The organism is Buttiauxella sp. WJP83, from assembly GCF_027594725.1.
GTDB classification, from domain to species: domain Bacteria; phylum Pseudomonadota; class Gammaproteobacteria; order Enterobacterales; family Enterobacteriaceae; genus Buttiauxella; species Buttiauxella selenatireducens.
Genome location: NZ_CP110080.1, coordinates 57,672 through 288,357 on the forward strand (window position 1 = coordinate 57,672; position 230,686 = coordinate 288,357).

208 protein-coding genes, 1 tRNA gene and 2 pseudogenes (2 of these 211 only partly in view) are annotated in these 230,686 nt (G+C 50.1%); 123 read left to right on the top strand and 88 right to left on the bottom strand.

All coding sequences use genetic code 11. The features are described from left to right. The 7 genes from OH773_RS00250 to OH773_RS00280 all read left to right on the top strand — a co-directional run. On the top strand, nt 1–93 hold the end of the coding sequence (locus OH773_RS00250) for a cellulose biosynthesis protein BcsC (RefSeq protein WP_270141948.1). Its footprint begins 3,768 nt before the window's first position; only the last 93 of its 3,861 coding nucleotides appear in the window; its start codon lies beyond the left edge, outside the window; it ends in the stop codon at nt 91–93. Nucleotides 94–95: 2 nt separating this feature from the next. Then, nucleotides 96–563 carry a cellulose biosynthesis protein BcsD gene (gene bcsD / locus OH773_RS00255; RefSeq protein WP_270141950.1) on the top strand — a complete coding sequence of 156 codons (468 nt, stop codon included), beginning with the start codon at nt 96–98 and terminating at the stop codon, nt 561–563. A 9-nt stretch (nt 564–572) separates the two neighbouring features. Continuing rightward, the gene (locus OH773_RS00260) at nt 573–1,568 is read left to right on the top strand and encodes a glycosyl hydrolase family 8 (protein ID WP_270141952.1); all 996 of its coding nucleotides are present in this window, start codon (nt 573–575) and stop codon (nt 1,566–1,568) included. A gap of 176 nt (nt 1,569–1,744) precedes the next feature. Beyond that, a complete protein-coding gene (locus tag OH773_RS00265) occupies nt 1,745–2,101 on the top strand; it encodes an endonuclease domain-containing protein (RefSeq protein ID WP_270141955.1) in 357 nt (118 codons plus the stop codon). A gap of 74 nt (nt 2,102–2,175) precedes the next feature. Continuing rightward, the gene (gene hmsP, locus OH773_RS00270; protein ID WP_270141957.1) at nt 2,176–4,170 is read left to right on the top strand and encodes a biofilm formation regulator HmsP; all 1,995 of its coding nucleotides are present in this window, start codon (nt 2,176–2,178) and stop codon (nt 4,168–4,170) included. A 175-nt stretch (nt 4,171–4,345) separates the two neighbouring features. After that, nucleotides 4,346–5,632: a dicarboxylate/amino acid:cation symporter gene (locus OH773_RS00275; protein WP_270141960.1), complete on the top strand. Its 1,287-nt coding sequence runs from the start codon at nt 4,346–4,348 to the stop codon at nt 5,630–5,632. A 216-nt stretch (nt 5,633–5,848) separates the two neighbouring features. Next, on the top strand, nt 5,849–7,333 hold the full coding sequence (locus OH773_RS00280; RefSeq protein ID WP_270141962.1) for a M16 family metallopeptidase: 1,485 nt from the start codon (nt 5,849–5,851) through the stop codon (nt 7,331–7,333). A gap of 120 nt (nt 7,334–7,453) precedes the next feature. Here the strand turns inward: OH773_RS00280 and OH773_RS00285 are convergent, their stop codons facing one another. Beyond that, nucleotides 7,454–8,386, bottom strand: coding sequence for a sugar kinase (locus OH773_RS00285; RefSeq protein ID WP_270141964.1), 933 nt, complete (start codon nt 8,384–8,386; stop codon nt 7,454–7,456). Between the two features lie 232 nt (nt 8,387–8,618). Between OH773_RS00285 and pdeH the strand changes: the two genes are divergently transcribed. Continuing rightward, complete coding sequence (gene pdeH, locus OH773_RS00290; RefSeq protein WP_270146009.1) at nt 8,619–9,392, top strand: cyclic-guanylate-specific phosphodiesterase; 774 nt, start codon at nt 8,619–8,621, stop codon at nt 9,390–9,392. Nucleotides 9,393–9,457: 65 nt separating this feature from the next. Then, nucleotides 9,458–11,524 carry an AsmA family protein gene (locus OH773_RS00295; protein WP_270141966.1) on the top strand — a complete coding sequence of 689 codons (2,067 nt, stop codon included), beginning with the start codon at nt 9,458–9,460 and terminating at the stop codon, nt 11,522–11,524. Nucleotides 11,525–11,631: 107 nt separating this feature from the next. Here OH773_RS00295 and OH773_RS00300 read toward each other — a convergent pair whose 3' ends face one another. The 3 genes from OH773_RS00300 to OH773_RS00310 all read right to left on the bottom strand — a co-directional run bounded on the left by OH773_RS00300 (nt 11,632) and on the right by OH773_RS00310 (nt 15,173). Then, nucleotides 11,632–12,957, bottom strand: coding sequence for an MFS transporter (locus OH773_RS00300; protein WP_270141968.1), 1,326 nt, complete (start codon nt 12,955–12,957; stop codon nt 11,632–11,634). A 251-nt stretch (nt 12,958–13,208) separates the two neighbouring features. Further along, nucleotides 13,209–14,219 (bottom strand): inner membrane protein YhjD, encoded by a 1,011-nt coding sequence (gene yhjD / locus OH773_RS00305; protein WP_270146011.1) that lies wholly within the window; start codon nt 14,217–14,219, stop codon nt 13,209–13,211. A 54-nt stretch (nt 14,220–14,273) separates the two neighbouring features. Further along, nucleotides 14,274–15,173, bottom strand: coding sequence for a LysR family transcriptional regulator (locus OH773_RS00310; protein WP_270141970.1), 900 nt, complete (start codon nt 15,171–15,173; stop codon nt 14,274–14,276). Between the two features lie 119 nt (nt 15,174–15,292). Here OH773_RS00310 and OH773_RS00315 point away from each other — a divergent pair, with 119 nt between their 5' ends. Continuing rightward, nucleotides 15,293–16,051, top strand: coding sequence for an SDR family NAD(P)-dependent oxidoreductase (locus OH773_RS00315; RefSeq protein ID WP_270141972.1), 759 nt, complete (start codon nt 15,293–15,295; stop codon nt 16,049–16,051). A gap of 176 nt (nt 16,052–16,227) precedes the next feature. Beyond that, nucleotides 16,228–16,473 carry a DUF1471 domain-containing protein gene (locus OH773_RS00320; protein ID WP_270141974.1) on the top strand — a complete coding sequence of 82 codons (246 nt, stop codon included), beginning with the start codon at nt 16,228–16,230 and terminating at the stop codon, nt 16,471–16,473. 43 nt (nt 16,474–16,516) lie between these two features. On the opposite strand, the gene OH773_RS00325 is transcribed toward OH773_RS00320, so the two are convergent. Together OH773_RS00325 and OH773_RS00330 are read right to left on the bottom strand one after the other, a co-directional pair. Next, nucleotides 16,517–17,044, bottom strand: a complete 528-nt coding sequence (locus OH773_RS00325; protein ID WP_270141976.1) for a GNAT family N-acetyltransferase — start codon at nt 17,042–17,044, stop codon at nt 16,517–16,519. A gap of 81 nt (nt 17,045–17,125) precedes the next feature. Continuing rightward, the gene (locus OH773_RS00330; RefSeq protein ID WP_270141978.1) at nt 17,126–17,299 is read right to left on the bottom strand and encodes a DUF1127 domain-containing protein; all 174 of its coding nucleotides are present in this window, start codon (nt 17,297–17,299) and stop codon (nt 17,126–17,128) included. Between the two features lie 176 nt (nt 17,300–17,475). Between OH773_RS00330 and OH773_RS00335 the strand changes: the two genes are divergently transcribed. Together OH773_RS00335 and OH773_RS00340 are read left to right on the top strand one after the other, a co-directional pair. Then, nucleotides 17,476–18,894: an aminotransferase-like domain-containing protein gene (locus OH773_RS00335; protein ID WP_270141980.1), complete on the top strand. Its 1,419-nt coding sequence runs from the start codon at nt 17,476–17,478 to the stop codon at nt 18,892–18,894. Nucleotides 18,895–18,996: 102 nt separating this feature from the next. Next, nucleotides 18,997–20,613: an STY4199 family HEPN domain-containing protein gene (locus OH773_RS00340; protein ID WP_270141982.1), complete on the top strand. Its 1,617-nt coding sequence runs from the start codon at nt 18,997–18,999 to the stop codon at nt 20,611–20,613. Between the two features lie 23 nt (nt 20,614–20,636). Here OH773_RS00340 and OH773_RS00345 read toward each other — a convergent pair whose 3' ends face one another. From OH773_RS00345 to OH773_RS00360, 4 genes are all read right to left on the bottom strand, one after another. After that, nucleotides 20,637–20,969, bottom strand: coding sequence for a glycine zipper family protein (locus OH773_RS00345; RefSeq protein WP_183272108.1), 333 nt, complete (start codon nt 20,967–20,969; stop codon nt 20,637–20,639). Nucleotides 20,970–21,049: 80 nt separating this feature from the next. Beyond that, nucleotides 21,050–21,310, bottom strand: a complete 261-nt coding sequence (locus OH773_RS00350; RefSeq protein ID WP_270141990.1) for a hypothetical protein — start codon at nt 21,308–21,310, stop codon at nt 21,050–21,052. Between the two features lie 302 nt (nt 21,311–21,612). Continuing rightward, a complete protein-coding gene (gorA, locus tag OH773_RS00355; protein WP_270141992.1) occupies nt 21,613–22,965 on the bottom strand; it encodes a glutathione-disulfide reductase in 1,353 nt (450 codons plus the stop codon). Between the two features lie 83 nt (nt 22,966–23,048). Next, nucleotides 23,049–23,891 (bottom strand): 23S rRNA (adenine(2030)-N(6))-methyltransferase RlmJ, encoded by an 843-nt coding sequence (locus tag OH773_RS00360; protein WP_270146014.1) that lies wholly within the window; start codon nt 23,889–23,891, stop codon nt 23,049–23,051. A 127-nt stretch (nt 23,892–24,018) separates the two neighbouring features. On the opposite strand from OH773_RS00360, the gene prlC reads away from it, so the two are divergent. Further along, complete coding sequence (gene prlC, locus OH773_RS00365; protein ID WP_270141994.1) at nt 24,019–26,061, top strand: oligopeptidase A; 2,043 nt, start codon at nt 24,019–24,021, stop codon at nt 26,059–26,061. Nucleotides 26,062–26,069: 8 nt separating this feature from the next. Further along, entirely contained in the window at nt 26,070–26,822 is a 753-nt protein-coding gene (gene rsmJ, locus OH773_RS00370) for a 16S rRNA (guanine(1516)-N(2))-methyltransferase RsmJ (RefSeq protein WP_270141996.1), read from the top strand. A gap of 105 nt (nt 26,823–26,927) precedes the next feature. Here rsmJ and uspA read toward each other — a convergent pair whose 3' ends face one another. Then, nucleotides 26,928–27,365: a universal stress protein UspA gene (uspA, locus tag OH773_RS00375; RefSeq protein ID WP_183272113.1), complete on the bottom strand. Its 438-nt coding sequence runs from the start codon at nt 27,363–27,365 to the stop codon at nt 26,928–26,930. Between the two features lie 365 nt (nt 27,366–27,730). On the opposite strand from uspA, the gene uspB reads away from it, so the two are divergent. Then, nucleotides 27,731–28,066, top strand: coding sequence for a universal stress protein UspB (uspB, locus tag OH773_RS00380; protein WP_064542541.1), 336 nt, complete (start codon nt 27,731–27,733; stop codon nt 28,064–28,066). A gap of 74 nt (nt 28,067–28,140) precedes the next feature. Here the strand turns inward: uspB and pitA are convergent, their stop codons facing one another. Beyond that, nucleotides 28,141–29,643: an inorganic phosphate transporter PitA gene (gene pitA / locus OH773_RS00385; protein ID WP_183272114.1), complete on the bottom strand. Its 1,503-nt coding sequence runs from the start codon at nt 29,641–29,643 to the stop codon at nt 28,141–28,143. Nucleotides 29,644–29,872: 229 nt separating this feature from the next. On the opposite strand from pitA, the gene OH773_RS00390 reads away from it, so the two are divergent. Continuing rightward, a complete protein-coding gene (locus OH773_RS00390; RefSeq protein WP_270142000.1) occupies nt 29,873–31,069 on the top strand; it encodes an NAD(P)/FAD-dependent oxidoreductase in 1,197 nt (398 codons plus the stop codon). 60 nt (nt 31,070–31,129) lie between these two features. Here the strand turns inward: OH773_RS00390 and OH773_RS00395 are convergent, their stop codons facing one another. From OH773_RS00395 to OH773_RS00405, 3 genes are all read right to left on the bottom strand, one after another. After that, nucleotides 31,130–32,440 (bottom strand): class-II fumarase/aspartase family protein, encoded by a 1,311-nt coding sequence (locus tag OH773_RS00395; RefSeq protein ID WP_270142002.1) that lies wholly within the window; start codon nt 32,438–32,440, stop codon nt 31,130–31,132. A gap of 12 nt (nt 32,441–32,452) precedes the next feature. Then, nucleotides 32,453–33,796, bottom strand: coding sequence for a C4-dicarboxylate transporter DcuC (gene dcuC, locus OH773_RS00400; protein ID WP_270142004.1), 1,344 nt, complete (start codon nt 33,794–33,796; stop codon nt 32,453–32,455). Nucleotides 33,797–33,902: 106 nt separating this feature from the next. Then, entirely contained in the window at nt 33,903–34,787 is an 885-nt protein-coding gene (locus OH773_RS00405; protein WP_270142006.1) for an AraC family transcriptional regulator, read from the bottom strand. Nucleotides 34,788–35,206: 419 nt separating this feature from the next. Between OH773_RS00405 and OH773_RS00410 the strand changes: the two genes are divergently transcribed. Then, entirely contained in the window at nt 35,207–36,754 is a 1,548-nt protein-coding gene (locus OH773_RS00410) for a hypothetical protein (RefSeq protein WP_270142008.1), read from the top strand. Here the strand turns inward: OH773_RS00410 and nagA are convergent. Genes nagA through OH773_RS00425 form a run of 3 tightly spaced genes read right to left on the bottom strand, consistent with a single transcriptional unit; the run spans nt 36,747 to nt 40,879 of the window. Then, complete coding sequence (nagA, locus tag OH773_RS00415; protein WP_270142010.1) at nt 36,747–37,961, bottom strand: N-acetylglucosamine-6-phosphate deacetylase; 1,215 nt, start codon at nt 37,959–37,961, stop codon at nt 36,747–36,749. The two genes, OH773_RS00410 and nagA, sit on opposite strands and share 8 nt — an antisense overlap. 3 nt (nt 37,962–37,964) lie before the next feature. After that, nucleotides 37,965–39,314 (bottom strand): class-II fumarase/aspartase family protein, encoded by a 1,350-nt coding sequence (locus tag OH773_RS00420; RefSeq protein WP_270142012.1) that lies wholly within the window; start codon nt 39,312–39,314, stop codon nt 37,965–37,967. A gap of 2 nt (nt 39,315–39,316) precedes the next feature. After that, nucleotides 39,317–40,879: a PTS transporter subunit EIIC gene (locus tag OH773_RS00425; protein ID WP_270142014.1), complete on the bottom strand. Its 1,563-nt coding sequence runs from the start codon at nt 40,877–40,879 to the stop codon at nt 39,317–39,319. Between the two features lie 236 nt (nt 40,880–41,115). On the opposite strand from OH773_RS00425, the gene OH773_RS00430 reads away from it, so the two are divergent. After that, complete coding sequence (locus tag OH773_RS00430; RefSeq protein ID WP_442865693.1) at nt 41,116–42,351, top strand: MFS transporter; 1,236 nt, start codon at nt 41,116–41,118, stop codon at nt 42,349–42,351. Here OH773_RS00430 and OH773_RS00435 read toward each other — a convergent pair. Continuing rightward, the gene (locus OH773_RS00435; RefSeq protein ID WP_270142018.1) at nt 42,338–43,735 is read right to left on the bottom strand and encodes a M24 family metallopeptidase; all 1,398 of its coding nucleotides are present in this window, start codon (nt 43,733–43,735) and stop codon (nt 42,338–42,340) included. The two genes, OH773_RS00430 and OH773_RS00435, sit on opposite strands and share 14 nt — an antisense overlap. A 66-nt stretch (nt 43,736–43,801) precedes the next feature. Next, the gene (locus tag OH773_RS00440; protein WP_270142020.1) at nt 43,802–44,851 is read right to left on the bottom strand and encodes an AI-2E family transporter; all 1,050 of its coding nucleotides are present in this window, start codon (nt 44,849–44,851) and stop codon (nt 43,802–43,804) included. Between the two features lie 142 nt (nt 44,852–44,993). Here OH773_RS00440 and OH773_RS00445 point away from each other — a divergent pair, with 142 nt between their 5' ends. Beyond that, nucleotides 44,994–46,217: an MFS transporter gene (locus OH773_RS00445; RefSeq protein ID WP_270142023.1), complete on the top strand. Its 1,224-nt coding sequence runs from the start codon at nt 44,994–44,996 to the stop codon at nt 46,215–46,217. Here OH773_RS00445 and OH773_RS00450 read toward each other — a convergent pair whose 3' ends face one another. Together OH773_RS00450 and OH773_RS00455 are read right to left on the bottom strand one after the other, a co-directional pair. Beyond that, nucleotides 46,218–46,772, bottom strand: coding sequence for a DcrB family lipoprotein (locus OH773_RS00450; protein ID WP_270142027.1), 555 nt, complete (start codon nt 46,770–46,772; stop codon nt 46,218–46,220). It lies immediately after the preceding gene. 72 nt (nt 46,773–46,844) lie between these two features. Next, nucleotides 46,845–47,510: a 7-cyano-7-deazaguanine/7-aminomethyl-7-deazaguanine transporter gene (locus OH773_RS00455; RefSeq protein ID WP_270142029.1), complete on the bottom strand. Its 666-nt coding sequence runs from the start codon at nt 47,508–47,510 to the stop codon at nt 46,845–46,847. A gap of 178 nt (nt 47,511–47,688) precedes the next feature. Here OH773_RS00455 and tusA point away from each other — a divergent pair, with 178 nt between their 5' ends. From tusA to OH773_RS00475, 4 genes are all read left to right on the top strand, one after another. After that, nucleotides 47,689–47,934, top strand: a complete 246-nt coding sequence (gene tusA, locus OH773_RS00460) for a sulfurtransferase TusA (protein WP_183272130.1) — start codon at nt 47,689–47,691, stop codon at nt 47,932–47,934. A 198-nt stretch (nt 47,935–48,132) separates the two neighbouring features. Beyond that, nucleotides 48,133–49,116 carry a TRAP transporter substrate-binding protein gene (locus OH773_RS00465; protein ID WP_270142031.1) on the top strand — a complete coding sequence of 328 codons (984 nt, stop codon included), beginning with the start codon at nt 48,133–48,135 and terminating at the stop codon, nt 49,114–49,116. Between the two features lie 34 nt (nt 49,117–49,150). Continuing rightward, a complete protein-coding gene (locus tag OH773_RS00470) occupies nt 49,151–49,660 on the top strand; it encodes a TRAP transporter small permease (protein WP_270142033.1) in 510 nt (169 codons plus the stop codon). 14 nt (nt 49,661–49,674) lie between these two features. Continuing rightward, complete coding sequence (locus OH773_RS00475) at nt 49,675–50,961, top strand: TRAP transporter large permease (protein WP_270142035.1); 1,287 nt, start codon at nt 49,675–49,677, stop codon at nt 50,959–50,961. A gap of 49 nt (nt 50,962–51,010) precedes the next feature. Here OH773_RS00475 and zntA read toward each other — a convergent pair whose 3' ends face one another. After that, entirely contained in the window at nt 51,011–53,212 is a 2,202-nt protein-coding gene (gene zntA / locus OH773_RS00480; RefSeq protein WP_270142037.1) for a Zn(II)/Cd(II)/Pb(II) translocating P-type ATPase ZntA, read from the bottom strand. A 106-nt stretch (nt 53,213–53,318) separates the two neighbouring features. Further along, complete coding sequence (locus OH773_RS00485; RefSeq protein ID WP_270142039.1) at nt 53,319–53,945, bottom strand: lysoplasmalogenase; 627 nt, start codon at nt 53,943–53,945, stop codon at nt 53,319–53,321. 107 nt (nt 53,946–54,052) lie between these two features. Between OH773_RS00485 and OH773_RS00490 the strand changes: the two genes are divergently transcribed. After that, entirely contained in the window at nt 54,053–54,409 is a 357-nt protein-coding gene (locus tag OH773_RS00490; protein WP_270142041.1) for a DUF2500 domain-containing protein, read from the top strand. Nucleotides 54,410–54,411: 2 nt separating this feature from the next. Here OH773_RS00490 and OH773_RS00495 read toward each other — a convergent pair whose 3' ends face one another. Both OH773_RS00495 and rsmD read right to left on the bottom strand, forming a co-directional pair. Beyond that, nucleotides 54,412–54,681: a DUF1145 family protein gene (locus OH773_RS00495; protein WP_183272137.1), complete on the bottom strand. Its 270-nt coding sequence runs from the start codon at nt 54,679–54,681 to the stop codon at nt 54,412–54,414. An 11-nt stretch (nt 54,682–54,692) separates the two neighbouring features. Beyond that, entirely contained in the window at nt 54,693–55,268 is a 576-nt protein-coding gene (rsmD, locus tag OH773_RS00500) for a 16S rRNA (guanine(966)-N(2))-methyltransferase (RefSeq protein ID WP_270142043.1), read from the bottom strand. 159 nt (nt 55,269–55,427) lie between these two features. Here rsmD and ftsY point away from each other — a divergent pair, with 159 nt between their 5' ends. The 5 genes from ftsY to OH773_RS00525 all read left to right on the top strand — a co-directional run bounded on the left by ftsY (nt 55,428) and on the right by OH773_RS00525 (nt 61,208). Then, nucleotides 55,428–57,047 (top strand): signal recognition particle-docking protein FtsY, encoded by a 1,620-nt coding sequence (gene ftsY / locus OH773_RS00505; RefSeq protein WP_270142045.1) that lies wholly within the window; start codon nt 55,428–55,430, stop codon nt 57,045–57,047. A 2-nt stretch (nt 57,048–57,049) separates the two neighbouring features. After that, on the top strand, nt 57,050–57,718 hold the full coding sequence (gene ftsE, locus OH773_RS00510) for a cell division ATP-binding protein FtsE (RefSeq protein ID WP_016538586.1): 669 nt from the start codon (nt 57,050–57,052) through the stop codon (nt 57,716–57,718). Further along, entirely contained in the window at nt 57,711–58,766 is a 1,056-nt protein-coding gene (gene ftsX, locus OH773_RS00515; protein ID WP_270142050.1) for a permease-like cell division protein FtsX, read from the top strand. Before ftsE ends, ftsX begins: the two co-directional genes overlap by 8 nt. A gap of 258 nt (nt 58,767–59,024) precedes the next feature. After that, a complete protein-coding gene (rpoH, locus tag OH773_RS00520; protein WP_183272141.1) occupies nt 59,025–59,879 on the top strand; it encodes an RNA polymerase sigma factor RpoH in 855 nt (284 codons plus the stop codon). A gap of 225 nt (nt 59,880–60,104) precedes the next feature. Then, nucleotides 60,105–61,208: a branched-chain amino acid ABC transporter substrate-binding protein gene (locus OH773_RS00525; protein WP_270142052.1), complete on the top strand. Its 1,104-nt coding sequence runs from the start codon at nt 60,105–60,107 to the stop codon at nt 61,206–61,208. An 88-nt stretch (nt 61,209–61,296) separates the two neighbouring features. On the opposite strand, the gene panM is transcribed toward OH773_RS00525, so the two are convergent. Beyond that, nucleotides 61,297–61,677 carry an aspartate 1-decarboxylase autocleavage activator PanM gene (gene panM, locus OH773_RS00530; protein ID WP_270142054.1) on the bottom strand — a complete coding sequence of 127 codons (381 nt, stop codon included), beginning with the start codon at nt 61,675–61,677 and terminating at the stop codon, nt 61,297–61,299. A 419-nt stretch (nt 61,678–62,096) separates the two neighbouring features. Here panM and livK point away from each other — a divergent pair, with 419 nt between their 5' ends. The 6 genes from livK (at nt 62,097) to OH773_RS00560 (ending at nt 67,362) form a co-directional block, all read left to right on the top strand. After that, nucleotides 62,097–63,206, top strand: a complete 1,110-nt coding sequence (gene livK, locus OH773_RS00535; RefSeq protein WP_270142056.1) for a high-affinity branched-chain amino acid ABC transporter substrate-binding protein LivK — start codon at nt 62,097–62,099, stop codon at nt 63,204–63,206. A gap of 71 nt (nt 63,207–63,277) precedes the next feature. Next, entirely contained in the window at nt 63,278–64,204 is a 927-nt protein-coding gene (gene livH / locus OH773_RS00540) for a high-affinity branched-chain amino acid ABC transporter permease LivH (RefSeq protein WP_270142058.1), read from the top strand. After that, nucleotides 64,201–65,487: a high-affinity branched-chain amino acid ABC transporter permease LivM gene (locus OH773_RS00545; RefSeq protein WP_270142060.1), complete on the top strand. Its 1,287-nt coding sequence runs from the start codon at nt 64,201–64,203 to the stop codon at nt 65,485–65,487. The genes livH and OH773_RS00545 overlap by 4 nt, the downstream gene beginning before the upstream one ends. Further along, nucleotides 65,484–66,251, top strand: coding sequence for a high-affinity branched-chain amino acid ABC transporter ATP-binding protein LivG (livG, locus tag OH773_RS00550; RefSeq protein WP_183272148.1), 768 nt, complete (start codon nt 65,484–65,486; stop codon nt 66,249–66,251). Before OH773_RS00545 ends, livG begins: the two co-directional genes overlap by 4 nt. 17 nt (nt 66,252–66,268) lie before the next feature. Beyond that, nucleotides 66,269–66,982 (top strand): high-affinity branched-chain amino acid ABC transporter ATP-binding protein LivF, encoded by a 714-nt coding sequence (livF, locus tag OH773_RS00555; RefSeq protein WP_270146015.1) that lies wholly within the window; start codon nt 66,269–66,271, stop codon nt 66,980–66,982. 110 nt (nt 66,983–67,092) lie between these two features. Then, nucleotides 67,093–67,362: a hypothetical protein gene (locus OH773_RS00560; RefSeq protein WP_270142063.1), complete on the top strand. Its 270-nt coding sequence runs from the start codon at nt 67,093–67,095 to the stop codon at nt 67,360–67,362. A 14-nt stretch (nt 67,363–67,376) separates the two neighbouring features. Here OH773_RS00560 and fumA read toward each other — a convergent pair whose 3' ends face one another. Together fumA and OH773_RS00570 are read right to left on the bottom strand one after the other, a co-directional pair. Beyond that, nucleotides 67,377–69,029, bottom strand: coding sequence for a class I fumarate hydratase FumA (gene fumA / locus OH773_RS00565; protein ID WP_270142065.1), 1,653 nt, complete (start codon nt 69,027–69,029; stop codon nt 67,377–67,379). Nucleotides 69,030–69,086: 57 nt separating this feature from the next. Beyond that, entirely contained in the window at nt 69,087–70,598 is a 1,512-nt protein-coding gene (locus tag OH773_RS00570) for an anion permease (RefSeq protein WP_270142067.1), read from the bottom strand. A gap of 637 nt (nt 70,599–71,235) precedes the next feature. On the opposite strand from OH773_RS00570, the gene OH773_RS00575 reads away from it, so the two are divergent. Both OH773_RS00575 and OH773_RS00580 read left to right on the top strand, forming a co-directional pair. After that, entirely contained in the window at nt 71,236–74,013 is a 2,778-nt protein-coding gene (locus OH773_RS00575; protein WP_270142069.1) for a flavocytochrome c, read from the top strand. A gap of 95 nt (nt 74,014–74,108) precedes the next feature. Further along, complete coding sequence (locus OH773_RS00580; RefSeq protein WP_270142071.1) at nt 74,109–75,062, top strand: FAD:protein FMN transferase; 954 nt, start codon at nt 74,109–74,111, stop codon at nt 75,060–75,062. On the opposite strand, the gene dcuR is transcribed toward OH773_RS00580, so the two are convergent. Together dcuR and OH773_RS00590 are read right to left on the bottom strand one after the other, a co-directional pair. Next, nucleotides 75,043–75,762: a two-component system response regulator DcuR gene (gene dcuR, locus OH773_RS00585; protein ID WP_270142073.1), complete on the bottom strand. Its 720-nt coding sequence runs from the start codon at nt 75,760–75,762 to the stop codon at nt 75,043–75,045. The two genes, OH773_RS00580 and dcuR, sit on opposite strands and share 20 nt — an antisense overlap. Further along, nucleotides 75,759–77,360 (bottom strand): sensor histidine kinase, encoded by a 1,602-nt coding sequence (locus tag OH773_RS00590; protein ID WP_270142075.1) that lies wholly within the window; start codon nt 77,358–77,360, stop codon nt 75,759–75,761. Before OH773_RS00590 ends, dcuR begins: the two co-directional genes overlap by 4 nt. A gap of 174 nt (nt 77,361–77,534) precedes the next feature. Here OH773_RS00590 and OH773_RS00595 point away from each other — a divergent pair, with 174 nt between their 5' ends. Then, a complete protein-coding gene (locus OH773_RS00595; RefSeq protein WP_270142077.1) occupies nt 77,535–78,455 on the top strand; it encodes an N-acetylmuramic acid 6-phosphate etherase in 921 nt (306 codons plus the stop codon). 101 nt (nt 78,456–78,556) lie between these two features. Here the strand turns inward: OH773_RS00595 and OH773_RS00600 are convergent, their stop codons facing one another. After that, nucleotides 78,557–79,891: a 2-hydroxycarboxylate transporter family protein gene (locus tag OH773_RS00600; protein WP_270142079.1), complete on the bottom strand. Its 1,335-nt coding sequence runs from the start codon at nt 79,889–79,891 to the stop codon at nt 78,557–78,559. A 417-nt stretch (nt 79,892–80,308) separates the two neighbouring features. Here OH773_RS00600 and OH773_RS00605 point away from each other — a divergent pair, with 417 nt between their 5' ends. The 7 genes from OH773_RS00605 (at nt 80,309) to ugpQ (ending at nt 88,225) form a co-directional block, all read left to right on the top strand. Then, nucleotides 80,309–81,256 carry an AEC family transporter gene (locus tag OH773_RS00605; protein ID WP_270142081.1) on the top strand — a complete coding sequence of 316 codons (948 nt, stop codon included), beginning with the start codon at nt 80,309–80,311 and terminating at the stop codon, nt 81,254–81,256. A 58-nt stretch (nt 81,257–81,314) separates the two neighbouring features. Further along, nucleotides 81,315–83,000: an NAD-dependent malic enzyme gene (locus OH773_RS00610; RefSeq protein WP_270142083.1), complete on the top strand. Its 1,686-nt coding sequence runs from the start codon at nt 81,315–81,317 to the stop codon at nt 82,998–83,000. A gap of 211 nt (nt 83,001–83,211) precedes the next feature. Next, nucleotides 83,212–84,531: a sn-glycerol-3-phosphate ABC transporter substrate-binding protein UgpB gene (gene ugpB / locus OH773_RS00615; protein WP_270142085.1), complete on the top strand. Its 1,320-nt coding sequence runs from the start codon at nt 83,212–83,214 to the stop codon at nt 84,529–84,531. A 153-nt stretch (nt 84,532–84,684) separates the two neighbouring features. Then, complete coding sequence (gene ugpA / locus OH773_RS00620) at nt 84,685–85,572, top strand: sn-glycerol-3-phosphate ABC transporter permease UgpA (RefSeq protein ID WP_270142087.1); 888 nt, start codon at nt 84,685–84,687, stop codon at nt 85,570–85,572. Continuing rightward, nucleotides 85,569–86,414, top strand: a complete 846-nt coding sequence (gene ugpE, locus OH773_RS00625; RefSeq protein WP_270142090.1) for a sn-glycerol-3-phosphate ABC transporter permease UgpE — start codon at nt 85,569–85,571, stop codon at nt 86,412–86,414. The genes ugpA and ugpE overlap by 4 nt, the downstream gene beginning before the upstream one ends. 3 nt (nt 86,415–86,417) lie before the next feature. Beyond that, a complete protein-coding gene (locus OH773_RS00630; protein WP_270142092.1) occupies nt 86,418–87,488 on the top strand; it encodes a sn-glycerol-3-phosphate import ATP-binding protein UgpC in 1,071 nt (356 codons plus the stop codon). Continuing rightward, nucleotides 87,485–88,225, top strand: coding sequence for a glycerophosphodiester phosphodiesterase (gene ugpQ / locus OH773_RS00635; protein ID WP_270142094.1), 741 nt, complete (start codon nt 87,485–87,487; stop codon nt 88,223–88,225). The genes OH773_RS00630 and ugpQ overlap by 4 nt, the downstream gene beginning before the upstream one ends. Nucleotides 88,226–88,321: 96 nt before the next feature. On the opposite strand, the gene OH773_RS00640 is transcribed toward ugpQ, so the two are convergent. Next, nucleotides 88,322–88,777, bottom strand: a complete 456-nt coding sequence (locus OH773_RS00640; protein WP_270142096.1) for a DUF2756 family protein — start codon at nt 88,775–88,777, stop codon at nt 88,322–88,324. A 128-nt stretch (nt 88,778–88,905) separates the two neighbouring features. Between OH773_RS00640 and ggt the strand changes: the two genes are divergently transcribed. From ggt to msrA, 3 genes are all read left to right on the top strand, one after another. After that, the gene (gene ggt, locus OH773_RS00645; RefSeq protein WP_270142098.1) at nt 88,906–90,645 is read left to right on the top strand and encodes a gamma-glutamyltransferase; all 1,740 of its coding nucleotides are present in this window, start codon (nt 88,906–88,908) and stop codon (nt 90,643–90,645) included. Between the two features lie 218 nt (nt 90,646–90,863). Beyond that, nucleotides 90,864–91,373, top strand: a complete 510-nt coding sequence (gene msrB, locus OH773_RS00650) for a peptide-methionine (R)-S-oxide reductase MsrB (protein ID WP_270142100.1) — start codon at nt 90,864–90,866, stop codon at nt 91,371–91,373. Nucleotides 91,374–91,403: 30 nt separating this feature from the next. After that, nucleotides 91,404–92,123 carry a peptide-methionine (S)-S-oxide reductase MsrA gene (gene msrA, locus OH773_RS00655; protein ID WP_270142102.1) on the top strand — a complete coding sequence of 240 codons (720 nt, stop codon included), beginning with the start codon at nt 91,404–91,406 and terminating at the stop codon, nt 92,121–92,123. A gap of 31 nt (nt 92,124–92,154) precedes the next feature. Here msrA and yhhY read toward each other — a convergent pair whose 3' ends face one another. Next, nucleotides 92,155–92,658 carry an N-acetyltransferase gene (gene yhhY / locus OH773_RS00660; protein ID WP_270142104.1) on the bottom strand — a complete coding sequence of 168 codons (504 nt, stop codon included), beginning with the start codon at nt 92,656–92,658 and terminating at the stop codon, nt 92,155–92,157. A 448-nt stretch (nt 92,659–93,106) separates the two neighbouring features. Between yhhY and OH773_RS00665 the strand changes: the two genes are divergently transcribed. The 5 genes from OH773_RS00665 (at nt 93,107) to gntU (ending at nt 98,108) form a co-directional block, all read left to right on the top strand. Continuing rightward, nucleotides 93,107–94,144 carry an oxidoreductase gene (locus OH773_RS00665; protein ID WP_270142107.1) on the top strand — a complete coding sequence of 346 codons (1,038 nt, stop codon included), beginning with the start codon at nt 93,107–93,109 and terminating at the stop codon, nt 94,142–94,144. Between the two features lie 123 nt (nt 94,145–94,267). Then, nucleotides 94,268–94,963, top strand: coding sequence for a pirin family protein (locus OH773_RS00670; RefSeq protein WP_270142109.1), 696 nt, complete (start codon nt 94,268–94,270; stop codon nt 94,961–94,963). A 94-nt stretch (nt 94,964–95,057) separates the two neighbouring features. After that, entirely contained in the window at nt 95,058–96,053 is a 996-nt protein-coding gene (gene gntR / locus OH773_RS00675; protein WP_183272171.1) for a gluconate operon transcriptional repressor GntR, read from the top strand. Between the two features lie 184 nt (nt 96,054–96,237). Continuing rightward, a complete protein-coding gene (gene gntK / locus OH773_RS00680) occupies nt 96,238–96,768 on the top strand; it encodes a gluconokinase (RefSeq protein WP_270142112.1) in 531 nt (176 codons plus the stop codon). Further along, nucleotides 96,768–98,108, top strand: a complete 1,341-nt coding sequence (gene gntU, locus OH773_RS00685) for a gluconate transporter (protein ID WP_270142117.1) — start codon at nt 96,768–96,770, stop codon at nt 98,106–98,108. Before gntK ends, gntU begins: the two co-directional genes overlap by 1 nt. A gap of 55 nt (nt 98,109–98,163) precedes the next feature. On the opposite strand, the gene xylB is transcribed toward gntU, so the two are convergent. Then, nucleotides 98,164–99,618 (bottom strand): xylulokinase, encoded by a 1,455-nt coding sequence (gene xylB, locus OH773_RS00690; protein WP_270142119.1) that lies wholly within the window; start codon nt 99,616–99,618, stop codon nt 98,164–98,166. Nucleotides 99,619–99,688: 70 nt separating this feature from the next. Beyond that, entirely contained in the window at nt 99,689–101,011 is a 1,323-nt protein-coding gene (gene xylA, locus OH773_RS00695; protein ID WP_270142122.1) for a xylose isomerase, read from the bottom strand. A gap of 368 nt (nt 101,012–101,379) precedes the next feature. Here xylA and xylF point away from each other — a divergent pair, with 368 nt between their 5' ends. The 4 genes from xylF (at nt 101,380) to xylR (ending at nt 106,407) form a co-directional block, all read left to right on the top strand. Continuing rightward, nucleotides 101,380–102,372 (top strand): D-xylose ABC transporter substrate-binding protein, encoded by a 993-nt coding sequence (xylF, locus tag OH773_RS00700; RefSeq protein WP_270146017.1) that lies wholly within the window; start codon nt 101,380–101,382, stop codon nt 102,370–102,372. Between the two features lie 61 nt (nt 102,373–102,433). Continuing rightward, nucleotides 102,434–103,975: a xylose ABC transporter ATP-binding protein gene (locus OH773_RS00705; protein ID WP_270142124.1), complete on the top strand. Its 1,542-nt coding sequence runs from the start codon at nt 102,434–102,436 to the stop codon at nt 103,973–103,975. Then, nucleotides 103,953–105,134, top strand: coding sequence for a xylose ABC transporter permease XylH (xylH, locus tag OH773_RS00710; RefSeq protein ID WP_270142126.1), 1,182 nt, complete (start codon nt 103,953–103,955; stop codon nt 105,132–105,134). The genes OH773_RS00705 and xylH overlap by 23 nt, the downstream gene beginning before the upstream one ends. A 94-nt stretch (nt 105,135–105,228) precedes the next feature. Then, nucleotides 105,229–106,407 carry a D-xylose utilization transcriptional activator XylR gene (gene xylR / locus OH773_RS00715; protein ID WP_270142128.1) on the top strand — a complete coding sequence of 393 codons (1,179 nt, stop codon included), beginning with the start codon at nt 105,229–105,231 and terminating at the stop codon, nt 106,405–106,407. 70 nt (nt 106,408–106,477) lie between these two features. Here xylR and OH773_RS00720 read toward each other — a convergent pair whose 3' ends face one another. After that, entirely contained in the window at nt 106,478–107,311 is an 834-nt protein-coding gene (locus tag OH773_RS00720) for a protein bax (RefSeq protein ID WP_270142130.1), read from the bottom strand. A gap of 314 nt (nt 107,312–107,625) precedes the next feature. Between OH773_RS00720 and OH773_RS00725 the strand changes: the two genes are divergently transcribed. After that, a complete protein-coding gene (locus tag OH773_RS00725) occupies nt 107,626–109,644 on the top strand; it encodes an alpha-amylase (RefSeq protein ID WP_270142133.1) in 2,019 nt (672 codons plus the stop codon). A gap of 230 nt (nt 109,645–109,874) precedes the next feature. Then, a complete protein-coding gene (gene avtA / locus OH773_RS00730; protein ID WP_270142135.1) occupies nt 109,875–111,128 on the top strand; it encodes a valine--pyruvate transaminase in 1,254 nt (417 codons plus the stop codon). A 40-nt stretch (nt 111,129–111,168) separates the two neighbouring features. Here the strand turns inward: avtA and OH773_RS00735 are convergent, their stop codons facing one another. From OH773_RS00735 to hycA, 16 genes are all read right to left on the bottom strand, one after another. Beyond that, nucleotides 111,169–112,191 (bottom strand): HoxN/HupN/NixA family nickel/cobalt transporter, encoded by a 1,023-nt coding sequence (locus tag OH773_RS00735; protein ID WP_270146019.1) that lies wholly within the window; start codon nt 112,189–112,191, stop codon nt 111,169–111,171. A gap of 4 nt (nt 112,192–112,195) precedes the next feature. Continuing rightward, nucleotides 112,196–114,412: a carbamoyltransferase HypF gene (gene hypF / locus OH773_RS00740; protein ID WP_270146021.1), complete on the bottom strand. Its 2,217-nt coding sequence runs from the start codon at nt 114,410–114,412 to the stop codon at nt 112,196–112,198. Between the two features lie 133 nt (nt 114,413–114,545). After that, on the bottom strand, nt 114,546–116,696 hold the full coding sequence (fdhF, locus tag OH773_RS00745) for a formate dehydrogenase subunit alpha (protein WP_270142137.1): 2,151 nt from the start codon (nt 116,694–116,696) through the stop codon (nt 114,546–114,548). A gap of 34 nt (nt 116,697–116,730) precedes the next feature. Then, the gene (gene hydN / locus OH773_RS00750) at nt 116,731–117,276 is read right to left on the bottom strand and encodes an electron transport protein HydN (RefSeq protein WP_183272365.1); all 546 of its coding nucleotides are present in this window, start codon (nt 117,274–117,276) and stop codon (nt 116,731–116,733) included. Between the two features lie 285 nt (nt 117,277–117,561). Further along, nucleotides 117,562–118,473 (bottom strand): hypothetical protein, encoded by a 912-nt coding sequence (locus OH773_RS00755; protein ID WP_270142139.1) that lies wholly within the window; start codon nt 118,471–118,473, stop codon nt 117,562–117,564. A gap of 65 nt (nt 118,474–118,538) precedes the next feature. Continuing rightward, entirely contained in the window at nt 118,539–119,309 is a 771-nt protein-coding gene (locus OH773_RS00760; protein ID WP_270142145.1) for a hypothetical protein, read from the bottom strand. Beyond that, nucleotides 119,306–121,720 (bottom strand): type VI secretion system tip protein TssI/VgrG, encoded by a 2,415-nt coding sequence (gene tssI / locus OH773_RS00765; RefSeq protein WP_270142147.1) that lies wholly within the window; start codon nt 121,718–121,720, stop codon nt 119,306–119,308. Before tssI ends, OH773_RS00760 begins: the two co-directional genes overlap by 4 nt. 343 nt (nt 121,721–122,063) lie before the next feature. Beyond that, complete coding sequence (gene hycI, locus OH773_RS00770) at nt 122,064–122,537, bottom strand: hydrogenase maturation peptidase HycI (RefSeq protein ID WP_270142149.1); 474 nt, start codon at nt 122,535–122,537, stop codon at nt 122,064–122,066. Next, nucleotides 122,530–122,940, bottom strand: coding sequence for a formate hydrogenlyase maturation HycH family protein (locus OH773_RS00775; protein ID WP_270142151.1), 411 nt, complete (start codon nt 122,938–122,940; stop codon nt 122,530–122,532). Before OH773_RS00775 ends, hycI begins: the two co-directional genes overlap by 8 nt. Beyond that, the gene (locus OH773_RS00780; protein ID WP_270142153.1) at nt 122,940–123,704 is read right to left on the bottom strand and encodes an NADH-quinone oxidoreductase subunit B family protein; all 765 of its coding nucleotides are present in this window, start codon (nt 123,702–123,704) and stop codon (nt 122,940–122,942) included. The genes OH773_RS00775 and OH773_RS00780 overlap by 1 nt, the downstream gene beginning before the upstream one ends. Then, nucleotides 123,704–124,246 (bottom strand): formate hydrogenlyase complex iron-sulfur subunit, encoded by a 543-nt coding sequence (locus OH773_RS00785; RefSeq protein ID WP_034460466.1) that lies wholly within the window; start codon nt 124,244–124,246, stop codon nt 123,704–123,706. The genes OH773_RS00780 and OH773_RS00785 overlap by 1 nt, the downstream gene beginning before the upstream one ends. Nucleotides 124,247–124,388: 142 nt before the next feature. Then, the gene (locus OH773_RS00790; RefSeq protein WP_183272186.1) at nt 124,389–126,098 is read right to left on the bottom strand and encodes a hydrogenase large subunit; all 1,710 of its coding nucleotides are present in this window, start codon (nt 126,096–126,098) and stop codon (nt 124,389–124,391) included. Nucleotides 126,099–126,115: 17 nt separating this feature from the next. Next, complete coding sequence (locus OH773_RS00795; RefSeq protein ID WP_270142158.1) at nt 126,116–127,042, bottom strand: respiratory chain complex I subunit 1 family protein; 927 nt, start codon at nt 127,040–127,042, stop codon at nt 126,116–126,118. Between the two features lie 10 nt (nt 127,043–127,052). Next, nucleotides 127,053–128,861, bottom strand: a complete 1,809-nt coding sequence (hycC, locus tag OH773_RS00800) for a formate hydrogenlyase subunit 3 (protein ID WP_270142160.1) — start codon at nt 128,859–128,861, stop codon at nt 127,053–127,055. After that, entirely contained in the window at nt 128,858–129,463 is a 606-nt protein-coding gene (locus OH773_RS00805; protein ID WP_270142163.1) for a 4Fe-4S dicluster domain-containing protein, read from the bottom strand. The genes hycC and OH773_RS00805 overlap by 4 nt, the downstream gene beginning before the upstream one ends. Nucleotides 129,464–129,552: 89 nt before the next feature. After that, a complete protein-coding gene (hycA, locus tag OH773_RS00810) occupies nt 129,553–130,008 on the bottom strand; it encodes a formate hydrogenlyase regulator HycA (RefSeq protein WP_270142165.1) in 456 nt (151 codons plus the stop codon). Between the two features lie 294 nt (nt 130,009–130,302). On the opposite strand from hycA, the gene hypA reads away from it, so the two are divergent. From hypA to OH773_RS00920, 22 genes are all read left to right on the top strand, one after another. Continuing rightward, nucleotides 130,303–130,662, top strand: a complete 360-nt coding sequence (gene hypA, locus OH773_RS00815; protein WP_064542445.1) for a hydrogenase maturation nickel metallochaperone HypA — start codon at nt 130,303–130,305, stop codon at nt 130,660–130,662. After that, nucleotides 130,655–131,518 (top strand): hydrogenase nickel incorporation protein HypB, encoded by an 864-nt coding sequence (hypB, locus tag OH773_RS00820; RefSeq protein WP_270142170.1) that lies wholly within the window; start codon nt 130,655–130,657, stop codon nt 131,516–131,518. The genes hypA and hypB overlap by 8 nt, the downstream gene beginning before the upstream one ends. Then, complete coding sequence (locus OH773_RS00825) at nt 131,509–131,769, top strand: HypC/HybG/HupF family hydrogenase formation chaperone (protein WP_270146024.1); 261 nt, start codon at nt 131,509–131,511, stop codon at nt 131,767–131,769. The genes hypB and OH773_RS00825 overlap by 10 nt, the downstream gene beginning before the upstream one ends. Further along, complete coding sequence (gene hypD, locus OH773_RS00830; RefSeq protein WP_270146026.1) at nt 131,769–132,890, top strand: hydrogenase formation protein HypD; 1,122 nt, start codon at nt 131,769–131,771, stop codon at nt 132,888–132,890. Before OH773_RS00825 ends, hypD begins: the two co-directional genes overlap by 1 nt. Beyond that, nucleotides 132,887–133,897 carry a hydrogenase expression/formation protein HypE gene (hypE, locus tag OH773_RS00835; protein ID WP_270142172.1) on the top strand — a complete coding sequence of 337 codons (1,011 nt, stop codon included), beginning with the start codon at nt 132,887–132,889 and terminating at the stop codon, nt 133,895–133,897. The genes hypD and hypE overlap by 4 nt, the downstream gene beginning before the upstream one ends. A gap of 146 nt (nt 133,898–134,043) precedes the next feature. Then, on the top strand, nt 134,044–136,128 hold the full coding sequence (flhA, locus tag OH773_RS00840; protein ID WP_270142174.1) for a formate hydrogenlyase transcriptional activator FlhA: 2,085 nt from the start codon (nt 134,044–134,046) through the stop codon (nt 136,126–136,128). A 47-nt stretch (nt 136,129–136,175) separates the two neighbouring features. Beyond that, on the top strand, nt 136,176–136,523 hold the full coding sequence (gene yajD, locus OH773_RS00845; protein ID WP_034460453.1) for an HNH nuclease YajD: 348 nt from the start codon (nt 136,176–136,178) through the stop codon (nt 136,521–136,523). Between the two features lie 1,823 nt (nt 136,524–138,346). Then, nucleotides 138,347–139,450, top strand: a complete 1,104-nt coding sequence (gene wecA / locus OH773_RS00850; protein WP_270142177.1) for a UDP-N-acetylglucosamine--undecaprenyl-phosphate N-acetylglucosaminephosphotransferase — start codon at nt 138,347–138,349, stop codon at nt 139,448–139,450. A gap of 73 nt (nt 139,451–139,523) precedes the next feature. Further along, the gene (locus OH773_RS00855) at nt 139,524–140,660 is read left to right on the top strand and encodes a polysaccharide export protein (protein ID WP_270142179.1); all 1,137 of its coding nucleotides are present in this window, start codon (nt 139,524–139,526) and stop codon (nt 140,658–140,660) included. A gap of 2 nt (nt 140,661–140,662) precedes the next feature. Further along, nucleotides 140,663–141,097 (top strand): arsenate reductase/protein-tyrosine-phosphatase family protein, encoded by a 435-nt coding sequence (locus tag OH773_RS00860; protein WP_270142181.1) that lies wholly within the window; start codon nt 140,663–140,665, stop codon nt 141,095–141,097. Between the two features lie 23 nt (nt 141,098–141,120). Beyond that, on the top strand, nt 141,121–143,259 hold the full coding sequence (locus OH773_RS00865) for a polysaccharide biosynthesis tyrosine autokinase (protein WP_270142184.1): 2,139 nt from the start codon (nt 141,121–141,123) through the stop codon (nt 143,257–143,259). A gap of 44 nt (nt 143,260–143,303) precedes the next feature. Continuing rightward, a complete protein-coding gene (locus OH773_RS00870) occupies nt 143,304–144,020 on the top strand; it encodes a WecB/TagA/CpsF family glycosyltransferase (protein ID WP_270142186.1) in 717 nt (238 codons plus the stop codon). Then, on the top strand, nt 144,017–144,775 hold the full coding sequence (locus OH773_RS00875; protein ID WP_270142189.1) for a glycosyltransferase family 32 protein: 759 nt from the start codon (nt 144,017–144,019) through the stop codon (nt 144,773–144,775). The genes OH773_RS00870 and OH773_RS00875 overlap by 4 nt, the downstream gene beginning before the upstream one ends. A gap of 24 nt (nt 144,776–144,799) precedes the next feature. Further along, on the top strand, nt 144,800–145,906 hold the full coding sequence (locus OH773_RS00880; protein WP_270142191.1) for a hypothetical protein: 1,107 nt from the start codon (nt 144,800–144,802) through the stop codon (nt 145,904–145,906). Between the two features lie 131 nt (nt 145,907–146,037). Then, nucleotides 146,038–146,937: a glycosyltransferase family 2 protein gene (locus tag OH773_RS00885; protein ID WP_270142193.1), complete on the top strand. Its 900-nt coding sequence runs from the start codon at nt 146,038–146,040 to the stop codon at nt 146,935–146,937. 61 nt (nt 146,938–146,998) lie between these two features. Continuing rightward, nucleotides 146,999–147,958: a phosphoribosyltransferase family protein gene (locus OH773_RS00890; RefSeq protein ID WP_270142195.1), complete on the top strand. Its 960-nt coding sequence runs from the start codon at nt 146,999–147,001 to the stop codon at nt 147,956–147,958. Between the two features lies 1 nt (nt 147,959). After that, a complete protein-coding gene (locus OH773_RS00895) occupies nt 147,960–149,126 on the top strand; it encodes a nucleotide sugar dehydrogenase (RefSeq protein WP_270142198.1) in 1,167 nt (388 codons plus the stop codon). 169 nt (nt 149,127–149,295) lie between these two features. Further along, nucleotides 149,296–150,729: a lipopolysaccharide biosynthesis protein gene (locus OH773_RS00900; protein ID WP_270142201.1), complete on the top strand. Its 1,434-nt coding sequence runs from the start codon at nt 149,296–149,298 to the stop codon at nt 150,727–150,729. A gap of 148 nt (nt 150,730–150,877) precedes the next feature. Next, nucleotides 150,878–151,132 (top strand): exopolysaccharide production protein YjbE, encoded by a 255-nt coding sequence (gene yjbE / locus OH773_RS00905; protein WP_270142203.1) that lies wholly within the window; start codon nt 150,878–150,880, stop codon nt 151,130–151,132. 64 nt (nt 151,133–151,196) lie between these two features. Next, entirely contained in the window at nt 151,197–151,841 is a 645-nt protein-coding gene (locus tag OH773_RS00910; RefSeq protein ID WP_270142206.1) for a YjbF family lipoprotein, read from the top strand. Beyond that, entirely contained in the window at nt 151,841–152,590 is a 750-nt protein-coding gene (locus tag OH773_RS00915; RefSeq protein ID WP_270142208.1) for a capsule biosynthesis GfcC family protein, read from the top strand. The genes OH773_RS00910 and OH773_RS00915 overlap by 1 nt, the downstream gene beginning before the upstream one ends. Then, a complete protein-coding gene (locus OH773_RS00920; RefSeq protein WP_270142210.1) occupies nt 152,587–154,698 on the top strand; it encodes a YjbH domain-containing protein in 2,112 nt (703 codons plus the stop codon). Before OH773_RS00915 ends, OH773_RS00920 begins: the two co-directional genes overlap by 4 nt. An 84-nt stretch (nt 154,699–154,782) precedes the next feature. Here OH773_RS00920 and OH773_RS00925 read toward each other — a convergent pair whose 3' ends face one another. Together OH773_RS00925 and OH773_RS00930 are read right to left on the bottom strand one after the other, a co-directional pair. Next, entirely contained in the window at nt 154,783–156,570 is a 1,788-nt protein-coding gene (locus tag OH773_RS00925) for a methyl-accepting chemotaxis protein (protein ID WP_270142212.1), read from the bottom strand. Between the two features lie 332 nt (nt 156,571–156,902). Beyond that, nucleotides 156,903–157,352 (bottom strand): winged helix-turn-helix domain-containing protein, encoded by a 450-nt coding sequence (locus OH773_RS00930; RefSeq protein ID WP_183272213.1) that lies wholly within the window; start codon nt 157,350–157,352, stop codon nt 156,903–156,905. A 675-nt stretch (nt 157,353–158,027) separates the two neighbouring features. On the opposite strand from OH773_RS00930, the gene OH773_RS00935 reads away from it, so the two are divergent. From OH773_RS00935 to OH773_RS00945, 3 genes are all read left to right on the top strand, one after another. Then, nucleotides 158,028–158,825: a winged helix-turn-helix domain-containing protein gene (locus OH773_RS00935; RefSeq protein WP_270142216.1), complete on the top strand. Its 798-nt coding sequence runs from the start codon at nt 158,028–158,030 to the stop codon at nt 158,823–158,825. Continuing rightward, nucleotides 158,815–159,303, top strand: a complete 489-nt coding sequence (locus tag OH773_RS00940; protein WP_270142218.1) for a hypothetical protein — start codon at nt 158,815–158,817, stop codon at nt 159,301–159,303. The genes OH773_RS00935 and OH773_RS00940 overlap by 11 nt, the downstream gene beginning before the upstream one ends. A 318-nt stretch (nt 159,304–159,621) precedes the next feature. Beyond that, complete coding sequence (locus OH773_RS00945) at nt 159,622–160,701, top strand: type I restriction endonuclease (protein WP_270142221.1); 1,080 nt, start codon at nt 159,622–159,624, stop codon at nt 160,699–160,701. 45 nt (nt 160,702–160,746) lie between these two features. Here the strand turns inward: OH773_RS00945 and OH773_RS00950 are convergent, their stop codons facing one another. Next, nucleotides 160,747–161,616 carry an ROK family protein gene (locus OH773_RS00950; protein WP_270142223.1) on the bottom strand — a complete coding sequence of 290 codons (870 nt, stop codon included), beginning with the start codon at nt 161,614–161,616 and terminating at the stop codon, nt 160,747–160,749. Between the two features lie 322 nt (nt 161,617–161,938). On the opposite strand from OH773_RS00950, the gene exaC reads away from it, so the two are divergent. Next, nucleotides 161,939–163,477: an acetaldehyde dehydrogenase ExaC gene (gene exaC / locus OH773_RS00955; protein ID WP_183272220.1), complete on the top strand. Its 1,539-nt coding sequence runs from the start codon at nt 161,939–161,941 to the stop codon at nt 163,475–163,477. Nucleotides 163,478–163,526: 49 nt separating this feature from the next. On the opposite strand, the gene selB is transcribed toward exaC, so the two are convergent. Then, nucleotides 163,527–165,371, bottom strand: coding sequence for a selenocysteine-specific translation elongation factor (gene selB, locus OH773_RS00960; RefSeq protein WP_270142225.1), 1,845 nt, complete (start codon nt 165,369–165,371; stop codon nt 163,527–163,529). Next, nucleotides 165,371–166,756 (bottom strand): L-seryl-tRNA(Sec) selenium transferase, encoded by a 1,386-nt coding sequence (gene selA / locus OH773_RS00965; protein WP_270142227.1) that lies wholly within the window; start codon nt 166,754–166,756, stop codon nt 165,371–165,373. Before selA ends, selB begins: the two co-directional genes overlap by 1 nt. Before the next feature lie 224 nt (nt 166,757–166,980). Here selA and OH773_RS00970 point away from each other — a divergent pair, with 224 nt between their 5' ends. Next, nucleotides 166,981–167,334: a hypothetical protein gene (locus OH773_RS00970; RefSeq protein ID WP_270142229.1), complete on the top strand. Its 354-nt coding sequence runs from the start codon at nt 166,981–166,983 to the stop codon at nt 167,332–167,334. Nucleotides 167,335–167,666: 332 nt separating this feature from the next. On the opposite strand, the gene OH773_RS00975 is transcribed toward OH773_RS00970, so the two are convergent. The 4 genes from OH773_RS00975 to OH773_RS00990 all read right to left on the bottom strand — a co-directional run bounded on the left by OH773_RS00975 (nt 167,667) and on the right by OH773_RS00990 (nt 170,106). Beyond that, nucleotides 167,667–168,491, bottom strand: coding sequence for a DUF4225 domain-containing protein (locus OH773_RS00975; protein WP_270142231.1), 825 nt, complete (start codon nt 168,489–168,491; stop codon nt 167,667–167,669). 1 nt (nt 168,492) lies between these two features. Continuing rightward, nucleotides 168,493–168,972, bottom strand: a complete 480-nt coding sequence (locus tag OH773_RS00980; RefSeq protein ID WP_270142233.1) for an Hcp family type VI secretion system effector — start codon at nt 168,970–168,972, stop codon at nt 168,493–168,495. Between the two features lie 190 nt (nt 168,973–169,162). Beyond that, nucleotides 169,163–169,771 carry a glutathione S-transferase gene (locus OH773_RS00985; RefSeq protein WP_270142235.1) on the bottom strand — a complete coding sequence of 203 codons (609 nt, stop codon included), beginning with the start codon at nt 169,769–169,771 and terminating at the stop codon, nt 169,163–169,165. 74 nt (nt 169,772–169,845) lie between these two features. After that, nucleotides 169,846–170,106 (bottom strand): hypothetical protein, encoded by a 261-nt coding sequence (locus OH773_RS00990; RefSeq protein ID WP_270142238.1) that lies wholly within the window; start codon nt 170,104–170,106, stop codon nt 169,846–169,848. Between the two features lie 579 nt (nt 170,107–170,685). Here OH773_RS00990 and OH773_RS00995 point away from each other — a divergent pair. The 4 genes and pseudogenes from OH773_RS00995 (at nt 170,686) to OH773_RS01010 (ending at nt 174,996) form a co-directional block, all read left to right on the top strand. Further along, the gene (locus OH773_RS00995) at nt 170,686–172,605 is read left to right on the top strand and encodes a PTS mannitol transporter subunit IICBA (RefSeq protein WP_183272229.1); all 1,920 of its coding nucleotides are present in this window, start codon (nt 170,686–170,688) and stop codon (nt 172,603–172,605) included. Between the two features lie 204 nt (nt 172,606–172,809). Beyond that, a complete protein-coding gene (mtlD, locus tag OH773_RS01000; RefSeq protein ID WP_270142240.1) occupies nt 172,810–173,955 on the top strand; it encodes a mannitol-1-phosphate 5-dehydrogenase in 1,146 nt (381 codons plus the stop codon). A gap of 36 nt (nt 173,956–173,991) precedes the next feature. Continuing rightward, nucleotides 173,992–174,559: pseudogene (locus OH773_RS01005) on the top strand (MltR family transcriptional regulator); the annotation flags it as partial. A gap of 74 nt (nt 174,560–174,633) precedes the next feature. Beyond that, nucleotides 174,634–174,996 carry a YibL family ribosome-associated protein gene (locus OH773_RS01010; RefSeq protein WP_270142242.1) on the top strand — a complete coding sequence of 121 codons (363 nt, stop codon included), beginning with the start codon at nt 174,634–174,636 and terminating at the stop codon, nt 174,994–174,996. A 99-nt stretch (nt 174,997–175,095) separates the two neighbouring features. Here OH773_RS01010 and ghrB read toward each other — a convergent pair whose 3' ends face one another. The 5 genes from ghrB to OH773_RS01035 all read right to left on the bottom strand — a co-directional run bounded on the left by ghrB (nt 175,096) and on the right by OH773_RS01035 (nt 180,423). Continuing rightward, nucleotides 175,096–176,070: a glyoxylate/hydroxypyruvate reductase GhrB gene (gene ghrB / locus OH773_RS01015; protein ID WP_270142244.1), complete on the bottom strand. Its 975-nt coding sequence runs from the start codon at nt 176,068–176,070 to the stop codon at nt 175,096–175,098. Nucleotides 176,071–176,136: 66 nt separating this feature from the next. Beyond that, nucleotides 176,137–177,420 carry an MFS transporter gene (locus OH773_RS01020; protein ID WP_183272235.1) on the bottom strand — a complete coding sequence of 428 codons (1,284 nt, stop codon included), beginning with the start codon at nt 177,418–177,420 and terminating at the stop codon, nt 176,137–176,139. Nucleotides 177,421–177,488: 68 nt separating this feature from the next. Then, complete coding sequence (locus OH773_RS01025) at nt 177,489–178,427, bottom strand: sugar kinase (RefSeq protein ID WP_270142247.1); 939 nt, start codon at nt 178,425–178,427, stop codon at nt 177,489–177,491. Between the two features lie 3 nt (nt 178,428–178,430). Continuing rightward, the gene (locus tag OH773_RS01030) at nt 178,431–179,180 is read right to left on the bottom strand and encodes a sugar phosphate isomerase/epimerase family protein (protein ID WP_270142249.1); all 750 of its coding nucleotides are present in this window, start codon (nt 179,178–179,180) and stop codon (nt 178,431–178,433) included. A gap of 223 nt (nt 179,181–179,403) precedes the next feature. After that, nucleotides 179,404–180,423 (bottom strand): LacI family DNA-binding transcriptional regulator, encoded by a 1,020-nt coding sequence (locus OH773_RS01035; RefSeq protein ID WP_270142251.1) that lies wholly within the window; start codon nt 180,421–180,423, stop codon nt 179,404–179,406. 178 nt (nt 180,424–180,601) lie between these two features. Between OH773_RS01035 and OH773_RS01040 the strand changes: the two genes are divergently transcribed. Together OH773_RS01040 and OH773_RS01045 are read left to right on the top strand one after the other, a co-directional pair. After that, nucleotides 180,602–181,144, top strand: coding sequence for an isochorismatase family protein (locus tag OH773_RS01040; RefSeq protein WP_270142253.1), 543 nt, complete (start codon nt 180,602–180,604; stop codon nt 181,142–181,144). After that, a complete protein-coding gene (locus OH773_RS01045; RefSeq protein ID WP_270142255.1) occupies nt 181,141–182,058 on the top strand; it encodes a GlxA family transcriptional regulator in 918 nt (305 codons plus the stop codon). The genes OH773_RS01040 and OH773_RS01045 overlap by 4 nt, the downstream gene beginning before the upstream one ends. Here the strand turns inward: OH773_RS01045 and OH773_RS01050 are convergent. After that, nucleotides 182,055–183,050 carry an acyltransferase gene (locus OH773_RS01050; RefSeq protein WP_270142257.1) on the bottom strand — a complete coding sequence of 332 codons (996 nt, stop codon included), beginning with the start codon at nt 183,048–183,050 and terminating at the stop codon, nt 182,055–182,057. The two genes, OH773_RS01045 and OH773_RS01050, sit on opposite strands and share 4 nt — an antisense overlap. Before the next feature lie 136 nt (nt 183,051–183,186). Here OH773_RS01050 and OH773_RS01055 point away from each other — a divergent pair, with 136 nt between their 5' ends. The 3 genes from OH773_RS01055 (at nt 183,187) to glyS (ending at nt 186,604) form a co-directional block, all read left to right on the top strand. Next, entirely contained in the window at nt 183,187–183,504 is a 318-nt protein-coding gene (locus OH773_RS01055) for a YsaB family lipoprotein (RefSeq protein ID WP_442865636.1), read from the top strand. A gap of 109 nt (nt 183,505–183,613) precedes the next feature. Beyond that, nucleotides 183,614–184,525, top strand: coding sequence for a glycine--tRNA ligase subunit alpha (glyQ, locus tag OH773_RS01060; RefSeq protein WP_034460421.1), 912 nt, complete (start codon nt 183,614–183,616; stop codon nt 184,523–184,525). A gap of 9 nt (nt 184,526–184,534) precedes the next feature. Beyond that, a complete protein-coding gene (gene glyS, locus OH773_RS01065) occupies nt 184,535–186,604 on the top strand; it encodes a glycine--tRNA ligase subunit beta (protein ID WP_270142259.1) in 2,070 nt (689 codons plus the stop codon). Between the two features lie 71 nt (nt 186,605–186,675). Here glyS and uspF read toward each other — a convergent pair whose 3' ends face one another. From uspF to OH773_RS01080, 3 genes are all read right to left on the bottom strand, one after another. Beyond that, entirely contained in the window at nt 186,676–187,110 is a 435-nt protein-coding gene (gene uspF, locus OH773_RS01070; RefSeq protein WP_270142261.1) for a universal stress protein UspF, read from the bottom strand. A 193-nt stretch (nt 187,111–187,303) separates the two neighbouring features. Then, nucleotides 187,304–187,594, bottom strand: a complete 291-nt coding sequence (locus tag OH773_RS01075) for an HTH-type transcriptional regulator (RefSeq protein WP_270142263.1) — start codon at nt 187,592–187,594, stop codon at nt 187,304–187,306. Between the two features lie 258 nt (nt 187,595–187,852). Continuing rightward, nucleotides 187,853–189,235, bottom strand: coding sequence for an MFS transporter (locus OH773_RS01080; protein ID WP_270142265.1), 1,383 nt, complete (start codon nt 189,233–189,235; stop codon nt 187,853–187,855). Between the two features lie 517 nt (nt 189,236–189,752). Between OH773_RS01080 and OH773_RS01085 the strand changes: the two genes are divergently transcribed. Together OH773_RS01085 and cspE are read left to right on the top strand one after the other, a co-directional pair. Next, a complete protein-coding gene (locus OH773_RS01085; RefSeq protein WP_270142267.1) occupies nt 189,753–190,463 on the top strand; it encodes a DUF3053 domain-containing protein in 711 nt (236 codons plus the stop codon). Nucleotides 190,464–190,738: 275 nt separating this feature from the next. Beyond that, nucleotides 190,739–190,951: a transcription antiterminator/RNA stability regulator CspE gene (gene cspE / locus OH773_RS01090; protein ID WP_034499351.1), complete on the top strand. Its 213-nt coding sequence runs from the start codon at nt 190,739–190,741 to the stop codon at nt 190,949–190,951. A gap of 64 nt (nt 190,952–191,015) precedes the next feature. Here the strand turns inward: cspE and yiiM are convergent, their stop codons facing one another. Both yiiM and sodA read right to left on the bottom strand, forming a co-directional pair. Then, entirely contained in the window at nt 191,016–191,690 is a 675-nt protein-coding gene (yiiM, locus tag OH773_RS01095; protein WP_270142271.1) for a 6-hydroxyaminopurine reductase, read from the bottom strand. A gap of 78 nt (nt 191,691–191,768) precedes the next feature. Next, nucleotides 191,769–192,389: a superoxide dismutase [Mn] gene (sodA, locus tag OH773_RS01100; RefSeq protein WP_034460735.1), complete on the bottom strand. Its 621-nt coding sequence runs from the start codon at nt 192,387–192,389 to the stop codon at nt 191,769–191,771. 274 nt (nt 192,390–192,663) lie between these two features. Between sodA and OH773_RS01105 the strand changes: the two genes are divergently transcribed. From OH773_RS01105 to OH773_RS01120, 4 genes are all read left to right on the top strand, one after another. Continuing rightward, on the top strand, nt 192,664–194,085 hold the full coding sequence (locus OH773_RS01105; protein ID WP_270142274.1) for an L-fucose/L-arabinose isomerase family protein: 1,422 nt from the start codon (nt 192,664–192,666) through the stop codon (nt 194,083–194,085). Between the two features lie 209 nt (nt 194,086–194,294). After that, nucleotides 194,295–195,329 carry an L-rhamnose/proton symporter RhaT gene (rhaT, locus tag OH773_RS01110; protein WP_270142277.1) on the top strand — a complete coding sequence of 345 codons (1,035 nt, stop codon included), beginning with the start codon at nt 194,295–194,297 and terminating at the stop codon, nt 195,327–195,329. 267 nt (nt 195,330–195,596) lie between these two features. Continuing rightward, nucleotides 195,597–196,448 (top strand): hypothetical protein, encoded by an 852-nt coding sequence (locus OH773_RS01115; RefSeq protein WP_270142279.1) that lies wholly within the window; start codon nt 195,597–195,599, stop codon nt 196,446–196,448. Nucleotides 196,449–196,450: 2 nt separating this feature from the next. Next, nucleotides 196,451–196,936, top strand: coding sequence for a DUF1240 domain-containing protein (locus OH773_RS01120; protein WP_270142281.1), 486 nt, complete (start codon nt 196,451–196,453; stop codon nt 196,934–196,936). Nucleotides 196,937–196,977: 41 nt separating this feature from the next. Here OH773_RS01120 and rhaR read toward each other — a convergent pair whose 3' ends face one another. After that, complete coding sequence (gene rhaR / locus OH773_RS01125) at nt 196,978–197,826, bottom strand: HTH-type transcriptional activator RhaR (RefSeq protein ID WP_270142283.1); 849 nt, start codon at nt 197,824–197,826, stop codon at nt 196,978–196,980. A gap of 77 nt (nt 197,827–197,903) precedes the next feature. After that, on the bottom strand, nt 197,904–198,740 hold the full coding sequence (rhaS, locus tag OH773_RS01130; protein WP_183272254.1) for an HTH-type transcriptional activator RhaS: 837 nt from the start codon (nt 198,738–198,740) through the stop codon (nt 197,904–197,906). A 301-nt stretch (nt 198,741–199,041) separates the two neighbouring features. Here rhaS and rhaB point away from each other — a divergent pair, with 301 nt between their 5' ends. The 5 genes from rhaB (at nt 199,042) to rhaM (ending at nt 204,259) form a co-directional block, all read left to right on the top strand. Beyond that, complete coding sequence (gene rhaB, locus OH773_RS01135) at nt 199,042–200,514, top strand: rhamnulokinase (protein WP_270142286.1); 1,473 nt, start codon at nt 199,042–199,044, stop codon at nt 200,512–200,514. Then, nucleotides 200,511–201,770, top strand: coding sequence for an L-rhamnose isomerase (locus OH773_RS01140; RefSeq protein ID WP_183272256.1), 1,260 nt, complete (start codon nt 200,511–200,513; stop codon nt 201,768–201,770). Before rhaB ends, OH773_RS01140 begins: the two co-directional genes overlap by 4 nt. A gap of 136 nt (nt 201,771–201,906) precedes the next feature. Next, nucleotides 201,907–202,731 carry a rhamnulose-1-phosphate aldolase gene (rhaD, locus tag OH773_RS01145; RefSeq protein WP_270142290.1) on the top strand — a complete coding sequence of 275 codons (825 nt, stop codon included), beginning with the start codon at nt 201,907–201,909 and terminating at the stop codon, nt 202,729–202,731. Between the two features lie 68 nt (nt 202,732–202,799). Then, entirely contained in the window at nt 202,800–203,948 is a 1,149-nt protein-coding gene (gene fucO / locus OH773_RS01150; protein ID WP_270142292.1) for a lactaldehyde reductase, read from the top strand. Then, on the top strand, nt 203,945–204,259 hold the full coding sequence (gene rhaM, locus OH773_RS01155; protein WP_270142294.1) for an L-rhamnose mutarotase: 315 nt from the start codon (nt 203,945–203,947) through the stop codon (nt 204,257–204,259). Before fucO ends, rhaM begins: the two co-directional genes overlap by 4 nt. A gap of 79 nt (nt 204,260–204,338) precedes the next feature. On the opposite strand, the gene OH773_RS01160 is transcribed toward rhaM, so the two are convergent. Further along, on the bottom strand, nt 204,339–205,304 hold the full coding sequence (locus tag OH773_RS01160) for a chemotaxis protein (protein WP_270142296.1): 966 nt from the start codon (nt 205,302–205,304) through the stop codon (nt 204,339–204,341). A 170-nt stretch (nt 205,305–205,474) separates the two neighbouring features. Between OH773_RS01160 and OH773_RS01165 the strand changes: the two genes are divergently transcribed. From OH773_RS01165 to OH773_RS01175, 3 genes are all read left to right on the top strand, one after another. Next, nucleotides 205,475–206,521, top strand: a complete 1,047-nt coding sequence (locus OH773_RS01165; RefSeq protein ID WP_270142298.1) for a LacI family DNA-binding transcriptional regulator — start codon at nt 205,475–205,477, stop codon at nt 206,519–206,521. Between the two features lie 161 nt (nt 206,522–206,682). Continuing rightward, nucleotides 206,683–207,753 carry an SIS domain-containing protein gene (locus OH773_RS01170; protein WP_270142300.1) on the top strand — a complete coding sequence of 357 codons (1,071 nt, stop codon included), beginning with the start codon at nt 206,683–206,685 and terminating at the stop codon, nt 207,751–207,753. A gap of 76 nt (nt 207,754–207,829) precedes the next feature. Further along, nucleotides 207,830–209,191, top strand: a complete 1,362-nt coding sequence (locus OH773_RS01175; protein WP_270142302.1) for a PTS transporter subunit EIIC — start codon at nt 207,830–207,832, stop codon at nt 209,189–209,191. Between the two features lie 49 nt (nt 209,192–209,240). Here the strand turns inward: OH773_RS01175 and OH773_RS01180 are convergent, their stop codons facing one another. The 3 genes and pseudogenes from OH773_RS01180 to fdhD all read right to left on the bottom strand — a co-directional run bounded on the left by OH773_RS01180 (nt 209,241) and on the right by fdhD (nt 211,207). After that, a complete protein-coding gene (locus tag OH773_RS01180; RefSeq protein WP_270142304.1) occupies nt 209,241–209,822 on the bottom strand; it encodes a maltose acetyltransferase domain-containing protein in 582 nt (193 codons plus the stop codon). A 204-nt stretch (nt 209,823–210,026) separates the two neighbouring features. Beyond that, nucleotides 210,027–210,263, bottom strand: a pseudogene (gene asr / locus OH773_RS01185) (acid resistance repetitive basic protein Asr); the annotation flags it as partial. A 119-nt stretch (nt 210,264–210,382) separates the two neighbouring features. Then, a complete protein-coding gene (gene fdhD, locus OH773_RS01190) occupies nt 210,383–211,207 on the bottom strand; it encodes a formate dehydrogenase accessory sulfurtransferase FdhD (RefSeq protein WP_270142309.1) in 825 nt (274 codons plus the stop codon). Nucleotides 211,208–211,380: 173 nt separating this feature from the next. Here fdhD and fdnG point away from each other — a divergent pair, with 173 nt between their 5' ends. From fdnG to OH773_RS01215, 5 genes are all read left to right on the top strand, one after another. Then, nucleotides 211,381–214,431 carry a formate dehydrogenase-N subunit alpha gene (gene fdnG, locus OH773_RS01195; RefSeq protein WP_270142311.1) on the top strand — a complete coding sequence of 1,017 codons (3,051 nt, stop codon included), beginning with the start codon at nt 211,381–211,383 and terminating at the stop codon, nt 214,429–214,431. A 12-nt stretch (nt 214,432–214,443) separates the two neighbouring features. Then, nucleotides 214,444–215,349 carry a formate dehydrogenase subunit beta gene (fdxH, locus tag OH773_RS01200; protein WP_183272268.1) on the top strand — a complete coding sequence of 302 codons (906 nt, stop codon included), beginning with the start codon at nt 214,444–214,446 and terminating at the stop codon, nt 215,347–215,349. Further along, a complete protein-coding gene (gene fdoI, locus OH773_RS01205; RefSeq protein ID WP_183272269.1) occupies nt 215,346–215,981 on the top strand; it encodes a formate dehydrogenase cytochrome b556 subunit in 636 nt (211 codons plus the stop codon). The genes fdxH and fdoI overlap by 4 nt, the downstream gene beginning before the upstream one ends. Then, nucleotides 215,978–216,907, top strand: a complete 930-nt coding sequence (gene fdhE / locus OH773_RS01210) for a formate dehydrogenase accessory protein FdhE (RefSeq protein WP_270142315.1) — start codon at nt 215,978–215,980, stop codon at nt 216,905–216,907. Before fdoI ends, fdhE begins: the two co-directional genes overlap by 4 nt. Nucleotides 216,908–217,011: 104 nt before the next feature. Beyond that, entirely contained in the window at nt 217,012–217,920 is a 909-nt protein-coding gene (locus OH773_RS01215; RefSeq protein WP_270142317.1) for an alpha/beta hydrolase, read from the top strand. A gap of 4 nt (nt 217,921–217,924) precedes the next feature. Here OH773_RS01215 and OH773_RS01220 read toward each other — a convergent pair whose 3' ends face one another. From OH773_RS01220 to OH773_RS01230, 3 genes are all read right to left on the bottom strand, one after another. Then, nucleotides 217,925–218,305 (bottom strand): type II toxin-antitoxin system VapC family toxin, encoded by a 381-nt coding sequence (locus OH773_RS01220; protein WP_270142319.1) that lies wholly within the window; start codon nt 218,303–218,305, stop codon nt 217,925–217,927. Next, nucleotides 218,305–218,547: a CopG family transcriptional regulator gene (locus OH773_RS01225; RefSeq protein ID WP_270142321.1), complete on the bottom strand. Its 243-nt coding sequence runs from the start codon at nt 218,545–218,547 to the stop codon at nt 218,305–218,307. Before OH773_RS01225 ends, OH773_RS01220 begins: the two co-directional genes overlap by 1 nt. A 201-nt stretch (nt 218,548–218,748) precedes the next feature. Next, nucleotides 218,749–218,970, bottom strand: a complete 222-nt coding sequence (locus tag OH773_RS01230; RefSeq protein ID WP_442865637.1) for a YgdI/YgdR family lipoprotein — start codon at nt 218,968–218,970, stop codon at nt 218,749–218,751. 167 nt (nt 218,971–219,137) lie between these two features. Between OH773_RS01230 and OH773_RS01235 the strand changes: the two genes are divergently transcribed. Both OH773_RS01235 and OH773_RS01240 read left to right on the top strand, forming a co-directional pair. Further along, complete coding sequence (locus OH773_RS01235; protein WP_270142322.1) at nt 219,138–219,386, top strand: type II toxin-antitoxin system Phd/YefM family antitoxin; 249 nt, start codon at nt 219,138–219,140, stop codon at nt 219,384–219,386. Then, nucleotides 219,383–219,649 (top strand): Txe/YoeB family addiction module toxin, encoded by a 267-nt coding sequence (locus tag OH773_RS01240; protein ID WP_270142323.1) that lies wholly within the window; start codon nt 219,383–219,385, stop codon nt 219,647–219,649. The genes OH773_RS01235 and OH773_RS01240 overlap by 4 nt, the downstream gene beginning before the upstream one ends. 112 nt (nt 219,650–219,761) lie before the next feature. Here OH773_RS01240 and OH773_RS01245 read toward each other — a convergent pair whose 3' ends face one another. The 4 genes from OH773_RS01245 to OH773_RS01255 all read right to left on the bottom strand — a co-directional run bounded on the left by OH773_RS01245 (nt 219,762) and on the right by OH773_RS01255 (nt 221,627). After that, nucleotides 219,762–220,136, bottom strand: coding sequence for a hypothetical protein (locus OH773_RS01245; protein ID WP_183272274.1), 375 nt, complete (start codon nt 220,134–220,136; stop codon nt 219,762–219,764). A 225-nt stretch (nt 220,137–220,361) separates the two neighbouring features. After that, on the bottom strand, nt 220,362–220,706 hold the full coding sequence (locus OH773_RS01250) for a type II toxin-antitoxin system HicB family antitoxin (RefSeq protein WP_270142326.1): 345 nt from the start codon (nt 220,704–220,706) through the stop codon (nt 220,362–220,364). Beyond that, on the bottom strand, nt 220,703–220,960 hold the full coding sequence (locus OH773_RS22385) for a type II toxin-antitoxin system HicA family toxin (protein WP_442865638.1): 258 nt from the start codon (nt 220,958–220,960) through the stop codon (nt 220,703–220,705). Before OH773_RS22385 ends, OH773_RS01250 begins: the two co-directional genes overlap by 4 nt. Before the next feature lie 136 nt (nt 220,961–221,096). Beyond that, nucleotides 221,097–221,627: a hypothetical protein gene (locus OH773_RS01255; RefSeq protein WP_270142328.1), complete on the bottom strand. Its 531-nt coding sequence runs from the start codon at nt 221,625–221,627 to the stop codon at nt 221,097–221,099. A gap of 132 nt (nt 221,628–221,759) precedes the next feature. Between OH773_RS01255 and OH773_RS01260 the strand changes: the two genes are divergently transcribed. Together OH773_RS01260 and OH773_RS01265 are read left to right on the top strand one after the other, a co-directional pair. After that, nucleotides 221,760–221,945, top strand: a complete 186-nt coding sequence (locus tag OH773_RS01260; RefSeq protein ID WP_270142330.1) for a toxin-antitoxin system HicB family antitoxin — start codon at nt 221,760–221,762, stop codon at nt 221,943–221,945. A 119-nt stretch (nt 221,946–222,064) separates the two neighbouring features. Beyond that, entirely contained in the window at nt 222,065–223,324 is a 1,260-nt protein-coding gene (locus OH773_RS01265) for a hypothetical protein (RefSeq protein ID WP_270142332.1), read from the top strand. A gap of 17 nt (nt 223,325–223,341) precedes the next feature. On the opposite strand, the gene OH773_RS01270 is transcribed toward OH773_RS01265, so the two are convergent. Then, a tRNA-Sec gene (locus OH773_RS01270) sits at nt 223,342–223,436 on the bottom strand. Between the two features lie 354 nt (nt 223,437–223,790). Between OH773_RS01270 and yicI the strand changes: the two genes are divergently transcribed. Then, entirely contained in the window at nt 223,791–226,115 is a 2,325-nt protein-coding gene (gene yicI, locus OH773_RS01275) for an alpha-xylosidase (protein WP_270142334.1), read from the top strand. A 103-nt stretch (nt 226,116–226,218) separates the two neighbouring features. Here the strand turns inward: yicI and OH773_RS01280 are convergent, their stop codons facing one another. Further along, a complete protein-coding gene (locus OH773_RS01280) occupies nt 226,219–226,812 on the bottom strand; it encodes a YhgN family NAAT transporter (RefSeq protein ID WP_034499233.1) in 594 nt (197 codons plus the stop codon). A gap of 142 nt (nt 226,813–226,954) precedes the next feature. Between OH773_RS01280 and asd the strand changes: the two genes are divergently transcribed. The 3 genes from asd to glgX form a co-directional block, all read left to right on the top strand. Further along, nucleotides 226,955–228,061, top strand: coding sequence for an aspartate-semialdehyde dehydrogenase (gene asd / locus OH773_RS01285; protein WP_183272279.1), 1,107 nt, complete (start codon nt 226,955–226,957; stop codon nt 228,059–228,061). A gap of 259 nt (nt 228,062–228,320) precedes the next feature. After that, nucleotides 228,321–230,507, top strand: a complete 2,187-nt coding sequence (gene glgB, locus OH773_RS01290) for a 1,4-alpha-glucan branching enzyme (protein WP_270142337.1) — start codon at nt 228,321–228,323, stop codon at nt 230,505–230,507. Continuing rightward, nucleotides 230,504–230,686, top strand: partial view of a glycogen debranching protein GlgX gene (glgX, locus tag OH773_RS01295; RefSeq protein WP_270142339.1) — the 5' portion only. 1,800 nt of this gene lie beyond the right edge of the window; only the first 183 of its 1,983 coding nucleotides appear in the window; its start codon is at nt 230,504–230,506; the stop codon falls past the right edge of the window. Before glgB ends, glgX begins: the two co-directional genes overlap by 4 nt.

Sequence of the window (230,686 nt, forward strand, 5' to 3'; positions counted from 1 at the left end):
CGAATTGGTGGGCAGGTCGGCTATGACACCTTTGGTGATTACAACGAAAGTACCGCGCAACTCTACTTCCGTTATCTGCTAGGGAATAATTAATCATGAATGACGCGCAGTTATTGCAGTACTTTCAAAATCAGCAGACACAACCGGGCTGGTTCTCTTTGCTCCACATCATGATTGATAGCATGGTGGCGAATGCGGGTGAAGCGGAAAGCCGCCCGTTTCTGATACAAATGGGTGAGACGCTGGCCGCGCGTCACCCATTAGCATTAGCGCGAACTGTGGGCGAACTCGAATCGCAGATAAATCTTCAGCTTGCCCGTTTCAACTGGGGCTATATTGATATTGAAGCCAGCGAAACGGCGATGCTCATTCGCCACATGGCTTTGCCTGTTCCCGCAGACGAAGCGCAGCAGGCTTCCTGGAATAACGCCTTCAGCGCCGTTCTGGAAGGAATATACGCCCGTTGGTTACGCGATCAGGGCGGCAAACCGCATGTGTCGCTGTGGCGCGAGTCTTCACCGTCAGCAACAGTGGTACACTTTCGATATCAAAATAGTCGATGAGGTGCTTTGATGTTGCAGCGATGCAAAACGCTGATAGTGGCAATTATTGCCTTGATCTTCAGCCAGCAAGCGCTGGCTGACACGGCATGGGACAGCTATAAATCCCGTTTTTTAATGCCCGATGGCCGCATTGTCGATACCGGCAATAAAAGCGTCAGCCATACCGAAGGCCAGGGTTTTGCCATGATGATGGCCGTGGCCAACGACGATCGTGACAGCTTCGACAAGATGTGGAACTGGACGCGAAAAACGCTGCAAAACCCCGAAAACGGTCTGTTCTATTGGCGTTATAACCCAGTCGAAGCCCAACCGATCACCGATAAAAATAACGCCACCGATGGCGATACGTTTATCGCGTGGGCGCTGTTAAAAGCGGGTAACAAGTGGCAGAACCCGGATTATCTCAAAGAATCAGATGCGATCGCGAAGGCGCTGGTCGCTCATAACGTGGTGCGTTTTGCGGGTTTACAGGTGATGCTGCCTGGCGCAAAAGGTTTTAACCTTAATAGCTACGTGAATCTGAACCCGTCCTATTTTATCTTCCCGGCCTGGCAGGATTTCGCTGACCGCAGCCATTTAACGGTGTGGCGGGATTTGATTAATGATGGGCAGAAGTTGCTGGGCAAAATGCACTTTGGTAACCCACAACTCCCGTCTGACTGGGTTTCGCTCTATTCCGATGGCCGTACCGTTCCGGCAAAACAGTGGCCTGCTCGTTTTAGTTACGACGCAATCCGTGTTCCGTTGTATGTGTACTGGTTTAATCACAACAGCCCTGAGTTGCAGGCCTATAAAACCTGGTGGGGACGTTACCCACGTGACAAAACGCCAGCATGGGTGAATGTCACCACGGGTGATACCGCACCGTACATGATGGATGGCGGGCTACTGGCAGTGCGGGATTTGGTACTCCAGCCTGCGAATGTGGCGGCTCCTCAAATTACGGCTCAGGAAGATTATTATTCTGCGAGTTTGAAAATGCTGGTGGCGCTGGCGGCAAAGTGATTGCGGGTTTGTCAGGATGGCCCTCACCCTAACCCTCTCCCCCAGGAGAGGGAATACTACGGTTTTCTCCTTCTCCCTCCGGGAGAAGGCCGGGATGAGGGTGATTTTTCCCGAGGCACTTTCCAAAATTCCCCCCTAACTCTGACAACCCGCCTAAAAATCACCACTATTCAGCAATGAATAAAAAACTAAAAACCTACGCTAAAACTCTGCGTCAAACGATGACGCCTGAAGAACAGCTTCTGTGGTACCTGTTGAGAAACCGCCGTTTTGCGGATTATAAATTCAGGCGGCAACATCCCGTTGGCCCGTTTATTCTCGACTTCGCCTGTTACCAACCACAGCTCGCCATAGAACTGGACGGCGGGCAGCACGGTGAAAATCATCGCTATGACGAACGCAGAACACAGTGGCTGGAGGGAAGAGGCTGGAAAGTCTTACGCTTCTGGAATAATGAGTTATCAGAAAATACGGAAGGAGTGCTCACCGTTATACTTGAAGCGTTGAATGCGCTTTCGGTTTCTCGGGTCTAAAAGGCTTCACAATGCAGTATACTCAGCGGGCATAAGAATATGTCCAGTAAGCCTAGTCATTGCGGAGTGTAAGTTTGCGAGTCAGTCGTTCATTAACGATTAAACAAATGGCGATGGTGTCAGCCGTCGCCTTGCTGTTTATTTTCATTTTTATAGTGGTACAGCTTTTTCACTTTGTGCAGCAAAGCCGCTACGACACCGCCAGCCAGATGGAGAAAATCGCCCATTCGGTGCGTATTCCGCTGTCTGAAGCTATCCTGAAGGCGGATATTCCTCAGGCAGAGTCCATCCTGAATCAGATTCAACCTTCCGGCATTATCAGCCGGGCGGATGTGGTGCTGCCAAACCAATTCCAGGCATTGCGTAAGAGCTTTGCGCCAGAGCGCCCGATCCCCGTATGGATTACTCGTCTGTTTGAACTTCCGGTTCAGATATCGTTACCGCTGTATTCACTGGAACGCCCGGCAAATCCGCAGCCGCTGGCCTATCTGGTGCTGCAAGCGGACTCCTGGCGGATGTACAAATTCATCATCAGTACAATTTCGACCTTACTGACGACATATTTACTGCTGGCGCTGATTTTGTCTGTTGCGATTAGCTGGTCGATAAACCGTTTAATTGTTCACCCAGTGCGTAAAATAGCCCGTGAACTCGATAGCCTAAGCCCGCACGAAGCGGCGAGCCATCAACTCAGTTTGCCTCCTCTTCATCACGATGATGAGATAGGTATGCTGGTGCGCAGCTATAACCGTAATCAGCAAATGTCGCAGCGCTTATATGAAGAAACGAGCGCGATGAGTACCCGAAATGCCCTGACCGAGTTGCCAAATAAAGCGCTGTTACTGGCGTTGCTCGAACAACTGACGGCCAGCGAAAACAAAAACGCGCTGATCGTGATCGCCAGCGAAACCTTGCAGGATAGCGCCGGTGTGCTGAACGAGGAGCAGCGTGAAATGCTGCTGCTGACACTGGTCGAAAAAATAAAAAGCGTTCTGCCACCTAAGATGGTGTTGGCTCAACTTAGCGGGTACGACTTCGGCATTATTGCGCATGGTGTGCAGGATGCATGGCAGGCGATGGCTCTGGCGAAGCAAATCAATGCGGTTTTCAACGAAAAACTGACCATTCACTCTATTTCTCTCAAGCCGACCGCAAGTATTGGCATTGCGATGTATCACGGCGGTTTGACGGCAGAACAGCTGTATCGCCGTGCGGTTTCCGCGGCGTTTTCTGCCCGTCGTCATGGCAAAAATCAGATTCAGTTCTTTGACCCGGAACAGATGGCCATTGCGCAGCGCCATTTGACCCAGGAACACGATTTAATGGCAGCGTTAGACAACCAGCAGTTCGCGATTTGGTTGCAACCGCAGATCAACATGCGTACCCGGGAAGTGGTGGGTGCGGAAGTGTTACTGCGTATGCAGCAATCCGATGGTAGCTGGGCGTTGCCGGAAGGCTTGATTGAACGTATCGAAGATTGTGGTTTGATGTTCACCATTGGCAACTGGATCCTTGAAGAGTCTTGCCGTGTGCTGGCCGGATGGCAAACCCAGGGCATCACTATGCCGCTCTGTGTGAATATCTCGGCACATCAATTACTGCACGAAGAAATGGGTGCGTCACTGCTGGAGTTGATGGCGCGTTACCGTATCCAGCCAGGAATGTTAATTCTGGAAGTCACGGAAAGTCATAACATTGATGATCCGAAAAAAGCGGTCAGTATTTTGCGTCCGTTACGCAAAGCTGGGGTGCGAATTGCGCTGGATGATTTTGGTATGGGTTACGCCAGCCTGCGCCATTTACATCACCTGAAATCACTGCCTGTGGATGTGTTGAAACTCGATAAGAGCTTTGTCGATGGCCTGCCGGAAGACAACACAATGGCAGGGGTTATTATCGGCATGGCGAATACGTTGGGCCTGAAACTGGTGGCTGAAGGAATTGAAAATCAGGCGCAGTGTGACTGGCTATTAAACGAAGGTGTGACCCTTGCACAAGGTTATCTTTTCTCCAGGGCATTGACTCTTAAAGAGTTTGATTCGAAGTACCTATCTGCCGCAAAGCAGTAAATTAGTTGTTGCAAATGTTATTGGGCTGGCGCGAGTCAGCTCAATTATTTAACAATTTTGTCTACAAATAAGCGCTGTGTCACTTTTGAGTGTTTTCGTGGGTGTTATTTTTGGTGCCGCAGGCCGATAGCCATTCTCGCGGTCCTGTGGAATCTCTACCTCTCAAGGACACGCTATGAAACTCTCTCTTTTTAAAAGCCTCTACTTCCAGGTCCTCACGGCGATAGCCATCGGTATCCTGCTGGGTCATTTTTACCCGGAATTAGGCGCGCAGATGAAACCGCTCGGCGACGCATTCGTTAAACTAATTAAAATGATTATCGCGCCGGTTATCTTCTGCACAGTCGTAACAGGCATTGCGGGCATGGAAAGCATGAAAGCGGTGGGCCGTACAGGCGCTGTGGCACTGCTTTACTTCGAAGTTGTCAGCACCATCGCGCTGATTATTGGTTTGCTCGTGGTAAACCTGTTGCAGCCAGGGGCTGGCATGAACGTTGACCCTGCAACGCTTGATGCCAAAGCGGTGGCAATGTACACCGAACAGGCACAGCAGCAAGGCGTGGTCGCATTCTTACTGGATGTTATTCCGGGTAGCGTGATTGGCGCGTTCGCCAGCGGCAATATCCTGCAGGTTCTGCTGTTTGCGGTGCTGTTTGGCTTTGCGCTGCACCGTCTGGGCCATAAAGGCCAACTGATTTTCAACGTCATTGAAAGCTTCTCGCAGGTTATTTTCGGCATCATCAATATGATCATGCGCCTTGCGCCAATCGGTGCTTTCGGTGCCATGGCGTTTACTATCGGTAAATATGGCGTCGGGTCGCTGGTCCAGCTTGGCCAGTTGATTATCTGCTTCTACATCACCTGTATTCTGTTTGTGGTGGTGGTGTTGGGTTCCATTGCCCGGATGACGGGTTTCAGCATCTTTAAATTTATCCGCTATATCAAAGAAGAGCTGCTGATCGTGCTGGGCACGTCCTCGTCTGAATCTGCGCTACCAAGAATGCTCGATAAAATGGAGAAACTCGGTTGCCGTAAATCGGTTGTCGGGCTGGTTATCCCGACCGGGTATTCGTTTAACCTTGATGGCACCTCGATTTATCTCACCATGGCAGCGGTGTTTATCGCGCAGGCCACCAACAGCCACATGGATATTTTCCACCAAATCACGCTGCTGGTGGTGTTACTCCTCTCCTCTAAAGGCGCGGCGGGTGTGACGGGAAGTGGTTTCATCGTACTGGCGGCAACGATTTCAGCGGTGGGGCATTTACCGGTCGCGGGTCTGGCGTTGATTCTCGGTATTGACCGCTTTATGTCTGAAGCACGTGCGCTGACTAACCTGGTCGGTAATGGTGTGGCGACGGTGGTTGTGGCGAAGTGGGTGAAACAGTTGGATGAGAAACAACTGACAGAAACTCTCAATAATCCAAATTCCGCGAAAAAAGTGAGCGAAGTCTCTTCTTAACACCCTCAATTGCCCACGGCGACTTGCCCTCGCTGTGGGCTACTGCGCATAATTGACCCTTGAGCCAAATTCTTTGGCGTTTTTTTTCATTTTAAAAGTGACGTTTCCGCTTCGACGCGGTCAAACGGAGTGGTGAAATATCACCGCGGTGGCTTTTTTTCGTAATCTTTTGCCACCATTACACTTTTTAATCAGGATTGTTTTCCAGGGGTTAACATGCAGGGCACCAAAATTCGACTCTTAGCTGGCGGATTGCTGTTGGTCGCCGCCGCCAGTAATGTGCAGGCAGAAGCACTACAGCCCGACCCAGCCTGGCAGCAAGGTACGCTGGCCAATGGTTTTCAATGGCAAGTCCTGGCCACACCTCAGCGCCCAAGCGATCGTATTGAGATTCGTCTGTTGGTCAACACTGGCTCATTGACTGAGACCACCCAGCAGAGCGGCTTTAGCCACTTCTTACCACGCCTGGCACTTACACAAAGCGGTAGCTTGCAACCCTTGCAGGTACGCTCACTATGGCAGCAAAGTGTGGACCCGCAGCGTCCTCTGCCTCCAGCGGTAGTTTCGTATGACTTCACGCTGTTTAATCTTAGCCTGCCTAATAACCGCAATGATTTGCTCAAAGAAGCGCTGGTTTATCTTTCAGAAAGTACCGGTAAAACGTCAGTAACCCAGGATACGGTGAACGTTGCGCTGCAAACTCAGGATATGGTGGCAACCTGGCCGATGGACACCAAAGACAACTGGTGGCGCTATCGCTTGCAAGGTTCCACGCTGTTGGGCCATGACCCGGCAGAAGATCTCAAGCAGCCAGTCGATATTGAACAACTGAGCGAGTTCTACAAGAAATGGTATACCCCGGATGCGATGACGTTGATTGTGGTGGGTAACGTAGATAGCCGAAGTGTTGCCGATCAAATCAACAAAACGTTTGGCACTCTTACAGGCAAACGTGAAACGCCCGCACCGGTTGCGACCCTTTCTCCGCTCAAGCGCGTGCCTGTGAGTTTGATGACCGGCAGCGTGAGCCAGGATCGTCTCTCTTTAATGTGGGATAACTCATGGCAGCCCATTCGTGAATCGTCTGCATTGCTGCGTTACTGGCGTGCTGACCTCGCCCGTGAGGCGCTGTTCTGGCATGTGCAGCAGAACCTCAGCAAGCAGAACATTAAGGACCTCAATCTGAGCTTCGATTGCCGTGTGCTGTATCAGCGTGCGCAGTGTGGCATTAACCTTGAGTCACCAAACGATAAGCTGAACGCGAATTTAGCGAACGTGGGTAAAGAGCTGGTTAACGTTCGTGATAAAGGGCTATCGCAGGCAGAGTTTGATGGGTTAGTTGCGCAGAAAAAAGCGGAACTCGCCAAACTGTTTGCCACTTACGCGCGCACCGATACCGATGTGTTGATTAGCCAGCGCATGCGTTCGTTGCAAAACCAGGTGGTTGATATCGCGCCGGAACAGTATCAGAAGTTGCGTGGGGATTTCCTGAACAGCCTGACACTGAGTTCGTTGAATCAGGACTTACGTCAGCAGTTGTCGCAAGAAATGGCGTTGGTGCTGTTGCAGCCAAAAGGCGAACCTGAGTTCAATATGAAGGATCTGCAAGCGACGTGGGATAAGGTGATGGTGCCGAGTAAAACGCTGCCGCTAACGGATGAACCTAAGCAGGACGGGGCGGATACACCTCCGGCGCAGTAACCGGACGCCCTCACCCTAACCCTCTCCCCCAGGAGAGGGGATAGTGCGGTTTTCGCACTCAAAACAGGGGACGTCTTTCCCTCCCTCTCCTTCAAGGAGAGGGTCGGGGTGAGGATTGTTTTAGCCTGGCATCGCTTCTTTCGGGATAATCGCGCCGCGATACTGAATCACAGTACTCGCAGTCAAATGTCCACGTTTTGCCGCTTCTTCTGCACTTCCGCCAGTCAAACGCACCGCCAGATAACCCGCACTGAAAGAGTCACCCGCCGCAGTGGTATCAATCACTTTTTCTTTCGGTAATTTAACCGCAGGCACTTCTAACAGCGATTCACCCTGAATTGCCACCAGACAAGAATCTGCACCACGCTTGATAACCACTTCACGCACGCCCGCAGCTTGAGTACGGTGAATAACTTCTTCAACCGGCTTCTCACCCCATAACAAATCTTCGTCATCCAGCGTCAGGAACGCGATATCAGTACAGGTAAGCATTTGCTGATAAACCTGCTGTGTCTCTTCACGGCTTGCCCACAGGCGCGGACGATAGTTGTTATCAAAGATAACCTTGCAACCGTTAGCGCGGCATTGAGCCAGCAACGCCATCAGTTTTTCACGGCTAGCTGCGTTAAGAATCGCCAGGCTAATTCCGCTCAGATACACGTAGTCGAACTGAGCCAGTTCCGCACAGATTGCTTGCGCTTGATCGCTTTCCAGCCAGAAACGGGCAGCGGCTTCGTTGCGCCAGTAGTAGAAGGTGCGCTCGCCAGTCGCATCAGTTTCGATGTAATACAGACCCGGTAAACGGTGTTCCAGGCGCTGTGTCAGCTCGGTATGTACGTTTTCTTGCTGCCAGGCGTCCAGCATTTGTTGGCTGAAGTTATCTTCACCCAGTGCCGTAACGTAGTGGACTTCAAGCGCATCAGCATTGACCTGACGAGCGATATAAACAGACGTGTTTAGGGTGTCGCCACCAAAGCCGCGGCTAACTTCCGCACCTTTTTGCGACAGTTCAATCATACATTCACCGATGACGGCGATTTTGCGCGTTGGCATAGCAGTAAACCTGAATTAATGAAATTCCCGCTAGTTTGCTGGTCGGTTAAAAACGAGTCAAACAATTTAAAACGATGTTTCGAAAAACTTTGAGCTAAGGCAGATTCTTGTCAATGTGAACGAACTCTCTTTCATTGAGGTTGTACTGAAAGCGAACATAAAGTTCTCATGCGCTACGCCGATAACTTGTCGATGAGCCATGCGAGTTATCAAAGTAAACAGGACCCACATGATGAAGTTTAAGCAGATCACTCACCGGCTTAATACGCTTGAGGCGAGTGTCGAAAGTTTGCAGGAACGGCGATTCTGGATGCAGTGCCAGCGGCAGTACACCTTCCAGCCGATCTATAAAATCGATGGTCGATTGATGGCGATAGAACTCCTGACGGTGGTCACGCACGAGGATGAGCCGGACGTTCGTATTCCGCCCGATCGCTACTTTTCATCTGTCACAAGTCGCACGCGATTGATGATCATCGAAGAGCAACTTAACCTACTGCGCAGTTGGGAATCCATCTTCCTCGGCTATGACATCTTAGCGTCGGTGAATGTCGATGGCCCTACGCTTGTGGCCATGAAACATCATCAGCCGATATTGGCCCTGATAAACAAAATGCCGTGGGTGCGTTTTGAACTGGTTGAACACATTACCCAACCACAAGCGGTGACGCTTGCGGGAATGAACGAATTTGGCCCGCTGTGGCTGGATGATTTCGGTACGGGAGTCGCCAACTTTTCAGCATTAAGTGAAGTGCACTACGACTACATCAAAGTCGCGCGTGACCTGTTTATCATGCTGCGCACCAGTGAAGAGGGCCGCAATTTATTCACTATGTTGCTGCAATTGATGAACCGCTACTGCAAAGGTGTCATCGTTGAAGGCGTGGAAACTGAAGATGAATGGCGCGATGTCCAAAACTCTCCTGCATTCGCGGCGCAAGGCTATTTTCTCTCCCGTCCCTTCCCATTTGAACAGTTAGAGAGTGTGCTAACTCGCCTCTCCTGATGCCGCATTGGTCACGCTCAACTATCTTTAGTGAATGCGTACCACATCAGGAGAAGGTAAAAGGCATGACTAAAACTGGAAAAGTCGCCAGCGGTATCGTCGGGGGTTTATTGTTGTTGGTTGTTGTGGCAATCATTGTGATTGCGACGTTTGACTGGAATCGGCTCAAACCGACCATCAACCAAAAAGTCTCGACGGAGCTGAATCGTCCCTTCGCCATTCGTGGCGATTTAGGCGTGGTATGGGAACGTAACAAAGAAGAGACCGGCTGGCGCAGTTGGGTGCCGTGGCCGCATGTTCATGCCGAAGATATTATTCTCGGCAATCCACCCGATATTCCTGAAGTCACCATGGTGCATCTGCCTCGCGTTGACGCCACGCTTGCTCCACTCGCACTGCTCACCAAAACCGTTTATATCCCCTGGATAAAGCTTGTTCAGCCCGATGTGCGCATCATTCGCCTGACGGAAAAAAACAATAACTGGACGTTTAACTTTGCCAGTGACAAGCCAAAAGATCCCAATCAGCCGCCGTCTTCCTGGTCCTTCAGAATGGACAATATTCTGTTCGATAAAGGCCGAATTGCGATTAACGACAAACTCACCAAAGCAGAGATGGAAATCCTCGTCGACCCACTCGGCAAACCGTTACCGTTTAGCGAAGTTGAAGGAAACAAACCGAAAGGCAAAGATGCCGCAAAAGCCGGAGACTATGTCTTTGGTCTGAAAGTTCGCGGGCGTTACAACGGGGAACCGATTGAAGGCAGCGGCAAAATTGGCGGCATGCTGGCACTGCGTAGCGAAGGTGAAACGGCTTTTCCGGTGCAGGCCGATGTGCATTCAGGGAATTCACGCGTGGCATTTATTGGCACCATCAACGACCCCATGAAGATGGGGGGTGTCGATCTGCAACTGAAATTCTCCGGTGATTCGTTGGGTAATCTCTACGATCTTACCGGCGTGTTATTGCCGGATTCGCCGCCCTTTGAAACTGACGGACATTTGCTGGCGAAAATCGACACGGAAAAAGGGTCGGTCTTCCGTTATCAGAACTTTAACGGGCGAATTGGTGAGAGCGATATTCATGGTTCTCTGACGTATTCTCAAGGTAAACCGCGCCCGAAACTGGAAGGTGACCTTGAGTCTAAACAGCTCCGGCTGGCGGATTTGGGGCCGTTAATCGGCGTGGATTCCGGCAAAGGCGCTCAGCAAAGCAAACAAGCCGAGCAAGCCAAAGGCGAGAAAACTGTTCAGCCGAGCGGCAAAGTTCTGCCATACGATCGTTTCGAAACGGACAAATGGGATGTGATGGATGCCGATGTGCGTTTTAAAGGTGGCCGTATCGAACACAGCGGGACGCTGCCCCTCAGCAACCTTACTACGCATGTGATTCTCAAGAATGCAGACTTGCGCCTCCAGCCGCTGAAATTTGGCATGGCGGGTGGCAGCATCAGCGCTAACATCCACCTTGAAGGCGATAAAAAGCCGATGCAGGGAACCGCAGATATTCAGGCGCGGCGTTTACAACTTAAACAGCTGATGCCGAAGGTGGAATCGATGCAGAAAACACTCGGTGAACTGAACGGTGACGCAGATTTGCGCGGGCGGGGGAACTCTATCGCTGAGTTGCTGGGGAGCAGCGATGGCAATCTGAAACTGCTGATGCACGATGGGCTAATTAGCCGCAACCTGATGGAAATCGTCGGCCTGAATGTGGGGAATTACATTGTCGGGCAAATCTTTGGTGATGACGAGGTGCGGATAAACTGCGCGGCCGCGAATCTGGATTTACGCGACGGGGTAGCCTCACCGCGTATTTTTGCCTTTGATACGGAGAATTCGCTGATTAACGTCACCGGCACCACCAACTTCGCCAGCGAGCGACTCGATTTAACCATCAATCCAGAAAGCAAAGGGGTGCGCGTTCTTACGCTGCGTTCGCCACTTTATGTGCGGGGCACGTTTAAAAACCCAGAGGCTGGCGTGAAACCAGGCCCACTGATTGCTCGTGGCGCGGTAGCTGCAGCGCTTGCGACATTGGTTACGCCAGCAGCAGCGTTGCTGGCGCTGATTTCGCCTTCAGAAGGCGAACAGAACCAGTGCCAGAGGATTTTGGGGCAGATGAAGAAGTGATTTGAGCCTGGACGCCCTCACCCCAGCCCTCTCCCCCAGGAGAGGGAGTAAACCGGACCTAACCCTCTCCTTTGGGAGAGGGTTAGGGTGAGGGGAAAATACGAATACTACAGTGACAAATGACGTGTCTCTTTAGACATCAGCAGTGCAACCAGCGTAATCGCTGACATCGCCGCCAGATACACACCGACATAGAACAGACCGTAATTCGCCTGCAACCAGGTTGCGATATATGGCGCGACCGATGCACCCAGAATCGACGCCACGTTATACGAGAATGATGCCCCGGTATAACGCACTTCCGTTGGGAACAACTCTGGCAGCAGCGCACCCATTGGGCCGAAGGTTAAACCCATCAGGCTCAGGCCAATCAGCAGGAATGCCATCACCAGCGTCGGGTTACCCGAACCCAATAACGGCTGGAATACGGCTAACGCAAACACAATCATCAAACTGGTGATAACAATCATGCATTTACGACGGCCAAACTTATCAGCCAGTAAACCTGCAATTGGCACCATTACGCCAAAACCAATCACCGCCATCATCAGCATCCACAACACATCGTTGCGCGAGAAGCCCAGACCTACCGGCACTTTGGCGGTGCTGAAGGTCATTGAATAGACTGTCATGATGTAAAAGAGCGTGTAAGTTGCCAGCATGATAAACGTGCCAATAACCGTCGCTTTCAGGTGCTTAGTCAGCAGCGTACCCAACGGAATTTTCACCTGTTTACCCGCCTTAGCGATTTTGGCGAACACTGGGGTTTCATGCAGAGAAACACGCACATACAGGCCGATTATCACCAGAACCGCGGACAGAATAAACGGTACGCGCCAGCCCCAGGACATGAATTGCTCGTCAGTCAGCAACCAGGAAAGCAGCAGGAAGGTGCCGTTGGCAAAGAAGAAGCCGATGGGCGCGCCCAATTGCGGGAATGAACCGTACAACGCGCGTTTACGTGGTGGCGCATTCTCGGTCGCCAGCAATGCAGCGCCGCCCCATTCACCACCCAGACCCAAACCCTGCCCGAAGCGTGCCAGTGCCAGCAGCATTGGCGCTAATACACCGATGGTTTCGTAGCTCGGCAACAGGCCAATCAACACCGTTGAAACACCCATCGTCAGAAGTGATGCCACCAGGGTCACTTTGCGGCCGACTCGGTCACCAAAATGGCCGAACAGTGCGGAACCAATTGGACGTGCAACGAAGGCAATGGCAAACGTAGCGAGCGACTGGAGTGTCGCCGCGGTAGGGTCACCCTGCGGGAAGAAGATATGCGGGAAAACAATGACGGCCGCAGTGGCATAAATATAGAAATCGAAGAATTCGATGGCGGTGCCGACAAGCGAGGCAACGACCACTTTTCCGCGTGAGTTAACGGGCGTGGCGTCAGTTTCGGTATTGACTGGTGTAGCGATGGTGGCTTGCATAGTTTTTTCTTATTTTATATCGAACGAAAGGCCATATTACGCACAGCAAAAGGCGCATTTCAACGCAGGTTTGTTCACCGCGCTGTTCGATTAACGAGCAAAAAGAGGATAATTTTCAGTCTAGAAAAGAAGTGTCTATGTAATGCTTCACATAAATAAAAAATCAGAGAATAAAACTGCTTTTAGGTTAAATAAAAGTTACAGACTGGATTTATGTGCTGAGTGGTCCAGCATCTCCAGCCTGTTGTTCATCAATTATGCGTTTTACCCGGCATTCTTGGGTCATCTTTATATTGTGCGGTGGCAATCCAGGCGGCACAAAAAAGCGTCAGGCGGGCGAAGAAATAGAAAAACGCCATCAATCCTAAAACGGAACCAAACGCCGCGCCAGAAGGTGATTTTACGAGGGCTGGCAAGCTGTAGGTCATGATGATTTTGATCACTTCAAAACCAATGGCCGCAATAAATGTGCCGCGAATAAGCGCCTTTTTACGTGGGCGGTGGCGTGGCAGACGCCAGAAAATCCAGAAGAACAGCAAGTAGTTAGCAAAAATAGATATCGTCAGCCCAACCAGGTGCCAGACCGGTTTTAACCATTCGATACCGCCCAGATGCAAAAGGTTAATCAGGAATGTCTGGGCGGAACCGGCAACCGAGGTGATGGATAACGTCACAACCAGCGCAACCAGCAAGCCAATCAGTGACACCAAATCACGCAGATACTTCGTCCAGAATTTTTCCTGATCCTGCGGTGTCCGCTCCCATTTTTCCCGCGACTGAGCCCGCACCGCTTCACGCAAATTTCCCATCCAGTTAATGCCGGAATAAAGCGCAATGAGCAGACCCACCAGACCCACGGTTGTACGCTGTTGCACCGCTGTATTGATGGTGTTTTTCAGCGTCGCGGCAAGCGTTGGCTCACTGACATTGACGAGGATCTTTTCGAAGATACTCTCAAGCAGCGTGGGATGTGACGCGAGGATGTAACCTGCGGCGGCAAATGCCACCATCAAAATCGGGATCAGCGACAGGAACGAAAAATAGGTGATTGCTGCACCAAATTGATTACCCATGCGGTCGTTGAACCGTTCCGCTGCGCGTATCAGGTGAGCAACAACAGGGTTACGTTCGACACGCCCGACAGTGCTGTTCACACTGTCGATTGTTTTATTGACGGTCTGATTATTGGTTTTGATTTTGATGATCGGTTCATCGTCGGGCGTATCGGTAGGGCGACTTTCTTTACTTTCCGGCATGGTCATCAGGTGATTTTTCCTCTGCATCTGCAAGATCTTAAAGAAATTATAGCCTGAATGCTAATCGACATACCCTTTCACTAATCCCGTCAGCCATTCCATAAACAAATGAACGCGGCGGGAGAGATTACGTCGATGCGGATAAAGCAGTGAAACAGGCATCGGTTGGGCGCGGTATTGCGGCAGGATCTCCACCAGTTTTTTACTCTTGAGTAAGTCTCTCACGCCAATGCGCGGGACCTGAATAATCCCAAGCCCAGCGAGGCACGCGGCTTGATAGGTTTCGGTACTGTTCACCGTGATAACGCCACCGGTTTTTATCCAACGCGTACTTTTATCGAGCCAAACTTCAAACCCCTGCGGGCGGCTACCGAGGTTTAGCGCGTAATGCACCACGGCGTGAGAAGCCAGATCGTCCAGGCTTTCCGGATAGCCAAAACGCGCCAGATAATCTGGGCTGGCACAGTTAATTAAGGTGAGTTTCCCTAATGGTCTGGCAACCAGGCCTGAATCTTTAAGTTGCCCGACGCGTACCACGCAATCGAACCCTTCGCGCACCACATCCACCAAGTGATCGCTGCTGCTTAATTCCAGCTCGATACCAGGATATTGCTGCAAGAAAGCGGGGAGTTTGGGGAGCACCAGATTTTTAGCCACACCTACAGGCATATCTACACGTAATCGCCCACTGACGCTGCTGGGATCATGCAGGAATAGCCCGTCCAGTTCATCAAGATTGGCTAATAGATCGCGACAGCGCTCGTAATAAACCATGCCATCTTGTGTCAACTGCACGCGTCGCGTCGTGCGGTGCAATAACCTTGTTCCAAGCATGGCTTCTAACGCCTGAATTTGGCGCGATACGCTACCTTTAGGAAGGCCCAGAGTGTCGGCTGCACGAGAAAAACTCTCAAGTTCAGCCACTCTAATGAATAGTTGCATTGCATGTATTTTATCCACTTTTTTCTCACATTGTTGTTGGTAGAGAAACAGTGATGCGTTATGGGCGCTCTTTATTGATTTTGTAGCAGCTAATAAGCTTTACCTCAATCACCGAACAGTCATCGAAGGGGCAAATCATGAGTCAAACAATCGCATTAGTGACCGGCGGCAGCCGGGGATTAGGTAAAAACGCGGCGTTGAAACTAGCAGCCCGCGGAGTGAATATTATTCTGACCTACAACAGCAAGCAGCAAGAAGCGCAGGATGTGGTGCGCGAAATTGAGCTAACAGGCGTGAAAGCGGTGGCAATTCAATTGAACGTCGCCGATAGCGTAACCTTCCCGGCTTTTGCTACAGAAGTGAAGCAACAACTGCGTGACGTGTGGCATCGCGACTCGTTTGATTATTTATTAAACAATGCCGGTACGGGTCTCGATGCGCTGTTCGAAAAAACAACAGAAGCGCAGTTTGATGAATTAATGAACATCCATTTGAAGGGGCCGTTCTTCCTCACCCAGCACTTATTGCCGCTGATTAAAGATGGTGGTCGCATTTTGAATGTATCGACTGGCCTGACGCGCTTCGCTTTGCCAGGAAAAGCGGCTTACGCCGCGATGAAAGGGGCGATGGAAGTGCTGACGCGCTATCAGGCAAAAGAACTGGGGGCGAGAGGGATCTCGGTCAATATCATTGCTCCGGGCGCGATTGCGACAGATTTTGGCGGGGGTGTTGTGCGTGACAATGAGCAGGTGGCGAGCGCTATCGCTGCACAAACTGCGTTGGGACGCGTTGGGCAACCTGATGATATTGGCAACGCGATTGCGGTTCTGCTGAGCGATGAAAGTGGCTGGATGAATGCGCAGCGTATTGAAGTTTCAGGCGGAATGTTTTTGTAAGTGGGTGCAGTTGCGAAGGTGAAATAAACCTCACCTTCGCGCGTTAAATATTTGTCAAAAATATTGAATGATTTAAGCGAATCATTCCACTATCACCCCTTGAGGTGCAGCGCTATTCTTATCACATCGAAAGCAAACGCGCTTTCTCACTTAAACAGACCTCAAGGATAATCACCATGAAAAGCATCAAATATTTTGCCGTAGTTATGACTCTTGCCGCTTCATTCTCATCTTTCGCAGCAACCACCGAGGCCGTTGAAGGCCAGAAAATCGGTACAGTTTCCGTCAGTGGCGCGTCAAACATCGATAGCCTACAGGCACAATTACAAGCAAAAGCTGAACAGGCTGGCGCGAAATCTATCCGCATTATCTCTGCAGGCGGTGATAACAAAGTGTTTGGTGTCGCTGAGATGTATAACTAAGTCATCACGCTGTATGGGCCGCCGAGAATGTGCGGCCCGTGTTTTATCTGAACTCGCTGCGTAACAAGCCAAAAATCCAGTCATCTTGCCAGGCACCGCCGATGAAGTAATTTTCGCGCAGTATCCCCTCTGGCTGAAAGCCCGCTTTTTCCAATACTTTCTTCGAGCCGATATTTCCCACCGTCACTGTGGCAGTCAGTTTTCGCATGGCGCATTTTTCAAAGGCAAAACGGCAAAGGGTATGAAGCGATTCATAACCATAACCTTGCCCGTGGAAGGCTGAATCGAGGATAAAGCCGACTTCCGCTATGTCATCCTCACCGCGCACAAATCCAGTGAAGCCAATCAGCATCCCGTTATGTTTATCGCGCATTGCGAGGCATAACCAATGGCGGCTGTGCAATTCCCAGCGCACCAGACGTGAATTAAAGATTTGGCGGATTTCCGCTTCTTTGCGGTCATCGGAGACGTAACGCATAACGACAGGATCTTGTTGCAGCTGTAAAAAGCTCGGCCAGTCTTGTTCGGTAACTTGCGTTAAATTCAGTCGTGAGGTTTTGAGTGAAAGCATATTGGTTGCTCTGCTGTGTGGACTCACTCTACATAGCAGCAAAAAAATAACGGCGCCAGAAAATTGCGCCGTTATATGAGGTTAATTCCAGCGTGATAAATCATCCGTAGTCAGTCCAATATCGCGTAATTGTTCCTTACTGAGCCCTTGCAGTACGCGCGCCGTCTGGCGTTGTAACCAGCGTTGCCGGAAATAATGGTAAATCATCACAAAGCCATAAAACGGTTTATGAGAACGGTTTTCTTCAAAGCCCATGATGTTGCTCCTCTTGTGAGTTCGAGGGTCATCATGCGCCGCCATACAGATAGCCGACAGATTCAAATATTACTTTTATTTAACATACAGAAGCGCTAAAACATGATCTGAATGGCGAATATGTCACCACTCTGTACTGGTTTTTCTGTCTGTATGGTTGCTTAAGAGGATACAGCATGACGCGCTACCAACATCTCGCCACATTGCTGGCAGACCGCATTGAACAAGGGTTGTATCGCAGTGGTGAACGCCTGCCTTCGGTACGCAGCCTGAGTAATGAGCATGGCGTGAGTATCAGCACCGTGCAGCAGGCTTATCATCTGCTGGAAGACAAACAGCTGATTTCACCGCAACCCCGTTCCGGGTATTTCGTCACGCAACGTAAAGCGCAACCCCCGGTTCCGCAACTGACCCGCCCGGTACAGCGGCCTGTCGAGGTCACGCAATGGGACGCGGTGCTCGAGCAACTGGTTACCCGTGAAGAGGGCGATATTATTGCTCTGGGCAGCGGCGTCCCGGATGTAACACAACCGACCATCAAACCTCTATGGCGCGAACTGAGCCGCATCGCGCAGTATCAACAATCCGAATTGCTCGGCTATGACAGCATTCACGGCATGCGTTCGCTGCGCGAGCAAATCTCCCGTCTGATGCTGGATAGCGGCTGCGTGGCAACCGCCGACGATATTCTGATAACCACTGGTTGCCACGAAGCCTTGTCGATTGCAATTCGCGCGGTGTGTGAAGCGGGTGACATTGTGGCGGTGGAGTCGCCGTCGTTTCATGGCACCATGCAGATGCTGCGGGCATTTGGCATTAAAGTTGTTGAAATACCGACAGATTCTGTGACGGGGATCAGCGTGGAAGCATTGGAATTAGCGCTTGAGCAGTGGCCGATTAAAGCGGTGATTCTGGTGCCAAACTGCAATAACCCTCTGGGGTTTATTATGCCGGATGCACGTAAGAAAGCAGTGCTGACGCTCGCGCAACGTTTTGATATTGCCATCATTGAGGATGATGTTTACGGCGAGCTGGCTTATGAATATCCCCGTCCAATGACGATTAAATCAATGGATGTTGATGGTCGCGTACTGCTGTGTAGCTCTTTTTCTAAAACGCTGGCACCAGGTTTGCGAGTCGGCTGGATTGTGCCGGGCCGCTATCTGGATCGCGCTTTGCACATGAAATATATCGTCACTGGCAGTACCTCGACCTTCTCACAACTCGCTGTGGCAGAGTTTATTCGCAACGGTAACTACCATCGCCATCTGCGCCGTATGCGCCAACTTTACCAGCGCAATCTCGAAGATTTTACCTGTCATGTTCGGCACTATTTCCCGTGCGGTATTTGCGTCAGTCGTCCACAGGGCGGCTTTATGATGTGGGTTGAGCTGCCGGAAAATATTGATATCGTACCGATTTGCTGTGCGCTGCGCGAAGAGCATATCCATATTGCGGCGGGCTCGCTGCTTTCAGCGTCAGGGAAGTATCGCAACTGCCTGCGCCTGAATTATGCATCGCCGTGTGATGCCGCAACCGAAGCCGCGTTGCGTAAAACGGGGGAAGCGTTAAATCTGGCGCTGGAGAACGCGTAGATTTTGCTCTCTTTTATCGCCATTGGGCATGCAGCACTTGCGTTAGTCTGTTGTGTAATTGCGTTTTTCTACCCAGACATTCGTGCCCAATAAAGGATAACCATGACCAGCGCTTCACAGTTGCTGATGCGGGAAAAGTTTGAGACTTGCCTGAGTGTTTGCCGCCAGGCGTCATTACAAATCCTGCCACTGCTCACCATCACAGCCTCAGAAGGCAAAGATCCTCAATGGTTTTTTCAGCAGTTGGAGCAGGCTCGCCTGGCACTCGGCAGTTGGATGGCAGTGGCAAAGCGGTTAAACCTCAATGATGCAGAGATTTCACAGTTCACTCTGCTGCTGCGCCATTTACAACAACTGGTGCCGCAATATGAAAGTGGCCAGGAAATCAGCCATAACCAGCTTATTTCTGCACTGCGTTTTGTCAGTTATCTCGAACTGGTGCGCTTAAAGCAGCCACTGCTGGGTTATTCGACTGAGCTCGATAAGAACAGCGAGGCAGAACAGCAAAAGGCTTTACGCCAGATGCGGGCGCTGGAATTAATGCTGAAAGCGATGATTACGAAAAATTATCCCAGTCAGTCACACCTGGTGAATAAGCTGAAAAAACAGTTTGGTGCCGATTGTGTTCGCCGTTGGTTAAAGCATGGAGAGCAGGGTGATGTTTTAAGCGGGATGCGATTTGGCGAACTCGCTTTGATGGTGGTCGATAAAAAGGAGTTTGCGAACCACTATGCCGAAATATTCCACAGCTCGTCGCAGCTGAATCTGTTTATTGATCAACGCAAAACGCTACAAACCTTTCTCGACGACGTGCGCGAAATTCGCAATCACCTCATTCAACAACCGCCACTGACCTCGGTGCAACTCGCGTTGTTGGATAGCTATTACCAGGAAAGCAGTGCGGCTATTCAGCGTGCCTGGGATGAAGGGCGAACGACAGTCAATCCGGCGGCATTCATGGCTGCAGATGACGCTCAGGTGCAGGAATTTATTGAACTTGCTCATAAAAAATATCATCAGGCGGGTCGTGATTCGGATGAAGTGCGTGACACCATTGATCATCCCGACTTGCGTCATACCAAAAAAAAGCAGGACACCGGTGAAACGCTACGTATGTTGATGTGGTGCGTGGCGGGTGTGGCGCTGATTAGCGCGGCGATAGTCGGTATGAATATCCTGAGTGAGATCACTAAAAAGCCTGCGAAGGCTAACAGTGACTCGGCGAAAGTGACGGTGGTTGATTCACAACCGTATAGTCAAAGTGCGCGTGAAAAGCTGGCGAATATCGGCATTACCTGGGAAGAGGGAAATTTGCGCTCAGCCATTGAGCGTGGCGACTCTACGGTGGTGCGTCTGTTTATGCAGAGCGGTATGAACTGGAAAGTGTATTACACCGAATCTGCGCTGGCAGGAGATTATCGCGATGCTCTCAATACGTTGCTGCAATACCCTTCGCAAATGGATGAAGAGCGTCCGTGTCGGCGTATGGTCAGAACCGTCAGCCAGGCGATGAACGACGGGCAAAGTCTCACTTCGCTGCGCAAACAATTCCTGCAAACTTTTTGCAGCACACCAGAGACGGTTAAGCGGCAGAAAGAAGATTTAGAACGCGCAAAATTACGGCTTCAGGCGCAACAGCAACGCAATTCTGACTCAACTGAGACTGACGAAAAACGTGCGGTGGAGATTCAGAAAGCGATTTATGACGCGATGCGGTGAGGGAGACCCCCACCGCTGAATATTTAGTGTGTGGCTTCGCCAATCAAGGCACCGCCACCTGCACCCACAGCCGCGCCTTTTAACACGTTGTTGCCCGTCGCTGCTGCCGCAACGCCACCCACTGCGGCACCAATGGCACCGCCTTTACGAGCGGCTTTACCTGTATCACCGCTCTTAAACATTGCACCGGTGCCACCACCAACGACAGCGCCACCCACGGTGCTTTTCACCGTTTTACCTGTTGCGGCACCAATTGCGGCTCCGGCAATTGCACCACCTGATGTTTTATCAAGCGCCAATACGTTGCCTGAAAATGCGAAAGATAAGATCAATAAACCGGGAATGTATTTTTTCACTAAATTGCCCTCCTGGACATATAAATACGCAAAAATGTGCGCTCCAATTTTATTCTGCTCAGTTTGGGATACTGCCAGTATTAATATTTAATATCGCGTGCTTTCTGGCGGCCATCTTGTTTGGTTTGGCGTTTATCCTGTCGGCAATCATGATTACTTTTATCATTGCTGACGATGCATTCGCGTTTTTCCTGACGTGCAGTATCTCTGGTATCCTGGCGAGTATCCCTTGCCTCACGGCGTTGCTGACCTTGTATAGTCGCATTTGCAGTGCTAATGGACAGCGTGGACACCAGCAACACACCAGTCATTATACCAATCAGGGGTGATGTCTTGTTCATGAGATAATTCCTAGAATATAAATAACGTAGATCTTGAATAAATAATATTTCATACAGCATCAGGCTAAAGAGTATAAGTTCGCTAACTAATTCCAAATGTAACTAAATAATTTAAAATATATTTTTCTTTGCGCTTTTATAGATTCTGTTGCACATACACATAAGAATTAATGAGTTAGCGTTTTGATTATTTGAGCTGTATTTTTTGCAGCGCGAGTCCGCAACGTAAATAAAAAGGCTGCGGATCTTAAGATCCACAGCCTTGTGATTTATTTCCCCGTCTTCAAAGACGGGGGCGCGGTTTAGCGCATAGTAACGAATTCTTCCGAACCGGTCGGGTGAATCGCTACGGTGTTGTCGAAGTCTTTCTTGGTTGCGCCCATTTTCAGCGCTACCGCGAAGCCTTGCAGCATTTCATCCATACCGTAACCAATGCCGTGGATGCCGACAATTTTCTCGTCCGGGCCTGCGCATACCAGTTTCATGCGGCACGGCTGGCGGTGAGAGGTGACTGCGGTATACATCGCGGTGAAGGAAGATTTATACACCTTCACATTGTCGTCGCCGTACTGCTCACGCGCTTGTGGCTCTGTTAAGCCAACAGTGCCGATTGGCGGATGGCTGAAGACCACGGTTGGGACGTTGTTGAAATCCAGATGCTCGTCAGGCTTGTTGTTAAACAGGCGCTCAGACAGGCGACGGCCTGCGGCAACGGCAACGGGCGTCAGTTCTACAGCGCCGGTATTATCGCCCACGGCATAAATGCCAGGCACGCTGGTGTTCTGGAATTTATCAACTTCAATGTAGCCTTTGGCGTTGGTTTTCACACCGGTAACGGCCAAATTGAAGCTGTCCGTTGCAGGTTGGCGGCCAATCGCCCAAATCAGGCAATCTACGGTCTGCGAACGGCCATCTTCCAGGTGCAGCGTCAGGCTACCATCAGCATTCTTCTCAACCGATTTTGGCACGGCGTGTGTGTGCAGCGTCGGGCCTTCGGTGTTAATCACTTCCAGCAGCGTTTCGACAATCAGCGGGTCAAAAGACCGCAGCGGCGCGTGTTGGCGCACAAACAGGTGAGTTTCTGAGCCCAGCGCGTTAACCACACCTGCGATTTCAACGGCGATATAACCCGCACCCACGACGGCAATACGTTTTGGCAGTGCAGGGAGTTCGAAGAAACCGTCGGAATCAATACCGTATTCAGCACCTGGAATTGACGGATGGCTTGGACGGCCGCCGGTCGCAATCAGAATGTGGTCAGCGGTGATGGTTTCGCCGTTAACTTCCACAGTGTGTGCATCGACAAATTTGGCAAAGCCACGAATCACGTCAACGTTGTTTTTACCCAGAACGTTGTCGTAAGACGTGTGAATGCGGTCGATATAGGCGGTACGGCTGGCGATCAGTTTGTCCCAGTCGAATTTATTCACTGTGGTGTCAAAGCCGTAGTCCGGGCCGTACTGATGAATAGCCTCTGCGATTTGCGCCGCATGCCACATCACTTTTTTCGGCACACAACCCACGTTTACGCAGGTGCCACCCAGCTCTTTCGCCTCAATGAGTGCGCATTTCTTCCCATACATTGCCGCACGGTTAATGGAGGCAATACCGCCGCTGCCGCCGCCAATGGCGAGGTAGTCATAATGTTTGGTCATGATGTTTCCCTAATGAGTCGAAAAAATATTCGCGATTGTAGCGCGCCGAGAGTTTGGTTCCACCGATTGCTCTGATAGCTGGTTTACTCAGGCACAACCCAACTCAACGTGGTCGAGCCGTTGCCTGAAGGCACCAGCGTTTTATGCAACCACGGCAGTACATTAGCCATTTGCTGCTCAAGTTTCCACGGCGGGTTGATAACAATCATGCCAGAGGCGGTCATGCCACGGCGGTCACTATCCGGGAGAACGGCTAATTCGATTTGCAGAATACGGCGAATACCGGTTTCTTCCAGCTCGCGCAGCATACGTTTGATTTGCTGGCGCATAACAACCGGATACCACAGCGCGTAAGTGCCTGTAGCAAAACGCTTATAACCTTCACTGATGCCGGTGACGACGGCCTGGTAATCGGTTTTAATTTCATACGGTGGGTCGATAAGGATCAGACCGCGACGCGAAACCGGCGGCAGTTTTGACTTCAACTGGGTATAGCCGTCAGCGCGCTCAACGCGGGCACGGCTGTCTTTCAGGAATTCAGAACGCAGCAGCGGGAAGTCAGACGGGTGCAGCTCGGTCAGTTGCAGGCTGTCTTGTTCACGCAAAAGCTGGCGGGCAATCAGCGGGGAGCCTGGGTAATAACGCAACTGGCCGCTCTGGTTAAAGTGTTTTACCGCGCTGATATACGGCTCAAGTTCAGCAGGCAAATCATCGTGTTGCCAGATACGGCCGATACCTTCCAGGTATTCACCAGTACGCTCGGCGTGTTCGCTGCTCAGTTTGTATCGGCCAGCTCCCGCATGCGTGTCGAGGTAAAGAAAAGGTTTATCTTTTTCTTTCAACGATTCAATGATTAAGGATTGAACGGTATGTTTCAGTACGTCGGCATGGTTGCCGGCGTGAAAGCTGTGGCGATAACTGAGCATGGATTGCAGGGTTTCCAAAGACAAAATAATGTACTCAGTATACCGCGTTATGCTCGCCGCCCGGCATTGAAATTAACTACACTAAGCCTCATGTTAAAAGCTATACCCAAAATCAGGAACCGCGCTTATGACCAATCCATTGTTAACGCCTTTCGATCTGCCGCCGTTTTCCGCTCTCAAACCTGAACATATTGTCCCCGCAGTGCAGCAAGCACTGGATGATTGCCGTGCGAAAGTCGAAAGCGTGGTCGCACAGGGTGCGCCTTATACCTGGGATAATCTTTGCCAGCCGCTGGCGGAAGTAGACGATCGCCTGGGGCGTATTTTCTCGCCAGTGAGCCATTTGAATTCAGTACAGAACAGCCCGGAACTGCGTGAAGCTTACGAGCAGACGTTGCCGCTGCTGTCTGAATACAGCACGTGGGTAGGCCAACACGAAGGTCTTTATCAGGCTTACCGCAACTTGCGTGATGGCGCGTATTACGCGGACCTGAGCGTTGCTGAGAAGAAGGCGGTGGATAACGCACTGCGTGATTTCGAGCTTTCAGGGATCGGTTTGCCAGAAGAAAAACAAAAGCGTTATGGTGAAATTGCTGCGCGTTTGTCTGAGCTAGGTTCTACCTACAGCAACAACGTGCTGGATGCGACTCAAGGCTGGACCAAACTTATCACCGACGATGCCGAGCTTTCTGGCATGCCGGAGAGCGCAATGGCGGCCGCCCGTGCTCAAGCCGAAGCGAAAGAGCTGGACGGCTGGTTGCTGACGTTGGATATCCCAAGCTATTTGCCGGTCCTCACATACTGCGACAACCGCGAACTGCGTGAAGAAATGTACCGCGCCTATGCGACTCGCGCCTCCGATCAGGGGCCGAACGCAGGTAAGTGGGATAACACGCCAGTCATGGAAGAAATCCTCGCATTGCGCCACGAACTGGCAGAGTTGCTGGGCTTTGATAACTACGCGGAAAAATCACTCGCCACCAAAATGGCTGAGAACCCGCAGCAAGTGTTGGAGTTCCTGACCGATCTGGCTAAACGCGCCCGTCCGCAGGGTGAAGCTGAACTGGCACAACTGCGCGAGTTTACGAAAAAAGAGTTCAATGTTGATGCGCTGGAACCGTGGGATATTACCTATTACAGCGAAAAACAGAAGCAGCATTTATACAGCATCAGCGACGAGCAACTGCGTCCGTACTTCCCGGAAGATCGTGCGGTAAATGGTTTGTTCGAAGTGGTGAAACGTATTTATGGCATCACCGCGAAAGAGCGTAAAGATATCGATGTCTGGCATTCTGACGTGCGTTTCTTCGAGCTTTATGACGAAAAAGGTGAACTGCGCGGTAGCTTCTATCTCGACCTGTATGCCCGTGAAAACAAACGCGGCGGGGCATGGATGGATGACTGCGTGGGGCAGATGCGCAAAGCTGATGGCTCACTGCAAAAGCCGGTCGCTTACCTGACCTGTAACTTTAACCGCCCGGTCAATGGCAAACCTGCGCTGTTTACCCATGACGAAGTGATCACCCTGTTCCATGAGTTTGGCCACGGTTTGCACCATATGCTGACCAAAGTCGAAACGGCGGGTGTTTCTGGCATCAACGGTGTGCCATGGGATGCCGTCGAGTTGCCGAGCCAGTTTATGGAAAACTGGTGCTGGGAGCCGGAAGCGTTGGCGTTTATCTCGGGTCATTTTGAGACGGGCGAGCCATTGCCAAAAGAGCTGCTGGATAAAATGCTGGCGGCGAAGAACTACCAGGCCGCGCTGTTTATTCTGCGCCAGCTTGAGTTCGGCCTGTTCGACTTCCGTCTGCACGCTGAATTTAATCCAGAGCAGGGTGCGAAGGTGCTGGAAACTCTGTATGAAATCAAGAAACTGGTTGCTGTGGTGCCATCGCCGACGTGGGGCCGCTTCCCACATGCGTTCAGCCATATCTTTGCTGGCGGTTATGCAGCGGGTTATTACAGCTATCTGTGGGCAGATGTGCTGGCCGCGGATGCGTTCTCGCGCTTTGAAAATGAAGGTATTTTCAACCGTGAAACCGGGCAGTCTTTCCTTGATAACATTCTGACCCGTGGCGGTTCTGAAGAGCCAATGGAGCTGTTCAAGCGCTTCCGTGGCCGCGAACCACAGCTGGATGCCATGTTGGCCCATTACGGCATTAAGGGCTGATTTACTCTGTGAAAATCTGTCTGTTGACTGAAACAGGCGCCGATTCCGGCGCCTTATCTATTTTGAGTGAACGCTGGGGGCTTGAGCACGATGACGAGTCCCTGATGGCGTTGGTCTTAACATCGGAACACCTTGAGCTGCGTAAGCGCGACGAGCCAAAGCTGGGCGGTATCTTTGTCGATTTTGTCTCCGGCGCCATGGCGCATCGCCGCAAGTTTGGCGGTGGGCGCGGTGAGGCGGTAGCAAAAGCGGTGGGCATTAAGAGCGGGTATCTGCCCAATGTGGTGGATGCGACGGCGGGATTGGGACGCGATGCGTTTGTGCTGGCCTCTGTGGGGTGCCGGGTGCGAATGTTAGAGCGTAATCCGGTGGTTGCCGCGTTGCTGGATGATGGTTTGCGTCGTGGCTACCAGGATGCCGAAATCGGCGGTTGGTTGCAGGAGCGTTTGCAACTGATCCACGCCTCAAGCCTGACGGCATTAAGCGATATTACCCCGCGCCCGGAAGTGGTCTACCTCGACCCGATGTTCCCGCATAAGCAGAAAAGCGCGCTGGTGAAGAAGGAGATGCGTGTGTTCCAGTCGCTGGTTGGGCCGGACGAAGATGCGGATGGTTTGCTGGCACCAGCCCAGAAGCTTGCAACAAAACGCGTGGTAGTGAAGCGCCCGGACTACGCACCGCCACTGGCGGGGGTGGAAACGCATAACGCGGTGGTGACCAAAGGCCATCGTTTTGATATTTATCCGGGTACGGCTGAATAAAACAACCCTCACCCCGACCCTCTCCCTGATGGAGAGGGAGAAACCAGATAATCCCCTCTCCTGGGGGAGAGGGTTAGGGTGAGGGCGACCTGGTGCGGTTAAACGTTAGTCTTCGTCTTCGTCACGCAATGGAACAATCAACATATCAACGTGAACGGTATTGATCAGCTGGCGAGCAGAGGACATCAGTTTGCTCCAGAAGTCCTGGTGATGGCCGCAGACGACTAAATCCATATCGTATTTCTTAATTGCATCCACCAAAACCTGGCCAAGATCACCGCTACCGCTCAGGGTTTCAGTAATCGGATAGCCCGCGCCGCTAGACAATTCGCTCAGTGCGTTGTGAGTTTCCTCAGAAATGCGCTTCTGCATATCGCCCAGATTTACATCGATCAATCCGGTATAGAGATCGGAGTAATTTACATCGACATGAATCAGGGAAACCTTCGCGTTGTATGGACGAGCCATAGACACCGCTTTTTCCACCAGTACTTTGCTCTCCGGGGAGAGGTCTACCGCGATCAAAATGTGTTTGTAAGCCATAATTTTACTCCTTCCATAAGTTGTCGATGACCAGCCTGGTCGGATAACACGATGTACGACATCACTGTTACCCGCGTGTAAGGACCTAAATTGTAGATGATATTTCTACCCTATAGTGAATGATAGATATCGTCAATGTGCCACCGCCGTATACATTTAAGCCTTAAATGGCTTTTATCGCCTTGATAAAGGTTAACGATGTGGCGAAAAAATTAACGGATCTCCTACACTATTAAATAAGCCGTTCCGGAATAGTAATGTGAACTGGATCGGTTTTTTGGGCTCGCTGAACGGTCTTTCTGGTTTTCGGGGTGAGAGGTTGCCCTGGAGTGATGTACTGGGGCTTCACCGGGGGGGTAATTATGATGATCAGCACCGTCGCGCTTTTTTGGGCGCTTTGTGTAGTTTGTGTTGTGAATATGGCGCGTTATTACTCATCTTTGCGCGCGTTACTGGTGGTACTGCGCGGGTGCGATCCGCTGCTCTATCAATATGTCGATGGGGGAGGCTTCTTTACCTCTCACGGGCAACCCAGTAAACAGATTCGCCTGGTGAGCTATATCTACGCCCAGCGTTATCTTGACCATCATGACGATGAGTTTATCCGCCGTTGCGAACGTCTACGCCGTCAGTTTATTTTGACCAGCGCGTTGTGTGGGCTGGTGATGATAAGTCTGATTGGTTTGATGATTTGGCATTGAGGGTTTAGAGGCATAAAAAAAGCGGGCCAGTTTCCTGACCCGCTTTTTGTCGTCTTGCGATCACCGCATCATGTTTAAATGAAGTGCAGTGAAATCCAGTACAGGCAACCAGACAGCAAAATCGATACTGGCAGAGTAAACACCCACGCCATCAGGATATTGGTGACTGTCTTACGCTGCAAACCACCACCATCAACCACCATCGTCCCCGCTACGGAAGAAGACAGCACGTGAGTCGTGGAAACCGGCATACCGGTGTAGCTCGCAATACCGATGGAGACGGCGGCGGTCACCTGCGCGGACATACCCTGCGCATAGGTCATGCCTTTCTTACCAATCTTCTCACCGATAGTGGTTGCCACACGACGCCAGCCGATCATGGTACCGATGCCGAGCGCCAGAGCGACCGCCATGATAATCCAGATTGGTGCGTACTCGATGGTATACAGCAAGTCAGTTTTCAGCTCTTTCAGGAAGCGCTTATCTTCCGGTTTGGTTTCCGGCAGCTTGGCGACTTTTTCTGATGTATCAGAGATGCAAAGCAACAGACGGCGCATCTGGCTACGCTGCTCAATGCTTAACTTGTCGTAGCTGTCGAGATTGCCCAGCAGCTCTTTCGCACGCTGTACCGCAATGATGGCGCGGCTCGCATCGCAATGGAACTCAGCAGGCTTATCCTGGCCCTTCACTTCTTCAGGGGTTGGAATAGCTGGATTGAGATCGATGACGTGCTTAATCGCATCGCTGTGCTGTGCATAGTATTGCTCAAGGTGGGTGATGGCATCGCGAGTACGAGCAATGTCGTAACCGGAAGCATTCATATTCACCACGAAGCCCGCAGGAGCGACACCAATCAGCACCAGCATGATCAAACCAATGCCTTTCTGACCGTCGTTAGCACCATGAGAGAAACTCACGCCAATAGCGGAGATAATCAGGGCGATACGCGTCCAGAATGGCGGTTTTTTCTTGCCGTCTTGTTTTTCACGTTCAGCCGGTGTGAGGTGGATACGGCGGCGCTTCTTGGTGCCGCTCCAGTAGCGACGTAGCAAAAAGATTAACCCGCCCGCGACCACCAGACCCACGATTGGGGAGAGGATCAACGACATGAAAATCCCAATCACTTTCGGGATATTCAGCGCATCAACAACCGAAGTGCCGGTCATCAACGCGTTCGTCAAACCAATACCAATGATGGCACCGATAAGCGTATGGGAGCTGGAAGCCGGCAGACCAAAATACCAGGTGCCGAGGTTCCAGATGATAGCGGCCAGCAACATAGAGAACACCATGGCGAGGCCATGAGCGGACCCTACGTTCAACAGCAGATCGGTTGGCAACATATGCACAATCGCATACGCCACGCTCAATCCACCGAGCAGAACGCCGAGAAAGTTAAATAACGCCGCCATTGCCACCGCGAGTTGCGATCGCATTGCACGTGTATAAATAACGGTTGCCACTGCATTCGCAGTGTCATGAAAGCCATTGATCGCTTCGTAGAAGAGAACAAATGCCAGGGCAAGTAATAACAAGAGCCCGGTATGTAGATCCAGGCCGGTAAACAGAAATTCCATAGACGTTACGCCATTGTGAGGACATGAACGCGGCGCATTATGTAAGACAACTCCGTAATGCGCCAACAGAAATATGGACTTTTCTTGATGTTTGTCTGTCCTTCATCAAACATTGAAAAGATTTACATATTTATTTTCAATCACCTGCGATTACTGGTGCGCATTTAGCTGGTGCGACCATGCGCCTATCTTTACACTTCCTTGCATTGAGTATAGTCAGGAGCCGGTCGTGGAAAAGTTTGATGCTGTTATTATTGGTGCGGGTGCCGCAGGAATGTTCTGTGCTGCGATGGCAGGGCAAGCAGGCAGTCGTGTGTTACTCATCGATAACGGTAAAAAACCGGGCCGTAAGATCCTGATGTCCGGTGGCGGGCGTTGCAACTTTACTAACCTTTATATCGAACCTGCCGCGTATCTCAGCCAAAACCCACATTTTTGCAAATCTGCACTTGCGCGTTATACCCAATGGGATTTTATCGACATGGTCGGCAAGCATGGTATTGCGTGGCATGAGAAGACGCTGGGTCAACTTTTCTGTGATGATTCGGCACAACAAATTGTCGATATGCTGGTTGCCGAATGTGAAAAAGGGAACGTCACCACACGCTTGCGTAGCGAAGTGTTAGGCATCGAACGTGATGAAAATGGCTATACCCTCCAATTAAATGGCGACAGCGTACAAGCGGCAAAATTAGTCATCGCGACTGGCGGCCTTTCAATGCCTGGTCTTGGCGCGACACCGTTCGGCTACAAAATTGCCGAGCAGTTTGGGCTGAAGGTTTTACCGACCCGCGCAGGACTGGTGCCTTTTACGCTGCATAAACCGCTACTCGAACAGCTGCAGGTGCTGTCCGGTGTTTCAGTGCCGTCTGTCATCACTGCCGAAAACGGTGTTAGCTTCCGCGAAAGCCTGTTGTTCACCCATCGTGGCTTATCGGGTCCTGCGGTGCTGCAGCTTTCAAGTTACTGGCAGCCTGGCGAGTTTGTGAGCGTTAACTTACTTCCCGATACCGATCTGGATGAGCTTCTCAACGAACAGCGCAATGCTCACCCTAATCAAAGCCTGAAAAATACGCTGGCATTCGTATTACCCAAACGCCTTGTAGAATGCCTGCAGCAGTTAGGGCAGATACCGGATGTGACACTCAAGCAGCTGAACTCCCGCCAACAAAGTGAGTTACTGGCAACGCTGCAAGAGTGGCGTGTGCAACCTAACGGCACTGAAGGTTATCGCACCGCAGAAGTGACGCTTGGCGGTGTGGACACCAACGAACTCAGCTCACGTACCATGGAAGCGCGTAACGTACCCGGCCTGTATTTCATCGGTGAAGTGATGGACGTGAGCGGTTGGTTAGGTGGCTATAACTTCCAGTGGGCGTGGAGCTCTGCGTGGGCTTGTGCGCAAGATTTGGTGGGTGCGAATTGATAAAGAACACCGGCCTGAGCCGGTGTTTTTTTGTGGAAAGCGTGGGAGATAAAGCGAATATCAGCAATATTCCACGCCAGTGTAAGCCTCTGGCGAAATTGCCCTGGCAAAATCCTCTGTGGACAGATAGTTATGCAACTCATGCTGGCGGGCGTAGGACTCACTAAAAGAGAGAGACTCTTTTTTAGCCGTCATGATGATGTCATAAACCGCTTCGTGTGCTTTTGCTTTGCCCAGCCCTTTCTTTGATAACTCCATCATCACTTTTTCAGCGTTAATCATTCCGTCAGTGATTTTAAGGTTTCTTCGCATGGCGGCTTTGTCGATAAACAGATCCTTCAGTAGTACCTCTGTTTTCAGCAGAATTTCATGCGCAAGCAGATTGGCCTGACGGAGCGAATTGTCGATGATCAGGTTGCTGCAACCATCCGCTTCAAACGGTCGAACGGCCATATTCAGCATGGTTCCTGGCATACTGAACAGGATCCTCGCATTCCCGATGATGCCGTAGCAGAGCGCCGGATTGATCTTCTGTGGCATGGTGCTACTGCCAATTTGCCCTTCGGAGAAGCCTTCACTCATTTCTGAGTATTCCTCAGAGGTGCTGATATAGACTTCTTCGGCGATTTTGGCACAACTCTGTGCAATCAATGTCAGGTTGTTGACGTACTGACACATATGCACCCTGATCGCCCGGCTGGGAATGTTCATCTCACCCATGTCTAACAATTCGGCAATGCGCGACTGCATTTTAGGCCCGATATCAGGCAACGTATGGAATCCACCGACAGCGCCACCCATCATGACCTGAAAAACGCCTGCAGCAGATGTGGTCAAAATCTCTTTGCACCGTAACAGCTCATCTTCCCAAACGGCGAATTTAGTATTCAACATAATGGGCAGTGCATGCCTGGAGTGAGTCCTGGCGGCAATGACGACATCTTTGTTGCGTCGTTTGAGTTCAGCAATATTGGCGACAATTTTATCGATGATGGAAATAAATTCCTGGTTAAATTTTTTACACAGATAAAGCTCTGCCGTTTGCTGAATATTTTGCGTGGTGATCCCATAGTGAATATATTTCGCTGCACTATCTCCAACGATACGGCCTAATTCATTCAGGACCGGTACCAGTGGGTGTTTTGTTTTAATATAGCCCTGAATAATATTGTCGACGTCGAGCAGCGTAATATCACAGTGCTTGATGATGACCTCTCCCTCTTCCTTGGGAATAATGCCCAGCTCAATTTGTACTTTCGCCAGTGCCGCCTCGATATCCAGCCATGTCTGGTAAATGTTGGCATCATCATAAATATTCTCAAAACCATTACGATTCAGGGTATAGCTTGTTGGGTCATAGCATGTAGTCATCAGTAGGCACCATTAACCAAAAATAATTTGTGTGTAGAACATGGTGGCAAGAATGCCAACGATGCAGGGGATTGCCGCGCGCTTGAGGATGGCGAATGGACTGACATTTGCTGCCACCGCCACCGCGATAACCACGGCTGCAACAGGAGACAAGGAACGGCCAAAACCAGCGGCGTGTTGCATCGGAACCAGCATGAGGACGGTTTTAACGCCCGCGGCAGCGGAGAGCTCTGAACCCAGATTGGCGAAGCTAACAAACGCAGCACTCCCGGAACCGGTTAACATCGCGGTGAATGCGATGATAAGCATGCCGAATAGGGTGATCAGGATGTAGTGAACATTCCCTGCCAGAATCATCGACTTCATGGCATCAACGGCACCAATCGCATCCAGACCCAATGTAAATGTGGTCGCGGCAACAATTAAAACAACCACAGTACTGAAAGCACCCGACATGCCTTTAAAGAACTCAAAGGAGCGATCCAGCGCCTTATGCAGGCTTTTAACTTTAAAGGCATCAATCCCTAGGATAATAATCAACGAGGCAAACATGGCGATCGGGGCGTTGATGGTGATGCCTTCAATGCCAATCTCGGAGAAAATAAGCAACAACGCCAGAGGCAGGAACGGCAGAAATGCATAGAGTCTTGAATAAGGAACGTCGTTTTCTTTGCTGGTCGCGTTAACCACAGACTGAGGTTGTTGCACGCCATCTCGCTTATCAAACCATTTCTGTACAAAGAAATGCGTGGCCGCAACGGTTAAGGTAACCGGTATGGCTACCAGGATCTCGGTTGTGGCGAAGTACTCGACAATCGACATATCCAGCAATTCTGCTGCAACGTTGGAGTTACCAGACCCTGGCCCAAGGTCGAGAGAACCACACGTGCCTATCACCACGGCGGCAGAGAGTGGGCTAACCCCAGCCTGCAACAGGATCGGATAGAAAGAGATGAGCAACAGCATGGCTAGCCCAGCAGGGCTTGGAATCACCAGATTCAATGTCTGCCCAATAATGAAGGCCAGAGCCAGAATCAGATAAGGTTTGTTGATCGCCTGCAGCGGTTTGGCACATGCCTTAACCAGGCAATCCGCAGCGCCGATTTTGCTCATATAGGCAGCAAATCCGGCAGAGGTCATGGCAATCATACCGATGGTTGCTGTGCGCTCGGACATGATGGCGCTGAATGCCCCAAACAGGTCAAAAAATGTCGAGCCTGTTGTCGCGAATTTATATTGTTTCCCCATGAAGTCGGCGATGCCACCTTGCGTAAATACTACGCCAATGGTGAGCATCAACAGGCCCGATATTGTCAGGGTCGTGTGGGTCTGATAGTTTTTTATTATCATATACATGGTAATAAAAACCACGGGGACAGCCATATAAGCAATCATGCAGAGTACCTTTATGTTTTTGTCAAAAATAAATTAGATGTTCAATCCATAAAATAAGAAATTAAATTCACGCTGCTCCAGTTCTGTACTGCTTTGGAGATAAATTGAAATAGCGCTTGAACTGATTGGAGAACTCATATTGTGAGGAGTATCCCAGTTCATTCGATATCTCAGATATTCTGGTTGTCGTCGTTCTTAATAAGGTGCATGCCCTATTTAAACGGCAACGAATCATATAGTTATTCAGCGTTAGTCCTGTCTGTTCTTTAAACTTCTTTCTAAATACTTCATAGTTAAGGGATTGGTTTTCACAATAAACTTTAAGATCTATGCGTTGATGGCATAAATTGTCTAAATCGGTTTTGACCTGGTTGATAGTGTCACTTTCGTCAAAAATCTGTAAATCGACGGTGTTGTTAAATATGTGAGCGAGTAGGGCCATGAATTTTATATAAATATTGGGTAGATCTTGTGTGCTCGCATTTTTGATGAAATCCATGAGTTCAGAGAACTTATCAATGGTTTCGAGCACGCAAATGGCTTTAAAAACAGTAACATTGTTGTCAGGTATTAAAATTGATGAGAAGTGATTATATAAGCTCAGATTACAATCAATATAATACTCTTTCCACGGCGGCTGGCTTTCGCAATAGCTGGAGTGCCTGTATCCTGGTCTTCTTAAAAAAATAGAACCTTTTTCAAGGTGGTGCAGTTGATCCTGAGAATCTATATAAGTTCCTTTTCCTTCCAGAACAAAGACTAATGAAAAATAGGGAAAGCTGACATTGTTATGTTTTTTTGTCTTTCCTTCTCGGTCAATGTAGCCACAACCAATCCAGTTGTTATTGCTCCCCAATGTTTTAGAATAGTTAACAGATTGTGCTGCTTTGGGGCTGTTGCCAATTTGTTCTATAAAAGGAACTTTAATCTGATATTTATGTGTGTTTTCCATATCAAATTATCTCAAGCAATTAAAATCAAAGAATAAATAGCAACCAGGTTTGTCACACGAAGATGCTGTACTGATACCGTAGCAGATTACTTTATATACTATGGGTTGTCGGTCAAATACTGAATATCAATTCTGGATTTAAAAATATGTTTTTTGGAATAATTGAACGGCTGGATCACATATTTAAAAATTTATCACGATTCGGGGGAATATCACGCCCAAAAGGAAGGTTGCATTTACGTTAACAAGACGCTCCTCACTTGACCCTTACATTGGCAGCAGAAGGAGGATTCAGGGGGGAAAGACGCATTCTTGCCATGACATAACGGCGTTGGTCACGGTTTTAATTTCGCGGCTAATGTACGATGGCAGGATGATGAAAACATAGCGTCGCGCGGCGTTTCCTGTCAGAGTTTTTGATGAACAGTTTTGATTTATCCTTTCTGAAATACCTTCAGGAACACAGCCCTGTTTATGTAGAGGATGCCGTACAGCATTTCGGTAAAACCTTCTCTACACTGAAACGCTCGATGAAAGAAATCAACGATCAGCTTGATCCCGCTTTTCATTTACATATTGAAAACCAATCGATTATTACTGCGATGAGTTATCGCGAGTACGTGTCATTCCTCGAAAATATTCACTTCAATCGCTATCTGACGAGTCCAGAAGAACGGGTGCGTGATTTAACCGTGGCGTTGTGTTTGCAGAACATCGTCAATAAAAGTGATTATTACCAGAAATTCCACGTCAGTCCCGGCACCCTGAAAAATGACAATCAGGCGCTGATAACGTTTCTGCAGGCGAACAAACTTGCAGTGCAAAGTGTTCACCGACAAGGCTCCCGGCTTCAGGGGGATGAAATCTCACTGCGTATCGCCATTTGTCTCACCATTCTGAAAACGGTTGAAATTGGTGAGGACAACCAACTGGTACAGCATTCCGCCAACGAACCGATTAATCGCTCAATCGCCTGTCAGTTTTTGCAGCAGTGCGAGAGGGAAATCCGTGAAGCTGCGGACATTTACAGCCAACGCATCGCGCCGCGCCTGACGTTGGGCTATAACGGTAAGAAATACTTTCTGGTGTATATGAGTATCGCCCTGCAGCGTACCGGGCGTGGACATTGCATTACCGACACTCACGCACTGGATTTCGTCACGGCGATGGATTTCAGTCTACTTACATCACCGGCTGAAAACCGTTTTCTCGATTTGCTGCTCTCCTCGCTGTCATTCACCTGGCGGCCATTCACCCTGTATGACGTCCCGCTGATCGACAAGGTACGGCGCTTTTGCGAGGCCATTGCACCCTTACTTCAGGCGAAAATTAATAACCAGCAAACCTGGTTCGGTGAGGTCTATCAGTTTATTTATACCGCCATCGTGCAGAACAAATTCAGTCTGTGGTTTGAGGATAAAAAACTGCACCATGTGCGTGAGCACTATCCGGCGCTGTATCAGGGCGTCTGTGTGGAAGTGCGAGAAATTGAGCAAGCCTGGGCGGTGAATTTTTCCCCAGTGCATATTGCGACACTGGTGCTGATCCTGAAGAAATACGAATTACAAAACCGCCTTCATGATGAGACGAAAAAAAGGATAGTGATCGTCACTAATTCATCGGAAAGCAAAGTCGGCTATTTTAAAGAAGTGCTTAAGTCATGGTTTCATATTGATATTGTGGCAAGCGTGAACATTAATGAAATCCATCAGCTGCAGGATATCCCTTTCGATCTGCTGTTAACCTTTACCAATAAGATTTCCAGTTATCTGCGTTATTACCAGTACGATTACGTCAAAGTGAGTTTTCATCTGACACAAGAAGATATCTCCACATTGCGTCAGATGGGTCTTTCACGGGCGAAGAAAAAAATCGCCATTGAGACATTTATTGAAGAGAGCAGAAACCTGACGGACAGCGAGCTACGGCAGTACCTTGAAACTCGCTATCCTGAGATCTTTATCTGACATCGGGCAAGGGTTGGCTGACGCCACGACACCATACATGAGTCAGATTTAACGCGTGATCAAGACAGAGAATATCCGCGTCTTTCCCCGCTGCCAGGCTGCCTTTCCTCGATGCCACTCCCGCAAGTACCGCAGGATTGTGACAGGCAATTTGCGCCACCGATTCCAGCCCTTTTTCCAGACGCCCGACGATATTTTTCACGGAATCCAGGAAATTCATCTCCAGCCCGGACACCACCGGCCAGTCATCCGGTGACACCTGTTGGCACTCACCATTCTTCGCGGTGATTTCCAGTTTCCCCTGACGAATGCGAAACGTCTCCTGACGCAAATAGTGATGAAATTCGTAACCCTCTGGAAAATCGGCATAACCCATGCAATCACTCATCAATACCAGCCGACGATCCCCTTTCAAGCGATAGAGGATGTCAAAGGCCTGGGGCTTAATGGTGATCCCACTTTGTTTTGCCACTTCTGCGTACACGTCCGGGTAATACATCAACGCGCCCACGACACCCAACTCGCGGTGATGGAAACCGCGCATGGCGCTGAAAGCATGAGTGAAGTGCTTCAAACCAGCGTCAATGGCGGCGGTAATCTCATCAAAGGTGGCATCGGTATGTCCGGCGGAAACCGTAATCCCTTTACCGTGTAGATAGCGGATAAAGGGCAGAGAGCCTTCCAGTTCCGGTGCCAGTGTGACCAGGCGTATATGTCCTCTTGCCTGCGCATTAAACTGCTCAAAACCCTCAATCGACGGGGACTGCAGGCAATCCGCCCGCTGCATTCCCAGATGTTTAGGGTTGATCCACGGCCCTTCCATATGCACACCGATGACCTCCGCGCCATCAGATGGCGTCGCCGCTTCGAGGTAATCGGCGGCGGCGGCTAAAGACGATTTCAGAAAATCATCAGGCATGGTGCCGGAAGTCGCCAGATAAGAGGTGACGCCACTGCTGACTAAATCGCGGCTCATGTTGACCAGCGAGGCATGATCGCCTTTATAGGCGAACGAGCCGCGCCCCCAGCCATGCACATGAATATCGACAAATCCTGGCATCAGGTAACTGCTGCCATAATCCGTGGCCGGGCCGGACCAGCTATCTTCAATACCCAGGATAGTGCCGTTTTCAATGAGCAAATACCCGGCGCGAATGCCATCTGGTGTCACAATATGCGTTGATTTTAGAGCCGTGACGTCACTCATTGTTCACTCCTTTCTGGCAAAAACGGTGTGAGCCAGTTCCTCAGCCAACACCGCGCAAAGGCCGGTATAGGCTGCCGGATCAAGCAACTCACGGATTTCGTCATCAGTGAAGTTGTCGCGAATCACCGGTTCGTTGCGCAGCACACTGCCGTAATCCAACCCTTCATGCGTACTGCGCATCGCCATGGTGTAGACCAGTTCATGCGCCGGATCTTTCCCTAATCGTTCAACCAGGCTCATCATGATTTTTTCGCTGTTGATAAGCCCATGCGTCAGCATCACGTTTTGCTGCATACGCGTTTTATCGACGATCAGTGTGCGGGTCAGTTCTTCAGCGCGAAGAACGATTTCTGCCATCAATTCAATGCTTTCTTGTAGGTTGGCGTCGAAGATGAAATAGGCAGAACTGTCGGCCTCAAACGGACGCGGACAGACGTACAAAGACGATGTCATCACGGCATACAGTCGCTGGGCGTTCGCGATAATCCCCTTCGCCAGTTTCGGGTTCACTTTTTGCGGCATCGTGCTGCTGCCGACAGTGCCTTTGGCGAAAGCCTCTGACACTTCACCAAACTCTTCGCTGGAAGTCTGATAAACCTCTTCGGCAATTTTGTGGAAGGTGGTGGCCAGCAGGCACAAATTGCTGATGTATTCGGCGCGATACACCCGTGCATTACGGGAAGGCACGCGCATTGGGTGCATATCCAGTGCTTCTGCGACCAGATCCTGCACTTGTCGCCCCGGCTCTCCGGTGGCGTGGAAGGCACCTACTGCGCCCCCCATCATCACGGTAAAGACGCGCTTTTCCGCTTCCTGCATCCGTTCAACGGCACCCAGCAGCTCGTAAATCCACACCGAAACCTTGTAGCCATAGGTAATTGGCAGGGCATGTTTTCCGTGGGTACGTCCCGCCATCAGGGTGTCTTTGTGTTGCAGGGCAAGTCTTGCCAGGTTCTCAAGCGTGGCATCCACAAAGCTCATCAGCTGCTGATGGAACTGTTTCACCAACAGGAGATGTGCGGTTTGCTGGATGTTTTGCGTCGTCACCCCGTAGTGCACGTATTTGCCGCTTTCTTCATCGCACGCTTTGACCAGCACTTTAATCACCGGGACAAATCCGTGTCCGATTTCCCGCAGCAGGCGCTCGACTTCCGCCAGGTCAATACGGTTAAGCTGGCAGTTTTCGGCGATATTTTTTGCCGCTGAAGCAGGAATAATGCCGACCTTAGCCTGTGCCGTAGCCAGCGCGGCCTCCACATCAAGCCAGGACTGAACCCGGGCCTCGTGGGTAAACAAGGCTTTCATTCCTTTGTCATCAATGGTTTTACTTTTTGAATCATAAAGTGCGCGCATGGTTATTTCTCCTGTTTGGCCATGGCATCGTCCACCGCGTTGCGGACGAACTCAACATGCGGGCCGAAAACAACATGAATATGGTTACTGGACGGAATAAAGGTACCCAGCGCTCCTGCTTCTTTCAGAATTGCCATATCCAGTTTCTTTTGATCGGCAAGGTCAATACGCAAGCGGGATACGCAGTTCTCGACGCGTTTAATATTGCTTTTGCCACCAAGACCTTCCACGACCAGCGCGGCGACTTTGTCATACTCTTTATTGTTCAAGAGGGTACTGTCGCCCATATCACTTTCGCGGCCCGGCGTTTTAATATCGAACTTGCGAATGGCGAAACGGAAGACAAAATAGAACACCACAAAGTTAACGATGCCCAGCAGAATAAGGTTGAGCCACTGAGTGTGTTCATACATCAGACCAAAGATGCCAAAGTCAAAAATAGTGCCACGAATATAGCCCACGGAAACATCAAGCATCTGAAGCGGGATAGTCAGCAGGCCACACAACACGGCGTAAACAATAAACAGCTTCGGTGCAATAAACAGGAAGGAGAATTCCAGTGGTTCGGTGACATTCCCGAGCACCGCGGTTAATACCACCGTCAGGATCATGCCTTTGGCGAACTTTCTGTTCTTCATGTAGGCCATGTGGTACATCGCAAGGCCGATAGCAGGAACACGGAACAAGGTTGTCAGCATTTGCGAAGACGCAAGATAGCTGGTCAGCGTTGGCATATATTCTTTCCACGCTGGATGGTTTGGCCCTAATTCAAACAGGATTTTATTCATTGCCGGCAAGATACCGACATAAGTTTGCCCATCAATTAAGTAGGTCCCCCCGGCTGCGGTAAAGCGAACGGTAGAGCTTAAAACATGGTGTAAACCGAAGGGGATTAACAGACGATTGAGCGTCATATAGATCCCGGCACCAATATCCGGCGCCATCATGACCGTCGAAAGGCTGTTCATTCCGGCGGTAAACAAATCCCAGATGAAGGGAATGGCCAGGCCGACAGGGATGGTAAAAGCAATGGATAGAATGGCGACGGATTTTTTACCGCTGAAAAAGGCAAAGGCCAGCGGTAACTGTAAACGGTAATATTTATCCGTTATTTTTGCCGCCAGGAGGCCTGCGATAATGCCGCCAAGCGCCTCGATCTTCAACGTCTGGATCCCCAGCACCATGCCTTGCCCAACCAGCGATAAATCCCCTTTCGCAAGCTGGCCTGCCAGTTTTAAGTGCACGTGCATTGAAATCAACAGCGTGAGATAGGCCACAACGGAGGCAAAAACGGCGATGCCTTTTTCTTTTTTCGACATGCCATAAGCGACACCCATCGCAAAAAGCAGAGGGATATTTTGGAATACCACGCTGCTGATTAAACCAAGCGATGAGAGCAAGTCTTTAAAAATGGCGTTACCTAAAAAAGGTAACTTTTCAATCATATAGTTCTGGCCAAGCGCGCTACAAATGCCCATAACCATGCCGACAGGTGCCAGCACAGCAATAGGTAATAGCAACGACCGTCCGAACGTTTGTATTTCATTCTTAAAATTAGCGTTCATAGACTCATCCTGAAGTGTTGTCTGCGATACATAAGACACGTTATCGGCATGAGCGAGCAAGGCCAAAAACTGGGCTGATTCAGGCGCAAGATTTGCCCTTAACTGGGGAGGGGCGGAAATTCGATTTGCGATAGCCAGACTAAGTGTTAATTCATGTGGCATTGTTATATGTACGACTTTATTCTCTCTCCACTCTGGACGGCCAATGACAATAATACGGAGATGACTTTGTGAATATGGATATGGCGCCCTCGGCATCCCGGCGGGCATTTCACTACGCTCCGTTTCGTCATTTGTTTTTTGCCCGTCTGCTGACGGTGCTGGGAAATGGTATTGCGCCCATTGCTCTGGCTTTTGCTGTGCTCGACATGGGTGGCACCGCCGCCGATTTGGGCATCGTTATCGCAGCGCGTTCTATTTTCAACGTGGCTTTTTTGCTGATTGGCGGAGTGCTTGCCGATCGCTACTCCCGAAGCAAAGTTCTGCTCTATTCATCCGTTATCGCGGCAATCTCTCAGGCGATTGTGGCTTTTTTAGTGCTGGATGGCTCTGCCACGATCATTCTGCTCGCGGTGCTGGGCGCTATAAATGGTGCGGCGGCGGGCACCTCGTTGCCCGCTTCGCAAGCTATGGTTCCACAAACTGTACCCGTTCACTGCCTACGGGAAGCCAATGCCTTCATTCAGTTGGGCATTTACGGCGGGACGGTGATTGGTGCATCACTAGGCGGTGTTCTCACAAGCTTGACTGGGCCTGGTTGGGGATTGGCAGTGGATGCCTTAGGATTTGCCGCGTCAGCACCTCTTTACCTGATGATTCGCACAAGCTTTGCGCAACCTCTGGAATCAAAATCTAATATTCTGCAGGATTTGAAAGAGGGTTGGGCAGAGTTCATTTCGCGCACTTGGGTCTGGGCAATCGTCGTGCAATTTACCCTCGTTAATGCGGCATTTAGCGGTGTGATGATGGTGCTCGGCCCGGTCGTGGCGGATTCCACATTTGGCCGTGCGGGCTGGGGAATGGCCATCGCTGCACAAAGCGTTGGCCTTATCGCAGGTTCGTTTATTGCACTTCGCTGGCGGCCCCGGCGCGATTTATTCATCGGCACCATGTTGGTGGTGTTTTGCGCAGGGCCGATTACTGTTTTGGCGCTCATTCCATCGACGCCCGCTCTGATGGCCGCGTTCTTCATCGCAGGCGTAGGTTTTGGGTTGTTCGGCGTGGTATGGGCGCAATCTCTGCAAACCCATATCCCGCCGGAAAAACTCGCACGCGTATATGCCTATGATGCGTTGGGGTCTTTCGTGGCTATTCCCGTTGGCGAGCTTGCCGCAGGCCCGCTGGCGATGCACTACGGAAACACCCGCGTTTTATTAGTCTCAGCCGTTGTTGTCGTGATTGCGACAGTTGCCGCAAGTTTTGTGCCTGCTATCAGACGGCTCGACAACTCGGTACACATCAAAGAGACCTGACCAAAGCCGAGGATTTGTTGAACAGCCAGGGCCGTAAATATCCCACCGTGTTGGATAACGGCAACACATCGTCGTGAAGGTGGAGATGTAATACGTCCCGAATGTAGGCCCGGCGGTTTTGAATGCGCTGCCAAAGTTCTGGATACTGCGTGGCGAGTTGCAGGCGCAGAGGCTCGTCCGCAAGCGCAACGGTGTCTTCAATACTCGCTCCCGCGTACCCCTTACGCGACGGGATGATGTCGATTTGCAGTAGCATTCCGCTGGATAAACGAATGTCCGATGATGGATAAACAGGTGAACAGAGCCACTCTTCATCAGCCACTAAATGCCCTGGGTTCAGGTGCCAGTGATATTCGTCTTTTGGCAAAACACGCTCAATCAGTTCATACACTTCATGGCCTTTCACACCGACGCGCATATGCTCAAGCCAGCTCACAACGGCGCGATAGTAGGGAATGGCGACCACATCGAGATAGTCCTGCACTTCAGCCGGCAGTTCATCGGCGTGGTTAACGACATACGCCGCCCGGCTGGTTAAACCGCCCTTGTAGCTGACGGTTAATGAAAATTTATCGCCTTGCTTGATCTGTTTATCCGAGGGATACAAATTGGCCTTCTCAAAACGATCGCCCGTCGCGGCGATAGTGACGACGTTATTGGGTTGCCCGTCGGCGGCCAGCAGCGCGGCAATCGATTTTTCGGTTTTACCCAACTCAATCGCATTCAGTGCCGTCAGCATCGCACTCGAGGCCAGGTTAGCACCGTATTCGTAATGTGCGATTTCATTGGCGTTATTAATGATTCGTGCACCATCGCGTGGCGAAATAAACAGGCTCGTGGCGTTGAGAAGTTCGCATGACGCTGAAAGGGCCGTCTGGATCGCCTGGAAGATAAAGGTGGGAATATCAAACATTGACGTGTTGTTGCCGGTGCCGGTGAACAATTTCCAGCCCGCGATGCCGACACGCTGCTGTTCGTGAAGCCCAGCCTGTTGCAGCACTTCACTCAGCGTGAGTGCGGTGTCCATCGGCTGGTTGGGCAGTGAAAACCACGGTGCGTGTACCGCTTTTGCCGGAATTCTGGAATGCGGTACGAGTTTGAGATTTTCATTGCCGAGAACCAGAACCGCTTCGCCGCTTTTATGCAGTACCAGCAAACCCTCTTCAAAGCGCGGGATGAATCCCGTCAGATATTCAAAATTCCCACCATGTTCTTTGTCTGCGTAGACGATTAACGCATCCAGATTTTGTCGCGCCATACCCTGCAAAATTTTGTGTAAGCGCTCCTGAATCGTCTGGTCATTTAATACAACGCTTGTTATTCCCGGGTAAATGTCCGGTTGTTTGATGGGGGTCAGCATAATCGGCGAATGTGTTTGCGGCATGGGTCTGTAACTCCTTTTTATTGTTCCCGGAATGTACCTTAACTTACCACCACGCAAATAGTGAGCCTATCCCGGCAATCGACTTTTGGGACGCCCAGGGCCCAGTAATACTGCCAGCTTGCCGCCGCCGTGCGTGGTTTCCATCAGAATTTTACACACGCTGGTGAGAGGGACTGAAAGTAACATCCCAACCGGGCCGAGTAGCCAGCCCCAAAACAGCAACGACAAGAACACCACGAAGGTCGACATCCCGAGGCCGCGGCCCATCATGCGCGGCTCAACGATATTCCCCAGCACCATATGCACCGCAAGGAACAGCCCGCCCACCAGAACCATTTCGTAGGTTCCGTTAAACAAAAATGCCTGAATCATTGGCGGTATCGCGGAAATCACCGAGCCAATGTTGGGGATGTAATTTAGCAAGAAGCCGAGCACGCCCCACATCAGGGAAAATTGCACGCCTAACAGTTCCAGCCCAAGCCAGATAATCAGTCCTGTCCACAGGCTTATCAGTGTTTTTAGCGCCAGGTAATGCGTGACGCCTTTGAGTGCTCGGTGCAAGCTGGCGATATGAATTTTCGGATTGGACAGGGCGAAGCGCAACTTATACGGAACGTGGCGTACCTCGAACAACATGAACACGACGGTCATCACTAGAAGAAGAATGCTGGCCATCGCGCCTGAAAGGCCGGTCATCAGCGTCGTGGCATAAGCCATCACTTTCTCTGAATCCATGCGCTGCAACATGCGTTCTGGCGATAATCTCAGATGCATAAATGGCAGCATTTTTTCGAGATCGGATACCTTCTGCGTCAGCATCTTGCTGTATTTAGGCAGCAAGTCGATGAAATCGCTCATTGATGCAGCCAACACGCCAACCAGCATTGTCAGCACCACTAACATGGCAAATACGACAATGGATATTGCCAATGGCCTGTTCACTCCCCGACGAATAAACCAGGTGACCAGCGGGTTAAGCACAATGGCGAAGAAAAGTGCCAGCAAGAGCTGGACGATGATGTCTGCCGCGGCATGAATCCCGGCAAGAATAATCACCAGTGCGGCCAGTTTTAGCAGAATGTGAAGCCCAGTTTTATCGGGTTCTGGAGAGGGCATGGAGAGATCCTGTGTGCGAGGGATCCTTTCAGTGTAGCGCCTCGTTTATTTCTTACTCGCAGGGCAAGTCTGAAAGTCTGTGGCTGAAATGTGAAACCCGAAGTGGGTATACTGGGGAACGCTGTTTTAAAAGTGAATGAGCATGCCTGACCTCACACCCGCCCCCGCCGTAAGCAGTTTCCGTCTCAATCTACAGATTGTCTCTGTAGTGATGTTCAATTTTGCCAGCTACATGACGATTGGCCTGCCGCTCGCGGTGCTACCCGGTTACGTTCACGACGTGATGGGATACAGCGCGTTTTGGGCGGGGTTGGTGATAAGTCTTCAGTATTTCGCCACTTTGCTGAGTCGTCCACACGCCGGGCGTTACGCGGATATTCTGGGCCCGAAAAAAATCGTCATCTTCGGCTTATGCGGCTGTTTCCTGAGTGGCGCGAGCTACATGCTGGCGGCGTTTGGCAGCGCATGGCCGCTCGTGAGCCTGGTGCTGCTCTGTTTTGGCCGCGTGATTCTGGGGATAGGGCAAAGTTTTGCAGGCACCGGTTCAACGCTTTGGGGCGTCGGCGTGGTGGGGTCGTTGCATATTGGGCGAGTGATTTCCTGGAACGGCATTGTCACTTACGGTGCGATGGCGATGGGCGCACCGCTGGGAGTGCTGATCTACCATTTTGGCAGGCTTGAGTTGTTAGCCGGAATGGTTATGGCGGTCGCGCTGGTGGCGGTGCTGCTGGCACTTCCTCGTCCTGCGGTGAAAGCCAGCAAAAGCAAGCCGCTGCCATTTCGTGCGGTGCTCGGGCGCGTCTGGCCATACGGTATGGCATTAGCGCTGGCATCGGCAGGTTTTGGGGTTATCGCCACCTTTATCACGCTGTTTTACGATGCCAAAGGATGGGACGGTGCGGCCTTTGCGCTAACTCTGTTTAGCTGTGCATTTGTAGGGACTCGCTTGCTTTTCCCAAACGGAATTAACCGGTTCGGCGGTCTGAATGTGGCGATGATTTGCTTCTCGGTCGAGATAATCGGGTTACTGCTGGTCGGTTTTGCGGTCGTCCCATGGATGGCAAAAGCAGGTACATTTCTGACCGGGGCGGGCTTCTCGCTCGTGTTCCCGGCGCTGGGTGTGGTGGCAGTAAAAAGGGTACCGCAACAAAATCAGGGCAGTGCGCTGGCCACTTACACCGTGTTTATGGACTTATCGCTGGGGATTACCGGGCCACTGGCTGGATTTATGATGGCTTACGCGGGGGTATCGATGATTTATCTGGCTGCTGCGGCACTGGTCTTTATCGCATTGCTTATGGCGTGGAAGCTAAAAAAAAGGCCCCCGATTGAGCAACCGGAGGCCATGTCATCGTCCCAACAATAATTACTTGATGGTGATGGTATTAATGATGTTTTCAGCGGCAGTTTGCGCCAGTTGCTGATTATCAGCAGGCAGGGTGATCTGCATCGTTAACAGCTGATTATCGACCTTACCCAGAATAACGGATGAGTAAGCGGTCTGGCCTTTTGCCGAGATAATGCTGTCTAACTGTTGCAGAGTATGGCCTTTGATCTCGATGGATTTATTGGTCACAACTTGCAACTGTGGATCACGGGCACGCTGTTGATCTTCAAGGCGTTTCGCCAGAGCGGCTAAATCGTCAGGCGTGTTCTCGCCGACAATCACAATCACGGCTTTTTGGCCAGTGGCATCAGAATAGACGTGCATGTTATTTGCCTGAGTGCCCAGTTTACCGCTCTGGTCAGTCATATCGGCAGGCAGTGCAAAGCTGATTTTCCCATCCAGCAAACTTACCGGCTGACCGCTAGCTGATGCTGCCGCTTCATTAGTCGTTGCCGTTTTGCTGTCGTTGTTATCGCAAGCGGCCAGGCCCAATACCAGCAGGCCGATACCGACATATTTTACCAGGTTACCCATGACTTCTTCCTTTATGTTAGCCAGCCTTTGCGGCCTATCTCAGCATCTTATCACAAGATAATTCAACCACGGTCAACCCGGCTGCAACGCCGAATTTTCAGATTTTTCTGCGAGCCGTTTCAACAACATATTCAGCAGTACGCCATACATTGGCAAGAAGAATACGATGCTGATGAGCACTTTAAAGCAGTAATCAACGATAGCGATTTCGACCCAATGCTGCGCCATAAACACGTCCGGGCTGCGCCAGAAGGCGATGAAGAAGAAGGACAGCGTGTCGCTGATGTTGCCTAAAAATGTAGATGCTGTCGGTGCAAGCCACCAGTAGCGACTTTGACGCAGGCGGTTAAATACGTGTACATCCAGGATCTGCCCAAGGGCATAAGCCATAAAGCTGGCGACAGCGATACGGGCGACAAACAGGTTAAAGTGCGTTAACGCTTCAAACCCTTGCCAGGTGCCCATATAAAAGAGCGCAGAAATACCGTAGGAAATAATCAGCGCAGGCAGCATCACGGCGAAAATAATCCGTCGTGCCAAAGGTGCGCCAAAGATACGTACCGTCAGGTCAGTCGCGAGGAAGATAAAAGGAAAACTAAACGCGCCCCAAGTGGTGTGGAAACCCAATACCGACACCGGTAATTGCACCAGATAGTTACTGGAAGTGATCACCAGCAAATGGAATAGCGATAGCCAGAACAGCGCTTTAGTGCGCTGAATAGAATTGAACTGCGTCATATTGTAGCCTTTTTAGTGTGATGGGGTGAGGGAACCCAGTTACTGCTTTTGAAAGCGGGGCGATGATACTGTTTTAGTCTGTCATTGCAACGGTTAATTTTAGCGCAATCGTTCACGTCACTTGCGCGATAATTTGCCGGGGGTAAACTAGCGCGGTTTGTTAAATGTGAGACCGCTCATGACCGATTTGTTCGCCAATCCTGACCACACGCTAGATGCCATGGGCCTGCGCTGCCCGGAACCCGTAATGATGGTGCGCAAAACTGTCCGCAATATGCAGGCTGGTGAAACGCTGCTGGTCATTGCCGACGACCCCGCGACGACGCGCGACATCCCCGGATTTTGCATTTTTATGGAGCATGAGCTGCTGGCTAAACAAGTAGAATCATTGCCTTACCAGTATTTGCTGCGCAAAGGCCAGTAACTGCGCGATAGCCCTTTGCTCCCCGCTTTGGGCTTCTGAACCCTCTTTGCATCTCCGCTGAACCTCAATTTCATTTTTTGTCACTTTTTGTGAAGCGCTTCACCCATGCTTTTCTCCACGTAGTCTAATTTTTAATCGATTAATTAAAACATTGTTTTATTTCTTCCCCTAAAATTCTACCTCTGCTGGAGCGACACAATGAAGAAGACCTTTCTGCCTGCTTTTGCTGGTTTATGTTTGTCTACCGCGTCAGTTCTGTTTGCGCCCTCTGTGTTGGCACAAGTGATAAAAGCTGCCGACGTCCATCCAGAAGGTTATCCAAATGTGGTCGCGGTTCAGCATATGGGTGAAAAACTTAAGCAAGAAACCAATGGGGACATGGAGATCAAAGTTTTCCCAAGCGGCGTGCTCGGGGATGAAAAACAGTTGATTGAGCAAGCGCAGATGGGGGCAATCGATATGATCCGTGTGTCGATGGCTCCCGTTGCTGCCATTCTTCCGGATGTTGAAGTCTTCACCCTCCCGTATGTATTCCGCGATGAAGATCATATGCATAAAGTGATCGATGGCTCCCTGGGTCAACAAATTGGCGACAAGCTGACGAATAACCCGAAATCCCGGCTGGTGTTCCTTGGCTGGATGGACTCCGGCACTCGTAACCTGATTACTAAAAATCCTGTTGTGAAGCCGGAAGATCTTAAAGGTATGAAAATCCGCGTGCAGGGCAGCCCTGTCGCACTGGCAACACTCAAAGACATGGGGGCAAACTCAGTGGCTATGGGCGTGAGTGAAGTGTATAGCGGGATGCAAACTGGAGTTATCGATGGCGCAGAAAACAACCCGCCAACATTTATTGCCCACAACTACATGCCCGTTGCCAAAAACTACACTCTGAGCGGTCACTTTATCACCCCTGAAATGCTGCTTTATTCCAAAGTGAAGTGGGACAAATTAACGCCTGATCAGCAGCAAAAAATCCTCAAACTGGCGCGTGAAACGCAAATGGAACAGCGTGAACTGTGGAATGCCTACAACAAACAAGCACTGGAAAAAATGAAAGCGGGTGGCGTTCAGTTCCACGAAATCGATAAAGCATGGTTTGTAAAAGCGACTGAGCCGGTTCGTAAGGAATACGGTGATAAGCATCAGGATCTGATGAAAGCCATCGCCGATGTTCAATAACTTTTGTCGCTAACGCTTTCGTGGAGGGCATCTTATGTCCCAACGCTACTCAGATTTGATGGATAAAGTTTATTTGCTGGCGATGATTGTTGCCGGACTGTCTCTGCTCGTCATGACCATTATTATTCCGATTGGGATTTTCTCGCGCTATGTCCTGAACCGTGGTGAGTCCTGGCCGGAACCGGTGGCGATAATCTGCATGGTGACCTTCACGTTTATCGGCGCGGCGGTGAGTTATCGCGCCGGTTCGCACATTGCCGTGAATATGCTGACAGACCGCTTGCCGCTCTCATGGCAGACGTTTTGTGCGCGCATTGTCGATGTGCTGATGCTGATCATTTCGTTGGTCATTTTCTATTACAGCTTCTACCTGTGCGCCGATTTGTGGGAGCAACCTGTTGCAGAATTTCCACTCCTCACGTCTGGCCAAACCTACCTTCCGCTGCCCATAGGCGCAATTGTACTGATTCTGTTTGTTGTCGAGCGTTTGCTGTTTGGCACTCAAGAGAACCGTCCAGTCGTGTTGCTGGGTAATCACGGTTAAAACCAGGGGATAACATGGACGCATTTATTTTATTAGCAACACTTGCGGTACTGCTTGCGGTGGGAATGCCTGTAGCCTTTGCCGTTGGGCTAAGCGCCATTGTGGGTGCGTTATGGATAGATTTGCCGCTGGAAGCGATCATGATTCAAATCACCAGCGGGGTAAACAAATTTACCCTGCTGGCGATCCCGTTCTTCATTCTGGCTGGGGCGATAATGGCTGAAGGGGGTATTGCCCGTCGCCTGGTAAACTTTGCTTATATCTTCGTGGGGTTTATTCGCGGAGGGTTGTCGTTGGTGAATATCGTCGCCTCCACGTTCTTCGGGGCGATTTCAGGATCGTCGGTAGCGGATACCGCTTCCATCGGTAGCGTGATGATCCCAGAAATGGAGAAAAAGGGTTATCCACGCGAATATGCAGCGGCCGTCACGGCAAGTGGATCGGTGCAGGCGATTTTGATCCCGCCCAGTCACAACTCGGTGATTTACTCACTGGCGGCAGGAGGCACGGTATCTATTGCCACGCTGTTTATCGCCGGAGTGTTGCCGGGATTGTTGCTTGGTTTTTGCCTGATGGTGATGTGCCTGGGTTTTGCCCATAAACGTGGTTACCCGAAAGGCGAACGCATCCCCTTTAAACAAGCCGTGAAAATTTTGTTCGACGCACTGTGGGGGTTGATGACAGTCGTCATTATTCTCGGTGGGATTCTGTCTGGGGTATTTACCGCAACAGAGTCGGCGGCAGTAGCCTGCGTTTGGGCGTTCTTCGTGACCATGTTTATCTACCGTGACTACAAGTGGTGCGAATTGCCAAAGCTGATGTTCCGCACGGTAAAAACCGTTTCTATCGTAATGATTCTGATTGGTTTTGCCTCGGCGTTCGGCGCAGTCATGACTTACATGCAGTTGCCTTCGCGTATCACGGACTTCTTCACGTCGCTGTCTGACAATAAGTATGTGATTCTGATGTATATCAACATCATGTTGCTGCTGATTGGCACGTTGATGGATATGGCACCGATTATCCTGATCCTCACACCCGTATTATTGCCAGTGACCAATTCGTTGGGTATCGACCCGGTTCATTTCGGCATGATAATGATGGTGAACCTTGGCATTGGCTTGATCACACCACCTGTGGGTTCGGTGCTCTTTGTTGCCAGCGCCGTGAGTAAACAGAAAATAGAAGTGGTGGTACGCGCTATGCTGCCGTTTTACGGCATATTGCTGGTGGTGCTGGGGTTGGTGACCTACATTCCGGCAGTTTCGTTGTGGCTGCCACATGCGTTAGGAATGAATTAATTCCTTCATAGCTAAGGTCGGGTGAGCGTGTCACGTCACCCGACTTTTTTTATGACTTCTTACGCAACAGGCGCAAAGCATTCGCTGTAACCAGCGCCGTCGCACCAGAATCGGCCAACACGGCAAGCCATAACCCCGTAATGCCCAGCAATGTGGTGACCAGGAAAATCCCTTTCAGACCCAATGCAATAGTGATGTTCTGGCGAATATTATTATGTGTTGCCCTAGCCAGATTAATCATTCCGGCAAGCTCAGTCAGACGGTTGTGCGTCAGGGCCGCATCGGCGGTTTCGAGTGCGACATCCGTGCCGCTACCCATGGCGATACCGATGGTTGCTGCTTTCATGGCTGGTGCATCGTTGATGCCATCACCCACCATCGCAAGCGATGAACGGGCGTTGAGTTCATTGACTGCGCTGACTTTATCGGCTGGCAGCAGACTGGCGCGGTAATCCATCCCCAATTCTTGCGCGATTGCCGCCGCCGCTCGCGGGTTATCGCCGGTTAACATCACGCTTTGAACCCCGATTTTTTGCAGGTCAGCGACTGCCTGTTTGGCGTCGCGGCGTAGGGTATCGCGTAGTGCAATCACGCCGAGTAAGCGATTTTGCTGCACCACGGTAATGACCGTTTGGCCTTCAGCCTCAAGCTGGGTAATGCGCTGGTGCCAGGTGGCGTCGAGAACGTTTTCCGTGAGTTTGCCAGGCGCGCTCAGTAACAGCGTTTCGCCGTTAATCGTTGCTTCGACCCCGATCCCTGCTAACGCCCTGTGGGCGCTGGCGTTCGGCAATGTCAGCTCGCGGCTTTGCGCTTCACGCACAATGGCTTGCGCTAACGGGTGTGAGGAACCGAATTCTACGGCAGCCGCGAGGGCCAATAGCGCGTTTTCGCTAAGTTCACCCTGCGCTTTAATGGTTGTGACCTGCGGTTTACCTGCGGTCAATGTGCCGGTTTTATCGAAAGCAATATGCTGAATTTTACCCAATCGTTCGAGTGCCGCCCCGCCTTTGATTAATGCACCGCGCCGAGCAGCGGCTGCCAGTCCGGAGGTAATCGCCGCTGGGGTAGAGATCACCAGCGCACATGGGCAGCCAATCAGTAACAACGCCAACCCTTTGTAAATCCACTCATCCCAGCTCTGCCCGAAAAACAGGGGAGGAATAATCGCTGCGAGTAGCGCGATCCCCATAATGATGGGTGTGTATATCCGACTGAAACGGTCGATAAAGCGTTCTATCGGCGCACGGCGCTCATCCGCTTCTTCAATTAAACGCAGGATGCGGTCAATGGCGCTGTCGCCTGGTTCGGAAATCACTTCCATCTGCACCAGCCTGTCGACACTGGTGCTGCCCGCAGGCACTTTTTCATCTTGTTGGCGTTCGACCGGAATGGACTCTCCGGTTAGTGCGCTTTCATCAAAACTGGCAAAGGGTGTTAAAAGTCGACCATCCGCAGGCAAACGCCCACCGGCAGCCACTTCGATAACATCGCCCGGGCGTAAATCGCCAAGAGCGACAGTTTCTCGTTCACCGTTGCGAATGCGGGTGGCGACTTCGGGTTTTAGCGCCATTAATGCGCTCACACCACGGCGCGCGCGGCTGGCGGCGTAAGATTCCAGACGTTCGCCAATTAAGAATAGCAACAGTACCATCGCCGCTTCGGCCGTCGCGCCGATGAACAGCGCGCCAATGGCCGCGACGCTCATTAAGGTTTCGATGGCAAACCAGTTACCGCTGCGTATCAGGCGCACCGCCTGGCGGGCTATCGGCCACAAGCCAACCAGCGTGGTGGCGATAAACGCCATGTTGCCAAATGGATGGTTAAATTGCTCAAGACCCCAGCTCAGCGCCATCATGACTATCAGCAAAATGAGCGGTAAGTTTTCCTTTAGGCTGGATGTTTTCGGGGCCGGAGCGGTGCTGTTTCTCAGGTTGTAGCCAGCGGCTTTAACCGCTTTTTCAACCTGTGGGCGAATATCACTCCCGGCAGTCACCATGAGTTTTTGCGTGGCGAAAAGCACCTGGACGCGCTGTACATCAGCCAATTGTTTTACCGCATTTTCAACTTTGCGGGCACAGGCGGCGCAATCCATACCATCAACCAGCCAGCTATAGCGCTCGCCGGTATCTGGGATCGTCTCCATTTCTGGTTCTGCAGAGCAGGCATCATTGTTACAGCAGGAGGATGTTTGTGCAGGCAATGGACTTAATTTTGCCTTAGCAAATTGCGGTGGTTTAGGGGAGTTGAGCATATGCCCTCCTGGGTAATGATAATGTTCTCATTACCCATGTTACTCTCTGGAGTTGACTCCAGAGTCAAGAGGGAAGTTCGATGGGCGGAAAAAACCGCCCGACAGGTCAGATATACAACGCGCGGACAATCATAAAGTGGCCCGCAAAATAGCAGGCAGCGGCAATGGCGCTGTCACCGGTAAAGCGGCGGCGGTAATGGCTACCTAACCAAACAATATTACCTAACAGCAGCAGTGTCGCGCCGACAAAGGCCGAGAAGCTTGGGCGCGTTGGCAAGTAGAAATACAGCTCACCTGCAAGCCACACCATCACAAGCGTCATGCCGATAAACGTCAGAATCGGCCAGCGGAACGTCTCGAGGCGCGTCCAGATTACCGCCACTAATAAAGCCCCGACAATTAACAACGCCAGCGGTAAAGGCCAGAACAAACTAAAGGTCATCTGGCTGGCAAAATAGAGGGTATACAGCAGGTGTGAGAGGAAAAATGCCCCGATTGCGTACAGCATGCGCTGAGTTGGCAGCAACGTTAGCGCGTCGCCCAGTAGCGTGGCCAGAAGGCCGGCAACAATTAAATATCCCGTCGCGTTAAACATCGGCGCTTGCCAGGCCAGCAGCAGCAAAAGGAGCAGGGTGACGGGTTTAAAGACCCAGCGTTGCCAGGTTGGACCACGATAGGAGGCATCTACATACAGCCATCCGGAAAAGAATACAGCGATAAAAGACCAAAGCATGGCGAGTCCCTTGTCTGTTAGTTAATCTACCGTAAAGTTTAAGCTTAATGACAATTTCCTGAACGGCAGGGTATTCTTAAAAGTGCCTGACAAATCGAGATAAATCCATGAGTAAAATGCCACTTTTCTTCATTACCGTCGTGGCGATCATCGTCGTTGCAGCATCGTTTCGCTTTGTGCAGCAGCGCCGCCAGAATGCGGAAAATGATGCTGCCCCCGTGATGCAAAGAAGCGTCCAGGTCACGACAAAACGTGAAACACCGACCAATGAAAGACGCTCAAGGCAACGCCAGGTGACCCCGGTTGAAGATACGATGCGCTATGAGATCTGGTTTCGCCCACAAAGTGGAGGCCTGGAGCTGAAAATGCGAGTAACGGCAGGGCAATACCACTCGGTGAGCGTAGGTGATAAAGGCATGTTGCAGTACAAAGGGACGCGCTTTGTTGGCTTCATCCCTGAGTGATTTTATTTGCCCTGACGGAGTTTTTTCTGCCAGACCAACAGTTCAAATACACCAAAGATGAAAATCTTAATTTGTTGAGCACGGCTCAGCGGTGGGGCGTCTTTCGGCTGGGTCGATTTCAACAACGCCAATTGCATCCCGTGCATCAACACGGTGAAGACCAGCGCGACGTTAACAAAGATATTCAGCGGCCGCGGGAACGGATGGAAAATATTTAATAGCAAAAATCCCCAGACGCCCAGCATCAGCAAACGGCCTATATTAATTAGCATGACATCGCTCCTTAAATTTCACGACTAAATAAACGGTAAGCGACCTGTCCTGCGACTTTTTCACGATGCAGCGACCAGCTTGCTGGTACCGCGGGCATGCCGTTTTCAACTTCACTTTCAACATAAATCAGTGCTTCATCTGCCAGCCAGCCATTGCTCTCTAACAGCGCTAATGTCTCGTCCAGCAACCCTTTGCGAAATGGCGGATCAACAAACACGATAGTGTGCGGTTCGCCAGGCTGTGCCAGGAAATTGAGCGTATTGGTATTCACCACCTTCCCATTATCTGCTTTTAGCGTGGCGAGATTTTTTTGCAGCTGTTGTGAAACATGGCGGTCCATCTCCAGCAGCGTTGCACGGCTTGCGTAGCGTGATAACGCTTCAAGCCCCAGCGCACCGCTTCCGGCAAAACAATCCAGCACCGTGGCGTCAACCATCGTTGGTGCCAGCCAGTTAAACAACGTTTCACGCACCCTGTCCGTCGTTGGACGCAGGCCTGGGCTGTCAGGGACGGGCAGTTTACGGCCGCGCCATTGGCCGCCAATTATACGGATCTGGCCTGTGCCAGTAGATTGCGGTTTTTTCATGAGACTCACTGCGATGCAATTTCTTGCCGTCTAGTGTAACGGTGTGTGTAAAGCGGGGAAAGTGATAGACTAATGCATTCATTGATAATTATTTTCAGTGCCCGTGGCAAGCTCAATCGGGCCTGTGCCATGAATTAACAGCGAGGAGTGTGTTCGCAAATGGCGAAAGAGAAAAAACGTGGCTTTTTTTCATGGCTAGGCTTTGGCCAGAAAGAGCAGGCTTCTGAACAAGAACCAGAACAAAAAGTAGCTGAAGAACAATCGGTTGTAGAAGAAGCTGTTGAGCAGGTTACTGAGCCTGAACAACCGCAAGCGACCGAAGAAACTGCACAGCCAGAAGAAGCAAAGCCAGAAATCCAAACTGAGGTTCAACCTGAAATTCAGCCAGAAACGCTGACTGATGTTGAACCCGTTGTGCTTGATAAGCACGAAGAACCAGAAGCCTTCGCAGAAGAGATCGTCGACGTCACTGAAAAACTCGCTGAAAGCGAAACGCAGGTGGCTGAGCCAGAAATCACCCCAGAGCCTGAGTCGGAAGTCACGGCGCAAGTTGCTGTTGAGCATGAAGAATTACCGGTTCAAGAAGATCTCACACCTGAGATTGTGCAGGAACAGCAGGCAGAAGAGTGGCAGCCAGAACACGAACCCGTGGTGGTTGAAACTGAGGTTGAAACGTTTGTTGAACCTGAAGAAGTCGCCATTCTTGCGGTAGAAGACGTTGTTGTCGAAGAAGAGTTGATTGAAGCGATTCCTGTTGCCGCCGATGCCGTTGAAGACGTGCCGGTCGAGCTGGAACCAGAAGAAGCCGAAGAAATTCAGGCTGAAGAAGAGCTCCAACAAGAACAAGAGAAACCAACCAAAGAAGGTTTCTTTGCGCGCCTCAAACGCAGCTTAATAAAGACCAAACAGAACCTCGGTTCCGGATTTATCAGTCTGTTCCGTGGCAAGAAAATCGATGATGATCTGTTTGAAGAGCTCGAAGAGCAGTTGCTTATCGCCGATGTGGGTGTCGAAACGACGCGCAAAATCATCGCCAATCTGACAGAAGGTGCGAGCCGCAAAGAGTTGCGTGACGCCGAAGCGTTATACGGCCTGCTGAAAGAAGAGATGGGCGAAATTCTGGCGAAAGTCGATGAGCCGCTGAACGTTGAAGGCAAAACTCCGTTTGTTATCTTAATGGTGGGCGTCAACGGGGTGGGTAAAACCACGACTATCGGCAAACTGGCGCGTCAGTTCCAGCAAGAAGGCAAATCTGTCATGCTGGCCGCGGGCGATACGTTCCGTGCCGCAGCGGTTGAGCAGCTCCAGGTTTGGGGCCAGCGCAATAACATTCCGGTGGTCGCTCAACACACGGGTGCCGACTCCGCGTCTGTGATTTTCGATGCGATTCAGGCGGCGAAAGCGCGCAACGTCGATGTTCTTTTGGCGGATACAGCAGGGCGTTTGCAGAACAAAGCGCACCTGATGGAAGAGCTGAAGAAAATCGTCCGTGTCATGAAAAAACTGGACGTAGACGCACCGCATGAGGTTATGCTCACTCTCGATGCCAGCACGGGTCAGAACGCGATTAGCCAGGCTAAATTGTTCCATGAAGCCGTTGGATTGACAGGCATTACGCTAACCAAACTGGATGGTACAGCCAAAGGCGGCGTGATTTTCTCCGTTGCCGATCAGTTTGGTATTCCGATTCGCTACATTGGCGTCGGCGAGCGTATTGAGGACTTGCGTCCGTTTAATGCGGGCGATTTTATTGAGGCACTTTTTGCCCGAGAGGATTAACCATGATTCGCTTTGAACACGTTAGTAAGGCCTATCTCGGCGGGAGACAAGCGTTGCAGGGAGTGACTTTCCATATGCAACCAGGCGAGATGGCTTTTCTGACCGGTCACTCAGGAGCCGGGAAAAGTACCCTGCTCAAGCTTATCTGCGGTATTGAGCGGCCAAGTGCCGGCAAGATCTCTTTTGGCGGTCATGACATTAGCCGCCTCAAGAGCCGCGAAGTGCCGTTCCTTCGTCGCCAGATTGGTATGATCTTCCAGGATCACCATTTGTTGATGGACAGAACTGTATACGACAACGTAGCTATCCCGCTGATCATCGCGGGTGCTAGCGGCGAAGATATTCGCCGCCGCGTTAGCGCGGCACTGGATAAAGTCGGCCTGCTCGATAAAGCGAAGAATTTCCCAATCCAACTCTCGGGTGGTGAACAACAGCGCGTGGGTATTGCACGTGCTGTTGTAAATAAGCCTGCGGTCCTGTTGGCGGATGAACCGACCGGTAACCTTGATGATGCGCTCTCAGAAGGGATTTTACGTCTGTTCGAGGAGTTTAACCGCGTTGGGGTGACGGTTCTGATGGCGACGCACGATATGGGGCTGATTTCTCGCCGTAATTATCGCATGTTGACCCTAAGTGACGGCCATTTGCATGGAGGCCTTGCAGGTGAATAAACGCAGCGCGCTCAATCACATAAAGCGCTTCAGCAACAAGCTGGATAAAATCAACTCGCTCAATAAGTTAGGGGATTTAGGCCGTTCGGTGAAAAAACGCGGCAAAGGTCCTCAATCGAAAAGCAAATCTCTTAAGGGCGGCGTGAATGAGCAGTTCCGCTATGCCTGGCAGGGCGCTTTGCAGGATTTGCGTAGCAAGCCATTAGCCACTTTCCTGACGGTCATGGTTATTGCCATCTCCCTGACGTTGCCTAGCGTGTGCTACATCGTTTACAAGAACGTCAATCAGGCCGCCACACAGTATTATCCTTCCCCGCAAATCACGGTTTATCTCGATAAAGCGCTTGATGATAATGCCGCGCAGCAAGTTGTGGGCGCGATTCAGGCGGAAGAGGGCGTCGATAAAGTTAATTATCTTTCGCGTGACGAAGCGCTTGGCGAGTTCCGTAACTGGTCGGGCTTTGGTGGCGCGCTGGATATGCTGGAAGAAAACCCGCTGCCCGCTGTCGCGGTGGTGAATCCAAAACTGGATTTCCAGACTACCGACCATCTGAATACGTTGCGCGATCGCGTGGCGCGGATAAACGGTGTCGATGAAGTCCGTATGGATGACAGTTGGTTCGCCCGTCTTGCCTCGCTGACGGGTCTTGTAGGCCGCGTGGCTGCAATGATTGGTGTTCTGATGGTTGCGGCGGTGTTTTTGGTGATTGGTAACAGCGTACGCCTGAGCATCTTTGCTCGTCGCGATACCATCAACGTGCAAAAACTGATCGGTGCCACAGATGGATTTATTCTGCGCCCGTTCCTCTATGGCGGTGCGCTGTTAGGGTTCAGCGGTGCGTTCCTGTCGCTTATCTTGTCTGAAATTTTGGTGTTACGTTTGTCCTCTGCGGTGACTGAAGTTGCACAAGTGTTTGGCACTAAGTTTGATCTCACAGGCTTAGGATTCGACGAATGTCTTCTGCTGTTGCTGGTCGCTTCCATGAGCGGCTGGTTGGCTGCCTGGATCGCAACCGTGCAACATTTACGTCGTTTTACCCCAGAGTAAAATTTTTTTGGTATACTTGTCCCCTGCTACGAAGTACCCGTCAGCAGGGGACACGCTCCCACCTCGGTTATGTGTTTCTCCTGCCCAGTTTCATAGCTCTGTCACATTTTGTGTGTAATACATGCACAGCTTTACAGTGAACTTGTGGATAGCATCACTGTCTGAGTTTACTGTGAGTGGTACGGTTTGGCGCTTGACGTGGAGTCAGGTGCAGCACGGTGTAGCAACCTGTACGTTAGTCTCTAAGAGAGGGTTTGAATGACCAAAGAAATGCAAAATTTAGCTCTAGCCCCTGTTGGTAACCTGGAATCTTATATCCGGGCCGCTAACTCCTGGCCGATGTTGACGGCTGAGGAAGAGAAGGAGCTGGCTGAAAAGCTGCATTACCAGGGCGATCTGGAAGCAGCGAAAAGGCTGATCCTGTCTCACCTGCGCTTTGTTGTTCATATCGCTCGTAATTATTCGGGCTATGGCTTACCGCAGGCTGACTTGATTCAGGAAGGTAACATCGGCCTGATGAAGGCTGTACGTCGCTTTAACCCTGAAGTGGGTGTCCGTCTGGTGTCGTTTGCCGTGCACTGGATCAAAGCTGAAATTCACGAATACGTGCTGCGTAACTGGCGTATTGTGAAAGTGGCAACCACTAAAGCACAACGTAAGTTGTTCTTTAACCTGCGTAAAACAAAACAACGTCTGGGTTGGTTCAACCAGGATGAAGTTGAAATGGTCGCCAACGAGCTGGGTGTTTCCAGCAAAGATGTCCGTGAGATGGAATCTCGCATGGCGGCGCAGGACATGACGTTTGACATGGGTAATGACGACGACTCAGACAGCGCGCCAATGGCTCCAGTGCTGTTCTTGCAGGATAAGTCTTCTAACTTTGCCGATGGCATCGAAGACGACAACTGGGAATCACACGCGGCTGATAAACTCAGCGATGCGATGATGGGCCTGGATGAGCGTAGTCAGGATATTATCCGTGCACGTTGGCTTGATGAAGACAACAAAAGCACGCTGCAAGAACTTGCCGACCGCTACGGCGTCTCCGCTGAGCGTGTGCGCCAGCTTGAAAAGAACGCCATGAAAAAACTGCGCATGGCCATCGAAGCGTAAGTTCTTCAGCCAGACATAAAAACCGCCTTTTTTAGGGCGGTTTTTTTATGCCCGTCACTTTCCCTTCCTCATGTGAAAAAATTGTTATTCCAAAAGCCGCAAATTCGGGTATGTTTTTAGCACGGAGTGCGGCGAAGGCCTGCGCGGTTATCTCCACCTCAAAAATAAAACAGTGCCAAAACAACACAACAAATACCAATCACAACAAGAATGGGGATTCTCAGGATGAATATGAAGGGCAAAGCATTATTGGCTGGTTGTATTGCGCTTGCGATGAGCAACGCGGCATTTGCTAAGGACATTAAAGTTGCGGTAGTTGGGGCGATGTCTGGCCCTGTTGCACAATATGGCGACCAGGAATTTACCGGTGCAGAACAAGCGGTTGCTGATATTAATGCCAAAGGCGGTATCAAAGGCGACAAACTGGTTATCACCAAATATGACGATGCTTGTGACCCGAAACAAGCGGTAGCCGTCGCCAACAAAGTGGTAAACGATGGCATCAAATATGTTATCGGCCACCTGTGCTCCTCTTCCACTCAGCCTGCGTCTGATATTTACGAAGACGAAGGTATTCTGATGATTACACCTGCGGCAACGGCTCCAGAGCTGACCGCGCGTGGTTATAAACTGACAATGCGTACCACCGGTCTGGACTCTGATCAGGGCCCAACGGCTGCAAAATACATTCTTGAGCATGTAAAACCGAAAAATATCGCGGTCATTCATGACAAACAACAGTACGGCGAAGGCCTGGCTCGCTCTGTTCAGGACAACCTGAAAAAAGCCGGCGCGAACGTGGTGTTCTTTGACGGTATCACCGCAGGTGAGAAAGATTTCTCCACGCTGGTTGCGCGTCTGAAGAAAGAAAACATCGATTTCGTGTATTACGGTGGTTATCACCCAGAAATGGGTCAGATCCTGCGTCAGTCTCGCGCGGCAGGCCTGAAAACCCAATTCATGGGACCAGAAGGCGTGGCGAACGTTTCTCTGTCTAACATTGCCGGCGAATCTGCTGAAGGCATGTTAGTCACCAAACCGAAGAACTACGACCAGGTTCCTGCGAACAAACCGGTTGTAGATGCGATTAAAGCGAAGAAACAAGATCCAAGCGGTGCTTTCGTGTGGACGACTTACGCGGCACTGCAATCGCTGGCAGCGGGTCTGAACAAGTCAGAAGATCCTGCTGAAATCGCTAAATACCTGAAAGGCAGCTCGGTTGAAACCGTAATGGGGCCATTGAGCTGGGATGAGAAAGGCGATCTGAAAGGCTTTGAGTTCGGCGTGTTTACCTGGCATGCGAACGGCACGGCGACTGACGCTAAGTAATTTTCCCCCTCACCCTAACCCTCTCCCTCAGGGAGAGGGGACTGGATCGGTTTCCTCCCTCTCCTGGGGGAGAGGGCCGGGGTGAGGGCTACTTCTCCCAACCACCCGTCTGAGCTTTAAATCCTGTCACCAGCATAAACGCCGTCATAACGTCACGGTCTTCCACACCGACGTCGCTCATCCACCATCGGGTGATGTCAGGATTATTACGAATCACCTCTTCCACTAAATATTGTCCAACGCCACGGCGGCGCGTAATTTCCCGCACCCGCAGCGAATCTAAAGCGCCTTCAGAATCAGCCAGTGTGACGCGAACCGCGCCCAGTAGCCTGTCGTTAAATTTTGCAGCGTAAATACGATGAGTATCACTGAGGGTCAGAGAAGCGCTGGAATATTCCGGCCAGATCTTTGCAAGATCGATCTCATCCTGAGCACTACACTCAAACAGACGAATGATGGTGAGTTTCATAAGCGAGCTAACCAAAAAGCGGGAAAACCCCGAGTGTAACCAATTTATTTGCGTCAGACGCTTTATCTTTTATCTGCCATATACCAGACGATTAATTTTTGCGTCAAACATATACCAGCTTGATAAGTGGTGGATTGAAAAATGGTCAGTATAAAACCCTAAAACCTAGTGTTTTATTCCGCTCTTTGTACCGCTATTTTATGCTGAAAATGCTGCTTTTTTTTGTTTAACTATGAGCAAATACAGAATAATATCTTTGCTTAATAGCCTGAAAAATAGAGAGTTTAGCCTTAAATATTGTAAATATTAACGCTAAGCCCTTAACGGCGCTCATAAAAATGGTTAAAGGTTAAAAAATGCACAGCATGCTTTTTAACCATAATAAAACCACAAAATCACGAGAAATGGGGATTCAAAGAATGAAGGTAAACGCGAAGACATTACTCGCCGGGTTTGTTGCTTTGGCGGTGTCTCACGCGGCAACAGCGGCAGACATTAAAGTTGCCGTTGTTGGTGCAATGTCAGGGCCGGTTGCGCAGTGGGGCGATATGGAGTTCAACGGTGCGCGCCAGGCGATCAAAGACATCAATGCCAAGGGCGGCATTAAAGGCGACAAACTTGTTGCCGTTGAATACGACGATGCTTGTGATCCAAAACAAGCCGTTGCGGTTGCCAACAAAATCGTGAACGACGGTGTGCGCTATGTTATCGGCCACCTTTGCTCCTCTTCAACTCAGCCTGCGTCTGATATCTATGAAGACGAAGGCATCCTAATGATCACGCCAGGTGCGACTAACCCAGAGCTGACAAGCCGCGGCTACAAAATGATTATGCGTACCGCAGGCCTGGATTCATCCCAGGGCCCGACGGCGTCTAAATACATTCTTGAAACCGTTAAGCCGCAGCGCATCGCTATCATTCATGATAAGCAGCAATACGGTGAAGGTCTGGCGCGTTCTGTACAAGATGGCCTGAAAAAAGGCGGGGCGAATATCGTCTTCTTCGACGGTATCACCGCAGGGGATAAAGACTTCTCTACGCTGGTTGCGCGTCTGCAGAAAGAAAATATCGATTTCGTCTACTACGGTGGCTACTACCCGGAAATGGGCCAGATCCTGCGTCAGGCACGTGCGGTTGGCCTGAAAACCCAGTTTATGGGACCAGAAGGTGTGGGTAACGCATCCTTGTCCAACATTGCGGGTGCAGCGGGCGAAGGCATGTTAGTCACCATGCCAAAACGCTATGACCAGGACCCAGCGAACAAAGCTATCGTGGATGAGCTGAAAGCTGAGAAGAAAGATCCAAGCGGCCCGTACGTGTGGATCACTTACGCAGCGGTGCAATCTCTGGCAACTGCCCTTGAGCGTACTGGTAGCGAAGAACCTGCAGATTTAATCAAAGATTTAAAAGCAAACGGTGCGAAAACCGTGATTGGGCCGCTGAACTGGGATGAGAAAGGCGATCTTAAAGGATTTGAATTTGGTGTCTTCCAGTGGCATGCCGACGGTTCTTCTTCCGTAGCGAAGTAAACCCCAGGCAATTCTGGGTCATCCCACCTCCCCGGAGTGCTATGCCGGGGAGGAATAAATAAGGTTATTGTATGTCCGAGCAGTTCCTCTACTTCCTGCAGCAGATGTTTAACGGCGTCACGCTGGGCAGCACCTACGCGCTGATAGCCATCGGTTACACCATGGTTTACGGCATCATTGGCATGATCAACTTCGCCCACGGCGAGGTCTACATGATTGGCAGCTACGTCTCGTTTATGATCATCGCCGCGCTGATGATGCTAGGCATTGATGTGGGCTGGATGCTGGTCGGAGCCGGTTTCATTGGCGCAATTATTATCGCCAGTGCTTATGGCTGGAGCATCGAGCGCGTCGCGTATAAACCCGTACGTAATTCTAAGCGTCTGATTGCATTGATCTCCGCCATCGGTATGTCCATCTTCCTGCAAAACTACGTCAGCCTCACAGAAGGTTCGCGTGACATCGCACTGCCAAGCCTGTTTAACGGCCAGTGGGTTGTCGGTGCCAGCGAAAGCTTCACCGCAACCATTACCACCATGCAGTTAGTGATTTGGGTAGTGACATTCCTTGCCATGCTAGCGCTGACACTCTTCATCCGTTATTCGCGTATGGGCCGTGCCTGCCGTGCGTGTGCAGAAGATTTGAAAATGGCGAGTCTGCTCGGCATTAACACCGACCGCGTTATCTCGCTGACCTTTGTGATTGGTGCGGCAATGGCGGCGGTTGCGGGCGTTTTGCTCGGCCAGTTCTACGGCGTCATTAACCCGTATATCGGCTTTATGGCCGGTATGAAAGCCTTCACCGCCGCGGTACTTGGCGGCATCGGCAGTATTCCGGGTGCGATGATTGGCGGCCTGATCTTAGGTGTTGCGGAAGCGCTGACCTCTGCGTATCTGAGTACTGAATATAAAGATGTGGTTTCCTTTGCGCTGCTGATTGTCGTCCTGCTGGTGATGCCTACCGGTATCCTGGGCCGTCCGGAGGTAGAAAAAGTATGAAACCGATGCATGTTGTTTTAGCACTCCTTTCGGCGGCTATCTTCTTCGTTCTGGCTGGCGTCTTTATGGGCGTTCAACTGAGCCTGGACGGCACCAAACTTGTGGTTAACAGCGCGGAATCTGTGCGCTGGCAATGGGTTCTGATTGGTACGGCGATTGTCTTCGTCTTCCAGTTGTTGCGTCCTGCATTCCAGAAAGGCATGAAAAAAGTGTCTGGGCCAAAGTTTGTGCTGCCTGCATTAGACGGCTCAACCCCCAAACAGAAACTGTTCCTGCTGGCGCTGTTGGTACTGGCTGTGGCGTGGCCATTCGTGGTTTCACGCGGCACGGTGGATATCGCCACGCTGACGATGATCTACATTATTCTCGGCCTCGGCCTGAACGTGGTGGTCGGTTTATCGGGCTTGCTGGTGCTGGGCTACGGCGGCTTCTACGCCATCGGTGCGTACACCTTTGCGCTGCTCAACCATTATTACGGACTGGGATTCTGGACGTGCTTGCCTATCGCGGGCCTGGTGTCTGCGGCGGCAGGTTTCCTACTGGGCTTCCCGGTGCTGCGTTTACGCGGTGACTATCTGGCGATTGTGACGCTCGGTTTCGGTGAAATCGTCCGTATTCTATTGCTCAATAACACCGAAATTACCGGTGGGCCGAACGGTATTAGCCAGATTCCAAAGCCAACGCTGTTTGGACTGGAGTTCAGCCGCAGCGCGCGTGAAGGCGGTTGGGATACTTTCAGCAACTTCTTCAACGTTGCCTATAACCCCGGCGACCGCATTATCTTCCTGTACCTCGTCGCGCTTTTGCTGGTCGTGTTGTCGCTGTTTGTGATTAACCGCCTGCTGCGTATGCCGCTGGGTCGTGCGTGGGAAGCGTTGCGTGAAGATGAAATTGCCTGCCGTTCACTGGGTCTGAACCCAACGCGTATTAAGCTGACGGCCTTTACCATCAGCGCCGCGTTTGCCGGTTTTGCCGGTACGCTGTTTGCTGCACGTCAGGGCTTTGTGAGCCCGGAATCGTTCACCTTTGCCGAATCTGCCTTTGTGTTGGCGATTGTGGTGCTGGGCGGCATGGGCTCGCAGTTTGCCGTTATCCTTGCCGCTATCCTGCTGGTGGTTTCGCGTGAGCTGATGCGTGATCTGAACGAATACAGCATGTTGGTGCTCGGTGGCCTGATGGTGCTGATGATGATCTGGCGTCCGCAAGGTTTGCTGCCAATGACACGTCCGCAGTTGAAGCTGAAGAAAGAACAAGTGGAACAAGTCAAAGGAGAGCAGGCATGAGTCAGCCATTGTTATCCGTAAACGGCCTGATGATGCGTTTCGGCGGTCTGCTCGCCGTAAACAATGTTTCTCTGGAACTGCATCCTCAAGAAATTGTGTCGTTAATTGGCCCAAACGGTGCCGGTAAAACGACAGTATTCAACTGCCTGACCGGTTTTTATAAACCATCAGGCGGCACCATTATGCTGCGTGACCAGCATCTTGAAGGACTTCCTGGCCAACAAATTGCGCGCATGGGCGTGGTGCGGACTTTCCAGCACGTTCGCCTGTTCCGTGAAATGACCGTGATTGAAAACTTGCTGGTGGCTCAACATCAGCAGCTGAAAACCGGCGTGTTCTCCGGCTTGCTGAAAACCCCGGCATTCCGCCGTTCACAAAGCGAAGCGCTGGACCGTGCCGCGACCTGGCTTGAGCGTATTGGTCTGCTTGAACAGGCTAACCGCCAGGCAAGCAATCTGGCGTATGGCGATCAGCGTCGTCTTGAGATTGCGCGCTGTATGGTGACGCAGCCAGAAATCCTGATGCTTGATGAACCTGCCGCAGGTCTTAACCCGAAAGAAACGCACGAGCTCGATGAGTTAATCATGGAGTTACGTAACCACCACAACACCACCGTGCTGTTAATTGAGCATGACATGAAACTGGTGATGGGCATTTCTGACAGGATTTACGTGGTGAACCAGGGGACGCCGCTTGCGAACGGCACACCGGAACAAATCCGTAATAACCCTGACGTCATCCGCGCCTATTTGGGCGAAGCATAAGAATGGGCGAGACAAAGATGGAAAATATCATGTTGTCATTTGACCAGGTGAGCGCCCATTACGGAAAAATTCAGGCGCTTCACGAAGTCAGTTTACATATCAAACAGGGTGAAATTGTTACCCTGATTGGCGCGAATGGTGCGGGTAAAACCACGCTGCTCGGTACGTTGTGCGGTGACCCGCGCGCTTCCAGTGGCAAAATCACCTTTGATGGCAAAGACATCACCGACTGGCATACCGCTCGCATCATGCGTGAAGCGGTGGCGATTGTGCCGGAAGGTCGTCGGGTGTTTTCGCGAATGACGGTGGAAGAGAACCTCGCGATGGGTGGCTTCTTTGCTGACAAAGACCAGTATCATGAACGCATCAAACGCGTTTACGAACTGTTCCCGCGCCTGCTGGAGCGCCGCATTCAGCGTGCAGGTACCATGTCCGGCGGTGAGCAGCAGATGTTGGCCATTGGTCGTGCGTTGATGAGCCAACCGCGCTTGTTGTTGCTGGACGAGCCATCGCTGGGTCTAGCGCCCATCATCATTCAGCAGATTTTCGATACCATCGAACAACTGCGCAGCGAAGGCATGACTATCTTCCTCGTCGAGCAGAACGCCAACCAGGCGCTGAAGCTTGCTGACCGGGGCTATGTGCTGGAGAACGGCCATGTCGTTCTGGAAGATACGGGTGATGCGTTGCTGGCTAACGAAGCGGTGCGTAGCGCCTATTTAGGCGGTTAACTGTTGCTACGATAGGTTAAATCTCGTTCATCCTGAGAAGCCGCCATGTTATTTTGAACTGGCGGCTTTTTTTATCGCCGACAAACTTGAGTGACGATAAGGAAATCGAAATGAAATATCTGTTTTTACTGCTGTTAGCGTGTGGACACCAGGTGTTTGCAGTTGATAAACCGCACGATTTTAACCCCGCAGATCCTGGTATCTGGCAAGAAAAACCAAAGCCTGACGTTGTCCGAGAAAAAGAGCAGCAGGACGAGTTGTGTCAAACTTTCCCTAATGCCGCCTGCCCGACCAAGGGTGATAATCAGACAGACATTCAACGTGAACAACAGCGTCGTGAAGATAAGCGTCGCAATCGCCTTCACGAAGAAGGCGATTGAGTGTGTCGTGGAGATTAGCCGCGTGACGGGCATCCGCCACACGGTGTTGACAGGATCTGCTGGTAGAAGTCGTTACCTTTGTCATCGACCAGGATAAACGCAGGGAAATCTTCCACTTCAATTTTCCAGATAGCTTCCATACCCAGCTCCGGGTACGCCACACATTCCAGACTCTTAATACTTTGCTGCGCTAATACGGCTGCCGGGCCACCGATGCTGCCCAGGTAAAAACCACCGTGTTTGTGGCAGGCATCCGTCACCTGCTGGCTACGGTTACCCTTCGCAAGCATGAGCATACTCGCGCCGTGCGATTGCAGCAGATCCACATAAGAATCCATGCGGCCAGCCGTGGTCGGGCCTAACGAACCGGAAGCGTAACCGTCTGGTGTTTTAGCCGGGCCGGCGTAGTAGATCGGGTGATCTTTTACGTATTGCGGCAGCGCTTCACCGTTATCCAACAGTTCTTTGAGCTTCGCGTGGGCAATATCACGCGCCACGATGATGGTTCCGCTGAGGGCAAGGCGAGTGGCGACCGGATGCGCTGACAGGCTTTCCAGAATCTCTTTCATCGGCTGGTTCAGGTTAATGCGAACCACCTGCCCCTCGCCCTGCTGACGCAGCTCTTGCGGAATATACTGCCCAGGATTGCTTTCCAGTTTCTCAATCCAGATACCGTCGCGGTTGATTTTCGCTTTGATATTACGGTCGGCAGAACAGGAGACGCCCATGCCAACCGGGCAGGATGCGCCATGGCGCGGCAGTCTGATAACCCGAATATCGTGGGCAAAGTATTTGCCGCCGAACTGGGCACCCAGCCCGAGGTTCTGCGCTTCTTGCAGCAATTGTTGTTCCAGTTCTACGTCGCGGAAGGCCTGGCCGTGTGCGTTGCCTTCGGTTGGCAGGCCGTCGTAGTAACGCGTCGAAGCCAGCTTAACGGTTTTCAGCGTGGCTTCAGCCGACGTCCCGCCAATAACAAATGCGATATGGTAAGGCGGGCAAGCCGCGGTGCCGAGGGAGCGCATCTTCTCAACCAGATAGTTTTTCAGCTTCGCCGGAGTGATGAGCGCTTTCGTTTCCTGATACAGATAGGTTTTGTTGGCGGAGCCGCCACCTTTTGCCATGCACAGGAATTTGTACTCATCGCCATCCACACTGTAGAGATCGATTTGCGCAGGCAAGTTGGTGCCGGTATTCACCTCTTTATACATATCCAGTGCGACGTTCTGCGAATAGCGCAGGTTGTCTTCGGTATAGGTGTTGTAGACACCGCGCGCCAGCGCCGCCTCATCGCCGCCATCGGTCCATACGCGGTGGCCTTTTTTGCCCATAATAATCGCGGTGCCCGTATCCTGGCAGGTCGGCAAAATCCCCTTTGCGGCAATTTCGGAATTGCGCAGGAACTGAAGTGCCACGTATTTATCGTTATCGCTGGCCTGTGGATCGTGAAGGATGGAGGCTACTTGCTGCTGATGAGAAGACCGCAGCATAAAGGCTGCGTCGTGGAACGCATGCTGTGCCAGCAAGGTCAGCGCCTCGGGTTCGATTTTCAATACTTCCTGGCCGCCAAACTCGCTGGTGGAGACATGTTCACGGCTGAGCAGATAGTATTCGGTTTCATCTGATGCCAGCGGGAAGGGGTCCTGATAGACAAACGGTTTATTCGACATAGCTCACTTACTCCATAAAGATAAAAACCGCCGGAGAAAGACCCCGACGGTTATGAATCAGAACATCATGGACATCCACGGATAACCAATCAGCAAAAGGGCGGCGAGGAAGATGGCCCCAAAAATGCTGCCAAGGCGCCAGTAATCTTTGGTTGGCAGATAACCACTGCCGTAATAAATCGGACTCGGGCCTGTGCCGTAAGGCGTGATGATGCCCATTACACCCAGTGAAGTGACCATCAGCAGGACGAAGACATTCATATTCATCCCTGGGATTGTCGCGGCAATAGTCAGCATGGCGGGCAAAAGCGCGGTGGTATGCGCGGTCGTACTGGCAAAAAGATAGTGCAGCAGATAAAACGCCAGCAGCAGCACAACGGTTGCGACACCTGGTGAAATACCGTGCATTAACTCACCGCCTTCTTTACCGAGCCAGGCGATGAAACCTGTGGTTGAGAGGCCATCGGCAAGGGCGACCAGCGTGGCAAACCAGGCGAAAGTGTTCCATGCGGCTTTATTGCCCGTAATATCTGTCCAGGACAAAACGCCCGTCCACAGCATCAGCACGATAATCAGCAGCGCGGCCATGGCTGGCTCAATCCACTCAGCAGCGAAAATCCACATCATCAGCGCGGAGCAAACAAACACCAGCAACAGAATTTCATTGCGTGACAGTTTGCCGAGCTTTTCCAGTTCACGATTGGCCCACAGCGGGACTTCGTTGTTGATCTTCACCTCTGGCGGATAAAACCAGTAAGCGAGCAATGGCATGGTCAGCAGCAGCAGAATACCCAGCGGCAGGAAGGCGATAAACCAGGTGCCCCAGGAGATCGTGATACCGACAATACTTTTCACCAACGCCAGCGCCAGCAGGTTCGGGGCCAGTGCCGAGAGGAACATCGAGCTTGTGATACAGGCGGCGGTAATGGCGACCCACATCAAGTAGGAGCCTATCCGGCGCGCGCTTGGGTCGTTGGGTTTTGAACCATACAGCGGTGGCAGGTTAGCGATAATTGGGTAGATAGTACCGCCGCTACGTGCGGTATTCGACGGGGTGAAAGGGGCTAATAACAGGTCGGCAAAGGCAATGGCGTAGCCCAGTGTCAGGCTGCGACGTCCGAGATATTTCACCAGAATCAGCGCCAGACGGCGGCCAAACTGGGTCTTATCGTAGCCTGCGGCAAACATAAAGGCGCCGAAAATCAGCCAGACCGTGGAGTTGCCGAAGCCGCTCACCGCCCATTTAAAGGATTGCCCGGCCAGCTTGAATTTCGGATCAGCCAGTTGTTCAGGGCTGAACAGAAGCCATTGGCTGAACAAGGCGATGACGACCACGCCAGTGATACCAATAACCGCGCCTGGTAAGGGTTCAAAGATTAAGCCGACAATCACCCCGACAAAGATGGCGAAGTAGTGCCAGGCGTAGGGAGGTAACCCTTCTGGTACAGGAACGAAAAGTAAAAGTACGGCCACAATAATAGGGAGCGCCATCATCAGCAGGCGTTTTTGATTCCCCGCTTTCGGACTGGCTGCGCCGGCTGGCGGTATCGCTGTCTGTTTATCTTTCATTTTGAGTATCTTCAAGTAGTTAAAAATACGTTGATATCAGGGAATAATCAGTCTGGTTTTTTTAGTTTAAAAACTTTCTTTAATTATAAATGACTAAATCGATTTATTCCTGACATGGCAATTTAGCGCATTAAAATGTGCGTTAAATAAAAATTGGTATTATTTATATATTGCACCTTCATACTGCATTGCAATTGATTGAGATCAAGAAAAACAGGTGGTGACGACTTTTTATTTATTAATAGTTATTCGATGTGGTGAGTGACCTATTCTTTTTAAAATAGCTCTAAATGTTAAGAGATGCTGCTTCTAAGTGATGGGTTATTTTATGTGATTTGGTATAACTTACTGATATTGATTGGGTTAATTACGCATATTGTATGGATTTTTCTTTGGGGAAAGTATCTAAATTGTTATCAATAATTTACTTTCCATGGTGGTGTTATTTAAAAATAATAATACAAAAGGGGTATTGTTGTTATTGGTGGTATTAAATAGTTTTTTAACTAACGTAATTAATTTGGTAACTAAAAAAAGAGTTATATTAATGCTATGACAAAAGGAAAGAAAAAACATAACTAAAAATATTTCCGTCACCCTATTCTGAGTTTCAATATTTAAAATCTGGAGTTTCAATATGACCAGTAACGATCGTATCTTGCATCCTTTTACCCTACCCAATGGAATTGAGCTGAAAAACCGCTTATTAATGGCACCGATGACAACCTGTACAGGTTATTATGACGGCACGGTGAGCAGCGAACTGGTGGAGTATTATCGCGTTCGGGCGGGCAGCATTGGTGGGGTCATCGTTGAGTGTTGTTTTATCGATGATCTCGGCCTGGCGTTTCCTGGCGCTATCGGCATTGATAACAATGAAAAAATAGCCGGTCTGGCAAAAATCGCAGAAGCCATCAAGGCTGAAGGATCCAAAGCGATTTTGCAGATTTACCACGGTGGCCGGATGGTGGACCCGCAGTTAATTGGCGGACGAACCCCCGTTGCACCGAGTGCTCTGGCGGCACCGCGTGAAGGCGCTGTTGTTCCGCGCGCCCTGACCGGTGATGAAGTCGAGGGCATGATAGCGAAATTTGGTGAAGGCGTACGCCGAGCCATTCAGGCCGGTTTCGACGGCGTGGAAATTCATGGCGCCAATACCTATCTGATCCAACAATTCTATTCACCTAACTCTAACCAACGCGACGATGAATGGGGCGGCAGCCGTGACAATCGCGCGAAATTCCCGCTGGCCATCCTGGAAATCACTCACAAAATGGCGCGCCAGTACGCCGACGATGCTTTTATTATCGGTTATCGCTTTTCACCCGAAGAGTTGGAAATTCCCGGGATTCGCTTTGATGACACCCTCTATCTGCTAGAAAAACTGGCCGCACGCGGAGTGGATTATTTGCACTTCTCCGTTGGTGCATCGTTGCGCCCGTCGATTGTTGATACCACTGACCCGACCCCGTTAATTGAAAAGTACTGTGCGATGCGTTCTGAGACGCTGGCACAAGTGCCGGTGATGGGCGTCGGCGGTGTGGTGAATGCAGCAGATGCAGAACAAGGGGTGGAACATGGCTACGACCTGATCGCCGTGGGCCGCGCTTGTATCGCGTACCCAGACTGGACGGCACGCATTGCCCGTGGCGAAGAGCTGGAGCTGTTCATCGACAGCACCCAGCGTGAAGCGCTGCATATTCCCGAGCCGTTATGGCGCTTCTCGCTGGTGGAAGCGATGATCCGGGACATGAGCATGGGCGATGCCAAATTTAAACCGGGCGTGTTCGTCGAAACCGTGCAGGACGACGTGAATGAACTGGTTATCAATGTGAGTCTTGAAAACGATCGCATTGCCGACATCGAACTGGCCTCAATGCCGGAACAAAGCGTGGCATTTACCACCAGCTTTGAAGAGATCCGCGATCGCATTTTGTCTGCTAACACTCCGCACATTGATGCGATTTCTGGCGCGACCAGCCAGAGCGAGGCGGTGAAAAAAGCGGTATCGAAAGCGATGCTGAAATCCAGCAAAGCGCGAGTGGCGGAAGAAGGCGGTGATGACAATTCACCGAAAAGCTACGATGTGATCGTCGTCGGCAGCGGCGGCGCAGGTCTTGCGGCGGCGATTCAGGCTCACGATGACGGGGCGAGCGTCCTCATCGTTGAAAAAATGCCGACCCTCGGCGGTAACACCATCAAAGCGTCAGCCGGGATGAATGCCGCAGAAACGCGTTTCCAGCGCGTGAAAGGCATTCATGACAGCAAAGAAAAGTTCTACCAGGAAACCCTGATCGGCGGGAAAAACAAAAACAATCCAGAACTGCTGCATCGTTTTGTTGAAAATGCACCGGAAGCCATCGAATGGTTGGCGCATCGCGGCATCATGCTTAACGATATCACCACCACGGGCGGGATGAGCATCGACCGTACCCACCGTCCACGTGATGGATCGGCGGTTGGCGGCTATTTGATTAGCGGGCTGGTGCGCAATATCACCAGACGCGGCATTGATGTGATGCTGGATACGTCGGTGGACGAGATCCTGACCGATAACGGCGCCGTGAGCGGTGTGCGCCTGTTGACTGATGAGCAAGAACGCATTGTGGTGCAGGCGAAAAGTGTGGTGGTTGCCACCGGCGGCTTCAGCGCTAACAGCGAAATGGTCGTGAAATACCGCCCTGACCTGACCGGTTTTGTCACCACCAACCACAAAGGGGCCACCGGCGGCGGTATCGCACTGTTAGAGCGAATCGGCGCAGGCACCGTGGATATGGGCGAAATTCAAATCCACCCGACGGTCGAACAGCAAACGTCGTACCTGATTTCCGAATCGATTCGCGGCGGTGGCGCTATTCTTGTGAGCCAGCAAGGGCAGCGGTTCTTCAACGAAATGGAAACCCGCGATAAAGTCTCGGCGTCGATCATCGCACTGCCAGAGCACTATGCTTACATCGTCTTTGACGAACATGTGCGGGCGAAAAACAAAGCCTCAGATGAATACATCGCCAAAGGCCTGGTGACGAGTGCGAGCTCGCCACGGGAACTGGCGGAGAAGCTGGGAATGGATGAGCACGCTTTCCTCGCAACACTTGAGCGCTATAACGGTTTTGTGGAAAAACAGTGTGATGACGACTTTGGCCGTACCACCGCGTTGCGTGCGCCAGTAAACGAAGGGCCATTCCACGCCATTCGTATTGCGCCTGGGGTTCATCATACGATGGGCGGCGTGACGATAAATGCCGAAACAGAAGTGTTGAATGCAGACCATCAAACCATCCCTGGCGCCTATGCGGCAGGGGAAGTGGTGGGTGGCATCCACGGTGCTAACCGTATCGGGGGGAACGCGGTGGCGGATCTTATTATTTTCGGCACCCTGGCTGGGGGGCAAGCGGCGAAGCGCGCCAGAGCCTGATACTCAGCGAGTGTAGACCGGGTGAGCGTCACGCGAACCCGGCAACACCCCGGCGGCACTTTGCCAGCCGGGGCTACAGCAGAGGAGCCACAATTATGCCCACCGACGAACGTCTCTATAGCTATTGCGCCGAACTGATGGGCTCGCCCATTCTTCTCAAACTCTACTCCCACGATGAAGCGCTCGCCTCCCGCATCTTCCAACTGATTAAGCGTTATGAAGATTTATTCACGGTTAACCGTGCGCAATCTCAGGTGATGAGCATCAACCATGCCGCCGGGCAGCATCCGGTCACCGTCAGCCGTCCAGTTTATGCACTGATTAAATGCGCGAAGGCCGCCAGCATGGCGCAGGATAGCGCGTTCAATCTGGCGATTGGCCCGCTGGTGAAGTTGTGGCGTATTGGCTTTCAGGGGCACCGCGTGCCGTCAGCCGCAGAAATTGCTGAGCGGCTACCGCTGACGCACCCGCAGGATGTGATTCTGGATGATGAGACGTGCAGCGTTTTTCTTGCGCAGGCAGGGATGGAGATAGATCTCGGCGCGATTGCCAAAGGCTACATTGCCGACAGGGTTCGTGACGCTCTTCGCCAGCAGGGGGTGAGTGACGCGCTGATTAACCTCGGTGGTAATGTGCATACCCTGGGGAACTGGTCTGTTGGATTAAAAAAACCGTTTGCGCCTGGCGATGCGCTTATTGGCAGTATTGAGGTCGCGAGCCAGTCGGTCGTCACCTCTGGTGTTTACGAGCGTTACTTCGAGCAGGATGGTAAACGCTGGCACCATATCCTCGACCCACGCAGCGGTTATCCGCTGGATAACGAACTCGACAGCGTGACGATTATTTCCGCCAACTCTCTTGATGGTGATATCTGGACAACGCTGATTTACGGCCTTGGCGTGGAAAAAGGTTGTGCGGCACTCCGGCATCATGAGGATATCGAGGCGATTTTTGTGACCAAAAATCGCGACGTTATCCTCTCTTCGCAGCGTCATTTCCGCTTTTCGTTGCTCGACGACAGCTACCGGCTTACTGGCTGTACTGCTTAAGCAAGTTGTATTGTTCGGCAACCAGTCGATAGCGGTACACCGGACGGCCAGTGGCACCATAATGAATGCTGGTATAAAGAATGTTAATTTGTGCCAGCCAGATCAGATATTTACGGCAAGACACGCGGGAGATAGTGACCGCAGCTGCAAGCTCATCGGTGGAAAACTCAGAGCCAGGATGGTTATCAATCCACTGACAAATGGTGCGTAGGGTTTGTGCCGTCAGCCCTTTTGGCAAGCGACGGTCGTCAGTGCTTTCCGGGCTAACTCCATGCATCAAGCGATCGACTTCCACCTGCTCATAGTACGGCTGGTTGGTCATCAGCTTGCGCTTCTCCCGCCACGCGTTCAGAGCCTCTTCAAAACGAGGGAACTGGAACGGTTTAATCAGGTAGTCCACCACGCCATAACGCAGGGAGGTTTGCACTGTGGTGGCATCGGCTGCGGAAGTAATCATGATCACATCGATGGCGCGGCCAGAGGCACGGATCGTCGGCAGGAGATCCAGCCCGCTGTGCTGTTGCATATAAACATCCAGCAGCACCAGGTCTATCTCAAGTGCAGGGTCGCTGAGCATTTCTTTTGCCTGGGGTAGCGTTGAGGCTGTGCCACAGCAGCGGAAACCGGGAACTCTGGCCACATACATGCGGTTAAGTTCGGCCACCATGGCATCATCATCAACAATTAGTACATTTATCATGTTGGAATCCTATTACTGTCCCAGGGAAGATGAACAAAAAATTGGGTATACACTCCGGGTTCAGATTCGACAGAAATACTGCCGCCCAATGTGTTTAATTGTTGGCGGGTAAGGAACAGCCCGACACCACGGTTTTCACCTTTCGTTGAAAAACCTTTCGCGAAGACAGCCTCAATGTTGGCCTGCGCAATCCCCGGGCCGTCATCGCTCACTTCGCCACTTAGCCAACCATTCTGATAATGCAGCAGCACAGTGACTTCGCCTTCTGGCTGTTCACTCATCGCATCCAGTGCATTTTCAATCAGATTACCGAGCGCCGTCACCAGCGCCGTTACCTGTTTCTCATTCACGCTATCAGGCACCAGGCTCTCTTCTGCCAGCGTCAGGGTGAAGCCCAGTTCTTTAGCGCGATGTATTTTTCCAAGCAGAAAACCCGCCACGACTGGCGCTTTGATTTGATGCTGAATCGCGCCGATATCCGCCTGGTAATTATGGGCAGTTTGCAGCACGTATTCTTCAAGCTTGTCGTAACTCTTCATATTCAACAGGCCGAGGATAACGTGCAGTTTGTTCATGAATTCATGAGACGTGGCGCGCAAGGCATCGACATAATTCACCATGCCATCAAGACGTTGAAGTAACTGGCTGACTTCCGTTTTGTCACGGAACGTACTTATCGCACCGACGATGGTTCCTTGATGATGAATGGGAACGGTATTGCTGATAAGCAGCAATCCATTGCAGGTAAGCTCGCGGTCATAAATGGGTTTGTCATGCTCTAACACTTCCTGGAGTTCTGCCAGCAGTGGCCCTTCATCGACCTCGTTGTTAGGTGAGGATTGCAGCATTTTTCTGGCTGCTGGGTTAACCAGCGTCACCTGACCGTGTTCATCCACGGCCATTACCCCTTCTTTTAACGAATGCAGCATCGCCTGGCGTTGCTTGAGCTTGGCTGAAAGAGCATGGGGCTCATGTCCCAGCAGTGCACGTTTCAATACGCGCACCAGACTCAGTGTGCCGAGCGTACACACCAGTGCACTGAACAGTACGGTGAATAAGACGTTCCTGCGGCTGCGCGCGAGTTGTTCGTCCACTTTGCTCAGTGGAACACCGACGGCGACGACACCTATCTGCTGGCGCTGGTCATTATAGACGGGCGTATAGACGCGCAATGCAGGCCCCAGTGCGCCATTGTTTATCGCGACATTTTCTTTGCCTTTCAGCGTGGGGTTGATGTCATTACCGATGTAATGCAGCCCAATGAGCTGACTATTGGGATGCGAGTGGCGAATCCCGTTCATGTCGGTCACGACGGCGAAAAGCAAATGGTTGCGCTTCATTGCAGCGAGCGCCAGAGGTTGAACGATATTGCAGCTGGGTGGCAATGTCAGACCGCGTTTGACCTCTGGCATATCGGCAAGGGTTCGCGCGACAGCCAATGCCGTATCTTTCAATCCGCTACGCGTCGCATTGCTGATTTGTGCAAACCACAGAGAGAACACCAACAACAATACAGTGCCAAGCACACTGCAAATCATAAGCGTCACCGTTGTGCTGAGTTTCATCGGGCGCTTACGGGTGGGTGATAAAACGGTCATGTCGGTCCAGAAGAGTCACGTCGAAGTGTCAATTATCGCAGATGGGGATGGGTACTTAAAGCCGTGCAAATCAAGCAAAACGGCCTTCAGAGGCGGGGAAGCGTGACCCTACTCGCAGGACTGGCAGATAAATATCCCTATAGTATGTGCGGACCCTTTAAATGGAGGTTTTTTATGAGCAGTAAGCCAACCGGTTCAGTGATGGGACGACGTAATAGCGCAACGGAAAATATCGATAAACTCGCCACAGAAGAAATGCTGGCAACAATCCAGAAAGACGATCGCGAAATCAACAATGCGATAGCCAACTGCTTGCCGACGGTCACCCGTTTAGTTGACCATGCGGTGGCGACTTTCAGCCGGGGTGGGCGTGTCGTTATCGTCGGTGCAGGTGCCTCAGGGCGCGCGGCGATGCAGGTGGTATGTGAGTTTGCCCCTGAACCACATCATGGGCTTATTGGGTTGATTGCGGGTGGCCCAGAAGCAATGTTGCAGGAGCTGGAGGCTGCCGCAGGCGATTACGACCGTGGTATCAACGACTTGCAGGCCATTCATTTTAACCAAAATGATATGCTGCTTGGCCTGTCGGTCAGCGGTAAAACGCCATGGGTATGGGGTGCGCTCCGTTACGCGGGGTCGCTTGGCGCGCCAGTGGCGGTTATCACCCAGGATGCCGGGAGTGAAGTGGCACAACTGGCGGATATCGTGATTGCGCCAGATACCGGGCCGGAAGTGGTGGTGGGATTTGGGAATCCAAAAGCTCGGCTGGCTCAGCGGCAGATCCTCACCATGCTCTCGACGGGGTTGGCGATTCGCACTGGCAGAGTTTATGGCAATTTGCGGGTCGATATTAACGCATCCAGCACCCGTTGGGCGGAGCGGCAGATAGCCATTGTGATGGAAGCGACGCACTGTTCTCGCGCACAAGCGAAGGAGACGCTGGGAAGCTGCAATCATGACTGTCGAACAGCGATTCTGATGTTGTTGACCGGGCTGGACGTCTGGAATGCGCGGGATGTGCTGGCTGAAAACAGCGAACATCTGCGGATTTCCCTTGAGGAGGCTAAACGTCGGTCTGTCCAAAAAGCGTCGTGATATCAGCTAAAAGTATCGGGTCATGGATGATAAAACGGTGAAAGCATGTTGATGCCTTCACCGTTTTTTTGTGCCTGATGGGCAGAGTCAAGAAGGGGGGATTACATGATCCATCCCAGCAGCAATGTTGCGGCGATGACGGTTGATGCCCCGCCAATACGGGTCGCAATTTGCGCAAATGGCATCAGAGACATACGGTTTGATGCTGACAGAATCGCCACATCGCCTGTACCGCCCAAACCACTGTGACAGCAGGTAACGATAGCCGCTTCAATCGGGTACATATTCAGGCGAGAAGCAATGAAAAAGCCGCTCAAAGACATGGTGATGACCACTGAACCGCACACCACGACATAGCCAACGGAAAAGACAGAAACAACGCTTTCCAGTGGGACATACAGCATTCCAAGCCCAATCATCAGCGGCCAGACTAATGCTGCCGAGACAAATTTGTAGCAGCTATGCGCACCCATCTCCATCGCTGACGGGATCAATTTTGCATATTTACAGAAGACAGCTGCCAGGATCATCAACACCGGCCCTGGAATGTGTACCAGTTTCTCAAACAAGCCGCCAACGATGAAAAAGGCGCAAATCATCAATAACCCGGCACCCATCAGGTGGAAATCAGTTTGTTGGGAGCCTTGAGTCTGGGCAAACAAACTGTTGTCTTCGCGGCTGCGGATCAACATCCCATTACCGGTTAGCGACGGGCGACGGCTGCCAATACGGGCCAGAACACCTGCGCAAATAATCGCGAAGATATTACCTACCACAGCGGCAGGAGCCAGTTGCGCGACATACACATCCGGGGTTTGACCCAGGATTGCGGAATAGGCGAGTGAAAGTGGCAGAATCCCTTCACCAATGCCCCCACCGATAATCGGTACGATGATAAAGAAGAAGGTATGGTAGAGGCTGTAGCCGAACATTGAACCGACCAGCAGGCCGGTGGCGATCGCTGTACCGGTTCCCACAACAAGTGGCACAAACATACGGATCATGCCCTGAATGAGGATTGTCCGGTTCATCCCTAAAATGCTACCCACCACTAAACAGGCAATAACAAAATAAAGCAGGTTCGCTTCTTTCATCAGCAGGTGCACGGTCGCCATTGTTTGTTCTTCAAACAGACCGTAATAGACCAACACGGAAGGTACCATCAGGCATAATATTGCCGGGCCGCCAATGTCTTTAAGTACGGGGATCATGCGGCCTATTTTTGCAAAAGAAAAACCCAGGGTCATGATGATAGCCAGGCCGCCAATCATATTTTTGGGAAGCAACCCGGAGGCACCTGAAACGGCAACAATAGCGGCAATAACAACGAACAACAGGATGGGTACGGAACCGACTTCCATATTACCCAGAAGTCGCAGCGATTGCCCACCTGAGGCGGGTTTTTCAATGGGATGATTTAGTGGGTTATTTTCCATATCTGTTACCTGATTTTATATTAATAAATAATGTAGGGGAGGGCAAAAATAATAGAGTAATAAAAAATAAAAGTGACGTAACAATTAAATCACTATGCAACGATTTCGCTGAGAAACTAACATACGGTATGGTAATTAAATAGCCCGGATATTTTTATTTTGATGGTTTTGTGATGCTGGTGGAATGTTCTATTTAAATAATTTAATTCTTATTTTTGTAAGTAAAGTTACTGAGTGAGGGCGGCAGTCGCGCAAGCACAATGCGATAATTATATTTGTAAGTAAAGTAGTTGCCATGAAAGTATTTAAACAAGAGCAAGTGTGATTTTAATCACCCTACTCTCAAAGTGGGATCGTTAAATTACCCAGACAAATAGATTGTGCCCTACTTGTTTCATTATGCACTCTGGAGATTCCATGCCATCACTACTATTACAATCTCTGTTCCCATTGGTATTTATCATGTTACTCGGATGGTTAAGTGGGAAGTTAGGCTACACTCGCCGCGAGGATGCCTCAGTTTTAGCTACGGTAGTTATCCGTTTTGCTCTGCCATTTCATCTTTTTATCGGCGCATTAAATACCGATCCTGAAAAAATACAGAACTTTTCATTTATGGCGGTTCTGATGATTGGTTTGATGGGCTCCTGGTTCATCACGCTGCTCATCTCACGGTTCGTTTTCCGCCATGATATCAAGACCAGTGCGGTTCAGTCGCTAGTCTGTGCTTTCCCTGATATGGCGTATTTTGGTGCCCCGGTGCTGGCAGTATTAATCGGGCCAGAAGGCTTTTTAGGTGTACTGATAGGGAACTTAATCACCAGCGTATTTATGATACCGCTGACGATTATCTTGATTCGTATGGGGGATAAAAAGGGTGAAAATAGCCTCGACGATATCCACCCAGTTCAGCTTGTTGCGCAAAATCTTATCAAAGCGATAAAAAACCCGATTGTCTGGATCCCTATCTCTGGCGTGTTACTGAGTCTGGCTGGCGTGCAACTGCCGCATCTGCTTAGCGCACCGATCGAAATGGTCGGCAAAATTGCAGGCGGTCTTTCTCTGTTCGCATTGGGTCTTTTATTTTATGGCGAGCGCCCGGCGCTTAATGTCCAGACGTTTACGAATATCAGTATTAAAAATCTGCTTCAGCCCGGGCTGATGGCCGTTGCTGGCCTGGCTTTTGGCTTGAGTCATACCTTAATGCAGCAAGTGATTATCATCGGTGCCACGCCTTCAGCTATCGCCGCGGGAATGTTTGCACTGCGTAGCGATGCTTATATTGAAACCGCCTCGTCATCAATTTTGATTGGTACCGCCATCGGAGTTTTCACCGAAGGAATAATGATTTATTTGATTTCCTAATTCTCGCCAGGTAAGCAATTTAATTTACATTTAAAAATAAATATTCAGGAGCAGGTAAATGTTAGTTAAAGAAACACTGTATACACCCTATAATGGTTCGCTGTTGCTCGAGAATCCATTATTAAATAAAGGTCTGGCTTTTACCGATAACGAACGTCAGGCTTTTAATCTTCATGGTTTACTGCCCCATAAAGTTGAAACTATTCAGGAACAGACCGAACGTGCCTGGGATCAATTTTGCCAGTTTAAGAAAGATATTTCTCGTCATATCTATTTGAGAAATATTCAAGATACTAACGAGACGCTATTTTATAATCTGCTGCGCACGCACATGAAAGACACCCTGCCGATTATCTACACGCCAACGGTAGGAGAGGCCTGCGAGCATTTCTCTGATATTTATCGCCGTGGAAGAGGCTTATTCATCTCCTGGCCAAACCGCCATAATATTGATGAAATGCTGCAAAGCTTCTCCCGTAACGACATTCGCGTCATTGTCGTCACCGATGGTGAACGCATCCTGGGTCTGGGCGACCAGGGCGTGGGCGGAATGGGTATTCCAATCGGCAAACTCTCTTTATACACCGCGTGTGGCGGCATTCATCCTGCTTCAACCTTGCCGATCATGCTGGACGTTGGCACCAACAATACCCGCCATCTGGACGATCCGCTGTATATGGGATGGCGCCATCCGCGCATCACCGACGATCAGTACATTGAGTTCATGGACATGTTTGTTGAAGCGGTGAAGAACCGTTGGCCAAATGTACTGCTGCAATTTGAAGATTTTGCCCAGAAAAATGCCACCAAATTGCTCAACCGCTACCGCGACACGTTGTGCTGCTTTAATGATGATATTCAGGGAACCGCAGCGGTGACTGCCGGAACGCTTATTGCAGCGGTTAAAACGGCGGGAGGGCGCTTGCGCGATCAACGTGTGGTCTTCCTGGGCGGTGGTTCGGCAGGGTGTGGTATTGCTGAGAAAATTATCACGCTGATGATCGAGGATGGTCTGTCTGAAAGCGAGGCGCGCAACAATGTCTTTATGGTTGACCGTTTTGGCCTGCTGACTGACGAGATGCCCAATCTTCTCGATTTCCAACAGCAACTGGTAACGGCAAAAGACGCGATTAGCCACTGGGATGTCGAGGCGGCAAATATCTCACTGAAAGATGTGGTGCGTAACGCCCACCCGACGGTGATGATTGGCGTATCCGGGCAGCCTGGCTTATTTAGCGAAGAGATCGTCAAGGAAATGCACCAGCACTGCCCGCGTCCGATCATTATGCCGCTCTCTAACCCGACTTCTCGTGCTGAAGCGCAGCCTAAAGATCTTATCGAATGGACGCAGGGACAAGCGCTGGTTGCGACAGGCAGTCCGTTTGCACCGGTTTGCTGGCTGGGTCAGGAGCACGAAATTGCGCAGTGCAACAATGCCTATATCTTCCCGGGATTAGGGCTTGGGATACTGGCTGTAAAAGCCTCTCGCGTCACCGATGGCATGCTGTCCGTGGCCAGTAAGACGCTGGCGGCGCATTCACCAATGGCGAACACAGGAAAGGGCGGGTTACTGCCTCCAGTCGAAAGTATTGAAGAGATTTCGATGGCTATCGCGCTTGAAGTCGCTCGTATGGCGCAGCAAGAAGGCGTCGCACCGATGATGAGTGAAGAGGAATTGCTCAACAGCATCGAAAAAACATATTGGAAAGCCAATTACACCTCCTACAAACGCGCTTGTCTTTGATTATTAATGAATAAAATACCGCCTTCATCATGAAGGCGGTTAGCGCAACAAAGTTACATTCCCCATCTCTTGTCAATTTCCCTTCATGCCTGTGTAACAACTCCGTAACCAAACGGTTATTTTTCTGTCATACGCGCATGTCATGTTTTGATGCGAACAAAAACGCGTATTTTCGCGCAGCTTAAATGCCTCATAACTAGAGAGAAAAGACATGACTGCATCGTTACGACGTACAGCTCTTTGCCTTGCGCTGGGATGCGCACTTAGCAGCAACGCCATCGCTGCCACCTCCATTCCTTTCTGGCATTCGATGGAAGGTGAACTGGGTAAAGAAGTGGATGCTTTAGCACAACGCTTTAACCAGACACATCCTGACTACCAAATTGTCCCGGTTTATAAGGGCAACTACGAACAAAACCTGGCGGCAGGGATCGCGGCTTTCCGCTCGGGTAACGCCCCGGCAATTCTGCAAGTCTATGAAGTGGGTACGGCGACGATGATGGCTTCGAAAGCGATCAAGCCGGTGTATGAAGTCTTCAGTGATGCAGGCATTAAGTTTGACGAATCCCAGTTTGTCCCGACGGTTTCCGGTTACTACACCGATTCAAAAACCGGGCATTTGCTCTCCCAGCCGTTTAACAGCTCCACTCCGGTTCTCTACTACAACAAAGACGCCTTTAAGAAGGCGGGATTGAACCCGGATCAGCCACCCAAAACCTGGCAGGATTTGGCTGAGTACACCGCCAAACTCAAAGCGGCGGGCATGAAATGCGGCTACGCCAGCGGCTGGCAGGGTTGGATTCAAATTGAAAACTTCAGCGCCTGGAACGGCCTACCGGTTGCCACGAAAAACAACGGCTTCGATGGCACCGATGCGGTTCTGGAGTTCAACAAACCTGAGCAGGTGAAACACATCGCCCTGCTCGAAGAGCTGAATAAGAAAGGTGATTTCAGCTACTTTGGTCGCAAAGACGAATCCACCGAGAAGTTCTACAACGGGGATTGCGCGATCACGACCGCCTCTTCTGGCTCGCTGGCTGATATCCGCCAGTACGCCAAATTCAACTACGGCGTGGGCATGATGCCTTACGATTCTTCCATTCCGAACGCGCCGCAAAACGCCATCATTGGTGGGGCAAGTTTGTGGGTGATGCAGGGTAAAGACGCCGCGACCTACAAAGGCGTTGCTGAGTTTATGCAATTCCTTACACAGCCAGAAATCGCGGCTGAATGGCACCAGAAAACCGGTTATCTGCCGATCACTAAAGCGGCGTATGACCTGACGCGCGAGCAAGGTTTCTACGAGAAAAACCCGGGTGCTGATATTGCAACGCGCCAGATGCTGAATAAGCCGCCGTTGCCATTCACCAAAGGTTTGCGTCTGGGCAACATGCCGCAGATTCGTACCATTGTGGATGAGGAACTGGAATCTGTCTGGACAGGTAAAAAGACCCCACAGCAGGCTCTGGATTCAGCGGTTGAGCGTGGCAATCAGCTGCTGCGTCGCTTTGAGCAGTCGACTAAGTCTTAGTACACAACCCTCACCCTAACCCTCTCCCTGAGGGAGAGGGGACTGTACGGTTTTCTGCCTCTCCAGAGGGAGAGGGAATGTACGGTTTTCCCCCTCTCCTGGGGGAGAGGGCCGGGGTGAGGGCGACCAATGCCACATATTAAGAGCAACACTATGTCATCTTCTCGACCCGTATTCCGTTCCGGCTGGCTGCCCTATGCGCTGGTACTTCCGCAACTGATTATCACCATTATTTTCTTCATTTGGCCTGCGGGCGAAGCGCTGTGGTATTCACTCCAAAATGTCGATCCATTCGGTCTTTCAAGCACCTTTGTCGGTCTGGATAACTTCAAACAGCTTTTCCACGACAGCTACTACCTCGACTCTTTCTACACCACCTTAATTTTCAGTGGATTAGTGGCGGGTAGCGGCCTACTGGTGTCGCTGTTTTTCGCCGCCCTCACGGATTATGTCGTGCGCGGTAGCCGTATTTATCAAACGTTAATGCTGCTGCCCTACGCGGTGGCACCGGCGATTGCCGCCGTGCTGTGGATCTTTCTGTTTAACCCGGGTCGCGGGCTGATAACCCACGTACTGGAACAGTTTGGGTATCACTGGAACCATGCGCAAAACAGCGGCCAGGCGATGTTCCTTGTGGTATTCGCCTCGGTATGGAAGCAAATCAGCTACAACTTCCTGTTTTTCTTCGCCGCTCTTCAGTCTATTCCGCGCTCGTTAATCGAAGCCGCGTCCATTGACGGGGCCGGGCCTGTGCGTCGTTTCTTCAAACTGTCGTTACCGCTCATTGCGCCAGTGAGTTTCTTCCTGCTGGTGGTGAATCTGGTTTATGCGTTTTTCGATACCTTTCCGGTTATTGACGCTGCAACCGGCGGTGGCCCGGTACAGGCGACCACCACGCTTATCTACAAAATTTATCGCGAAGGTTTTGCCGGGCTCGATCTCTCGGCATCAGCGGCGCAATCCGTGGTGCTGATGTTGCTGGTCATCATCCTGACGGTCATTCAGTTCCGCTTCGTGGAACGTAAGGTGCGCTACCAATGATTGAGAACCGCCGTGGGCTGACAATCTTCAGCCACACCCTGCTCATTCTGGGCATCATCGTGATTTTGTTCCCGCTGTATGTCGCGTTTGTCGCGGCGACGCTGGATAACGAAGCGGTATTTCAGACGCCGATGACGCTCATCCCAGGCACGCATCTGCTGGAAAACATGGCCCATATCTGGACGCATGGCGTGGGGGCGAACAGCGCGCCGTTTGGCCTGATGTTGCTCAATAGCTTTGTGATGGCGCTGGTCATTACGCTTGGCAAAATCACCGTCTCCATGTTGTCTGCTTTTGCCATTGTCTGGTTTCGTTTTCCGCTGCGTAACCTGTTCTTCTGGATGATTTTTATCACCCTGATGCTGCCGGTTGAGGTGCGTATTTTCCCGACGGTTGAAGTTATCGCGAATCTCCACATGCTCGATAGCTACACCGGCCTGACGTTGCCGTTAATGGCATCGGCAACCGCGACCTTCTTGTTCCGCCAGTTCTTTATGACGCTGCCCGACGAGTTGATGGAAGCCGCACGTATCGACGGTGCATCGCCGATGCGCTTTTTCCGCGACATCGTCCTGCCGCTGTCGAAAACCAATCTGGCGGCGCTGTTTGTCATCACCTTTATCTACGGCTGGAACCAGTATCTGTGGCCGTTGCTGATTATCAGCGACGTCAACCTCGGCACTGCCGTGGCAGGCATCAAAGGCATGATGTCTTCCGGTGAAGGCACGACTCAGTGGAACCAGGTGATGGCGGCCATGCTGCTGACCCTGATTCCCCCGGTAATTATCGTTTTAGCCATGCAACGCGCGTTCGTGCGTGGCCTCGTTGATAGTGAGAAATAATCCATGGCAGGTCTGAAATTACAGGCAGTAAGCAAAAGTTGGGACAACAAAACCCAGGTGATTCAGCCGCTGACGCTGGATGTGGCAGACGGTGAGTTTATCGTGATGGTCGGGCCTTCTGGCTGCGGTAAATCGACATTGCTGCGTATGGTGGCCGGGCTTGAACGCGTCACCAGTGGTGATATCTGGATTGACAGGCAGCGTGTCACTGAAATGGAACCGAAAGAGCGCGGCATCGCGATGGTGTTCCAGAACTACGCACTTTATCCGCACATGAGCGTGGAAGAAAACATGGCGTGGGGGCTGAAAATCCGCGGTATGGGCAAAGCGCATATTCAGCAGAAAGTGGTGGAAGCGGCACGTATTCTGGAGCTTGATGGTTTACTCAAACGTCGCCCACGCGAGCTTTCCGGCGGTCAACGCCAGCGTGTCGCCATGGGGCGCGCCATCGTGCGTGATCCTGCGGTGTTCTTGTTCGACGAACCGCTCTCAAACCTCGACGCCAAACTGCGCGTACAAATGCGCCTCGAACTACAGCAATTACATCGCCGCCTGAAAACGACCAGTTTGTACGTCACCCACGATCAGGTAGAAGCCATGACGCTGGCGCAGCGCGTGATGGTGATGAACAAAGGTGTCGCTGAGCAAATCGGTACACCTGTAGAAGTTTACGAACGCCCGGCCACTCGTTTTGTGGCGAGTTTTATCGGCTCGCCAGCCATGAACTTGCTTGAAGGGAGTATCAGCGCAGACGGCACGCGTTTTGAGCTTGCAGGCGGGATGGCATTACCTTTGGGAAGGACGCAAAATTCGTATCAGGGCCGGGCGGTGACGCTGGGTATCCGGCCGGAACATATTGCGTTAAGCTCACAAGCCGCAGGCGGAGTGCCTTTTATGGTGGACACGCTGGAGATGCTGGGTGCAGATAATCTGGTGCATGGGCGTTGGGGCGAGCAAAAAATGGTGGTGCGCCTGGCGCATCAAAATCGACCCCAACCTGGCAGCACTTTGTGGCTGCATCTGCCTGAAAATCATCTGCATTTCTTTGACAGAGAAAATGGACAACGTTTATGAATCACTGGCCTTACCCAAAAATCGCAGCCCATCGCGGCGGCGGCAAACTGGCACCGGAAAATACTCTGGCGGCGATTGATATCGGTGCGCGTTACGGCCACACCATGATTGAGTTCGACGCCAAGCTTTCACAAGACGGGCAAATTTTCCTGCTGCATGACGACACTCTGGAGCGCACCAGTAACGGCTGGGGAGTCGCGGGCGATTTACCGTGGGATAAATTGCTGAACGTTGACGCCGGAAGTTGGTTTAGCGGTGAGTTTGCCGGCGAGCCATTACCCCTGCTTTCGCAGGTTGCGGCGCGTTGTAAACAACACGCGATGATGGCAAACATAGAAATTAAACCGACTACCGGCACCGACGCAGAAACAGGAAAGGTTATCGCGCTGGCAGCCCTTGAATTATGGCAGGGGCAAACGGCGCCGTTGTTATCGTCGTTTTCTATCGAGGCGCTGGAAGCGGCACAGGTTGCCGCTCCACAATTACCGCGTGGGTTATTGTTAGATGACTGGCGTGATGACTGGCGTGAGCTGACGACGCGTCTGGGCTGCGTTTCTATTCACCTGAACCATAAATTGCTGGATGAAGCGCGGGTGCAAGAGCTCAAAGCGGCGGGATTACATATTCTGGTTTATACGGTGAATGTACCCCAACGAGCAGCAACGCTGCTGCGCTGGGGAGTGGATACCATCTGTACCGACCGTATCGACCAAATCGGCCCCGGCTTTAATCTGTAATCCGCTTGCCCTCATCCCAACCCTCTCCCACAGGAGAGGGAGAAAAGGAAGTCCCCTCGCCCCTATGGGGAGAGGGTTAGGGTGAGGGGAATATTTTCATGGTCCAATAGTTTTCAACGGAATACTCGGCTGAAGCGGCACCGAATTAGCGTGCGGGTTCAACATGCTGCCATTGGTTTTCGGTTGCAGCATGTGGTCCTGGCTACCGCTTGTGCTACTACCACCACTTAACATTCCACCATTGTTATTAGGTAAAACCTGCTGATTCCCAACATCCAGATCAGTGGGAAAGTTTTTTTTCACCTTAAAAACATCCTGCTGTGAATTGTTATTTATCTGCGCTTCAAGATGCTGTTGCTGTACACGAGTTTGTGTCTGTAACTGCTGATTTAACATCCCTTTTTGCTGAGTCTGCTGTGTTTGCATTTGCTGCTGCATCCGTTGCTGACTTGGATTCCGATAATCCGGCTGATTTGGATTATTCAGGGTATTAATCGGCTGTGCCAAACAGGTCAATGGCAGCAATGCCGCCAGTAGTATTATTTTTTTCATGATCGTCACTTCCTCCATTTGGGGGATCTACTAAGTTTAATCGTTTTCCATGGTTACGAAGATTATTTCGGATTTATGAACCAGGCTATTTAGGGGATTGACCCCTGAAAATCATGGAGAAAATAACGATGAAGCAGTGGAACAAAATACGCTGGATGGCGATTCCGGCGCTGGTAATCGGCCTGTGCTTATCCGTTGGTGCGGCACCTCCGCCCGTTTCCTACGGTGTGGAAGCGGATGTCCATCATCCGGTTCAGACACAAAATGGCATGGTTGCCTCACAAGACTCGCTGGCTACGCAAGTCGGTGTCGATATTCTGAAACAAGGTGGGAATGCCGTCGATGCGGCCGTTGCGGTCGGTTTTGCGCTGGCGGTCACCCATCCGCAGGCGGGGAATATCGGCGGTGGCGGTTTCATGATGTTGCGGACTAAAGACGGTAAAACGACTGCCATTGATTTCCGCGAAATGGCACCAGAAAAAGCCTCGCGCGATATGTTCCTGGACAGCTCCGGCAACGCTGACAGCAAAAAATCTCTGACTTCTCACCTTGCGTCTGGCACGCCGGGCACCGTGGCGGGCTTCTCCATGGCGCTGGAAAAATATGGCACGCTGCCGCTGAACAAGGTTATCCAACCGGCGATCAAGCTTGCGCAGGACGGTTTTACCGTGAACGATGCGCTGGCTGAAGACTTGAAGGTTTACGGCGCGGAAGTTCTCCCTAATCACCCCAACAGCAAGGCTATTTTCTGGAAAGCAGACGGTGAACCCCTGCAAAAAGGCGACAAACTGGTGCAAACCAACCTCGCCAAAAGCCTGGAAATGATTGCTGAAAATGGCCCTGATGCATTCTATAAAGGGGCGATTGCTGACCAGATTGCCGAAGAAATGGCAAAAAACGGCGGCCTGATTAGCAAGGCGGATCTGGCGAATTACAAGGCAGTTGAGCGTGCGCCAATTAGCGGTGATTACCGTGGTTACGAGATTTTCTCCATGCCGCCACCGTCTTCAGGCGGTATCCACATTGTGGAAATCCTCAATATTCTGGAAAACTTCGACCTCGCCAAATACGGTTTTGGCAGCGCCGATGCGATGCAGTTAACGGCTGAAGCGGAAAAATATGCCTATGCCGATCGCTCGGAATATCTCGGCGACCCTGACTTTGTCAAAGTGCCGTGGCAGGCGCTGACCAACAAAGCCTACGCCAAATCGCTGGCTGAACAGATCGATATCAATAAAGCGCGCCCGTCGAGTGACATTAAGCCGGGTAAACTCGCGCCGTATGAAAGTAACCAGACCACGCATTTCTCGGTGGTGGATAAAGACGGCAACGCCGTGGCGGTGACTTACACCCTGAATACCGTGTTCGGTACTGGCATCGTGGCGGGAAATACCGGCATCCTGATGAACAACCAAATGGATGACTTCTCCGCTAAACCTGGCGTGCCGAACGTTTACGGGCTGGTGGGTGGTGATGCCAACGCCGTTGGGCCACATAAACGCCCATTGTCGTCAATGTCGCCGACTATCGTGGTGAAAGACGGGAAAACCTGGCTGGTAACGGGTAGCCCAGGCGGTAGTCGAATCATCACAACTGTGCTGCAAATGGTGATGAACACTGTCGATTATGGAATGAACGTCGCCGAAGCGACCAATGCGCCGCGCTTCCATCATCAATGGTTGCCAGATGAACTGAGAGTCGAAAAAGGCTTTAGCCCGGACACGCTCAAACTGCTGAAAGAAAAAGGGCAGAAAGTCGAAGTGAAAGAAGCGATGGGCAGTACGCAGAGCATTATGGTGGGGCCAGATGGCACACTGTATGGTGCGTCCGACCCGCGTTCTGTGGATGATCTAACTGCGGGTTATTAAGTTTTTCCCCTCACCCTAACCCTCTCCCAAAAGGAGAGGGGACTGACTGGTTTTCCCCTCACCCTGGCCGGTTTTCTCCCTCTCCTGTGGGAGAGGGTCGGGGTGAGGGCGCTCCATGCCCTTCCAGTTGTCCCAAAAAAGTTAACTTTCCGAGAGGATTCGGTGATCTGTTGTTTTGTAGTCTGGTTTTACCAAAAGCGGGCAGAGGTAAAACAATAATGATCAACAGACGTAATTTCCTGCTGGGTAGCGGCATCGTTTCAGGTGTGGCGTTAATGGGGCTGCTGCCATCACTGTTTCCTCGTAAGGCGATTGCTCAGGCACAGGCCGAAAAATTCGAAGTCAGCCTAAGCGACGAACAATGGCATCAGCGGTTGAGCGACGCGCAATATTATATTTTGCGTGAAGCTGGGACTGAGCCTCCTTATTCCAGTCCGTTGAATGACGAACATCGTCCAGGGGAATTTGCCTGTGCGGGCTGCAAGCTCCCGCTATTTTCGTCAGAGACGAAATTCAACAGCCATACCGGCTGGCCAAGTTTCTGGCAGCCGCTACCTAATGCTGCACTCACTAGCCGGGATACTTCGTTTGGCATGGTACGCGACGAAGTGCACTGCCGCCGCTGCGGCGGACATCTCGGGCATGTATTCGACGACGGACCGAAACCCACAGGCCTGCGTTACTGCATGAATGGCCTTGCGATGACATTCACCCCGAAAGCGACTTGAGCCAGACATAAATGATAAGTGAGCTTCTCTATGAAAACGACTCGGAAAAGCGTTCGTCATTACAGCCTGATTGCAGGCCTGATCGTGGCATCTGCCTTTGTCTTTCAGACCAATGCCTGGTCATGGGGTGGGGCGGAATCCGCAGTGGTTATCCCTGCGCCTGTTCGTGATGAAGCGCCAGGCACTTCACATAGTGAAACCGCGCTATTTTCTGGTGGCTGTTTCTGGGGAATTCAGGGGGTCTTCCAGCATGTTAAAGGGGTGACTAATGCGGTATCGGGTTATGCCGGTGGTGATGCTAAGACCGCGAGTTATGAACAAGTGAGCGGTGGCGATACGGGACACGCGGAAACCGTGCAGGTCACTTACGATCCGACGCAGGTTACTTACGGTGAACTGCTGCATATCTTCTTTTCGGTGGGGCACAACCCAACCGAGTTAAACAGGCAAGGTCCGGATACGGGCACGCAGTACCGTTCTGCAGTATTTCCGTTGAATTCAGAGCAGGCTGAAGTGGCTAAAGCGTATATCGCCCAACTGAATGGCAGCCACAGTTACGACAAACCGGTAGTGACGAAAGTGGAAAGCAACGCGCATTTCTATCCGGCGGAGGCTTACCATCAAAACTTCTTAAACGATAATCCTGATTACCCGTACATTGTGATTAACGATTTACCGAAAATTAAAGACTTGCAGCAGTATTTCCCGAAAAACTACAGCAGTCAGGCTGTACTGGTAAAAAATAAATAACAATCAGGGGAGGCGAGCTCCCCTGATACTGTTACTTCGCAGTCGGCTTAAACCGCGCCATAAAATAGGCATCTACATACTGCCCATCGCGTAACGCGTAGTTTTTGCCGGTGCCTTCAATTTCAAAACCGAATTTGCGGTACACCGCAACGCCGGGTTCGTTATCAACAAACACCGTCAGCTCAATACGTTCGATGCGCAGCCAGTTATCGCACAGGTCTGTCATTGCGGCCAGTAATGCTGTCGCCACGCCTCTTCCCTGATAATTGCTGTCTACTCCTATGCCAAAAGTTGCCACATGGCTGCGGCGTGGGTTTTGTTCCACTGCTAGCATCAGTTGCCCTACAACTTTTTCGTCTATGCACGCCACAAGGTTGCGGCTACCGGGTTTTAGTTCGGTCACACGCTCGGTGAAAAGTGCAAGCGCTGGATGAGGAATATGTAGTGTGTCGCGGTACAGCGCCGGTTGGGCATAAATTTGCTGCAATGCTTGCGCATCGTTGATTTCCGCGTGACGCACTACGATCTCGCTCATTCCTTTTCTCCTCAAATGGTTAGGTAACCCTTTCAACATTATTGATTTTTTATTTTTCGTCAACAGCTCTCTTTTTCTAAAAAAAAGTAGACAAGTGCGAATGATAATGATTATTATTGCCATGCGTTCAGGGGAGACCCCTACGGAGACATCCTGAAAGCACGACATTGCTCACATTGCTTCCAGTATTACTTTAGCCAGCCTAGTGCTGGCTTTTTTTTGAGTGTTTTTCGGCCTGACTTACTTGCCATTTTGCCCTCGGGCAGTGCTCGAAATCCTCACGTACTTTAAGTACGCTCCGGTTTCTCCGCGCTGGCCGAGAACAAACTGGCTGCGACGTCGACGGCCGACCGGTAAACCACTGTGGCTAAATCGGGAATATAGGTCGTCGCCAACTGCCACTGAATCGAGTAGGGTAATTGCAATTCAAAGTCAAAAGGACGAAGCAATGACCCTACACTGCGCTTTTATTGGTTTTGGCAAAAGCACCACCCGCTATCACCTCCCTTACGTTTTGGTTCGTAAAGATAAAATTAACGTTGCGCATATTTTCCGCCGTCACGAAAAACCGGAAATCGAGCAGCAACCGCAATACAGCCACATTCATTTTACCAGCCAACTTGATGACATTTTGAACGACCCGCAGGTCAAACTGGTGGTGGTTTGTACCCATCAGGATAGCCATTTCGAATACGCGAAACGCGCGCTGGAAGCGGGCAAAAACGTGCTGGTGGAAAAACCCTTCACCCCGACACTTGCCGAAGCGAAAGAGCTGTATGAACTGGCTAAATCCAAAGGGCTGACCGTTACGCCGTATCAGAATCGCCGTTTTGACTCCTGCTTCCTGACGATGAAAAAAGCCATCGAAAGCGGCAAGTTGGGTGAGATTGTCGAAATCGAAAGCCACTTTGATATGTATCGCCCGGTTGCGGAAACCAAACCAGGCTTACCCGCTGATGGCGCATTTTATGGTCTTGGCGTGCACACCATGGACCAAATCATCTCGTTGTTTGGCCGCCCGGATCGCGTCGCTTACGATATTCGTAGCGTGCGCAATAAAGCCAATCCAGACGATACATTCGAAGCGCAGCTTTTCTACGGCGACCTGAAAGCCATCGTTAAAACGAGCCATCTGGTGAAAATCGATTACCCGAAATTCCAGGTTCACGGCACCAAAGGCTCGTATGTGAAATACGGTATCGACCAACAAGAAACCAGCCTGAAGGCGTATATCATGCCGGGCGAACCGGGTTTTGCGGCAGACAGCAGCGTCGGTGTGCTGGAATACGTCAATGACGCGGGCGAAACCGTGCGCGAAGAGATAAAACCGGAGCAGGGTGACTACGGGCGTGTGTACGACGCGCTGTATGAAACCATTGTTCATGGGAAACCTAATTACGTCAGAGAAATTGAAGCTCTGACCAACCTCGAGATCCTCGAACGCGGCTTTGAACAGCCTTCGCCTTCTGTCGTGACCCTCGCGTAGCCCTCATCAGACGCCTCATACTCGTTCACTTTTTTTGAACAGAGGCGTCAATTTTCACCCTCTATGATCATTTCCGATTCGGGTCCACACTTAGCCCATCAAACGAATTGCGGAGAAATGAAGATGATCTACTTAAGAAAAGCTGAAGAACGTGGTCACGCGAATCATGGTTGGTTGGACAGCTGGCATACCTTCTCATTTGCCAACTATTACGATGCCAATTTCATGGGTTTCTCGGCGTTACGTGTGATTAACGAAGATGTGGTGGAAGCGGGTGAAGGTTTTGGTACTCACCCACACAAAGACATGGAAATCCTGACCTATGTGCTGGAAGGTGCGGTGGCGCATCGGGACAGCATGGGTAACGAAGAAAAAGTTCCAGCGGGCGAATTCCAGATTATGAGCGCCGGTACCGGGATTACTCATTCCGAGTACAACCCAAGTAAAACCGAGCGTCTGCGTTTGTACCAAATCTGGATCATGCCGGAAAAAACAGGCATCACGCCGCGTTACGATCAGCGCCGTTTTGATGCGCCGCAGGGCCGCCAACTGGTGCTTTCGCCGGATGCGCGTGACGGTTCGTTGAAAGTGAACCAGGATATGGAATTGTCCCGTTGGGCTCTGGCAAAAGACGAACAGTCTGTTTATCAGATCCCGGCAGACCGCCGCATCTGGATTCAGGTCGTGAAAGGCGATGTGTCTATCAATGGCACTCAGGCGAAAACCAGCGATGCCATCGCTGTGTGGGATGAACAAGCGATTTCTATTCATGCCAACGAAGCCAGTGAAGTTCTGTTGTTTGATTTGCCGCCAGTCTAATCGTTACCCGTCACATCCTTCTCCTTTTAAGGGGAAGGATGTGCCTTGTCCGTGCTAAACTTTGCTGTCGATAGCTAACTCCCACAGCAAAATAATGAAAAAGAAAAGACCGGTATTACAGGACGTTGCAGATCGCGTTGGCATAACCAAAATGACGGTCAGTCGCTTTTTACGTAACCCTGATCAGGTTTCTGCCGCGTTACAGGTGAAAATTGCCGCAGCCCTTGATGAACTTGGCTATATTCCAAACCGCGCACCTGACATCCTTTCAAACTCAACAAGCCGCGCAATCGGCGTGTTATTGCCCTCGCTGACCAACCAGGTTTTTGCTGAAGTGCTGCGAGGCATTGAAAACGTGATTGATGCTTACGGCTATCAGACCATGCTCGCGCACTACGGTTATAAACCGGAGTTAGAAGAAGAGCGTCTGGAGTCGATGCTTTCCTGGAATATCGACGGTCTGATCCTCACCGAACGCACGCATACGCCGCGCACTTTGAAAATGATCGAAGTGGCGGGTATTCCCGTCGTGGAATTGATGGACAGCATTTCCCCTTGTCTCGATATCGCCGTAGGGTTTGATAACTTCGAAGCGGCACGTCAGATGACAGCGGCGATTATTGCTCGCGGTCACCACCACGTCGCTTATCTTGGCGCTCGTCTGGATGAGCGTACCGTCATCAAGAAAAAAGGGTACGAGCAAGCGATGCATGACGCGGGCCTTGTGCCATACAGTGTGATGGTCGAACAATCTTCTTCTTATTCCACCGGTATCGAATTGTTCCGCCAGGCGCGTCGTGAATATCCGCAGCTCGACAGTATCTTCTGTACGAACGATGACTTAGCCATCGGTGCGGCATTTGAATGCCAACGCCAGGGTCTGAGTATTCCAAAAGATATGGCGATTGCTGGTTTCCACGGTCACGATATTGGCCAGGTCATGGAACCGCGTCTTGCCAGCGTGTTAACGCCGCGTGAACGTATGGGTCGCATTGGTGCTGAGCGATTGCTGGCGAGAATTCGTGGCGAAACGGTCACGCCGCAGATGTTAGATTTAGGCTTTACGTTGTCGCCTGGTGGCTCAATTTAACGCCGCGCCGTCAAGTTGCAGGCACATCGGCTGCAACTCAGATTATTTGCGCCATATTTTTTGATTTAGTTCACACTTATTCACTTTTTAAGTGAATGGTTATTGCTAATTGCGAATGCTCTCCTGACAATGTTACCGATAACAGTTACCCGTAACAATCTACTGCGCCAGTCGGAGCTACGCTATGAGTACTACCAACCATGACCACCACATTTACGTCCTGATGGGCGTCTCTGGCAGCGGTAAATCTGCTGTTGCTAGTGAAGTTGCACACCAACTCAACGCGGCATTCCTTGACGGTGACTTCCTGCATCCACGTTGCAACATCATGAAAATGGCGTCCGGTGAGCCACTCAACGATGAAGATCGCAAGCCGTGGCTGCAAGCATTAAACGATGCGGCTTTCGCCATGCAGCGCACCAACAAAGTCTCGCTGATCGTTTGCTCTGCGCTGAAAAAAGTCTATCGCGACCAATTACGCGACGGTAATCCAAATCTCTCCTTCATCTACATGAAAGGCGATTTCGAGGTGATTGAAAACCGCCTGAAAGCGCGTAAAGGTCACTTCTTCAAAACGCAAATGCTGGTGACTCAGTTTGAAACGTTGCAAGAACCTCAGTCTGATGAAGCTGATGTGATGGTGGTGGATATCGACCAACCTCTTGAAGGTGTCGTGGCCAGCACTATTGATGTGATTAATAAAGGCCGGGTGTAGTGAGTACATTAACGCTTGTTTTAACAGCAGTTGGCTCTGTTTTACTGCTGTTATTTTTAGTGATGAAGGCGCGGATGCACGCCTTCGTTGCTTTGATGGTGGTTTCCATTGGTGCAGGGATATTTTCCGGGATGCCGCTCGATAAAATCGCGGCAACCATGGAAAAAGGGATGGGCGGGACGCTTGGCTTCCTGGCTATCGTGGTCGCGCTCGGCGCGATGTTTGGCAAGATCCTTCATGAAACCGGCGCGGTAGACCAGATTGCGGTCAAAATGCTGAAGTCTTTCGGCCACAGTCGCGCTCACTATGCGATTGGCCTGGCAGGCCTGATTTGTGCGCTGCCGTTGTTCTTCGAAGTCGCGATTGTGCTGCTTATTAGCGTGGCCTTTTCTATGGCGCGCCACACCGGCACTAATCTCGTTAAACTGGTTATTCCTCTGTTTGCAGGCGTTGCAGCGGCGGCGGCATTTCTGCTGCCTGGGCCTGCGCCTATGCTGCTGGCCTCCCAGATGCACGCCGATTTTGGCTGGATGATCCTGCTGGGCCTGTGTGCTGCAATTCCGAGCATGATTATTGCGGGGCCGCTATTTGGTAACTTCATCAGCAAATACGTCGAGCTGCACATTCCTGACGACATCACCGAGCCGCATCTGGGCGAAGGCAAGTTGCCATCGTTCGGTTTCAGTCTTTCGCTGATCCTACTGCCGCTGGTGTTGGTCGGTATGAAAACCATCGCTGCGCGCTTCGTCGAGCAGGGCTCCACGCTGTACGAATGGCTTGAATTTATCGGCCACCCGTTCACTGCGATTCTGGTTGCCTGCCTGGTGGCGATTTACGGTCTGGCGTATCGCCAGGGGATGGCGAAAGAGAAGGTAATGGAAATCTGTGGCCACGCGCTGCAACCGGCGGGCATCATCCTGCTGGTTATCGGCGCGGGTGGCGTATTCAAACAAGTGCTGGTGGATTCAGGTGTTGGCCCGGCATTGGGCGAAGCGCTGACAGGCCTGGGCTTGCCAATTGCGTTGACCTGCTTCGTGCTGGCGGCTGCGGTGCGTATCATTCAGGGTTCTGCAACCGTTGCCTGTCTGACCGCCGTTGGCCTGGTGATGCCTGTCATCGAACAGCTTAACTACAGCGGCGCACAAATGGCCGCATTGTCGATCTGTATCGCAGGCGGTTCTATCGTTGTGAGTCACGTCAATGACGCGGGTTTCTGGCTTTTCGGTAAGTTTACCGGTGCCACTGAGGGGCAAACCCTGAAAACCTGGACCATGATGGAAACCATCCTCGGGACTACCGGTGCGGTAGTCGGGATGATTGCTTTCTCGCTACTGTCGTAATACGTAGATAGCTCTGGCGAAGCGCCAGGGCTATCCATTCAACGCTAAACAATCCTCACGACATCAGTGGCAACAACTGCTGATAAATCTGGTTAAACACTTTACGACGCGTTTTGTAATGCTCATGTCGTGCCACGTCAGGTTTATGCTGTTGCTCAAGCGGTAGCTGCGGTAACAACGCCTGCAGTGGCTTATCCGGCGACATCGCAATTTGCGCCAGGCGAGCCGCACCAAGAGCTGGGCCGACATCTCCTCCGGTACGATAATCCAGCGTTTGCCCACTGATATCTGCCAGCATTTGCCGCCAGTACGGGCTACGCGCGCCGCCGCCAATCAGTGTGACACTTTGTGGCGTGACGCCGCAGGAATGCACGACATCCATCCCATCAGCTAATGCATAACCCACGCCCTCAAGCACGGCGCGAGCCAGTTCTGCTGGCCCATGCTGATGCGTCAGGCCGAAGAAAACGCCTTTTGCCTGGGGATTGTTGTGCGGAGTGCGCTCGCCAGACAGATACGGAAGGAACCAGATATCTCCTGCATCTTGATTCGCGCTTTCGGCGGCAGCCAGCAATGCCGGAACGTTACTCAGACCCGTTAATTGAGCTGCCCAATCGAGACACGATGCGGCGCTAAGCATCACCGACATCAGATGCCAGCGATGGGGTAAAGCATGGCAGAAGCTGTGAACGGCACTTTCTGGTTTACTGCGAAAACCATCACTGACCGCGAAGTAAACGCCTGAAGTGCCGAGCGATAACATCGCTTGTCCAATATCCATCATGCCGACACCGACGGCACCCGCAGCATTATCGCCACCGCCAGCAACGACTTGCACCGCAGGCATATTCCACGCCTGAGCGACATCAGCTTTCAACGTGCCGGTAATTTCACTGCCCTCGAATAAATCAGGCATATGCTTGCGGCTCAGCTGGCATGCATCGAGCATGCTGTCGCTCCAGTCTCGCTTCGCGACATCCAGCCACATAGTACCTGCGGCATCTGACATATCGCTGGCAAAAACGCCGGTCATGCGCAGTCGCAAATAATCCTTCGGCAGCAGGACCTTATCTATTTTCGAAAATACGTCAGGCTCATGGCGTTTCACCCAAAGCAATTTGGGCGCGGTGAATCCCGGCATCATCAGGTTGCCCGTGATTTCGCGTGAGCCAGGCACGCTTGCTTCCAGCAAGGTGCACTCTTCTCCACAGCGGCCGTCGTTCCACAAAATCGCCGGGCGCAGTACGTTCTGCTGGCTATCGAGCAGTGTTGCACCGTGCATCTGTCCAGCAATCCCCAGCGCTTTCACATCTTTAAGAGAGTGCTGCTCGCCGAGGGCTTTCATTGCCCGGTCTGTTGCTTGCCACCAGTGCTCAGGATCTTGCTCCGACCATAACGGATGCGGACGGGACACCGTCAGCGTTTCAGTCTTTGAAGCCAATACCTGGCCTTGCTCTCCAAGCAAAATCACCTTCACACCCGATGTTCCGAGATCGATTCCGATGTACATAGTGGCCGTTCCTTATGACCGCGCTACGTAAACCGTAGCGCGGGAAGTCGTGAAAAATCGAACAGTAAACTTACTTATCAAACAGGTAGTGATTAACCAGGTTTTCCAGTAATTCCTGGCGACCGCTCTGATGCTGCGGATTCAGGTTATGCTGTTCAGCGTACTGTGCAATCTGTGAAAGTGACATTTGGCCTTTCAGAATTTGCTGACCCAGTTCACCATTCCAACCGGCATAACGCTTCGCAACGCGCTTATCCAGTTCACCATCCTCAATCATGCGAGCGGCAATTTTCAGCGACAGCGCCATCACATCCATCGCACCAATATGACCATGGAACAGGTCGTACTTATCGGTGCTTTGACGACGTACTTTGGCGTCAAAGTTCAGGCCACCCGTGGTGAAACCACCTGCTTTCAGAATTTCGTACATCACCAGTGAGTTTTCTTCCACGCTGTTCGGGAACTGGTCTGTATCCCAACCCAGTTGTGGATCGCCACGGTTAGCATCGACGGAGCCGAAGATGCCCAACGCAATTGCGCTGGCGATTTCATGATGGAAAGAGTGCCCTGCAAGTGTCGCGTGGTTCGCTTCAATATTAACTTTTATCTCTTTTTCCAGGCCGAACTGCTTCAGGAAGCCGTAGACCGTTGCAACATCGTAATCGTACTGATGCTTGGTAGGTTCTTGTGGTTTAGGTTCGATGAGCAATGTGCCGCGGAAACCAATTTTGTGTTTGTGCTCAACCACCATCTGTAAGAAGCGGCCAATTTGCTCACGCTCCTGACGTAAATCGGTATTGAGCAGTGATTCGTAGCCTTCACGCCCGCCCCACAGCACATAGTTTTCGCCGCCCAATTGATGAGTCGCATTCATCGCGGTAACGACTTGCGTTGCGGCCCAGGAGAAGACTTCCGGGTCTGGGCTGGTGGCCGCGCCTGCACCATAACGAGGATTGGTAAAGCAGTTGGCAGTACCCCACAGCAATTTCACGCCGCTTTCCTGCTGCTTTTGCGCCAGCACTTCGGTCATTTGGGCGAAATTGTTCAAGTACTCTTTCAGTGATGCCCCTTCTGGTGAGACATCCACATCATGGAAGCAGTAATACGGAACATTCAGTTTGTGGAAGAATTCGAAGGCAACATCCGCTTTGAGTTTTGCCAGGCCTAATGCGTCGCCAGCTTGCTGCCACGGGCGTTCGAAAGAACCGGCACCAAACATATCTGCACCATTCCAGCAGAAGTTATGCCAGTAACAAGCAGCAAAGCGCAGGTGTTCTTCCATACGTTTACCCAGCACGATTTCATCCGGGTTGTAGTGGCGAAACGCCAACGGGTTAGCGGTTTTAGGGCCTTCAAAACGTACGCGTTCAAGTTGGTCGAAATAGGTCTGCATAATTGACTCCGTATTCTTAGGGGACGGCAAGTAAGCGCTTCTGTAACCATCCTGTATTTTCCACGGACGTTGCTCAATTACGTTATTTCACACTGTGATTAAGAGAATGCTCAAATGTGCGCTGTCTCGCAAAAATACCTGGATAAATATTTCGAGTGTTATTCCAGTAAATAGCGCAACAAATAAATTTGTTAAATTAAAACTCGATCGCCATCATAAATTAGCAATTAAACCAAAAAACGTAACGAGAAGATAAAAATCTATAATTGCTGGAATGGCATTCACGGACAACAATTCCATTCGGTCAACAGATGTTAATAATTTTTAATCCGATTTATTCCACCCTACACAGGTATAAAAAAATGAGAATGAAGATTAAGAACCTCTTACTAACGTTGTGTGCCTCAATCGTTCTAACCAGCACCTGCAGCATCGCAAAAGAAGTTAAGATCGGCATGGCGATCGATGATTTACGCCTCGAGCGCTGGCAGAAAGACCGCGATATCTTTGTTAAAAAAGCCGAATCTTTGGGGGCAAAAGTCTTTGTTCAGTCGGCTAATGGCAACGAAGAAACGCAAATGTCGCAAATAGAAAACATGATCAACCGTGGCGTAGATGTGCTTGTTATTATTCCTTATAACGGCCAGGTGTTGAGTAACGTCATCGCGGAAGCCAAAAGAGAGGGGATAAAAGTATTAGCTTATGACCGCATGATTAATAATGCCGATATTGATTATTATATTTCCTTTGATAATGAAAAAGTCGGTGAACTCCAGGCTCAAAGTATTGTTAATAAAGTCCCTTCTGGTAATTATTTTTTGATGGGCGGTTCGCCAGTTGATAATAATGCCAAGTTATTCCGCGAAGGGCAGATGAAAGTATTAAAACCTTATATTGATAGTGGGAAAATAAAAGTCGTCGGCGACCAATGGGCTGATGGATGGTTGCCTGAGAACGCATTGAAAATTATGGAGAATGCGCTGACGGCGAATAACAATAAAATTGATGCCGTTGTGGCGTCAAACGATGCTACGGCAGGTGGGGCAATCCAGGCGCTAAGTGCTCAAGGGCTGGCGGGTAAAGTGGCGATTTCCGGCCAGGATGCGGATTTAGCCGGTGTGAAACGTATCATTGCCGGTACGCAAACCATGACGGTTTATAAGCCCATCACCAAGCTTGCGAATACAGCCGCTGAAATTGCCGTGGAATTAGGTGAAGGCAAGCAACCCGCTTCCGATGCCACTCTTAATAACGGCGTTAAAGATGTCCCTTCACGCCTTCTGACACCAATCGAAGTCGACAAAGCCAATATCGACAGCACCGTTGTGGCTGACGGTTTCCACAAAAAGAACGAGCTATAGCCCCTGCGCCCGTGCTTTGTCACGGGCGATACCCACCCTTAAAACAGGTAAAGGAGTGGTTATGCCTTGTTTACTGGAAATGAAAAATATCACCAAAACCTTCGGCGTTGTGAAGGCGGTCGATAATGTCAGTCTGTCAGTGGATTCCGGTGAAGTGATGTCGCTTTGTGGCGAGAACGGTTCCGGCAAATCCACACTGATGAAAGTACTGTGTGGCATTTATCCCTTCGGCAGCTACGAGGGTGAGATTTGGTTTGCCGGAGAAAAGCTTCAGGCGAGCCATATCCGTGATACTGAGCGCAAAGGTATTGCGATCATTCACCAGGAGCTGGCGCTGGTTAAGCATTTGACTGTTCTGGAGAATATTTTCCTCGGCGCAGAGATGTCGCGCGGCGGCGTGCTGGACTACGACAGCATGACGCTCAGAAGCCAAAAATTGCTCGCGCAGGTGAGTTTAAATATTTCTCCGGATACGCGCGTGGGGTCGCTTGGGCTGGGTCAGCAACAGCTGGTAGAGATTGCCAAGGCATTGAATAAACAAGTGCGTTTGCTCATTCTGGATGAACCTACCGCCTCGTTAACCGAGCAAGAAACGGCAGTGCTGTTGGGGATTATTCGTGACCTGCAAGCGCACGGCATCGCCTGTGTTTATATCTCCCATAAACTCAATGAAGTTAAAGCGATTTCCGACACCATCTGCGTCATCCGCGACGGCCAACATATCGGCACCCGTGATGCGGCACTGCTTCGTGAAGAAGACATCATCACCATGATGGTGGGGCGCGAGCTTACGGCGCTTTACCCCAATGAGCCGCACCAGACTGGCGATGAAATTCTGCGTGTTGAACATCTTACCGCCTGGCATCCGGTAAACCGGCAAATTAAACGGGTGAACGACATTTCGTTTTCACTGCATAAAGGCGAAATTCTGGGCATTGCCGGGCTTGTTGGCGCAGGGCGAACCGAAGCGGTTCAATGCTTATTTGGTGTCTGGCCCGGCAAATCTGAAGGCCGCATTTTCATCGATAACAAACAGGTCACTATTGGTAGCTGCCAGCAAGCCATTGCGCATGGTATTGCGATGGTGCCTGAAGATCGAAAAAAAGATGGCATCGTGCCGGTGATGGCGGTGGGGCAAAACATCACACTTGCCGCATTGAGCCAATTTTCAGGCGCGTTAACTCATCTGGATGATGCCGCAGAACTTAACTGCATTCTGCAGTCCATTCAGCGGCTCAAAGTTAAAACGTCGTCGCCGGAGCTTGCGATTGGCCGCCTGAGCGGGGGGAATCAACAAAAAGCGATTCTGGCGCGCTGTTTGTTGCTCAATCCCCGCATCCTGATTCTGGATGAACCCACGCGCGGCATTGATATCGGCGCGAAATATGAAATCTACAAACTTATCAACCAACTGGTGCAACAAGGCATTGCGGTCATCGTTATCTCATCAGAATTACCAGAAGTGCTGGGTCTGAGCGACCGAGTGTTGGTGATGCATGAAGGGCGCATCAAAGCTGACCTGGTGAATAACAATTTGACCCAGGAGCAAGTCATGGAAGCCGCACTGAGGAGTGAAAAGCATGTCGAAAACCAACCCGTCTGAACTGAAACTCACGGCACCTACGGCTTCACCATTAGCGGGGTTGCGGGCGCTTAACCTCCAGGTTTTTGTCATGATTGCCGCGATTGTGGTGATTATGCTCTTCTTCACCTGGACTACCGAAGGCGCTTACCTCAGTGCCAGAAACGTATCTAACCTGCTGCGCCAGACGGCGATCACGGGGATCCTGGCCGTTGGGATGGTGTTCGTCATTATCTCGGCAGAAATTGACCTTTCCGTTGGATCGATGATGGGCTTGTTGGGTGGTGTGGCGGCGATTTTCGATGTCTGGTTAGGATGGCCGCTACCGCTGACCATCGTTGTGACGCTGGCCCTGGGGCTGGTTCTGGGAGCGTGGAATGGTTGGTGGGTGGCTTATCGTAAAGTCCCTTCATTTATTGTCACCCTCGCCGGAATGCTGGCGTTTCGCGGCGTATTGATCGGTATTACTAACGGCACCACCGTTTCGCCTACCAGCGCCGATATGTCACAAATCGGTCAAAGTTATCTGCCGGACGGCCTTGGCTTTGGTATCGGTACATTAGGGCTGGTCATTTTTGTTGCCTGGCAATGGCGAATGCGTATCCGCCGCCAGGCACTAGGGCTGGCAACATCGGCATCAACAGGCGTTGTCGGGCGCCAGGCAGTGACTGCGGTGATCGTGTTAGGTGCAATCTGGTTGCTCAATGATTATCGCGGTGTGCCAACACCAGTACTGCTGCTGACGTTACTACTGTTGGCGGGAATGTTTATGGCGACCCGCACCGCATTTGGTCGGCGTATTTATGCGATTGGCGGCAATATCGAAGCTGCGCGACTGTCTGGTATTAATGTAGAGCGTACCAAATTGGCCGTCTTTGCCATCAATGGGCTCATGGTTGCGATTGCCGGGTTGATTCTAAGCTCACGTTTGGGAGCTGGCTCCCCGTCAGCCGGGAACATTGCTGAACTTGATGCTATCGCGGCATGTGTGATTGGCGGTACGAGTCTTGCGGGTGGTGTAGGGAGTGTTGCGGGCGCCGTGATGGGGGCGTTTATCATGGCTTCTCTGGATAACGGAATGAGCATGATGGACGTTCCCACGTTCTGGCAGTACATCGTCAAAGGGGCGATTTTGCTGCTGGCGGTGTGGATGGATTCGGCAACCAAACGCAGAGCGTAGAGTGTGCAAATGATCACAGTGCCGGGGGAAGATTGCCCGGCATTTTTGCAATTATGGTATTGCACATACGGGCTTTTTTCAGGAATAAGAAAACATGTTTGAGAAACGTCATCGCATTACGTTGTTATTCAATGCCAATAAAGCCTACGACCGCCAGGTGGTGGAAGGGGTCGGCGAATATTTGCAGGCGTCTCAATCTGAGTGGGACATTTTTATCGAAGAAGATTTCCGCGCGCGCATCGATAACATCAAAGAGTGTTTAGGCGATGGCGTGATTGCAGATTTCGATGATGCAGAAATTCAGCGTTTATTAGAAGGAGCCGACGTGCCTATTGTCGGCGTCGGAGGTTCTTATCACCGGCCTGAACACTATCCGCCTGTGCATTACATTGCGACGGATAACCGCGCGTTAGTGGAAAGTGCGTTTTTGCATCTCAAGGAGAAGGGCGTTCAGCGTTTCGCTTTCTACGGTTTACCTAATTCCAGCGGAAAGCGTTGGGCGATGGAGCGCGAATATGCGTTTAACCAACTGGTGGCGAAAGAAAAATATCGTGGTGTGGTTTATCAGGGGATAGAAACCGCGCCAGAAAACTGGCAGCACGCGCAAAATCGCCTTGCTGATTGGGTGCAAACGCTGCCTCCACAGACCGGGATTATTGCGGTGACAGATGCGCGTGCGCGCCATCTGCTACAAGTCTGTGAACATCTGCATATTCCGGTGCCGGAAAAGCTGTGTGTGATTGGCATTGATAACGAAGAACTGACGCGCTATTTGTCGCGAGTGGCCCTTTCATCCGTGGCGCAGGGCACCCGGCAAATGGGGTATCAGGCTGCCAAATTATTGCATCGCCTGCTGGATAACGAGCCGCTCGCCTTACAGCGAGTTCTGGTTCCGCCGGTGCGCGTGGTCGAGCGTCGCTCAACGGATTATCGTTCTTTGCACGACCCGGCAGTGATTCAGGCTATGCATTACATCCGCAATCACGCCTGCAAAGGGATAAAAGTCGAACAGGTGCTGGATGCGGTGGGGATCTCACGTTCCAACCTGGAGAAGCGTTTTAAAGAGGAAGTGGGGGAGACAATCCACGCGATGATTCACGCCGAAAAGCTTGAAAAAGCGCGCAGTCTGCTGGTTTCTACCTCGTTGTCGATCAATGAAATATCGCAGATGTGCGGTTATCCGTCGCTGCAATATTTCTATTCTGTATTCAAGAAAGAGTATGACGCGACCCCGAAAGAACACCGCGAGCGTTACAGCGAAATATTAGTGTAGGTATTAAAAAAAACGCCTTCGATATGAAGGCGTGAATTATTACTTATTATTAACAATTTATTTTAATTAATTAGTTCGGTGTCATAAAACGCTGATTGGTTTGGTACATCGCAAATAGGTAGTTGTTATAGCTATTACCCTTTGTGGAATACCCTTTCAGCTTATGAATCATGTTGCTGGCCGTTACTTCTTGATCCGCTTTACGCAATTGAGCGCGCGACTTACGGAAAGATTTATAGGCCGGGTGCGTATTCAAATTTGTTACGTAAGAGTTAACGCCTTCTTTAACAGAATCGTAATGCAAATAGCCTTTAACTTTACCAGGCTCGCTGTTGCAATGGCGCTTACTGCACTTCATACCAAACAAGTTGTTATTACTACGCGCAAGTTTAGACGTACCCCAGCCGCTTTCGGCTGCGGCCATCGTTGCCACCATATTGGTAGGAATGATGTCCACTTTTTCCATCAGCTGATTCCACGGCACGCGTTTAGTATTACCATTCCACGCAATTTTATAGCGCTTGGTAATATCTTTCATACGCGTACGCTCTGACGGTGACCAGTGTTTCTCATACTGCTTAGAAACCAACCAGTTACGATCAGCCGTGATCGCTGCATTTTGACTAGTAATATATGGCATGACCGTCCGGAGAAACGCTTTTTTTCTAGGTGTTCCGGAAGGGTATTTTCGCAAATCAGGGAGCGATGCAATTTCACTATTGCGAGAATACTCTTTCTTACTACTTGCCAGTTTCTTACTTTGTGTATTCGTGCTTTTTTTCGCAGTTAATTGGGCTTTATGCGATTTTGGCTCATGTGTACTTGCTAATACCCCAGTTGAAAAACTGAAGGTCAGTAACATAAGTATCGCAGCCCCAAATCGTCGGATTGGGGTTGATATCATTAGATCTCCTGGTCGGATCGTTACGTTTCTAGTGCCTTATTCGTGAAGGATTTCGAACAAAGTGAACGCAGATACTAACAAAAATAGACCTCCCGAGCACCAAAAGAAATAATCCTATTCTGAAATGATGTCACGTGCGAACTTCTTCTAAAGGCAAAAAGTGTCATATTTTGCGATGGTTATCGCATATTTTACTGAATTGATAACGCCATCACTCACCCTGATATCTCCTCCCCAACTATCCATTTTTGGGATGAACTCTACGATTAAAAACAGTGCCACACTGAATAAAAGAACATCGCGAGCTTAACCCTATGAATAAATTACCTCTCTTGATTTTTCTGCTTCCAGGACTTGTGCAAGCTGCGTGGACAGCCCCTGGAATTCCGGCGTTCAAAGAGCAAACTCCCGGCGTGTTTGTCAGTGAGGCAACGCTTGCGAAAGGGACGCTCCCGCTGAGTCTGAAACTCGACCAGGCCTGTTGGCAGCCCGCGGAATCCATCAAGCTCAATCAGGCACTTTCGTTAAAGCTATGCGAGGGAGAGGCACCCGTCTGGCGCTTATTTCGTGAAGGACAATATCGGGTGCAGATCGACACTCGCAGCGGTACTCCCACGCTGAGCCTGAGTGTTAAAAGCGAACCACAAGCCGCTCCGGTTGATGTGACCCGGCAATGCCCAAAATGGGATGGCAAAGCGTTAACCGTGGATGTCAGTAAAACTTTCGCTGAAGGCAGCGAAGTACGCGATTTTTACAGTGGGGCGACGGCTACGGTCAAACAGGGCCAGATTACCCTGATGCCTGCGGCGAACAGCAACGGTCTGTTGCTGCTGGAATCTGCCAGCACTCAACAGCCCGCACCGTTTAGCTGGCACAATGCCACGGTCTATTTTGTGCTGACTGACCGTTTTGAAAATGGCAACCCGAAAAACGACAACAGCTATGGTCGTCACAAAGATGGTCAGCAGGAAATTGGCACGTTTCACGGTGGAGACCTGGCCGGATTAACCCAGAAGCTCGATTATCTCCAGCGATTGGGCGTTAACGCATTATGGATAAGCTCGCCGCTGGAACAAATTCATGGCTGGGTGGGCGGTGGAACGAAAGGGGACTTCCCGCACTACGCCTACCACGGTTACTACACCATGGACTGGACAAAACTCGACGCCAACATGGGCACTGAGGATGAGTTGCGCACGCTTGTGGATGAAGCCCACAAACGGGGTATCCGTATTTTGTTCGATATCGTCATGAACCACACCGGCTACGCAACACTTGCTGATATGCAGGAATATCAGTTCGGTGCGTTGTATCTCAAGGGGGATGAACTGACAAAAACGCTTGGCAAACACTGGACTGACTGGAAGCCTGGCCCTGGCCAAAGCTGGCATTCCTTCAATGATTACATCAATTTCGGTGACAGCTCGGCCTGGCAAAACTGGTGGGGGAAAAACTGGGTCCGCACCGATATTGGCAACTACGACAGCCCGGGTTTTGATGACTTAACGATGTCGCTCGCCTTCTTGCCTGACTTAAAAACCGAATCCACCCAACCCGCGGGTTTACCGATCTTTTATCGTCATAAACCCGACACCCACGCCAAAGGTATTGCGGGTTATACCGTGCGTGATTACCTGACTCACTGGCTTAGCCAATGGGTGCGCGATTACGGCATTGATGGTTTCCGCGTAGATACGGCAAAACACGTTGAGAAAGCAGGTTGGCAGCAGTTGAAAGATCAGTCTGTGGCTGCCCTTGCCGAATGGAAAAAAGCCAATCCAGACAAGAAGCTGGATGACGCAGCATTCTGGATGACCGGAGAATCCTGGGGCCACGGCGTGATGAAAAGCGATTACTACAACAGCGGCTTTGACGCGATGATCAATTTTGATTATCAGGAGCAGGCGGCAAAAGCGGTTGATTGTTTGGCGGATATGGATCTCACCTGGCAGCAAATGGCGACTAAGTTGCAGGATTTTAATGTTCTTAGCTACCTTTCTTCGCACGATACGCGATTGTTCCGTGAAGGGGGGCAGCGTGCTGCGGAACTGCTGTTGTTGGCACCGGGCGCGGTGCAGATTTTCTACGGGGATGAGACGGAACGTCCGTTTGGCACAACCGGTTCCGACCCGCTGCAAGGCACGCGTTCCGATATGAACTGGGGGCAAAATCTGGCAACTCTCTCGCATTGGCAGAAAATCAGCCAGTTCCGTGCCCGCCATCCGGCCATTGGCGCGGGCAAACAAAACACACTGAATATGAAAGAGGGCTATGGTTTTAGCCGTGAATCCGCAGATGACAAAGCGATGGTGGTGTGGGCAGGGAATCCTTGATTGCCCTCATCCCGGTCTTCTCCCGCAGGAGAAGGGGAAGGTCAAAACATCTCGATCATATTCCCTCTCCTGGGGGAGAGGGTTAGGGGGAGGGCGAGGCAATATTCTGTGCTGCCCAGGCCGCAATAAGCAGCATATTGCCGATAAGAGGCTATCCTTAATGCGTTTGCACCGCGTCTTTTACGGCGTTATGGTTAGCCTCTTTTGATGGTCAAAGACAGATCTACGTTATGACGTTTTCACTTTTCGGCGACAAATTTACCCGCCATGCAGGCATTACACGCCTGATGGAGGACCTCAACGACGGCCTGCGCACACCAGGTGCTATCATGCTCGGTGGCGGTAATCCTGCGCAAATTCCTGCGATGAATGACTATTTCCAGGATCTGCTGGCGGACATGCTGGCAAACGGGAAAATGACCGATGCGCTATGCAATTACGATGGTCCGCAGGGGAAAAGTGAGTTACTTGACGCGCTTGCGGATATGCTGCGCACAGAATTAGGTTGGGATATCTCACCACAGAATATTGCACTGACAAATGGCAGTCAGAGTGCATTTTTCTACTTATTTAATTTGTTTGCGGGTCGTTATGCCGATGGCAGCACTAAAAAGGTGTTGTTCCCATTGGCGCCGGAATATATCGGCTATGCGGATTCCGGCCTCGAAGAAGACCTGTTTGTCTCGACGCGTCCCAACATCGAACTGCTGCCGGAAGGCCAGTTTAAATATCACGTAGACTTTGAACATCTGCGCATCGGCCCGGATACCGGGATGATTTGCGTCTCGCGCCCGACCAACCCGACGGGCAACGTGATTACCGATGAAGAGCTGATTAAACTCGATGCGCTGGCCAACCAGCACGGTATTCCACTGGTGATTGATAACGCTTATGGCGTTCCATTCCCGGGGATTATTTTCAGCGAAGCTCGCCCGCTGTGGAATCCAAACATCATCTTGTGTATGAGCCTGTCCAAACTGGGTTTACCGGGTAGCCGATGCGGAATCATTATTGCCGATGACAAAATCATCTCAGCTATCAGCAATATGAATGGCATCATCAGCCTGGCACCGGGTGGCGTTGGCCCAGCGATGGCGTGCGAGATGATTAAGCGTAACGATTTGCTGCGCTTGTCTGAAACGGTAATCAAACCGTTTTATTACCAGCGAGTTCAGGACACGATAGCGATCATTCGCCGATATTTATCGCCTGAACGCTGCCTGATCCACAAACCCGAGGGGGCAATTTTCCTGTGGCTGTGGTTCAAAGACCTGCCAATCTCTACCGAATTGCTCTATCAGCGCCTGAAAAAGCGCGGCGTTTTGATGGTGCCGGGCGACTACTTCTTCCCAGGCCTTGATAAACCGTGGCCGCACACGCATCAATGTATGCGCATGAACTATGTGCCGGAGCCGGATAAAATCGAGGCGGGTGTGAAGATCCTTGCCGAAGAAATTGAACGCGCGTGGGCTGAAGCGAAGTAAAAATTTAAAAGCCTTCTCCGTATGGAGAAGGCTTTATAAGTTAGCGAACCACCAGAGAGTCGTACCCTTTCCAGCGATAATTCACCATCGACACAATCCAGCAGATAATAAACAGCCCAACTACGATAAAGCCCGCATTGCCGAGGTTTTCATTCAGCGCATCAACCCATTTCCACACGCCGTTATGCAGGTCGAACTTATCTGCCAGCAATCCTAATGCTTCCATGCCGCCGATAAACAGGGCGACGACCACGGAGGTACCAGTGATGGTCATATTGTAATAAAGCTTGCGTTGCGGCTTGTTGAACGCCCAACCGTAAGCGCCAACCATAATCATATTGTCGAGCGTATCAATCAGCGCCATCCCGCTGGCAAACAGCGCCGGGAACACCAGAATTGACCACATCGACATACCGCTCGATGCGCTGGCGGCAGAAATACCCAGGATGCCAATTTCTGTTGCCGTATCAAACCCTAAACCAAACAAAAAGCCCACCAGATACATGTGCCAGCTTTTGTTAATCAGCTTAAACGTGGAGCGGAACAGCCAGCTCATTACGCCGCCACCGGTGAAATCGGTCGCCTCGGCAGAAAGCGGTTCGCCACGCTTGAGTTGACGGAAATTGCGCCACACGCCGTGCAGAATCACCAGGTTAACCAACGCCATCGCCAGTAAGAAGCAGGCTGACACCGCGGTACCAATCACACCGCCGACGTCATGAAACCACTCCATATCGTTCTGGAATGCAGCGGCAGTGGCGGCAATCGCAACAGAGGCCAACACCACGATGCTGGAATGGCCGAGCGAAAACCAGGCGCCAATGCCAAATGGGCGTTTCCCTTGCTGCATCATTTTGCGCGTCACGTTATCAATTGCTGCGATGTGATCGGCATCGACTGCATGCCGCAATCCATAGCACCAGGCCAGCAGACTTGCGGCCATCAAGGCGGTGCTGTGGTGAAACGAAACCAGCGCCCAGGCCCAGGACGCAAGGTTGGCGGCAACTAACACTGCCAACAAAACGGCTGCGCGCGGGTTGTCACGAAGAATACGCAAGAACATCATTTTATCCTTGTGAAGGAAGGGATATGCGGGCGGCGGCAACCAGGGCCTGACCCAATGCAAGAGCACCGTCACCGGCGGGTAACAGTGTCGGGAAGAGCAGATTGAAATCTGCGAGATGATGCGCAAAACGTTCGCGCATCAGCGTGTTATGCAGTACGCCACCGCTGAACACGAGGGTATTAATCGACAACCGGCGCGCGTGGCTGCGGGCCAAATCAGCAAAGCCTTTTGCCAGCGCATCATGGAATGCCCAGGCGCGAGCAGGCGCACAGTCGTGCCAGTTCATCCATTGCTGCCAGAATGTCGCCATATCAAGTTTGCCTTCAACAAGCGGCAGGGTGACAGGATGGAGACAGGCACCGCTAAGTGACGCCAGTGCTTCAAAGCGGCAAGCGGCTTCCCCTTCATAGCTTTGTTGCAGCGGTGCACAGTTAAGCGCGGCCGCGGCGGCATCGAATAAACGGCCTGCAGAAGAGGCGGCTGGTGAGTTAATTCCACGGGCAATCGCCGTTGCCAGTAGCGGCCAGTTTTGTTCGCGCACAATGGCAGTTTCTGGGTATTGTTGCCAGTCCGGCAAAAAAGTCAGGCAATGGGCGAGCAGGTTGCGCCACGGCTGACGAGCCGCGAGATCTCCCCCAGGCAGAGCCACTGCGGGTAACCCCCCTAAGTGTTCACATTCCTGATAATTCACACGCAGGCATTCGCCACCCCATAACTGGTCGTTCTCGCCATAACCAATTCCATCCAGCGTTAGCGCAATCACATCGTCGCCGTCGAGCGGCCAAAGGTGTTCGGCAAGGCAAGCCACAGCATGCGCGTGATGATGTAAAACAGAGCTTACGGGCAAATCCATTTCACGCCCAATACGGGCGCTGTGGTAGCCTGGGTGGGCATCTATCACGATATGTTCTGGCGTAAAATCATAAGCTTCACACATCAGCGTGCGCGCTTTATGCCATTGCTGTTCCACGCCATCTTCAGAGAGATCGCCCAGATGTTGGCTGAGCACCGCCTGGTTGCCGCGCAGCAAACAGAAGGTATTTTTCAGATCCGCGCCCAACGCCAGAATCGGCGGCAGTGCGGCAAAACCAGGCGGCAGCGGCAGGGCATCTGGCACAAATCCGCGGGCACGACGCAGCATTTCACCATTGGCACGCACCACGGAGTCATCCATACGCTGCACGATGTCGCGATTGTGCAGTAGCCATCCGTCGGCAATGTCGGCTAATTCTTCGCGCGCTTGTTGATTGGTAATGGCTGGCGGTTTGCCATTTAAATTGCCAGATGTCATCACCAATGGTGCGCCGAAGCCCTGCATCAAAAGGTGTTGCAGTGGATTGGCGGGCAGCATGACGCCGACCTCAAACAGATGCGGAGCGATAAACTCGCTTAAGTCGGGTAAATTCGACTTCGCCATTAAGACAATCGGTGCTGCTGGAGTATTGAGCTGTGCGACGACATCCGCAGGCAATCCGCCTGAATCTGGCAGCATCACCGCCAGCGGTTTTGTCGGGCGATGTTTACGGCGGCGCAAACGGGAGACGGCGGCATCGTTACGGGCATCTACCGCCAGATGGAATCCGCCCAGCCCTTTTATCGCCACGATTTTCCCGGCTTTTAACGCCGTTACGGCAGCCTTAAGGGCATCGTCGTGCTCGAGTTTTTGCTCGCCATGCCATTCAATGTGCGGCCCGCAATCCTGGCAGGCGACGGGTTGCGCATGAAAGCGCCTGTCCATCGGGTTGCGATACTCTTTCTCGCACGCAGGACACAGCGGGAACGCCGCCATGACCGTGTTTGGCCGGTCATACGGCATAGCGTTAATAATCGTGAAGCGTGGGCCGCAGTGGGTGCAATTGATAAACGGATAGCGATAACGGCGATCGTTTGGATCGTTGAGTTCGCGCAGGCAATCCGGGCACGTTGCGGCGTCAGGGACAATTTGCGTGTCCATCGAACTGCTGTCGCTGTGGCGAATGGTGAAATCCTGCGGCAGGGTTTCCCACTGCATGGCGGATTGTTCCACGCTGTCAATACGCGCCAGCGGTGGGCAATGGGCGTGAAGCTGAGTCATAAACGCATCAGCGGCAGATGTCAGGCGTACTAATACTCCCGCGCTGTCATTACAGACGTCGCCTGTGAGTGTGAGTTGTTGCGCCAGTTGCCAGACGAAAGGCCGAAAACCCACGCCCTGGACTTTGCCGCGAATGCGTAGCATCACGCCGTTAAGATTCACTGATATTCCTGTTCGGTTTTAACACCCTCATCCCAGCCTTCTCCCTGAGGGAGAAGGAGACATTCTTTTCTCCCTCTCCAGGGGGAGAGGGGCGGGGTGAGGGCGAGGGTGGTTCCTAAACTTCTACAGCACTGCGCAAACGCGCTTTCATATCGCTATAGGTGGTCTGCGCATAGTTCTCGGCCCATTGCTGGTCAGCAATCTGGCTGATATTCACCGCGCAATACTTGGTTTCCGGTGTTTTGGAAATCGGGTCAAGGTTGTCCTGAGTCAGTTCATTACAGGCACCAATCCACCATTGGTAAGTCATGTACACCGAACCAAGATTGATGCGCTCATTCACTTCGGCACGGCTGATGACTTTGCCGCGACGCGAACTGACCCACACCAGTTGCTTGTCTTTGATATTGAGTAACTCGGCATCCGTCGGGTTGATTTGCACAAATCCAGGCTCATCGGCGAGTGTTTGCAGCGCCGCACAGTTGCCCGTCATCGAGCGGCAGGAGTAGTGTCCGACCTCACGAACGGTACACAGCACCAGCGGATAATCCGCGTCCGGCACTTCGGCAGGTGCGCGCCACTCGGCGGCAAAAAGTTGGCCTTTACCGTTTGGCGTATCGAACTTGCTGTCTTTGTAGAGATACGGCGTACCTGGGTGATCCAACGTCGGACATGGCCACTGCACATGGCCCATCTCGCCCATTTTCTCGTAGGTCACGCCATAGAACAGCGGGCAGAGCTCGCGCAGTTCGTCCCAGATTTGCTGGTTGTTGTCGTAGTGCATTGGGTAGCCCATCTCTGTTGCCAGCAGGCTGATAATTTCCCAGTCACGTTTGACGTTATATTTCGCATCAATCGCTTTCTCAAAACGCTGGAAGCCACGGTCGGCACAGGTAAACACGCCGCCATGTTCGCCCCAGGAAGTGGCTGGCAAAATAACGTCGGCCACTTCGGCGGTTTTGGTCATGAAGATATCTTGCACCACCACAAAATCGAGCGCTTCAAAGCCTTTGCGCACCAGGCCGAGATCGGCTTCAGTCTGCAAAGGGTCTTCGCCCATGATGTAGTAGGCTTTCATCTCGCCTTCGATAGCCATATGCGGTACTTCAGTGATACGCACGCCGACTTTGTCGTCCATATCAGCAGCGTTAATGCCCCAGGCTTTGGCGAATTTCGCACGCACTTCCGGGTCAACCACATCCTGATAGCCAGGGAACTGGTTTGGCAGCACGCCCATATCACACGCGCCCTGCACGTTGTTTTGCCCACGAACCGGGCCAACGCCGACGTTTTCGCGACCGAGATTTCCCGTCAACAGTGCAAGACTTGATAAGCCTTTTACCACGTCAACCGCCTGGCCAAACTGCGTGACGCCCATGCCCCACATGATGGTGGCGGAAGGCGCGGCAGCAAACGTGCGCATCGCCTGGCGAACCATGTGTGCCGGAACACCTGTCAGGTGCTCAACGTCTTCTGGCGCGTAACCTTTGACGACCTCACGGTAGGCATCTAAGCCGTCGGTGTATTTCGCCACATACTCTTTATCGTAGAGATTCTCTTCGAGCAGCACGTAACCAAAGGCATTCACCAGCGCCATGTTGCAGCCATTTTTCAGCTGCAAATGTTGGTCGGCGATGCGTGCGGTTTCGATGCGACGCGGATCGCACACAATGATTTTCGCGCCATTTTCTTTCGCTTTAATCACCCGACGCGCCACAATCGGATGCGAATCGGCACAGTTATAACCAAACACCAACAGGCACTTAGAGTGTTCGATATCGCCGATGGAGTTGCTCATCGCGCCATTTCCCAGCGTCACCTGCAAACCTGCAACCGACGGCCCGTGGCAAACACGCGCACAGCAGTCAACGTTGTTGGTATGCAACACGCCACGTGCAAACTTCTGCATCACATAGTTGGTTTCGTTACCTGTTCCGCGTGACGAACCCGTCGTCATAATCGAGCGCGGGCCATGCTGCTCTTTAATCGCTTTCAGGCGCTTCGCGGTATAGCTGATGGCTTCATCCCAGCTGACTGGCTGGAGTTTCCCGCCTTTTTCGTAACGAATCATTGGCTGCGTTAAACGCGGTGTGAGCAGTTTGGTATCGTTGAGAAAATCCCAGCCGTAATAGCCTTTCAGGCAGAGTTCATTCTGGTTTGTGACACCATCAGCCGCTTCAGCACGGATAATTTTGTTTTTCTCAACAACCAATTTCAATTTGCAGCCTGCGCCACAGTAAGGGCAGACGCTGGTAATTTTTTTCATCAGTAACAGACCTGTTAAAAGTGAAGTACGTAAATTAGAAAATCAGAGATGAAGTGGCATCAAACGCGGCACGGCGGCGTTTTTCAGCACTCATTTGCTCAAGCTTGTTGCGGTCAACGCAGATAATGGCGTTGGTTGGGCAGGCTTCCATACAGGCCGGGCCTTCTGCGCGGGTGTGGCAAAGATCGCACTTATTCGCTTCGGCTTTTTCGGCCATCACGTTAAGACCTGCGCCGCTGTTGCGCACGACGGGGCGAACGACCACTTCCATCGCGCCATACGGGCAGGCAACCACACAGGTTTTGCAGCCGATGCAACGTTCTTGCATCACATTCACAAACCCATGTTCGCGGCTGATAGCACCGTTCGGACAGACGTTAGCGCAAGGTGCGTCTTCGCACTGACGGCACATCGTTGCGGTAGAAACATTCACGCCTTTAATCACGTGAATACGTGGCAGGAAAGTTTGCGGAGTTAATGCCGCGCAATCCTGCGCTTCCTGATGGGACACGACACAGGCCACTTCGCAAGTGCGACAGCCAATACATTTGCTCGAATCTGCAATGATGAAGCGGTTCATCATAAGCTCCTGGGGAGAGTGTTTTTATAAGTCGGCGATAGACATACATAAAGTGTGCCAACTTTGAAACTAGCGTGAATCAAGGCGTTACGCATTGATCCGGGGTAGGGTGACAGTGACATCGACACATTTGACGATGTCATTTGGGCAAATGACAGAGGGGTTTGGAAAGTGTCGTTTGATTTTCGAGTTCGGTGACCACCTTTGACTTAGAGGAAATACGAACAAGTTAGTTGTTGCACAGGATATGACGTATTTACCCTGTAATTTTGGTACTCAGGAGGATTAGCTCTTACCATTATACGGCGGCCTCGTGAAAAGAGAGCGGACTTTACTGCCATCAATTTCTATTGTTACGGGTTCGGATCTAATGGATAATTCGTTATCCTTATTCCTGCCATTTATTCCTACACGATCCAGTAGTTTTCTGACTCCAGTATAGGTATTAAAGTTAGACTCACATATTCGCCCTTCTTTGTATACATAGAACACTTTACGCGTTACCGGGCAAACTTGAGCTATGGTCATATTTAATATAGGAAAAAGAGATTGCCATATTGAACGCTCTGTAAACCAATTTTCTTTAACCATCACATAATTTGAAGTCACTATTTCATAACGTCTTTTATCTGTGAGAAAATCAAAGCTGTCATTAAGCACAGTGGTAAACGAATTAACTTTATCGGGTTTGATTTCCGTCCAATCTCTCTGATCTTCAGAAATTCCGCCGCAGCAGGTATTACCAAAAAAATGCAACATAATATTATCAGTATTGATTATAACACTTGGCCATGATAAATCTGATGTCGTTGATCCATCCTCATGAGTATGAGTATATGGGAAGGATAAATTTTTAATAAAAAAAGACTCTTTACCATGATTAAAAATATTAACAGTCGCTAACACGTCACCATCAATCTGTTTTACTGAAAGATCCAGAGATATATTCTGCTTGTTTTTTATACTCCGATTTTCAATGTCTGACGTGGGTGAGTATGCACCGATAAACACCCATGGGTATATTCTATCATCTATTAAATAAATTGTCCCTGGCATGTATTTAGAATTATCTAGTGATTCTCGCCGACCGTAATTATACTTTAATACAGTCAGGCTGCTAGACATTGATGGAAAAGAAATAATCATAGAAAAAATGAATATATTAATCAGTATAAAATGGAACCGTTTGTTAAGCATAAATCAATCCCTTAAATGATGCCATGTGACATGTAGAGCCATATTCCCGAAAAAGCAGTAAATACTTAAACTTCTATTTCAAAATACTTTTCAATATTGTATGCGTTATCAAAAACATTAGGATCGCCTCTGGAAACCATTTTCGCTGCTCCGTCCTGGTGGTCTAAAATGGTCCAATCATCTACATTCCGAGGCGGTTTATTTCCATCCACATCATAGTCACTCGTCCCCATCCCCCCTAATGAAGGATCACTCCATTTTTTAACAAAATGGCTCATTTCATGGCAAAGGGTTGCTACTCGGGAATCAACACCCATCACCGTTGCACACGCTCTAAAGCCATTACCGCCTTTACGTCCGATAAAATTTATTCCTATATTAATTTTGTAATCACTTTCTTGCTCCCCATTTACATTTGCAGTAAAGGTTTCTGGCATACCGGATTTCCGAGGATCCTTACCATTAATCTGAGCATCAGGATGGTCGCGATCATAGATATAATTGATGAAATCATCCAACGTAATTAATTCTCTTAAATCGATAAAGCGTCTTATTCCATCCAGCATGATTTCTCTGGCAGTCATTTTAACTTTATGATGATCGCCTTTTAACGACAATTCGACTTCAATTTTACGCTTACCCTCAGAGCCAAATATTTTTAAAAACTCGGCTTGTGTTGTCTCCCCCCAGTTAATCGTAAGATCCTTCTCTCTTTGCTCCAGAACTTTGCCCATAGCCTCCCACGCTTCTTTGACCATCGCCTGGACGTCATTTATTTTACATTGTTTAACAACTTTCAATTTCTTTGTTGGTTTACCGTCAGTGGTGTCACTCATTTTTCATCTCCCCAAAAAGTATCAAAATCGCGACTGAACAGTTTTATCTTGACCTCGTCATCATCGTCTCGCTCAAACACTTCCGTATTTCCTTCTTCATCGGTTACTCCGTCCTTTTCCGTATTATCTGAAAAGTAAGCGGTATATTGCATATTGCCGTAAGGGATTCCGTTGGTGTCATAAAAATTAAACATGATTTTGTATGGACCATCATCTTCCCCACTGGAATCATCGTCGCCATCTGAATCGCCTCCATTACCACTGGAATTATTATTCCCTCCGGAATTGCCACTATTTTGCGAATTATTTGACCCATCCGATTTATCATCCTTGCCTGTCAGCGCTTTCAATACACTCGGCATTAACGTCTGCACCGGCGTCCCCGCACTCCCCCCGCCGTTGAGGTTGATCATCGGCCCCATGATGTCGACGCCACCGGCATGTATCGTCACAAACGAAGCGCCCACTTTCAGGCTGATCTGGCTGCTGCTTTCCAGCACGATAGCGCCGTTAACTTTAATGCCCAGCGCACCGCTAACTTTCTGAGCCTGGTCGCCTTTTACCTCAAGGCTGCATTTCCCTTGCACCAGACTGACGTGATTTCCGGTCGTTTTGTGGTGCTGGTCCCCGTCCACCGTCACTTTCCGGTCATTCGCCACGTACAGCCCGTCGTTGCGGCTGATGCAGACGGTGCGATCGTTTTTCACTTTCAGGGTCTGGTCGTTGCCGACGTTCACCTTCCGGTCATGAGTGACGGTAATTTTCTGGTCATGGCCGCCCGCATTCTCTTTTCCCACTGTGACTGTTTGCCCCAGTCCCACGGTGATTTTCTGGTTATTGCCGATGGTTTCACTGTGGTCATGTTTCACATCCGTGGTGCGGTCATTGAGCACTTCCGTATCCATGTTTTTCTGCGCATGGATATAGACCTGCTCCTTGCCGGTCGCATCATCAAACTTCAGTTCGTTAAACCCGCTGCCCTTGTAGGTTTTCGACCGTATCGTCATCTGGGTTTTGGTACCCGGCAGGTCGCCCGGCGAGCGGTTGTCTTCGTGATACGCCCGCCCCATCACAATCGGCTGGTCGGGGTCACCATGCAGAAAATCAACAATCACTTCCTGGCCGACGCGCGGGATGGCGAGATTGCCGAATCCCGTGCCTGCCCACGCCTGGGAAACGCGTATCCAGCAGGAGCTGTCTTCGGTGGTGCCGTGATAGCGGTCCCAGATGAATTTGACGCGAATACGCCCGTACTCATCGCAGAAAATTTCTTCGCCTGGCGGGCCGGTGACGACAGCACTTTGCGGGCCATCCACTTTCGGCTTCGGCAGGGGCGTGGAACGCCAGGTCCGGTCAGCGGGTATCACCTCAAACTGGTTGTTCAGCGTGGTGCCGATTTTCTGGCTGCCATGCAGCGCCTGAGGCTGATTTCCTGTCAGCAGACTGCGCACCACCTGCCACTGGCGATTCATGTTTTCCTGTGGGTGTCTTGTCAGCGTAAAGCACACGCCGGGCCACAATTTTGGTGTATTGGCCGAGCCGCTGGCTTTTTCAGCATCGTTACGCAGGCCTTCCATGTGGTAACGGGTAAAATCTTTGCCGTGCTGCTCATCTTTATAACGCCCCGGATAATTAAAGATTTTATATTGCGAGCGCTGACCGTTGAGATTTTCAGCATCGTGGTCATAGAGACCCGGCCAGTCGGGTATTTTAAAGGTGTAGTCCCGGCTCAATACCGATGAGGGGCTGATGCAGGCTTCATAACGAAATACGCTGACGCATTCATCGGTGACTTCGCGGGTGTTCGGGTTAAAAGGGAAGGAGGATTCAGCCCGGGCCAGACCCGCCTTATCATCACACAACGTTAATGTCTGGCTCGCACCGTCCGGGGAATGTTTATCAAAGAAGAAAACGCCTTCCTCAGCCCACAGACGTGACAAAAACGCCAGGTCGCTTTCGCCGTACTGGACGCAGAACTCGCGATCGGCATGGTCTTCATAAAAGTAAGGCTGCCAGTCTGTGATGCCATTTTCTTGCAGCAGGAGCCCTGAAATCGCCTGAATATCCTGCTGCTGGAAAATGCGGAAATTTTGCCGCAAACCTGCGCGCCACAGGGGAGGCTGTATCTGAAAACGATAATGCATCTGCCAGCCGGTGTTTTCTTTCATGCCGAAAGTGGTGACCACGCCCGTGACATAACGTTGTGGCGTGGCCCCCTGCCAGATGGTCAGCGTGGCGTTTTTCTCCAGCAGATCCTCCGCCGTCAGCCGGAAAGTATTATTGCTGGCGACATTGACATCGAGGGTAAACGGAAAGGAGAGATGCTGGTTCAGGCTAAAGTTCACTACTGCGAAGGTATCAGGCTCCAGGCCGTCCACCTCAAGGGTGAAACGCAGTCCATTGAGTGACATAAAACGATCCTTGTTACAGAGAATACAGATGAAATAAAAACATCACGAAATGCGAGGGAAAGAAGTAAGCGGTTTCGGGGTTGGGTTCAGTGATGAAGGTCAATATTGCAGATGAATGGTAGGAATAAGTTCGAAATAAGTGTCTATTTATCAATTAATTAATAGTAATTATGTATGCCAAAGGTATTCGGATTCACAGAATAAATACGGCCTGCATCATTGTGGGAAAAGCCAAATGGGGGGATGACAAAATAAAAACCCCGACCATAAAAAATAATGGCCGGGGACCTGGGTATAACAAAATTTATCCACCAGTAATAAGCACTGCAGCACTCACCAAAATTTACTCGAACTCAGGCGCTTCCAGATCGGCAAAGCCGCCTTTACCTTCCCAGCCTGCCAGACGCTGATACACCGTCTCCACCGCCGCTTTTATCGCGTCGGTCATTGGGTAGTAAAAGCCGACGATATCGGGCTGAATACCGAGGAAAATCACCTCGCCAACATCTTCTTTCAACTGATCAATCAGATAGTTGAGTGGCATGTTGTGGGTGGTCATCATAAACATTTCGGCGATATCGTCCGGGTCGATAATGCGGATTTCACCAGGGGCGAGGCCCATGTCTGTCGCATCGACCAGCAGCAATCTTTCCGGGCGCAATTCGCGGATCGCCACCACATCGTTTTCCGGTGCGGTGCCGCCGTCGATAACCACCCAGTCACCTTGTGGTGCTGCCAGGCATTTTTCTGCCAGCAACGGGCCTGCGCCGTCGTCGCCCATCATGCTGTTGCCGACACACAGCAAAACATTAGTCATAACGTCTCCGTACCATCAAATAAATGGCGGGTTCTTGTTGAATGGCTTGCAGCATGTCGAGCAATTCCTGGCTCCAGATTTGCTGCTGCTCAGTTTGCGTTGGTTTTGCGGCATCAAAGGCTTTCGCTAACAAAACCACATGGCTTTGGTCGATAACAATTTCGCCATAACGCGGCACACCTTCCATTTTGCGCCGCGCTTCGCTGCCCTCTTCAAGCGTGGCAATCCACGCTTTGTAAGGCTCAAATGAGCAAACCAGATTCTCTTTCAGGCAGTCGATAACGCCGAGATGGTGGCCGATTGCGAGGCTGTAATAAACCACCTGTTGCGTATCACTCGGGGTGTTGTCGTTTTCGTCGACAAACTTACGGCTAAGCTGGCAAAAGACCACCGACTCGCTCATTACACGCGCTCCTGCTTCACCAGTTCTTCCAGATGAGTGACGATTTCAGTCAGACGCGGATCGTTCTCGTGTGCCAGCCACTGTTGAACACTGCCGCCACCGGCGGTGAGATTTTCCATGTAGCTGTCAGCAATCTGGCGACCATAGCGATAACCCGCCAGGCGGCGTGCTGCACGGTCGATGCGTACACGCAACGACTGCACCATATCCGGGTGCAGAATTTGCGCCGGTTGAGCGTCCATTTCACTCGCTTCACGGGCGTGGATTTTCTGCTCCAGCAAGCCCAGTGCCATGGCAAAACCGTACAGTGTTGCCGCAGGTGTCGGTGGGCAACCCGGAATATATACGTCGACCGGAACGATTTTGTCGGTGCCGCCCCAGACGCAATACAGGTCGTGGAAGATGCCGCCGCTGTTACCGCATGCTCCGTAAGAGATGCAGATTTTTGGGTCCGGCGCGGATTCCCAGGCGCGCAGCGCAGGGGAACGCATTGCGCGGGTCACCGCGCCGGTAAACAGCAAAATATCCGCATGACGAGGTGATGGAACGACCTTGATACCAAAGCGTTCTGCATCGAAAAGCGGCGAAAGGGTGGCGAAAATTTCGATTTCGCAGCCGTTACAGCCGCCACAGTCAACGCGGTAAACGTAGGCAGAGCGTTTAATTTTTTTCAGCAGCGACGCTTTCATGCTGGCAATGGATTCATCCACGGTCATTGGCACTGGCATGCCTTTGTCGTCGCGCGGGCCGAGTAACATACTCATTAGCTGGCCTCTCTTATCTGGCGGCTAAGGTCGATTTGGTCGGAAGAGACCAGGCTTTGCTGGCGTTTGCATTCCGGGCAAGTTTCAAACGAGGCGCGGTGCGCTTCGGCAAGTTTGTCGCCGTTGTGCTCAAGCAGCGCAATGGCGTAATCAATCTCTTTTTGCACTGCAAAAGGCTTGCTGCACTGGCGGCAATTGCACAGGTCAAAACGCGCCTGTTGCAGGAAGTCGGCTTTGTTCCACACCGCCAGTTCGTACTCCTGTGAAAGCTTGATGGCTGCGGTTGGGCAGACTTCTTCACAGCGCGCACAGAAAATGCAGCGCCCAAGATTGAAGGTCCAGGCCAGTTGCCCGGCAACCAGATCGGTTTCTACCGTTAATGCGTTAGACGGGCAGGCGTTTACGCACGCCGCACAACCGATGCATTGCTGCGGGTTGTGTTCCGGTTTGCCACGGAAATTAGGGTCCACGGCAATCGGCTGTAGCGGGTATGACTCGGTGGCCACGCCGCCTTTTATGGCTTTCTTGATGAAGTTAAACATGATGACTCCAGTGTTTTGCCCTGGTTTTTAACATTGCCCTCACCCCGACCCTCTCCCCCAGGAGAGGGAGAATACCGATTGATCCCCTCTCCCTCAGGGAGAGGGTTAGGGTGAGGGTTGTACTAAACCAAGGCATCTCAACTTATTTCAGCGGCGAATTGGTGCGTTCGATGCTGTAGCGCTCCAGCTCTTTGTACGGCACCACTTTGGTTTTGCGCTTACGCACATCAACCACCGTCATACGGTCGGTACACGAGTAGCAAGGATCCAGGCTGCCGATAATGAGTGGTGCATCGGAAACGGTGTTGCCACGCAGCATGTAACGCAGCGTCGGCCAGTTGGCGTACGTGGCTGCACGGCAGCGCCAGCGGTACAGCTTCTGGTTGTCGCCGGTCATCGACCAGTGAATATCATCGCCACGAGGCGCTTCAGAGAAGCCGAGCGCGAAACGGTTTGGAATGTAGGTGAAGCCATCAACCGCAAGCGGGCCGCCAGGCAAGTTATCCAGGCCGAAATCAATCATGTTCAACGCGGTATACACTTCGTTGATGCGCACTTTCAGGCGCGACAGCACGTCACAGCCGGTTTCGCTGTGAACTTCCATCGGCAGCAGGCCGTAACCGACAAACGGGTGATCGGCGCGGGTGTCGCGAGCGTGGCCGCTGGCGCGGACCATTGGGCCGACGTTACTGAAATCGCGGGCGATTTGCGGGTCAAGGCGGCCAATGCCAACGGTACGCTGTTCGATATTCGGCGTACTCATCAAAATATCGACCAAATCTTTCACTTCACGACGCATCTGCTGTGCCAGCTGGCGCGTCTGGATCATGTCGTCTTTGAGCAGGTCGCGACGAATCCCGCCGATCAGGTTCAGACCGTAAGTTTTACGCGCGCCGGTGAGGATTTCCGCCATCTTCATGGACATCTCACGTACGCGGAAGAACTGCATAAAGCCGGAGTCGAAGCCGACGAAGTGGCAAGCCAGACCGAGGTTCAGCAAGTGGCTGTGCAGACGTTCCACTTCCAGCAAAATCGCACGGATCATCTGGGCGCGTTCTGGCACCACGATACCCATCGCGTTCTCAACAGATGTGGTGTACGCGGTGCTGTGGGCGAAGCCACAAATGCCGCAGACGCGGTCAGACAAGAAAGTGACTTCGTTGTAACCCATGCGGGTTTCAGCCAGTTTTTCCATGCCACGGTGGACGTAGAACAAGCGGTAATCGGCGTCGATAATGTTTTCGCCGTCAACAAACAGGCGGAAGTGGCCAGGTTCGTCAGACGTGACGTGCAATGGGCCAATCGGCACCACGTTATTCTTCTTGCTGCCCAGCTCATTGATGAACTGATACGTTTCCTGGTCGCTGGTTGGCGCAGGGCGCTGGCGGTAATCCATGCTGTCTTTACGCAGCGGATACAGGTCATCTGGCCAATCATCTGGCAGCACTAAACGGCGTTCATCCGGCAGGCCAACAGGTTGCAGGCCGTACATATCACGCACTTCGCGCTCACCCCAGACTGCGGCTGGCACTCGTGGTGTGACGGACGGGAATTCGGGTTTATCGGCATCCACTTCGACGCGCACGGTGATCCAGCATTTCACGCCGGTTTCCATAGAAAGCACGTAGTAAACCGCATAGCTGCCGCAAAGTTGGCGCTCATCGTTACCGAACAAGACGGATAACCAGCCGCCTTGCTGGTAGTAAAGCCACTCCACCACTTCTGGCAGCATGTTGAGCTTCACGTTGACGGTGATTTGGTCTTTGGTCTGCCAGGCTTCGTCGATGACTGCATGAGGAAATTGCTTATGCAGTGCGGCGAGATAATGTTGGCCAATCTTTTCTTCAGACATAAATAAATTCTCTTAAATCACGCCGCCAGCAAGGAGACGAAGGCTAAAAAGGCAAAGCCAAAACCGGCCCAGGTAATGCGCGAGGTTTCCAGCATCCGCAGGCGCGCCATGCTGTTCTCAAACAGCGCGATAATCAGCACGCCAGCGACCAGTTTGACTGCCGCCAGAATCAGCGCGATGACAAGGCCGCCCCAGCTAAATTCGCTCATCTGGCCCCACGGCAGGAACACGCCGACGAACATTTGCAGCACAACCAATTGCTTGAGGGAAATCCCCCATTTCAGTACCGCAAAACCCGCGCCGCTGTATTCGGTCAACGGGCCTTCCTGCAATTCTTGCTCGGCTTCTGCGAGGTCGAACGGCAGTTTGCCCATTTCGATAAACGTGGCGAACGCGCAGGCAGCGAGCGCCAGAATCAGCGTTAAGCTCTGTGCAGTCGGCCAGTGGTAGATAGTGGAGGCGATATTGCTAATGTGCGTGCTGCCCGCCACTTGTGCGGCTACCCACAGGCCCAGAATCAGGATCGGCTCAACCAACACGCCGAGCATGGCTTCACGGCTGGCACCGATGCCGGTAAACGGGCTTCCGGTATCCAGGCCTGCAATCGCGAAGAAGAAGCGGGCGATGGCGAACAGGTAAATCAGCGTTATCAAATCACCCAGCGATGGCAGCGGTGAATAGAGCGTCACCACCGGCAGCGCGGTGGCAATGGTCAGCATCACGCCAACCATCACAAACGGCATCAGGCGGAATACCCAACCGGAAGCGGCTGGTGCCACACTCTGGCGGCTCAATAATTTGAACAGGTCGCGATATTCCTGCATCACGCCAGGCCCACGGCGGTTGTGCATACGGGCGCGAGTGACGCGGGTAATACCGGACAATAACGGCGCAACGGCAAACAGCACCAACGCCTGAATCAACGAAAAGAAAATGGTATTCATTTCAGGCTCCTTAAGCGCAGACCGCAACCAGCAACACGGCCAGTTCGATCATCGCCAGGCGACGGAACGTACCGGCAAGACATTCACACTGCCAGCCAGGCACCCACTTCACCGGGTTGAGAGTTTTGCGCAGTTTTAGCAGTGGCGCGAAGGCCGCTTTCACTGGTTGAGCAAAACCACCTGCGGTAATCACCATCGCTTGTTCGTGGTCGTAGCCACACACCCAGGCCGTGCCGCGCGTGCGATTTGGCAGACGGTCGCCACGGAAAATCACCATCAAAATGAATGGCAGCAGTGGGGAAGCAATCAGCAGCAGAGTAATCATCGGTTGGGAAACCGTGGTGTTGGCAGTTTGTAGCGGCAGCGGGATCGCGTTTTGCAGTAGCGGAATCAGCCACGGTGCCGCGACACCCGCAATCACACAACAGGCGGCAAGTGCTGCTACAGACAGGTTCATCAGGAACGGTGCGGAAGTCGCGTTTTCAGCTTCGGCCGTACGAGGTGCGCCGAGGAAGGTGACGCCATACACTTTCGCCATACACATCACCGCCAGCGCACCGGTAATCGCCAGACCTACAGCCAGCAATGGGCCTAAGAAACGAGCGATAAACAGCGGCAGGGTGCCGAGATGGAAGAACGACTGGTAAATCACCCATTCGCCCGCAAAGCCGTTCAGCGGTGGCAGGGCAGCCATCGCCATCAGACCGACCAACATGGCGATAGAAATCAGCGGCATGCGCTTGCCAATTCCACCCAGCTTTTCGATGTCGCGATGACCGGTACGGAACCACACCGCGCCCGCACCCAGGAACAGCGTGGTTTTGAATACGCTATGGTTGAACAGGTGATACAAGCCACCAATCATGCCCAGTGCAATCAGCGTGGATTCGTTCAGCGCAAGACCCATCAGGCCGCAGCCCAAGCCGAGCAGAATAATGCCGATATTTTCAAGGGAGTGGTAAGCCAGCAGGCGGTTGATGTTGTGTTCCATCAGCGCGTACAGGCCGCCGATAAACGCCGTAATCATCCCCAGAACCACTACCAGAATGCCCCACCATAAAGGCATGGAGTTGCTAATAAGCGAGAAACTCATGATGCCGAACAGGCCGATTTTCAGCACTACGGCGGAGAACAGCGCCGCTGCCGGAGCAGAAGCGTTGGCATGTGCCTGTGGCACCCAACCATGGAGCGGAATAATGCCCGCCAGCAAACCAAAGCCAACCAGACCGAGCAACCAAACCACGGAGCTAACCGGTGCGCCATTGGTTAACAGATGCAACTCGGTGTAACTCAGCGAGCCGTACTGTTTCCACAGCATCCAGCACGCCACGGCCAGCAGCACGGTGCCAAGACGACCCAGAGCAAACCACAATTGGCCTGATTTCTGGCAACCCGTCAGGAAGTAGCCGCACAGCGCGACGATCTCGGCGAACACGACCAGCATGCCGAGGTTATCGGCAACCAGCGCAGCTACCGCCGCTGCCATCACCAGATTGACCAGCAAACCGTTGGCTTTTACCGCCTGATGACGGTGCCAGTCGATATTAAACAGCGAGATAAACAGACCAGGCAGACCGAGAGTGACCAGCCACACGCCGTTAAACGCATTGAGCTGGATATTCTGGTGCCAGATTTGCGCCAGGCCGCCAAAGCCCGTTAACGCATCGAAGCCTGCAATCAGGACCAGGACAGAGCTGATGGCGCCGCCAAGCCCGGCAATAAAACCACTCACTGGTTTATTAAAAGCTGTGATTCCTGCAAGCGCTGCGCTTAGTACAAACCCCATTAGCGCCCAATGAATCAGGATAAATGCACTCATTTTTTTACCTCAGGCTGGGTAAACAAGGTGAGATCGCCAAGCGATGTGCTCAGGGTCAGTTCACGTTTGCGTTTGCTGGATTTGGCGATGTCGTTGTTATCAACCACACGCAGTGCTTTGGTTGGACAGGTGCGGACACACGCCGGGCCAGCCTCATCAAAGCTGCACAGATCGCACTTCACGGCGATAGCGCGAACGCCTGGCACCCAGTCGAGCAGCGAACTGATACGTGCAGGAGCCGGAGGTGCCGCTGGCGCTTTCGGGCTATTGGCATTCGCAGGGATATGAATTGGGCGGCTACCGGAGAATTCAATCGAGCCAAATGGGCAGGCAATGCCGCACAGTTTGCAGCTCACACAGAGGCTTTCGTTTAGCTGTACTGCCCCGTCGATACGGGTGATAGCGTTTACCGGACATACGCTCGCACACGGCGCATCTTCACAGTGATGGCACATTTGCGGCGCGGAATCATTCGCGTCACGCATCACTTTCAGGCGTGGCATGGATTGCAGGCCGTGCAGACGGTGCGTTTCGGAGCAAGCCGCCTCACAGGTATGGCAACCCATGCAGAGTTTGGAGTCGGCGATTATAAAGCGATTCACCAGTTCTTCCTTAAAAGACACATCATCATTTTTGACGAAACTGTGCCGATGGTTGTCGTTTCGACACTTTTCGACACTCCGCAGAGCCATCAGGCCTGAGCGCTTTGCTTCAGTAGCCCCATCGACACAGGGGTGTCGCTGTGAACTGCGCTGTACAGGTTTTCGTAGACCGGACGAATTTTTTCGAGGTAATGCTCGAGAACATTCTCGCGGTTACGGTTGCTGATGCTGTTGTCTATGCGGCCTTCATCATCAAGGATTGCTTTTGCAATCAACACTCTATCGTCGCCATTACGCTTCTCAACGTAGTACTCGATAGTGTGGCTGTTGAAGCCTTCAGCCAGGCTGACGTGAATGACGAAGTGGTCAAATAAGAAGAAGCGCAGTGAATCGTCAGGATTGCACCCGACTGCGTGATGCAGCTTGGCTTTAGAAAGGGTGATCCCCTGAATCAAGCTATTGCAGTATTGCTGCCACTGCGTGAGCAAGCGTTGGTGCTTGTCAGCAATGTATTCGGCTTTTTCGCTCAGTTCCCAAATGTTCATTATTAATTCACTCTGTTTTTGCTGTTGCAGCTACAGAGCACGTTTCGTGCCAATATTGTATTTATTTGAAATTATTGGTTTTTGTATTGTTCGCTCACAAATAGCCACAGTAATGACATGTCATTTCGTCATGTTTGACGGGGAGTGACATTTAGGGCTGGACGCCCTCACCCTAACCCTCTCCCCCAAGAGAGGGGACCTTTTCTCCTTCTCCCTGGGGAGAAGGTCGGGATGAGGGGAGGGCAGTCCTGGCACCATCCTTGCATTACCTCCATCAGATACCCCGGAGGCAACATGCACGAAATCACCCTCTGCCAACGCGCACTGGAACTCATTGAAGCTCAAGCCCGCCAGCACGGAGCGACACGCGTCACCGCCGTCTGGCTGGAAGTGGGCGCTTTCTCATGCGTTGAGCAAAGCGCGCTGGAGTTTTGCTTCGAATTAGTGTGCCGCGACACCCTCGCTGAAGGCTGCCAGCTTCATATCCATCAACAAGAAGCGGAATGCTGGTGCTACGACTGCCAGCAGCACATCACCTTGTTAACGCAGTTGGTTCGGCGTTGTCCGCTGTGCGAGGGCAGCAATTTACGCATCGTTGCAGATGATGGCGTGCAGATTAAGCGTCTGGAAGTGGAGGAGACAAATCATGTGTAGTACTTGTGGTTGCGCTGAAGGCAACTTGTATATAGAAGGCGACGAGCGCAATCCGCACTCCGGTTTTCGCAGTGCACCTTTCGCGCCTGCTACGCGGGCTTTAACGCCAATCACAGGCGTTAAATTTACCCCCACTGCTGATGAGCAGGGTGACTTGCACTACGGCCACGGTGCCGCGGGCACCCACGCACCGGGCATGACTCAGCGCCGCATGTTAGAAATCGAACTCAACGTGCTGGATAAAAACAACCAACTGGCGGTGTACAACCGCGAACAGTTCGCCAAACAGCAGCAACTGGTGCTGAACCTGGTATCAAGCCCGGGCTCCGGCAAAACGACGTTGCTGACCGAAAGCTTAAAGCGCCTGATTGACCGAGTCCCCTGTGCTGTTATTGAAGGCGACCAGCAAACCGTGAACGATGCCGCGCGTATTCGTGCCACGGGAACGCCCGCGATTCAGGTGAACACCGGTAAAGGTTGCCACCTTGATGCACAGATGATTCGTGATGCCATGCAGCGTTTGCCGCTTGAGCGCAACGGTATTCTGTTTATCGAAAACGTCGGTAACCTGGTGTGTCCGGCGAGTTTCGATCTGGGCGAGCGCCATAAAGTGGCGGTGCTTTCCGTGACGGAAGGTGAAGACAAGCCGCTGAAGTACCCACATATGTTTGCCGCCTCCTCGCTTATGCTGCTGAATAAAATCGACCTGCTGCCGTATTTGCAGTTCGATGTCGATAAGTGCCTGGATTACGCACGCCAGGTGAACCCGAATATCGAAATCCTGTTGGTTTCCGCAACAAGCGGCGAAGGCATGGATGAATGGCTGAACTGGCTGGAGACGCAGCGATGTGCATAGGCATTCCCGGTCAAATCGTTGAGCGCCTGGCAGACGGCAGCGCCAAAGTGGATGTGTGCGGTATCAAGCGTGACGTTAACCTGATGCTGGTCGGCGATGCGCAAATCGGCCAATGGGTTTTGGTGCACGTCGGTTTTGCGATGGCAATTATTGATGAAGCCGAAGCCCGCGACACCTTAGACGCGTTGCAAAACATGTTTGAAGTGGAACCCGATGTCGGCGGCTTGCTGTTTGGGGAAGAGCGCAAATGATGCACTTTGTTGACGAATACCGCGCGCCGGAAAAAGTGATGCAGTTAATAGATGTGCTGCGTGAACGTGCACAGAAGCTGACTTACACCGCCGAGCGTCCGCTGCGAATTATGGAAGTGTGCGGCGGGCATACCCACGCCATCTTTAAGTTTGGCCTCGACCAGTTGCTACCGGAAAATATCGAGTTTATCCACGGCCCAGGTTGCCCGGTATGCGTATTACCGATGGGCCGCATCGACGCCTGTATCGAAATCGCCAGCCATCCCGAAGTGATTTTTTGCACCTTTGGCGATGCGATGCGTGTGCCTGGGAAAAATGGCTCGTTGATGCAGGCGAAAGCGCGTGGTGCGGATGTGCGCGTGGTTTACTCGCCGATGGACGCGCTGGCGTTGGCAAGCCAGAACCCGGATCGCAAAGTGGTGTTCTTTGGCCTCGGTTTTGAAACCACCATGCCGACGACGGCCATCACCCTGCAACAAACCAAAGCGCAGGGCATCAACAATTTTTACTTCTTCTGTCAGCACATTACGCTCATTCCAACGCTGCGTAGCCTGCTCGAACAGCCCGACAACGGCATTGATGCTTTCCTGGCGCCCGGCCACGTCAGCATGGTGATTGGTACCGAAGCGTATGATTTTATCGCCACCGAGCATCATCGCCCGCTGGTGGTGGCAGGCTTTGAGCCGCTGGATTTATTGCAGGGCGTGGTGATGCTGGTGGAGCAAAAAATCCAACAGCATAGTGCGGTGGAAAACCAGTACAAACGCGTGGTGCCGGATGCCGGTAATCATCTTGCCCAGCAGGCGATTGCCGAGGTGTTTACCGTGCGCGGTGATGCCGAATGGCGCGGGCTTGGCACCATCAGCGATTCTGGCGTCCAGCTTACCGAAGGTTATCGTCAGTTTGATGCTGAAGACCATTTCAAACCCGCACCGCAACAGGTGTATGACGACCCGTTAGCCCGCTGCGGCGATGTGCTTACCGGGCGTTGCAAACCGCATCAGTGCCCGATGTTTGGCAAAACCTGCAATCCGCAAAATGCGTTTGGCGCATTGATGGTCTCGTCCGAAGGCGCATGTGCCGCCTGGTATCAATATCGCGGTCAGGAGAGCGAAGCATGAAAACGATTGAACTCGCCCACGGCAGTGGCGGCCAGGCAATGCAAAAGTTGGTAGCTGACTTGTTTGTGCAAGCGTTTGATAATCCCTGGCTTGCTGAGCAAGAAGACCAGGCGCGATTACCGCTGGCTGAACTGACTGCCAGTGGTGACCGCTTAGCTTTTTCAACCGATAGCTACGTCATTGACCCGCTATTTTTCCCCGGTGGTGATATTGGCAAGCTCGCCATTTGTGGCACGGCGAACGACGTTGCGGTGAGTGGTGCGACGCCGCGCTGGTTGTCCTGCGGATTTATCCTTGAAGAAGGTTTGCCGCTTGAAACATTAGAACGCGTCGTCACCAGTATGGCTGCGACCGCAAAGGCTGCGGGGATTGCGGTCGTGACCGGTGATACCAAAGTGGTGCAGCGGGGAGCGGCAGATAAACTGTTTATCAATACTGCGGGGATTGGTGCGATCCCTGCGGGGCTGAGCTGGGGCGCGCAACAAATCAGTGTCGGTGATGTGTTAATCGTCAGCGGAACGCTGGGCGACCATGGCGCGACTATCCTTAACCTGCGAGAGTCGCTGGGTCTGGAAGGCGCGCTGGAAAGTGACTGTGCGGTACTCGCTCCGTTAATCGCGCCATTGCTGAATATTGCAGGCGTAAAAGCGTTGCGTGATGCCACGCGCGGCGGGGTGAATGCGGTATTACACGAGTTTGCAGCCTCAAGTGGTTGCGGAATGGAAGTGACTGAAAACCAATTGCCATTGAACCCGGCGGTGCGTGGCGTGTGTGAATTACTGGGCCTCGATGCGCTGAATTTTGCCAACGAAGGTAAACTGGTGATTGCCGTACAACGTGACGCAGTTGATGCAGTGCTTGCAGCGTTGCAGTCACATCCTTTAGGTAAAAATGCCGCGATTATTGGTGATGTTGTCGAACGCAAAGGCGTGCGGGTCGCCGGACTTTACGGTGTAAAACGTTCGTTAGATTTACCCCATTCTGAGCCGCTACCACGGATTTGTTGACCTAAGCCAGGAACGATTTAACGCGCACGGGCTACACTTAAGCGCAATTTATATGACAAATGTCATCGGGGCCCTCACCCCAACTCTCTCCTTCCGAGAGGGAGAGAAAACGGGCCCTTTAGCCATCATCTTTCTGGATAAGCAAAATGCCATACACACCGATGAGTGATCTCGGGCAGCAGGGGCTGTTTGATATAACGCGTACCCTGTTGCAGCAACCTGATCTACCGGCGCTTGCCCATTGCCTGACGCAAATGGCAAAACAGGGTGCGCTCGCAGACAGAGTGAATATTCTGCTTTACCATCCATTGCATCAACGTGTGGCCTTTTATGGCAGGGATCAACACGACAAAGAACTGCATTACGAAGATGAAATGGTGCTGGCAAATGGACCAGTGCGGCGCGTGCTTTCACGCCCGGAAGCACTGATGTGTTCCCAGGAAGAGTTCAACGACACCTGGCCGCAGGTGATGAATCTGGATCTGTATGCCCCTTTTGGCCGCTACTGTCTGCTGCCGATGGCGGCAGAGGGTAAAATCATTGGCGGCTGCGAGTTTATTCGCAATATCGATACCACCTGGACGGACAAAGAGCTCAATCGCCTGCATACGCTGGCGCAAATTGTTGGGCTGGTGGCTGAGCAAATTCAAAGCCGCATCGACTCAAACCTCGGTTATCAACAGCTGTGCCGCGAACGTGACGACTTCCGTATCCTCGTGGCGGTGACCAACGCGGTACTGTCAAAGCTCGATCTCGATGAATTGATAAGCGAAGTGGCTCGCGAAATTCACCACTATTTTTCCATCGACTCCATCAGTATTGTCCTGCGCAGCAATCGCAAAGAAAGGCTGACTATCTACTCCACCCACTTTGTGGACGAGCAGTCGCCGATTCACGATCAAAGCGATGTGGCTATGGCGGGAACGCTTTCCGAGCGCGTCTTCAAAAGTGGCGAAATGCTGCTGCTTAATCTCCACCATGGCGACCAACTTGCGCCGTATGAGCGCATGCTGTTTGAAATGTGGGGCAACCAAATCCAGACGTTGTGCCTGCTGCCGCTCACGTTTGGCAACAATATGCTTGGCGTGTTGAAACTGGCGCAATGCGAGGCGGGTGTTTTTACTCCGCAAAATCTCAAGCTGCTGCGCCAGATTGCGGAGCGTATCGCCATTGCAGTGGACAACGCGCTGGCGTATCAGGAAATCCATCGCTTAAAAGAGAACCTCGTCGACGAAAACCTCTACCTCACCGAGCAAATCAATAATGTCGCCAGTGATTTTGGCGAGATTATTGGCCGTAGCGATGTGATGTCGAACGTGCTCAAGCAAGTCGATATGGTGGCAAAAAGCGACAGTACGGTGCTGATCCTCGGTGAAACCGGCACCGGTAAAGAGCTGATTGCACGGGCGATTCATAACCTGAGCGAGCGTAACAGCCGCCGCATGGTGAAAATAAACTGTGCCGCGATGCCGGCAGGATTGCTGGAAAGCGACCTGTTCGGCCATGAACGCGGCGCATTTACGGGCGCCAATACCCAGCGTATCGGGCGGTTTGAGCTTGCGGACAAAAGCTCGATGTTCCTTGATGAAGTCGGCGATATGCCACTGGAGTTGCAACCCAAACTGTTGCGCGTGCTGCAGGAGCAAGAATTTGAGCGGCTCGGCAGCAACAAAGTGCAGCAGGTGGACGTGCGCTTAATTGCGGCGACCAACCGCAATCTCAAGGAGATGGTGGCCGAACGTGAATTTCGTAGCGACCTCTATTATCGCCTGAACGTATTCCCCATCATGCTGCCACCGCTGCGCGAGCGCCCGGAAGATATTCCGCTGCTGGTGAAATCCTTCACCTTTAAAATCGCCCATCGCATGAACCGCAACATTGACAGTATTCCGGCGGAAACCTTGCGCGCGCTAAGCCGTATGGACTGGCCGGGTAACGTACGTGAGCTGGAAAATGTGATTGAACGTGCGGTGCTGCTGACACGCGGCAATGTGCTGCATCTTTCTTTGCCAGAAATGGACTATCACCGGGCGGAAGAAAAAGCGCTGCCAGCTATGGTGAGTGAGGAATTTCGTGAAGGGGAAGATGAAGCGCAGAGAATTTTGCGTGTGCTAAAAGAAACCAACGGGGTGGTCGCCGGCCCGCGTGGTGCGGCACAGCGGCTAGGACTCAAGCGCACGACGTTGCTTTCACGGATGAAACGTTTGGGGATTGATAAAGAGGGGATTTAGCTTGAAACTAGCTTTAGTCCACTCTTTTTATCAGGTAAACATCAATCATGGCTCTGATCCCGAAAAACTACACGCGGCTGGAAAGCGGCTACCGTGAAAAAGCGTTAAAAATCTACCCGTGGGTATGCGGGCGTTGCTCGCGTGAGTTTGTGTATTCAAACTTGCGTGAGCTGACGGTTCACCATATCGACCACGACCACACCAATAACCCGGAAGATGGCAGTAACTGGGAGCTGTTGTGCCTGTATTGCCATGACCACGAGCACTCGAAGTACACCGAAGCCGACCAATACGGCACGACCGTAGTGGCCGGTGAAGACGCGCAAAAAGATGTCGGCGAGGCGACCTACAACCCGTTTGCGGATTTAAAGTCGATGTTGAATAAGAAGAAGTAGTTATCTGGAGGGCAATGTAAACGTTGCCCTCTTTTTTTCGTTTCTGCCTGATTTCCCATCCCTTGGCGTCTTCGCCAGTCGTTCCGCCAACCCCTTTGCAAATCGCCACATAATCTCCTCCTGCACCTGAATCACCCTTATAGGTAATGCTGAGCAGCAACACTGTTCACGACACTGCTGTTGTTAAGAAGCAGTTAGAACGAGGAAGGGTTGGCGGCCAGACTCATGGAACACCCCATAATCAATAGAAAGTCAGTTTTTATGCAGATGGGCGTTCTGGGGCTGGAATGTCCATAAATACCCATAATTAACTCAGTAAATACGCATGCCATCCATGGAATAAGTGAAGTTTTATTTGGCAATTTTTGTGATTGTAATGGCGCTAAAATGATTATTTATGGGCATTATCCGGGCGATAGAGGGTGTTATGTGTATTTCTTCTGGTCTGTTCTATCCTGAGCAGAAAGTAACCCGAGGAAATTGTAGGGTTTAAATTATCATGATGTTGTGCGTATAGATCACAATGTACTGAATGTTATGGTGATTTTGTTTAGAACTGGGCGAAATAAAATGAACGTTCACGCGCGTAAAATGAGTGCATCTTCCCGTAGTCAAAAAAAATTTTAAAAAAACTATAATGCGGTTAATTAATAATAAAACTCCTGAGCATTCTTAAAAACTCTTATTATTTTTAGGAGTTTTCCTACGCCAGGCGGACGTGAGCGAGTAGCACATAACTCCAGGATTGCCATCATTCGAATGTATTTATTTTCGTTTTAAAATAAATTTGTCAGTCTTTTAATGCAGTTTGTCAGCATATGTATGCTCAAGGAGGGTGCTGGCTCTTCAGTGTCTCCATATATAATCAGCTAGTCTCTTCATTCCTAAGGTAAAATCTTCAAGATTTCATGAAAAAATGTCAGAAATATATTTTTACATCACGTGGCTTTTGCAGAAATTGAACGGCTTCAATGCAATAATGTATGAAAATATAACCAAACCAGTTGGTTAAATAGTCACACAAATAATAAACCAAAGTTACCGCTATGTTTTGTTGAGAGTAAATATGTTTTATATCATGTAGTTAACTATTCATTGTGTTCTGATTCAGAGTCTGTGTTTTCTAGATTTCCAAAATCACATTTTCAATTTTTAGCTCGTGTCAGATCGGATTAATCCGATAGCATTCATTCATGGCACGAATGGACAAAAGTGATTTTATGAATCATGTCCGTCTATATTTATAGACGGTTAATTTTCGTCATTCGGATAATATAATCAATTATTACTATTTATATTCTTATTGAATGTGCTCTATCTTGTGTGGTGTTTCATTTTTTATGAAATATTTTTTGTTATTAGTGGTGTATAAGCGATATTATTTTTATATGAAAACTTGAAGGTTATTTAATTATAATAAACATGACTAATGGTTACGCAGGAAAGTACTTCTTAAAGAATCAATTTTGTTTAATTAAATATTTTCTAAATAATTTAATGATGATTAATTAATCACTATATAATTTATTAGCCACATAACCCATAAGATTGTAACATGTTGTTTTTGTTGATAAAAAATTAATAACCACAAGGGATTATAACGTAAATTAATATATTCACTGCTAATAAGACCCTGTGGGTGTGATTTTTGACCTGAAAAATTAGACGTAATAGAATACTTTCGCCTCAGAATTATCCCATGTTAATTGTGTGTATTGACATGGTGACTTATGTGCACATTTTATGAATTTCACGAGTGGTATGTGGATATTTTCGCATTCGCCATGGGCGGTAGCGTGGCTAAAAAGAAATAAGGTATAACCATGAGTAAAGAAATTATCATCATGTTTTCTACAGCGATGACATTCCTCCTCCTCGCTCGCCTGGTTGCCTTAAAATGCGGTCTGGTCGACAAGCCCGGTGGGCGTAAGCAACACAAAGGGGAAATCCCCCTGGTCGGCGGGATCTCTTTCTACTGCGCAATAGTGGCGTTCTACCTGTTCTGGCCTGAATTTCTACCACACACTGAAGCGCATTTTCTTCCCTACTTGTTGAGCATCTCTCTACTGCTGTTTGTCGGCATTGCGGACGACCGCTTCGACCTGCCGGTTGTGCCGCGTGTATTCATCCAGGCGCTGTCTGCGGTCATCATCATGGTTGACGGTTTCTACCTCCAGACATTCGGCAAGGTTCTGGGTCATTACGAGTTACTGCTTGGCCCAATCGGTTACCTGGTGACGCTGTTCGCCACCTGGGCAGCCATCAATGCTTTCAATATGGTTGATGGCGTGGATGGGTTACTGGGTTCCGTCGCGAGTGCGACATTTGCCGCATTGATGGTGGCCTTCATGCTGGCAGGGGCACATATGCGAGCCATGTGGTGCCTGCTGATGATTGTTGCTCTGATCCCTTATTTGATGTTCAACATGGGGGTGGTAGTCAGTAAGCGTTTGAAAGTCTTCATGGGGGATGCGGGCAGCATGGTGATTGGCTTCACTATGCTGTGGCTCATTATTCTCGGTACCCAGGGTGACGACGCGGTGATGCCCCCAGTAAGCGCATTGTGGATGATCGCGCTGCCGCTCATGGACATGGTGACCATCATGGTGCGTCGCCTCCGCCGTGGGCAAAGCCCTTTCCATCCTGACCGCGATCATTTACACCATATTTTAATGCGTAGTGGGTTAACAGGCCGCCAGACGGTATTGGTTATGACCCTGCTAACCGCAACATTTGCCGGCAGCGGGATTGTACTTTCCCGGCTTGGCACACCTGAGTGGCTCTCACTGGTTGCGTTTCTTGTTCTGTTTAGTGGTTATTGTGTCACTAACAACAGGCTGCAAAAACGCAACCCTGATTTAAGAAAGAAACACAACTCGCCTCATAAAATTACAGTTAACGGTGACTTACCTGCGAGCAACCGCTAACCCCCCGATTTCTCTTTGTATAAAAGCCCAGCATTGCCGGGTTTTACACTATTAAATCAATCAAGTGACCATAATGATGACTGTAAAATTAGCAGCTGTTCCGTTATTGATTTCAGCTGCTTTACTGAGTGGCTGTACTATCGTTCCAGGCAGCAATCTCACCACTTCCGGCAAGACCATCGTCAATAAAGACGACACCAGCGCTAACTTCAACGACAAAGTTAACGTCTATACCGTTACCCCAAAACTGATCGATTCTCTGAGCTCTGCTCCGGTTGTGGCGCGTACCAACCCGAAGCTGGAAGATGAAGTTCAGAACTACCAATACCGTATTGGTGTGGGCGACGTGCTGATGGTCACCGTGTGGGATCACCCGGAATTGACCACGCCCGCAGGCCAATATCGTAGCGCTTCCGACACCGGTAACTGGGTGCAGTCTGACGGCACGATTTTCTACCCGTACGCGGGCAAAGTTAAAGTGGTTGGCCGCACACTGGCCCAGCTGCGCGAAGAGCTGACCGACAAACTGGCGGCTTACATTGAAACCCCTCAGATTGACATCAGCGTTGCTGCATTCCGCTCCCAAAAAGCGTATGTGACGGGCGAAGTCGTACGTTCTGGCCAACAGGCCATTACCAACGTGCCATTAACCATTATGGATGCGATTAACCAGGCCGGCGGCCTGGGTGAAAGTGCTGACTGGAACAACGCGGTGCTGACTCACAATGGTAAAGACGAGCGAATCTCTCTCCAGGCGCTGATGAAAAACGGCGACCTGCAACAAAACCGCCTGCTGTACAACGGCGACATTCTGTATGTGCCGCGCAACGATGACCTGAAAGTGTTCGTGATGGGTGAAGTGAAGAAACAGACCACCCTGAAAATGGACCGCAGTGGTATGACTCTGACTGAAGCGTTGGGCAATGCGGAAGGTATTGACCAGATGAGCTCTGACGCGACCGGGATTTTCGTTATCCGTTCAAACCGTGGGAAAGACGCCAGCGGCAAAATTGCCAACGTCTACCAGTTGAATGTTTCTGATGCTACCGCGCTGGTGATGGGAACTGAATTCAAACTACAGCCGTATGACATTGTGTATGTCACTACCGCACCTATTACCCGTTGGAACCGCGTAGTAAGCCAGCTGGTACCAACCATTTCTGGGGTTCACGACATGACTGAATCCACTCATTTGATCAAGGTCTGGTAACGATGTTTGATTCTATTTTAGTGGTTTGCATTGGCAATATTTGCCGCTCCCCGACCGGGGAGCGTTTAATGCGCCAGGCTCTGCCAGGTAAAAAGATTGATTCCGCTGGGCTGGGTGCCCTGGTAGGGGAAGGGGCAAATGCCATGGCGGCAGAAGTCGCCGCCGAGCATGGGATATCGCTTGATGGACATTGCGCGCAGGCTTTTTCATCAAGCCTTGCAATGCAATACGACTTGATTCTGGTGATGGAAAAATCCCACCTCGAGCGTATTAAGAAAAGCTATCCAGAAGTGAGTGGCAAAACCATGTTATTTGGCCACTGGCAAAATCAGCTGGAGATCGGCGACCCGTATAAGAAAAGCCGTGAAATGTACCAACTAGTTTATACACAACTAGCCCAAAGCACCGCGCGTTGGGTCCTGGCGTTAAAGAAATAGACACCGTAAAGAGATGCCGTTAAATGTCAGAACAAATTTCAGCAATGAATCAAAATAATAAAAGTAGCGATCAACTAGAACTACGTGAGCTTGTAGGTGTATTACAAGATAACAAATGGAAGATAGTAACAATCACTTTGCTCTTTACCATAATAAGCATTGCATATGCACTATTGGCAACACCAATTTATCGCGCTACAGCACTGGTCCAGGTTGAGCAAAGTGCGGGAAGCAGCGTTCTAAGTAAACTTTCCGATATTATGCCGGACAGTAAGCCTGAATCACAGACAGAGATTGGTTTATTACAGTCCCGTATGGTTTTGGGACGGACGGTCGATGAATTGGGGCTTGATACAGTCGTGGAAGAAAAACACTTTCCGCTGATTGGTAAAGGAGTGGCACGTTTATTGGGGCATCAAGAGGGCAAGATTGCTATTTCTCGCCTGAATGTTCCTGATGAATTACATGATGTACCTTTTACTGTAACTGTACTTTCTCCAACTCGATACAGCGTTGTCATCGATGATAAAACTCTACAGGGTGAAACTGGTGTTCTGTTATCCAAGAATGATATTAACCTGCTAATTAGTGAAATTGAGGCACCTAATGGGACCAAATTTTCGGTCACAAAACAGGAGAAATTAACAGCAATAAATGAGCTTCTCGAAAGTTTCAAAGTTGTAGATTTGAGTAAGGATAGCGGCATGCTGCAGCTATCCTTACTCGGTGAAAGCGCTAAACAAGCATCACAAATACTAAACAGTATTAGTAATAACTATCTTCAGCAAAATGTGGGGCGAAAATCTGAGGAGGCAGCAAAAAGTCTCGACTTTCTAAGAGAACAATTACCTCAGGTGCGCAGCAAACTGGATGAGGCTGAGAGTCGTTTAAACATTTTCCGTCAAAAAAATGAATCGGTTGATTTATCGTTAGAAGCAAAATCTGTGCTGGATACTACTGTCGCACTGGAAACACAGATTAATGAATTGACTTTTAAAGAAGCAGAAATCTCCAAATTATATACTCGTGATCATCCTGCTTACCGCACACTATTGGAAAAGAAAGCGCTGCTAATGAAAGAGCGTGATAAATTGAATGCTCGTATTGGAAATATGCCAAAAACCCAGCAGGAGATCTTAAGCCTTACACGTGATGTTCAATCTGGGCAAGAAGTATATATGCTGTTATTAAATAAACAGCAAGAGCTTAATATTAATAAAGCTAGTACGGTTGGAAATGTACGTATTATCGATGTTGCAGTAGCGGAAAGGAAACCTATCGCCCCGAAGAAAATACTAATTACAATGTTTGGGTTTGTTTCAGGCATATTCTTTTCAGTCGCATTTTGTTTATTGCGAAAATTTTTACATAGCGGCATTGAAAGTAGTGAACAAATTGAGAGCTTAGGATTGAATGTATATGCTTCAATTCCAGTTTCAAAATGGCTAAAAGAAAAAAATACGCAGCTTGCAAAAAACAAACAAAAGGCTGCACGTTCAGTTAATCTTCTTGCTAAAGATAACCCTACAGATCTCTCTGTTGAATCAATTCGCAGTCTACGTACCAGTCTACATTTTGCCATGATGCAGGCAGAGAATAATATCCTGTTAATATCTGGTGCTACCCCTGAGGCAGGAAAAACATTCGTAAGTTGTAACTTGGCTGCAGTGATTGCACAATCTGATAAAAAAGTACTTTTAATTGATGCTGATTTGCGTAAGGGACAGGTACACCATGTTATTGGTTGCCCGGAGGTGAATGGCCTTTCTGATATTTTAATTGGAACTAAAGTATTTGGAGATGTAATTAAGAGAACGGATATTGAAAATCTTGAATTTATTTCCCGTGGACAGATTCCACCAAACCCTTCTGAATTACTAATGAATTCCAATTTTAAAAAATTAATGGAGTGGGCTTCAGAAAAATATGACTTGGTAATAGTGGATACCCCACCAGTATTAGCTGTGAGTGATGCTTGCATCGCAGCAAAATATGCTGGCACTACAATGTTAGTAGCGCGTTTTCAGCAAAACACATTGAAAGAAATGGAGGCGTCAACAAAACGTTTTGAACAAAATAATCTTATAGTCAATGGTGTTATATTTAATGGGGTGGAAAAAAGAGTTAGTAATTATTATGAGTACGGGTCTTATTACAATTAATTACAAGCTTTCATTACTGGGAAAATATATGCATAGGAATGCAAATGAAAATATTGAGTATCAGTGATTACACAGATGTCAAAGAAAAATTAATTACAGAAGGAACCAGTCAAATAGTATCATTCGTTAACCCGTTTTCATATTATATGATGAAAGAGAATAAATATTTTTCATCAAACATTGATGGTTTTTTCGTTGATGGAGCACTACTGTGCTTAATGCATAATATTTTTAATCAAAAGAAGATAAAAAGAGTAAGTTTTGATTTTTCGTCTATAGCAGATGATTTTTTTAAGTTTTGTGAGAATAATAACTTAATAATTTCTATTGTAGGTGCAAAAAAAGAAGAACTTGAAAAGTCTTTATGTGTATTAAAAAAAAGATACCCTGCACTACAACTAGGATGTTGTCGTGATGGTTATTTCTGCGATAATGACATTGAATCCATAGCAGAGAAAACCATAAATTCTGATGTTGTAATTATAGCCATGGGAGCTCCTCGACAAGAAAAAGTTGCTCTGGCTATTTCCACACTGAATAAAAGCAAGCTTGTTATAACATGTGGAGGGTTTATTACTCAAACATCAATAAAAGAAGATTATTATGGTTTCGTAGTAAAAAAAACTGGATTGCGGTGGCTGCAAAGGGTTTTAATGCATAAACATGTGCGACATAAAGTTATTATGACATATCCGAAGTTTATTATTCGATACGTATTTGAAAGTCTTAATGTGAAAATACAGAAAAGAGTAAAGTCATGATACCTAAAGTTATTCATTACTGTTGGTTTGGGAAGGGCGAAAAAAGCAAATTTATTCATGAATGTATTAAATCGTGGAAAAAAAATTGTCCTGAATATAAAATAATTGAATGGAATGAAGATAATTTCGACTTTAGCATTTGCCAGTTTGCTAATGAAGCATATCAAGCTAAAAAATGGGCATTTGTGTCAGACTTTGTGCGACTTTATGTACTAAACAAATATGGTGGCGTATATTTAGATACGGATGTTGAGCTTTTGAAACCATTAACACCATATTTAAGCCATAATGCATTTTTAGGGTTTGAGGATAATGCTCTTATTTCTACTGCAGTAATTGGTGCAGAGAGAAAACATCCATTAATTAAGTATGCCTTGGATTATTATGATGGAAGTTCTTTTGTCTTAAGTTCAGGTAAATATAATATGACACCAAATACCGTGATCATAAGTAAAATACTTGAAAATAAGTATGAATTGAATGATGTGCGTGGGAGTTATAATAAGCGCATTCACCTGGATGATGGTTTGGATATTTACCCGTGGTATATTTTTAGTCCTAAGAATCATATTTCTGGTAAGGTTTATGTAGACGTAAATAGTGTTTCCATACACCATTTTAATGGTTCGTGGTTTACATTTAAGCACAGGGTCTTGAGGAAAATAATACTATCCACAGTGTTTTTTATAGGTAAGGATAAGTATGAATCACTTAAAAATAAAATTAATACATTCTTTAAACGCAAGATTTACTAAAGAAAGTAAGGGAAATAGTAAATCATGCCACTAACAAGTATATATTCTGTTTCATTGCTCATTTTTGTAATTACTGGATTGATAACTTATAAAGAATACAATCTTTTACCAGTAGACAATATATTAGATGTGATAATATTGGCAACACCATTTTTCCTTAAGGCTAAATTTGATTCAAAGTTTAACTTGGTGGTTTTTTATATAATAATCACATACATAACTGTAAAGATAATAATTAATGTTGGGGTTTTTGATGTTAATTATATTGATTTTATATTGGCTAATAAATTTGTTGTATATATTTCCGTGCTTTATTATCTTTCTGGCAAGAAAATATTTACACCTTCTTTTATAAAAAACACATATACGTTGTTAATATATGCTTTTTTGGCTAAATACATTTTATGGCATTTTATATCTAATACTGGAAGGCCAGGGGTTTTTGTTGAGAATAATTTTGAACTTCTTTTTTTAATTCTTCTTTCAATCACAAAAATTGAAAGGGTTGGACCGCTAACCAATATAGAGTTGGTGATTTTGCCATCTATATTTATACTCTCTGGGTCTCGATCTGGTTTATTGTGTATTCTTTTTATGATGTTTTGTTACATGGTAAAAAAATTAGATTATAAAATACTGTTAAAGCTGCTTTTTTTATCTGCATTAGCTCTCGTGGTATTTAAAATATTCGAATCCCGTATGAGTGGGACAGAGCTAAAACAAATAGACAGATATGTTTTTTTTGAAGGCTTTCTACATTCAATTAAGGACTGGAATACTTTAGATTATATTTTTGGGGATTTTGTACTGAAGCCCTTAGATGGAGCAACCTGCTCTCGCTTGTCTTTTTATCAACAACTTTTTAGCTATAGTGGGAGATATGAGTGTTACTCAGTAATATTGCATGCTTTCGTTTTACGACTTTTTTATGATTTCGGGAGTTTAGGGTTTATACTAACATTATATATTTTATGGAGGCTATTACGTGAACACTTATCGCTTCGTTCTGCTGGTATAGCTTTTTTTTGCATATTATTAAATGGATTTTCTGTAAGTTCGCTTAATAGTACATTTTGCATGTTAGGCTTAGTACTTATAGTTACATCATCTAATAGAACTATCTCTTCATGATAAGTAATATCAAGCCGTTGTTGATTTTTTTAATGAGCTAAACTGCAAATAGTAAGAGTGTGATTTATTTTTTTTCAGTTAAAATTGCACTGTTTTTATTATCCAGAAAAATTATTATGTGATGAAATATAATGATGGAAAAATCTTTATCAGTAGTTGTTCCTATATATAATAGTGCTAAATATATTAAAAAAACAATCGATAGTATAATTGAGGCAGCAAAAGGATATGTTTTTGAGATTATACTTGTCGATGATGTTTCAAGTGATATAGACATAGTACTAGAGATTATACAATCTATTGGTAATGTAAGGGTTATTAAAAAAAATAGCAAAAGTAATGCTTCGGATTCACGAAATATTGGTTTTTTAAATTCTAAGTATAATAATGTGTTTTTTTTAGACTCTGATGATTATTTTACACCTAACTATGTTAAAAGCAGACTATCAGTTATGGAAGTAAATAATGTAGGGGTGTATTTTGGATGTTTTATTTTAAATATAAATGATGACGTTAAAGTAATGTCTAAGAATTATAATGATGGGGTGGATATGAGAGAATTCATTTTTTCCCAAAAAGGTGATTTCCGATCTTCAACAATATCAATTGATAAAAGATATCATAAAGGAACTCTTTTTGATTCCTTGCAATACAAACACCAAGACTGGGGGTTTGGAATTAGATGCTATGATGCAGATGAGAGGATGCTGTATGATAATCAGTCATTAGTTCAAATTAATTGTGGTGCGAATATTCAAATGAGTAATTCTATGAATATTTCAGCTAGTGAATATTTCATCAATACTTATTTAAATGATAAAAAATTTCATAGTTCCTTTGTAAGGCTTCATTATTTTAATGCATTTTATAATAAAGATCTTGTGGCTCTTGAGTATTTTACATCCTTGACTAAAGAGTGTGGTGATAAATTATTTTATATGTATGTAATTCTATTGTTTATGTCTAAAACGAAGATGCATTCCTTAGTAGAATACATGATTAGGCTTTTATTTAAAATTAAAAATAGATGATTTTTTATTTTAAATATTTTGTGAAAAACATTACTGATGTAATAAATGTTAGCGAGATTTTATGCATTTTAAAAACATTTCCAGTTTAAGCCATGATATTAGAAAGAATTTATTCAAGATAAATAAACTTGATGTTGATCTTGTTGTTGGAATTCCGAGAAGTGGTATGATTCCCGCCTATACCATTGCATTGTATTTAAATATTGACTGTACAGATATTGCATCATTTATTAATAACACCCCATTAAAAAAAGGTAACACGCGGTGTTACAATAATAATTTATCCAATCCACATGATGCAAAAAAGATATTATTAGTAGATGATAGTATTGATTCTGGTCGTTCTATTAATAATGAATTGATGAGGATACCACAACACTTAAAAAATAGAGTTTCAACATTAGCAATTTACTCATCTTCTTTGAAGCGAAATGATGTTGATTTGTTTCTGGAGTATGTTCCTCATCCGCGCGTATTTGAATGGAATATTTATCATCATCCAGTTATCGAAAAATCCTGTGTCGATATTGATGGTGTGCTTTGTATAGATCCAACACCTGAGGAAAATGATGATGGCGATAAATATAGACATTTTCTACTGAATGCTGAGCCGTTGTTTATACCATCAGTTAAAATACATGCATTAGTCACAAGTAGATTGGAAAAATATCGTTCTGAAACAGAATCATGGCTTGAAAAACATGGTGTTCAATATGATAGTTTAATCATGCTCGATTTACCAACTAAAGAAGAAAGAATTAAAAGCGGTGCGCACTCTACACATAAATCACTTGCCTACAATAAACTAAATGCAAGTCTATTTATTGAAAGTGAAATTGATCAAGCAATTAATATTTGTAAGCGCACAGGTAAACCAGTTTATTGTGTTGACACAAATGAAATGATCCAAAGCTCTGCTGTTAATTCAATTCTAAAAAACCCCTCGCATATAAATAAGAAAATAATTAGGCGTTTGAAAAATATAGTTAAAGAAATAATAAACAGAGTTAAAGTGAAGTAATATGAGAATAGCAATATCTGGAACTGGTTACGTTGGTTTATCCAACGGGGTTTTACTTGCACAGAATCATGACGTAATCGCATTAGACATCATCCAACAAAAAGTCGATTTGCTAAATGATAAAATCTCTACAATTGTTGATAAGGATATCGAGCATTATCTTACGACCAAACGATTAAACTTCAGGGCAACCACAGATAAGCAGGAAGCTTACTGTAATGCTGACTTCGTGATTATCGCGACGCCGACTGATTATGATCCTAAAACAAACTACTTTAATACCTCCTCGGTAGAGGCGGTGATTAGAGATGTCGTTGCTATTAATCCTTCGGCAGTGATGGTTATTAAATCCACAGTGCCTGTAGGTTATACGGCCCGTATCAAGCAGTTGTTTGGCGTAGATAATATTCTCTTCTCACCAGAGTTCTTACGTGAAGGGAAAGCTTTGCACGATAACTTGCATCCATCGCGCATTGTTGTTGGCGAACGTTCTGAGCGAGCTTCTGTCTTCGCTGGATTGTTACTTGAAGGTGCCGTTGATAAAAGCGTCCAGGTGGTGTTTACCGACTCAACAGAAGCTGAAGCAATTAAGTTATTTTCCAATACCTATCTGGCCATGCGAGTTGCTTATTTTAATGAGCTCGATAGCTACGCAGAAACCCATGGCCTGAACGCCCGCGATATCATTGAAGGCGTTTGCCTGGACCCACGTATTGGCAACCACTACAACAACCCTTCTTTTGGTTACGGGGGTTATTGCTTGCCAAAAGATACCAAGCAGTTATTGGCTAACTACAATAATGTGCCTAACAACCTGATCAACGCGATTGTCGATGCTAACCGTACGCGTAAAGATTTTGTTGCTGATGCGATTCTTAGCCGCTCGCCAAAATGTGTTGGTGTGTATCGTCTGATCATGAAGGCGGGATCGGATAATTTCCGCGCTTCCTCTATTCAGGGGATCATGAAGCGCATTAAAGCCAAAGGCATAGAAGTTGTGGTTTATGAGCCTGTTCTACAGGAGAACGAGTTCTTTAAATCGAAGGTCATTCGTGATGTTGATGCGTTTAAAGTAATGTCAGATGTCATCATTTCTAACCGCATGGTTGAAGAGCTCGCTGATGTGGTAGATAAGGTTTATACACGAGATATTTTTGGTGAAAATTAGTTGTAAGGTATTTTATAAAAATAATTTTAGCATTGCTGCCTGAAGTGGTTTATGGTTGGTTTGAAAAAATTTATTTTGATAATGTTTTTAGTGGTTTATTAAAATTGAAAAATCAAATGTACTATCACTAGAGTTTATGTTGTAGCACATGTGACATTCAGGTAGATTTATGCAAATCAAGAAAAATATAAAGTGGGTAGGAATTAATCAAGTATTTAAAATAGTTGTACAAATCGTTGGAATGGTTGTTCTGGCAAGGATTATTGCACCAAAAGAATATGGTGTTATGTCCATGGCTTTAGTTGTTACAGTGTTTGCATCAATATTTAGAGATCTTGGTACTTCTGCTGCAATTATTCAAAAGAAAGAGCTAGATAGAAAAACAATAAATGCTGTATTTTGGTTGAATGTATTTATGGGGCTAAGTATTGGTGTGGTTATAGCCATTTGCTCTCCCTTTATTGCACAACTATTTCATGAAAAAAGACTAGTGTTTATATTATGTATTATTTCTTTAAGCTTTCCTGTAACCAGTCTTTCCTCTGTCCACTTGGCTCTACTTGAGCGAGAGTCAAAGTTTAATAAAGTCGCTTTTGTTGAAATGTCATCTTCTGCACTGGGCTTGGTTATCGCTATATTGATGGCTCTTCTCGGTTATGGTGTTTATAGTTTGGTTGCTCAGACTCTCATATCCTCTTTATTTTCCACCATTTTATTATGGTTGGGAAGTGATTGGCGGCCAATGAATAAAGTCTCTCTAAACCGTGATGAGTGTAAGAATATATTATCATTTAGCGGGAATTTAACAGGTTTTAACATTATAAATTATTTCTCCAGAAACGCAGATAGCATCATAATTGGGCATGTTTTTTCACCTCAGATATTGGGAGCATATTCATTAGCATATAGAATTATGCTGTTTCCATTACAGAGTTTAACATTTGTGGCAACTAGGGCATTGTTTCCTGTAATCAGTAGAAAGCAAGATAACATTCATGAGGTAAAAGATATTTATCTTAAAGTAATATCTGTTATATCTCTATTGGTATGCCCTATAATGAGTGGTCTTGCTATACTTCGTGAGCCTTTTATAAATTTTATAATGGGAGGGCAGTGGGGTTTAACAAGTGATTTATTATTATGGCTAGCACCTACCGGTTATATTCAGGCTATTGTTAGTACCTGTGGTGCTATATTTATGGCTCGAAACAAAGCTAAGGTGCTATTTTTACTTGGTGTTGTTAGTGCAATTCTTCAAGTTGGTGCATTCATTGTAGGCTCTCAACTTGGGATTATGTATATAGCAAAATTCTATTTGATTGCAAACGTCGCTAATTTCTTGATATGTATGTCTGTTGTGATGTCTCTTTTAAATGGTAATCTGCTAAATATTTTGAAGGTGATTTATCCTTCGATAACAGCATCTGTATTAATGTCATTATTTATTATTTTTGTTAGGGCTCGCAATGATTTTATTTTTGAATACCAACTAATTACATTGCCTGCACTTGGTGCTCTATTTTATTGCATGTATATAATCATATTTCATAAATCCACACTCTCCTTCCTTAAAAACACACCTGGAATTAAGACACACATTTAGTGGTGTATGTTCTAACTGGTGATGTTTTTATCTTGCTAACAATCTAATATTCATATTACTTTTTAAAATTTATTAGACATCAATTTTTCCCGGTGGAATTTATTCCACCGGGAAAATACACCAATGAAACAATAATAGAGGGCTATAAATGAAATTGATTAAATTATCTGCGCTAATGCTGTGTGTACTGGCGGCACCTATGGCATCGATGGCTGCGACTGAATCTGCTGCTGGTACCGCTGCAGGTTCTTCAACTGCAGCTGCGGGTGTGGCAACCGGTTCTGCGGTTGCTATCGGTGTCGGTGTGGTGGGTGCAGTCGCCATTTCTGCGCTCGTTGTTAGCAACAACCGCGACAGCAAAGGTGGCAGCACCAGCACCAGCACCACCACTTCTACGCATTAATCATTTCTAATATTCATGGGGTGCTTCTGGGGCCCCATTTTTTTGCCAGCTTACGGCTCTTAATATGTATAAAAAAATATGCCTGGCCGGCGCGGTTATTTTACTCAGCGCCTGCAGCCAATATCGCCCTGGTATTGTTTCACAAACTATTTCACAAACCTTTTCTTCGCAGGATGCGAAAATCGATAGCAGTAAAGTTAGCAGCGTTCCCTATGCGTCTATGTCCCTTAAAGTAGATGACGGCCCGTTAGCCTTTATCGTGCTGGCGTGGAATGAAAACCATATTCAGAAGTGGCTCACCGCCGATTCAAAAATGGTCGCCACGCAAAATGGCCGCATTATTAAAACCATCGGTTTTCCGGATAACCTGCTGACGTTCGAAAGCAGCACTCCCGATCCATTAGCCAATCCGTTAACCATTCATGAAGGGCAACAGTGGAAAGCACAAACGCAATGGAAGAGTGATTCTTTCCATGCGGCTTCAGTGACTTCACGCTTCCATTGGGCAGGCACGCAAGATTTCACCATTGTTGGTAACACCCGCAATTATCGTCTGCTGGAAGAACAGGTTTCTTCTGACGTTGATGGTGCCACTTATACCCAACAATACTGGGTCGATGCGCAAACCGGGCAGGTGGTTCACACCGAACAAACCCTGCATCCTCATGGCCCGGTGTGGTCCCTCACTTTACTGAAACCCTATTCCTGATGATGAAACCATTCTTGCTTACCGCCACCTTGTTGGCGGTAGCCCCGCTGAGTTACAGCCAGGGGCGGGTTACCCTTATTTGTCAGCCCGTATGTTCCCCCGCCAATGTGAATGCCAACGACCTGAGTGAACTGGTCACAAGCTCTGCACTGCCTGCCAATATCGACTGGCGCACCGCGAAGATTTCAACCCCTGCGAGCGATGCTGAACAGCAGCAACGCCAGCAGCAGATTGTCGCAAAGCTTGCAGCACTCGGTAATCAGTTGCAGCAGCAGGGCGATTATCTCCAGGCTCAACGCGTTAACGTTTTGCGCCAGCGAATCAATGAATGGAAAGCGGTCGGTGCTTATCCACTCTCTCTGGACCCGGATGTTGTGCGTCTGAAATCTGAGTATTCACCGAAGCTTGCGGGCGCGTATCGCCTCTACGTTACAAATGTGCCGAAGCGTGACCTGACGTTATGGAACAGTTCGCGAACTGCCGTTACCTGGGTTGCAGGTAAACAGACCGCTGCTTATGTTGCGATTGACCAGCAACAGTCCGGTATCGATGCGGACACCGTGACGGTGATTGCGCCAGACGGCACCACCGAAACCGTCCCCACGGGTTACTGGAATCGTCGTTACCATGAGCCACAGCCCGGCAGTCAGATTTGGTTGAACCTGCAAACGTCTGCATTACCGCAAGGTTATCAGGCGCTTAACCAGGAGATTATCCACTTGCTTACACAACGGACTGTCGCGCAATGAAACTCACTACACTCAGTTCTATGATTGCGCTGTCTCTTGGTGGTTTCAGCCACGTGGCCAGTGCTGACTGGGGCACGCCGCTATATACCCCGTACGTCACCCCTTCACAGTCAGATTTTGGTGGTGTCGGCTTATTACAGATGCCCACCGCGCGTATGGCCCCTTCTGGTGAATTCAACGTGAACTACCGGGACAATGACCAATACCGTTTCTGGTCGTTAACTCTGCAGTTGATGCCGTGGCTGGAAAGCACCATCCGTTATACCGACGTGCGTACTCGCCGTTACGGTGCGGAAGATTTCAGCGGCGACCAGACCTATAAAGATAAAGCTATCGATCTGAAAGCCCGCCTGTGGCAGGAAACCCGCTGGACGCCGGATATCTCGCTAGGATTCAGAGATATCGGCGGTACCGGTTTGTTCGACAGCGAATATCTTGTGGCGACGAAAGCGGCAGGGCCGTTTGATTTCACGCTCGGGATGGGCTGGGGCTATGTTGGCAACAGCGGCAATATCACTAACCCATTCTGCAAAGCCAGCGAAGGTTTTTGCCAGCGCGAGGAAGGTTACAGTGGCAGTGGCGGTAAGGTGGATGCAGATCGTTTCTTCCACGGCCCAGCAGCATTGTTCGGTGGCGTGGAATACCAGACGCCGTGGCAGCCATTGCGTTTTAAAGTGGAATACGACGGGAATAATTACCGCGACGATCGCGCGGGTAAGTTGGCACAAGATAGTCCGATTAACGTTGGGATGTTGTACCGCCTGGGTGACTGGGGCGATCTGAATCTGGGTTATGAGCGTGGCAACACGATGACCTTCGGCTTCACACTGGTCACCAATTTTGAGGCGCTGCGCAGTCCGGCACAAAAACCTACTCGTCCTGTTTATGCGCCAGCCACGCAAGCCGCAGATTTTGACCCGCACACGGCGGATGCCCAGCTTAATGCGCTGCGCGACAATGCCGGTTTATCATCGCCTTCCATCCAGCGGGCAGGGGATACGGTGTATGTCTCCGGTGAGCAAACCGATTACCGTGTTCGCGAGGAAGGGATTGAGCGCGCTAACCGCATCGTGATGAATAATCTGCCGGAAGGCACGCGTCAGATTGTGGTGACTGAAAACAGCGAACGTCTGCCGATGATCAGCCATCGCAGCGATGTGGCGTCGCTTGACCAGGCGTTTAGCGGGGTACCACTCGGTGCGCCTGAGCCTGGCAACATCGATATCCATCAGGAGCCACAGCAGCCATCGCATATGCAGGCTGGCTACGCCGAGAAGCAATCTTCTCTGAGCTTCGACTGGTCGCCGATCTTAAATCAGTCATTCGGCGGGCCTGAATCGTTCTATATGTATCAGTTTGCGCTGAGCGGCAGTGTTGATTACCAACTGACCGATAACTGGACAATTGGCGGCGTGGCGTGGCTTAACGTGTACAACAACTACGACAAGTTCAACTTCACCGCTCCTCCGCCTGACAGCCATATTCCACAGGTGCGTACCCATATTCGTGAGTATGTCGATAGTAGCGACCTGTACCTGAATAACCTGCAACTCACGCGTATTGGCGCACTGGGTGATGGTTGGTACATGCAGAACTACGGCGGCTATCTGGAGATGATGTTTGCCGGGGTGGGGAGCGAAGTGCTGTACCGTCCGCTGGATCAACAGTGGGCCGTGGGTGCCGATCTGAACTGGGTTAAACAGCGTGACTGGAATGACCCGATGAGAATGGCCGACTACAGCGTTACCACCGGGAATGTGACGGGTTACTGGCAGCCGTGGTTTGCCGATGATTTCCTGCTGAAAGTGAGTGTCGGGCGCTATCTGGCTGGCGATAAAGGCGGCACGCTGGATATTTCTCGCCGTTTCTCAAGCGGGATTACCGCTGGCGCATACGCTACATTGACCAATGTGTCGTCTCACGATTACGGCGAAGGGAGCTTCACCAAAGGGTTCTACATCTCGATTCCACTGGATTTGCTGAGCACGCGACCGACGAACACCGAGGCCGGTTTCAACTGGGTGCCGTTGACGCGTGACGGCGGCCAGCCATTGCAGAAACGTTACTCGCTGTACGGCTTCACGGAGGCGCGCGGCGCGCAGTATTAAGTGTTGCCTTCCATGGCTATTTTTTATGGTTATTAAGGGCGGTTTACCGCCCATTTCCCTGGTCGTTGGCACAACAAAAAATCGTTAAAATTCTACCCAGCTGTCTTTACTGTTCGCTGCCGTTTTTCTGGCTGGTTTTGGCTGAGTGTGATGGGGGGCAGAAGGGCGAATGTCTGCCGCCTCCGTTTGGGTTTTTGAAACCCGAAATATCGACACCACTTTCTCCAACTGCACCGCCTGATCTTCAAGCGAGCTTGCGGCAGCGGAAGATTCTTCGACTAATGCCGCATTCTGTTGGGTTGTTGTATCCATTTCTGCCATCGCTTGCGCAATCTGCGAAATCCCTCGGCTTTGTTCATCGGTCGCCGCCGCAATTTCACTCATGATATCTCTCACCTGGATAACGGACGTTTCAATGTTTTCCATGGCGACACCTGCACCTTCCACCAGACGGAACCCTGAATCGACGTAAGAAACTGATTCGTGAATCAAGGTTTCAATCTCTTTTGCTGACTGCGCACTACGCTGCGCCAGGTTACGCACTTCACCGGCCACTACGGCAAAACCTTTCCCCTGATCTCCCGCTCGTGCTGCTTCAACGGCGGCATTCAACGCCAGAATATTGGTCTGGAATGCGATGCTGTTGATGACAGTCGTGATTTCCGAAATACGGTGCGAGCTGCTCTGCACGTTTTTCATCGTGTCGATGACCATCTTAGAAATCTGACTTCCTTCATTGGCTTTTTGCGAGGCGGCTTCCGCTAACTGGCGCGCATGTTTGGCATTTTCGGCATTCAGGGCGACGGTGGATGTCAGCTCTTCCATGCTGGCGGCGGTTTCCACCACGGCGGCAGATTGCTGCTCGGTACGGGCGGATAAATCCATATTACCGGCAGCAATTTCAGACGATGAGCGCGCCACGCTGTCGACGCCATCACGCACGTTATGAATAATATCTTTCAAATTGTTGTTCATCGTAGCGACAGCCTGCATCAGCAGACCCGGCTCATCACGACGGACACTTTCCAGCGTGCTGGTGAGATCCCCTTTGGCAATTTGCTCGGCAACCTGCAACGTTTCAATCAATGGGCGAGTAATAGAACGGGTGATCACGAAGGCCATCAATATGCCGATAATAATCCCGATAAGCGCGACGATTTCCATCTGCAACTCGGCATTCAATACGCCTTTCTCAGCCGTTTTTTGTTGTAGCGTAAATTGATTTGTGACCGCACTCGTTAACTCCACCGCGCGCGCAGTTAAGTTGTTCGATGCCGTGTTAACCGTATTCCATGAGGTACGATAGATCGGCATTTCCGCAGCAAAACCGTGCATCTCCTGCATACTTTTTTGCAGCCAGTCGTGTTGTATCGCCGGAAGCACCGCTAACATTTGTTCGGCGCTGGTCATGGCATTTTCCAGACGCCCATCGAGGGCTTTTTGACTCTGTTCTGTTGGGTTTTCTTTATAATCGTTCAGCGCGGAGTCGATATCGTTGAACATAAAAGCGAGCTGTGAAAGCTGGGTTTGCTGATCGTCATTCAGCGTATTGTCACGGCTCAGTCGATCGGCAACTAAAGATTTGTTATAGAGATCTTTCGAATTCAGCAGTTGAACATCTTTCTCTTTTTGACTTAACGCATCAACAAAAGGGCGGGTTGCCGCGATATAGTTTTTAACCGCTTTTTCAGTGACGACCAGTGACTGCATCCCTTCAGTTGACCAGCTAAGATGCTTCATTTGGCTAACAATGGCATCCATGCGCGCCAGTGCGCTTTTATTTTGCTCAAGGTATTTTGCATTATGGGTGTATTGGTAATTGGTACGGCCCAGTCTGGCGGCTGAAAGTGAGTTAAATAATTGTGTGCTCATCGACATTTTATTAATTTTATCTTGCACGTTTTTTAAACCGACGATGCCCGATATAACGATAGCAACAGTAACCAATAAAACCACTGTAAAACCGAAGGAAAGCTTTTTACTCACTTTTAAATTTGAAAAATAGTTTTTTACACTCATCGTTATATTCCGTTTCGGCGTGAAGCCCAGGTGAGCTAAAGGATGAAAGGCATGGCTAACATCTTATAAGCACCCTCAAGTGTGATGATAAATATGCTGCTTATATTTATTCATCATGTTTATTGAAGGTGCTTATAAAAAGGCCCTGGGCATACTATGCCCAGGGCAAGAGATTCTGAGGCGACTCAATCTCCCAGAATATTAACTAACTTCACTCTCTCCTTTGTTTGCTCAGAATTAGGCAGGAGATCACTAATCCTGTAATAGACTGGCGTGATATCAAGGTAGTTAATAATGTAGCCACAGCCCTTGATGTTACGAATAAAGTCGGCAGGTAAGCCCAACGTGTTAAGTTTCTTATTAAGGTTGTGGAGTACCTGCCACAAACGTTGTGATGAAGAACTGAGGTCATTATTTTCCCACACGTTCTTGAACAGTTCTTCTTTGGTCACTTCTCTATTACGGGCATGCTTTAGCAGATATAAAAATAACTGCAACATAGTCTCATTAAATGAAATTGTGCCGAAAATAAAATTTTTATTAGCTCGGGTAGAAGGAAGACGATACATCCGCCCAGTTTCTACATCAAAATGAATTTCTTTGCCGATAATAAAGCCATATAAATGATAGCTCATGTCTTTCATGCTCATAGGTAATAGCAATGGCCATAGTATTGCCGAACATATATATTTCTTATAAGCCACAAACTTTATAAGGACGATTATATGTGGGCAGAAAATACTTTCAACATCGAGTCAGACCTGCGTTTTTTAGCCCTTAAAATGGGTCCGGTGAAGCGTAACGAGTTGCCTGAGTGAAATTTTCAGCATAAAGTTTCGATAAAGAGTGGGTGGTTAATTATTTATACTGGTTTTTGCCATACCGCCATAGCTCAATGTGAAACACCAAATTTCTGTTTTAAACAGAGAGTTCAACTGGATAACCCGATACAGATCTGTTTTTACTGGATTATCTGTGCTGAATTAAGCTTTGAATGCTATTGCGTCTCTGCTCCCTTCCTTCCAGTCAATTACCTTAATCAAGATTGACGTTGACCATTCGTTTAACCAATACATCTGCCGAAGGATGAATCTCATCATAAAGGCTCCGGATGCAATGAGGAGTGATGTTATGTGATTTATACTGATTCAGAGTCCTGAGTTTTTACTCTTGTCAGCGTGCATGCGGTACAGGATGTAATCTGTAGTTTATTGATTATAAAAAAGAAAAAATATGATTAAGATTTTTTTGATTTTACAGGTTGTGGTCGGCGAGACAATAACGCCCGCACTTTCGTTATATGGAGCTCAATGATGAGACGCGTTTTCCTGATCAACGGCACTCTTGTTTTTGATCCGGATGAACACAGCCTTCGTCCCGTGCAAGGCCATGACGGAAGAGCTGTTGTTATCCACACGCCTGCGAGCGAATGTTTACTGAAGCTGCTTGAGTATAATAATCAGGTGCTAACGCAGAAGTTTTTGTTCGAAGAGGTGTGGGAAAAACACGGTTCAGTGGTCACGACGAATACGCTTTACCAGAATATTGCGTCAATCAGGAAAGGGCTCAAATCAGCGGGTCTTGCTGAAGACATCATCAAAACAATGCCAAAGATGGGGTTTAAGTCGATAGCCGTATTGCGCGTAGGCGCTCCCAAAGATTTTTTATCTGCTTCAGAAACTCAGCCAGAAGTATTCACAAACATACCTGCCAGCATGGTTGAGAATAAAAAAACACCTGGTCGTTTTGCGCGCTTTATAGGTTCCAAATGGTCCTTTATATTTGCAGGCCTTCTTGCCGTACTTTGCTGGGGCATGCTTGTTATAAACCTGATAAAAGAAGACTCATTTTACAAAAACTATAGCTACATCGGCTTGGTTAACGGCTGTGAACTTTATTCTTCTTATCCTGGTGTAGATACCAGCACAAACAGTTTTGTCGCCATGAATAAACGTTATCCTCTGGTTTGCAACATGGGCAGCGTCGTTTATATGACGATAAATCGCCTGCAGGAAGGCTCATCCGTTCAGCTATGTAATAAGAAAATAGAAATCCGTGACGCGCACTGCAAATCCTACTTTTTCAAAAGAGGTGCCTATGAACAATAAAAAATTAGGTGTTATCTGGGTAGGCATTTTGTCAATGATTATTATCCCATTGCTATCTATTGCGTATATTCATTACGATGAAAATCACTTCTCCTGTGAAAGTCAGTTAATCCTTATTGGTAAGGATGACCATTATAATTCGATTATGCATTATACCTTCGCGGATGGTTTCGGGAATTTTGAAAGTTTGGGGTCATTCCATCGTAGTAATAATCCCCCAGTGTCTCGCACCAATAATTTCCCCTTCAAATATTGGAAGGAGCAAGGCGACACGATTATGATTGCTGACGATAGCAGCGATCCGCCGGAAGACATGAAGCAACTTTTCACCTTCTTGCCTGACTTTTTTTATACTAAAGATCGCGGGCTGCGCGTGCATATCTTGCGTGAAAATGACTCGGGATATCTCTTTACCGACAATAACTCGCCTCTGTTTTACTGTACCCGTATACCTGCGCGCTCCCTCAATCCGAATTAATATGCACCTTACTGTAGCGCCGCTTCCATGCGGCAGGTTTCGCTCAATGAGCTGGAGCCGCAATCAACATTTTCTCTGCACTGTGCTCGCGCTATGCATATGAGGTGTGCGGTCGATATGTTCAGCTTAGCGAAGGGAAAATAACGCACCATGTGAGAAAAGCGACAATCGCAGGGACCCTGGAAATGAGTTTTCTGAAATTTTGAGTTAAAACTGGAAGTTGCAAGTGTGCCTGTATTAATTTCTTTGGTGGACTTCAAGTTTTTTTCCTTTCGCATCATGGACTATCTATAAACTCATACAAAAGAGGTAGATGTGATGGATTTTATGGAAAAATTAAACACCCTTTCAGCAAAAATAAAGCAGCAAGCTGGTGCGATTCAAACGGAAGAAGCAACGAAAACCGCTTTTGTTATGCCGTTCATCCATAACGTACTTGGATACGATGTGTTTGATCCAACTGAAGTTGTTCCTGAATTTATCTGCGATGTAGGTACTAAAAAAGGCGAAAAGATTGACTATGCCATCTTTAAAAATGGTGAAGTGCAGATTCTGATCGAGTGCAAAAAAATTGGTGACTCTCTAAATCTAAATCATGCCTCACAATTGTTCAGATATTTTCACGTGACAAATGCTCGTATTTCTATATTAACAAATGGGCAGGTGTATAAGTTTTTCACCGACTTAGATTCGCCTAATAAAATGGATGAGAAGCCATTCCTTGAATTTGATTTGTTAGATATTGATGAATATGTCCTTCCTGAATTACGCAAGCTTACGAAATCTGCATTTGATGTCGATTCTATTATTAATGCTGCTGGTGAATTAAAGTATGTCAGCCAAATTAAGCGGCTGATTGCATCACAATTCACTATACCAGACGAGGATTTTGTAAAATTTTTCGCATCACGTGTTTATGATGGAATTCTTACGCAAAAAGTTAAGGATTCATTTACAGAGCTAACCCATAAAGCAACGAGCCAATTCTTAAACGATCAGGTAAATGAGCGATTGAAATCAGCGATGAGCGGGGGACAACTACCTGTCATTTCTTCCGATGTCTCTGTAGAACAAGGTCAAAGTGAACCAACAACTACTGAAGAAAGTGAAATCAAAACAACGTTAGAAGAGTTAGAAGGCTATCATATTGTAAAAGCCATTGTACGAACGGTGGTGGATGCCAATCGAATCAGTCAGCGAGACACAAAGAGTTATTTTGGTATTCTACTTGATGACAATAATAGAAAACCAATTTGCAGATTGCACTTCAATCGCAGCCAAAAATATCTTGGCATTTTTGATAGTGAAAAGAATGAAACTCGCCATCCCATAGAAACACTGGATGATATATACCTACATGCGGATATATTGAAAGCGACCGCGAATTTATACGAGTAACAAGTGTATTGAATGATTGCCTCTTATTAAAAAGAGGCAATCATATTACAGCTGCTTCGCCAGCCACACCGCGCCTAGCATTCCTGCTTTATTGCCCAGCTTGCAGGGGCGAATCGGGACTTTCAGCACATCCCAGAATTTAAACCCTTCGAGATGACGCTCCAGCATCGGGTACAGCATTGGCTGGGTGCTGACGCCACCGCCGAGCAAAATAGCTTGCGGGTCAAACAGCGATACCACGCTATAAATTCCACGCGCCAGGTATTTCACCCAGTTGTCGATAACGCCCTGAATATGCAGGTCTGTTTCGGCGCGGGCAAAAATATCCTGGCCGCGAATTTTCTCTTCGGCGGGGATGTTCATTTCGCGGCGGCATGCGTCCATCAGCCCTTTAGCTGAAGCCAGTTTGTGCATGTCTTCGCCATATTTGCCCACCGGCAGCACACCAAATTCGCCCGCGCGGAAGTGCGAACCCCGCATTAATTCGCGGTTTACGATAATACCGCCGCCAATACCGGTGCCAATGGTGATGCAGACCAGTGACTCATATTCATTACCTGCGCCCAGCCACATTTCACCGAGTGCGGCGCAGTTGGCATCATTTTCAACGGTAATTGGAAGGTCAGTTAATGCGCCGAAAATCTCCAGCAGATTGCTGCCATCAAGAAACTCGAGCGCGCCAGCCTTGGGGACATTTCCGGTATGAGGGTTGATGTATCCGGGGAAACTGATGGCTATACCGGCAATTTCATTATGCTGCCGATAGCCTGCTACCACACTTTGCCAGGCATCAAGAAACAGCTGCTTGTCATAGTGCGTGTCATATTCTTCGGCAATCAGAACCTCCCCTTCTTCTGTGAACAAACCGTGCTTAACATGGGTACCGCCTACATCGAAGCCAATAAACAGGCGCATCAGCATTCCTCTTATACCCATAATCTTTCAAGTTGCAGGTGCGTTAGCGGCACTCGCTCACCCGAATCACTTACTCCAGTAAGCTCATCGGGATTTACTCGTTTGCTGCCTTCCTGCACCTCGAAATCTTTAGGGTCTAATAAATGGATAAATGGAAAAAAGGGAATCATTAAGTATGTCTCAAATCATTCTGCCTGCTGGTTGATTACTCCGAATCATTCGATGATTAATCCGTGACCTGTGTCGTAAAGCCTTCAAACATTGGCGAAGAAACCACCACTGGCGACTACGCTTGAGTGTGCAAACCGACAAGGAGAAACACATGACAAATAATCCTCCAGATACCCGAATCATCCCCGGCGAGTATGGTTTTCCGCTCAAACTTAAACCGCGTTACGACAACTTTATCGGTGGCCAGTGGGTTCCACCGGTCGAAGGACAATACTACGAAAACCTGACGCCGGTGACGGGCCAACCGCTGTGTGAGATTGCCAGTTCCAGCAAAGGCGATATCGATTTAGCGTTGGATGCGGCGCATGAAGCAAAAGCAGGTTGGGGCGGAATGTCCGTTCAGGAACGCGCCAATATTCTGTTTAAAATTGCCGATCGTATGGAGCAAAACATCGAGTTGCTCGCGGCGGCGGAAACCTGGGATAACGGCAAGCCGATCCGCGAAACCAGCGGTGCTGACGTACCATTAGCTATCGACCATTTCCGCTATTTTGCATCCTGTATTCGTGCACAAGAAGGCGGGATCAGTGAAGTTGATGGCGATACCGTGGCGTATCACTTCCACGAACCGCTTGGCGTGGTGGCGCAGATTATTCCGTGGAACTTCCCGCTGCTGATGGCGAGCTGGAAAATGGCTCCGGCGCTGGCGGCAGGTAACTGCATCGTGCTGAAACCGGCGCGTCTTACCCCGCTTTCCGTATTGTTGTTGATGGAGCTGGTGGGAGATTTACTACCGCCGGGCGTCATCAACGTGGTGAATGGTGCAGGTGGTGAAATTGGTGAATACCTGGCAACGTCAAAACGCATCGCCAAAGTGGCGTTCACCGGCTCCACTGAAGTCGGCCAACAGATCATGCAGTACGCGACCCAGAATATTATTCCGGTGACGCTGGAGTTGGGCGGTAAATCCCCGAACATCTTCTTTGCTGATGTGATGGACGAAGAGGACGCATTCTTCGACAAGGCGCTGGAAGGTTTCGCGCTATTTGCCTTTAACCAGGGCGAAGTGTGTACTTGCCCGAGCCGCGCGCTGGTGCAGGAATCCATTTACGAACGTTTTATGGAACGTGCGATTCGCCGCGTGGAATCTATCCGCAGCGGCAACCCGTTGGACTCCCGGACACAAATGGGGGCGCAGGTTTCACAAGGGCAGATGGAAACTATCCTGAACTACATTGATATCGGCAAAAAAGAGGGCGCAGATGTGCTCACCGGCGGGCGTCGTAAAGCGCTGGAAGGTGACCTGAAAGCCGGTTATTACCTTGAGCCGACGATTCTGTTTGGTAAAAATAACATGCGTGTTTTCCAGGAAGAGATCTTCGGCCCTGTACTTGCGGTGACGACCTTCAAAACCATGGAAGAGGCGCTTGAGCTGGCGAACGATACGGAATATGGGCTGGGTGCGGGCGTCTGGAGCCGTAACGGTAATCTGGCGTACAAAATGGGCCGTGGCATCCAGGCGGGTCGCGTGTGGACGAACTGCTATCACGCTTATCCGGCGCATGCCGCATTTGGCGGCTACAAACAATCGGGTATTGGGCGCGAAACGCATAAAATGATGCTGGAGCATTACCAGCAAACGAAATGTTTGCTGGTGAGTTATTCCGATAAGCCGTTAGGGCTGTTCTGACGGGTTGGAAAACGAATCAGGGGTGCAATCGCACCCCTGTTAGCTCTTACTACTCAACCATAAACAACGCTTTATCTCGCAGCAGATGGTCATTACCCCGACGGCGGGTAAAACCAATGCGGTCAAAGTATTCAAGAATTTGTACCGCGAGTTTACGCCCCACGCCCAGGGAATCGCGGAAATCCGCTGCACTGGTGGCGCCTTGTGTTTGATCTAATTCACGGATCAAATTGGCGAAAACCTGAATCCGATCATTTCGATAATAACGATCTTTTATGATCGCCGTGACCAGCCCAAGCTGTGCAGCAAAGCGCAGCAACTGGCGCATTGCCTGTTCATCTTGCTGCGTTTCTCGCGCCAAATCGCGTACCCACCACGGCTCATCACCAAACAGCGCATCGACTTTTTGCCAGATTTCCTGTTGCTCGACAGAAAAACCCGGTTTGTGGTCGGGCAGATGTAGCCAACCCTGGCGGCTCGCGAGCAACCCTTCCTGACGCATTTTTTCTATTAACGCCAGAACCAACGGCTCGTCTTCACCTGGCAACGCCATGCGACGCAGGCGCTCGCGGCCAGGGCCGGGTTGGTCGTCATGCTGCTGATGATAACGCTCGAGTGTGTCGAGCAATTTCTGTTTCCAGCGCGCCGCCATTTCGTCGCTGAGCAGATTGTTGCCCGCGCGCAGAGAGTCGGTGTCGGCCAGCAATTCTTGCAAACCCTGAGCGGTCAATTGCCGTGCCCAGGCGAAGTCAGTGAGCGTGACGGCACTGCGCTGTAAGTGAATATCGAGCGCCTGTTGATCATTTTCAGCGAGTTTAAGCTGCTGCAACCATGCCAAAAATGCCGGCTGGCGTTTACCCCGGCGCGGTGCGTGCAAGAGTATGGCTCGCGCTCCACCCAGCGTGACCCGTGCACTGATATCGCGCAGCACCAGACGGTCGTTGTCGGCAAGCCACAGCGGGGCATCGAATACCAGTTCGGCGAGGTCGTCTTCCAGCAGCGAAATACGCCCGGTGACGTGGCTTGCGGCGGTGTGAATATGCAGCGGTTGCCATTGTTGCAGCGGTGCATGGCTTTGCAATTGAACAATCACGCGCTCAACGGGCTGGAGGGGTTTTTCCGCCAGTAACCAGTCGCCACGTTTGATATCCATTTTTTCGGCATCACCGCTAATGTTGAGTGCAATACGCTGCCCGGCACAGGCGGTATCCGTTTTGCTGTTTTGCGCGTGCAGACCGCGCACACGCATCGGTTTATCAGCACCCGTCAGCCATAACGAATCACCCACATTCACTTCGCCACTTAACGCAGTGCCGGTCACTACCAGGCCTGAACCTTTTACGGTAAAAGCACGGTCAATGGCGAGGCGAAAACGATGCTGACGCGGGTGTGCGCGCTCTGGCAATGTAAGTAAGTGCTCACGTAGTTCGTCAATACCGATACCGCTGGTGGCCGCGGTAACAAATACCGTCGCGTCTTGCCAACCGAATTCGCTGAGGGTGCCCATCACCGCTTCGCGTACCTCATCAATACGCGCAGCACTGACGCGGTCAGCTTTGGTTAACGCCACGGTCAGTGAAGGTTTCCCGGTTAATTGCAGAATGGCGAGGTGCTCGCGGGTTTGCGCCATCACACCGTCATCGCAAGCGACCACTAACAGCGCATGGTCGATACCGCCTACGCCAGCCAGCATATTGGCGAGGAATTTTTCATGGCCTGGCACATCGATAAAACCGGGAATGCGACCATCCGGTTGCGGCCAGTAGGCGTAACCGAGATCGATGGTCATGCCGCGTTTTTTTTCTTCCGGCAAACGGTCAGCGTTTACGCCGGTTATGGCTTGCAGCAGTGTCGTTTTGCCGTGGTCAACGTGCCCGGCGGTAGCAATAATCATCAGTTCAGGCTCTCCATGAAACTCGCTTCATCTTCCAGACAGCGCAAATCCAGCCATAAACGCCCATCGCTGATGCGACCAATTATCGGCGTGGATGAATCGCGCAGGCTTTCTACCAGCATACTTAACGTGGTGCCGCGCCCATCTTTTGGCTTGAAAGTCAGCGCCGCGCTGGGTAAGCGGTCAACCGGCAGCGAGCCGCTGCCAATTTGCGATAAACAATCTTCGACCTGCACCGTAAACTGCGTACCATATTTTTCCTGCAGCGCAGGTAACAGGCGATGGGCTTGCGCGGAGATGTCAGCTGCATTGCGGGTCAGCAGGCGCAATGTCGGTAATCTTTCGACCAGTGTTTCGGGATGTTGATACAGACGCAGTGTGGCTTCCAGTGCGGCGAGTGTCATTTTGTCAGCGCGCAACGCCCGTTTGAGCGGATGCTGCTGAATACGGGCAATCAGCTCTTTTTTGCCCACGATAATGCCTGCTTGTGGCCCACCGAGAAGTTTATCGCCGGAGAAACTCACCAGGCTCACGCCTGCCGCAATCAGTTGCTGCGGCATCGGCTCTTCCGGCAATCCCCACTGGCTAAGATCAACCAGCGAGCCGCTGCCGAGGTCTGTTACGACCGGAATATTCAACTCATTGCCAAGCGTGACCAGCTCGGCTTCGTCGACCGCTTTGGTGAAGCCTGCAACCTGGTAATTGCTGGTGTGGACTTTCATCAATAGCGCCGTGTTTTCACCGGCGGCCTGGCGGTAATCTTTCAGGTGCGTGCGGTTGGTGGTGCCGACTTCAACTAATTGGCAGCCCGCCTGACGCATCACGTCCGGGATACGGAATGCCCCGCCGATTTCCACCAGTTCACCACGTGATACCACCACTTCTTGACCATTGGCACAGGCCGCCAGCATCAACAGTACTGCCGCCGCGTTGTTATTGACGATGCAGGCATCTTCAGCACCGGTCAGCTCACAAAGCAGGGAGGCCAGCGCTTTATCACGATGCCCACGTTCCGCACCATGTAAGTCATATTCCAACGTTACGGGATGGCGCATGACCTGAGTGACGGCTTCAATCGCCGCTTGCGACTGCAACGCCCGCCCGAGGTTCGTGTGCAGTACGGTGCCAGTCAGGTTAAACACCGGCAGCAGCGCGCTGCGCTGGTGGGATTCCAGCCGTATCTGCACCTGTGCAGCCCAATCGTTATTCCAGGATGGCAGAGTTTCCTGCGTACGGATGTGTTCGCGCGCTATTTCCAGCATCTCACGCAGGGTATTGACCACCTGAGTGTGGCCGAATTTGTGCAGCAAGGCGTTGAATGAGGCGTCACGTAACAATTTGTCGATCGCCGGAAGATGGCTGTACAAGGTGCGATGGGGTGTCATAACAGGCCGCAGAGTGGTGAAATTTCGCGATAGTTTACAGGGGGAGCGGGCCCCCTGTCATGGCGAGAGATCATGCTGCTGGCGGTTCGGTGCGGTGAGGCTAACCTGACATATTTAATGTGAGTTTATTTTATTGGCATCTGTTTTTACGATATCGACTATTTCTATTAAAGGGGAAAGGCGCGTAGAATTATTGGACTGGTGTTTATATATTTGAGGTTCACATGGATGAAGAACAATTAATAAAGCTGATGAATGAGAATGGCTTTACAAAAAAGGAAATAGGCAAATTACTGCTTACCGCTGAAAAGTATCCAGCAACCCTGGAGTGGGTTTTGCGCGAGTTTGCACGCCATTTTAAACCTTTCGTAATTACTTTATTTATTGTTAGTGCTTTATGTTGTATACCAATATTCTCATCAGAAAATGATGCTGCAATTGGTTTTATTTTATTCACAATATATGCATTCATAATTTTTGTTGCATATAGAATGTATTCTGTTAATTATATGTTCAAATGTCACAAACTTGTGAAAGTGCTAAAACGTAAATATAAAGAGGCCGAAAGCGATGAGTGAATATATTGTCGCAGCATGCTATTTAATTTTTTCACTTTCTGGGTTGTTTGTTGTCATTAAATTAAAGCACCTTTTTTCTGGCCGAAAGCTTAATTCGATAAAATTCCTTATCTTTCTGTTAGTCACCTCTTTTTTTGGTGTAATCCACTTCAGTATACTGGAAAAGGGAGTCAGTGTATTATTTACTGTCGTAAATCCATGGGTCGAAGGTAATACGATTGTGCGAAGTATTGCCACCATTTTTCTGTTTGTACATGCTTTTATTAGTCCATCAAAAGATGAAAACAAAAGGCACAAATAATCGAACGGGTGATTATTTGTGCCTCTTATATTTACATTGACTTTGCCGTATTTGAAGCGGATAAAGCAGTCTTGCCGTCCACGAAAACCTCCAAATACAATGCGGGACGAGTCATAGTTTGATAGCCTCTCAAAAAATCATTATTAAGATAGTGAAACAGCCTCCAGGCGTCGGGTTTGAGGACATTTTTAAGCAAGCCATATCCAGAAAGAGCAATATCAACGCCGGCATAGACCAGATCGCCATGTGCTTTTGTGTATCCCAGTGCAACGGCACCTTTCTCATACCATTCGCTCACAAACCACTTATAATTCGGATCGTTACGGAATAATGACATTGAATTTTCCGCGATAGAATTTATCCCATGTATTGCAAGAACCAGTCCGGCTGTCATTGACGCAACCCCGACGACACAACCGACTAAGGTTGCACAGGATGTCAATCCTGCTCCTACCATTCCCAGACCCGCCAGAACTTGGCCAACACCACCAAGAATAAAAGCCCCTTTAACAACATATGACCAGAAATTATTTTCTTGTTTAATTTCTATTGTTATATTCTGTGAGACTTTCTTTTGCCTGATGAGATTTTCCTGATGGATAAGGTAAGATCGCTCTTCTTTCAGGTGAGTCATGGCCTCTTTTTTGCTGGTTTCAGGATAGCTACCACTTAATATCTCCATTTTATTTTCAATAAAAACAGTAATGTTATTTATAAAATCTATTCGTAATCTATTATTATTGATGAGTTGTGAAGCGGTTAATGCACTTTCTTTTAGCATTCTTGCTTCAAGCCCACCCATAACGAGATAATAATCATTTGTTTTGTCTGCTTCACTGCTAAATAAAACGTCCATATTAAAATATCCTGTCTTCCCATAGGCTATAACTGGATGTCCCCGCTAAAACATGTTCCCAGGTTATGCTTTCATATCTTAAAGAAATAGTCTCTATAGGTTGGGCGTCGTTGTGAGTCAATGAATTTGGAGAAACGAAACTGATATCGCCAATGGTCGCCTTAATTAATTTAATACGATAAAACAGAGTTTGAATACCAGATCTATCTGTTCTGTACGCTTCAAATATTGCCTCCAGTTTCTCATTGTTGGATATGGCAGAAGCTAATAATGGAGATGATTTATCGATCGGTTTTTTGAACGTTATCGATTGATGATTAACGTTTTGTTCACGGGAAATAGCATGAGAAAGCTCGTAAATCAGTATTTGATCGCGATGGGATGCCTGATAAGCATTGCCGATTGAATCATAAGAAGAACAGCCGCCTGATATCAAGCCTTGCTGTTCTCCGGTTAAAGAGAGATAAATATTATTTGCCATAATAGTTGATCCTTTAATAGTTTTTTCTCAGATTATTTAATTCCTTTTTTACTCTGTTAAAAAGCAAAGGGTGATGTTTTTTTATAAAATGTCCGAAATCTGACTTTTTATTAATGCGGGGAATTTGAGAGGGGATATTTAATATCCAACCTCCTCGCCGTACAGCCAGGAGGTTATATTAATGGCAAACTTATGCCGTTGGCGGTTCGGTGCGGGCAAAACTTTCACGTTCGAATAGTTTTTCTACCAGTTTCACCAGATGCGGGCGGTCAACACACCAGCCGGGAGAAACGCGGCGGAAATTGAGATAACCCACTGCGCATGCTACGGCGATTGTCGCGACGCAAATGTTTTCCGCGTTCAGTTTCTTATCTGCAGCGTATTGTTCAAGCATCGTCAGGCTACGGCTGATTTTCTCACGCTGGCGGAGCAGTTCGACTTCTGATTGCTGCTCAACAGGGCGTTGGCGCTCGCGTACGGAAACCAGCGCTGCGTCCATAATGCCGTCGGCAAGGGCTTCCATTTGGCGCATTTGCAACGCGGCGTGAGGGTCACGCGGGATGAAGGCAGGGGCAATATCCAAAAGTTCGAGATACTCCGCAATAATAGGGGAGTCGAACCAGTACTCGCCGTCGTCGGTGATTAACGCGGGTACTTTACCCAAAGGGTTGTAATGCGGAGTGATGCTTTCTGTTACCCACGGGTTGTCGTTAACAAACTCAAATATGATGCCTTTTTCCAGCAGGATGACAGAGATTTTGCGCACATACGGGCTGGTGTAATTACCAATCAGTTTCATTACATCGTCCATTTTTAATTAACAAAATCTAAGTATGGATCAGGATGCCTGAAAAGGTAGTGCGCTTAAAAAAGTCAGGATTTTCTAAAGCATAGCGCGGCAATAAATGCCCATAGAGAAATGAGCAGCAGTAGCGGGTAGAGAACCAGCAGGTCAACGCGGATGCAGGTGCTGTCACAGGTTAAACGGAAGAAAATAGTGAATTCATAAATGCCATAGATAAGCCATGCCAGGGCCGCAATAAACGAGGCGCGTTTCGGGTGAATTCGCCACAACACAAAGAATAACAATGCGGCGACAAACGCAATCCAGGGGAAGCGGATGAGTAAATCCATGCTCGTATCTCTTAGGTAAAGAGCACTTTGTTACACGCTTTGTATAAAAGATAAACCATGAAAATTGGGTGAATTGATAATAATCAAGTGAGTTTATTATTTGATTTTTGATCGGATGAGTCTGATGGCCTGGCTTTAAAGAGTGAGTTACGTCGCATTTCGTCGCCTGCCGCTGCGCTGTAATTTTCTGACAAAACGAAATGCACAAGCAGGCCTGGATGTCCCTGGATCACAAACGGGAAAATAGACGTAAAATACTTTGTGAGCTTGGTCACATATAAATAACAAAGTGATGAGATGAAAATGTGATTTTAGTCACACACAAGCGTCAATCATGGGCAAAAAACCACGACTGTCTTTTTTTTACACACCAATAATGTGATCAGGATCGCCTGATCACGGTTCGCCATACCCCACATTTAGTGATCTGTGTCACATAAAACCCCGTGCACTGGACAGCTTTACGATCACGTGCCAGATTCGCTTCACTTAGAGCATCTGGCAGCACTGCTTGCCACCACATTAACAATAATCCTCGGGCTGCTTTTCCAGCACGTGAACACAATAAGGGGTGTGCGTATGTCATCCGATATCAAGATCAGAGTGCAAAGCTTTGGTCGCTTCCTGAGTAACATGGTAATGCCAAACATCGGCGCATTTATCGCCTGGGGTATTATCACCGCTTTGTTTATTCCAACCGGATGGCTGCCAAACGAGACGCTGGCGAAACTGGTCGGCCCGATGATTACCTATCTGCTGCCGCTGCTCATCGGTTATACCGGTGGTCGCTTAATTGGTGGTGACCGTGGTGGTGTGGTCGGTGCCATTACTACCATGGGTGTTATCGTCGGTGCGGATATGCCGATGTTCCTCGGTGCGATGATTGCAGGTCCTCTGGGTGGCTGGGCAATTAAACATTTCGACGCATGGGTCGATGGCAAAATCAAATCCGGCTTTGAAATGCTGGTGAACAACTTCTCCGCTGGCATCATCGGTATGATCCTGGCGATTCTGGCGTTCATGGGTATCGGCCCTGCGGTTGAAGTCCTGTCCAAAGTTCTGGCGGCGGGCGTTAACTTCATGGTTGTCCATGACATGCTGCCGCTGGCATCTATCTTCGTAGAACCGGCGAAAATCCTGTTCCTGAACAACGCAATCAACCACGGTATCTTCTCACCGCTGGGTATTCAGCAATCCCACGAACTGGGCAAATCAATCTTCTTCCTGATTGAAGCAAACCCAGGTCCGGGTATGGGCGTGCTGATGGCGTACATGTTCTTCGGTCGCGGTAATGCTAAGCAGTCTGCGGGCGGCGCGGCAATCATCCACTTCCTGGGCGGTATCCACGAAATTTACTTCCCGTATGTTCTGATGAACCCACGTCTGATCCTGGCCGTAATCCTCGGCGGTATGACTGGTGTGTTCACTCTGACTATCCTGAACGGCGGCCTGGTTTCTCCGGCATCTCCGGGTTCCATCCTGGCGGTTCTGGCGATGACGCCAAAAGGTGCTTACTTCGCAAACATTGCAGCGATTGTGGCGGCAACGGCGGTTTCCTTCGTGGTTTCAGCGATTCTGCTGAAAACCAGCAAAGTGAAAGAAGAAGACGATATCGAAGCAGCGGCTCGCCGTATGGCTGAGATGAAAGCGGAATCCAAAGGCGGCGCTGCGCCACTGGCGGTCGGTGCGGGTCTGTCTAACGACCTGAGCCACGTACGCAAAATCATCGTTGCGTGTGATGCTGGTATGGGTTCAAGTGCAATGGGTGCTGGCGTGCTGCGTAAGAAAGTTAACGACGCAGGCCTGAAGAATATCTCCGTAACTAACTGTGCAATCAACAGCTTGCCGGATGATGTCGACCTGGTGATTACGCACCGTGACCTGACAGAACGTGCGATGCGCCAGGTTCCACAGGCACAGCATATTTCCCTGACTAACTTCCTCGACAGCAGCCTGTACGCCAACCTGACCGAGCGTCTGGTGGCTTCTCATAACCTGAGTGAGAAAGAAGTGAAGGTCATGACGAGCCTGGAAGACAGCTTCGTCCCAAGCGAAGAAGGGCTGTTCCGTCTGGGCGCAGGTAACGTGTTCCTCGGCTTGACTGCTGCGACAAAAGAAGAAGCGATTCGCTTTGCCGGTGAGCAGTTGGTGAACGGGGGTTACGTGCAGCCTGAGTATGTGGATGCGATGTTTGAACGTGAAAAACTGACCCCAACCTATCTGGGCGAAGGTATCGCGGTTCCACACGGTACGGTTGAAGCGAAAGACCGTGTACTGAAAACCGGCGTTGTATTCTGCCAGTATCCACACGGTGTTCACTTCGGTGAAGAGTCTGATGATATTGCCCGTCTGGTTATCGGTATTGCCGCTCGTAATAACGAACACATCCAGGTTATCACCAGCCTGACCAACGCGCTGGATGATGAGTCAGTGATTGAGCGTCTGGCGAATACGACCAGTGTTCAGGAAGTGCTCGACCTGCTGGCAGGTAAGAAGTAAGGAGTGGTGCGGGTGGCTTCGGTCGCCCTCACCCCGGCCCTCTCCCCCAGGAGAGGGAGTAAAGCAAGTCCCCTTTCGCAGGAGAGGGTGAAAAACGAATAATCCCCTCTCCCTCAGGGAGAGGGTTAGGGTGAGGGTGGTCAGTACCACAAGCCTCCTCACCCTAACCCTCTCGGGTGATTCAAATTTAAGAAGGTAAACGACATGAAAGCATTACATTTTGGCGCAGGTAATATCGGACGTGGCTTTATCGGTAAACTGTTGGCAGATGCCGGTATCCAACTGACCTTTGCGGACGTCAATCAAACCGTACTGGATGCGCTGAACGAGCGTCATAGCTACCAGGTTCATGTGGTAGGTGAGCAAAAGCAAATCGATACCGTTTCTAATGTGAATGCCGTCAGCAGCATCGGCGACGACGTTGTCACGCTGATTGCCGAGGTTGACCTGGTCACTACGGCTGTCGGGCCTGTCGTTCTGGAGCGTATCGCGCCAGCTGTGGCAAAAGGTCTGGTTTTGCGTCGTACCAATGGCAATGAAAAATCTCTGAATATTATCGCGTGTGAGAACATGGTGCGTGGCACCAGCCAGCTTAAAGCCCATGTCATGAAGGCGCTTTCTGAGGATGATCAGGCTTGGGTTGAGCAGCACGTTGGTTTCGTGGATTCCGCCGTTGACCGCATTGTCCCTCCTTCAGAATCTGCTACTAACGATCCGCTTGAAGTTACCGTTGAAACATTCAGCGAGTGGATTGTTGATAAAACTCAGTTCAAAGGTGACCTGCCGAACATTCCTGGCATGGAACTTACTGATAATCTAATGGCGTTTGTTGAACGTAAGCTCTTCACGCTGAATACCGGTCATGCTATAACCGCGTACCTTGGTCAGCTTGCGGGCCATCAGACCATTCGCGATGCGATTCTGGATGAGAAAATCCGGGCTGTGGTGAAAGGGGCGATGGACGAAAGCGGCGCGGTGTTGATCAAACGCTATGGCTTTGACGCCGACAAACATGCGGCGTATATCCAGAAAATCCTGGGTCGTTTCGAAAACCCATATCTGAAAGATGATGTGGAACGCGTGGGTCGCCAACCTTTGCGTAAATTAAGTGCGGGCGACCGTCTGATTAAACCGTTGTTGGGCACTATCGAATACGGTTTACCGCACCTGAACCTGGTCAAAGGGATTGCGGCGGCGATGCATTATCGCAGCGAGCAAGATCCGCAAGCGCAGGAACTGGAGCAGTTGCTGGCTGAAAAAGGCCCACAGGCTACGCTTGCTGAAATATCTGGCCTTGATGCAAATAGCGATGTTGTCGCACAAGCAGTGAATGCCTATAACGGCAAATAGTGATGTAAAGCGGGTGCAGTAGCAGTCGACGCTGCACCCAATAATACTTTTAGTGATGTAGGCAACGATGGAAGAAACCCAGGCCTTTGAAAACCGTGTGCTTGAGCGTCTTAATGCTGGCAAAACCGTACGCAGCCTGCTCATTGCCGCTGTTGAGCTTCTCACCGAAGCGGTTAATATCCTGGTGCTTCAGGTATTCCGTAAAGACGACTATGCGGTGAAATATGCCGTTGAGCCGTTACTGGATGGTGATGGCCCATTAGGTGACCTTTCCGTCCGTCTCAAACTTATTTACGGTCTTGGCGTACTCAATCGTACGGAATACGAAGATTGCGAGCTGTTGATGGCCCTGCGTGAAGAACTCAATCACGACGGCAACGACTACACGTTTACCGACGATGAGATGCTTGGCCCATTTGGTGAATTGCATTGCGTTTCAGCGCTACCGCCGACGCCAAAGTTTGTTGATGGCAGCGATCCTGAGCTGTTCATCATGCAAAAACAGCGTTATCAGCAAATCGTTCGTTCAACGATGGTGCTTTCCCTGACCGAGCTGATCTCACGGATCAGCTTAAAAAAAGCCTTCCAGAAGCCATCTCGATAGCAGTCCCTTTTCGCCCTCTTACGCCGAATGGTGTATCCTTGCCAGCAATGAAAGTTATTCACGGTTAATCAAAAATGAAAGAAATCGAAAAAGCAGAAATCAAACGCCTGAGCGATCGTCTCGACGCTATCCGTCACGAGATGCCTGAATTGCATCTGATCAATGACGCTGAGAAGTATGTTGAGCTGGAAAAAGAGAAAGCGAAGCTGGAAATCGAGATTGTTCGCCTGCAAGCGGTGCGCAACCAGAAGCTGAGCAAAGAAGCGCAAAAGCTGATGGCACTGCCGTACAAGCGCCCAATTACCAAGAAAGAACAGGCCGACATGGGCAAGCTGAAAAAAGCGGTGCGCGGTCTGGTTATTGTCCATCCGATGACGGCGTTAGGCCGTGAGATGGACCTCGAAGAGATGACCGGTTTCTCTAAGACCGATTTCTAATCGTTCTGCGGTGTACCAGGGCGGAAAGCGTCAATGCCTTCCGCCTGTTAAGTTTTTTGCGAAGCCCCTCCAGATATTTTTCCCCGCAGGCTTTAAGACTTACTTCAATACCTGCGGGTTCACGCAATTCTCTTTCACTTTTCCACTCAGCGCAGCAATCAAATTATCTACCGCGCAGGCGGCCATGTTGTAGCGGGTTTCGTGTGTTGCAGAACCAATATGCGGCAGTGCCACGACATTCGGCAGACTGAGAAGCGGCGAGTCAACCGGTAGCGGTTCTTTCTCAAAGACATCCAGACCCGCGGCGTGAATGGTGCCGTCTTCCAGTGCCTGAATTAACGCTTTTTCATCAACAACAGGGCCGCGTCCGGCATTGATTAAAATGGCAGAAGACTTCATTTTTGCCAGTTGCTCTGCGCCAATCAGATGATGCGTTTCATCGGTCAACGGAAGAGAAATACAGACGAAATCAGATTCGGCCAGCAGGGTATCCAGGTCGCAATAGCGGGCGTTAAAGCGATCTTCCGCTTCCTGGTGATGGCGACGGGCGTTATACAAGATTGGCATGTTGAAGCCGAAGTGTGCGCGTTGTGCCAGCGCCAGACCAATGCGGCCCATACCCAGAATACCTAACGTTTTATGGTGCACATCGATACCAAACCAATCCGCTCCGATGCTGCCTTTCCACTCGCCAATCTTCACTCGTTCTGCCACTTCCACTGCCCGGCGAGCTGTCGCCAGCACCAGCGTCATCATGGTATCAGCGACGGTTTCAGTCAGGACCGTTGGCGTGTGCATCAGCACAATCTGGCGTTGAGTGAGTGCATCAACATCAAAGTTGTCGTAACCCACGGAAACGGTAGAGGCGGCGCGCAGTTTCGGTGTGTGTTCCAGAAACGCTTTATCGACTTTCTCGCTGGAACCCAGAATTCCTTCCGCTTCGGCAAATGTCTGCGCATTTTGCCTGATGGTCTCCGGGCTTAAATCTTTCAACTGAGTGACGGTAAAGTGGCTTTCAAGACGGGCAAGCAGGTCGTCAGGTAGGGTTTTGTAGAGGATGACGGGCGGCTTCATGGCGTTCTCCGATAAGCAGTTAAAAACAGTAACAGTCAGGCGGCATAACGGCCGCCTGACTCGAGATTAGGCGTGGTGTGCTCCCACCGGAACGTGCTGGTTTATCGCCGGTTTTACGATCAGAGTTAGCCACACAGAGGCGAGCAATGCTACCCCCATAAAAACGTAGGAAGCGGATGGGCTGCCTGTTGCGCCGTTCAGGTAGCCAACAAACCAGGAGCCAACAAAGGAACCCAATGCACCCATGCTGTTAATTAATGCCATTGCGCCACCGGCGACGTTGCGGGGCAGCATTTCGGGGATAATTGCAAAGAACGGACCGTAAGGGGCGTACATTGCGGCACCGGCAATCACGAGCAGGGTGTAGGAAACCCAGAAATGGTCAGCGCCGACCAGCCAGGAGCCGAGGAATGCCATGGCACCAATCAGCAGCAGAGGCCAGACGAACAGCTTACGGTTCTGCATTTTGTCTGAGGCCCAGGACACCACAATCATCGCGATAGTGGCTGCCAGATACGGAACCGATGACAGCCAACCGACTTCCACCATTCCCATGCCAGCCGCCCCAGCGCCACGGATGATAGAGGGCAACCATAAAACGAAGCCATATACGCCGATGCTCCAGCAGAAATATTGCATACACAGCAGCACAACATTGCGCGAGCGGAATGCTTCGCTGTAGTTACGCACCGCTTTAATTCCTTGCTGCTCTTTTTCGAGCTGGGCCTGCAACGCGGCTTTTTCGTCTTCAGACAACCAGCCAACCTGCGCAGGTTTATCTTTTACCAGTACCCACCAGGCAAAGGCCCAGATAACCGCTGGAATGCCTTCGAAGATAAACATTTCGCGCCAGCCGAATGCCTGAATCAGGTAACCTGAAACCACCGACATCCACAGTACCGTGACCGGATTACCGAGGATTAAGAAGGTGTTAGCTCTTGAACGCTCGGATTTAGTGAACCAGTTGCTGATGTAAATCAGCATCGCTGGCATCACGGCGGCTTCCACCACGCCGAGGATAAAGCGAATGGCAGCCAGTGCTGGAATATTGCTGACCATGCCAGTTAACGACGCGCAGCCGCCCCACAAAATCAGGCAGACGAAGATAAGTTTGCGCACGCTTCGACGTTCGGCATACATCGCACCAGGGATCTGGAAGAAGAAATACCCCAGGAAAAACAATGCCCCAAGCAACGACGAGATCCCTTTGGTGATGCCCAGGTCGTCATTAATACCTGCGGCGGAGGCAAAACTAAAGTTGGCACGATCGAGATACGCCAGGCTGTACGTGATGAACACGATTGGCATGATGTACCACCAACGTTTTGGCGCAATAGTATGGGTTTTCATAGGCTAGCCTCTATGTTGAGGAGAGTCGCATCGTGCTGAGTGTAGGGCACAGCCGATGCAAATTAATTTTATTCGCCAAGCGCTGCTCGGGTAGGTAACCCTTCGCTATCGCCGATGACTTGTATCGCCAGTGAGCCGATTTTATTACCGCGGCTAACGGCCTGAGGTAAAGATTTTCCTTCGAGCAGGGCACTTATTACGCCCACCGCAAAGCCGTCTCCGGCACCGACGGTGTCGATAACGTTTTCCACTTTCACGGCGTTCATAGCGCCTTTTTCACCGTCGGCAGTTTTGAACCATGCACCGTCAGCTCCTGTTTTCAACACCACGGTTTTCACACCGTGATCCAGATAAAAATCAGCAATGGCTTCTGGGGTTTTTTGCCCTGTCAGCAATGCACCTTCGCTCAAACCGGGCAGAACCCAATCGGCCTGGAAAGCGAGCGTATTCAACTGCTTCACCATTTCTGCTTCGCTTTTCCACAACACCGGACGCAGATTAGGGTCGAAAGAAATCGTTTTGCCTTTTTGTTTCATTACCCGTGCGGCGTGATTTAGCAGTTCGAAAGAGCTGTCGGAAAGCGCTGCCGCCACACCGCTTAAATGCAAATGGCGTGCGGAACAGAAGTACTCTTCATTGAAATCGGCAATGGATAGATGGCTGGCGGCCGATCCTTTACGGAAATATTCCACAATGGGATCGGTTCCATTTTCGGCTTTAGATTTGAGCTGGAAGCCAGTGGCATAACGTTCGTCGATGGTGACGCCACGGTCATCGATTTGCTCTTTCGCCAACTGTTGTTGCACATAGCGGCCAAATGAGTCGTTACCCACGCGGCTAACCCAACCCACTTTCAGCCCAAGACGTGCAAGACCGGTGGCGACGTTCAGTTCAGCGCCAGCCACGCGTTTGACAAACTGCTCTGCGGCGGCAAGGTCACCGGTTTGGCTGGCGACAAACATCGCCATCGCTTCACCAATGGTTATCACATCAAGTTGTTTCGACATCGCTTACTCCTCGCGTAATAAGTTGACGTAGTGGCGGGTGACCGCGGTCAGGTCACGGCCTTCCAGCGGAAATTCAATCCCGCGTGGCGCGTCGGCTGGCAGGTTTTTCAGTAATTCCAGCCAGCGTGGTTCCGCCTCATCCAGCGCGATGGCGCGGTAGTGATAATGGTGTGCAACAGCGGCTTTAACATGGATATAGCTGACAGATGGCGCAAGCACGCGGGCTGCGGCTTCTGGCGATTCGTCTACCCACAGCCAGTTCGCCATATCAAAAGTGAGCGTGACGGGAAGGTTCAACACGTTGCAGGCCGCCTGGAAGCGCTGCATCGGGGCGAGTTTGCCGTAATTTGTCTGGTCGTTTTCCACCACCAGTGGCACATCGCTTTGAGCAAGCCACTGCTGTAAAAGAGGAAATTGCTGGCTGCTACGATAGTGGCCGAGAGAAAGTTTAAGCCAGCTGGCATTGAGCTGATGGGCTTCGAGCAGCAATGAAGGGATCAGGGGATTCAGTTTGCCGTTTTCCACAAACAGCGGCTCCGGTGCGGAATAGCAGGCCTGTAGATGGTGTTCAGCGATTTGCTGCGCCAGCTCTGGCAAGGCATCAAGCTGTACGGCGTTAAATAATTCGCGGCGGATTTCCACCCCGTCAGCACCGGCATTGGCGATAAAAGGCAGCAGTGCGTGTTGGCCACCCAGCGCGGCAATACGTTCATGCCCGTAAGCGGCAGTGACAACAATAATTTTTCTCGGCATTAACTTCTTCCGGCGTCGTAATGGTGCCTATTACGCTAGATGGAACCGGTTCCAAAGAAAAGCCAGGGATGCCTGATTTATGATCGCTATCACGAACAAACTCCCAAAGTCATTCGGGCCGCATTGCGGCGGCAAAGGAACGAGTCCCAATGAGCTTACTAAAGTAAGTGATTTGGGCGAGTGAGTGCAGCCAACAAAGATGCGGCTTGAATTAGGACGGGAATTATCGGACGGTAGAACCGCGAACGATTAACTCACCTGAGAATACCTGCTCATAGACGTGGTCGCTGCCGCCTTCAATGCGCTTAACAACTTGTTCAAGAGCGGCGTAGCCAATCTGCCAGGTCGGTTGTTTGAGCGTGGTGATACCCACACCGGCAAGCTCTGCCCATTCGAGTTCATCGAACCCTAACAGGCCAATATCGCTACCCCAATTCAGACCAATGCGTCGCATTGATCGGGCAACCTGGAGCGTGAGTGCGCCATTGGCGGAGATGACGGCTTTGCGCATGCCACGATGGCCGGAATGGAACTGCCGCAGCGTGTTGTCCATCATGTCGGCTTCGTGCAAAGGCACTTCCGCGTTTTCGGCGACAATCCCTGGGTAGCGCTTGAGCGTGGCGTGGAATGCATTCAGGCGTTCCCGGCGCGTGTTGACGGTGCCGAGCGGTTCGCTGAGAAACAGAATCGCTTCAAACCCTTGTTCGACAAGGTGTTCCGTTGCGGTGGTTGCGGCTTGCGTGTTATCCAGACCCACCACGTCGCAGGCAAAATCGGGGATTTTTCGGTCAATTAGTACCATGGGGAGTGCGGATTGTTGCAGGCGATTTAACCCTTCTTCGCGCATGCCCACCGCGTTCACCACAATCCCTTCCACCTGATAACTGCGCAGCAAATCCAGGTAATGCAGCTCCTGATCCACTTCGTTGTTGGTGTTACAGACCAGCGGCGTAAAGCCTTTTTCCCGACATGCCGCTTCGATGCCACTGAGTACATCGACAGAGTAGGGGTTGGTGATATCCGCAATGATCAGGCCAATTAAACGCGTACGTCCACGTTTCAGGCCGCGTGCCATTTGGCTTGGGCGGTAGTCGAGCTCAGCAATTGCGGTTTCAATGCGCAAGCGCAAATCGTCAGACAGCACGTTTTGCTCGCCGTTAAGATAGCGGGAAACACTGGTTTTTCCGGTCTTTGCCGCTTTCGCGACGTCGCTTATCGTTGGGCGGGCTGCCTTGCTTGTCATGATTGTCTCCGAAGGGTAACTTTCTGGAGAGTAACATAAATTATGCCCGTCATACTTCGAGCTACATTTTTGTTGGTTAACACGTCCACATTCACCCTTATCTTGTCCGTTTTTGGTATTAGCAGTGCGTCAAACTCTCGTCACAATGGAGTCCTGTTCACTGATGAGGAGTCCGAAAATGTCACGTTCCGCTTTGATTAATATCGACACACAGCAATCGTTTTTTCATCGTGATTTTTGGCAGGAGGATGATTTCCCGGCATTTCAGCAGGCGATTTCACAACTCATTTCCGGCTGTCAGGATTTGAACATTCCGCTGGTGGATATCTTCCATGTGAGTGATTCAGGCCCGTTTTCACTGGCTTCCGGCTACGTGAAAGCGATGCCTTTTTTGCAGCATCGTGCTGATGTCGTATTCCAGAAACATGTCCACAACGCCTTTACAGATACCGGTCTCGATCTTTGGCTGCGTCAGCGTGACATTAACCATTTGATTATTTGTGGGATTCGTACCGAACAATGTTGCGAAACCACCGCGCGGGTGGCATCCGATTTGGGTTATCGCGTTTCATTTGTCAGTGACGCGATGCTCACCTTCCCGATGAGCTGGAAAGGGGTTACGCTGGATACTGCAACCCTCCGCCATCGAACCGAAACGGTGCTGGCAGGGCGCTTTGCACAAATCCAAACCGTTGCCGAATGCCTGGAGTCATTATCGTGAGTATTGGGGTCTGGTTCGTTGTTTTGCCCGGTGTATTGTCGCTCGATTTGACTGGCCCTGCGGAAACGCTGGCGCTGGCAGGCGATGCTTTTCATCTGCATTTCATCGGCCCGGACCCACAAGTGACGACGTCTATCGGGCTTCATTTTTCGGGTATCGAACCGCTACCAGAAAACTTCCCGTCCGGTAGCCTGCTGGTGTTGCCGGGCGTGTGTGATTCAAACCGCTACTTTGATACGCCGCAGGCTGAACAGGTGCGCCGCTGGCTGACGCGCCTTCAACCGCAAATTCACGGCCAACAACTCAATTTGATGTGCGTCTGTTCGGGGGCGCTGCTGGCGGCGAAAGCCGGGCTGATGAGTGGCGTGCAATGCACCACGCATCACGATGTTCTGCTCCGGTTGCGCGCAGCGGCACCGAGTGCGCAGGTGAAGGAAAACCGTATTTTTGTTGAAGACCGTGGCATCTGGACCAGCGCGGGGATTACCTCTGGTATCGATTTATCGCTTCATTTGATTAACCGTTATTGCGGGCCAAAAGCGGCGTTAGATGTGGCGCGTGAAATGGTGGTGTGGTTTCGCCGGTCTGGGGATGACCCGCAATTATCACCGTGGCTGCGCTATCGCAATCACATTCATCCAGCGGTGCATCGTGCCCAGGATTTGCTGTCGGGGAATCCTGAATTTGCGTGGGATGTGCAGGCTATCGCTGACAAAGTGCATGTCAGTTCACGCCATTTATCGCGCCTTTTTCAGCAGCATTTGGGGATTTCAGTGCGGGATTATCTGGAGCAACTGCGCCTCGCGGTTGCCGAACAGCGTTTGTTGCAGGGACAACGCATGGAGCAGGCGGCAGTGGCGGCGGGTTTTTCGTCTCCCCGCCAGTTACACCGCGCCCGTGCCCGTAACGTTTAACTCACCATTTTTCGGGTATCGATGCGCTGCAACGCCATGGAAAGCAGCAAGCTCCCCGCAAGCGTTGCGCCGAAAATCCACATGATATCGAGCACGGGAGAGCTTGTGATTTGGTATCCATGGGTGCGCAAGAAGTGGATGATCAGGGCATGGAACCCGTAAATCCCCAGTGAGTGCTGCGAGATTAACGTCAGCCCCGGCAACGGGCGGCCATTCAGGCAATTTTTGACGAGTACCAGCAGGCTAATGGCGGCGATAAACACCAGAGGCCCGCAATAAACATAGAATGTGTCGGCAAAATTACCGTTCACTTCCAGTTGGTGGCGCGTGCCAGTCGAAATCGAAAAAATACACAACGCAAACAGACCTGCCGCCAATCCGCTAATCCAGCGTTTATCCGTTTCCAACATGCCAATTGCGCGACCTAACAAACCGTAAAGCACGTAATAAAACGTATCACCGCGAATGTATAAATTAATCGGCAGCCATTTCACGCCATCCAGCGTTTGCGGCACGGTATTAGGATTGGCGATCACGCCAAGTAATACCATCAGCCCCAGAATCACCGTCGCGTTAACTTTCTTCACCTGAATCAGCGGTGAAAGCAGGTAAATCACTATGATCGCAAAGAAAAACCACAGGTGATAAAACACCGGTTTTTGCAGGATATAGCGCAACGAAAGCCCCGCGTTGATGGGCGTCAGTACCTTGATGTAGATGAGCGCGACCACACTATAAAAAAACAAGCATGTGGCGATGCGTAAAAAATGACGCTGCTGCGCGCTGCGCTCCCCGAAAAATAGATAGCCTGAAATCATGAAAAACAGCGGAACGCTTACGCGAGAGGCCGAATTCAGCACGTTTGATAAATCCCAACTAAATGGCGTGACAATATTCGCGTTGGTGATGTACCAGGTTGTGGTATGAATCATCACAACCATCAGGCACGCAATCCCGCGTAAGTTATCAATCCAGTTAATTTTCTGCTCCATTCGTTCCTCTGAGGGCTAAACAGGTATTAATCTGAGTTTGCAACGGCGCACTTGTCAGGCGCAGCAAGGGTTTGCAGAATGCGGAATACCTGTTACTTATTGAATAACAATAACGATTTTAACGTACAGTTAACGAATGATGATGCCAAAAATAAAAAAATGCCGCTGGGCGCTAGCAATTGCCGCTTTGTTATTGAGTGCTTGTAGTTCGCAAGAGCAGCAAACACAGTATGCGCAAGTCGCACAACACCCCGCAATTGAGGGCGTAACGATGATTGAAACCTGCAAGCAGGAGGCGGCGCACCGTTACAACACCCAATCCCAACGCATCAGCGTGGTGGATTTTAAGCAGTATCAGGGAAGTTATGAGATCCTTGGCAGCACGACGCGCCGGGAAGCATTTACTTGCTCATTCGACGAAAGCGGTCAATTTTTGCACCTTTCATCGTCATAAAGCCGCAACACAGGGCAAACAGCACGTGGATTCGGGCTGTATATCTTCCCATCAAAAGGTATACTGACCGCTTCTCTTTTCAACCCTCTCGAACGCGTGCGAAATCAACATGCAAAAGTTTGATACCAAGACCTTTCAAGGCCTGATCCTGACTTTACAGGACTACTGGGCTCGCCAGGGCTGCACCATTGTTCAACCTTTGGACATGGAAGTCGGCGCCGGCACCTCTCACCCAATGACATGCCTGCGGGCTTTAGGGCCAGAGCCGATGGCAACTGCATATGTGCAGCCATCTCGCCGTCCTACCGATGGCCGCTACGGTGAAAACCCGAACCGCTTACAGCACTACTATCAGTTCCAGGTGGTGATCAAGCCTTCTCCGGATAACATTCAGGAGTTGTACCTTGGGTCGCTTAAAGAGCTGGGTATGGACCCAACGATTCATGACATTCGCTTCGTAGAAGACAACTGGGAAAACCCAACGCTGGGTGCCTGGGGTCTGGGCTGGGAAGTGTGGCTCAACGGCATGGAAGTGACTCAGTTCACTTACTTCCAGCAAGTTGGCGGCCTGGAATGTAAGCCTGTTACCGGTGAAATCACTTACGGTTTAGAGCGCCTGGCGATGTACATCCAGGGCGTAGACAGCGTTTACGATCTGGTCTGGAGCGACGGCCCGCTGGGTAAAACCACTTATGGCGACGTCTTCCACCAGAACGAAGTTGAGCAATCGACTTACAACTTCGAACACGCTGATGTGGACTTCCTGTTCTCCTGCTTCGAGCAGTACGAGAAAGAAGCGCAGCATCTGCTGGCGCTGGAAAACCCACTGCCGCTGCCTGCTTACGAACGCATTCTGAAAGCCGCGCACAGCTTTAACCTGCTTGATGCCCGTAAGGCCATCTCGGTTACCGAACGTCAGCGCTACATTCTGCGTATTCGTACACTGACCAAAGCCGTGGCCGAAGCCTATTACGCTTCTCGTGAAGCGCTTGGCTTCCCGATGTGCAATAAGAACAAATAAGAGGCTGCCATGTCTGAAAAAACTTTTCTGGTGGAGATCGGCACTGAAGAGCTGCCACCAAAAGCCCTGCGCAGCCTGGCGGAATCCTTTGCTGCAAACGTCACTGCAGAACTGGATGCGGCAAACCTCGCTCACGGCGAAGTAAAATGGTTTGCAGCTCCACGCCGTCTGGCGCTGAAGATTTCTAATCTGGCGGAATCTCAGCCAGACCGCGAAGTTGAAAAACGTGGCCCGGCAATTTCTGCCGCTTTTGACGCAGAAGGCAATCCAAGCAAAGCCGCTGAAGGCTGGGCTCGCGGTTGTGGTATTACCGTTGCTGAAGCTGAACGTCTGGCAACCGACAAAGGCGAATGGCTGCTTTACCGTGCGCACGTTAAAGGCGAAAGCGCACAAGTGCTGCTGCCTGCGATGATAGCGACCGCTCTGACCAAACTGCCGATTCCAAAGCTGATGCGCTGGGGTGCAAACGACACGCACTTTGTGCGTCCAGTTCACACCGTGACACTGCTGCTGGGCGACGAAGTTATTCCAGCAACGATTCTGGGTATCGCGTCCGATCGCGTGATTCGTGGCCATCGCTTTATGGGCGAGCCGGAATTCACCATCGACAACGCCGATCAATACCCTGAAATTCTGCTTGAGCGCGGCAAAGTTATTGCCGACTACGAGCAGCGTAAAGCGGTGATCAAAGCAGGCGCGGAAGAAGCGGCACGCAAAATCGGCGGCAACGCTGATCTGAGCGAAAGCCTGCTCGAAGAAGTGACTTCTCTGGTGGAATGGCCTGTTGTCCTGACGGCTAAATTCGAAGAGAAATTCCTTGCGGTACCTGCGGAAGCACTGGTTCACACCATGAAAGGTGACCAGAAGTACTTCCCGGTTTACGCCAACGACGGCAAATTGATGCCAAACTTTATCTTCGTTGCCAACATTGAGTCGAAAGATCCAGTGCAAATCATCTCCGGTAACGAGAAAGTTGTGCGTCCACGTCTGGCGGATGCGGAATTCTTCTTCAACTCTGACCGTAAAAAGCGTCTGGAAGATAATCTGCCGCGTCTGGAAACCGTGTTGTTCCAGAAAGAGCTCGGTACGCTGCGCGACAAGACCAACCGTATCGAAGCGCTTTCTGGTTGGATTGCGGGTCAAATTGGCGCGGATGTTAATCATGCAACGCGTGCGGGCTTGCTGTCCAAATGCGATTTGATGACCAACATGGTGTTCGAATTTACCGACACCCAGGGCGTGATGGGCATGCACTATGCGCGTCACGACGGCGAAGCCGAAGACGTAGCGGTTGCTCTGAATGAGCAGTATCAGCCACGTTTTGCGGGCGACGAATTGCCGTCTAACCTGGTGGCTTGCGCGGTAGCGATCGCCGATAAGATGGATACCCTTGCGGGCATCTTCGGTATTGGTCAGCATCCGAAAGGCGATAAAGACCCGTTTGCTCTGCGTCGTGCCGCTCTTGGTGTGTTGCGCATTATCGTTGAGAAAAACCTGCCGTTGGATCTGCAAACGCTGACCGAAGAGGCCGTGCGCCTGTACGGCAGCAAGCTGACCAACCAGAAGGTTGTCGACGAAGTCATCGACTTTATGCTGGGCCGTTTCCGCGCCTGGTATCAGGAAGAAGGCCACAGCGTGGATACCATCCAGGCGGTTCTGGCTCGTCGTCCAACGAAACCAGCCGATTTCGATGCGCGTATGAAAGCGGTGTCTCACTTCCGTACTCTGGAAGCGTCATCCGCACTGGCAGCTGCCAACAAGCGTGTGTCCAACATTCTGGCGAAGTCAGAAGAGCAACTGAACGACCGCGTTAACGCCGCTGTTCTCAAAGAAGACGAAGAGATTCGCCTGGCCACCCATGTGGTTGTGTTGCGTGACAAACTGGCGCCGTTCTTTGCTGATGGTCGCTACCGGGAAGCACTGGAAGAATTAGCGACCCTGCGCGAGCCGGTGGATGAGTTCTTCGACAAGGTGATGGTGAATGCAGAAGATAAAGACCTGCGTATCAACCGCCTGACGATGCTGTCCAAACTGCGTGAGCTGTTCTTGCAGGTTGCAGATATCTCTCTGCTGCAATAAACGTTCAGTCGTTCTAAAAAACCCGCTTCGGCGGGTTTTTTTATGGCTAAGAAACCTGAGCTCTGCTCAGTTTAGCGAACCACTAATACCGAGCACTTGGCATGACGCACCACGACCGCTGCGTTTGAACCCAGAAGATAGGTCGATATGCTGGGTCGGTGAGAGGCCAGAATAATCACATCTGCATTAATGTCGTCGGCCAACTGGAGGATATGATCTTTCGGTGGGCCGCACAGAACATACTTTTCAATTCTGTCCTCTGGCAGGCTGAACTTAGCGACAATTTCGCTCAGTGCTTCCATGGCAGCCAGTTCCCTTTCTTTGGCATCTGGCGGAACCGAAGCGTAACCCAGGCGGTAAGAGGCGAAATAGGTATAGTCGGGGATAACGGCCAGGAAGTGGATCGTGGCATCGTCTTGTTTAGCGTACGTTTCTACATGAGGAATGACTTGCTGTGTCAGTTCTATCTCAGAAATATCAATAGGCACGAGGATATTCTTAGACATACAACCTCCTTTTGTTTTCTCGAAAATAACCCTCCTTAATTTATGGATTAAATTTGTGGTTTGGGGAGTGATACAGGTCTGGTTTCCGGATATTGCCGCTGCGTTTGATACTATTTTCGTCGCTTCCAGAAACAACAAACCCCGCATTCACGGGGTTTAGACTAAGGCAACAGGGTACAAACAAAGCACCCAATCATTCCATCAATTGCTTACTGATCGTTGGGTTTGCCTGCATTAAGCGCATCAACTTCAGCTCGGTATTGGAGGGTCTGAGTCGTTTTGATTCCCACTCCTGTACCATTGAAACACTGACACCCATTGCGCGGGCAAAATCATCAATCTTTAATCCAGTGCTTTTTCTCAACTGTTCAAATTCAGAAAATGCATTGGGCTTATCATTAAGAGCCATCGTTTGTTGTTTATCTTTAAAAACAATCTGCTCAAGGTTACTCAGTAACTCATACATTGGATCTTTATATTCCATCGAGTACTCCTCATAAATCACACAATGGACAGTGAACACGTAAGAAGCTCATTAAGAGTAGTTCGAAAAAAAGCGTGACGATGGTTTTCAGACTAACTATTTTTAAGCAAAAAGTGGCTTATGCGTTTCAGCAAAAAACCTAAGCGGCATAAGGAATTGAAAATGCTATGGAGTAGGAGACTGAGTATAAATTTGTAAATGGTTAGACTATTTATGCAAAACGGCGGGACAAGCCCGCCGTAGTTTAAAGATTTTCCATCATGCTTTTTGCGTAACTTTATCCAGTTCGTGATTATCTACGCGATTCTCACCTGGAGTACGAAGGCTTACCCATGATTTCACCATCAGTGCCGTCGCTGAAATCACCGCAGGAATGGCCAACAGCATGAAGATGGTTTTGAACGACAGTTCGGCCTGCATCAGGAATGCGCCACTAAACGCTCCGAGGATCCCGCCGAAGCGCCCCAGCCCAAGCATCCACGCGACACCCGTAGCACGACCCTGAGTTGGATAGAAACCTGCCGCAAGTGCGGGCATTGAGGATTGTGCGCCGTTCATAATTGTCCCGGCGATAAATACCATCACACCCATTAGCACCAGACTTGAAGTGGAGAAGCCCACCAGGCAAACGAACAACCCTGTCAGCAAATACCCCACCGCGACCACTTTGTTCGGGTTTAGCTTATCCATCAGCGCGCCAATAATCAAAACGCCAATTCCCCCGCCCAGCGGGAAGAGTGCCGTGATAATCGACGCCTGGCTGAGCGTTGCACCCGTTTCACGAATCAGCAGCGGCAGCCAGCTGGTCAGGAGATAGAAAATCAGCAGGCCCATAAAATAGGTCAGGCACAGCATTAGCGTTCCTACCAGATAACGCGGCGAGAAAATCACGCCAAGTGCGGTTTTATCTTTGAAGTGGCCGCCGACTTCGTTAAGCACGAAGCGCAGGTTTTCACCTGATGGCAGTGGCGCGATCCGGCGTAAAATAGTGGCGATATCTTTCTGCGGTTTGTTTTTTACCACCAGATAACGTGCAGATTCAGGCAGCCAAATCATCAGTACCACCGAAAGTATCAATGGCATTACACCGCCTAATACCAGAACGCTTTGCCAGCCGTAATGCGGGATCATCCACGCGGAGACAAAGCCGCCCATTGACGAGCCAATTGGGAAGCCGACAAACATCAGGTTTACCAGCAGAGCGCGTTTACGTTCCGGTGCATATTCGGACATCAGCGTTGCCGCGTTTGGCATGGCTGCACCCAGGCCAAGACCGGTCAGGAAGCGCAGTATGGCGAGGGATGTCAGGCTGGTGGCAAAGGCCGTCAGCAGACTAAAACCGCCGAATACCAGAATAGAAAGTACCAGCACTTTTTTACGCCCAATGCGGTCAGCCATCGGCCCAGCCGTTAAAGCACCCACAGCCAGCCCAACCAACGCGGCGCTCATTACCGGGCCAAGGTCAGATTTCTGCACACCCCATTCCTGCACCAGGTCGGAGGCGATAAATCCAATAATCGCGGTATCAAATCCGTCCAACGCCACCGTGATAAAACACAGTACGAGGATCATCCACTGGTATCTGGAAAACCGATTATTGTTAATAAATGCCTGAATATCAGTTGTTGTTGTCTTTGTCATAAGGCAAGTCCTGCGAAAGGATCAAACCATGGCCAGAGTGTAGGGTCGGGCGTAGTTTGTCGGAGTGATTCTGGATTGTTCGATTATCGAACAAAAATTCGTTAATCGTTCGTTAAATCAAACCATTCGGCAGGCTTTAGGGCAATCAGTTGGCAGGTGTTTGTGTGCGATTATCGTACTGATTCAATAAACATCAACCCGCTCGTAAAAATAAACTGTTTAGTATTAATGGCTTAATATTTATTCAGCGCAGAGAAGGTGTCATCGGAATTGTGATGGGTTTAACAATTAAGCAACATTCGCTTTCGGCGAGTACGTAGCGACTGCCAACGACAGCGTGCCCCATCCTTGTCGTTACGGCAGCAAATTCGCGCCAAAACCGATGTTGAATCGTATAAATTTGCCTTAAGAGATTAGAAGCAAAGGGTATCTTGCGAACTCAGGTTGGACTATCCTTAGCAGCATTATTGGGTATGCATTTTCGCTTTGGCACTGAATGATGAAAGGAGTAGAAAAGATGGCGACAGGTAAGTCCTGGTCACGCTGGTTTGCGCCGCTTGCGGCAATTTTAATGGTGGTGAGCTTGAGTGGTTGCTTTGATAAAGAAGGCGATCAACGTAAGGCGTTTATCGATTTCTTACAAAATACGGTGATGCGCAGCGGTGAACGTTTACCGACGCTGACGACCGATCAGAAGAAGCAATTTGGCCCGCTCATTTCTGATTACGCGATTCTGTACGGTTTCTCCCAACAGATGAATCAGGTCATGGACGATGGCATGAAGCCCGTCGCTGATAGCGTGAACAGCATTCGTGTGCCACAAGATTATATGACCCAGAGCGGGCCACTGCGCCAGGCTAATGGTTCACTTAACGTATTGGGTCAGCAAGTGCAGAATGCCAAAATGCAGGCAGACAGCGCTCGCTCTACCCTGAAGCAAGCTGACGAGCTGAAAACCGTTTACGATAAGGTTTATCAAAAAGTGGTTACTGCTCCAGCAGACGCTATGGCTCCGCTGATCCCAGCCGCACAAACTTTCACGGCTCAACTGGTGCAAGTGGGTGATTTCATCCAGCAGCAGGGGACTCAGGTTGGATTTACCGCGGGGGGGATTCAATTCCCAACGTCACAGCAGGCAAGCCAGTATAACTCACTGATTGCTCCGCTGGCTTCACAGCACCAGGCGTTTATGCAGGCCTATTCAACTGCACAAAGCGCTATGCAGTAATGGTGATTTTCCCCGTCGTCAGGCGGGGAAACCCAGAGGCGGCCTGAGCTCCAGCCCTGTGGATGGCTAAAATAAACCTTGTCATTCATACCGTAAATATGAGTTAATGCACTCATCGGTTTGAAGCACAGACCTTTAAGCAGTTTAGTAACGCAGTCCTCAAAGAGTTATCATAGATACCCTTCGACGTGATCTACCTTCCTTTATCGCTTTAAAAAATCTGTAAAACATTCCAATTGCGCCGGAAGGCAAACTTAATCTAAAAGGTAATATCTATGTCTAACAAAATGACTGGTCTCGTAAAATGGTTCAACTCTGACAAAGGCTTCGGCTTCATCACTCCTGACGATGGCTCAAAAGACGTGTTCGTACACTTCTCTGCTATCCAGAACGATGGCTACAAGTCTCTGGACGAAGGCCAGAAAGTGTCTTTCACCATCGAAAGTGGTGCTAAAGGCCCAGCTGCTGGTAACGTAACTAGCCTGTAAGGTTAGCGTTAACAAAGCTAAAAATTTAAAAACCCGCCTCGGCGGGTTTTTTCGTATCTGGGGTTTATGATCCCATTAAGCGTCGGGAGTTATCTTCAACTTTCCCCGAAATCCGGCGCTTCTGCATGGTGCGCGTCCAGCTCACTGACAGCCCAGCCGCGCTAAGCAAGCGATGATATTGCTCGTCGTCAAATGGCATATGCCAGGCGATGGCAATCGCTTCTGCCACCGAAACATCGCTTACGCGAGAAACCAGCTCCAGCGGTAAATCCGTCGAAACATTTCCTGCCAACACCACCCGATAAAGCCAGCCGATACGCCCGGACTTCTGCATCAGGGAGGCCATATCACGGATACCAAAATGATAGTTGAGCTTGAAACACGGTGAGCGCGGTTGCGTGACCTGAATCAGCGCGTCGCCCCAGCGAAAAATATCACCAATGTAGACATCGTGTTCAGTCAGCCCCTGCGTTGAGATATTTTCGCCAAAAGCTGGGGCGGTAAACTGCTCGGCCTGTTCAGGGAATTCGCGTGCCCAGTGGAGGTAGTGCTCACGAGGATAGTGGCACAACGCACGATCCGGCCCGCCGTGAATGATTTTTTCGGCCTGCTGATCGCCTTCCAGGCCCCGCTCAGTGAGTTTGAGCTCACCGTCGACCTGGTATTTGGCGATAGCGCTTGGCCTGCTGCCAGCATATTCACGAACTTTGCCAATATAAACGTTGAGTGGATAGTACATCTGCTCCTCCCTGTGGCCTGACTACAGATATAAAAAAAGCGAGCCATCAGGCTCGCCTCTCAGCAGTTGCAATGCAACTTATTTTTTAGCGGCAAAACGCGCTGCTGCTTCGTCCCAGTTCACCACATCCCAGAATGCTTTGATGTAGTCAGGGCGACGGTTTTGGAATTTCAGGTAGTAAGCGTGTTCCCACACATCCAGACCCACGATTGGGAAACCGGATACGCCAGAAACGGCTTCGCCCATCAGCGGGCTGTCCTGGTTTGCGGTAGAAACCACAGCCAGTTTGTCGCCTTTCAGAACCAGCCACGCCCAGCCAGAGCCGAAACGTGTTGCTGCTGCTTTCTCAAATTCTGCTTTGAAATTATCAACGCTACCGAAGTCACGTTCGATGGCTGCTTTCAGGTCACCTTGCAGAGTGGTGCCGGTTTTCAGGCCTTTCCAGAAGAAGCTGTGGTTAGCGTGGCCGCCCGCGTTGTTACGCAGAACGGTTTTCTTGTCAGCTGGCAGTTGATCAAGTTTAGCGATCAGCTCTTCAACTGGCAGGCTTGCGAACTCTGGCAGAGATTCCAGCGCTGCATTCGCGTTATTCACGTACGCCTGGTGGTGTTTGCTGTGATGGATTTCCATCGTTTGCTTGTCGAAGTGTGGTTCCAGGGCGTCGTAAGCGTAAGGCAGGGATGGCAGTGTATAACTCATGTTCATCATCTCCATTTATCATTGGACGGCGCATAAGCTGTTAACGCCGCGTAATCAGTTGGTTCATTATAGTTAATTAAATGATATTGAAAATGATTATCAATGCCGTAGTTTTTATAAGGTTATAACTTTTTGTGATGATGGCGAAAATGTGAACACTGTCAGGTGGATAAATCGTTTTTTGCCACCCGCGACAGGATTTGGCATTGCCACAAAGGTCGTCTGATGCCTTTCAGGCGATAGTCGATGCTTCTATTTTGCCTGGAGCATCAACATGTCGCTTAATGTCGCCCTTTTCGGTATTGGACTCGATACCTACTGGCCGCAATTTTCAGGTCTTGAACAACGCCTCACCGGTTATCTACAACACATCGATCAACGCCTTGCACAGCTTAATGTTTCGGTGATGAATGGCGGCCTGATCGACAGCGTTGCCAAAGCCGATACCTTCGCCACACACCTCCAGCAGCAGCCCGTGGATGCCATCGTGCTGTACATCAGCACCTATGCCCTGAGTTCTACCGTGTTGCCGCTGGTGCAGAAGATTAATAAGCCAGTGATTATTTTGGCGCTCCAGCCAGAAATGGGCCTGCCGTATGCAAAAATCCGCGATATGACCGACCGTGGTGAACGCACCGGCGAGTGGCTGGCACATTGCCAGGCGTGCAGCGCCCCGGAGCTGGCCAACGTGTTTAATCGTGCGGGGATCCGCTACCAATTGATCGTCGGTGCATTAGAAGGTGATGACTATGTCTGGCAGCAAACAGCGCAATGGTTACAAGCACTTGAGATGCAAAAAGGGCTGTCAGCCTGCCAGGTCGGTGTATTGGGCCACTATTACGACGGGATGGTCGACGTTTACAGCAACATGACCAACCTGAGTGCAAAACTTGGCGTGCGCTTTAAGCCGCTGGAGATGTGTGAACTGGCGGAATATCGCGAACAGGTCACGGCTGATGCTCAAGGCCGAAAATGGCAGGAAGTGGAAGCATCACTGCAAATCGATGCCACCTGTGAAAAATCAGAACTGCAACGAGCGGTGCAAACCGCCTGCGCCATGGACCAACTGATTGAAAACAATCATCTCGGCGCGCTGGCTTATTACTATGAAGGGCGCAACGGCAACGCTTACGAAAACATTATCACCTCGATTATTCTCGGCAACACGCTGCTCACCCAGCGCGGAATTCCGGTCGCCGGGGAGTATGAAATCAAAAACGTGCTGGCAATGAAAATACAGCAGTTGCTTGGCGCAGGTGGTTCGTTCTCTGAGCCATACGGTATTGAGTTTGCCGATGACGTGGTGCTCTGGGGGCACGATGGCCCGGCACATCCGCTGATGGCGCAAGGCAATGTGCGCCTTGTGCCGCTGCCGGTTTATCACGGCAAACCAGGCAAAGGCGTGTCCATTCAGATGACGGTCAAACCCGGCCCGGTGACATTCCTTTCCATCGTTGAAGATGCGCAAAACGGCGTGTGTTTGCAGTATGCCCACGGGGAAGCCGTTCCTGGCGACGTTCTGGATATCGGCAACACTAACAGCCGCTACCGCTTCCCGTTATCTGCGCGCGAGTTCACTACGCTCTGGAGCCTTGGTGGGCCTGCACACCATTGTGCAATTGGCCTCGGACATCAGGGGGATATTCTGGAAAAACTGGCCTGGTTGCTGGGCGTGAAAACAGCAAAAATCTGTTAATTCTTTTAGCGTTACCTCCACTCGGTTATCGGGTGGAGGGGAAATGAAGAACTGTGACTCCCGTCAATCGCACCCCCTGAATTTTGCCATTTTTACCCCTGCTGCGGCAGCACATAGAAGGTTCACTCGTTGCTCACTCTTTAGACTCGATGATTCGGGGTAGTGAGCTGTCACCCCTACGTTTTTTAGTTAAAACAGAGGGATAAATAATGGATAACGCGATAACGATGGGGATAATCTGGCATCTGGTCGGCGCTGCCAGCGCTGCCTGCTTTTACGCCCCTTTTAAGAAAGTACAGCGCTGGTCATGGGAAACGATGTGGGCAGTGGGCGGTTTTGTCTCCTGGATAATATTGCCCTGGCTGGTCAGTTACCTTCTTTTACCTGATTTCTGGGCTTACTACGGTTCGTTTAATGCATCTACCCTGCTGCCGGTGTTCCTCTTCGGCGCGATGTGGGGGATTGGCAATATCAACTACGGCCTGACGATGCGTTACCTGGGCATGTCGATGGGCATTGGTATTGCGATTGGTATTACGCTTATCGTCGGCACCTTAATGACGCCAATTATTGCCGGAAAATTTGATGTGCTGATTGGCACGCCAGGTGGGCGCATGACGCTGCTGGGCGTACTGGTTGCGCTGGTCGGTGTGGCGATTGTTACCCGAGCGGGGCAGCTCAAAGAGCGCCAAATGGGCATTAAAGCCGAAGAATTTAACCTGAAAAAAGGGCTGATTCTGGCGGTAATGTGCGGCATCTTCTCGGCGGGTATGTCTTTTGCGATGGACGCCGCAAAACCAATGCATGAAGCCGCTGCCGCGTTGGGCGTTGACCCGCTGTACGTGGCACTGCCAAGTTATGTGATCATCATGGGCGGCGGGGCGGTGATTAACCTGGGTTATTGCTTCATTCGTCTGGCAAAAATGCAAAACCTGTCTATAAAAGCCGACTTCTCGCTGGCAAAACCTCTGATCATCAGCAACGTGCTGTTTGCAGCACTGGCCGGTTTGATGTGGTATCTGCAATTCTTCTTCTACGCCTGGGGTCACGCCAGAATTCCGGCGCAGTACGACTATATGAGCTGGATGCTGCACATGAGTTTCTACGTGCTGTGTGGCGGGTTGGTTGGCTTGATTATGAAAGAGTGGAAATCAGCAGGAACGCGCCCGGTAGGTGTGTTGAGCGTGGGATGCGTGGTGATTATCATTGCCGCGAATATCGTTGGATTAGGTATGGCGAACTGATCTCCTGACTGCCCCTGTTTCCACCTTTTCCTTATACATCAGTCCCCGGCATTTTTGTCGGGGATTTTTTTTATCTTTCCCCTGCGTGTTGATCCATCTCTATATTCAAGGAAACCACTCTTTATAAATTGACACCAATAAATAGAAAGACATTATTAATATGTATATTTATCGCCGGATATATCATTAACAAAAATGTTGCCTCACTTTATTAATTGGAACAAAATTCCAACAATTAAATCGGAACCATTAATAAGGGAATATATAATGCAAAAAATGCTAATGGGTTTACAGAATGAGCCTTTATTTCCAACCTACCCCAGCATGAATCCCACACTACGCGATATGGCAATGATGAACGGCTCATTTATTACTGAAAGCTGTTACGTCATGCTACTGACACCAGGTGAAGCACAAAGAATTGCCAGCGAACTCGTCGGCAAGATAGACTTCCTGTTCAGTTACAGAGCGGGGCTTGGAAACATTAAAGATGCTTTCGATGGTTCTCGCACCATTGGGAGTTTAGGCGCGTATTATAATGAATTAAACAAGCTTGTTTTTAACTTCAGAGCGCTGGGTATTCGGGCTATTAAATATCAATACAGAGGTAAGTATTATATAAAAATAACGGGCTATGCTTCCATGCGCCGCATTCTTAATGGTACGCGCTATGCTTTAGACAACCCACAGATACTAGAAATGGCGATTGGTACCCGCGGGCTTATGGAGTCATTTGTAAAAGGCACCAAATTCTGTATTTGCTGTTCATTAGCATGGCGAGTCGTGGAGCTGATATTTAAATCTGATTACGATCTTATTGACTTCCTGGTTGATATTACGATGGATGCAGCGAAAACCATTGTGTCTGGGGTGGCGATTGCGGTTGTGGGTGGGATGCTCACTTTACTTACAATTCCTATTATTGTAACAACGTTTATTGTTGTTGTAATAGGTGTCGCTCTAAATATTAAACTAAATAAATTAGATGATGAATTTAGGCTATCTACTAGTCTTAAAGACAATCTACGCATTGCATTAGAACAAGAGCGGCAAATGAGAGAGTGGAATCAACAACACGCACCATTATTCTTCAATTTGTTTTCTAATGCGAGATATTAAAAATGACCAGAGAATATCTCTTGCAATGGATAAAGATTAAAGGGGCCAGCCTTATTTTAATAGGTGTTTCTTTTTGTATGCTTGATTTTATTATCTATTCAGTCCCGATGAGCGACTTACGTTCCTTGTTATCAAACTCTAACATTATTATTTACCATGCTAAGGCTGTCGCTTGTATCGGTGCAATACCACTTTTCATTTATGTAATCTTCACCGGTTTTCGAGTGTTTTTTTCAAAAGGAACCACGATACCTACTAATAGAACGAAGATTGGTAAGATTTGGGGAGCATTTGGTGTGATTACAGCATCATTAGGCTTCATCATCGCCTTTCTGATCCCCATTGGATTAGCCTTCTCAACATACAGCAATTGCCAGCAGGAAAAGCTGGAATATTATTATGTTACCGATCTGGAACTATGTAAGACCATTGTTCCCAATCGTTGGGTTATACAAGACAATAATCATCATGTTTCACGTCCAATGTGAGCTGCCGCGATGCAACTCGAATTATTTTGGGAACAGGTGGGTTACGTCTCTACCGCATATCTCTGACGCCACATTCGTGGCGTCATTCCTGTCTCTTTGGTGAACACCACCGAAAAGTAGTTACTGTCCTCAAACCCGCAGCGGGTGGCGATATTCCCAACCAACAGCTCGCTATTGCGCAGTAAATCCTGTGCCTGGCAAATCCTTAACTGGCGCAAATAATGGCTGATACTCATCCCTGTTTGCTGGCGGAAAACCTGGCGTAAATGGCGTTCTGCCACTTGATGCAGTTGGCAAAACTGCGCCAGCTCAAAGGGAGTTTCGAGACTTTGTCCCAATGCCGCCATTAGCAGATCCAATGTTTCATTGCTGTCCAGTCCGGCGGCGTCCTGGGTTTGATAACGGTGGCGGCGCAACGTAATGCAAAGTTGTAGAAACAGGCTTTCGGTCAAACACAACGAGAGCGCATCGGGTTTCACGCTTTCGTGCTCCAGTTGCACGATTAACTGACGTGCTTGCGCCATGCCTTGACTGGAAAGCCGCCAGCGCGGATCTTTTCCCGCATCCCTCGCGCTATGCAGTAAATCATCCCAGTCGACATTGATTTTTAGCCGCTCAGGGCAGTAGATGATGTTGTGCAAGACTAAACCGTTCACCGACTCGTAGCTGTGGCGGTCTTCAGCGCGAATATAAAACAGATCGCCGCAGGTAATGCGATAAGGGCGGTCGTTCAGCACATGCAGCCCATTGCCGCGCCACACCAGAACCAGCTCGCAGAAATCGTGGGTATGTTCGGCAAAAACATTTTGCGGATAGCGGTCTGCCACCGCCACGGGTTGCGCGGCGGAGACAAAGAAGTCTGCTTTTTTGAGGACTAAATGATTCGTCACCGCTTATCCATCCTAAAATTTAGCCAACTAAAGATTATCGGCTTATTGGGTAAATAAAACGGTGATTGTGTTCGCGATTACTGAAGTTCCGTGTCCCGTCCCTGGCGAATCTCACGCGGGGACCAGGAAAACTCGCGTTTAAAAAGCGTCGAAAAATGGTTGCTGTCGCCAAAGCCGCATTGAAACGCGATATTTGTGACGCTTTCCTCGCCGTGGCGTAACAAATAGCGGGCCTTCATCAAACGTAAACGATTGAGATAACGCTGTGGCGTCATACCGGTTTGTTGTTTTAGCTGGCGATGCAGGGTGCGCAGGGAAAGTGTGAATTGCGAAGCCAGTTGCTCCCAACAAATCTCTTCGGCGAAATGCTCTTCCAGCCAGGCCATCAACTGGTTTAATCGGCCTTCCGCGTTCGTCGCGCCTTCCATCATGCTGCCTTTGCGCAGCAAAACCAGCAACTGCATAAACAGGATTTCACGGTTAGCCACGGCGTGGGTATCCGCTGCTTCGCCAACCTGTTCAAACTGCTCGATCAATCCACGCACTTGTTGTAGCACCGGCTGGTTCACGCGCCAGTGCGACGGGTAATTGCCGTCTTGTTCTTGCGGCAGCAACTTATCCAGCCCGGACAAAAAGCAGAAGGCATCGGGTGCGCGATACAGAATATTGGTCAGACAGAGGTTTTCGGTGTGTTCGTATAAATGACGGTCGTGGTCACGCACAAAACAGACCGAGCCGCCGCTTAGCGTGTAGGGCTGGCCGTTAAAAACGTGCGTTCCGGTGCCGTGTTCAACAATAACGATTTCATAAAAATCGTGGTGGTGTTCCGGGAATGCCCCCTGGGGTAAACGTGGCTCGATTGCCACGGATGAATGACCTGATGGGAAAAAATCAAAACCATGCAATACCGCCATCATTACCCCCGGAACATTTTAATTGTCGATTGATAGTAAGTAACGAAGCTCCCTGGCACCTTAAAATTTCGACACGAAATCAGTTAAAAATTGCACGTTTTTTAAGAAAGGGTGGGAATTATCAGGAAATGCGGCAAGCGTCACAGGCCGGTTTTTGGGGGTGTAAATATCAATTTGTGACATAACTCACGTTCATCTTTGCCATTTTGCCAGCGGCTGATGGGGGCTGTCAGTGTCAAGAAGGTGGACGAGGGCGTTAGTTTTTAGAGTGGAGCCAATTAATTTAGCAAGGACCCCAAAAATGACTCTACGCCACAGTGTTGCGGTAGACCTCGGTGCATCAAGTGGCCGTGTCATGCTGGCGCGCTTTGAACGTGACTCCCGCAGCATCTGCCTGCGTGAGATTCATCGTTTCACCAACGACTTAAAACAGGCTGAGGGTTTCACCGTCTGGGACGTTGATGCGCTGGAGCATGAAATCCGCACTGGCCTGCAAAAAGCCTGCGACGAAGGTATCAAAATCGACAGCATCGGTATCGATACCTGGGGTGTGGATTATGTGCTGATTGACCGTGAAGGCAAGTGCGTTGGGCTGCCCGTGGCTTATCGTGATAACCGTACCGATGGCGTGATGGATCTCGCTTTCAATCAGCTTGGCCGTGAAGATATTTACCGCCGCACCGGCATTCAGTTTCTGCCGTTCAATACGCTTTATCAGCTCCGTGCACTGGTCGAACAGCAGCCAGAGCTGCTTGATAAAGCCGAGCACGCGCTGTTAATTCCCGACTATTTTTGCTACCGCCTGACGGGCGTTATGAACTGGGAATACACCAACGCCACCACTACGCAACTGGTCAATATCAACAGCGATAGCTGGGATGAAACGCTGCTCGACTGGGCAGGCGTTCCACATAAATGGTTTGGTAAACCAACACACCCTGGTCGCGTTATCGGCCAGTGGATTTGCCGCGAAGGCAACAAAATCCCGGTGGTGAGCGTTGCGACTCACGACACGGCCAGCGCAGTCATCGGTGCGCCGCTCAAAGATAAAGATGCCGCGTATCTCTCGTCCGGCACTTGGTCGTTGATGGGCTTTGAGAGCAAAACGCCTTACGCCAACAGCATGGCATTAGCCGCCAACATCACCAACGAAGGTGGTGCGGAAGGGCGCTACCGTGTCCTGAAAAATATTATGGGACTGTGGTTGTTGCAGCGTGTCACCAAAGAGCTGGGCATTACCGATCTTGCGGATCTTATCGATCGCACTAAACAGACGGCAGCTTGCAAGTTTGTCATCAATCCAAATGACGATCGTTTTATTAATCCGGAAAGCATGAGTCGTGAAATTCAGGCGGCATGTCGGGAAAGCAACCAGCCGGTTCCGTTCACTGACAACGAACTCGCACGCTGTATTTTCGACAGCCTGGCACTGCTGTATGCCAAAACTTTGGAAGAACTGGCCGCCGTTCGTGGCCGCCCGTTTAGCTGCCTGCACATTGTGGGTGGCGGCAGCCAGAACGAATTACTCAACCAGCTTTGCGCCGATGCCTGCGGTATTCCAGTGCTTGCCGGGCCGATTGAAGCCTCAACGCTTGGCAATATCGGCTGCCAGCTCATGGCGCTCGACGAAATTACTGATGTCGACGACTTCCGAAAAATTGTCGCCGCCAGCTATCAACTGAAATCTTTTAACCCCGAAACCGACAGCGAAATTGCCCGTTATATCGCGCAGTTGCCGCTGAATATTCAAACACGAAAGGAGTTTTGCGCATGACCACATCTCTTGAAACAGCCTGGGAACTGGCAAAACAGCGCTTTGCTGCTGTCGGTGTTGACGTTGAAGCCGCACTTCTTCAGCTCGACCGCCTGCCGGTTTCGATGCACTGCTGGCAGGGCGATGACGTCGCGGGCTTTGAAAACCCAGAAGGCGCGCTGAGCGGTGGGATTCAGGCTACGGGGAATTACCCAGGCAAAGCGCGTAATGCCGATGAGCTACGCTCTGACCTGGAACGCGCATTAAGCCTGATTCCGGGCCCAAAACGCCTGAATCTGCACGCCATTTATCTGGAATCTGAGCAGCCGGTTTCGCGCGACAAGATCGAACCTAAGCATTTTAAAAACTGGGTGGAGTGGGCGAAAGCGAACAAATTAGGACTGGATTTCAACCCATCCTGCTTCTCTCACCCGTTAAGCGCCGACGGCTTTACGCTGTCCCACGCTAACGATGAAATTCGCCAGTTCTGGATTGACCACGTTAAAGCGAGCCGCAAAATTTCTGCGTACTTTGGCGAGCAGTTGGGCACGCCGTCAGTGATGAACATCTGGGTCCCGGATGGCATGAAAGACATCACCATTGACCGTTTGGCACCACGTCAACGCCTGGTGGCTGCGCTGGATGAAGCGATGAGCGAAAAACTCAACCCGGCACACCATATCGACGCGGTAGAAAGCAAACTGTTCGGCATTGGTGCGGAAAGCTACACCGTCGGCTCCAACGAATTCTATTTCGGTTACGCGACCAGCCGCCAGACTGCGCTGTGTCTGGATGCCGGGCACTTCCACCCGACCGAAGTTATCTCCGACAAAATTTCCAGCGCCATGCTGTATGTGCCGCGCCTGCTGCTGCACGTGAGCCGTCCAGTGCGTTGGGATAGCGACCACGTCGTGCTGCTGGATGACGAAACGCAAGCGATCGCCAGCGAAATTATCCGCCACGACCTGTTCGACCGCGTTCATATCGGTCTGGATTTCTTCGATGCCTCGATCAACCGCATCGCTGCGTGGGTAATCGGCACTCGCAACATGAAGAAAGCACTGCTGCGCGCGTTGCTGGAACCGACCGAAACCCTGCGCCAACTGGAACTTGAAGGCGATTACACCGCACGCCTGGCCTTGCTGGAAGAACAAAAATCACTGCCGTGGGCAGCAGTCTGGGAAATGTATTGCCAGCGCAACGACACGCCGGTTGATGCCCAGTGGCTGAAGACCGTGCGCGGTTACGAGAAAGACGTGTTGAGCCAGCGCGGTTAAGTTCGCCCGGGCCCTCACCCCAGCCCTCTCCCACAGGAGAGGGAGAAACAGAACAATCCCAACACCGAACTATCCCCTCTCCCTTAGGGAGAGGGCCAGGGTGAGGGGAAGAAAAAACACAAAGGAACATAAGACTATGCAGAACATCCTTAACGCCTGGTTTGTAGAAGGCATGATCAAAGCCACTAGCGATGCCTGGCTGAAAGGTTGGGACGAGCGCAACGGCGGCAACATCACGATGCGCCTGGATGAATCAGACATCGCCCCTTTCCAGGCTGAATTCCACGCCGCACCGCGCTACATCGCTCTGAGCCAGCCAATGCCTGAGCTGGCGAATACGCCGTTTATCGTTACCGGTTCCGGTAAATTCTTCCGCAACGTGCAACTTGCTCCGGCGGAAAACATTGGCGTGGTCAAAGTGGACAACCACGGTACGGGCTATCACATTTTGTGGGGGCTGGAGAACGAAGCGGTGCCAACGTCTGAACTGGCAGCACACTTCCAGTCGCACAGCGTGCGCATCAAAACTACCGGCGGTAAAGACCGTGTGATCATGCACTGCCACGCCACCAACCTGATTGCCCTGACTTACGTGCTGGAAAACCGCACCGACGTCATCACCCGCAAACTGTGGGAAGGCAGCACCGAATGTCTGGTGGTATTCCCGGATGGTGTCGGCATTCTGCCGTGGATGGTGCCAGGGACTGATGAAATTGGTAACGCGACCGCTGACGAAATGGCAAAACATTCGCTGGTGCTGTGGCCATTCCACGGTGTATTCGGCAGCGGCCCAACGCTTGATGAAGCATTTGGTCTTATCGATACCGCAGAGAAGTCCGCTGAAGTGTTGGTAAAAGTGATTTCGATGGGCGGCATGAAACAAACCATCAGCCGTGACGAGCTCATCGCTCTCGGCAAACGTTTTGGCGTGACCCCATTGGCCAGTGCATTAGAGCTTTAACTCTTTACCCCCCTCTCCCTTTGGGAGAGGGTCGGGGTGAGGGGAAACGATCATTATGGAGAATAGCTATGAGCTTTATGTTGGCGTTACCCAAAATCAGTCTGCACGGTGCGGGCGCAATCGGCGATATGGTGAAATTGATTGCCACAAAACCCTGGGGCAAAGCGTTAATTATTACCGACGGGCAGCTCGTGAAAATGGGTCTGCTCGACAGCCTGTTTAGCGCGCTCGACGAGCATCAGCTTTCTTACGAACTGTTCGATGAAGTGTTCCCGAACCCGACTGAAGAACTGGTGCAAAAAGGTTTTGCCGCGTATCAGGCCGCAACATGCGATTACCTGATTGCCTTTGGCGGCGGCAGCCCGATTGATACCGCTAAAGCAGTGAAAATCCTGACCGCCAACCCAGGGCCATCAACGGCTTATTCGGGCGTGGGTAAAGTCACCCATCCAGGCGTTCCGCTGGTGGCGATTAACACCACTGCGGGAACGGCTGCGGAGATGACCAGTAACGCGGTGATCATCGATTCTGTGCGCCATGTGAAAGAAGTGATTATCGATACAAACCTGATTCCTGATATCGCCGTAGATGACGCCAGCGTCATGCTGGATATCCCGGCAAGCGTTACTGCCGCCACGGGTATGGACGCGCTGACTCACGCCATCGAAGCATACGTTTCTGTCGCGGCGCACCCGCTGACCGATGCTAACGCGCTCGAGTCTATCCGCCTGATTAGCCAGTGGTTGCCGAAAGCGGTCGACAATGGGCATAACCTCGAAGCGCGTGAAATGATGGCTTACGGGCAATATCTGGCGGGCATGGCGTTCAACAGCGCCGGACTTGGCCTGGTGCATGCGCTGGCTCACCAACCGGGCGCGACACACAATCTTCCGCACGGCGTGTGCAACGCGATTTTGCTGCCGGTGATTGAAGCGTTTAACCGTCCAAAAGCCGTTTCGCGTTTTGCGAAAGTCGCCGCAGCGATGGGTGTGGATACGCTGTCGATGAGCGAGGAAGAAGCCAGTTTTGAGGCGATTCTCGCCATTCGTGCGCTGTCCGCTCGCGTTGGTATTCCATCCGGTTTCAGCCAGCTTGGGATTAAAACCGCTGATATTGAAGGCTGGCTGGACAACGCACTTGCTGACCCATGCGCACCGTGCAACCCACGCGCGGCAACGCGTGAGGAAGTGCGCGAGCTGTACCTGGAGGCACTGTGATTAGAAAAGCCTTTGTGATGCAGGTCAATCCTGATGCGCATGAAGAGTACCAACGTCGACACACGCCAATTTGGCCAGAGCTGGAAGCGGTGTTGAAACAGCATGGTGCGCATCATTACGTCATTTATCTTGATGCGCCGCGCAACCTGCTTTTTGCCACGGTAGAGATTGAGTCCGAAGCCCGCTGGAACGCCGTTGCCCAAACGGAAGTTTGCCAGCGCTGGTGGAAGCATATGAGCGAAATCATGCCGAGTAACCCGGACAACAGCCCGGTGAGTGCAGAATTAAAAGAAGTGTTTTATTTAGAGTAATGCCCGGTTTGCAGGGTGGATTCGCGTGCGCGGCATCCACCCTGTCAGCGAGCTTTAATGGTTCGGATTAACCGAAAGATTAAAGCTCCGCCCCTTCCAGCGCTTTATTAATCACCTGCGAAAGCTCCTTTACGTCGAACTTCGCGACATAGCCATTCGCGCCCACTTTGCGCACGTGATCTTCGTTGGCGCTACCTGAAAGCGACGAGTGGATCACCACCGGGATCTGTTTGAGCGTGATATCCGTTTTTATGTTTCGCGTCAGGGTAAAACCGTCCATTTCCGGCATTTCGATGTCGGTTAACACCATGCCAATGCGGTCGGTGATGGGCTGTCCAGCGGCTTTGGCTTCTGCGGCGATAACCTTGATTTTCTCCCAGGCTTCAAGGCCCGTGGAATGCATCATCGTTGGAATGCCCATCCCTTTCAGACCCTGTTCGAGCATCATGCGGGCGACTTTTGAATCTTCGGCAACAATGGCGACTGCGCCCGGTTTCAGAGGGTTGGTGCTTCCTTCAATGGCCGCGACATCAACATTGCGTCCGGAGGGAATGATGTCATAAAGAATTTGCTCAACATCGAGTACCAGCGCCAGTTCACCTTTGTATTCGTCACTATCCAGTGACGCAATACTGGTGATATTACGGCTGCTGACGTCTGATTCGGCGGCGTGAACCTGGCTCCAGTCGAGGCGGATGATATTTTCTACTGACTCTACCGCAAATGCCTGCGTGCTACGGGCGTATTCGGTTATCAGTAACAGGTTTAGCCCCGTTTCTGGTGTGCAACCGGTGACGGCTGGCAAATCGATTACCGGGATAATCTGATCACGAATATTGGCCATGCCTAACAGCGGTGACACCATTCCGGCCGCACGATTGATTTTCTGCATCGGCACAATTTCACGCAGCTTGAAGACGTTGATGCCGTACAGCTCTGATTTATCAGAGTGCTGACCTTTCCCTAAGCGGAACAACAATAACTCAAATTTGTTGGATAACGCCAGGTTAGCCCTTTCATCAATATCTTTTTGAAAACTATCCATTTTAACCTCGAATGATTACTCGCCGTTGCGTCGCCCTGGCGTCTGGTTAAGTTATCGGCAGATTGGGGAAAAAGTGGAGTCAGCCAGGTGAATGGTGAAGGAAAAATCCTCCTTTGCTTCATACGATGGCTTGCCCTACTATTAACGCCGTGTCGAAAAGGGACAGAAAAATGAAAAAGTCGCTAACAATCAAGGATATTGCTGAACTGGCCAATGTATCTATTGCCACGGTTTCCAGAGTGTTGAATAACAACAGTTGGGTGTCGGATAAAACCCGCGCTCGTGTCGAGAAAGTTATTCAGGAACAGCAATTTAGTCCAAATTTGTTAGCGCGCGGCATGATTTCCAAAAAGACGCAGACGCTGGCCATTGTGGTATCTGATATTAGTAACCCTTACTTTGTGATGCTGGTTGCTCAAATCGAAAATGAAAGTTTGCGCGCGGGTTATAAAGTCACGCTCTATGATACGCAGTCCGCTAATAAATCCTCTTCACAGGGTGAAATCATCCCTGAAGAGAACATTTTTAATTCGATTACCGATAGCCAGATCGATGGCGTTATTATTCTTGGCGGTAATATTGACTATAACAATGTTCCCAACTCGTACTTGCAAGAGTTAAAAAAACTCAGCTCAGCAATCCCGGTTATTGTTGTAGGAAGGCAACTGGCTGATGTTGATTATTCTTGCGTAGAGCGCGATCAATCAGGTTGTGTCACACTTGCGACTAATCACCTGATAAGTAAAGGATATAAAAATATCGGTTTTATTGGTGGTTCAAAAAGCGTTTATATTACCCATCAGCGTGTTGATGCTTTCCGTAATGCATTAAATAATGCCAACCTACAGGCTGATGATAATAATATTGTGCTGAATAACTTCTATCTGCAACATGGTTATGAAGCGATAGAAAAATTGTTGGCACAAAGCGAAAAATTGCCCGAAGCGATTGTAGCAATTAATGATCATGTGGCAAAAGGCGCTATCAGAGCATTAAAAGATCGGCAGATTTCTGTGCCTGAAGATATTGCTATTGTGAGCTGCGAATATTTCCCCGGCAGTGAATATTTCATCCCACGAATTACTACCGTGAACCATCACAACGAATTGATCGGCAAAACCGTCATGCAGATTTTAATGACACTGCTGAGAGATGAAGCAAAGTCTACTGTGCCTGAAAAAATCCAGGTGAGCTTCATGCCAGGAGAATCCTGCTAATTCATCTTTGCTTTTTGCTGACTTCAAACAGTGTAAAAACACCCGCGCACGATATTTTTTGATCCCCACCACATTTGCTGAAAAGTGGATTGACAACCCCACTCTGGCTCCTCTAGCCTAAAACCTGAAAACGTTTTCAGGTTTTGATTTCAGGAGGGCCAATGAAGCCGACAATGATGACATACATTCACGAAGAGCAAGCCACACTATCGGGCATGCTTGATCGTTATCCGCATGATCTACCAGAGATTAAAAGGAAGTGGTCATGGTTGGTTTTAGCCACTGGCTCCAGTATCAACGCCATCAAAAGCGCGAAGTACTACGTTGAAAATCTGGCAAATGTGCGTGTCACTGTGGAAGAACCGTTCCATTTTCAGCACTACGAAAAAATGGATGCTTCAACCGATTTAGTGATGGGCGTTTCGCAAAGTGGCGAAAGCACATCGACCATCAACGCGATAAAACATATCCGTAAAAGTTTTCCGATTTCGACCTACGGATTAACCAGTAAACTCACCAGTGAACTGGCAAATACCGTTGACCACGCCATTGATATTGAAATTGGTGAAGAACGCGTGGGTTACGTCACCAAAGGTTACGTGGCGACCATTTTCAAATTCATGCTGTTGGGCGTTTATACCGCTCGCTGCAACGGTCTGATTAGCGAAGCTCAGGAAGCCGAAGAGTTAGCGAAACTGGCCGTCGCCGTAAAATCTATTCCAGAGATTATTGATACGACTGAAGTTTTCTTTGAAAAATGGAAAGATGAATTAACGGCATCCCCACGATTCACTGCGATTGGTTACGGCCCGAGCGTCGGTGTGATTAAAGAGATGGAGACAAAATTTGCGGAAACTATTCGCGTGCCATCTCAGGGCGTTGAGCTGGAAGCGTTTATGCACGGCCCTTATTTTGAAGTGAACGGTAACCACCGTATATTCTTCCTCGACACACCGGGTGAAGCACGCGAGCGTTTATTGCTGCTTAAAGCCTATGAGCAAAAATATACCGATTATATTTACACTGTGAAATTAGGTGAAAGCGACGACGCCAGAACCTTAGCCATTAATGCCAATGTCGACATTTTCATTGCGCCATTATTAATGGTGATTCCGTTCCAGATTCTGGCGCATCATATTGCTGAAGCAAAAGGTAATAATTTGCCACAGCGTATTTTTACCGATTTTGGTGTTTCCGTTAAAAGCAAAACAAGACCTGGCGATTACGCGTAATTAAACCTGCACCCTACAACGTTGCCTGATATCGCTATCGGGCAATAAAAATAAGCGCTGTTATTAAGGAATCACTATGGCTACTTTCAGTCATCTTGCCCAACAGATTATTCACCACGTTGGCGAATCCGAAAACATTGAACATATTACTCATTGCGCAACACGTTTACGTTTTACTCTGAAAGATAAGAATAAAGTGAATCAGGAAGCCTTATATCATCTTCCTGAAGTGGTGAAATTAGTCGACAACCCAGGCCAATTCCAGATTGTTATTGGGCCGAAGGTCGAGCAAGTTTTTAATGCGATTAAAGATATTCTTGGTGATAGGCCCGCCGCCAGCGAATCCGTGGCAGTGCAAGGCTCATGGGCAAGTCGTTTACTGGCCACACTCTCCGCTATTTTCACGCCATACATCGGCGTGTTGGCGGGTGTCGGCGTGGTCAAAGGCATTGTGGTTTTGCTGCAAACCATGAACCTGGTGGATACCCATTCCTATATTTTCACCGTGTTTAATGCTCTTTCGAGTGGCGTGTTTGTGATGCTGCCACTATTTATTGCGGTCACGGCAGCGGAGCGCTTTAAAACCAATAAATTTACCGCGCTGGCGCTAACCGCGGCGATGATATTTCCATTAACCGATGCCAGTGTGCCAGGCGCGTTCCATATTATGGGTCTGGCGCTGAATGTGAAAATCTACGGTGGCGCGGTGATCCCGGCAGTATTTGCCGTGCTGTTCCTGAGCCATGTGGAGCGCTGGCTGAAAAAGGTCATCCCGGAACTTGCCGCATTTGTCTTCGTACCATGCCTATCGCTGATTATTTGTGGATTCGTGGTCTTTACCTTTATTGGCCCAATTGCAGATTACGTTGGGGTCGGCATTGCTAACGGTTACGCATGGCTCTACAACCTAAGCCCGGTGATTTCTGGTGCATTACTGGCAGGTATCGGCCAACTGTTTGTGGTCTTCGGCGTGCACTGGGGCATTATCCCGCTTGCGCTTATCAACATTCAGGTCAACGGTTACGACACCATAATGGCGATGTTTATGTCAGCAGTGATGGGGCAATTTGGCGCGGCATTTGGCGCTATCTTTATTGCCCGCAACCTCAAAGATAAGCAAATTGCGATTTCTGCCTCAATTTCCGCCTTCTTTGGTATCACCGAACCGGCACTTTATGGCGTGAACCTGAAATATAGAATGTTGTTTGTCTTTGGCTGTATCGGTGCGGCATTAGGCGGGGGTATTACCGGTTTGCTGGGTGTTAAAACCTACAGCTTCCTGCCAGTGTTGAATGTCTTCGAATTAGGTTTGTTCAGCGGCCCAGATTCGAAAATGATTTATGAAGTGTTTGCGATAGTCGTCGCATTTACCGTCCCTGCGGTGCTGACCATTATTTATGGTAAGACTCGCAAACTGGTGGCATCCCCGGCGTCTTGATGCTTTCAGGTGCCCTCTCGAATCGGAGAGGGCATCAAACCAGGCAGTATCAACGAGAAAACGCCAGCTTGTCTTCAGCATTAATTTCACGCAGCACCCGGCATGGCACCCCTGCGGCAACCACGTTTGCGGGAATAGATTTCGTCACCACGCTGCCCGCGCCAATCACGCTATTACGGCCAATCGTCACGCCAGGGTTGATGATGACACCCGTTCCTAACCAGACGTTATCTTCAATCGTCACCGGTAAAGAAAACTGCTGTCCGGTATTACGGATTTCTGGATCAATAGGGTGCCCGGCGGTGGAAATCGTCACATTTGGCGCCACCATCACGTTATCGCCAATGGTTACGGTGGCATCGTCCACCACCACGAAATTAAAGTTGCCGTAAAAGTTATTGCCGATATGAGTGTGGCTGCCGTAAGCCACGCGAATAGGGGGTTCAATCCAGCAATTTTCGCCCACGCTGCCGAATAATTGCTTGAGCAATTCTGCGCGCTCCGTTTCCTGCGCTGGGCGCGTCAGGTTGTAGTCGTAGACCAACTCTTTTCCAGCACGGCGTTCTTCTGGTAATCCTTCGCAGTGGTCTGTGTACAATTCACCGACTTCCATTCTTCTTCTTACCGACATCTTTCTGTTCCTTAATTTGCCTGGCCTGCCGTAGTTTGTGACAACTGTAAGAGCAATGCTATCCAACATCAGATGAGTCAAAGAATCAAAAAAATTATGGGGCCTGGAAGATCTATTTCATTGCGGTGATGAGCAGGTTTAGCCATAAAAAAACACCCGGCAAGCCGGGTGTTATTAGAAGAGAAGGATTTTATTGCCAACTTATGCAGCAGGTTTAACCGCTGGTTTGGCTGCAGGCGCTGCAGTGGTTGTCGCTTTTTTGTGGTGCTTTTTAGCAGCCTGCGCTTTCTGCGCTACAGGTGCTGCTTTATGGTGTTTTTTGTGGTGTACAGTGGTGGTGCTGTGTTTTGCCGGAGCAGGTGCTGCGGTGGTTTCAGCAGCGAAAGCAGCAGAAGACAGACCCATTACAGCAACAGCAATCAGAGTTAATACTTTTTTCATTTTGATAGTCTCGTATTTGTTTATGTATGGGTTGTTGGCCCGTTGAAATAACTTTATTCCAACAAACAAATACCTTCAGTGAGTGATTGGTGTCGGTAAGTAACGGAATGTACAACTCGTTAACACAGCCGCTGCGGATGGGTATAAACCGTCGCACGACCGGGTTTGCTAAAGCCAATTAACGTCAGATTGCAGCGCTGTGCGACTTCTACTGCAAGCGTGGTGGCGGCAGACACGGCAAACAAAATTTCGACGCCGCATTGGGCCGATTTTTGCACCATTTCATAGCTGGCGCGGCTGGAGACGAGCACCGCACCGTTATTCCAACCTTCACGGCAACGAACGCCGAGCAGTTTATCAAGCGCCACATGGCGGCCAATATCTTCTTTGCCATCCAGAATCGTGCCGTTTTCATTCAGCCAAAGTGCGGCGTGCGTACAACCGGTGAGTTGTCCGACGGGTTGGTATTCGCGCATCTGGATTAAGGCTGCATCAAGTTTGTTCAAATCGAAGGTCTGGGTGAACGGAAGGGGGGGTATCGGACGGCCAATATCATTGAGTTGCTCAACGCCACAGACGCCGCAACCGGTGCGTCCTGCAAGAGATCGGCGGCGTTCTTTCAGCCCCATAAAGCGGCGGCTGGAAAGCTCAATTTGCACTTCCAGTCCATTGCATACCGAAATGACATCCATCCCATAAATATCAGCAGGAGAATCTATAATTCCTTCTGATAAGGAAAAACCCAGTGCAAATGACTCCAGATCTTTGGGCGAAGCCATCATAACGACATGCGAAATACCGTTGTAAACCAGAGCTACAGGGACTTCTTCAGCCAGCCAGTCACCTTTTGGCTGGTGTAAATCGTGGCGTTGCCACAGATCTATCGTCCGCGCACCAGTGATGGCGTTCACAATTTTGTCCTGATTTGGGTTGGATTTGTTCACTTTGTCTTAACCTGATTGGAACAGCCTTAATCCTAATGTGGTATTCTTGCAACACTAACTCTTTAGGATTAAGGGTTATTGCCAGTTTGGGTTTGATTGTGAACCTTTGCGGCTTAGACCGCAAAAAAATACACCTATAAGTCATGTGAACATGTCGAGAAAAAGGAGCATCCATGCAGGTCAGCAGAAGACAGTTCTTTAAGATCTGTGCTGGCGGTATGGCAGGGACTACAGCAGCGGCACTGGGTTTTGCCCCGGGCGTTGCGCTTGCGGAAACACGGCAATATAAATTACTGCGTACCCGTGAAACCCGTAATACCTGCACATACTGTTCTGTCGGTTGTGGGCTGTTAATGTACAGCCTCGGTGACGGAGCGAAAAATGCCAAAGCATCTATCTTCCATATTGAAGGTGACCCGGACCACCCGGTAAACCGCGGTGCGCTTTGCCCGAAAGGTGCAGGCCTGGTGGATTTCATCCACAGCGAAAGCCGTCTTAAATTCCCGTCTTACCGTGCGCCAGGCTCGGATAAGTGGGAGCAAATCAGTTGGGAAACGGCATTTGACCGTATCGCTAAACTGATGAAAGAAGACCGCGACGCCAACTTTATTGCGCAGAACGATCAGGGAACCACGGTCAACCGCTGGCTCTCCACTGGCATGTTGTGCGCGTCAGCCTCCAGTAACGAAACCGGTTATTTAACCCAGAAATTTTCCCGCGCCCTCGGCATGTTAGCCGTGGATAACCAGGCGCGTGTCTGACACGGACCAACGGTAGCAAGTCTTGCTCCAACATTTGGTCGCGGTGCGATGACCAACCACTGGGTTGATATCAAGAACGCCGATCTCGTGATTGTGATGGGTGGCAACGCCGCAGAAGCGCATCCGGTCGGATTCCGCTGGGCGATGGAAGCCAAAATTCACAATGGCGCGAAGCTCATTGTTATCGATCCGCGCTTTACGCGTACCGCTTCGGTGGCGGATTTCTACACCCCAATTCGTTCAGGTTCTGACATTGCCTTCTTGTCAGGCGTGCTGCTGTACCTGATCAACAACAATAAATTCAACCGCGAATACGTTGAGGCCTACACCAACGCCAATTTGATTGTGCGTGAGGATTACAGCTTCGACGACGGCCTGTTCTCCGGCTATGACGCGGCAAACCGTAAATACGACAAAACGAGCTGGAACTATGAGCTGGATGAGAAAGGCTTCGCGAAACGCGACCTTACACTCAGCCATCCGCGTTGCGTGTGGAATCTGCTTAAAGAGCACGTTTCCCGCTACACGCCAGACGTGGTGTCCAATATTTGCGGCACGCCTAAAGATGACTTCATCAAGGTGTGTGAATACATCGCAGAAACCAGCGTCAAAAACAAAACTGCATCGTTCCTGTATGCGCTGGGCTGGACGCAACACTCCGTGGGCGCGCAAAACATTCGCACCATGGCGATGATTCAGTTGCTGCTCGGCAATATGGGGATGGCTGGCGGCGGCGTTAACGCCCTGCGTGGACACTCCAATATTCAAGGTCTGACCGACCTTGGCCTGCTGTCACAAAGCCTGCCTGGCTACATGACGCTGCCGAATGAAAAACAGCCCGACCTCCAGACCTATCTTGCCGCCAACACGCCAAAACCGTTGCTGGAAGGGCAGGTCAACTACTGGGGTAACTACCCGAAATTCTTCGTTTCGATGATGAAAGCTTTCTTTGGCGACAAAGCCACAGCGGAAAACAGCTGGGGTTATGACTGGTTGCCGAAGTGGGACAAAGGCTACGACGTCCTGCAATATTTCGAGATGATGAACCAGGGCAAGGTGAACGGTTATCTCTGCCAGGGCTTTAACCCTGTTGCCTCGTTCCCTAACAAAAACAAAGTCATTGCGTCACTGTCGAAGCTGAAATTCCTCGTGACCATCGACCCGCTGAACACGGAAACCTCGAACTTCTGGCAAAACCACGGCGAGATGAACGATGTTGACCCGTCGAAAATCCAGACCGAAGTGTTCCGCTTACCATCAACCTGCTTTGCGGAAGAAAACGGTTCGATCGTTAACTCCGGCCGTTGGTTGCAGTGGCACTGGAAAGGTGCGGACGCCCCAGGAGAAGCGCTGAACGACGGCGAAATTCTCGCGGGTATCTTTAGCCGCTTGCGTCACATGTACCAGACCGAAGGCGGTGCGCTGCCTGAGCAAGTGCTGAACATGAGCTGGAACTACCAGACGCCAGATAACCCAGCGCCAGAAGAAGTGGCGATGGAAAGCAACGGTAAAGCGCTGGCGGATGTCACCGACCCGGCAACCGGTGCAGTGCTGGTGAAAAAAGGTCAGCAGTTAAGCTCGTTTGCCCAACTGCGCGATGACGGCACCACCTCGAGTGGTTGCTGGATATTCGCCGGTAGCTGGACGCCTGACGGCAACCAGATGGCGCGACGTGATAACGCCGACCCGTCAGGGTTAGGCAACACACTAGGCTGGGCCTGGGCGTGGCCGCTCAACCGTCGCATTCTGTATAACCGTGCTTCTGCCGATCCAGCGGGTAAACCGTGGGATGAAAAACGCCGCCTGATTTCCTGGGATGGCGCGAAGTGGAGCGGGGCGGATATTCCTGACTACAGCGCAGCGGCACCGGGCACCGACGTTGGGCCATTTATCATGCAGCCAGAAGGTTTAGGGCGTCTGTTCGCTATCGACAAGATGGCAGAAGGGCCGTTCCCGGAACATTACGAGCCGTTTGAAACGCCACTCGGTACTAACCCACTGCACCCGAACGTGGTCTCTAACCCAGCCGCGCGCGTGTTCAAAGGCGACCTGGAAGCGATGGGCAAGCACGACAAGTTCCCGTATGTCGGCACCACTTATCGACTGACCGAGCACTTCCACTACTGGACCAAACACGCGGTATTGAATGCCATCGCGCAGCCTGAGCAGTTTATCGAGATTGGCGAGAAGCTCGCGAATTCTCTCGGTATTGCCCACGGTGACACGGTGAAAGTCTCCTCCAACCGTGGCTTTATCAAGGCCAAAGCGGTGGTGACTAAACGCATTCGCCAACTGGATGTTAACGGCCAGAAAGTGGACACCATCGGTATTCCGATTCACTGGGGTTACGAAGGCGTGGCGAAGAAAGGTTTTATCGCCAACACCCTGACGCCATATGTCGGTGATGCCAACACGCAAACGCCTGAATTTAAGGCGTTCCTGGTCAATGTGGAAAAGGTGTAACGGAGACGAATTATGGCTTATCAATCTCAGGACATCATCCGTCGTTCCGCTACTAACGGCATTACACCCGCGCCACAGGCGCGGGATCATCAGCAAGAGGTCGCAAAACTTATCGACGTGACCACCTGTATCGGCTGTAAAGCCTGCCAGGTGGCGTGTTCGGAGTGGAACGATCTGCGTGATGAAATCGGCAGTAACGTTGGGGTTTACGATAATCCGGCGGATTTAACCGCCAAATCGTGGACGGTGATGCGCTTCTCGGAAGTCGAACAAAACGACAAGCTGGAATGGCTTATCCGCAAAGATGGCTGTATGCACTGTGCGGATCCTGGCTGCCTGAAGGCGTGTCCGGCTGAAGGTGCAATCATTCAGTACGCTAACGGCATCGTCGATTTTCAGTCTGAACAGTGTATCGGCTGTGGTTACTGCATCGCGGGTTGCCCATTCGATGTGCCGCGCCTGAACCCGGAGGACAACCGCGTCTACAAATGTACTTTGTGCGTAGACCGTGTGACCGTCGGCCAGGAGCCTGCTTGCGTGAAAACCTGCCCAACCGGCGCGATTCATTTCGGCTCGAAAGAGGATATGAAAACGTTGGCGGGCGAGCGCGTGAGCGAGCTGAAAACGCGCGGTTACGACAACGCCGGTCTGTACGATCCTGAAGGCGTTGGTGGCACACACGTTATGTATGTGCTGCATCATGCGGACAAGCCGACGTTGTATCACGGCCTGCCGGAGAATCCGTCCATCAGCCCAACCGTGAAATTCTGGAAAGGTGTCTGGAAGCCGCTGGCCGCTATCGGCTTTGCTGCGACCTTTGCTGCCAGCGTATTCCACTATGTGGGTGTCGGCCCGAACCGTGCCGAAGAAGAGGACGATAACCTGCACCATGACGATGACGAGGTGCGCAAGCCATGAAAAAACAAGTGACTATTCAGCGTTATAGCGCGCCTGAGCGTATCAACCACTGGATTACCGCCTTCTGCTTTATGTTGGCGGCAATCAGCGGGCTGGGCTTTTTCTTCCCATCCTTCAACTGGTTGATGAACATTCTTGGCACGCCGCAGTTGGCGCGCATCCTCCACCCGTTCGTCGGTGTGGTGATGTTTGCCTCGTTTATCATCATGTTTTTCCGTTACTGGCACCACAATCTAATCAATCGGGATGATATCTTTTGGGCGAAGAATATTCGTAAGATCGTCGTCAACGAGGAAGTAGGTGATACCGGGCGGTATAACTTCGGCCAGAAGTGCGTGTTCTGGGCGGCGATTATCTTCCTGGTGCTGTTGCTGGTGAGTGGCGTGATTATCTGGCGTCCTTACTTTGCGCCTGCATTCTCAATCCCGGTGATCCGCGTAGCCCTGATGGTGCATTCATTTGCCGCAGTGGCATTGATTGTGGTTATTATGGTCCACATCTACGCCGCCCTTTGGGTGAAAGGCACGATTACTGCGATGGTGGAAGGCTGGGTTACAACGACCTGGGCGAAGAAACACCATCCGAAATGGTATCGTGAAGTTCGCCAGAAACAGGAAAAACGACAGGAATGAGTATTCGCATAATCCCGCAAGATCAGCTGGGTTCGAGCGAGAAACGTACGGCGGATAATATTCCGCCGTTGTTGTTCCCCCGGCTGAAAAATCTCTACAACCGCCGAGCAGAACGACTGCGCGAACTGGCAACCGATAATCCGTTGGGCGATTACCTGCGCTTTGCCGCACTGATCGCCCATGCGCAGGAGGTGGTGCTGTATGACCACCCACTGGAAATGGATTTAACGGCGCTGATTCAGAAATCATCTGAAACGGGCAAGCCGCCGCTGGACATCCACGTTCTGCCACGCGACCCGCACTGGCAGCGTTTGCTTAACTCGCTGATTGCCGAGCTGAAACCGGAAATGAGCGGCCAGGCACTGGCGGTTATCGAAAATCTGGAAAAAGCGTCGACGCAAGAAATCGAAGAGATGGCCACAGCGCTGTTTAACACCGATTTTGCGCTGGTGAGTAGCGACAAAGCCCCGTTCATCTGGGCGGCGTTGTCACTCTATTGGGCGCAAATGGCGAGCTTGATCCCAGGCAAAGCGAAAGCTGAATACGGTGAGCAGCGCCAGTTCTGCCCGGTGTGCGGCTCGATGCCGGTTTCCAGCGTCGTGCAGATTGGCGGCACCAGTGGCCTGCGTTACCTGCATTGCAACCTGTGCGAAACCGAATGGCACGTGGTGCGCATTAAATGCAGCAACTGCGAGCAGACCCGCGATTTGAACTACTGGTCGCTCGACAGCGAACAGTCAGCGATTAAAGCGGAAAGCTGTGGCGACTGCGGCACTTACCTGAAGATTCTCTATCAGGAAAAAGATGCCAAAGTGGAAGCCGTGGCCGACGATTTAGCAACGCTTGTGCTGGATGCGCGCATGGAGCAAGAAGGTTTTGCTCGCAGCAGCATCAACCCGTTCCTGTTCCCAGGGGAAGGGGAGTAAATTGTAGTGCCTGTTAGTGGTGGATGATGCGCTTGCGCTCATCCACCCTAATCGATCCCTTCGCAGACTCGCCTCGTATTCATACAGTAAAAAGGATTATTGCTGTGGCTCTTGAACCTAAAATCGCAGAACTGGTCGATGAATTTATCGCCGCCGGAAGGCCCTCTTCACGCGCACAAACTTTTGCACAGCGCCGCGCCGGGTATATCGCCAGTACGGTTCTTGCTGGGGAAATTGAGCAACGAGTTTTAGTGGAAGATATTGTGCTGGACGGTGTCACATTGCGCCTGGTATCGCCACTTAATGCTGAGGGCGTTATGCCTACGGTTATCTACTACCACGGCGGTTGTTTTGTGAGTGGTGGATTTACAACGCATGATAACCAGTTACGGCAATTGGCATTTTTCAGCGGCTGTCGAGTTATTGCCGTGCAATATCGCCTCGCACCAGAATATGTCTATCCCGCAGCGCATGATGATGCAGAAAGCGCTGCAAGGCTGATTTATCAACATGCAGAAAAACTGGGTGTAGATACAAACCGTATCATCCTGGCAGGGGATAGTGCGGGTGGTCATTTAGCGTTTGTCATCGCACTCAGATTAAAACAGGCAGGTGAATGGCTGCCGAAATCATTACTTCTGATCTATCCGATGCTTGATGCGACCGCGCAGATGCCCAGCTATTCGCAAAACGGGGCAGATTACGTCATCACGCGCGACACACTTCTTTCTGGCTTTGAGGCTTATTTCCCGCACACACCTAAAGAGCACATTGAAGCCAGCCCGCTATGGCGTGATGATTTTGCCGGGTTACCTCATGTTCATATCATTACAGCGGAATACGATCCGCTGCGAGATGAAGGTGAATTATTGTTTTCTCGTTTAACCGATCAAAGCGTGGAGTGCACATGCCAGCGCTATTCTGGCGTGATACATGGCTTCTTCCAACTGGGAGGAATCAGCCAGGCTGCGCGTTCAGCGATGCGGGATATTGCGTGGCGTGTAAACCAGTAGTGCCTTAACAAGCCAGTGAATAAGGCATCACTACACCAGGAATGTTTTTGAAGTCTTTGCTATTGCGGGTGATTAGGCGTTTCAGATTCACTTTGGCCGTCGCAAGAATGATGGCATCTGGCAACTTCATGCCGTATTCCTGACGAGTTTCTACAGCCTGTTCTGAAACTGCCTGATTTACGGGTAATACATCAAACCCGCTCAGAAATTGTTTTGTCTGTTGTTCATGACCGAATCGTTTAGCCCCCACCATGACCTCTATCCATGTGATCACACTTATCGCAGGTTTAGATCCGTAAGCAGTCAGGGCTACCTTTGCTTCGGGAACGCCATTTAAGTAATCAATCAGGATGTTGGTATCAAAAATAGCCGATGATTCCACCATTACCATTCCTCACGAAGGGTGCGTTCATATTCCACACCGTCGACGGCATGCTCACTCCAAAGGCCAAAAGCCTCTGTTACGGCAACCTGCGTATGTCTTTCGAGATACTCATCAACGGCTTCTCGAAGTAATTCTGCACGAGGAAGATTACGGCTTTGCTTTAAATCGTCCAGACGGCGCACTACTTCGTCTGACAGATCCAGAAGAATTCGTCCCATCATTTCTCCAAACAATGTTGCCATATATCACCTCAGTATATCATTTTTGTGCAGATTTACATCTTCCTTGTACGCAAAGCATACACAAGTTAATGAGGGATATTAACGCGTTGTTTTGGTAGGTTTTTAGTTTTACGAGATACCTTCCAGATTGGCTTTTTTCGGAAGGCTGTTGCTGCGTATGAAGTGCCAGCCAGTCGCGCTGGCTGGTTACTTATCCGTAAATCAGTTTTTCTTAATCATCTGCACGACTTGATCGTCATTAATCTGGCGCTCGTTACCTTGCTGGTCGGTATAGCTGATTAGGCCAGTGTCTTTATCCACCTGCGGTTTCCCTTGCGTCACAATCATGTCGCCAGTCTTGGTTGACATCACATAGTCACTTGAACAAGCGGTAGCAGACAGCGCAACGACACTTAACAGCAAAATTTTCATCAACTTATTCATACAGAAGCATCCCTTTCAAAGTGAGCAGGAATAGTACCCGTTGAAAGTAAGACAGATTGTTAAGGTGTATTACGAAGGGTTTTAGCGGGTGAAGTGTTTTCCGTTCTCACCTGTACAGATACCTGTACTGATGCGATAATATTTAGAAGCAATTGAGAGGAACAAAAATGCAACACATTAATTATACCGATGCCCGCGCAAACCTGGCGGCGCTGATGCAACAGACCAATGACGACCGTGCACCGGTGCTCATCACGCGCAAAGGCGCGGGTAGTGTTGTCGTCATTGATGCGGCTGAATTTGAGTCCATTCAAGAAACATTACATCTGTTTAAAAATCCGGTGAATGCGGCGCATATCGAACGTTCGCTGGAACAGGCCGATCGTGCTGAACTGACGGATTATGAATTTGAATGAAGCCGAAAATTACGCAGGAAGCGGCCGCAGATATAGCCTGGTGGAAACAAAATAACCCAAAAGTAAAAGCTAAAATCGACGAACTCGTCAGAGCTGCTCTGGAAGACCCTAAATCTGGTATCGGTAAGCCAGAACCGTTGAAGCACCATAAGCCCTTATGGTCGCGACGTATTACTCAGGAGCACCGTTTTGTCTATTACGTGGATGCGGAGAATGACCTTCTGATTATTGTCTCTTGCCGCTACCACTACACAAATATTTAAACAAAACAGCATCGTAACCTTGATAAACCAAGCCACCATAAAACAAAAAGCCCACATGAATTCATCATGCGGGCTTTCAACTTTTCAGCGCTTATCGACGCTATTTTCGTGTTTAAGAACTCAAATGAGCTTGTTTCCTGCGCGCGATATCAATAAACAAAATGCTGGCGGCGAAGGATAAACAGGACGCAATAATCAAGACCAAAAGATAAGAAGTGACGTAGCTGTATTCTTTGTCCAGATGGGAAAGCTGTTCTGATATCAGATCTATGTTATCTACGGTGTAGCTTCTGCACGCATACAGCCCGTACCAGAAGGCGCTGAACGCTATCATGCAGGTGTAACAGAACCAGGTGAGTTTTTTATCGATGTATTCCAGATAAAATTTTGGGTCTGAGTAGGCGACTTTGAGAAGTCCAAAAAAACAGCCAAAGTAGATGCCAATCAACCACTTCAACACATCCCAATTCATAAAAACCTCTTCCATTGCTGTTGCCTGCATCTTCAGGCATTAAAAAAGGGCTACGTCATCACGCAACCCTTTGTTTCTTTTCATTTCCGCCAGGTAAGTCTAACTGACTGATTCTTTTGCTTATACGGCGCAAACTTTAGCGGCATAGTATGTCACATGCTGTGCACACAAAAAAGGCTGAAAAATTGGGCGAAATGGGCCATCTCTCCCGTCTCGCTGCTAGTTATCACTAGCCTGTTGTTAAGCATCATGCTGTTTGATTATCATTTTTGCGCCTTGGTTCAGGAGTTGATTAATGCTCTCCCCACTCGCCAGTGCAATGCGCTCCAGAGCGGCATGATCTTCGGGTGTTAGACGCGCTGAAATCTTTCCACTGTATGATTTATAAGGATCAATGTTTTTTGCACGGCATGTATCAAGAAAGAATTTCAGAGACTCGGCTCCCTCTGTTTTCAGTTCTTGTACGCTGTAGGCATAAAAATCGGCACCGCCGTTTAAACCAATGAATTCCCCACGAAACATTTCAATGTCTGGGTCAAAACTGACAATCGCTGGATGGTCGTTGATTTTAAGAATATTGTTCATGGTTTAATTCCCATACTTTCTAACCAAATACGAGTCGCATTTACTGCACCTTTATCCATCGTAGAGTGCGGATGGGGCCGGTGGTATACACGAACTTCTTCATGCAAGGTAAAGGCTTCTCGTGATCCGGCGGCACTAACATCCACTTCGGCCCCTAGCGCTATTATTAACGCTTTAAAGTCCCGCCATTCCAGCGAACCGGAAACGGGGCGGCGATAGATCGCTTCTGGCGTCCTTTGATGTTGTCGTTTCATACAATTGTAGTATGACTTCCTTGTTATTCGATGGTATCAAAAAATAATACCATCGAGAAGTGGATGTTAAACAGGTAAGGAATGACCTTAAAACTTTGTACGAGTTACAGCTAGCTTTCACCCGCAAAGTCCGGAATCAGTGAATTCCCGGCACCGCTTCACCGCTAATCATTGTCAGCCCGCCATCGCAGCGAACAAAGCGTGGCGTTTTCAAATCCTCGACCAGAACGTTAACCAACTCGAATAACAATCCGGTGATGTGTTCTTCCTGCTCCGCTGACTGCTGGCGTTGCAACAATAATAGGGTTAGCGATACACAGTATTCACGCAGGGTTTCCGAATCGGTAGAAAGCGTGCCGCGATAATTATCGGGTTCTGCCACATCCACCGTCAGGCGCTCAATTAGATGAGCTGGCAACGGTGCTTTTAGTGCGACTTTCAACACTTCGAATGCTGCAAGCAAACGCCCACACAGTGCCATGCATTCGGTGCTGTCGTCGTTTTCAATAAGCGCATCAACATAGTGCTGGCAAGCGTCGAGCACCTGGAAGAGATCGTGCGTGGCACCGAGCGGGGTTTTTATTAATGTCGTGATTGCTGATTCAATAACTGGCTGTGGGTATGAGTTTTCAAGGGGATGGGCTGTGATAGTATTCGTGTTAGCCATGTCGTTAACTCCATTAACGTTTGTGGTTAGCCCTCGTCTGGTACTCGTAATACTTTTCGGGGGCGTTTTTTTTCAGGTGACCATATGCTAGGGTGTCACTTGACTACTTAAACTAACCCTGTGGGTACGTACATGTCAACTGTAAAAAGGGATGCAAAACAGTCTGTAGCAGGTAAATCTCCAACATTTCAGATCCGCATCACACCAGAACTGAAAGCTCAATTTGAAGTTGCAGCGAAAGATGCGGGTATGAGTTTGGGGAATTGGTTGAAAACACTTGGGCGGAAGGAACTGGAAAGATTAGATATTAAAATATAGGTATAGCAGGGCTTAATTATTCGAGTTAAATAAATTGTAGTCGGGAAATTTTTTAATGGAGTTTCATCTATATTCTTGATGACAGCACTCCAGAAAATAAAAACTATGAAGAAAATAAAATGAATAATATAGTTAAGAAAAAAACCAGAGTAAAATCTCTTAAAAGAGATGCATTGCCATCTTTATGGGAGAATATATCAAATCAGGAATTCATTGAGGTTGTTGAAAATAGCAATGCAAGAGAGATTTCCACTCTTTTTAGCCATATGAGTGCATCTTCAATTTCAAAAGTACTTTCTTTTTTAAACGAAGGTGCTATAAGACATGTTTTCGAATCGGCACAATCTAATACAATAACTAAAATATTCTCTGCTTGCAGTGATAAAGTAGTGAAGGATGTGTTGTTAATGCTGGATTTCATAACCATCTCTCGTGTGGTTGATAATTGTACTCATGCGCAAAGAAGCAGAGTATTGAAATTACTTCCTGAAGATATAAGGCGAGAGTTTAGTCGTGAAAAAGAAGAAAAATCTAACGAGTCTAGAGTTTCTGCATATTATACCTCTACAAGATTTGACGATTCTTTAAAAAATAGTGTAATTGAAAGAATAAAGGATTTAGAAGAAAGAGAGGCTATTTTAGAGAAAAATTATAAATTAAAGGAGAGTCATCTCATTTCTCAAACTGAATTGGCTGAAAAAAAGCTTAATCAAGTTAATATGAAAGTAAAAGAAAGGGAGGAGTTAATTGCAAATAAAGAAAAAAGTTATTATGACAGAGAGGTAGAAATAAAAGAAAAGATCAAAGAACTTGAAAAAGATCAGGAGGAATTACAGCAGGCTCGTCTTGAAATAAAATTTCCAGAGTATGTGGATACAGCTGTAACAGGGCTTAAAGTTAAATGTGCTCATTTTGAAAGAAAAGCCTTTTGGTGGAATGTTCAAGGCGGGATAGCTTTGTTTCTTTCTATAAGTGCCGCTATTGCCACTTTTTTATATGGTGGTTATCAATTCAATCATGCGGCTAAAGAAAATATCGACTGGCTGTTTTTTTTATTTCTATTAGTTAAAGGGCTTATCATTGTCACATTATTTGGTGCTTGGGCCAAGCATGCATTCAATATTGCTAATGCATATGTGCACGAAGCTTTGAAACGAAGCGATCGGATGCATGCAATAAGTTTTGGGAAGTTCTATCTTGAAGTCTATGGAAATAAAGTTGGCCAAAGTGAAATGAGAGATATCTTCGAAAACTGGAACATTAATACAGATAGCGCATTTACAAAGATCAAAGAACCAGATTTTTCTTTGAAACACCTTGAACAATTATCAACTGTTGTTGAATCAATTCGAAAAATAAAATCTATTGATACAAAATGATTTAGCAATGCAAAAAATGGCGGAAGATCACAGGAGTCGAACCTGCCCGGCACCGCTGGCGGCACCAACTGGAGTTGAAGTCCAGCCGCCTCACCGGAGACGACGATCTTCCTAGCCTCGATTGCTACATGGAGGCGGTGCGCAGTATACCGAGTTTTTCCCCCTTACCAAACAATGCTTTCCTCTTTCCCCTATGATTTCTCAGAAACTATTAGCCAGATCAATCAAACCGCACGAAAAACAGACTCTCCTTGACTCTTAGCCTGCGAAGAGAGCGACTCCGCTCACACTTATCAAGAAACGTAATCTGATAACCAGAAATTAGAATTCCGACCCTCTGCCAGATGCTTTACAACCGTTGATATTGAATTTCACGCTCATTTTTGCCTGGCGTACCGCTCTGGTGGGTTATCAACACTGCGTCCACGCCGTTTCCAAAAAATTCCAGCATTGTAAGGACTGCATAATGAAAATTAGTGACGGTAACTGGCTGATCCAGCCTGGACTTACGTTGATTCACCCGATTCAGGTGTTTGACGTGGAGCAGAACGGCAACGAAATGGTGGTGTATGCAGGCACGAAAGATGTCAGCGAACGGGGCAATCAGCTCGATACGCCTCTGTTTACGCTGCGCTTCTTCTCGCCGCAGGAAGGTATTGTCGGGGTGCGGATTGAACACTTCCAGGGCGCGGTGAATAACGGTCCGCATTATCCGCTGAATGTTCTCCATGACGTGAACGTGACGATGCAAAACACGGCTGAGTTCGCTGAGTTGAAAAGCGGCAACCTGAGTGTGCGAGTCACAAAGGGCAACGACTGGGCGCTGGATTTCCTGCGCGACGGCGTGCGCATCACCGGTAGTGCGTTCAAAAATAACGGCTACGTGCAGGACGCAAACCACGGCAATACGCACATGTTCGAGCGCCTGGATTTAGGCGTGGGCGAAACGGTGTATGGCCTCGGCGAACGTTTCACTGCGCTGGTGAAAAATGGCCAGACGGTGGAAACCTGGAACCGCGATGGCGGCACCAGTACCGAACAATCCTACAAAAACATCCCGTTCTATCTCACTAACCGTGGCTACGGCGTGTTGGTGAATCATCCGGAATGTGTCTCCTTTGAAGTCGGCTCCGAAAAAGTCTCCAAAGTGCAGTTCAGCGTAGAAGGCGAATACCTCGAATACTTCGTGATAGACGGCCCAACGCCGAAAGCGGTGCTAGACCGTTACACCCGCTTCACAGGCCGCCCAGCGTTGCCGCCTGCTTGGTCATTCGGTTTGTGGCTCACCACGTCATTTACGACGAATTACGATGAAGCGACCGTTAACAGCTTTATCGACGGTATGGCCGAGCGCAATCTGCCGCTGCACGTTTTCCACTTCGATTGTTTCTGGATGAAGGCTTTCCAGTGGTGTGATTTTGAGTGGGACCCGGTGACCTTCCCTGACCCGGAAGGGATGCTGAGACGCCTGAAAGCGCGTGGCCTGAAAATCTGTGTGTGGATTAACCCGTATATTGGCCAAAAATCTCCGCTGTTCCGTGAGGGAATGGAAAAAGGTTATCTGCTCAAACGCCCGAACGGCGCGGTGTGGCAGTGGGATAAATGGCAGCCAGGGCAGGGGATTGTTGATTTCACCAATCCGGCGGCGTGCGAATGGTATGCAGGACATCTGAAACGCCTGGTGCGCATGGGCGTGGATTGTTTCAAAACCGACTTTGGTGAGCGCATCCCAACGGATGTGGTCTGGCATGACGGGTCCGACCCGCAGAAAATGCACAACCATTATGCGTTCATCTATAACGAACTGGTGTGGAATGTGTTGAAGCAGGAACTCGGCGACGAAGAAGCGGTGTTGTTCGCCCGTTCAGCGTCTGTCGGTGCACAACAATTCCCGGTTCACTGGGGCGGCGACTGCTACGCCAACTATGAATCGATGGCGGAAAGCCTGCGCGGCGGGTTGTCGCTGGGGATGTCCGGTTTTGGTTTCTGGAGCCACGATATCGGCGGCTTCGAAAACACCGCGCCTGCGCATGTCTACAAACGTTGGTGCGCGTTCGGGCTGCTCTCCAGCCACAGCCGCCTGCACGGCAGCAAATCCTACCGTGTGCCATGGGCGTACGATGACGAAGCATGCGAGGTGGTGCGCCACTTCACGCAGCTGAAATCACGCATGATGCCGTATTTGTACCGCCAGGCAGCACAGGCCGCAGAGTTTGGTACGCCGATGATGCGTTCTATGATGCTGGAGTTCCCGGACGATCCGGGCTGCGATTATCTTGACCGCCAATATATGTTGGGTGATTCGGTGATGGTTGCGCCGGTGTTCAGTGAAGCGGGTGATGTGCAGTTCTATTTGCCAGAAGGCCGCTGGACGCATCTGCTCACTAATCATGAAGCGCAGGGCAGCCGCTGGCACAAACAGCAGCATGATTTCCTGAGCTTGCCGGTGTATGTGCGTGACAACACGCTGCTGGCGTTGGGCAACAACGATCAAAAACCGGATTACGCATGGCATGAAGGCACCGCCTTCCAGTTGTTTAATCTGGATGATGGCCGCGAAGCTATCTGCGAAGTCCCGGCAGCAGACGGTTCGGTTATTTATACGCTAAAGGTTAAGCGCGAAGGGAATACGCTGACGGTGCAGGGCGACGGGCAGGCAAAAGACTGGACGCTGTGTCTGCGCAATATCGGCAACGTGAAAGGCGTGAAGCAAGGTAAAGGTGCGGCGGGCGAGTTTGGCGTGGTTGTGACGCCGGATTCGCGCGAGGCGGGGTTGGTTATCGAGCTTTAATAGGGGCTTTTCTTTGTGTCTGGGGGTTGGGATGAGGGGGATTTTTCACCCTCACCCTAACCCTCTCCCTGAGGGAGAGGGAATTCAATCAGTGTTTATAAATTTAACCTTTCATCCAAACCCGAAGGCCGTCGAGGAACATTTGGGTTGCCAACATGACTAACACCAGGCCCATCAAGCGTTCCAGCGCGTTCACGCCTTTTTCGCCCAGCAAACGCAGGAATAACGACGATTGCAGCAAAATCGCCACGGTTCCACCCCATGCCAGCAACAGCGCGATGACTAAATGCCCCATCTGATTCGGATACTGGTGCGATAACAGCATTAATGTTGCCAGTAACGTTGGCCCGGCAACCAGCGGGATCGCCAGCGGCACGATAAACGGTTCTTCACCAGCAGGCAGGCCAGAAGCGTTCCCTTCATGGCTTGGGAAAATCATTTTAATCGCAATCAGGAACAGAATTATCCCGCCGGAAATCGAGACGCTTTCCGTGCGCAGGTTGAGAAACGCGAGGATTTTTTCCCCAGCGAATAAAAAAATCAGCATGATTATCAGCGCAATAAGCAGCTCGCGGATCATGATCGCCCGGCGACGCTTCGGTTCAGTATGCTTGAGCACTGACATAAAGATCGGCAGATTACCTAACGGGTCCATAATCAGGATTAACAATACTGCCGCAGAAATAATTTCGGTCATGAATAGTTGTCTCTAATAAGCTGTATTTCTAATAGGTTGCAGATCATTGATTAATTTCACTTGCGACTTTGACAGCATTTTGTAATGTGGACGGTAATTCCAATTAACGCACACAATGCAAACCCCCGCAGGATTAGTCGCTATGAAAAATGTTGGTTTTATCGGTTGGCGCGGTATGGTCGGTTCCGTTCTCATGCAACGCATGGTTGAGGAACGTGATTTTGACGCCATTCGTCCGGTTTTCTTCTCTACTTCCCAGTTAGGCCTCGCGGCTCCGTCTTTTGCAGGCCAGAACAATGGCACGCTGCAAGACGCATATGACCTGGAAGCATTGAAGGCGCTGGATATTATCATTACCTGCCAGGGCGGCGATTATACCAACGAAATCTATCCAAAGCTTCGTGAAAGCGGCTGGCAAGGTTACTGGATTGACGCGGCTTCTTCTCTGCGTATGAAAGATGACGCGATTATTATCCTCGACCCGATTAACCAACATGTTATTCAGGAAGGTCTGAACAACGGCGTGAAAACCTTTGTTGGCGGCAACTGTACGGTCAGCCTGATGCTGATGTCTCTTGGCGGCCTGTTCGCAAACGACCTGGTTGATTGGGTGTCTGTTGCGACTTACCAGGCAGCATCCGGCGGCGGTGCGCGCCATATGCGTGAACTGCTAAGCCAGATGGGACAATTGCATAATCACGTTGCGGCTGAACTGGCCGATCCTGCTTCCGCCATTCTGGATATCGAACGCAAAGTGACTGATTTGACCCGTAGCGGCAGCCTGCCAACGGATAACTTTGGCGTGCCATTGGCGGGAAGCCTGATCCCGTGGATCGACAAGCAGCTCGATAACGGCCAAACCCGCGAAGAGTGGAAAGGCCAGGCTGAAACCAACAAGATCCTGAATACTGGCAGCATTATCCCGGTTGATGGCCTGTGCGTCCGTGTTGGCGCATTACGCTGCCACAGCCAGGCGTTCACCATCAAACTGAAAAAAGATGTCTCGCTGCCAACCATTGAAGCGATGCTTGCCGGGCATAACGAGTGGGCAAAAGTGGTGCCAAACGATCGTGACATCACCCTGCGTGAACTCACTCCTGCGGCTGTGACCGGCACATTGACCACGCCAGTTGGCCGTCTGCGTAAACTCAACATGGGCCCTGAATTCCTTTCAGCGTTCACCGTGGGTGATCAGCTTCTGTGGGGTGCTGCAGAACCGTTACGTAGAATGTTGCGCCTGCTCGCATAAGTACACTTATTTACAAGAGGGGCATTGCAGCCCCTTTTTTTTCGCGTCATACATGGGATGTAAGACATTCTTTTATTTTATCGGGAGTAAAACAGCGCGTTGGCTATGCTTTATTCAGGACAGTGATAACTGTCGTGATGGGTTGTTGGGCGGAGCAGCTTACAGGAGTTCATTTACGCTGCCTGTTGGGTCAATGATAACGTTCTCCGGGCGCGTAAGCGTAGCGCTGGGATGAGACAAAAAAAACAGGACGAAATCCATGTCTGTTCATCCAGAAAAAGACGTGATAAATGCGCTAATTGCGGGTCATTTTGCTGATCCTTTTTCCTTGCTGGGAATGCATAAAACAGAAGCTGGGCTGGAAGTTCGTGCCCTGTTACCTGATGCCACTGAAGTGTGGGTTATCGAACCAAAAACGGGAGGTAAAGTCGGTAAGTTAGAGTGCATTGATTCACGTGGTTTCTTTTGTGGGGTTATCCCCCGACGTAAAAATCCTTTCCGTTATCAGCTGGCTGTCATGTGGCATGGCCATGAAAATCTTATTGATGATCCCTACCGCTTTGGGCCGTTAATCCAGGAAGTGGATAGCTGGTTATTGTCCGAAGGCACGCATTTGCGTCCTTACGAAACACTCGGTGCTCACGCCGACACAATGGATGGCGTGACCGGCACACGTTTCTCCGTTTGGGCGCCTAACGCCCGCCGTGTCTCGGTCGTCGGCCAGTTTAACTATTGGGATGGTCGCCGCCACCCGATGCGTTTGCGCCGCGAAAGCGGGATCTGGGAGCTTTTCATTCCCGGTGCTCATCCTGGGCAGTTATACAAATTCGAACTGATTGATACCGAAGGGCATTTGCGTCTTAAGGCTGACCCGTACGCGTTTGAGTCCCAAATGCGTCCAGAAACAGCGTCGCTGATTTGTGGCCTGCCTGAAAAAACCACGCTGAGTCCTGCGCGTCAACGCGCCAACGGGTTCGATCAACCGATTTCAATTTACGAAGTGCATCTCGGTTCCTGGCGTCGTCATACCGACAATAATTTCTGGCTCAGTTACCGCGAACTGGCAGATCAACTGGTGCCATACGTGAAAGAGATGGGCTTTACGCACCTCGAATTACTGCCGATTAACGAGCACCCGTTCGATGGCAGTTGGGGCTACCAGCCACAAGGGATGTATGCGCCGACGCGCCGCTTCGGCACGCGTGACGATTTCCGCTATTTCATTAATGCCGCACATGCAGCGGGCCTGAATGTGCTGTTGGACTGGGTGCCTGGGCATTTCCCGACGGACGACGCGGGCCTTGCGAAATTCGATGGCACGTCTTTGTACGAACACGGCGACCCTCGAGAAGGCTATCACCAGGACTGGAACACGCTGATTTACAACTACGGGCGGCGTGAAGTCAGTAACTATCTGGTCGGCAACGGGCTGTACTGGATTGAGCGTTTCGGCATTGATGGTTTGCGTGTAGATGCCGTGGCGTCGATGATTTACCGCGATTACAGCCGCCAGCCAGGCGAGTGGATCCCGAACGATAAAGGCGGGCGTGAAAACCTCGAGGCTATCGAATTCTTGCGTAACACCAACCGCATTATTGGCGAACAGACGCCGGGTGCGGTGACGATGGCGGAAGAGTCGACTGACTTTGCAGGCGTGTCGCGCCCAGCTTCAATGGGCGGATTGGGGTTCTGGTTTAAATGGAATCTGGGCTGGATGCACGACACGCTCGATTACATGAAACTCGATCCGGTGCATCGCCAGTATCACCACGACAAAATGACCTTCGGCATGCTGTACAACAGCACCGAAAACTTTGTTTTGCCGTTGTCGCACGATGAAGTTGTGCACGGTAAAAAATCTATTCTCGACCGCATGCCTGGCGACGCATGGCAAAAATTTGCCAACCTGCGCGCTTACTACGGCTGGATGTGGGCGTTCCCCGGTAAGAAATTGCTGTTTATGGGCAACGAGTTTGCTCAAGGGCGGGAGTGGAACCACGACAGCAGCCTCGACTGGCACTTGCTGGAAGGCGGCGACAACTGGCACCACGGCGTGAAACGGCTGGTTCGTGATTTGAACCGGACATATCGCCATCATGCCGCAATGCATGAGCTGGATTTTGACAGCTACGGTTTCGAGTGGCTGGTGGTTGAAGACAACGTTAACTCGGTGTTTATCTTCGTGCGCCGCGATTCGAAGGGCAATGAAATCATTGTCGCCAGCAACTTTACACCCGTGCCGCGTTACCACTATCGGTTCGGCATTAACCAACCAGGCCGCTGGCGCGAAGAGCTCAATACTGACTCCATGCACTATCACGGCAGCAATACCGGAAATAGCGGGTCGGTTCACAGTGATGCGATCCCAAGCCATGGAAGAGAGCACTCGCTGAGCCTGACGTTGCCACCGCTTTCTACCATCTGGTTGGTGCGGGAGGCTGAATGACGCTACTCAGCGCTGGGAACTCCACGCCCTACGGTTCGTTCTACGACGGGAAAGGGGTGAATTTCACCCTGTTTTCTGCCAACGCCCATAAAGTCGAACTGTGCGTGTTCGACGAACACGGCCACGAGCAACGTTACGATTTACCCGTGCGAACCGGCGACATCTGGCACGGGTATTTG

Bases quoted from the DNA above. Each gene is read 5' to 3' on its own strand.
- OH773_RS00670 (WP_270142109.1), top strand. From the start codon at position 94,268: ATGATCTACTTAAGAAAAGCTGAAGAACGTGGTCACGCGAATCATGGT.
- OH773_RS00605 (WP_270142081.1), top strand. From the start codon at position 80,309: ATGCCATCACTACTATTACAATCTCTGTTCCCATTGGTATTTATCATG.
- panM (WP_270142054.1), bottom strand. From the start codon at position 61,677: ATGAAACTCACCATCATTCGTCTGTTTGAGTGTAGTGCTCAGGATGAG.
- bcsD (WP_270141950.1), top strand. From the start codon at position 96: ATGAATGACGCGCAGTTATTGCAGTACTTTCAAAATCAGCAGACACAA.
- hypD (WP_270146026.1), top strand. From the start codon at position 131,769: ATGCACTTTGTTGACGAATACCGCGCGCCGGAAAAAGTGATGCAGTTA.
- OH773_RS00855 (WP_270142179.1), top strand. From the start codon at position 139,524: ATGATGACTGTAAAATTAGCAGCTGTTCCGTTATTGATTTCAGCTGCT.
- OH773_RS01050 (WP_270142257.1), bottom strand. From the start codon at position 183,050: ATGGAGCAGAAAATTAACTGGATTGATAACTTACGCGGGATTGCGTGC.
- fdoI (WP_183272269.1), top strand. From the start codon at position 215,346: ATGAAAAAACAAGTGACTATTCAGCGTTATAGCGCGCCTGAGCGTATC.
- dcuR (WP_270142073.1), bottom strand. From the start codon at position 75,762: ATGATAAATGTACTAATTGTTGATGATGATGCCATGGTGGCCGAACTT.
- ugpB (WP_270142085.1), top strand. From the start codon at position 83,212: ATGACTGCATCGTTACGACGTACAGCTCTTTGCCTTGCGCTGGGATGC.
- OH773_RS00920 (WP_270142210.1), top strand. From the start codon at position 152,587: ATGAAACTCACTACACTCAGTTCTATGATTGCGCTGTCTCTTGGTGGT.
- OH773_RS01235 (WP_270142322.1), top strand. From the start codon at position 219,138: ATGCAACACATTAATTATACCGATGCCCGCGCAAACCTGGCGGCGCTG.
- nagA (WP_270142010.1), bottom strand. From the start codon at position 37,961: ATGAGTGACGTCACGGCTCTAAAATCAACGCATATTGTGACACCAGAT.
- OH773_RS00470 (WP_270142033.1), top strand. From the start codon at position 49,151: ATGTCCCAACGCTACTCAGATTTGATGGATAAAGTTTATTTGCTGGCG.
- OH773_RS00395 (WP_270142002.1), bottom strand. From the start codon at position 32,440: ATGACTACATGCTATGACCCAACAAGCTATACCCTGAATCGTAATGGT.
- OH773_RS00880 (WP_270142191.1), top strand. From the start codon at position 144,800: ATGCCACTAACAAGTATATATTCTGTTTCATTGCTCATTTTTGTAATT.
- OH773_RS00350 (WP_270141990.1), bottom strand. From the start codon at position 21,310: ATGAACAAGACATCACCCCTGATTGGTATAATGACTGGTGTGTTGCTG.
- hycA (WP_270142165.1), bottom strand. From the start codon at position 130,008: ATGAACATTTGGGAACTGAGCGAAAAAGCCGAATACATTGCTGACAAG.
- pdeH (WP_270146009.1), top strand. From the start codon at position 8,619: ATGAAGTTTAAGCAGATCACTCACCGGCTTAATACGCTTGAGGCGAGT.
- OH773_RS00925 (WP_270142212.1), bottom strand. From the start codon at position 156,570: ATGAGCACACAATTATTTAACTCACTTTCAGCCGCCAGACTGGGCCGT.
- flhA (WP_270142174.1), top strand. From the start codon at position 134,044: ATGCCATACACACCGATGAGTGATCTCGGGCAGCAGGGGCTGTTTGAT.
- OH773_RS01175 (WP_270142302.1), top strand. From the start codon at position 207,830: ATGGCTACTTTCAGTCATCTTGCCCAACAGATTATTCACCACGTTGGC.
- OH773_RS00990 (WP_270142238.1), bottom strand. From the start codon at position 170,106: ATGGATTTACTCATCCGCTTCCCCTGGATTGCGTTTGTCGCCGCATTG.
- rpoH (WP_183272141.1), top strand. From the start codon at position 59,025: ATGACCAAAGAAATGCAAAATTTAGCTCTAGCCCCTGTTGGTAACCTG.
- OH773_RS22385 (WP_442865638.1), bottom strand. From the start codon at position 220,960: ATGAAACGACAACATCAAAGGACGCCAGAAGCGATCTATCGCCGCCCC.
- zntA (WP_270142037.1), bottom strand. From the start codon at position 53,212: ATGCTCAACTCCCCTAAACCACCGCAATTTGCTAAGGCAAAATTAAGT.
- OH773_RS00795 (WP_270142158.1), bottom strand. From the start codon at position 127,042: ATGAATACCATTTTCTTTTCGTTGATTCAGGCGTTGGTGCTGTTTGCC.
- fdxH (WP_183272268.1), top strand. From the start codon at position 214,444: ATGGCTTATCAATCTCAGGACATCATCCGTCGTTCCGCTACTAACGGC.
- OH773_RS00560 (WP_270142063.1), top strand. From the start codon at position 67,093: ATGAAATATCTGTTTTTACTGCTGTTAGCGTGTGGACACCAGGTGTTT.
- OH773_RS01250 (WP_270142326.1), bottom strand. From the start codon at position 220,706: ATGAACAATATTCTTAAAATCAACGACCATCCAGCGATTGTCAGTTTT.
- OH773_RS01075 (WP_270142263.1), bottom strand. From the start codon at position 187,594: ATGGAATATAAAGATCCAATGTATGAGTTACTGAGTAACCTTGAGCAG.
- OH773_RS00450 (WP_270142027.1), bottom strand. From the start codon at position 46,772: ATGGGTAACCTGGTAAAATATGTCGGTATCGGCCTGCTGGTATTGGGC.
- OH773_RS00945 (WP_270142221.1), top strand. From the start codon at position 159,622: ATGGATTTTATGGAAAAATTAAACACCCTTTCAGCAAAAATAAAGCAG.
- dcuC (WP_270142004.1), bottom strand. From the start codon at position 33,796: ATGTATATGATAATAAAAAACTATCAGACCCACACGACCCTGACAATA.
- OH773_RS01035 (WP_270142251.1), bottom strand. From the start codon at position 180,423: ATGACAAGCAAGGCAGCCCGCCCAACGATAAGCGACGTCGCGAAAGCG.
- OH773_RS00435 (WP_270142018.1), bottom strand. From the start codon at position 43,735: ATGCCGCAAACACATTCGCCGATTATGCTGACCCCCATCAAACAACCG.
- OH773_RS00865 (WP_270142184.1), top strand. From the start codon at position 141,121: ATGTCAGAACAAATTTCAGCAATGAATCAAAATAATAAAAGTAGCGAT.
- OH773_RS00900 (WP_270142201.1), top strand. From the start codon at position 149,296: ATGCAAATCAAGAAAAATATAAAGTGGGTAGGAATTAATCAAGTATTT.
- OH773_RS00570 (WP_270142067.1), bottom strand. From the start codon at position 70,598: ATGAAAGATAAACAGACAGCGATACCGCCAGCCGGCGCAGCCAGTCCG.
- OH773_RS01230 (WP_442865637.1), bottom strand. From the start codon at position 218,970: ATGAATAAGTTGATGAAAATTTTGCTGTTAAGTGTCGTTGCGCTGTCT.
- rhaS (WP_183272254.1), bottom strand. From the start codon at position 198,740: ATGGCGGTATTGCATGGTTTTGATTTTTTCCCATCAGGTCATTCATCC.
- OH773_RS00465 (WP_270142031.1), top strand. From the start codon at position 48,133: ATGAAGAAGACCTTTCTGCCTGCTTTTGCTGGTTTATGTTTGTCTACC.
- OH773_RS01120 (WP_270142281.1), top strand. From the start codon at position 196,451: ATGACCAGAGAATATCTCTTGCAATGGATAAAGATTAAAGGGGCCAGC.
- OH773_RS00545 (WP_270142060.1), top strand. From the start codon at position 64,201: ATGAAACCGATGCATGTTGTTTTAGCACTCCTTTCGGCGGCTATCTTC.
- OH773_RS01115 (WP_270142279.1), top strand. From the start codon at position 195,597: ATGCAAAAAATGCTAATGGGTTTACAGAATGAGCCTTTATTTCCAACC.
- yiiM (WP_270142271.1), bottom strand. From the start codon at position 191,690: ATGTACTATCCACTCAACGTTTATATTGGCAAAGTTCGTGAATATGCT.
- OH773_RS00440 (WP_270142020.1), bottom strand. From the start codon at position 44,851: ATGCCCTCTCCAGAACCCGATAAAACTGGGCTTCACATTCTGCTAAAA.
- OH773_RS01165 (WP_270142298.1), top strand. From the start codon at position 205,475: ATGAAAAAGTCGCTAACAATCAAGGATATTGCTGAACTGGCCAATGTA.
- OH773_RS00735 (WP_270146019.1), bottom strand. From the start codon at position 112,191: ATGTTCTTGCGTATTCTTCGTGACAACCCGCGCGCAGCCGTTTTGTTG.
- OH773_RS00445 (WP_270142023.1), top strand. From the start codon at position 44,994: ATGCCTGACCTCACACCCGCCCCCGCCGTAAGCAGTTTCCGTCTCAAT.
- OH773_RS00785 (WP_034460466.1), bottom strand. From the start codon at position 124,246: ATGTTTAACTTCATCAAGAAAGCCATAAAAGGCGGCGTGGCCACCGAG.
- OH773_RS01080 (WP_270142265.1), bottom strand. From the start codon at position 189,235: ATGACAAAGACAACAACAACTGATATTCAGGCATTTATTAACAATAAT.
- msrA (WP_270142102.1), top strand. From the start codon at position 91,404: ATGAAAACGACTCGGAAAAGCGTTCGTCATTACAGCCTGATTGCAGGC.
- hypE (WP_270142172.1), top strand. From the start codon at position 132,887: ATGAAAACGATTGAACTCGCCCACGGCAGTGGCGGCCAGGCAATGCAA.
- selA (WP_270142227.1), bottom strand. From the start codon at position 166,756: ATGACACCCCATCGCACCTTGTACAGCCATCTTCCGGCGATCGACAAA.
- OH773_RS00780 (WP_270142153.1), bottom strand. From the start codon at position 123,704: ATGAGTATGTTACTCGGCCCGCGCGACGACAAAGGCATGCCAGTGCCA.
- OH773_RS01240 (WP_270142323.1), top strand. From the start codon at position 219,383: ATGAAGCCGAAAATTACGCAGGAAGCGGCCGCAGATATAGCCTGGTGG.
- OH773_RS01245 (WP_183272274.1), bottom strand. From the start codon at position 220,136: ATGGAAGAGGTTTTTATGAATTGGGATGTGTTGAAGTGGTTGATTGGC.
- ugpQ (WP_270142094.1), top strand. From the start codon at position 87,485: ATGAATCACTGGCCTTACCCAAAAATCGCAGCCCATCGCGGCGGCGGC.
- mtlD (WP_270142240.1), top strand. From the start codon at position 172,810: ATGAAAGCATTACATTTTGGCGCAGGTAATATCGGACGTGGCTTTATC.
- OH773_RS00890 (WP_270142195.1), top strand. From the start codon at position 146,999: ATGCATTTTAAAAACATTTCCAGTTTAAGCCATGATATTAGAAAGAAT.
- xylH (WP_270142126.1), top strand. From the start codon at position 103,953: ATGTCGAAAACCAACCCGTCTGAACTGAAACTCACGGCACCTACGGCT.
- OH773_RS00295 (WP_270141966.1), top strand. From the start codon at position 9,458: ATGACTAAAACTGGAAAAGTCGCCAGCGGTATCGTCGGGGGTTTATTG.
- OH773_RS00320 (WP_270141974.1), top strand. From the start codon at position 16,228: ATGAAAAGCATCAAATATTTTGCCGTAGTTATGACTCTTGCCGCTTCA.
- OH773_RS00495 (WP_183272137.1), bottom strand. From the start codon at position 54,681: ATGCTAATTAATATAGGCCGTTTGCTGATGCTGGGCGTCTGGGGATTT.
- OH773_RS01055 (WP_442865636.1), top strand. From the start codon at position 183,187: ATGATGATGCCAAAAATAAAAAAATGCCGCTGGGCGCTAGCAATTGCC.
- livF (WP_270146015.1), top strand. From the start codon at position 66,269: ATGGAAAATATCATGTTGTCATTTGACCAGGTGAGCGCCCATTACGGA.
- OH773_RS01040 (WP_270142253.1), top strand. From the start codon at position 180,602: ATGTCACGTTCCGCTTTGATTAATATCGACACACAGCAATCGTTTTTT.
- sodA (WP_034460735.1), bottom strand. From the start codon at position 192,389: ATGAGTTATACACTGCCATCCCTGCCTTACGCTTACGACGCCCTGGAA.
- rhaT (WP_270142277.1), top strand. From the start codon at position 194,295: ATGGATAACGCGATAACGATGGGGATAATCTGGCATCTGGTCGGCGCT.
- OH773_RS00330 (WP_270141978.1), bottom strand. From the start codon at position 17,299: ATGGGCTTTGAAGAAAACCGTTCTCATAAACCGTTTTATGGCTTTGTG.
- xylF (WP_270146017.1), top strand. From the start codon at position 101,380: ATGAAGATTAAGAACCTCTTACTAACGTTGTGTGCCTCAATCGTTCTA.
- glgB (WP_270142337.1), top strand. From the start codon at position 228,321: ATGTCTGTTCATCCAGAAAAAGACGTGATAAATGCGCTAATTGCGGGT.
- OH773_RS01160 (WP_270142296.1), bottom strand. From the start codon at position 205,304: ATGGATAGTTTTCAAAAAGATATTGATGAAAGGGCTAACCTGGCGTTA.
- ggt (WP_270142098.1), top strand. From the start codon at position 88,906: ATGAAGCAGTGGAACAAAATACGCTGGATGGCGATTCCGGCGCTGGTA.
- yajD (WP_034460453.1), top strand. From the start codon at position 136,176: ATGGCTCTGATCCCGAAAAACTACACGCGGCTGGAAAGCGGCTACCGT.
- fumA (WP_270142065.1), bottom strand. From the start codon at position 69,029: ATGTCGAATAAACCGTTTGTCTATCAGGACCCCTTCCCGCTGGCATCA.
- hypB (WP_270142170.1), top strand. From the start codon at position 130,655: ATGTGTAGTACTTGTGGTTGCGCTGAAGGCAACTTGTATATAGAAGGC.
- OH773_RS00775 (WP_270142151.1), bottom strand. From the start codon at position 122,940: ATGAGCGAGTCGGTGGTCTTTTGCCAGCTTAGCCGTAAGTTTGTCGAC.
- ghrB (WP_270142244.1), bottom strand. From the start codon at position 176,070: ATGAAGCCGCCCGTCATCCTCTACAAAACCCTACCTGACGACCTGCTT.
- OH773_RS00405 (WP_270142006.1), bottom strand. From the start codon at position 34,787: ATGGAAAACACACATAAATATCAGATTAAAGTTCCTTTTATAGAACAA.
- OH773_RS00595 (WP_270142077.1), top strand. From the start codon at position 77,535: ATGAGCAGTAAGCCAACCGGTTCAGTGATGGGACGACGTAATAGCGCA.
- hypF (WP_270146021.1), bottom strand. From the start codon at position 114,412: ATGCTACGCATTCGCGGCAAAGTCCAGGGCGTGGGTTTTCGGCCTTTC.
- OH773_RS01225 (WP_270142321.1), bottom strand. From the start codon at position 218,547: ATGGCAACATTGTTTGGAGAAATGATGGGACGAATTCTTCTGGATCTG.
- OH773_RS00665 (WP_270142107.1), top strand. From the start codon at position 93,107: ATGACCCTACACTGCGCTTTTATTGGTTTTGGCAAAAGCACCACCCGC.
- tssI (WP_270142147.1), bottom strand. From the start codon at position 121,720: ATGTCACTCAATGGACTGCGTTTCACCCTTGAGGTGGACGGCCTGGAG.
- OH773_RS00760 (WP_270142145.1), bottom strand. From the start codon at position 119,309: ATGAGTGACACCACTGACGGTAAACCAACAAAGAAATTGAAAGTTGTT.
- glyS (WP_270142259.1), top strand. From the start codon at position 184,535: ATGTCTGAAAAAACTTTTCTGGTGGAGATCGGCACTGAAGAGCTGCCA.
- livG (WP_183272148.1), top strand. From the start codon at position 65,484: ATGAGTCAGCCATTGTTATCCGTAAACGGCCTGATGATGCGTTTCGGC.
- yicI (WP_270142334.1), top strand. From the start codon at position 223,791: ATGAAAATTAGTGACGGTAACTGGCTGATCCAGCCTGGACTTACGTTG.
- OH773_RS01180 (WP_270142304.1), bottom strand. From the start codon at position 209,822: ATGTCGGTAAGAAGAAGAATGGAAGTCGGTGAATTGTACACAGACCAC.
- fucO (WP_270142292.1), top strand. From the start codon at position 202,800: ATGAGCTTTATGTTGGCGTTACCCAAAATCAGTCTGCACGGTGCGGGC.
- OH773_RS00340 (WP_270141982.1), top strand. From the start codon at position 18,997: ATGACCAGCGCTTCACAGTTGCTGATGCGGGAAAAGTTTGAGACTTGC.
- OH773_RS00455 (WP_270142029.1), bottom strand. From the start codon at position 47,510: ATGACGCAGTTCAATTCTATTCAGCGCACTAAAGCGCTGTTCTGGCTA.
- OH773_RS01140 (WP_183272256.1), top strand. From the start codon at position 200,511: ATGACCACATCTCTTGAAACAGCCTGGGAACTGGCAAAACAGCGCTTT.
- OH773_RS01260 (WP_270142330.1), top strand. From the start codon at position 221,760: ATGTCAACTGTAAAAAGGGATGCAAAACAGTCTGTAGCAGGTAAATCT.
- OH773_RS00935 (WP_270142216.1), top strand. From the start codon at position 158,028: ATGATGAGACGCGTTTTCCTGATCAACGGCACTCTTGTTTTTGATCCG.
- OH773_RS01020 (WP_183272235.1), bottom strand. From the start codon at position 177,420: ATGAAAACCCATACTATTGCGCCAAAACGTTGGTGGTACATCATGCCA.
- selB (WP_270142225.1), bottom strand. From the start codon at position 165,371: ATGATTATTGCTACCGCCGGGCACGTTGACCACGGCAAAACGACACTG.
- OH773_RS00280 (WP_270141962.1), top strand. From the start codon at position 5,849: ATGCAGGGCACCAAAATTCGACTCTTAGCTGGCGGATTGCTGTTGGTC.
- OH773_RS00930 (WP_183272213.1), bottom strand. From the start codon at position 157,352: ATGAGCTATCATTTATATGGCTTTATTATCGGCAAAGAAATTCATTTT.
- gorA (WP_270141992.1), bottom strand. From the start codon at position 22,965: ATGACCAAACATTATGACTACCTCGCCATTGGCGGCGGCAGCGGCGGT.
- msrB (WP_270142100.1), top strand. From the start codon at position 90,864: ATGATCAACAGACGTAATTTCCTGCTGGGTAGCGGCATCGTTTCAGGT.
- OH773_RS00335 (WP_270141980.1), top strand. From the start codon at position 17,476: ATGACGCGCTACCAACATCTCGCCACATTGCTGGCAGACCGCATTGAA.
- OH773_RS00315 (WP_270141972.1), top strand. From the start codon at position 15,293: ATGAGTCAAACAATCGCATTAGTGACCGGCGGCAGCCGGGGATTAGGT.
- gntK (WP_270142112.1), top strand. From the start codon at position 96,238: ATGAGTACTACCAACCATGACCACCACATTTACGTCCTGATGGGCGTC.
- OH773_RS00590 (WP_270142075.1), bottom strand. From the start codon at position 77,360: ATGACCGTTTTATCACCCACCCGTAAGCGCCCGATGAAACTCAGCACA.
- OH773_RS00575 (WP_270142069.1), top strand. From the start codon at position 71,236: ATGACCAGTAACGATCGTATCTTGCATCCTTTTACCCTACCCAATGGA.
- yhhY (WP_270142104.1), bottom strand. From the start codon at position 92,658: ATGAGCGAGATCGTAGTGCGTCACGCGGAAATCAACGATGCGCAAGCA.
- yhjD (WP_270146011.1), bottom strand. From the start codon at position 14,219: ATGACCATGCCGGAAAGTAAAGAAAGTCGCCCTACCGATACGCCCGAC.
- OH773_RS00260 (WP_270141952.1), top strand. From the start codon at position 573: ATGTTGCAGCGATGCAAAACGCTGATAGTGGCAATTATTGCCTTGATC.
- OH773_RS00825 (WP_270146024.1), top strand. From the start codon at position 131,509: ATGTGCATAGGCATTCCCGGTCAAATCGTTGAGCGCCTGGCAGACGGC.
- OH773_RS00490 (WP_270142041.1), top strand. From the start codon at position 54,053: ATGAGTAAAATGCCACTTTTCTTCATTACCGTCGTGGCGATCATCGTC.
- OH773_RS00970 (WP_270142229.1), top strand. From the start codon at position 166,981: ATGGATGAAGAACAATTAATAAAGCTGATGAATGAGAATGGCTTTACA.
- OH773_RS01220 (WP_270142319.1), bottom strand. From the start codon at position 218,305: ATGGTGGAATCATCGGCTATTTTTGATACCAACATCCTGATTGATTAC.
- OH773_RS00860 (WP_270142181.1), top strand. From the start codon at position 140,663: ATGTTTGATTCTATTTTAGTGGTTTGCATTGGCAATATTTGCCGCTCC.
- OH773_RS00410 (WP_270142008.1), top strand. From the start codon at position 35,207: ATGAACAGTTTTGATTTATCCTTTCTGAAATACCTTCAGGAACACAGC.
- OH773_RS00640 (WP_270142096.1), bottom strand. From the start codon at position 88,777: ATGAAAAAAATAATACTACTGGCGGCATTGCTGCCATTGACCTGTTTG.
- OH773_RS01170 (WP_270142300.1), top strand. From the start codon at position 206,683: ATGAAGCCGACAATGATGACATACATTCACGAAGAGCAAGCCACACTA.
- rsmD (WP_270142043.1), bottom strand. From the start codon at position 55,268: ATGAAAAAACCGCAATCTACTGGCACAGGCCAGATCCGTATAATTGGC.
- hycC (WP_270142160.1), bottom strand. From the start codon at position 128,861: ATGAGTGCATTTATCCTGATTCATTGGGCGCTAATGGGGTTTGTACTA.
- OH773_RS00980 (WP_270142233.1), bottom strand. From the start codon at position 168,972: ATGGCAAATAATATTTATCTCTCTTTAACCGGAGAACAGCAAGGCTTG.
- OH773_RS00995 (WP_183272229.1), top strand. From the start codon at position 170,686: ATGTCATCCGATATCAAGATCAGAGTGCAAAGCTTTGGTCGCTTCCTG.
- xylR (WP_270142128.1), top strand. From the start codon at position 105,229: ATGTTTGAGAAACGTCATCGCATTACGTTGTTATTCAATGCCAATAAA.
- OH773_RS00425 (WP_270142014.1), bottom strand. From the start codon at position 40,879: ATGAACGCTAATTTTAAGAATGAAATACAAACGTTCGGACGGTCGTTG.
- hycI (WP_270142149.1), bottom strand. From the start codon at position 122,537: ATGACTAATGTTTTGCTGTGTGTCGGCAACAGCATGATGGGCGACGAC.
- OH773_RS00275 (WP_270141960.1), top strand. From the start codon at position 4,346: ATGAAACTCTCTCTTTTTAAAAGCCTCTACTTCCAGGTCCTCACGGCG.
- OH773_RS00600 (WP_270142079.1), bottom strand. From the start codon at position 79,891: ATGGAAAATAACCCACTAAATCATCCCATTGAAAAACCCGCCTCAGGT.
- OH773_RS00580 (WP_270142071.1), top strand. From the start codon at position 74,109: ATGCCCACCGACGAACGTCTCTATAGCTATTGCGCCGAACTGATGGGC.
- ftsE (WP_016538586.1), top strand. From the start codon at position 57,050: ATGATTCGCTTTGAACACGTTAGTAAGGCCTATCTCGGCGGGAGACAA.
- OH773_RS01085 (WP_270142267.1), top strand. From the start codon at position 189,753: ATGGCGACAGGTAAGTCCTGGTCACGCTGGTTTGCGCCGCTTGCGGCA.
- xylA (WP_270142122.1), bottom strand. From the start codon at position 101,011: ATGCAGACCTATTTCGACCAACTTGAACGCGTACGTTTTGAAGGCCCT.
- OH773_RS00430 (WP_442865693.1), top strand. From the start codon at position 41,116: ATGGATATGGCGCCCTCGGCATCCCGGCGGGCATTTCACTACGCTCCG.
- OH773_RS00985 (WP_270142235.1), bottom strand. From the start codon at position 169,771: ATGAAACTGATTGGTAATTACACCAGCCCGTATGTGCGCAAAATCTCT.
- tusA (WP_183272130.1), top strand. From the start codon at position 47,689: ATGACCGATTTGTTCGCCAATCCTGACCACACGCTAGATGCCATGGGC.
- fdhF (WP_270142137.1), bottom strand. From the start codon at position 116,696: ATGAAAAAAATTACCAGCGTCTGCCCTTACTGTGGCGCAGGCTGCAAA.
- OH773_RS01025 (WP_270142247.1), bottom strand. From the start codon at position 178,427: ATGTCGAAACAACTTGATGTGATAACCATTGGTGAAGCGATGGCGATG.
- OH773_RS00975 (WP_270142231.1), bottom strand. From the start codon at position 168,491: ATGGACGTTTTATTTAGCAGTGAAGCAGACAAAACAAATGATTATTAT.
- OH773_RS00360 (WP_270146014.1), bottom strand. From the start codon at position 23,891: ATGCTCAGTTATCGCCACAGCTTTCACGCCGGCAACCATGCCGACGTA.
- OH773_RS00940 (WP_270142218.1), top strand. From the start codon at position 158,815: ATGAACAATAAAAAATTAGGTGTTATCTGGGTAGGCATTTTGTCAATG.
- OH773_RS00475 (WP_270142035.1), top strand. From the start codon at position 49,675: ATGGACGCATTTATTTTATTAGCAACACTTGCGGTACTGCTTGCGGTG.
- wecA (WP_270142177.1), top strand. From the start codon at position 138,347: ATGAGTAAAGAAATTATCATCATGTTTTCTACAGCGATGACATTCCTC.
- OH773_RS00720 (WP_270142130.1), bottom strand. From the start codon at position 107,311: ATGATATCAACCCCAATCCGACGATTTGGGGCTGCGATACTTATGTTA.
- OH773_RS00630 (WP_270142092.1), top strand. From the start codon at position 86,418: ATGGCAGGTCTGAAATTACAGGCAGTAAGCAAAAGTTGGGACAACAAA.
- pitA (WP_183272114.1), bottom strand. From the start codon at position 29,643: ATGGAATTTCTGTTTACCGGCCTGGATCTACATACCGGGCTCTTGTTA.
- OH773_RS00265 (WP_270141955.1), top strand. From the start codon at position 1,745: ATGAATAAAAAACTAAAAACCTACGCTAAAACTCTGCGTCAAACGATG.
- OH773_RS00610 (WP_270142083.1), top strand. From the start codon at position 81,315: ATGTTAGTTAAAGAAACACTGTATACACCCTATAATGGTTCGCTGTTG.
- OH773_RS00705 (WP_270142124.1), top strand. From the start codon at position 102,434: ATGCCTTGTTTACTGGAAATGAAAAATATCACCAAAACCTTCGGCGTT.
- OH773_RS01255 (WP_270142328.1), bottom strand. From the start codon at position 221,627: ATGGCTAACACGAATACTATCACAGCCCATCCCCTTGAAAACTCATAC.
- OH773_RS01265 (WP_270142332.1), top strand. From the start codon at position 222,065: ATGAATAATATAGTTAAGAAAAAAACCAGAGTAAAATCTCTTAAAAGA.
- OH773_RS00485 (WP_270142039.1), bottom strand. From the start codon at position 53,945: ATGCTTTGGTCTTTTATCGCTGTATTCTTTTCCGGATGGCTGTATGTA.
- exaC (WP_183272220.1), top strand. From the start codon at position 161,939: ATGACAAATAATCCTCCAGATACCCGAATCATCCCCGGCGAGTATGGT.
- hydN (WP_183272365.1), bottom strand. From the start codon at position 117,276: ATGAACCGCTTCATCATTGCAGATTCGAGCAAATGTATTGGCTGTCGC.
- OH773_RS01105 (WP_270142274.1), top strand. From the start codon at position 192,664: ATGTCGCTTAATGTCGCCCTTTTCGGTATTGGACTCGATACCTACTGG.
- OH773_RS00285 (WP_270141964.1), bottom strand. From the start codon at position 8,386: ATGCCAACGCGCAAAATCGCCGTCATCGGTGAATGTATGATTGAACTG.
- gntR (WP_183272171.1), top strand. From the start codon at position 95,058: ATGAAAAAGAAAAGACCGGTATTACAGGACGTTGCAGATCGCGTTGGC.
- ftsY (WP_270142045.1), top strand. From the start codon at position 55,428: ATGGCGAAAGAGAAAAAACGTGGCTTTTTTTCATGGCTAGGCTTTGGC.
- livK (WP_270142056.1), top strand. From the start codon at position 62,097: ATGAAGGTAAACGCGAAGACATTACTCGCCGGGTTTGTTGCTTTGGCG.
- OH773_RS00950 (WP_270142223.1), bottom strand. From the start codon at position 161,616: ATGCGCCTGTTTATTGGCTTCGATGTAGGCGGTACCCATGTTAAGCAC.
- OH773_RS00910 (WP_270142206.1), top strand. From the start codon at position 151,197: ATGTATAAAAAAATATGCCTGGCCGGCGCGGTTATTTTACTCAGCGCC.
- prlC (WP_270141994.1), top strand. From the start codon at position 24,019: ATGACCAATCCATTGTTAACGCCTTTCGATCTGCCGCCGTTTTCCGCT.
- OH773_RS00525 (WP_270142052.1), top strand. From the start codon at position 60,105: ATGAATATGAAGGGCAAAGCATTATTGGCTGGTTGTATTGCGCTTGCG.
- rhaD (WP_270142290.1), top strand. From the start codon at position 201,907: ATGCAGAACATCCTTAACGCCTGGTTTGTAGAAGGCATGATCAAAGCC.
- uspA (WP_183272113.1), bottom strand. From the start codon at position 27,365: ATGGCTTACAAACACATTTTGATCGCGGTAGACCTCTCCCCGGAGAGC.
- ugpA (WP_270142087.1), top strand. From the start codon at position 84,685: ATGTCATCTTCTCGACCCGTATTCCGTTCCGGCTGGCTGCCCTATGCG.
- avtA (WP_270142135.1), top strand. From the start codon at position 109,875: ATGACGTTTTCACTTTTCGGCGACAAATTTACCCGCCATGCAGGCATT.
- fdhE (WP_270142315.1), top strand. From the start codon at position 215,978: ATGAGTATTCGCATAATCCCGCAAGATCAGCTGGGTTCGAGCGAGAAA.
- OH773_RS00875 (WP_270142189.1), top strand. From the start codon at position 144,017: ATGATACCTAAAGTTATTCATTACTGTTGGTTTGGGAAGGGCGAAAAA.
- uspF (WP_270142261.1), bottom strand. From the start codon at position 187,110: ATGTCTAAGAATATCCTCGTGCCTATTGATATTTCTGAGATAGAACTG.
- OH773_RS00420 (WP_270142012.1), bottom strand. From the start codon at position 39,314: ATGCGCGCACTTTATGATTCAAAAAGTAAAACCATTGATGACAAAGGA.
- OH773_RS00915 (WP_270142208.1), top strand. From the start codon at position 151,841: ATGATGAAACCATTCTTGCTTACCGCCACCTTGTTGGCGGTAGCCCCG.
- ugpE (WP_270142090.1), top strand. From the start codon at position 85,569: ATGATTGAGAACCGCCGTGGGCTGACAATCTTCAGCCACACCCTGCTC.
- yjbE (WP_270142203.1), top strand. From the start codon at position 150,878: ATGAAATTGATTAAATTATCTGCGCTAATGCTGTGTGTACTGGCGGCA.
- glyQ (WP_034460421.1), top strand. From the start codon at position 183,614: ATGCAAAAGTTTGATACCAAGACCTTTCAAGGCCTGATCCTGACTTTA.
- OH773_RS00725 (WP_270142133.1), top strand. From the start codon at position 107,626: ATGAATAAATTACCTCTCTTGATTTTTCTGCTTCCAGGACTTGTGCAA.
- OH773_RS01030 (WP_270142249.1), bottom strand. From the start codon at position 179,180: ATGCCGAGAAAAATTATTGTTGTCACTGCCGCTTACGGGCATGAACGT.
- OH773_RS00755 (WP_270142139.1), bottom strand. From the start codon at position 118,473: ATGCTTAACAAACGGTTCCATTTTATACTGATTAATATATTCATTTTT.
- OH773_RS01280 (WP_034499233.1), bottom strand. From the start codon at position 226,812: ATGACCGAAATTATTTCTGCGGCAGTATTGTTAATCCTGATTATGGAC.
- OH773_RS00885 (WP_270142193.1), top strand. From the start codon at position 146,038: ATGATGGAAAAATCTTTATCAGTAGTTGTTCCTATATATAATAGTGCT.
- OH773_RS01010 (WP_270142242.1), top strand. From the start codon at position 174,634: ATGAAAGAAATCGAAAAAGCAGAAATCAAACGCCTGAGCGATCGTCTC.
- livH (WP_270142058.1), top strand. From the start codon at position 63,278: ATGTCCGAGCAGTTCCTCTACTTCCTGCAGCAGATGTTTAACGGCGTC.
- asd (WP_183272279.1), top strand. From the start codon at position 226,955: ATGAAAAATGTTGGTTTTATCGGTTGGCGCGGTATGGTCGGTTCCGTT.
- cspE (WP_034499351.1), top strand. From the start codon at position 190,739: ATGTCTAACAAAATGACTGGTCTCGTAAAATGGTTCAACTCTGACAAA.
- OH773_RS00325 (WP_270141976.1), bottom strand. From the start codon at position 17,044: ATGCTTTCACTCAAAACCTCACGACTGAATTTAACGCAAGTTACCGAA.
- xylB (WP_270142119.1), bottom strand. From the start codon at position 99,618: ATGTACATCGGAATCGATCTCGGAACATCGGGTGTGAAGGTGATTTTG.
- uspB (WP_064542541.1), top strand. From the start codon at position 27,731: ATGATCAGCACCGTCGCGCTTTTTTGGGCGCTTTGTGTAGTTTGTGTT.
- OH773_RS00895 (WP_270142198.1), top strand. From the start codon at position 147,960: ATGAGAATAGCAATATCTGGAACTGGTTACGTTGGTTTATCCAACGGG.
- hypA (WP_064542445.1), top strand. From the start codon at position 130,303: ATGCACGAAATCACCCTCTGCCAACGCGCACTGGAACTCATTGAAGCT.
- OH773_RS00870 (WP_270142186.1), top strand. From the start codon at position 143,304: ATGAAAATATTGAGTATCAGTGATTACACAGATGTCAAAGAAAAATTA.
- OH773_RS00300 (WP_270141968.1), bottom strand. From the start codon at position 12,957: ATGCAAGCCACCATCGCTACACCAGTCAATACCGAAACTGACGCCACG.
- rhaB (WP_270142286.1), top strand. From the start codon at position 199,042: ATGACTCTACGCCACAGTGTTGCGGTAGACCTCGGTGCATCAAGTGGC.
- OH773_RS00790 (WP_183272186.1), bottom strand. From the start codon at position 126,098: ATGTCTGAAGAAAAGATTGGCCAACATTATCTCGCCGCACTGCATAAG.